Raw genomic sequence first — 224392 nt, 5'->3', positions numbered from 1 at the left:
TGGACGGCAGCGTCCGGCTCGCCGAGGTCATGGACCGCGACCTCAAGACCAAGCACGGGCTGTCGAACTCCGAGTACGAGATCCTCGTCCGCCTGTCGGAGGCCCCCGACCGGCGGCTTCGGATGGCGGAGCTGGCCGACAACGCCAGCCAGTCGCGCAGCCGGCTCTCCCACACCTGCTCCCGCCTGGAGAACAAGGGCCTGGTCAAGCGGGACAGCTGCCCGAACGACAAGCGCGGCGTCTACGCGCACCTGACCGACGAGGGCTTCTCCGCCCTGGAGCGCGCCGCCCGCGACCACGTCGAGGTCGTCCGGACGTTCTTCATCGACGTGGTCGAGCCCCAGGACCTGGAGGCCATCGGGCGCGCGTTCGGCGTCGTCCTCAAGCGGCTCGGCGGCCCGTCCTAGAGCGGGGCGGTCACGCCGGTCAGGAACCCGACGGACAGCAGGGTCAGCAGGCCCCAGGCGAGCATCATCCCGATGCCGAACGTCCGCCACCGCCCGCCGACCTTCCAGACGAGCAGCCCGCCGAGCCCGAACGCCAGCACCAGCAGCGTCACGAACTGCGGCATCAGGCTGGGCCTGCGGCTCATCATCAGCGGCGGGTACATCATCACGGCGTCGACGAACACGAACGCCGCCATGCCGGCCGCCAGCGCCTTGACGTCCCGGCCGAGGAACGCCCGCGCGCGCTCAGCGGCATCCTGCGCTCTCTCTGTCTGCAGCAGGGGGTGCGCATGCGCAGCCTGCTCGACCTCCACGCTGTGCGCGACCGCGAAGATCTCGTCTTCGAGGCTTGGGAGGTCCCCCTCCTGAGATTTCGCCATCCCGGCTCCCTGGGGCCGGCGCCCGCCCGGCGACATGCCCGGCGGATGGTTGGGTTCACGGCCCGTCCGTCCCGGCCCTTTCCGGCGGGCGCGCCTTCAAACGCACGGTAGCGAACACCCGGGTCGGCGCGCGCATCCCGTGACCTGCGTATGCTGCAAAGATGCCAGGTAGGAGGGCTAAAAGAACCGCGACTTTCCTCGCCACGCTGCTGGCCGTGCCGCTCGCCGCGGCCGGATGTGGCCGCGGCGGCGACGACACGGGCGAGTCGGCGCCTCCGGCGACCCCGCCGACCGCGTCCGCTCCGGGCACCCCGTCGCCGTCCCCGACCAGGCAGGGCTTCCAGTCCACCATCAAGAAGGTGACGGCCGGGGACCTCGAGCACTCGTGGCGGCGCGGCTGCCCCGTGTCGCCCTCCGGGCTCCGGATGATCGAGATGACCTACTGGGGGATGGACGACAAGCCGCACACCGGCGGGCGGCTCGTCGTCAACGCGAAGGCGGCCGGCGACCTGGTGAAGGTGTTCAGGAAGCTGTACGCCATGAAATACCCGATCGAGCGCATGGAGCCGGTCGACAAGTACAAGGGCAGCGACTTCGACTCGATCGAGGCGAACAACACCTCGGCGTTCAACTGCCGCCAGGCGACCGGGTCGAGTTCGTTCTCCAACCACGCCTACGGTCTCGCGGTCGACATCAACCCCTGCCAGAACCCGTACGTCTACGCGGACGGACGCGTCGCGCACAAGGACTGCGTCAAGTACAAGAACCGCAAGAACGACGACCCCGGCGTCATCCACGCCGGCGACAAGGTCGTCAAGGCGTTCGCCTCCATCGGCTGGAGCTGGGGCGGCACCTGGAGCGGAGCCCGCGACTACCAGCACTTCTCCAGCTCGGGCCGCTGAGCGTCACATCATCATCAAGGCGATCACGAGGATCGCGACGACGGCCACCACGGCGACGATGCCGACGATCAGACCGATGTTCGGGCCGGACTTGTCCGGCTGTGCCTGGCTGGCGAAGTTCTGGAACTGGTGCGTCGTGCCTGCAGGATCCTGCGGTGTCTGCGACATGCCGAAGAGGGTAACGAACCCTTCCGCCCGAGTCGGACGATTTCACCACGAGAGCAACCCGCGTCACAGCGGGGTCCAGGGGGGTCGCCCCTGGTGATATGGCGCAAACTTCTGGGCGGAGAGTGTGGGATTCGAACCCACGAGGACTGTCCCCAGCCCTGGGCGCTTTCAAGGCGCCTGCACTAGTCCACTATGCGAACTCTCCAGGTGACCGCGTCGCGGCGGTCATCGCCCACGATAGCGGGCGGGGGCGGTCGCGTTCGACCGCATAGGGCGACCGCCCTCAGGGGACGCGGTAGCCGGGGACGGACGGCCAGCGCACCGTGAGGACCACCGACTCCTCCTCGGCCTCCCACGAGTGGTCGACGCCGCGTCCCCACACCACGTAGTCGCCCTGCTCGGCGAGGACGACGTCGCGGCCGGGGAACTCCAGCCGGAAGCGGCCGCTGATCAGCACGAGCAGGGCGGTGCGCTTCTCGCCGTCCGTCCACGCGGCGCGGCGCTCGCCCTTGGGGTGCACGCCCCACTTGATCTCGACCTCGGCGCTGTGCCGCAGGTCGCCGGGCGTCTTGAAGTGCCCGAGCAGCCAGCCGCGGTCGGCGGCCGCGTCCGGCGCCGCCCTCCCCACGTACACACCGTCGTCGCCCGTCACAGATGGCAACGGTAGCCCAGGTCAGGACTGCGGACGCTGGAAGGCGAAGCCGTCGCCCACCACGGCGGCGAGCGTCAGGTAGGCCTCACGGGTCGCGGGGGCGAGCTGCTCCAGCTCGACCTCGGCGCCCTCCTCCAGGTGGTCGTCATAGGGGATGCGGACGACGGCGCGGCAGCGGCTCTCGAAGTGCGCCTGGAGCTTGTCGAGGTCGACCTGGCTGCGGGTGCGGTTGCGGACCATCGACAGGACGACGACGCCGTTGCGGACCAGGTGGCCGTGGTCGTGCGCCTCCAGCCAGTCGAGGGTGGCGCTCGCGGACCGGGCACCGTCCACCGACGGGGAGCTGACCAGGACGAGCTGGTCGGCCAGGCTCAGCACGCCCGCCATCGCCGAGTGCAGGAGCCCGGTGCCGCAGTCGGTGATGCAGACCGAGTAGTACTGCTCCAGGACGACGGCGACGGCCGCGTAGTCCTCGGCGCTGAACGCCTCGCTGACCGCCGGGTCGCGGTCGGACGCGAGGATCTCCAGGCGGGCCTCGTTCTGCGAGGTGAACGCGCGGACGTCGGCGTACCGGTGGATCTGCTCGCGGTTGTTGAGCAGGTCGCGGACGGTCGCGGCGGTCTCCAGCCTGACCTTGTCCGACAGCGTCCCGCGGTCGGGGTTCGCGTCCACCGCGATGACGCGGTCGCCGCGCAGCGACCCCAGCATCGAGCCGAGGCCGGTGGTCGTGGTCGTCTTGCCGACGCCGCCCTTCAGCGACATGACGGCCACCCGGTGGTGGCCGCCCGCCACGGCGGTGCGCGCCCGGCCGATCAGGTCCTTGCGGCGCAGGTCGGTCTGCGACTCGCCCGGGTGGATGCTGCCCGCGGTGGCCTTGTAGACCGCGCGCCGCCAGCCGGACGAGGGCGCGATGCGGCGCTCGCCGAGCAGGTTCTCGGAGCTGAGGCTGTCGGCGCTCTGCGGCTGGTGGGGCTGGCCGGGGTGGCCGTGGTGGCCGTGGTGGCCGTGGTGGCCGTGGTGGCCGGGGTGGCCGGGGTGGCCGGGCGGCATCGGGCCGGGCGGCATCGGGCCGGGCGCGGGCGGGTACTGGCCCTCCACCTGCGGCGGGCCGGCCGGATATCCGTAGCCCTGCGGCTGGTACGGCTGCCCGGTGGCAGGGTCGACGGGAGGCGCGTAGGGCCGGCCGGTGTTCGGGTCGACCGGCGGGTACGGCTGGGCCGCGTTGGGGTCATGTGCGTAGGGCTGGCCCGTCGCGGGGTCGACCGGGGGGTACGGCTGGCCGGGCGCGGACGGGCCGGTCTGGAACGGCTGACCTGTGACCGGGTCGACCATCGGGAACTGCTGGCCGGCGGCATTCGGGTCGGGCGCGTACGGTTGCCCGGCGTTGGGGTCCATCGGGGGGAAGGGCTGGCCGGCGGCGTGGGGGTCGGGCGCGTACGGCTGCCCGGCGTTCGGGTCCATCGGGGGGAACTGCTGCCCCTCCGCATTGGGGCCGAACAGGATGGGCTCCTGCATGCTCGGGTCATGCGCGTAGGGCTGGCCCGTGGCGGGGTCGACCGGGGGGTACGGCTGGCCGGGCGCGGGCGGACCCGGCTGGAACGGCTGACCGGTGGCCGGGTCGACAGGCGGGAACTGCTGCCCCTCCCCACCCATGTCAGGCGCATAAGGCCGGCCCGCCGCATTGGGGTCGTAGGGCTGGCCGGTGGCCGGGTCCACCGGCGGGTAAGGCTGGGCGGGGGCGTTCGGGTCGGGGGCGAAGGGCTGGCCCGTGGCCGGGTCGAAGGGGACGTAGGGGCGGCCCGAGGCGTCGGTGTCCTGCGGGTAGGGCTGGCCCGTGGCGGGGTCGACGGGCTGGTAGGCCTGGCCGGGCGCGTCCTGGGGGCCGAACTGGTCGGCCGGGTAGGGCGGCAGCTGGTCGAGGGGCGGGGCCGCGTTGCCGCTGGCGTCGTACGGGGACGGCTGGGGCTGGTAGCCGCCCGTCGCGTACGGGGGCGGGAGCATCCCGCCGTCGAACGGATCCGGCATCGGGCCGCCCTCGTAGGGTGCCGGCTGCGGCGGGCCGAAGTTCTCCGGGGAGTCCTGGAAGGCGGGGGGGGCGGCGAGCCAGGGCTCGTCGTTCAGGTCGGCCGGCGCCGGGGCGGGGGCGGGGGGCGGGTTCTCCTGCTCACCGGGCTCTTCGGCCGGCGGCTGCGCGGCGCCTTCGGGGGCGGGGGACGGGCCCGCCGGGTCGCCGCTCATCGCGTCCAGGGAGGCCAGCCGCTCCTCCAGGGAGCGCCCGTCGTGCTCGTTCCTCGCCACCGTTTTCCCCCTCGGGCACGCCTCTGATGATCCACACGGTGCAGGCGGGCAAAAAGACCCCCACGCAGGATACCGGTGCGTCAATACCGGGCATCCCGCGCGTAGATCGGCCTTGCCGCCGCGGCGCCCGGGGGCGGGGACGCCTTGGAGGCGCCCGGTAGCGTGACCGGTATGCATGCGATCGTGATTCGCGAGCCGGGCGACGCCGACGTCCTCGAATGGAAGCCGGTGCCGGATCCGGAGCCGAGGCCGGGCGAGGTGCTGGTCGAGGTCGCGGCGAGCGCCGTCAACCGCGCCGACGTCATGCAGCGCAGGGGCTTCTACCCGCCGCCGGACGACGCTCCCCCGTACCCCGGGCTCGAGGTGTCCGGCCGGATCGCCGGGCTCGGCGAGGGCGTGCCCGGGCCGGCGGTCGGCGACGAGGTGTGCGCGCTGCTCAGCGGCGGAGGCTACGCCGAGCGGGTCGCCGTCCCCGCCTCGCAGGTGCTGCCCGTGCCGCGCGGCGTGGACGTCGTGGAGGCGGCGGGGCTCCCCGAGGTCGCCTGCACGGTGTGGTCGAACGTGTTCATGCTGGCCGGGCTGCGCGAGGGCGAGACGCTGCTCGTCCACGGCGGCGGCAGCGGCATTGGAACGTTCGCCATCCAGCTCGCCAAGGCGTGCGGGGCGCGCGTGGTGACGACCGTGGGCAGCCCGGAGAAGGCCGAGCGGTGCCGGGAACTGGGCGCGGACGTCACCGTGAACTACCGCGAGGACGACTTCGTCGAGAGCGGCCCCTACGACGTGGTCCTCGACCTCGTCGGCGCCAAGTACCTCCAGCGCAACGTGGAGGCCCTCGCCACCGGCGGACGGCTGATGGTGATCGGGCTCCAGGGCGGCGCGAAGGCGGAGCTGGACATCGGCATGCTGCTGCGCAAGCGGGCGCTGGTGCACGCCACGACTTTGCGGGCCCGTCCGTTGGAGGAGAAGGCGGAGATCGTGGCCGGCGTCCGGGAGCATGTGTGGCCGCTCCTGGAGTCGGGGCGGATCCGGACGGTCGTCGACCGGCGGATCCCCATGGCGGAGGCTTCGCGGGCGCACGAACTGATGGAAGAAAGCGGTCACGTCGGCAAGATCCTGCTGACCGTGTGAGGATGTGGAGTTTATGAGCGAGGCTTCGAAGAGGCAGTCGGAAGAGCCCCAGGTGCTCGTCCTGGGCCCGGGCGGCATCACCGTCGAGGGCGGCGGCGAAGGCGAGTCCGAGGGCAAGTCGGTGACCGAGATGGTCGAGCAGCCGGCGAAGGTCATGCGGATCGGCGGGATGATCCGGCAGCTGCTGGAGGAGGTCAAGGCCGCCCCGCTGGACGAGGCGAGCCGGGCCCGGCTGCGGGAGATCCACCAGTCGTCCATCAAGGAGCTGGAGGACGGTCTCGCACCCGAGCTGGTCGCGGAGCTGGAGCGGCTCTCGCTGCCGTTCGCCGAGGGCACGGTGCCGAGCGACGCGGAGCTGCGGATCGCGCAGGCGCAGCTCGTCGGCTGGCTGGAGGGCCTGTTCCACGGCATCCAGACGACCCTGTTCGCCCAGCAGATGGCGGCGCGGGCGCAGCTGGAGCAGATGCGGCGCGCCCTGCCCGCGGGAATGATGCCCCCCGGCGTCGAGGAGGACCCGAAGCCCGGGCCGCGCTCGTCCGGCCCCTACCTGTAGGACGCGCGACTCCGGCCGCACCCCGCAGCGGGTGCGGCCGCGCTATGGGAAGAGGCGTTCCAGGACCTCGGCGACGCCGTCGTCGTCGTTGCGGGACGTCTTGTGCGACACGGCGGCCAGCACGAGCGGGTGCGCGTTCGCGACCCCGTAGGACGTGCCCGCCCAGGCCAGCATCGGCAGGTCGTTGGGCATGTCGCCGAACGCGGTGACGTCCCCCGCCGTGATGCCGTGCTCGGTGCACAGGGCCGCCAGGGCGCTGGCCTTGGTGACGCCGAGCGCGCTCATCTCCAGCAGCCCCCGCCCGGAGGAGTGCGTCACGGTCACGAGGTCGCCGACGGCCTGGACCGCCTTCGCCGACAGCACGTCGGGATCGGCGGCCGGGTGGAAGGCGAGCAGCTTGGTGCCGCCGCGGCTGACCAGCTCGGCGTCGTCGACGGGACGGCCGCCGAGCGCCGCCGCGTCCCACCGGCCGAGGTCGTAGCTGGCCTCGAACACGAACCCGGTCGGGTACTCCACCGCGAAGCGCAGCTCGGGCACGACGCCGCGCAGCCGCCCGATCACCTCGGCGAGCACGTCCGGCGCGATCTCGTTGGCCTGCAGGACGGTCTCGGTGTGCAGGTCGTAGAGGACGGCGCCGTTGGCGCAGATCGCGACGCCGCGGTGCTCGACGGCCGCGGCGATCTCCGTCATCCAGCGCGGCGGCCGCCCGGTGACCATGACGAGCATCGCCCCGGCCCGCTCGACCCGGGCGAGGGCGGCGACGGTCCGGGCGGAGATCGTGCCGTCGGAGCGCACGATCGTGCCGTCGAGGTCGGTGGCGATCACGCGCGGCGAGGACTCAGTCATGTCACCTTCCTGGGCAGATGGGACACACCCTAGGCCAGGGCCATGACACCCCCGGCTCCCGGCATCGGTCCAAGCCCCCGGGACACGCGAGCGGGGCCCGTCCAAGCCAGGACGGGCCCCGCTCCACGCGCGTTCAGCGCTTGACCGGCTCCAGGACCTCCAGGCCCAGGAACTTCTGCAGCGCCTTCGGGACGCGCACCGAACCGTCGGCCTGCTGGTGGTTCTCCAGGATCGCGACCATCCAGCGGGTCGTCGCCAGCGTCCCGTTCAGGGTCGCCACCGGCTGGTTCTTGCCGTCGGCGTCGCGGTGCCGCACCGCCAGGCGCCGCGCCTGGAACTCGGTGCAGTTCGACGTCGAGGTGACCTCGCGGTAGGTGTTCTGCGTCGGCACCCAGGCCTCGCAGTCGTACTTGCGGGCCGCGCTGGCGCCGAGGTCGCCCGCCGCCACGTCGATCACCCGGTACGGGATCTCGACCTTGGCGAGCATCTCCTTCTCCCACTCCAGCAGCCGCAGGTGCTCGGCGTGGGAGTCGGCCGGGTCGCAGTAGGAGAACATCTCCACCTTGTCGAACTGGTGGACGCGGATGATGCCGCGCGTGTCCCTGCCGTAGGAGCCGGCCTCGCGGCGGAAGCAGGACGACCAGGCCACGTAGCGCCGCGGCAGCTCGTCGACGATCTCGTTCATGTGGAACGCGGCGAGCGGCACCTCCGACGTCCCGACGAGGTACAGCTCCTCCTGCGGGAGCTGGTAGACCTCGGCGGCGTGGGCGCCGAGGAACCCGGTGCCCTCCATCGCCTCCGGCTTCACCAGGACCGGCGGGTACATCGGCACGAACCCGCTCGCGACGGCCTGCTCCATGGCGAGGTTCAGCAGCGCGTACTGGAGCCGCGCGCCCACGCCCGTCAGGTAGTAGAACCGCGCGCCCGAGACCTTCGCGCCGCGCTCCATGTCGATGGCGCCGAGGCTCTCGCCGAGCTCCAGGTGGTCCTTCGGCTCGAAGTCGAACGCGGTCGGCTCGCCGACGTGCTCCAGGACGACGTAGTCCTGCTCGCCGCCGGGCGGGGCGCCCTCCTCGATGAGGTTCGGGACGCTCTTGAGCAGCGCGTCGAGCTCCTCACCGAGGCGGTCGGCCTCCGCCTCGCGCTCCTTCACCTGCTGCGCCAGCTCCTTGGCGCGGGCCAGCAGCGCCTGCCGCTCGTCGCCCTGCGCCTTGGACACCGACTTGCCGAAACTCTTCTGCTCCGCCCTGAGCTGCTCGAACGAGGTCAGCGCGGAGCGGCGCCTCCCGTCCAGGTCGAGCAGCCGGTCGACGACGCCGTCATCCTCACCGCGGGCGCGCTGCGAGGCGCGCAGCCGCTCGGGATCCTCTCGAAGAGCTCGCAGGTCAATCACAGACCCGAGGCTACCGGCCCGGCGCCCCCGTCCGCGCGCGAGTATCGGCGGTTCGCGTCCGCTGTCGGCCGCCGCTGCGGCCCGACGCTGCGGCCCGCCGCTAGTGGACGCCGCTCGCCAGCAGCGCGTGCGCGGGGAGCGCCACCTTCCCGTCGCCGGACGCGTAGTCCGCGACGATCTCGTCGTAGGCGGCCTTGACGCGGGCGACGGTCGGCGCGTCCAGGCGTCCGACGACCAGGCCGTTCGTGCCGACCCGGGCCAGCGCGCCCGTCTCCCACCACTCCTCGGGGTCGACGACGTGCTCCCAGGTCACCTCCTCGACCGCGACATCGGCGAACCCGGCCCCGGCGACCAGCCGCCCGAACGCGGCCGGCTCGCCGTACTCCAGGAACGGCGGCTCGGGGATGTCGTCCGGCCACGGCACGCCCGCCGCCTCGATCGCCTGCCGGACGACCGCGAGGGCCCCGGTGCCCGGCATCACCCAGCAGGTCATCGCCAGCCGCCCGCCCTCGCGCAGCGCACGCCGCAGCCGGGCCAGCGCCGCGTCGGGGGCGCCCACGTGGTTGATGACGAAGTTGCCGGCGACGGCGTCGAACGCCGCGTCCTCGAACGGGACCTCGGGCAGGACGGCGACCCGCACGTCCAGCCCGGGGACGTTGCGGCGCGCCGCCTCCGCCATGCCCGGCTCGGCGTCCATGGCCGACACCAGCGCCCCGCGCCGCGCCGCCTCCCGCGAGACGAACCCGGGCCCGGTGCCGACGTCGAGCAGCCGTGTCCCGTCCGCCACCCCGGCCGCGTCCAGCAGCGGATCGATCATGTACCGCGTGACGTGGGCGAACCCCCGCTCGTACGCGGGGGCCCGCCCGGCCCACAGCTCCCGCTCGTAAAGATCGAAGTCCTTCGCCACGCCCCGCAGCCTACGTCAGCGGACGTCCACGGCGTCGCCGTCCGAGGTCGAGCCCAGGTAGCCGGAGGTCTCCTTGTAGACCGCCTTCCAGGTGCCGTCCACGGACGCCTTGAAGGTCTTGGCGAACCAGCCGTTGGCATCGGTCTTGGTGGCCGCCACCTGCTTGTACGTCGTCGTCCCGGCGGCCTTGAAGTAGACGTACACGGGTGCGTTCGGGCCCGGACCCGCCTTGTCCCGGAACCGGTAGAGCTGCCCCTTGACCGTGATGGTCCCGCCCTTCTTCACCGGCTCGGGCGAGGCGTTGAAGTTGTACCACTGCGTCCGGTACTTAACGTCGACGAAGTCGGTTTTGCTGACGACCGGCATGGTCAGATCGCTGCCCGGGTAGCGGACGCGCCAGTACGCGTCCTTCGTCACGGCCTTCTCGCTGTTGAAGTAGAGGCTCCCCGGCCGTGCCAGGGTCTGGCTGGCCCAGACCTTCCAGGTCGTACCGTCCAGGGAATACTCCAGGTACACAGGCAGGCTCGTGACGTTGGTGTAGTCGGGCCGGACGTCCAGACGGCCGTGCGCGACGATCGTGTCGCGGTAGGCGAGCGGTTCGGGGAAGGCGTTGAAGTCGGTGATCTCGGAGTAGTTCCGGACGTTCACCGTCCCCAGGCCGACCTGGCTGCCGGTGAGGGACTCGTTCCCCTCGAAGCGCGCCGTCACGGCGCCCGACTTCCCGAGCTGCCGTCCGACGGTGAAGGCCGCGCGGAAGCTTCCGTCCGCGAAGGTCCGGGTCGTCTTGATGCTTCCGGCCTCAAGGAGGTCGGGCGGCACATCGAGCTGGATCTCCAGCCCCTCCACGGGCTCGGGACCGGTGGAGCCCTGTCGGAGAACTCTGCCGTTCACGGTCATCACCGTGCCCGGAGACACGGTCAGCTTCGGCCACAGCCGGCCGGTGATGACCGTGGTCTCCTTCTCGACGGTGACGGAAGCGGCCCGGGTCGTGACATCGGTCGCGTCGGCGTGGGCGGCGCCGGGCGCGAGGAAGAGGGGTGAGGTGAGGGCGGCGGTGGCGAGCAGTGCGGATGAGCGGCGCAAGGCAAGAAACCTCTCCACTGATTACTGATATGGAGTTGACGCCCGGGACTGACCGCCGGTTGACCGCTGATGATCACACTTGGATCACGGCGACAGGGGAGGCGGTGCCCGCTAGCTGTTCGCGTCCGCCCAGGCCTGGTCGAGGACCTGCGCGAACGTCTCGGTGGGCTGGGCGCCCGAGACGCCGTAGCGGCGGTCGATGACGAAGAAGGGCACGCCGGTCGCGCCGATGTCCCGCGCCGCGCTCTGCTCGGTCTCCACCTCGGAGGCGTACTCGCCGGACGCGAGCACGTCGCGCGCCTCGGCGGCGTCCAGGCCCGCCTCCGCCACGACGTCCACGAGCGTGTCCCGGTCGAAGACGGGGCGCTCGTCGGTGAAGTAGGCCTTGAACAGGGCCTCGACGACCGCGCCCTGCACCCCGCGCTGCCCCGCGAGGTAGACGAGGCGGTGCGCGTCGGCGGTGTTGCCCGCCTGGCGGCCTTCGAGGTGGTAGTCCAGGCCGGCCGCGGCGGCCCGCTCCTCCATCTCCCGGTTCTTCGCGACGGCCTCGTCGCGCGTCATGCCGTACTTCTCGGCCAGCATGTCGGCCACGTCGACCGTCTCGCCCGGCGGGAAGGAGGGGTCGAGCTGGAACGCGCGGTAGACCACCTCGACCTCGTCCCGGTGCTCGAAACCCTCCAGGGCACGCTCGAAGTGGCGCTTACCGAGATAGCACCAGGGGCACACGACGTCGGCCCAGATCTCAACACGCACAGGAAAACCTCTCTCAGGACGGTCTACCGTGCCAACACGTCCGCGGCGCCTTTGATTTCCGGGCGGGGGCTCAGGCGTGGCCGGTGCGGATGCCGGTGATCCAGGCGGCGGCCTCGGTGAAGTCGGCGTCGTGGGTGCCGCGGCGGATCTCGGGGCGGACCTGGTCGGCGCGGGTGTAGGAGCCGACGAAGCGGACGTCGGCGCAGACGCGGCGCAGCCCCATCATGGCCTCGCCGACGCGGGCGTCGGCGACATGGCCCTCGAAGTCCATCCAGAACAGGTAGGAGCCGAGGCCCGCGCCGGTCGGACGGGACTGGATCAGCGTGAGGTTGATGCCGCGGACCGAGAACTCGGTGAGGATCTCCAGCAGGGCGCCCGGGTGGTCCTCGCCGATGAACGCGACGACGGTCGTCTTGTCCATGCCGGTGGGCGGCGGCGGGGTGCTCGGGCGGCTCAGGACGACGAAGCGGGTGACGGCGTCGGCGACGTCGTGGATGTCCTCGGCGAGGACCGAAAGGCCGTAGCGCGCGGCCGCGAACGAGCCGGCGAGCGCGGCGTCGTAGTGGCCGTCGGCGACGTGCTGGGCCGCCTCGGCGTTGGAGGTGGCGGCGCGCCACTCGGCGTCCGGGACGTTCTCCATGAGCCAGCGGCGGCACTGCGGCTGCGCGATCGGGTGGGACGCGACGGTCTTGATGTCGTCCAGCGCCGTGCCGGGACGGACGAGGAGGGCGAACGAGACCGGCAGGTGGATCTCCCCGACGATCTGGAGCGGTTCGCCGGTCGCCAGCTCGTCCAGCGTGGTGGGGACCGAGCCCTCGACGGAGTTCTCCAGCGCGACGACGGCGGTGTCGGCCTCGCCGCGGCGCAGGGCTTCGAGGACGGCCGGGACGGTCGCGTAAGGGATGTGTTCGGCCTCGGCGGCGCCGGGGAGGGTGAGCAGCGCGGCCTCGGTGAAAGTGCCCCGCGGACCCAGGTAGGCGTAGCGCGCTGGCCTGTCGTCTGCGGTCACGAGGGTCCCCCGGTGCGTGTTTCGGCTGTGCGGAAGCCGTCTAGAGGCATGGCGAGAAAGACGAGTCTACCGTCCGGCGTCCAAGCCCCTCGGGCGCCGCCTCAGGCGCGGGCGGTGGGGGTGTGGGCGCCGTTGCCGAAGTCGGGCAGCGGGTCGTCCATCGAGATGACGGGGCCCTTGCCGAGCCGGGCGGCCCGCAGGACCTGGTTCTCCTCCGGGGAGAGCGTCTCGACGGCGTGCCCGCCCTGGACGGCCTTGGCGTACGTCCGCGTCTCGGTCCGCCCGTTGATCGAGCTCACCACCACGCCGTCGCCGACCGCGTTGATCAGCGCGAGGGAGAAGGACCGGTGCCCGGACATCTCCTTGAGCGCGTCGTAGTGCACGATCGCGAGATCGCGCAGGGCGCGCTCGTCCACCTCGCCGCTCGCGACCTGGAGCTGGCGCCTCAGCATTTCCCCGCACTCGTCGACGACCTGGTTGACCCGGTTGTGCGCGACCACCGCGATGGAGAGCCCCGCAACCCCGGCGACCAGGCCTGCGACGGCCACTGCGACGAGCATCACGCGCCGAGCGTACCCATGCCGACCTGCCGTTGCGAAGGATCTCGGGGGTGGTTGTCCGGATCGAGCCGTTTCACCAGCCATGTTCCGAGGACCAAGATCGAGGCCAGCGCGGCGAGACCGAACGAGTCGCGCAGCACCTGGCCCGCGAAAACCGTTACGGGGGAATGATCCGGGCCGATCAGACCGCGCGCCCACCACGGGACGGGGAACAGGAACAGCAGCCACAGGCCGAGCGCGACCAGACATCTTCGCGTGTCACGCCCATCACCCACCAAAGCCCCCAGTACCGCGATCATCCACACAAGGTGATGGATCCAGCCCACAGGGGACAGGACGACGGACAGCAGCCCGACGATCGCGACCCCGGCGAGCAGGAGGCTGGAGGCGTCGGCGCCGGTGGCGGCGTCGGCGGCGAGCGTCGCCCGGCGCGCCCACCCGAAGCCGAACCAGGCGACGACCAGGGCCAGGGCCAGCCACACCAGCGTCCGGGCCGGCCCCTCGTCCAGGATGCGGGCCACGATCCCGTTGATCGCCTGGTTCGTGGTGCCGTCGACCGCGCCCGTCCGGTCGCCGCCCTCCAGCAGCGCACCGAACCAGTAGGCGGACGAGTCGGACGGCAGCAGCGCGAACCCGCCCAGCGTGGCGACGACGGCGGTCAGCACGGCGTTGGCCAGCGCGTCCCGCCGCCCGGTGACCAGGAAGTAGATCAGAAAGACGCCCGGCACCAGTTTGATCGCCAGGGCGAGGCCGACGAGCATGCCGCGCGGCCAGCGGGCGGTGCGGGCGCAGCAGTCGGCCAGGCACATGGCCAGCAGGAACAGCCCGACCTGCCCGAACCTGACCTGGTCGCGGACGGGGTCGAGCCACGCCGTCGCCGCGACCAGGACGCCCGCGGTGAGCGGCGCCCAGCGTCCCGTCCGGCGGATGAGGTCGCGGAAGGCGTAGCAGACGACGACCACGAGCGACAGGTAGATCAGCACCGTCCATGCCCACTGCGCCGCACGCCACGGCAGGAGCGTGAACGGGACGGCCAGGGCGGCGGCGATCGGCGGATAGGTGAAGGGGAGCAGTTGCGGCGGCTGCGTGAGGAAGTCGTACAGGGGCGCGCCGCGCAGGACGGCCAGCCCGCCCTCCCGGTAGACCTCCAGGTCGACGAGCCGCTGGTCGGGCTGGTTGCCGAGCCACCGATGGACGACCGGCGCGGCGGCGGCCACGGCGACGGCGATCCCGGCGAGCAGGACCAGCAGGTCGCGGGCGCCTCGCCTGGCGGGGGCGCCGGCCGCCTCACCGGGGGAGTCGCGGGCATCCCGCGCCATCAGACCGTCCACAGCCCGCAGGATATGGCCCCTGCCCGGTGGTAGGGCTCTTGTAACCTGAACGCCATGACGTCCCGGGGAACGAAGATCGCTGTGTTCCTCGCGACCCTCGCGGCGGCGCTCGCGGCCGTCCTCGGGCCCGCGGCGGCGCACGCCTCCCCCGCGGCCCCCGCCGAGCGGGCCGCCACCGGCCGCGTGGTGGTCATCGGGGTGCCGGCCCTGATGTGGAGCGACATCACCCGCGAGAACACCCCCGCGTTGTGGGGGCTGACCTCGCAGGGCTCCGCGGCGGGCCTCAGCGTCCGCACCACCCGCGTCATCACCTGCCCGACCGACGGCTGGCTGACGCTGTCGGCGGGGCAGCGGTCGCGGCTGGCGCACGGCGACTGCGCGCTGCCGTCCACGCCGGTCCTGCCCGGCCAGAGCTCCCCCACCGGGCCGCCGCCCGCCGGCGGGGCCGTCGCCGCGGGCTGGCCCGCGATCAAGAGCGACAACGCGGGCACCAACTACCACGCGCGGCTCGGGCTGCTCGGCGACGAGGTCCACCGGGCGGGCGGCTGCACGACGGCGGTCGGGCCCGGCGCGGTGTTCGGCGCCGCCGACGGCGCCGGCCGGGTCGACCGGTACGTCGAGTCGCCCGACAGGGCCACCGCGGCCGACTGGGCGCGCTGCCCGCTCACCGCGGTCGACGTCGACGACCTCTTCCGCGCCTACATCAACGCGGGCGTCGACCCGCACGGCGACCAGGTCCCGCTGTCGGACGAGGTCCGCGCCGCCGCCACGAAGGCCGCCGACCGCCGGGTCGCGCAGGTCGTCGCCGGGCTCCCCCAGGGGACGACCGTGCTGGTCGCGGGCCTGTCCGACACCGGCGTCAACCCGCACCTGCGCGTGGCCGTCGCCAAGGGCGCCGCCTACGGGCCCGGCTACATGACCTCCAGCGCCACCCGCCAGGACGGGCTGGTCACGCTGACCGACCTCACCGCGACGACGCTGAAGCTGCTCGGGGTGAAGCAGCCCAAGCAGGCCGTCGGGTCCGCGTGGCGGTCGCAGCCGTCCACGTCGTCCGCGCACGACCGGGTCGACGCGCTCATGGACGAGGACGTCGCGGCGCAGGCGATCCGGGCCGTCCAGACGTCCTTCTACTGGGTGCTGTTCGCGGTGCAGCTCGTCCTGTACGGGATCGCGGTGGTCGCGCTGCGGCGCCTCGGCGGCGACCGCCGCTCGCGGGCGCGGATCCTCGGCGGCACCCGGGTGATCGCGCTGCTCGGCGGCGCGGCGCCCGGCGCGTCCTTCCTCGCCGGACTGCTGCCGTGGTGGCGGGCCGAGCACCCGACGCCCGTCCTGATCTGCACCGTGCTGGGCTTCGCCGGGCTGCTGACGGGCGTGGCGCTCGCCGGGCCGTGGCGCCGCTCCCCCGTCGTCCCCGGCCTGGTGATCACCGGGGTGACGGCGCTCGTCCTCGCGGTGGACGTGATGACGGGCTCCTCCCTCCAGCTCAACACGCTGATGGGCTACACCGCCCTCGTCGCCGGGCGGTTCTACGGCTTCGGCAACCAGGCGTTCTCGCTGTTCGCCGTCGCCGCGATCCTGACGGCGGCGTGGCTGACGGAGTACCCGCTGCGCAGGGGCAACAAGGCCCTCGCCGTCGCGATCGTGGCGGTGATCGGCGCGTTCACGGTCGCGGTCGACGGCCTGCCCGCGTTCGGCAGCGACTTCGGCGGCGTGCTGGCGATCGTCCCGGCGTTCGCGATGCTCGGCCTGATGGTCGCGGGCAAGCGCATGTCGCCGCTCAAGCTCGGCCTGTTCTTCGGCGCCGGGCTGGTCCTCGTGCTGCTCATCTCCTACGTGAACGCCCAGTCGGCCAACCCGACGCATCTCGGACGGTTCTGGCAGGACCTCGTCGCCGGGGACGCGTGGGACGTCGTCACCCGCAAGTTCGACGCGATGCTGAACAGCCTCGGGTACTGGCCCTACACGCTCGCGCTCGCCGCCGCCGTCGTGTTCCTCTTCTTCGTCCTGGCGCGGCCCACGCGGTGGCGGGTGTCGCTGCTGCAGGGCGCCTACGAGAAGAGCCTGACGATGCGCCCGGCGGTGATCTGCGCGCTCGCGGTCGGCGTCATCGGCACGCTGGTGAACGACTCGGGCGTGGTGATCCTGTCGGTGGCGTTCAGCCTGGCGACCCCGCTGATGCTCGCCGCGGGGCTCCGGTCGCTGGAGATCGACCTGAGGAACGCAGACACGCCGCCACCAGAGCGGTCAGGATCGCCAGAAGCGTCCACGGGACCACGGTCGGCCGAACGACGGTGAACAGCCACTCCAGGTCGTCCGGCAGGCGGATGCGGGCGGGCGCGCGGGCCGGCAGGTAGGCGAGGCTGAGCGCGGTGGTGTGGGCGAGCAGGATCCAGTCGATCCGCGTCCAGGGCAGCAGCGCCAGCAGCGCCCACCCGAAACCGTCGTACCAGGGCAGCGCGTAGGGCGCGGCGAGGAGCCACGCGAGGGCGATCGCCGCGGCGACGCGGCGCTCCTCCGCGCCGGGCACGAGGGCGTCCTCCCTGGGCAGGGCCCGGACGAGCAGCAACAGCAGCACGAGGCCGAGCAGCATCGCGCCCAGCTTGATCACGTCGCGCTGCGAGCCGCGGCCGAGCGACTCGTCCAGCAGGTGCCACGGGGTCGCGAACGAGACCATGTTGCTGGCCTCGCGGACCTGGTCGAGCGCGTGCGGCCCGGCGAGGGCGTAGGACAGCGCCGTGACGGCCGCGCCCCCGGCGACCAGCGCGGCCAGGTGGCCGACCGGCCACTTCCGGCGCTCCGTCCGGGCCCGGCGCAGCAGGCCCCAGGCCGGGCCCCCGGCGACCAGCGCGGCCGGCAGCTTGATCGCCGTCCCGAGCCCGGCGAGCGCCCCGGCCGCCAGGGAGCGCGCCAAGCCCGCCCGGCCCGCGGCGGCGCCGCCGAAGACGGCGAGCGCGGCCACCATCGGCGCGATCGCGAGGACGTCGTTGTGCGCCCCCGCCACCAGGTGGAACAGGACGAGCGGGTTGCACGTCCACAGCAGCGCCGTGCGGAGCCGCCGCTCCTCCGTCGTGGACATCCGGTAGAGGATCAGGGCCGTCGCCGCGAACGCGAGCACGTTCAGCACCGACAGGACGAAGACGGTCAGCCGCACCGAGCCGCTGCCGATCCACGCGGCGAACGCCTGCCCGCCCGTGGCGACCGGCCCGTACACCGACGGCGTCGTCCGCCACTCCTCGGGCGCCCCGGCGACCGGGTCCTTCGGCAGGTCGACGGCGCGCGTCCGGTACGGGTCGTGCCCCGTCGCGGCCATCCGCCCGTAGGAGGCGTAGTTCAGGTGGTCGGTGGACCCGACCGGCGGCATGAACATGAACGCGGCCGCCGCCAGCAGGCCCGCGGCCACCAGCGGCAGCGCCCGCACGCGCCAGCCCCTGCGGACGGCGGCGAAGCACAGGCCGAGCCCCAGCGCGCTCGCGGCGATCCCCGCGACGACGAGGCCGATCACCAGGTACGGCGACGGGTGGACGTCCAGCGCGTACGGCGGCTCGGCGCGCGGGCCCTCCAGCTCCGGCTCGAACACCGACGGCCCGAGGAGCGCGGTGGCGGCGAAGCAGGCGACGCCGGCCCCGATCCCCCACAGCCCGCCCGTGCCGAGACGGGTCATGGGCGGCTGCCGCGCAGGCGCTCGAGCCCCCCGGCCACCGCCGGTTCGCGCACGGCGAGCGCTCTCGCCACGTCCCGGAACTGCCGGGCGCGGTGCAGCTGGGAGCGCCAGTCGGTGCCGGTGGCGCGGTGCGCGAGCGGCACCTCGACCTCCGTCACCCGGAACCCGGCGCGCAGCAGGTCGATGGTGAGCGCGGTCTCCACCCCGAACCCGGCGGCGAGCGGCAGCGCGGCGTCGAACGCGGCCCGGGTCAGGCAGCGCTGCCCGTTCAGCGGCGCGGTGGCCTCCCAGCCGGTGGCGCGGCGGATCCCGTCGCGCGACAGCCGGACGACGAACCCGTGCCCGCCGAGCTTCACGGTCGTGCTGAACACGGCGATCGTCATGTCGGCCTCACCGGACCTGACCGGCTCGACCAGCGGCGCGGCATCGCGCGCGGTCTCGGCGAGGTCGGCGTCGAGGAACAGCAGGTGGCGGGGCTGTTCGCGGCCCTCGTCGAGCAGCCGGACGGCCTCGGCCCCGCTCTCCATCGCGGCGCCCTTGCCCCGGTTGCGGCTGTGCCGCACGACCCGCGCCCCGGCCTCGCGGGCCACCCGCCCGGTGCCGTCGGAGGAGCCGTCGTCGATCACCACGACGAGGTCGGCGCCGGGAAGCTCCTGGGCGGCCTTGACCGTGGCCGCGATGCGGTCGGCTTCGTCCTTGGCCGGGATGCATACCGCTACGTCCTGCATAACCGCGATCGTAGTCGGGGGCGAGCGCGCGATGCCGCAGGGCACGGGGGAACGGACCAAGCCGTTACCCACGCGACAGGGCGGCGACCCGCGGGATTCACCCGCGGCGCCGGCGGTCGGTGTGAGTTGTTGGAAAGGTCAGCCGGCGTCCAGGACCGGCGCCGCCTCCGTCACGGTGAAGACGGTGTCGAGCCCGGTGACCTGCAGGATCCGCTTCACGGCGGGGCGCGGCGCGGCCAGTTCCAGCGCGCCGCCCTGCTCCTTCAGCCGCTTCATGGCCGAGAGCAGCACGTTCATGCCCGTCGAGTCGCAGAACTCCACGCCGCTCATGTCGACCACGATGTGGTCGGCCTGGTCGCGCAGCAGGCCCGCGAGGGCCGCCTGCAACCGTGGCGCGGTGTACAGGTCGAGCTCACCGGTCGCCGTGACAACGGCGTGACCCCCCTGAGACGCGGTCGAGACATTTAGCTCCACGTCCGGCACACTATCTCGCGAACGGCCCGGGAGCCAGGCGGTTCGCCAAGTCCCCTGCGCCGTGGGCGTTTCCGGGGCGTGTCGCCGCCTTGCCAGTCCCGCACGCTTTGGGTACTACGCACCGTAATGCAAAGATTCCAGCACTCCGAGGCGCCGATCCGGTCGGCCGATATCGCGGGTTCTTCCCGCACGACCGCCCGGAGTAGGGGAACCTGAACGGGTGCAACAGCGGCAAGGTCGACTGCGCGAGCGCCTGGAGACGATCCGGGGGCGGGCGGCGAAGTCCAGCACGTGGCGAACGTCCACCCAGGTCCTGTTCCGCCTGGTGAACAAGGACGGCTTCGTCCCGGTCCGGACGCGTCTGTCCCGCGAGGACCTCGCCTTCCTCGCCGGCGCCCGCGAGGAGGTCATCGCCTTCGCCGACCTCACCCTGCGCCTCGTCGACCTGCACCGCCCGCAGGAGGCCGGCGGCATCACCAGCGACCCCGACCGCCCCATCCGCCGCTGCCGGGCCTGCATGTCCCGCTGGCCCTGCCCCACCTACCGCACCATCACCGAAGCCCTGGACCCCTGACGTCGAGCCGATGGTGACGCAGCTGGAGAGGCCCGACACGCGGGCCCGGCCCCCGGACCGCCACCACCCGGACGCGCCAGACCCCAGCCACCACAGCAACCACGCAACAACCTCAATGGATGCGATCGCGTCCAAAGGCAGATTCGAGCGAAGCAAGAATCTGATCGCGCAGCGAGCCGCCAAGGCGAGACGGAGCGATGCCAGCGATCGCCCGCTTTTATCGACGATGGAGGGCCGCCAGGCCCGAAGGAGGAGATAAAAGCAAAGCTAACAAGGAAGCCGGACCTCGAAGCGGCAGCCGGGGCCGGTGTTGGCGACGCCGATCTCGCCCGCGTGGGCTTCGACGATGCCGCGGGCGATGGCGAGGCCGAGGCCGGCGCCGCCGCCCGGGGTCCGGGCCGCCTCACCGCGGAACGCGACGTCGAACACGCGCGGCAGGTCGCCTTCCGGGATGCCGCCGCACGCGTCGGCCACCGTCACCCGGGCCTCGCCGCCGCGGACCTCACCGGTGATCTCGACCGCGCCGTCGCCGGGCGTGTGCCGGATCGCGTTCACGACGAGGTTGCGCAGCGCGCGGCCCAGCTCCCCCGCGTCCACCTGGACGGGCAGCCCCTCACGGACGTCTCCGCGCAGCCGGACGCCCTTGGCGCGGGCCAGCGCCTCGGCGCCGGCGACCGCCTCGGCGACCAGGTCCGCGAGGCCGACGCGCTCGCGGGTCAGGCGCAGGGCGCCCGCGTGGATGCGGGACAGCTCGAACAGGTCGTCCACCATCTCGGTCAGCCGCTCCACCTCCACGCGGATGCGGCCGTGGTAGCGGCGGGTCGTCTCCTCGTCGGCGACGACCTCGTCCTCCAGGGCCTCGGCCATCGCGCGGAGCCCCGCCAGGGGGGTGCGCAGGTCGTGGCTCACCCAGGCGACCAGCTCGCGGCGGCTCGCCTCCAGGGCCTGCTCGCGCTCGTGCGCGGCGGCCAGCCGGTCGTAGGCGGCCTCCAGCTCCCGGGACAGCTCCGCCAGCTCGGCCGGAAGGCGTGCCGGGGGAGGACGGAACCGGTCCGCGCGGACGGCCTCGACCAGGGTCCGGTTCGCGGCCACCAGGCGGCGGCCGAGCAGGACCGACACCGCCATCGCGACCAGCCCGGCGGAGGTCACGACGGCGAGCACCACCGAGCGGTCGTGGTCGTTCAGCAGCATCATGAACGAGATCACGAGGATGCCGGAGATGGTCGCCAGCACCGTGGCGGCGCCGACGACGACCAGCTGCGTGGCGACCGAGCGGCCGCGCAGCGCGTGCAGGACGGCGAGCGCGACGGCCGCGACGGCGAACGCGGCCAGCGCCGCGTAGAAGACCACCCAGAGCAGGTCCTCGAAGGGGATCATCGGGCGGTCTCCGCGGGCTCGTAGCGGTAGCCGACGCCCCACACGGTGACGATGCGGCGCGGCGTGGTCGGGTCGTCCTCGATCTTCTCGCGCAGCCGCCGGACGTGGACGGTCACCGTGGAGGAGTCGCCGAACGTCCAGTCCCAGACGCGTTCGAGCAGCTCGTCGCGGGTGAAGGCCTGCCGCGGATGGCGCAGCAGGAACGCCAGCAGGTCGAACTCGCGGGAGGTGAGCGCGAGCCGCTCGCCGCGCAGCTCCGCCTCGTGCGCGCCGACGTCCACGACGAGGCCGCCGTCGCGCAGCGGGCCGGACGGGCCGGTCGGGACGAGCGCGCCCCGCGCCCGCCGCAGCACCGAGCGGACGCGCAGTGCCAGCTCGCGCGGGCTGAACGGCTTCGTCACGTAGTCGTCGGCGCCGGTCTCCAGCCCGACGAGCCGGTCGGTCTCCGCGCCGAGCGCCGTCAGCATCACGATCGGGACGGTCGAGGTCTCGCGGAGCCGCCGGCACACCTCCAGGCCGTCCATGCCGGGCAGCATGAGGTCGAGGACGACGAGGTCGGGCGGGTCGTCCAGCGCCCTGCGCAGGGCGGTCCGGCCGTCGGCGACGCACACGACCTCGTGCCCGTCGCGGGTCAGGTAGCGGGCGACGACCTCGGCGACCGTCGGGTCGTCGTCGACGACCAGGACGCGCCCGGGAGGGGAGACGCTGTTCACCTCCCCAAAGCTAGGGCCCCGGTCGCGTGGCCCGCCCGGCACGTCACCACCCCGTAAGGAGTCGATCATGCTTCCACCCGCGCGGCCTGCGTGAGCGGACGAACGCCGCTTTAATGGCACAATGCCGCAGAATCGCTCCGCGACCTCCAACGGTGGGGTCATCGCCCTGATCCTGGTCGGGGGCGCGGTCGCCACCGGCGTCGCCGCGCTGTTCATGACCGTGCGGTCGTACGCGTCGCCGGCCATGCTGGGCTTCCGCACGTCCCCGGCCTACTTCCTGATCGCCTGCCTGTTCGCCGGGCTGGTCGTCGGCACGGCCGTCCTGCCGGCGCGGCCCCGCGGGCCGCTGGCGCCGATCGCGGCGGGGCTGTCGGCGTACGTGGCGATGGAGGTCGGCGGACGGATCGGCGTGATCCTCGGGCTGATGCTGTCCGCGCAGGCATGGCCGAGCGGCTCCTTCCTCACGGCGGTCCTGAAGCCCGCTTTCGGGCGGTACCAGGCGTACGAGCTGCTGGCGCTGGTGGTGGCGGCGGGGCTCGCGGGGCTGCGGGTCCTGACGGCGAAGACCGGCGGCGCGTCCCAGCCCTGGGACGCGGGCGCGCCGGGCGGGCCGTTCGGAGCCCCCGGCGGGCCGCCGATGCCGGGCCGGCCGCCGTTTCCGGGGCGGCCCGGGCAGCCGCCGTCGTACCGGCCGCCGTACCCCGGCCCGGGTCAGGGCCCGGTCCCCGGGGGTCCTCAGGGTCCTCCTCCGCCGCACGGCGGTGCCTAGGTCGTCCCCCAGGCTGATGAACCCTGCGGAACGAGCGCATACGGTGGAGCCATGGGTAAGACGATCCTGACCATCCTCGGTGTGGTCCTCGCGGTGTGGCTGGTGATCACCGTCATCGGCGCGATCTTCTCGATGCTGAAGTTCTTCTTCTTCATCGGACTCGTCGCCGTCGCGGTGGTACTCGCCGTGACCGCGGTCTCAAAGATGTCGAAAAGCCGCTAGGCGAGCGGCCCGATCCCCTTGCCGCGATGTCGCCGGTGACCGCATGATGCCGGAATAACCAGGCGGTCATCGGCGAAGGGGCCCATCGTGCCAGGTCTTGACGGAGTGCTGCGCGAACGCGCGCTCGCCTATCCCGATCGTGTCGCGTACATCGCGGGCGACACCGAGATCTCCTACCGCGACTTCGACCGGCGCGTGGACCGGGTGGCGGCGGCGCTCGCTGCCGCCGGGCTCGGCCCCGGCGACCGGGTGGCCGTCCTCGACAAGAACTCGCTCGAATACGCCGAGCTGCTCTTCGGCGCGACCCGGATCGGCGCCGCGCAGGTCCCGGTGAACTACCGGCTGGCGCCCGACGAGGTCGCCTACATCGTCAACAACTCCCAGGCGAAGGTCTTCGTCGTCGGCCCCGAGTTCCTGCCCGTCCTGGACGCGATCGCCGGCAAGCTCGAGCACACCGACCTGACGGTCGTCATCTCCGGCGCCGGCCACGCCCACCAGGACTACGCCGCCTGGATCGACGCGGCCCCCGCCGAGCCCCCGGCGTACGAGCCGGACAGCGGGGACGTGTTCGTCCAGCTGTACTCGTCCGGCACGACGGGCCTGCCCAAGGGCGTCATGCTGACGCACGACAACTTCCTCTCGGCGCTCGCGGTGACCAACGACGTCTGGGACATCGACGGGTCGTCCGTGCTGATGATCGCGATGCCGATGTACCACGTGGCCGGAAACGTGCTCACCGTGTCCGCCGTCTACAACGGCCTCACCGGGGTCGTCACGCGCGAACCCGACCCGACCGCGATCGCGCAGGGCATCGAGCGGCACCGCGTCACGCACATCTTCCTCGTCCCGGTGCTGCTGCAGTTCATGCCGCTGATCCCCGAGGTCACCGCCGCCGACATGTCCAGCCTGCGGCTCATGCTGTACGGCGCCTCCCCGATCAGCGAGGACGTCCTGCGCACCGCCATGGCGATGCTGCCGACCACCGACTTCCGGCAGGTGTACGGCCTCACGGAGGTCACCGGCGCGATCACCTCGCTGCCGCCCGGGGACCACGACCCGGACGGCCCGAACGCGCACCGGCTGCGCAGCGCCGGGCTCCCGAACGACAACACCGAGCTCAGGATCGTGGACCCGGCCACGGGGGAGGAGCTGCCCGCCGGCCGGGTGGGCGAGATCATCTGCCGGACGCCGCAGAACATGAAGGGCTACTGGGGCATGCCGGCCGCGACGGCGAGCGCGCTGTCGGAGGACAACTGGTTCCGCACGGGCGACGCCGGCTACCTCGACGAGGACGGCTACCTCTACATCCACGACCGGGTCAAGGACATGATCATCTCGGGTGGGGAGAACATCTACCCCGCCGAGGTGGAGAACGTCCTCATGGGCCACCCGGCCGTCAGCGACTGCGCGGTCATCGGCGTCCCGGACGAGCGCTGGGGCGAGACGCCGAAGGCGATCGTGGTGGCGTCCGAGGACGTCTCCGACCAGGAGATCATCGACTACTGCCGCGAGCGCCTCGCCCACTTCAAGTGCCCCACCTCGGTCGAGCGCCGCGAGGCCATCCCGCGCAACCCCACCGGCAAGATCCTCAAGCGCGACCTCCGCGCCCCCTACTGGCAGGGCACGGACCGAGGAGTTAATTGAATTCCCCCTCACCCGCGACAACCTGAAGAGCCGCGATCGCGGCCGAAGGCAGGTTCCAGCGAAGCGAGAACCTGATCGCGCAGCGAGCCGCCAGGCGAGACGGAGCGATGCCGGCGATCGCCCGCGTTTCTCGACGATGGAGGGCCGCCAGGCCCGAAGGAGGAGAGAAACGCAGAACTACTGGTAGCGGACGACCGCTGAGAGGGGACGGTGGTCCGAGGTCTTGACGGGGGTCGCCGGGACGCTGCAGGAGACGGCGGCCGACTTGCCTATGAAGAGGTAGTCGGTCTTGTCGAGCGCGGTGCCCTGCCAGTCCTGCCGGGTGTTCGCGCCCGTCCGGGACGTCCCGGACTGGTCGCACTCGTCGTAGGCGGCGTAGAGGGGGTCGAGGGCCGGGCTGTCCGGGACGTCGGCGAGGTCGCCGCCGACCAGGACGCGGTCCGTGCCCGCGAGGGTGGTGAGGGCGCCCGCCTCCTTGCGGCGCCACTGGCCGTCTTCGGCGGCGGTGAACTGGGTGACGCAGACGCGGGTCGTCCAGGACGGGACCTCGCCGCACAGGGCGACGCGGCTGCTCCCGGCGGGTGCGGGCAGTTTGATCTGCCGCTGCGCGGTGAGCGGGGAGTCGGTGCCGATGGCGACGCCGGCGCGGCCCTGCCCGGCCGCGCACGCCCCGTCGCCGGGTGCGAACGCCCAGCTCCACTTGGGCAGGGACGTCTTGAACGAGCGGATCTGGCCCTCGCAGACCTCCTGGAGGAGGGCGGCGTTCGGGCGCACCGTGCGCCCGCCGACCTCGGTCTCCCGCATCCGCTGGACGATGTCCTTGGTGAGCTTGGCGGGCGCGGAGCCGGAGGGGCAGTCGGAGCCGCCGCAGACGTTCCAGCTCACCGCGTTGATCGTCACGGCGGCGGGGCGCGGTGCGGCCCCGTCCGCGTGGGCGGGACCACCGCCGCCCGGCAGGCCCTCGATGCTGGCACCGGTGGCGGCCGCGGTCACGACCGCGGCGGCCGCACAGACCGAGAGCAGGGGAATCAGGGCGCGGGGGGATCGCACACGTGCTCCAGACGGGGGGATCTGCGGGGGTGATGTCGGAATCTCACCACATCAAGATCGCATCCGCCAGCCGTTCGCGACCACTCGGTCACGGGAGGCCGGGGGCTACCTGATCAAGGCTAGGGGCCCCGGCGAGTGCCGGGGCCCCTCTCCCGCGCTAGTCGAGCAGCGCGGTGACGGTGCCCGCGCCGACCGTCCGGCCGCCCTCGCGGACGGCGAAGCCGAGCCCCTCGGTCATCGCGACCGGCTTGCCCAGCTCGACGGCCATGTCGACCGAGTCGCCGGGCAGCGCCATGCCGCCCTCGCCGAGGTCCACGCCGCCGACCACGTCCGTGGTGCGGAAGTGGAACTGCGGCCGGTAGCCGTGCAGGAACGGCCTGCTCCGCCCGCCCTCGTCGGCGGTCAGCACCCGGACCCGGGCCCGGAACCGCAGGTGCGGCCGGACCGCGCCCGGCGCGCTGACCACCTGGCCGCGCCGCACCTGGTCCCGCTTGACGCCGCGCAGCAGCATGGCGGTGTTGTCGCCCGCCTCGGCGTGGTCCATCGTCTGCCCGAACGTCTCCAGCCCCGTCGCGACGGAGCCGAACGTCTCGCCGAGACCGACGACCTCCACGGCGTCCCCGATCCGTATCGCGCCCTGCGCCACGACGCCGGTCACGACGGTGCCGCGGCCGGTGATCGTGAGGACGCTCTCGACCGGCATCAGGAACGGCTTGTCGAGCACCCTGCGCGGCACCGGCACGTACGCGTCGATCGCGTCGAGCAGGTCGACGATCCGGGCCGTCCAGTACGGGTCGCCCTCCAGCGCCCGGAGCCCGGACACGCGCACGATCGGGACCTCCTCGCCGGGGAACCCGTACTCGGTGAGCAGCTCCCTGACCTCCAGCTCGACGAGGTCGAGGAGCTCGGTGTCCTCGACCATGTCGGCCTTGTTCAGCGCCACCACGATGTGCCCGACGCCGACCTGCCGCGCCAGCACGACGTGCTCGCGCGTCTGCGGCATGGCGCCGTCCTGGGCGGACACGACCAGCACGGCCCCGTCCACCTGGGCGGCACCGGAGATCATGTTCTTCACGTAGTCGGCGTGGCCCGGCATGTCGACGTGGGCGTAGTGCCGGGTCGCGGTCGCGTACTCGACGTGCGCCACGTTGATCGTGATGCCCCGGTCGCGCTCCTCGGGCGCGCGGTCGATGCGGTCGAACGGCACCGGGGACGCCAGCCCGCGGTCGGCGAGCACCTTGGTGATCGCCGCGGTCAGCGTCGTCTTGCCGTGGTCGACGTGCCCCATCGTGCCGATGTTCAGGTGCGGCTTGTCGCGCTCGTAGAGCTGCTTGGCCATTGTCTCGTCCTCACTGGTGGATCCGGTGAGAACCGACCGCGCGCACGCGGGCGCCCGGTCTTCGACCACCCCCCTCCGCTGGTTCTCCGGAGGTGGGACGGAGAGGGGTCAGCTTCGCAGGCCGTCGAAGACGACCGCGTCGGCCGCCGCTGCCGAGAAGGCAGCCGGCACCGCGCTCAGCAGGGCGATGCCTGCGAGCGTCCGGGTGCCGGCTGCGAGGAACATGCCCCGGACATTACGACTGCCCATGGCCGAAGTCGACTGGTTTTTCGTGTGCGGGGGCGCGGAGGAGGAGGTGGCCGAGCAGGGCGCCCGCGAACTGGAACGCGGCGATCGCGAGGACCAGGCCGACCGGGCCGATGGCGTCGGCGGACGCGGCGGTCAGCGCGGCGCCGACCGCCGACGCGCCGATCTTGAGGCTGCCGGCCGTGGTGTTGACCTGCCCGAGGCGGTCGGGGGGCGACTCGCGCTGGCGCAGCATGAGCGTGGCCGCGAACACCGGCCCCTCCGCGACGCCCGCGGCGACGAACGCCGCCGTCGCCCACGGCATGGAGGGCGTGGCGGCGAGCGCGGCGAGCGACGCGCCGAACGCGACGAGTCCGGCGATCATGACGGGTTCGGCGTGCCTGGGCGTCAGCCACCGGCTGGACGCCAGGGAGCCGATCAGCGAGCCGACCGCCAGGGCCACGAGGAGCCGTCCGCCCGCGCTGGGCGGCGCGCCGATGTGCCCGGCGAACAGCACCGCCGTGACGGCGACACCGCCGAAGCCCATCCAGGCGAGCGTCGTCGCGACGGTCAGGGCCCGCAGCACCCGGCCCTGCGCCAGCACCACCAGCCCGCCCGTGATCACCGAGACGGCCCCGGCCGCCGGCTTGCGCGCCCGCGCCCCCGTCTCCGCCTCGACGGCCGCCGCCCGCCCGTCGGCCGCGCCGGTGCCGGCCGCGGCCTCCACCGGCGCCCCGCCCGGCGCGGCGGTGTCCGCGCCCGCGGACGGGCCGGGGAAGGGCAGGAACGGAAGGGTCAGGAGGCCGATCGCGCCGACCGCGACCACGGCCGCCCCGGCGTACTGGCCGCCGGCCAGGGCGGCCAGGCCGGCGGCGAGGCCGGGTCCGGCGATCCCGGCGAGGTTGTAGCTGGAGGCCTCCAGCCCGTAGGCGCGCGAGAGCCGGCCCGCGGGGACGAACCGGGGCAGCAGGCTGGTCAGCGCGACGACGATGGGCTCGGTGCAGCCGATCACGGCGGCGACGACCAGCGCCAGGGCGAGCGGCGAGCGTCCCGCGAGGACCAGCAGCAGCCCGGTCGCGGCGACGTAGCAGGCGGCGAGGGCGACGGCGCCGCGGCGGGGGCGCGCCACCCGGTCCAGCGCGTTCCCGATCACGGGGCCGCTCAGCACGTACGGCAGCGTCATCGCGGTCTGCAGGTACCCGGCGGTGGCGGCGTGGCCCGTCCGCGCCTGGACGGTCAGGACCAGCGCGGTCGCGACCCCCTCGGCGGACACGCGCAGCATCGTCGCCGACGTGAGGTGGAGGGGCAGCCCCGCGTTCCTGCCGATCACCCTCGAATGGTGGCATATCGTCGGCCGCCTAGACTTCGGAGGGTGACGGCAGCGAAGACAGCGCACGAGCACCGGGTCACCAGCGAGGTCGGACGGCTGCGGACGGTGCTGCTGCACCGCCCCGGCGCGGAGCTCAAGCGGCTCACCCCGCGCAACAGCGACAAGCTCCTGTTCGACGCGATCCCGTGGGCGGGCCGGGCGCAGGAGGAGCACGACGCGTTCGCCGAGGCGCTGCGGTCGCGCGGCGTCGAGGTCCTGTACGTGACCGAGCTGCTGCAGGACGCCCTGGAGTACGAGGCCGCGCGCGAGCAGGCGATCGCCGACGCCATCGTCGACCTGCGCCTCGGGGACCAGCTCCGCCGCGTCGTCGAGGACCATCTGCGCGGGCTCCATCCCGAGAACCTCGCGCACACGCTGATCGCCGGGCTCGCGCACGAGGAGCTGAAGGCCGGGCACGGCCTGGTCTACCGGCTGATGGACGAGCAGGACTTCATCGTCGACCCGCTGCCGGGCCTGCTGTTCACCCGCGACAACAGCACCTGGATCGGCGACCGCGTGGCGGTGACGAGCCTCGCGATGCAGGCGCGGCGGCGCGAGTCCGCCCTCACCGGCCTGGTCTACGCGCACCATCCGCGGTTCGCCGGGGTGGAGCCGGTCTACACCCCGTCCCTGGAGCATCTGGAGGGCGGCGACGTCCTGCTGCTGCGTCCGGGGGTGATCGCCGTCGGGACCGGCGAGCGGACGACGCCGGCGGGCGTCGAGCGCCTGGCCCGCCAGGTCATCGGGGCGGGGCTGGCGCACACGGTGCTGGCCGTGCCGATCGCGCAGGAGCGCGCCACCATGCACCTCGACACCGTCTGCACGATGGTCGATGTCGACACCGTCGTGATGTATCCGCCGGTGGCGCACTCGCTCACCGCCTACACGGTGACGATGGACGGCGGCCACCTGCGCGTCGCCGAGCCGCGCCCGTTCCTCCAGGCCGCCGCCGACGCGATGGGCCTGGACCGCCTCAAGGTGATCGACACCGGTCTCGACCCGGTCACCGCCGAGCGCGAGCAGTGGGACGACGGGAACAACACCCTCGCCGTGGCCCCGCGCCTGTGCGTCGCCTACGAGCGCAACATCGAGACGAACGCGCAGCTGGAGGCGTCCGGGATCGAGGTCATCCGGATCAGCGGGAGCGAGCTCGGGACGGGGCGGGGCGGGCCCCGCTGCATGTCGTGCCCGATCCTCCGCGAGGAGATCTGAGAGTCGCCCGCGCGACGGGCGGAAGTCTGCGTTCTTCCCGGCGCCGGGGGCTCAGAGGCGCGCGGCGCCGGGAAGAACCATCAACGCTCGCGATGTCGACGGGGGCACGACATCGCCCGAGCGTTGGAGAGGACCATACAAGGTCGGGCGGGGTTCCTTCCAGGCAGGGTCGCTCTAAGCCGGATATGCCCGACTTGGAGCTACTTCACTCCTGGTTCCGTTGCGTAGGTCTTCGTCCGGCTCGTCGAGCAGGTCCGGAAAGGCGGACAGATCCGGGACGACGGCGTGCGCACCGGCGGGAGCGGTCATCCGGTCGTCGCCGGACGACCTGGGCGTCCGCAGGATGGCCCAGACCGTGGTGGTGCCCTCCTCGTGGCGCACGCCCCAGCCCTCGGACAGGGCCTCCACGATGCCGAGCCCCCGCCCGCCGAGCGAGGACAGCGTGCCCGGACCCCGGCGCGGCTCGGTCATGGCGCCGCCGTCGCTGACCTCCAGTTCGAGGAGGTCGCCGCGGCACAGCCAGCAGACCTTCACCTGGCCGGACGGCAGCGGCCGCGCGTGCCGCAGGGCGTTGCTGAGCAGCTCGCTGACGATGACGCTCGCGTCGTCCACGACCGAGTCGTAGACGCCCGAGTCGGCCAGCTCCGAGCTGAGGCGCCTGCGGGCGACCGCGACGCTGGACGGTGCGTGTGGCAGCAGTACGACGCTCGACGCCCTCACCTCCCCGATGCTCCGCTCACTCGGACGAGTCCCGTCATCACCCTTCCGGTACGTCCGAAATGCCCTGATGGCCATGGCGGGAAACCAGAACGAACCAGTTCACCACCTGCACAACGAGTCATCAGCCGTCCGGTCACGGTGATCACCCCCGGGATCGGAATCTCGTCACCAACGGCGACCAACCAAGGATCTATCCAGCCAACGGCGGATTTACTCCTCGCACACGCGTTTCGTCCATCACACCCCGCCGACACCGAACTTCTCCGCACCGTCCCCAGCCTGCCACCCCGCGAGACCGCCGAAAGCGCTGGTCACGCCCGTCTCACCGGACCGCCCGGGACGGACTGTCCGCACGGTAAGTAACCGTCCGCTCAGCGCGCCGAACGCAACACCAGGCGCATGCACGTCCCCTCGCCCGCCCGCGCACCACCTGCGGGTCCACGCCCATCCGTGACGGAGAGTAGTCGAGCGCTCTCTTCCCCTTCGGGGATTTCGGTGGAAATGGCCCGATAGTTGGGTATTTGGGTGGATTCGATGTGAGATGTCTCACGCTCGGCCGGGTGCGCGGAGATCGTGCCGCCCTGCGCCTCCGTCAGCCGTCTGACGATGTACAGGCCGAGCCCGATGCCGCCGAACCGGCGGCGGTCCCCCGCGTCCCCCTGGACGAACCGCTCGAAGATCCGCTCGTGGTCGCCGGGCGGGATGCCGATGCCCTCGTCGGAGACCGTGACGACGATGCCGGATCCCTCGCGGCGGGCCCGCACCCGCACGGTCCCGCCGTCCGGCGAGTACTTGAACGCGTTCTCCAGCAGCTGCCCGAGGACGATGTCGGTGGCCATCGCGTCGCCGCTGCACGGCGGCAGGTCGGGGGCGATCTCCAGCTCCACCCGGTGCAGCGGCGACAGCGAGCGGAACCCGGCGACCACGCCCTCCAGGACGCGGCCGAGATCGAACGGCTCGATCGTCACGGCCAGCTCGTCGGCCCCGGCCCGGGAGCCGAGCAGCAGGTGCTCGACGAGCCGCCCGAGCGACTGGGCGCGCTCGGCGATGGTGGCGACCGCGGCGCGGCGGTCGGCGTCGGTCAGCTCGTCCCACCGGTTGACCAGCGTGGACGCGAACCCCTGCACCACCGTGATCGGGGTGCGCAGCTCGTGGCTGGTGGTGGCGAGGAACAGGTCCTTGGCCTCCTCCAGCGCCTTGGCCTCCGAGACGTCGCGGAAGTCGACGACCAGCTCGCCGGTCTCCTCGATCTCGGCGGCCAGCACGTTCAGCCATGTGCCCGACTCCAGGCGGAACGTGAGCATCTCGCCGAGCGCGGGCATGTCGAACGGCAGCGGGCGCCCGATCGCGTCCTCCGGCGGGATGCCGGTCAGGGTGTGCGCGGAGTTGTTCCAGTGCCGGACGACGAGGTCGTGGTCCAGCACGGCGATGCCGTCGGCGCTGGAGTCGATCACGGCGCGCTCGTGGGCCCGCTGCCGGACGACCTCCGCGTAGGCGACGGCGTTGCCGACCGCCACCCCGGCGTGCCCGGCGAGCAGCTCCAGCAGTTCGAGCTCGGTGTGCCCGATCTTGCGTCCGGAGAACAGCGCGTACAGCGCGCCGTACGGCCGGTTCTGCAGGTACGACAGGCCGAGCGCGATCGTGTGCAGGCCGGGCAGCTCCGACCAGATCAGGTCGCCGAGGCGCCGCTCGCCCGTCGCGAGCTTGACCGTCTTGCCCGACCGCAGCAGCTCACCGACCAGGCTCGGCCGCAGCTCGGCGCACCGGCCGCGCATCCGCTCCGGCAGCCCGGACATGCTGACCAGCCGCAGCCGCTCGCCCTCGATCTTGACGAACCCGCCGGCGTCGGCGCCGGTCAGCTCGATGAGCGCGGCGGTGATCCGGTCGAGCACGACGGCCAGGTCGAGCTCGGCTCCGAGGTCGGCGACGATGTCGTTCAGCCGCCGGACCAGCCGGGCCCGCTCGGTCATGCGGCTCTGGACGATCTCCTCGTCCTCGACCGGGTGGTACACCCCGACCCAGCCGAGCAGCGTGCCGCTCGGGTCCTTCAGCAGGCTCGTGTCGATGCGCACGTCGATGAGCCGGCCCTCGCGGTGGAAGCGGCGGGTGGCGATCGAGATCTGCCCGCCGTCGCTCTCGCCCTCGCCGCCGCGCCGGGTGAGGAGCCGCTCCTGGACGGCGTTGTGCTCGGCCTTCAGCTCGTCGGGGACGATGGGCGGTACGCGGCCGAGCATCTCCTCGGCGCTCCAGCCGAACATGCGCTCGGCCGCCGGATTCCACACGGTGACCCGGTGCCGCTGGTCCACGGCTACGATCGCGTCGGCGGCGCTCTCGATGACGGCCCGCGCGATCGGATCGTGCACGTGCTGATACACGTCTGTCATCGTGCCACCGCACTCCGGCATGGCGCCGGGCAACTTGCGCCGAAACTTGCTTTCGACCCAAACCTTACCGTCTGGTAAGCCTGCCGATGAGCAGGGCCGCGACCCCCGCGACCAGGAACGACAGCAGCGAGGCGCTCATCCACGTCTGCGGCGTGAAGTGCAGCGCGTCCCGCACGTCCGACCAGAACGCGGTCCAGCGCGCGACGGTGCCCGGGTTGACGAGCTGGTAGACGACGAACCCGATCGCCCATGCCGCGATCATGCCCCAGCGGGACGGCGCGGTCCGCGAGACGTCCCAGCCGCCCGCCCGGCGGCGGCCGAGGAAGAAGTCGGCGGCGAGGACGCCGAGCATCGGCACGAACACCGATCCGATCAGCGACAGGAAGCCCGCGTAGTCGCCGATGTCCAGGACCAGCGCGAGCACGGTGATGCCGATGCCGAGCGCGACGCTCAGCACCCGGCGGTCGGCCCGGGGGAACAGGTTCTGGATCGACACCGCCGTGGAGTAGGTGTCGGCGAACGACTGGTCGGCCTCCCGCAGCACGAACACGGCGAAGAACACCACGCCCAGCGAGACGCCCAGGAACGGATCAAAGATCTTGCTGGAGTCCCCCGCGACCAGCGCCAGCGCGAGCAGCCCGAGTACGTAGGCGACGATCTGCGTGACGGAGTAGCCGACGGCGGCGGCGCCGAACGCCCCGCGCTCGGTGCGCGCGTGCCGGGTGTAGTCGGCGGCGACCGGGACCCAGGAGATCGACACGGCCAGCGCGGCGTCCGCGCCGAGCCAGAACCCGCCCCACGAGCCCTGCGTCAGGTCGGGCAGCGGCTCCCGCACCAGCTGGACGTAGAAGTACACGAGCGCGATCGCCACCGCGACGGTCACGTAGCGGCGCAGCAACCGTACCGAGCCGAGCGGCCAGACCGTCAGCACGGTCGTGATCGCACCCGCGGCGAGCACGTAGCCCCAGCGCGGGACGCCGTCCCACAGCTCGCGGGCGGCGTCGGCGATGACGATCAGCTCGAACGTCCCCCACCCGACGAGCTGGGCGATGTTGAGGACGGTCGGCGCGTACGACAGCTTCGCGCCGAACAGGCCGCGCAGCAGCACCATCGCGGGCTGGCCGGTGCGCGCGCCGGGCACGGCGGCCAGGCCGAGCATCAGGCCGCCGAGGGCCGTCCCGACGGCCATCGCGACGATGCCCGCCATGATCGAGATCGTCGGCCGGCCGTCGGCGTCCGGCGCGAGGACGGTGTAGGCGCCGGAGAAGGCCAGGAGGCTGACGCCGAGGTTCCCCCAGAAGGCGCTCTGGTCCCAGAACCCGAGGACCTTGGGGGCCGGCTCGTCGAGGGTGAAGGGGACCTCGTCGGGGGCGCGCTCGCCCTGAGGGCGCTTTTCGACGTCGGACGTCACGGGACACACACTCCCTACGCCGGCATTACCCGGACAGGTTCATGCGGTCGGCGACGCCTTGGAGGCCGCCCTCTCAGCCCGGCTGTGGCCCGAGCTCCCGCGGTTATCGGTCAGGCCCGATCGTACAACCGCCCGTCACGCCTCAGAAGAGGGCATCCGGGTCAGATCACACGAAATCCTTCAGATCACGCGACGTACGGCGGACCGTCCCCCGCGCCCTCCATCGGGCGCCCCGCCTCGGCCCACCCGTGCATGCCGTCGCCGACGTTCCTCGCCAGCCACCCCGCCTGGTTCAGCGCGGACGTGACCTGGGCCGACCGTGCCCCGGACCGGCAGATCACGTAGACCTCCCGGTCGCGGGGGATCTCGCCGGCGCGGTCGCCGAGATGGCGCATGGGGATGTGGACCGCCGCGGGCGCGTGGCCCGCGTCCCACTCGTCCTGCTCCCGGACGTCCAGCAGGTAGCCGTCCTGCGGAATGTCCGCGGCGACCACGGCCGGTACGTCTTCCCCGAAATTCATCACACCCCCATGGAACCGCGCGAAGCCCCCCTGCGTCGAATCACGCATGCGGTATCGGACGCTCCTTTTCGCAACGCCCGGGCTGGCCTTGCTCCTGTCCACGGCCGCCTGCGGCGACGAACCGGCAAACGGAAACTCATCCGGAGCGCCTTCGGGCACGACGTCCGTGCAACCGTCCGGCTCGCCGGCGGACACGCTCACCGTGCGGGTGAAGGCCTCCAAGGAGGCGCCCGCCAAGACCTGGCGGCTGACCTGCGACCCGCCCGGCGGCGACCACCCCGAGGCGGTCGGCGCCTGCGCGGCGCTCACCAAGGTCAAGGATCCCTTCGCACCCGTCCCCAAGGACCAGGTGTGCACCCAGATCTACGGCGGTCCGGAGATCGCCACGGTCGAGGGCACCTGGCGGGGCAAGCAGATCGACACCACGTTCACCCGCGATGACGGCTGCCAGCTGAACCGCTGGAGCCAGATCGGCCCGGTCTTCGGCAACGTCCCGAAGGTCCGCTGAGCCCGACCCGTCCCTCGGACGAGCCATCCCCGTTCCGGCTCCGTCCCCGACTCCGAACGCCAGGCCCCCGGCACCCGCCGGGGCCTGGCCCTTCTCACGGCGCCCGCGGCCGCTACTTCAGGAGGCGGGACATGCGGCGGTCGGCGAGCGGCTTGCCGCCCGTCTGGCAGGTGGGGCAGTACTGGAGCGCGGAGTCGGCGAACGACACCTCGCGCACCATGTCCCCACAGACCGGGCATTTCTGGCCCGCGCGCCCGTGCACCCGCAGGCCGGTCTTCTTCTCGCCCTTGAGATCCTGCGCCTCGAGGCCGCGCGAGCGCTCGACCGCGTCCCGCAGCGTGGTGACGATCGCCTCGTGCAGGACGGCGACGTCCTCCTCGGTCAGCGATGACGCGATCTTGAACGGGGACATCCGGGCGACGTGCAGCACCTCGTCGGAGTAGGCGTTGCCGATACCGGCGATCACCTTCTGGTCGCGCAGCAGGCCCTTGATCTGGCTGCGCTTGCCGTTGACGATCCCGGCGAGGGCCGCGGGGGTGAACGACTCGTCCAGCGGGTCGGGGCCGAGGGACGCCACGCCGGGCACGTCGTCCGGGTCGCGGACGACGTAGACGGCGAGGCCCTTCTTGGTGCCGGCCTCGGTGAGGTCGAAGCCCGAGCCGTCGTCCAGGTGCACGCGCAGGGCGAGCGGGTTCTTGCCGCCGGGCCGGACGGGCCTGGCCGGGATCTCGTCGCGCCAGCGCAGCCAGCCGGCGCGGGCGAGATGGATGACGAGGTGCAGCCCGTCGACGTCGAGGTCGAGGAACTTGCCGTGCCGGGCCGCGCCGGTGACGGTCAGCCCGCCGAGCGCCGTGACCGGCGGGTCGTAGGTCTTCAGCGCGGAGATGGCGAGAACATCGACGCGGGCGACGGCATGGCCGACCACGCGCTCCCGCAGGAACCCCGCCAGCGCCTCCACCTCAGGTAGCTCAGGCATGGGTTCAGTATCCGCGACGGGCCGCGCTGCCGGAACGTCCGTCCACAGCCCTGTGGACGCCTGTGGAAAACCTGGGGGCGGTGTGACCCGGATCTCGGAATCACCGATACCCCCTAGGGGTTGTCACAGGTGTCCGGTTATGGCAGCATGAAGCCGACGAGATACCCCCCAGGGGTAAAAATCCGAGGGAGAAGCCGATGAGCACCGCCACCTACACCGTCAGCGGCATGACCTGCGGCCACTGCGTGAGCTCGGTGACCGAGGAGGTCGAGCAGATCGCCGGTGTGACCGGCGTCGACGTCGACCTCCAGACCGGCAAGGTCACCGTCACGAGCGAGACCCCCCTCGACGACGCCCGGGTCAAGGACGCCGTCGAGGAGGCCGGGTACCAGCTGACCTCATGAGCGGACCGCGCCTCGCCCAAGGCGGGCGGGGTGCGTCCCTCGCAACACCGAGCGGAGTGAACGGCATGAACAGCGCGACCAGGGTTGGGGCCTACGCCGTGGGTCTGGCGGTCGTCTTCGGCGGCGCCGCGGGCCTCGGCAAGATCGTCGGGCCCGTCGGCGGCACGGCGCAGATGGCGTCCCACGAGAACGGCGGTGCGGGCGGACACGGCGCGGGCGGACACGGCGGGGGCCAGGGCACGGCGTCCCACGCGCCGGGCGGCCTCCAGGTGTCGGAGGACGGCTTCACGCTCACCCCCCAGCGGACCGTCCTCACCGCCGGGGAGAAGACGGACTTCCGCTTCACGATCAACGGACCGGACGGCAGGCCCGTCACCGGGTTCAAGCCGCTGCACGGCAAGCGCCTGCACCTGATCGTGGCGCGGCGCGACCTGTCCGGCTTCCAGCACCTGCACCCGACCGAGGCCGGGGGCGGCGTCTGGACCGTCCCGATCAAGCTGGCCAAGCCCGGCGTGTACCGGTTCTTCACCGACATCCAGCCGGACGGCGCGAAGCGGCAGCTCACGCTCGGCACGGACGTGTTCGTCCCCGGCGACCTGAAGCCGGCGCCGCTGCCCGCGCCCGAGCAGGTCGCGAAGGTGGACGGGTACGAGGTGCGCCTCACCGGCGGTCTCACTCCCGGCAAGTCCACCGAACTGACCCTCAGCGTGAGCAAGGGCGGCAGGCCGGTCACCGACCTGGAGCCGTACCTCGAGGCGTACGGGCACCTCGTCGCGCTGCGGCAGGGCGACCTCGCCTACCTCCACGTCCACCCGGACGGGGAGCCCGGCGACGGCGAGACCGAGCCGGGCCCCGGGATCACGTTCTTCGCCGAGGCGCCCAGCTCAGGCGCTTACCGCCTGTACCTGGACTTCAAGCACGACGGCGAGGTCCGCACGGCCGAGTTCACGGTGCACGCCGGGAACGTCCCCGTCCAGGAGCAGGGTCGGGACCCCGAGCCGGGGCACGACGACCAGCCCCACACCCACTGACGTTCCGCACGATCGAAGCAGAGGAGGACGCGATGAGCACGGACGCTGTGTCCGGGCGTATCGAGCTGGCGATCGGCGGTATGACGTGCGCGTCGTGCGCCAACCGCATCGAGCGGAAGCTCAACAAGATGGACGGCGTGACCGCGACGGTCAACTACGCCACCGAGAAGGCGAGGGTGGAGTTCGGGTCGGAGGTGTCGCCCGACGAGCTGATCGCCACGGTGGAGAAGGCGGGCTACTCCGCCGCCCTCCCCGCCCCGCCGAAGACCGCCGACGACGCGGCCCCGGAGCCGGCCGACGAGCTGCGCCCCCTGCGGCAGCGGCTGGTCACCGCGGTGGCGCTGTCCATCCCGGTGATCGCGATGGCGATGGTCCCGGCGCTCCAGTTCGAGGGCTGGCAGTGGCTGTCGCTGACGCTCGCCTCCCCTGTCGTGGTGTACGCGGGCTGGCCGTTCCACCGGGCCGCGGCGGTCAACCTGCGGCACGGCACGGCGACCATGGACACGCTGATCTCGCTGGGCACGCTGGCCGCGTTCGCGTGGTCGCTGTGGGCGCTGTTCTTCGGCACCGCGGGCGAGCTGGGCGTCAAGCACGGGTTCGAGTTCTCCATGACCCGCTCGGACGGGTCAATGAACATCTACCTGGAGGCCGCCTCCGGGGTGATCATGTTCATCCTCGCCGGGCGGTACTTCGAGACGCGCTCCAAGCGCCGCGCGGGCGCCGCGCTGCGGGCCCTGCTGGAGCTCGGCGCCAAGGAGGTCTCGGTCGTCCGGGACGGGCGCGAGGAGCGCATCCCGGTCGACCGGCTGGCCGAGGGCGACGTGTTCGTCGTCCGTCCCGGCGAGAAGATCGCCACGGACGGGACGGTCGAGGAGGGCTCGTCCGCCGTGGACGCGTCCATGCTGACCGGCGAGTCCGTCCCGGTCGAGGTCGGGCCCGGCGACACCGTGGTCGGCGCGACCGTGAACGCGGGCGGGCGGCTGCTGGTGCGCGCCACCCGGGTCGGCTCCGACACCCAGCTCGCGCAGATGGCGCGGCTGGTGGAGGACGCGCAGACCGGCAAGGCGCAGGTCCAGCGGCTCGCCGACCGGATCTCGGGCGTCTTCGTCCCGGTCGTCATCGCGCTGGCGCTCGGCACGCTCGGCTTCTGGATCGGCACCGGCGAACCGCTCGCCGGCGCCTTCACCGCCGCGGTCGCCGTGCTGATCATCGCGTGCCCGTGCGCCCTCGGCCTGGCCACCCCGACCGCGCTGATGGTCGGGACGGGGCGCGGCGCGCAACTCGGCATCCTGATCAAGGGGCCGGAGGTGCTGGAGTCCACCCGCGCGATCGACACCGTCGTCCTGGACAAGACGGGGACCGTCACCACCGGCAGGATGGCCCTGGTCGACGTCATCACCGCCGACGGCGTCGCGGAGGAGGACGTGCTCCGGCTGGCGGGGGCGCTGGAGAACGCGTCCGAGCACCCCATCGCCCAGGCCATCGCCAAGGGCGCCGCCGAACGGGTCGGCGACCTCGGCACCGTGGAGGACTTCGCCAACGTCGAAGGCCTCGGCGTCCAGGGGATGGTGGACGGCCACGGCGTCCTGGCGGGCCGGCCGCGGCTGCTCGCCGAGTGGTCGCAGCACCTCACGCCCGACCTCGAACGCGCCATGGAGAAGGCCCAGGCGCTCGGCCACACCGCGGTCGCGGTCGGCTGGGACGGCGAGGCCCGCGCGGTGATCACTGTCGCTGACCAGGTCAAGCCGACCTCGCGGGAGGCGATCGAGCGGCTGCGCGCCCTCGGGCTGCGCCCGGTCCTGCTGACCGGCGACAACGAGACGGTGGCCCGCACGGTCGCCGGCGAGGTGGGGATCGAGGAGGTCATCGCCGACGTCCTGCCGCAGGACAAGGTGGACGTCGTCAAGCGCCTCCAGTCGGAGGGGCGGACGGTCGCCATGGTCGGCGACGGCGTCAACGACGCCGCCGCGCTGGCCCAGGCCGACCTCGGCCTGGCGATGGGCACCGGCACGGACGTGGCGATCGAGGCGTCCGACCTGACCCTGGTGCGCGGCGACCTGCGCGCCGCGGCCGACGCCATCCGGCTGTCGCGCCGCACGCTGGGCACGATCAAGGGCAACCTGTTCTGGGCCTTCGCCTACAACGTGGCCGCCCTGCCCCTCGCGGCGTCGGGCCTGCTCACCCCCATGATCGCCGGAGGCGCCATGGCGTTCTCCTCGGTCTTCGTGGTGACGAACAGCCTGCGCCTGCGCCGCTTTGTCTAATCGCGGTTCGTGCGGTGCCGGGCCCCCAGGGCCCGGCACCGCACGAACGCGTCAGGGCTCTACGGACCAGAAGGCGACCTCGTGGCGCATGCCTTCCATGAAGAGGCGTTCCGCGGCGGCGGGGTCGGGGGCCGCCTCGTCGATCATCTGGGCGATGCGGGCGGCGAGGTCCGCGAAGCCGGGGTCGGCGTAGGTGTCGACCCAGCGGCGGTAGCGGGGCTCGGACGGCGGGTTCTCGGCGAGGATCCGCCCGAGCGTGGAGTAGCCCCACATGCAGGGGTAGAGGGCCGCGAGGCCCTCGCCGTACACGGCGGCGCCGTCCAGCAGGAAGGACGTGTAGGCCGCGCACGCGGGCCCCTTCCGGGCGCCGTCGAGGTCGGCGGCGAAGCTCGCGGAGAGGGAGCGGTGCAGGTCGAGCTCGTCGTGGAAGGTGGCGTGGGCCAGGTCCACCAGGTCGCCCAGGTGGGCGTCGGGGGCCTGCCACGCGAGGCGGGAGAAGACCCGCACGTAGTCGTGCAGGAAGAGGTAGTCCTGCTCCAGCCAGGAGCGGAACACGGCCTCGTCGAGGTTGCCTTGGGCGATGCCCTTCACGGTGGGGTGCTGGAGCTGCTCGTCCACCAGCGGGCGGCCGAGTTCCTCCAGGTGCGCGGCGAGACTCATGGCGCCAGTCTGCCGCAGACACGACCAGGCCCCGCCGGGTCGTACGACCCGGCGGGGCCTTGGTCTAGCGCCGGTGTGTGGGTCGCCTCTCGGCGAAAGGCACAACACGGCTCCAGCCGAACGGTATTCCGTGAAGGCGAAAGGTGAGGCCCGGGGACACCAGGCACACCGGCTGTCATGTGTAACCGACGGGCCCCGGGGATTGTTCCCGGCTCCCGAGATCCGCGAAGGTCCCGGTCCGGCGGATGGTGTGCCAGCGCAGGCGGGCCCCCAGCAGCGCGGTCACCAGGGACTGCACCACGACCAGGTACATGAGCTGCCTGTAGACGAACTGCTGGAGCGGCAGCGCCCACAGCGGGCGGACGGACTCGCCGTCCAGCCACAGGGCGTAGGCGCCCGCGGCGGCCTGCGCGGCGACGAAGAGCGTCCAGGAGACGACGGGCACCAGCGGGTCGAGGAAGATCAGCCCGAACACCGCGAACAGGTCGATGGCCGGGGCGAACAGGGGGAGCAGCACCTGGAACACCGTCAGGTAGGGCAGGCAGCGGCGCCCGAACCGCCCCGATCCGCCGCGCTCGACGACGGAGCCCCGGTGCTTCCACATCGCCTGCATCGTCCCGTAGCACCAGCGGTACCGCTGCCTCCACAGCTGCCGCAGCGACGAGGGCGCCTCCGTCCAGGCCAGGGCCTTCTCCTCGTAGACGACGCGCCGCCCCGTGCGGCAGATCGCCATGGTGAGGTCGGTGTCCTCGGCGAGCGTGTCGCCCGGGACCCCGCCCACCTCGGCGAGGACCGAGCGCCGGAACGCCCCGATCGCGCCCGGCACGGTCGGCATGCAGCGCAGGAGGTCGAACATCCGCCGGTCGAGGTTGAAGCCGATGACGTACTCGATGTGCTGCCAGCGGCCGAGGAGGCCGCCCCGGTTGGCGACCTTGGTGTTGCCGCTGACCGCGCCCACCTCCGGGTCCGCGAAGGGGGCGATCAGATGCCGGAGGGTGTCGCGCTGGAACACGGTGTCGCCGTCCACCAGCACGAGGATCTCCGACCGCGCCGCGGCCATGCCCGCGTTGAGCGCGCTCGGCTTGCCCCCGTTCGGCTTGCGGAGGAGCTGGAGTCCGGGGAGCCGCATGGACTCGACGATCGCCGCGGTGCCGTCGCTGGACCCGTCGTCCACGACGATCACCTCGACGGTGCCCGGGTAGTCGGTGTTCAGCAGCGTGGTCACCGTCGCCGCGATGCCGGCCTCCTCGTTGTAGGCCGGGACGATCACTGACACGGGCGGGAACGGGTCCGGCGGCAGCCCGCCGGGCGGCGGCCCGCCGGGGGGCGGGGGCCGGTTCGCGCGGCGGCCGCGGCGCGCGGGCCTTCGCACGCGGCGCATGTGGACGTGCGCGAACACCAGCAGCGCCACGAGGCGCAGCACGCAGAGCAGGCCCGCGACGCCGAAGACCGCGCCCATGGCGCCGGTCAGCCCGGACGCGGCGCGCTGGGCGGTCACCAGCGTCCAGCCGACGGCCCGCTCGCGCGCGGGCACCGCGACCTCGGCGGTCGGCATGTCCAGCGCCTGCGCGAGCGTGGTGAAGCGGTAGCCCTGCGGCTGGAGCCGGTCGAGGATCCGCCCGACCGCCGCGACCGTCTCGGACCGGTCGCCGCCCGAGTCGTGCAGCATCACCACGGCGCCCTCGCCGCGCGCGCCCGCGGCCAGCGCCCGCTGCACGATCGTCTCCGTGCCGGGACGCGACCAGTCCTCGGTGTCGCGGTCGGTGAGGACGACGATGTAGCCGTCCCCTCCCGCCCGTTCGGCCGCGCGCCACTCGGGCGCGGTCAGGCCGTCCGGGCGGGAGGAGTACGGCATCCGCATCAGCCTGGTGTGGACGCCCGCCGCGCCCGCCAGCGCGCGTTGCGTGAGGTCCATCTCCAGGCGCGCCCGCCAGCGCGGCGCGGCGGCGAGGTCGGCGTGCGTGTAGGTGTGCGAGCCGATCTCGTGGCCCTCGCGGAGGATGCGGCGGGTCAGCGCCGGCTCGCGGGCCACGTGCGAGCCGACGGTGAAGAACGTGGCGCGCGCGTCGTGGCGGCGCAGGACGTCCAGGATCCGCGGCGTCCACTCGGGGTCGGGCCCGTCGTCGAACGTCAGCGCGATCGTCTTCGCGGGCATGCGGCGGCTCTTCGGGACGCCGCCCGAGAGGTTGACGACGGGGCCGCCCTCGGTCACCCGGGACGGCACCGGCCCGGCATGCCCCGGATCGGCCCGCGGGGCCTCGCCGACGGTGCCGCCCGCGAAGCCGTCCATCAGCAGGAGCACGGCCAGCACCAGGCCGCCGAGCGAGAGCAGGATCCAGTGCCCCCGCGGTTCACTGCGCCGCATGCTCAGCCGCTCTTCTTCTTGTGTCCCCACGCGGGAGGCGTCGCCTGCGACCTGCCCGGGGCGCTCGTGGTGGTGCTCGTCGCCGTCGCCGCCGGCGGGGCCGCGGGGGCCGGCGGCGCTCCGGGCGCCGAGGAGGCCGCGGGCGCGGCGGACGCCCCCGGCCCCGCGGGCACGGCCGGCGAGCGCGGGGACCCGGCGGCCGGCCCGGTGGGCCGGGGACGCGCGGACGGGGCCCGCTCACCCGCCTGTCCCGCCGGGGCGCCCGGACGGTTCGTCTTCACCCGCGGCTGGGCGGACGGCTCGCTCCACGGCGTCAGCGGAACATCGGCGCCCGTGGTCAGGCCGAGGCCGAGCGCGCCCAGGAACACCAGGAGCACCGCGCCGACGAGCAGGCCCAGGCGACGACCGATCCGCGCCCGCCACCCGGACGCGTCGACGAAGACGGGCGCCGCCTCGGCCTCGTCCAGTGGAACGGGTTCCGCGATGGGCCGGGTCGGCGGAGGGGCGACCGGCGCTAGGCCGGTGACAAGGAGTTCGTCCCGGTCGTGCGAGGCATTGCCGATCATCTTCGTCCGTCATCTCGTGCGGGGGGCGGCCGGGCGGGAGGGGTTTTCACTCCATCAGCGCGAACCCGCGCGTACGTGTCACACCACGACGGGAATGCCTGCACAATGGCGCGGTGGACGAGGACGAGCTCGGCCGGGCGCTGCGGGCGGCGCAGGACGGCGACGAGGAGTCCTTCCGCATGCTCTACCGCGACGTCCAGCCCCGCCTGATCCGTTTCGCCGGGGCCATCGTCGGCGCGGACGCGGAGGACGTGACGTCGGAGGCGTGGCTGCAGATCGCCCGGGACCTGCCGGCGTTCCGCGGCGATCTCGACGGCTTCCGCGGCTGGACCGCGACGATCACCCGGCACCGGGCGCTGGACCACCTGCGCCGCAAGTCCCGGCGGCCCGGCTCCGACCTGCCGGTCGAGGAGCTGGTCGCGATGGCCGCCGACGCCGACACCGAGCTGGACGCCCTCGACGGCATCGCCACCGAGCGGGCGCTCCGGCTGATCGCCGACCTCCCCCGGGACCAGGCCGAGGCGGTGCTGCTGCGCGTCGTCGTGGGCCTGGACGCCAAGACGGCGGGCACGGTCCTCGGCAAGCGCGCGGGCGCCGTGCGGACCGCGGCCTACCGGGGTCTGCGGCGGCTCGCCGAGCGGCTGCAGGCGTCCCGCGCGGACGCCGCCGACGGCACGGTGGACACCCGTCCCCTCGTCCGGGGTGACACAAGCGGCGGCAGCGGCGCTGAAGGGGTGATATGAGCGACGACACCGAGCCCGGACGGCTGGACCCGCGCACCGCCGAGCGGCTGCTCGACGGCGCTGGCGGCCACCCCGAGCTGCGCGAACTGCTCGCGGCGGCCTCCGCGCCGGCCCGCCCCGGCGAGCTCGCGGGAGAGGACGCCGCCGTCGCCGCCTTCCTGGCCGCGCCCCGGCCGGCCCGCCGCTCCCGGACCGCGGCGCTGCGCCGGTTCCTGACCGCCAAGGTGATCGCGGTGGTGGGCGGCTCGATCCTGCTGTCCGGCGGAGTGGCCTTCGCGACCGGGAACCTCCCCGGTCAGGACGCGGCGCCGGGGCCCTCGTCGACGCCGCACGAGCGCAAGCCGGGCGAGCACGGCGGCGGCCCCGGTTCCCGCCCGTCGCACCGTCCCGGCACCGTGCCCTCGCCCGGGCCGTCCCGGGAGCCGGGCAAGGCCGCGGGCCACGGCAGGACGTCCACACCGGGCCTGGAGAAGAAGACCACGGGACCGAAGGCGAAGCCGACGCCTCCGCGCGGCCCGGGGAACGACAACGGCACCACCCGGCCGAACCCTCCGAGCAACTCCGGCAATCCGAACAAGAAAAAGGGGACCCAGGGCGGCGGTGTCACCGGCGGCATCCCGCAGAACGGCACCCAGAGCGGCGGCTCCCGGACCGGCGTCCCCCTTCCGGGCGGCGACGGCGCGCGGTGACCGGCGGTCAGAGGCAGCCCTCGAACTGCGGTACTTGCACGTCCGACAGATCCAGACCGGACGAGCCGAACCACTTGCGCATGAACCCGGCCATCGTCCCGTCCTGGTACATCCGGGTGATGGCCCTGTTGAGCGCCTCGCAGCCGTCGGGGTCGCCCCGCCGGATCGCGATGCCCGTCCGCCGCTCGCCGAACCGGGCGTTCAGCAGCCGGAACCCGGGGCCCCTCCGCGCCTTCAGCCCGGCCAGGATGGTGTCGTTCGTGGTGATGGCGTCGATGCGGCCGCCCGCCAGCATGCCCATGCACTCGTCGTAGGAGCGCGCCGCCACCGGCACGGCCGGCACCTGCCGCTCGACCGTCACCGCCTCGGCCGCGCCCGATCCGGTGACGGCGCAGATCCTGTGCCCCTTCAGGTCGCGGACGCCGTGCACGCCGCGCTCGCCGTCGCGGACCAGGATGTCCTGGTACGACAGGAGGTACGGGCCCGCGAACGCGAGCCACTGCTTCCATTCGGGTTCGATCCAGAACGTCAGGACCATGTCGACGTCCCCGTCGCGGAGCAGCCGTTCCCGGTCCCGCGCCAGCGCCGGGACGAAGCGGACCTTCTTTCCCATCCGCGCGGCGAGGTAGCGGGACACGTCCACGTCCAGGCCCTCGAACGCGCCGTCCGGGCGCCGGAACCCGATCCCCGGCAGGTCGGGCCGCACGCCCGCGGTCAGCGTCTCCTCGCCGAGGATGGACGTCGGATCGCGGACGGCGCACCCGTCGAGCAGGAGGACGGCCAGCACCACCGCGACCGGTCGCCGCATCCTCCACCCCCCACGGCCCTGGCAGGACGGGCAGGGCGCACCCTCATCAACGTGGCAGGCGGCCGGGCGTCCCTCCACCCGGTGACCGCATCCGGCCCTCCGCCGCCGTCAGCGGTCTTTTCGGAGCGCCGTAAACAGTCCGTAAACGGTGTCCGCGAAGCTTCGAGCACAGGAAACAACACCTGTGGACCGCGGACCCAAGGGGGAGATCATGCGGAAGTTCAAGCTTCAGGTTCAGGTCACCGCGGACGGCTACATGGCCGGACCGAACGGCGAGATGGACTGGATGACGTTCCCGTGGACCGACGACATCAGCGCGTACATCGACGCGCTGATGCGGCCGGTCGACTGCATCGTGCTGGGCCGCCGGCTCGCCGAGGGGTTCATCCCGGCGTGGGAGTCGGGGCCGGAGGGCGAGACCCAGGAGGCCATCGACCAGATCAACAACACGCCCAAGGTCGTCATCTCCGACGGCCTCACCGAGTCGCCCTGGAAGAACGCCGAGGTCGCGGGAGGCGACCTCACCGAGATCGTGAACGACCTCAAGTCCCGCCCCGGCGGCGACCTGATCGCCTACGGGGGCGGCACGCTCGTCCGGGACCTGATCGCCCGGGGCCTGCTCGACGACCTCTACCTGTTCGTCAACCCGACCGCGATCGGCACGGGCATGCCGGTGTTCCCGGAGGGCGGCTACCAGCGGCTGGACCTCGTGGAGTCGCGCCTGTTCGACTGCGGCATCGCGGTCATGCACTACACGCCGAAGCGCGCCTGACCGGCGGCGCGGCCCCGGCCCCGGCCCCGGCGGGCGCCCGGGGCCGGTCGCCCGGCCGGCCGGTCACTGCAGGAGGTGGCGCAGCTCCCCGCCGTCGCCGACGGAGCGGTAGTAGCAGGTGGGGCGGGCCTCCCCGGACGGAAGGTCCGTGTGGCAGGCGCCGCCGGTGGTGCGCTCGACGAGGTAGAGCAGGGAGTTCTGCTCGCAGTTGACGCGGACGTCGACCAGCCGGAGGACGTCGCCCGACGTCGCGCCCTTGCGCCACAGCTCGTTGCGGGACGTCGACCACAGGACGGCGATCCGCTCCTCCAGCGTGGCCTTGAGGGCCTGGTCGTTCGCGTATCCGATGAACAGGACGTCGCCGCTGCCCGCGTCCTGCAGGACGACCGGGACGACCCGCGCCCCGGTGGCCGCGACGCCCGCCAGCTTGTCGAAGTCCAGGGTGAGCCGGGTGCCTTCTTCGAGTTCGTTCACCCCGCCATCCTGCCCGCCCGCGGCACCGGCCGTCGCCCTGACACGTCACCCCCGCCGCCGCAGGAGGGCCGCGGTGGCCTCGTCGGCGGGCAGGAACGCCTCCAGACGCAGCTCGGAGAGCGTGACGTCCACGGCGGTCGCGAACGAGGTCAGCGTGGTGATCAGGCGCAGTTCGCCGTCCGGGACCCGCAGCCGCAGCGGGACGGCGAAGCCGAGGTGCTCACCCGGCGACTCCACCGGGGGCAGGTAGCCGTCCAGCTCGTCGATGAACTCCGCCAGGCCCGGATCCGGGGTCCGCCGGGCCTGCTCGCGGAGGCTGCCGGTGATGTGCCGGCCCCACTCGGCGAGGTTCTCGACGCGGCGGCCCATCCCGTCCGGGTGCAGGGCGAGGCGGAGCACGTTGACCGGCGGTTCCAGCAGGGCGGGCGCGGCGCCCTCGGTGAGGACGCCGAGCGCCGGGTTGGCGGCGACGAGTTCGCCGTGGGGCCGGACGACGACCGCCGGGTAGGGCATGTGCCCGTCGAGGATGCGGTCGAGTGCCTCGCGCACCGGGCCGAGTTCGGGGGCGTCCAGGCCCGACTCGGCGTAGACGGGCGCGTAGCCGGCGGCGAGCAGAAGTCCGTTGCGCTCCCGCAGCGGCAGCTCCAGGGATTCGGCGAGCCGCACCACCATGGCGCGTCCCGGCCGGGAGCGCCCCTGTTCGAGAAAGCTCAGATGGCGCTGGGTCGTGTCGGCCCTGATGGCCAGTTCGAGCTGGCTGAAGCGGCGGCGCGTCCGCCAGCGCCGCAGGTCGCCGGCGAACTGCCCGGGTTCCACAACCACTGCCATGCCCCCATTCCACACCGGATGCCGCGTCTCCGCCATTCCCTGGAGGGAATCGCGGAGACGCACCCGCGACTCGCAGACTGCCGGACATGCCGATCGATGTGAAGCAGATTGCCGACCGATACCTCACCCAGTGGAACGAGCCCGACCCCGCGGCGCGGAGCGCGCTGATCCGCGAGCTGTGGGCGCCTGACGCGCTCCACGTGCTGGTCAACCCGCCCGAGGCGGTCCGGGACGCCGCCGCCGCGCTCGCCGTGCCCGCGCCGCCCCTGGAGGTCCACGGCCACCGCGCCCTGGACGCCCGGGTCGCCCGGGCCTACGAGATGTTCGTCGCGCCGGGCGAGCACGTCTTCGAGGTCGCCGAGGAGCCCTCCCTCCTGCTGCCGCACGTGGTCGCGGTCCGCTGGTCGATGGTGACCGTGGACGGCGGCGAGGCCGTCGGCGGCGGGCTGGACGTCCTCTACCTGGACGAGGACGGCCGCATCCGCACCGACCACCAGTTCGTCGGGACGCGGTGACGCGCCGCGCGGGGAGGGGCGGCCGTCAGGACGGCCGCCCCTCCCCGCGCAGGGCGAGGACGCCGAGAGCCGCGTAACCGCCGGTGATCGCCGCCAGGCCGGCCGCCGACCGGCGCGGCACGTCGCCGCGGACCGCGTGGACGGCCCCGGCCGCGGTGTCGCAGACGTCCACCATCAGGCAGAGCCTTCGCCAGCGCCGCCGCTCCCGCGGGTCGCTCAGCAGGTAGCCGAGGCCGAGGGCGACCGCCCTGCTGCCGAAGACCCGGATCATGTACCTGAGTTCGGGGCCGTCACGGTCGCCGAGGCCGGCGAGCCTCACGTTGAGGCCGGGCGCGGCCAGCGCCAGCGCCCCCCATGCCACGCGGCCGCCCGCCGCCATCTCCAGTGCTCGTTCCATGCCGCGACCCTCACATCACAGCGCGCCACGGAGCGATTACCCCGGAGGTAAAGCCCTCATCGGCTATCCGGCCAGGATCGACCGCACCGTCGCGGTCACGACGCGGCCGGTCTCCTCCGCGTCCAGGCGCTCGGCACGGGTCTCCTCTGCGGCACCGTGCAGGACGTACTGCACGACGTTGACCAGCCAGGTGATCGGAAGGTCGGTGCGGAACACCCCTTCCTCCTGCCCCCGGCGGATGATGGCCTCGACGCGCTCCGCCGGATCGGCGTGCAGTTCGCGGACGCGTCCCGCCGGAAGGACCTCCTGCGCCGCCGCCAGCAGCGCCCTCGACTCGGCCACGAGGGACCAGCTGGACTCCACCAGCCGCGCGAGCGCCTCCCCGGGGTCGCCGGACAGGTCGACGCCCGACAGCTTCGCGTCCCCGGCGCGCAGGGCGTCGGCCAGGGCGGCCTCCACCAGTTCGGCCCGGTTGGGGAAGTGGCCGTAGAGCGTCATCCGTCCGACCCCGGCCGCCTTGGCGATGTCGTCGATGCTCGCGCCCGGGTCCGCGCTCAGGCACTCGCGCGCCGCGGAGACGATGCGGGCGATGTTGCGCTCGGCGTCGGCGCGCCGGCGCCGCCCGGTGCTGGCGGAAGGCATGCCGCATCTTAACTCGTATGTCGCCGTACGCGTTATTCTGCTATATCTCGTATGGCACAGTACGAGTTAAGGAGTTCACCATGGCAGGAGACAGTCACGTCCCGGCCACGCGGGCCCATCCCGCGCGCTGGCGCATCCTGGGATTTCTCGGCGTGGCCCAGCTGATGCTGATCCTCGACGTCACGGTCGTCGCGATCGCGCTGCCGCACCTGGAGGCCGACCTGGACCTCGGCCGCCAGGCCGTGACCTGGACGGTCAGCGCCTACACCCTGGCGTTCGGCGGCCTCATGCTCCTCGGAGGACGTGCCGCCGACCTGTTCGGGGCCAAGCGCGTCGTCCTGGCCGGACTGCTGGTGTTCACGGCCGCGTCGCTGGTGACCGGCCTGGCCGGGTCGGCCGCCGTGCTGCTGGGCGGGCGCGTCGCCCAGGGGGTGGGGGCGGCGATGCTGTCCCCGTCGGCCCTCTCCCTCGTCGTCACCCTGTTCCAGGACGAGGAGCGCAACAAGGCGCTCGGCGTGTGGTCCGCGCTCGGCGGCGGAGGCGCCGCCCTCGGCGTCCTGCTGGGCGGCGCGCTGACCGCCGGTCCCGGCTGGCCCTGGGTGTTCTTCGTCAACGTCCCCATCGGTTTGGTGATCTTCGCGGCGCTCGCCCGGATGCTGCCGCGCCACCGGCCGGCCGGCCCCCGCCCCCGGCTCGACCTCCTCGGCGCGCTGCTGGTCACCGCCTCGTCCGGCGCCCTGATCTACGCGTTCATCCGCGCCGGGGACGGCGGCTGGCTCAGCCTCGGCACCGGCTGGCCGGTCCTGCTCGCCGTGCTCGGCTACCTCGCGTTCGCCGCCCGGCAGAAGACGGCCCGCTCGCCCATGATGGACGTCTCGCTGCTGGCCCGCCGTCCGGTCGCCACCGGCACGTTCCTGATCGTGATGGCGACGGCCCTGATGATCGCGATGTTCTTCCTCGGCACGTTCTACTTCCAGCACGCCCTGGGCTACGGCGCGCTGCGCACCGGGCTGCTGTTCCTGCCCATCGCGCTCGCGACGATGATCGGCGCCGACCTCACCGGCCGGGCGATCGCCGCGGCGGGACCGCGGCGGCTCGCCGTGGCCGGGCTCGTCACCACCGCCGCGGGGATGGCCCTGCCCGCCGTCTCCCTCCACCCCGTGACCGTCGTGGTCGGCACCGCGGTCGCGGGCGCGGGGAGCGGCGCGATGTTCGTCGTCGCCTCCGCGACGGCCCTCGGCCAGGTGGCGCCGCACGAGTCCGGCATCGCGTCCGGGATCGTCAGCACGTTCCACGAGTTCGGGGCCTCGATCGGGGCCGCCGTCATCTCCAGCGTCGCGGCCGCCAGCCTCACCGGCGACACCCTCGACGGCTTCACCCACGGCTTCGTCCTCGCCGCCGTCACCGCCGCCGTGGCGACGGTCACCGCCGGCGTCCTGACACCGCCCCGTCCGCGCCGCCCGGCCGAACCGGGACCGGTGGACGCTTGACCCTGACGCGCAGGTCAAGGGTTAGCTTCTTGGCCCGCGTCCGGGCCTGAGCCCGGACTCCAGGTCCTGAGGAGCATCCGATGCCGTCTTCGCCCCGTACCTCGCGCGTGGTCCAGCTCGCCGCCGTTCCCGACGGGCTGCCCGGGCCGGAGCACTTCAGCGTCGTGGACGCTCCCATGCCGGCACCGGCCGACGGCGAGGTCCTGGTCCGCAACCGCTACTTCCAGGTCTTCCCGGCGCTGCGGACCCTGATCGGCGGCGGCGTGAAGGGCACCCCCTTCCCGCCGCTGCGCCAGGGCGACCCCCTGTTCGGGGCGGCGATCGGCGAGGTCGTCTCGGCACCCGGCGACACCGGGCTCCGTCCCGGCGACCTGGTCCGGCACTGGCTGGGCTGGCGCGAGCACGCCGTCATGCCCGCCGACCAGTGCACGCCGCTGGACGGCACGCTGCCCGATCCGGTCGCGCACCTCGGCCAGGCGGGCGTCGCCTACACGGCGCTGGCCCGGGACGCGCGGGTCCGCCCCGGCGACACCGTGTTCGTCACCGGCGGCGCGGGCGGGGTCGGGTCGCTGGCCGGCCAGATCGCCCGCCTGCTCGGCGCCGGCCGGGTGATCGGCAGCACGGGTTCGCCGGACAAGGCCGCCCGCCTGGTGTCCGAGCTCGGGTACGACGCGGCCGTCGTCCGGGACGGGCGGCCCGTCGCCGGGCAGCTGGCGGAGGCCGCGCCCGACGGCATCGACGTCCTCGTGGACAACGTCGGCGGCGAGCAGCTCCGGGCCGCGATCACCGCCGCCAGGCCCGGTGCGCGGTTCGTCCTCGTCGGGACGCTGGCCGGGCAGCTCGCGCCGGACCGCACCGGAACCACGGCGCCGGTCGAGGTCGACACGTTCCAGCTGATCGCCAAGCGCATCGAGATGCGCGGCTTCGGCGGGCTGGACGACACCGGGGACCGCCCGGAGTGGGCCGAGCGCTTCGGCGCCTGGCTGCGCTCCGGCGACATCGCCTTCCCGCACGTGCGGATCGCGGGCATCGAGAGCGCCCCGCGGGCGTTGCACGAACTGATCGGCGGGCGGCACCTGGGAGCCGTCATCGTCGAGCTGTGACGTCCTGGAAGGAGTCCTCATGCGGATCGGCGACGCCGCCGCGGCGGCGGGCACGACCCCGCGGGCCCTGCGGTTCTACGAGCAGCGCGGCCTTCTGCCGCCGCCGTCCCGCACCTCCGGCGGGCAGCGCCGGTACGGGCCCCGCGAGGTGGCCCGCGTGCTGACCATCCGCCGGCTGCTGTCCCTGGGGCTGACCGTCGAGGACATCCGCGGCTGCGCCGACCGGCTCGACCTGCTGGACGGCGACGCCCTCCCGCCCTACGGCGGCCCCGGCTGCACGCGGAGCACCGGGGTCGCCCGGCGCCGCCTCGCCGCCCTCGACGCCGAGATCGCCCGCCTGACCGGGCTGCGCGACGCGCTCGCCGCCCGGATCGGCGAGCCCGCGGACAGGTAGGGCCCCCAGTCATCTGACAGATGAGCCGCCGGCGGTGGTCTCCGTAGCTTCGGTCGCGTCATCATGCCGCGCCTTCGAGGGAGAGACCATATGACCAAGGCACCACTGCGGGTCGCGATCATCATCGGCAGCACGCGGGAGGGACGGTTCGGGCCGACCGTGGGGACCTGGTTCGCCGAGCTGGCCCGGCAGCGCGACGACCTGGCCGTCGACGTGGTCGACGTGGCGGACGAGCCGCCGCCCGCCGCGCTGGGAGCGCCGCCGTCCGAGGGGTTCGCGGGCGTCACCCGGACGCTGCACGAAGCCGACGCCTACGTCGTGGTGACCTGCGAGTACAACCACAGCTTCCCCGGCACGCTGAAGAACCTGATCGACACCCACTTCCACGAGTGGCGGGCCAAGCCCGTCGCGTTCGTCTCCTACGGCGGGCTGGCCGGCGGGCTCCGGTCCGTCGAGCACCTGCGGGGCGTCTTCGCCGAACTGCACGCCGTCACCGTCCGCGACACCGTCAGCTTCCACCACCCGTGGAACTGGTTCGGGAGCGACAGCCGCCCGAACGACCCCGAGGGGGCGTCCGCGGCGGCCAAGGGCATGCTCGACCAGCTCGCCTGGTGGGGGCACGCGCTGCGCGACGCCCGGGCCGTCCGCCCGTACGGGGGCTGAGGTGACCGCGACGGCCGAGGCCCCGCCGCTGAGCCGGACGGCGCCGGACCCGATGGCGGTCGTGCTGGTGCTCGTCCTCGGCTCCATCATGATCACGCTGGACACCACGGTCGTGAACGTCGCCGTCGACCGGCTGTCGCAGGAGTTCCGGGCGCCGCTCGGCACGATCCAGTGGGTGGCGACCGGCTACTCGCTGGCGCTCGGCGCGGTGATCCCGTCCAGCGCGTGGGCGGTCGGCCGGTTCGGCGCCCGGCGGCTGTACCTGGGCGCGATCGCGGCGTTCGGGGCCGGATCGCTGCTCGCCGGGCTGGCGTGGAACATCGAGTCGCTGATCGCGTTCCGGGTCGTGCAGGGGTTCAGCGGCGGCCTGGTGATGCCGGTCGGCATGACGATCCTGCTGCGCGCCGCCGGACCCGAGCGCCTCGGCCGGCTGATGAGCACCCTCGGGCTGGCGATCCTCGTCGGGCCGCTCGCCGGGCCCGTCCTCGGCGGCTGGCTGATCGACGACGTGTCGTGGCGGTGGATGTTCTTCGTCAACCTGCCCGTCGCGGCGGCCGTGGTGGCGCTGGCCTCGCGGATCTTCCCGCGCGACGTCCGGGCGGAGGCGAGGCCGCTGGACGTCGCGGGCCTGCTGACGCTCTCGCCCGGCATCGCCGCCGTGCTGTACGGCGTGACGAAGGGCGGCGACCGCGGCGCGTTCGGCTCGCCCGAGGTCATCGTGCCGATGGCCGCGGGCGGGGTGCTGATCGCCGCGTTCGCCGTCCGGGCGCTGACGGCCCGGCATCCGCTGATCGACCTGCGCGGCTTCCGGGACCGGACGTTCGCCGCCGCGGCCGGCACGCTCACCCTGTTCTCGTTCGGCTACTTCGGCTCGATGCTGCTGCTCCCGCTGTACCTGCAGGTCGTCCGGGGCGAGAGCGCGACGATGGCGGGCGTGCTCGGCATCCCGTTCGCGCTCGGCTCCGGGACGGCGATGCAGGTCGCGGGACGGATCGCCGACCGGGTCCCGCCCGGCCGACTCGTCCCGGTGTCGGTCGTGACGGCCCTCACCGGATTCGCGCTGTTCACCGCGCAGCTCGACGCGGACGCGCCCTACTGGGGGCTGTGCGCGACGATGCTGCTGATGGGCGCGGGCGGCGGCGCGACGATGATGCCCGCGATGACGGCGGCGACCCGCGGCATGCCCCACGACCGGGCCCCGGCCGCGAGCGCGACGGTCAACCTGATCAACACGATGTCGGGCGCCATCGGGATGGCGACCGCGTCGGTCGTGCTGTCGTCGCTGATGAGCGGCATCGTGCCGGACGGGCGGGGCGGCGCGCTCCAGGCCGTCCACCGGCTGGGCCCGGACGGTCGCCGGGCGGTCGCCGGGCCGCTGGCGGAGGCGTTCCAGCACACCTACCTGCTCGCGGCCGGCATGCTGGCTCTCGCCCTGGTCCCGGCGCTGCTGCTGCCGCGCCGCCCCGCCGGCTGAGGCGCGCGGCGCCGGCGCGCCGGCCCCCGGCGCGCCGGCCGGGGGCCGTCCGCGCTCAGACCTCCTTGAGGAAGCCGGAGTCGACGGCGAAGTCGGCCCCGGTCGTGCTCGCCGACCGCGGCGAGGCCAGCAGCACGACCACGTCCGCGACCTCCTGCGGCGTCGCGAGGCGGCCGGTCGTGAGGCTCATCATCTCGGCCGCGCCGCCGTCCAGCACCGCGTCGCGGTCGGAGCCCGTGGCCCCGGCGATGATGTCGGCGGCGCCGCCCTCGTCCGTCCACCACGGCGTCCGGACCGGGCCCGGCGACACCGAGTTGACCCGGACGCCCTGCGGCGCGAACTCCTCCGACAGCCCCTTCGTCAGGTTGTTCAGCGCCGCCTTCGCCGCGTTGTAGTCGAAGTTCATCGGCGCGGGGCGCCGCCCGTTCCCCGACGAGACGTTCACGATCGACGCCGCGTCGCTCTCCAGCAGGTGCGGGATCGCCGCCCGCACCGCGCGCACCACCGCGAACAGGTTGAACTCGAACATCGCACGCCAGTCGTCGTCCGACGGGGTCAGGAACCCGAACCGGGGCAGCGTCGCGCCGGGCGGCGGCCCGCCCGCGTTGTTGACCAGGATGTCGAGCCGCCCGAACTCCCGCACGGCGGACGCCACGACCTGCGCCGGGGCGTCGGCGTCCATGAGGTCGGCGGGCACGTGCAGCAGGTTCGGCCCGGCGAGCGCGTCCAGCTCCCCGCCGGGCTTGCGGGAGACGGCCACGACGCGGGCGCCCTCGTCCAGCAGCGTCCGCGTGACGGCCGCCCCGATCCCCTTCGACGCCCCGGTGACGATCGCGACGCGCCCGGCAAGCCGCAGGTCCATGGGTTCCCCTCTCATCGGCGGGCGCGCCCACCCGGACGCGCCTCGCCCTCTGAACCCCGCCCCGCCCCCACCGGTTGCACCGGGGACGTGATGGAGCTAGGTCTTCCGGGTCCTCGCCTCGGCCGCGCGGCGCGCGCGCAGGGCGCGCACTCGGCCGCGGCTGGCGCAGGCAGGGGACGGGCACCAGCGGCGGCGGCCGGCCGTGTCGACGAAGACGCCGCGGCAGTCGTCCTCGGGGCAGACCTTGAGATCGCTTCGCCCGGGGCCGGTCAGGTGGTCGACGGCCTGCCGCGCGACGCGCCCCAGCGCCGCTGCGGCGGTCGGGGGCGCGGACCTGGTGATCCGTCCGTCGACCGAGAGGTCGACCGGGTCCTCCTCGGCGAGATAGCCGGCGAGGCCCCGTACGTCGTCCTCGTCCGGCGGGCGCCCGTCCACGGTCGCGAGGGCGATGGGACGCAGCAGCTCGCGCAGGAGAAGGGCCCGGTCCAGATCGTGCCGGTCGGGAGGCCGGACGGGGGCGAGCTCGCAGAGGTCCAGCCACTCGGCGAACCGGCCGGGATCGGGAAGGCGCTCGACCGACCGCGCGCCGAAGGCCTGGCCGCGCGTGGCGAGCAGGTTCAGCCAGGTCGCACCGCAGTCGAGCCGGAACGCCGACGGATCAACCTTCATGCGACCAGAGTAACGCTCGACCCGTTACGGTGCTACGGTAACGACTCTAGCGTTACAGAGGAGATCCCATGCCGCTCGACGAGCACCTCACCCGCAGCCGCCTCGACCGGGACGCTGCCTACCGGCTGCTGGACGTCCTCCAGGACGAGGCCGCCCAGAACGCCGCCCTCCCCGGCCTCGACGACCTCGCGCCGGGCTTCCCCGACTGGATCGTCACGAGCCTGTTCGGCGGCACCTACCAGCGCGGCGGCCTGTCCCTGCGCGACCGCCAGCTGCTCAACCTCGCCGCCCTCACCGCGATGGGCGGCGTGGACCCGCAGCTCACCGGGCACGTGCGGACCTGCCTGCGGCTGGGCATGGCCCGCGAGGAGATCGTGGAGGCGCTCGTCCACCTCGCGCCGTACGTCGGCGTCCCGAAGGCCCTCGCCGGCCTGCGCGTGGCGGCGGCGGCGCTGTGAGGATCAGGACGGTCCTCGGCGACATCGCCCCCGGCGACCTCGGCGTCTGCGACGCCCACGACCACCTCTTCATCCGCTCGCCCCGGCTGCCGGGCGAGGAGCTCGACGACCCCGCCGCGGCCGCCGCCCAGCTCCGCGCCTTCGCCCGGCTCGGCGGCGGCGCGGTCGCCCAGTGGACCCCCCACGGGATGGGGCGCCGCATCGACGACCTCGCGGACGTCTCCCGCGCCACCGGCGTCCACGTCATCGCCGCCACCGGCCTGCACCAGGCCGCCCACTACGACTCCGACCCGCTGGAGACCGTCCGGCCCGCCGCCCTCTTCGTCGACGAGCTGACCCGCGGCCGGGCGGGCATGATCAAGGTCGCCGCGGCCTTCCACGGCCTGGACGCCCGCGCCCGGCGCGTCATGACCGCGGCTGCCGAGGCGTCGGACGCGACCGGCGCCCCCATCGGCGTCCACCTGGAGCAGGGCACCTCGGCCCTCGACGTCCTCGACCTGCTCTGCGGGGCCCTCGGCGTGCCGCCGGACCGGGTGATCCTCGGCCACCTCAACCGCTCTCCCGACCCGTGGGTCCACCTCCGCGCCGCCGAGTCGGGCGCCTACCTGGCGTTCGACGGCCCGTCCCGCACCCATCACGCCACCGACTGGCACCTGTTCGCCTCGCTCACCGCGCTCGCGGACGCCGGGCACCTCGACCGGCTCCTGCTCGGAGGCGACACGACGACGGCGAGCGCACGCGCGGAACTGGGCGTCCCCCACACGCTCCGCGCCCTGCGCCCGCGCGTCGAACGGCAACTGGGCGGCGAGGCGGCGACGGCCATCTTCACCACGAATCCGGCCAGAGCGTTCGCCGCGCCCTGGCCCTAGTTCAGAGCCTCGTAGACCAGGGCGGCCACCGCGCCGTACGCCAGATGGGGCACGACGTCGGACGCCCAGTCCGCGGCCGACCACTCGCGGGGATCGGTGAGGCCGAGGACGGTCATCGGGGCGCTCGACCCGGCCATCGCCAGCCCGGTCAGCACGGCGGCCCCGACCGGCCGCGGGAAGCGCCCGCGCCCCGCCAGCAGGCCGTAGAGCAGCCCGGCGCCGAGTCCGGTGCCGAAGCCGAGCATCGCCCCGAGCCCGGCCTTGCGGTTCTCGGCCTTCTCCCCCTCGCCGAGATCGACCCCGGCGACGCCGGCCAGCTTCTCCACGCTCTGCTCGGGCGTGCTGCTGGCCGGCCGTCCCCGGACCGCCATGTCGAGATAGGTCACCATGTTGAGGGCGGTGGTCCCGGCCGCCCCGGCGGCCAGCCCGCGCGTGATTCTGTCCATGGGATCGCGCTACCCAGCATCCGCCGACTCCCACCCGCCCCGTCGGTCGACAGCGCGGTCAACGGCACATGGGCGTCCCACCGGGGGACGCGGGCCGGGCATAATCGATCTCCGCTGATCGAGGTGGGGCAGGTGGGGCGTGGGCCAGGTGCTGAGACCCATTGTTGATCCGGAACTGCCGGAGGACGACCGGGACGTCCTCGTCGCCAATCCCGACGCCCTGACACCGCTGCGGGAGAAGCCGCCGGCGCCTCCCCCCTTGGGCGGGCGCACCTGGGCGGACGCCGGGCTCTCCTTCCTCGCGGGGACGGCGTGCGGCTTCTTGCCCGCTGTTGCGCTTCCGTCCCTGTTCGGACAGGTCGGAGCCGCCGTCGGGATCGCCGTTGGGATCGCCGTACAGGGCGGGCTTGCCGCGACCTGGTGGTTCGGTGGGCTCGGGCTCTTCCTGGTGGTGGGGACCGTGCTCCAGATCGGCTTCTTCGTGACGCTGCTCGTCCGGTGCGGGGAGGGGCGGCCCCAGCGGCTGGGCCGCGAACACCACACCCGCTATTACACCGAGGCCGATTTCAACACCCGGACGCTGCCGCTCGTAAGGCGTGCGCAGGACGCGGTCGCGGCCGTGCTGGGGTCGGACGTCGATGCCGCCGGACTGCTGGACGACATCGCCAACACGCTGGAGTTGCCGCGCCAGGAATGGGCCATCGCCACTACCTGCGCGGAAGTGACGCGCATCAACCGGCAGTTGCGGTCCCTCCGGAAGAGCGACACCGGGCTGGGCGAGATGCTCGAACCCCAGCAGCGGGCCCTGGCGGTGACCATCGAGGGGGTGGGACGGCGCGTGGCCGCGCTCGAGGGGTACGCGGAGCGGACGGCGGCCGCCGACGCCGCCTACCGCGAGTGGCAGGTGATGGAGGAGTTGGACGACCTGAGGGCGGACGTGCAGGAACTGCTCGCCAGGACCGCCCGGGACGAACTGGCCGTCGCCGAGATCGGCCATCTCGCGGAGAAGACGCCGCTGACCGAGCTGCGCAGGACGGTCGAGGAGGCGCGGCAGGCCGGGCTCGTCCTGGCCGCGAGCGAGAAGGAGCCGGCGTGAAATCCGAGCTGTCGGCGGGCGGACGGCGCCTGGGCGGGCGCTTCCCGCTGCCCCTGGGATTCGCGGCGGTCGCCGGCCAGGCGGTGGCGCTGGTCGTGTGGGCCGCGCACACGCCGGGGGGCGAGCCGGAACGCGCGGCGGCCGCGAAGGACGACGGCAAGGTCGCGATCACCTACATCGTCACGGGGGATCGCCCGACCGCGGACGTCATGTACGCGGCCCCGAGCGGTTCCGAGGACCATGAAGCGCTCGCGCTGCCGTTCAAGGCGCAGTACCGGTTCGAGGAGGACGACCTGGTGTCGCTGAGCGTCCAGAACCGCTATCAGAACGGGCCCGGGACCATGATGTGCACGATCCTCGCGAACGGAGTGGTCGTGAAGCAGGCGACGGCGTCCGGAAAACACGCGGTCGCGTCATGTTCCGGTTCCGCGGGCGGGAACAAGCCGGTGCCGGGCGCGAAGATCCCTGCGTTGACCGCGCCGGGGCTCCCCAAGGGGGAGGTGCGGTTGACCAAGGTCGTGCGGGTCCCGCGCTACAAGGGTCCCGGGTCACCGGTCCTCGGACGGGTCGACGACGGCGACGCACGTCTGTCGTACGCCGCGCTGGGCGGCGCCTGGGGTCCGAGCCGCCGGTCGGATCCGGAGGTGACCGGGTACGGCCGCCGGCAGGTGTTCGACACCGATCCCTCATGGCAGGCCGTGTTCGCCTCGGGAAAGGTGAGCAGCGAGCTCATGGGGGCGTTCAAAGGCCCCGACAAGCTCCGGGCCCTGGCCTCGGCCGTCCAGGACGACCGCCAGTACAAGTCCTTCACCGACACGACGACCGGCCGCGATGTCGCGTCCCAGCCCCTGAACGTCAGCGGCCGGAAGGCCTGGGTGATCGTCCGCGAGATGCGCTTCCGGAAGGAGGGCGTCAGCTCGACGATGGACCTGTCCGCCGTCGTGGTGGTCGACACCGGGCGGCCGCGGCCCTCGTTCGTGTGGCTGGACGTGCCCGCGTCCCACAAGCGGCTCTGGCCGGACATCAACACGTTGCTCCGGTCGCTGCGCGCCGGCTGACCGGCGGGCCGCGCGCCGGGCGGGCCGGCCCACGGCCCGCCCGCCCGGCGCCACGGGCGTTCGGGTCAGCGGGTTCCGAGCAGGATGGACGTGGGGACCCGCGTGGCCACCGGTGGGAGTTTCGTGCCGTTCCCGGCGGCGGCCGCCTGGGGCGCCATCGCGCTCGCGTCCGCCGGTCCCCTGGTCCCCGTTCCGGGGTCGCCGGCGAACGGCTGGGTGTCACCGACGCACACCTTGCCCGCGGCCGGCAGCTTCCCGCCGACGAGGTAGGCGTCGACCGCGTTCGTCACACAGGCCGACGTGCCGTAGGCAGTGTGGCCCCAGCTGTTGCTGGAAAGCAGGCGGCTGTTGGGCAGCAGCTTGCTGGACGAGACCGCGTCGTTGTAGTTCGTGGCCGGGTCGTAGTAGTTCCCCACGAACAGGACGGGAGCGTTCGTCCGCCGGTTGAAGGGGCCGGTGTAGGCGTCCTCGTCGCGGACCTTCCAGGCGTCACGGGCGCACTGGACGCTGCCCCAGCCCCACGCGCGCCCGAAGTAGGGCGCCCGCCTGTCGGAAGCCGCCGTCAGCGCGGGCCAGCTCCCCGCCTTCTTCGGATGCAGGCCGTCGGTGCAGGTGACGCCACTGAACGCCTCCAGGCCGTTGTCGTAGGGGAAGTCCTTGGCCGAGACCTTCTCCGCCGCCTCCTTCTGCCGCTCGACCTCGGCCCGGCGCTCGGCGACGCGGGCGGCGAGGGCCTTGCGCGCCTTGGCGGCCCGCGCCGCCGACGAGGCGGGCGAGGTCGCCTTCCACAGGTCGGTGACCATGGCGTCGATGACCTCGTAGCCGCCCGGGTCGTACAGCCAGCCGAGGGTTCCACCGACGAAGTCGGCGTAGGTGACCTTCTCTCCCTCGATGTCGGCGGGCTTCGCCCTCAGCCGCTTGGCGAGGACGTCGAAGTTCCTGACGGGGTCTCCGTAGGCCGCGAACTGGCACTTGGCCTTGCCCGCCTTGCCGCAGCGGACGAGGATCTCCCGCAGCGCCCTGGAGGCGCCGTCGGCGGACCGCAGCCGGTCGTCCAGGATCTGGTTCGCGGTCTTGGGGGTGCCGGCCCAGGAGACGGGGTTGAGGACACCGTCCACGACCACGGCGCGCAGCCGGTCGGGGAACATGTTCGCGTAGTACTGGCCGAGCGCCGTTCCATAGCTGAAGCCCAGGTAGGACAGCTTCTTGTCGCCGACCGCCCGGCGCAGGACGTCCATGTCGCGCGCCGCCTCGGCGGTGGACATCGCCCCGGCCAGCTTCTTGCCCGTCGTCGAGCAGCCCTTGCCGACCGCCTTCGCCGACTTGACGTAGGCCGCCTCCTGCTTCGCGCCGACCGGGAACGCCAGGTTCATCCCCGCCAGTGCGAGCGTCTGGTCCCTGGTGGACCTGAAGCAGGCGACGTTGGAGCTGAAGCCGATGCCGCGCGGGTCGAAGCCGACGACGTCGAAGCGGTCGAGGACGTCCTTGCCGAGGAAGTCGGGCGCCTGGTACGCGATCGCGGTGCCCTGCCCGCCGGGTCCGCCCGGGTTGACGAACAGGCTGCCGATCCGCTTCTTGGCGTTGCGCGCCTTCACCCTCAGAAGGGCGATCTCGGTGGTCGCGCCTTTCGGGTCGTCGTAGTCGAGGGGCAGCCGGACGGTCGCGCATTCCGCGTAGTCGTAGCACTTGTACCAGGCGAGCTTCGGGGCGGGCACGCGGTCGACGCGCCCTTTCTCGACCGGGCTGGTCGAGTCGCCCGGGGCGGCCAGGGCGGTGACCGCTAAGGCGGGCACGAGCGCCGCACCGGCCACGCCGATCGCGAGAATCCTGTGTCCGAGACGCATGAGGTTCCCTTCGGGGGGATCGATGCCTCTCCCGCGCAATCGCACGGATTGGTCCACTGATTCTCGAATGCACTACTTGTCCCTGTGATCCACCACCGGACCCGACCTCCGCCCGGAAGATCACCCCGAGGACGGATTGACGCTCACCCCCGGAGCCGTATCCCGAGGCCACGCCGACGGCTCCGCTCCACCGCCGGGAAACCGCCTCCTCCTGCCGAACACGCCCGCGCGGGAAAAAATGATCTTTTAGGCCGGGATCGCGGCCCCCGGTGTGCTGTAATCCGGTTGGTCCGAATCATGATCGCTGCCCACGGCCTCCGACGGCCGGGGGAGAGGAGACACGCATGGCCCGTCTCGTCGACCGCCTGCTGGCCCGCGTGGCCCCCAAGGCCACCGCGTCCGCCGCCTGCAAGACGTACTACTACTGCTCGCAGTCCATCTACTACAAGAAGGTCTGCTGCGACGGCCAGTGCCGCCACTATGTGATCGGCGCCTGCGGCTGACGCGAGACTCCCCCGCGGGCGGCGCGACGCCGCCCGCGGGGCGGTGAGGAGTGCGCATGGAACTCGTGCGGATCGGCTGCGCCTGCCTGGTCGGGCTGGTCTTCGCCGTGTCGGCCGTCTCCAAGCTCCGCGACTTCGAGGGCTTCGCCGGGTCCGTTCCCGCGCTGGTACCCGCGTGGCCCGGCCGCGCCCGGCTCCTGGCGATCGCCACGACCGCGCTGGAGGCGCTGGTGCCGCCGCTGCTGATCGCGCCGGTCACCGCCCCCGCCGGCTTCGGTGTCGCCGCCGTACTGCTGACCGCCTTCACCGCGGCCATCGCGGCCTCGGTCCGGCGCGGACGCCGCACCGCCTGCCGCTGCTTCGGCCCGTCCAGCGTTCCGCTCGGTCCGCGCCATCTCGTCCGCAACGGAGTGCTGCTCACCTGCGCCGTGCTCGGCGCCCTGTCGCCCGGGGGCCTGCCGCCCGCGGGCGGCGTCGCGGTCGCCGCCGCGGCCGGGCTCGCCGGGGCGGTGCTGATCGTCTCCCTCGACGACATCGTCGAGCTGTTCGCGAGGAACCCCTGATGCCCTATCTCACCGCCGCCGTCGTCCTCATCGGGCTGCTGTCCGCGCTGAACCTCGCCCTCACGCTCGCCCTGATCCGCAGGCTGCGCGGGCACGGCGCCGCGGAGCCGGGGCACGCGGGCCCGCCGATGGCGCTCGGGCCCGGCTCGCGGGTCGGCGACTTCACCGCGACGACCACCGAGGGCGAGGCGGTCTCACGGGCGGACCTGCTCGGGCTCGTCGCCTTCTTCTCCGCGGGCTGCGCGCCCTGCCACGAGCTGGCTCCGCGCTTCGCCCGGCTCGAGACGGGCCTGCCCCGGCTCGCGGTGGTGTCCGGTGACGACCCCGAGCTGGTCGCGGTCCTGTCGCCGGCGGTCCGCCTCGTCGTCGAGGACCACGACGGCGCCGTCAGCAGTGCCTTCCAGAACACCTGGACGCCGGCGGTCTACCTCGTCGACGGCGGGCAGAGGGTGGTGGCCGCGGGCGGACGCCTGGAGGACCTGCCCATCGAATCCCCGGCGTGAGGACACCGGACGCGGGCGGGGGGCGGGGCGCATGAGAGGGCGCGCCCACCTCCGCGGACTGGCCGCCGCAGGGGCCGAGGCGGGCGCCCTCGTATGGCGGTCGGCGCCCGGCGGCGTCTCCGGCTACCTGCTGATCACCCTGGCCGAGGCCACCGTGCCGATCGCGACCGCCTGGCTGATGAAGACGGTGCTCGACCGGGTGACGATGACGGACGACCCGGTCGCGGGCCCGGCCGCCGCCCTGGTGGCCGCCGGGCTGGCCGCCGCCGCACTGCCCGGGATCGGCACGTACCTGCGCGACCAGGCCGGCCGGGCCGCCGGAGTGCTGGCGACCGACCGCCTGTTCGCCGCGACCGAACGCCAGGTCGGTCTGCGGCGGTTCGAGGACCCCGGCTTCCTGGACCGGCTGCGCCTGGCGCAGGAAGCGACCGCCACCGCCGGATACCTGGTCGACGCCCTCTGCGGCACCGCGCGCGGCGCGCTGTCGCTCACCGGCTTCCTCGTCTCGCTGCTCGTGGTCAGCCCGCCGATGACGGGGCTCGTGCTGCTGGCCGCCGTACCGGCGCTGGTCGCCGAGCTCCTGCTGTCGCGGAGCAGGGCGGCCATGCAGTGGGCGACCGAGCGGACCCACCGCCGCGAGTACTTCTACAGCGGCCTGCTGACGGACGTGGAGGCCGCCACCGAGATCAGGCTGTTCGGCGTCGGCGCCTTCCTGCGCGCCCGGATGATGTCCGAACGCGAACGCGGCAACCGGGCCGAGCAGCGGATGAGCCGGCGCGAACTGGCCGTCCAGGGCGGACTCACCGCGCTGAGCGGCGCGGTGGCGGGCGGCGGCCTGTGGTGGGCGATCGCGGCGGCACGGCGCGGAACGCTCAGCGCCGGGGACGTCACCATGTTCGTCGCCGCGGTCGCGGGCGTGCAGACCGCCCTGAACCTGCTGACGTCCTCCATCGCCACCGCCCATGGCCGCCTGCTCGTGTTCACGCACTACGTCGCGGTGACCCGCGCGGAGCCGGACCTCCCGAGCGCCGTCGAAGGCGACGCCCCGCCACTGCGGGGGTGCGTCGAGTTCCAGGACGTGTGGTTCCGCTACAGCGACGACCACCCCTGGGTGCTGCGCGGCGTCGACCTGACGATCCCGCACGGCCGGGCCGTCGCGCTGGTGGGCCTGAACGGCGCGGGCAAGAGCACGCTGGTCAAGCTGCTCTGCCGCATGTACGACCCGACTCGCGGGCGGATCCTGTGGGACGGCGTCGACCTGCGGGACATGCCGCCGCGGGCGCTGCGCGAGCGGATCAGCGCGGTGTTCCAGGACCACATGAACTACGACATGACCGCCAGGGAGAACATCGCGCTCGGCGACCTCCGGGCGCTCGACCGGCCGGACGCGGTCCGGGGGGCGGCCGTCCGCGCGGGCATCCACGACAAGCTCGCCGGGATGCCCCACGGGTACGACACCCTGCTGACCCGGATGTTCTTCTCAGAGGCCGACAAGGAGGACGCCGAGACCGGGGTGGTGCCGTCCGGCGGCCAGTGGCAGCGCCTCGCGCTCGCCCGCGCCTTCGTCCGCGACGGCCGGGACCTGATGATCCTGGACGAGCCCAGCTCCGGCCTCGATCCCGAGGCCGAGCACGAGGTGCACGCCCAGATGCGGCTCCACCGGTCCGGCCGGACCAGCCTGCTGATCTCGCACCGGCTCAGCGCCGTCCGGGACGCCGACCTCATCGCGATCCTCGACGGCGGGCGCGTGGCCGAACTCGGCTCGCACGAGACGCTGCTGGCGGCGGGCGGCCGCTACGCCCGCCTGTTCCGGCTGCAGGCGGCCGGCTACCAGGAGGCCCCGCCGCCCGGCGAGGACGTCGGATGACGTGGCTCGCCGCCGCGGGGGGCGTGCTCCTCGTGGTGGGTGCCCTCATCGCATGGGCGCGCCGGCGGTACCTGGTCGCGACGGTCGACGGCCCCAGCATGGAGCCGGCGCTCCACTCCGGCGACCGGCTCCTCGTCCGCCGGACCCGGCGGGTGCGGGCGGGCCAGATCGTGGTGGTGCGGATCCGGCCGCGGACGCTGGACGCGCCGCCCCCGGACGCCCCGGGCCCCGCCCCGGACGAGGAGGTTCCGGTCGTCCGGGACCACCCGGACGGGCTCCTGCTCGTCAAGCGGGCGATCGCCGTGGCCGGTGATCCGGTACCGGTGGACCGGGTGCCGTGCCTGCGGGAGGCGCGGGAGCCGGCCGTCCCGCCGGGCGCCCTTGTCGTGCTGGGCGACAACCCGGCCACCAGCTGGGATTCCCGCGACTACGGGTTCGTCCGCGCCGAGCAGTTCGTCGGCGTGGCCGTCCGCCGGCTGCCCCCGGCCTGACCGCGCAGGAGGTCTCGCCAGTCGGCGGGCCAGTTGGCCAGCGCGATGATGCCCATGATGACGAGGTGGGTCGGCGCGGCCCACCTCTCCACCGCCGGGTCGCGGTTGACGATGGGGGGTCGCTGAGGCCGAGCAGGACCCGCGTCGTTCGCATACGTCGGCGATATGCCGTGCCGCCTACCCTTCGGGTATGCGCGTGCTGATCGTGGAGGACGAGCCCTACCTGGCCGAAGCCGTCCGTGACGGCCTGCGGCTGGAGGCGATCGCCGCCGACATCGCCGGCGACGGCCACTCCGCCCTGGAGATGCTCGGCGTCAACTCCTACGACCTGGCGGTCCTGGACCGCGACATCCCCGGCCCCTCCGGCGACGAGGTCGCCCGGCGGATCGTCGCCTCCGGCAGCGGCATCCCGATCCTCATGCTCACCGCCGCCGACCGCATCGACGACAAGGCCTCGGGGTTCGAGCTGGGCGCCGACGACTACCTCACCAAGCCGTTCGAGCTAAGGGAGCTCGTCATGCGGCTGCGCGCACTGGACCGCAGGCGCGCGCACGCCCGCCCCCCGGTCCGCGAGATCGCGGGCCTGCGGCTGGACCCCTTCCGCCGGGAGGTCTTCCGCGACGGACGCTACGTCGCGCTCACCCGCAAGCAGTTCGCCGTGCTCGACGTCCTCGTCGCCGCCGAAGGCGGTGTCGTCAGCGCCGAAGAGCTCCTGGAACGGGCCTGGGACGCCAACGCCGACCCGTTCACCAACGCCGTCCGCATCACCGTCTCCGCCCTGCGCAAACGACTCGGCGAACCATGGCTCATCGCCACGGTGCCCGGCGTCGGCTACCGCATCGACCCCGCCCCCGGCGGCCCGCAGGAATAGGCGCCCGGGCCCGCGAACCGCGCCCCGGGGGCGCTCATCAAGCGGCGCGCCACCACGGCGCCGTGCCGCTCAGGCAGGCGAACGGTTGTCCGCTCGGTCTCCTGAGCGCCCCTCCGCCGGGTGGAGGGGCGCCGCGGGCCTTCAGGCGGAGCGTCTTGCGGCGGCCAGAGCGGCGGCGGCCAAGGGGAAGACGGCCGCGACCGCCAGGATGGCGGAGGGGCTCAGTGACTCCGCGAGCGCCCCGGCGACGGCCGAGCCGACCCCGCCGCCGACGAAGAACGTCAGGTTGAGCAGGCCCATGCCCGCGCCGCGCAGCGGCACCGGGAGCCGTGCCGACACGTCACCGGTGATCACGACCTGGGTGACGGCGAACGCGGCGAGGCAGAGCGACGCCGCGACGACCGGCGGCCAGGGTCCGCCCTCCCCCGTCGAGGCCGCGGCCAGCGCGGCGGCCGCGGCGAGCGCGGTGCCGGCCAGCAGCAGGCGGCCTCCCCGCGCGCCGAGAGAGCCGGCCCGCCGGGCCAGTGCCGCGCCGACCACGGCGCCCGGCAGCAGCGCGGCGCCGATCTTGAGGACGCTCCAGCCGTGCTCCCCCGCGAGGACCTGCGGGACCACGTACATCGCGGCGAAGAGCCCGCCGAACACCCCGGCCCCGGTCACCGCCGAGATCCGGTGGGCCGCCTCGCCGAGGACCGGGTGCGGGACGAACCCGTCCGGCCGCCGCGCCACCCGCCATGCCAGCGCCCCGCCGGAGAGGACGAGCACCGCCGCGAGCGCGGCGACGACCGTGGCGCCGAGGTCGAGCGTCCTGGCCTGGATGAGCACGAGCATCGCGCTCACGGCCGCGGTCAGCGCGGCGGCCCCCGCGACATCGACGGGCCGGCGCGACCCCGGCCGCCGCGCCAGGCCGAGGCAGAACGGGACGGCCGCCACCGACAGCACCGGAAGCACGACGGTGGCACGCCAGCTCAGCCAGGTCGTCACCGCGCCCCCGGCCAGCGTCGCCGCGGAGGCGAACACCGCCATGACCGCGCCGTATCCGGCGAGCACCCTCGGACGATCGGCGGGCTCCACACCGGCGAGGAGCGCGGCCCCCACCGCCGCCGTCCCCCCGGACCCCGCCGCCAGGACGAGCCGTCCGGCCACCAGGACGCCGAGGCTCGGCGCCGCGGCGCACACGACCGCGCCGGCCGCCAGCACCACCGCCGCGATCAGCAGCGCGGCCCGCGCGCCCCACGCGTCCGCCAGACGGCCGAAGACGGCGGTGCCGACGCCGAGCGCCAGCGCGTGCGCCGTCAGCACCCATGCGACCTCCGCGGGCCCGGCGTGCAGCGCCCTGGCGATCTCCGGGAGGGCCACGGCCGCCGCCGTCACGCCGAACACCGACGGCCCGAACAGCGCGCCGAGCCGCAGCGCCGTCGGCACCGGGCCCATGCGCGGCGCCGCGACCCCGGCCTCCGCGGTCGCGGTCACCGGTCGCCCCGCAGGGACGACCAGCGCTCGTCGTCCACGAAGTGCACGTCGTAGCGGTCCTGCTCGGACCGCAGCCCGTCGAACGGCTCCAGCCCGTGCTGGACGCGGGCCAGCCGCCGGAAGTAGCCGAAGCGCTCGACCCCGGGCGCGAGGACGGCCAGCAGGTCGGCGCCCGTGCCGGCCGCCGCACCGAAGGCGTGCGGCAGCCGCGGCGGGACGACGACCAGCCCGCCCGCCGCGACGGTCTCAACCCGGTCGCCGAGGAGGAACTCCATCGTCCCGTCCACGACGTAGAACAGCTCGGTGGACAGCGCGTGGTAGTGCGGTGCGGCTCCGTCGCGGCCAGGCCCCACCGTGAGCCGGTTGGCGCCGAGCGCGCCCGCGGTCTGGCTCGCGTCGGCGAGCAGGGTGAACGCCCCGCCCTCCGGAAGTCCGACGACCTCCGCGGCCTCCGGGATGACAACGAGGGGATGCAACGACCTCACGCTCCTGTCGAATATCGGGTTCTTCGTCCGAGCTCCATTCGAGCCGGGGAACAACCCGCGAACCACAGGCGCTTTGGACCCTGGGTCATCACGAATCGAGATGAATCGAGAGGGGCAGGGTGGAACTGCGCCAGCTGGAGTACTTCGTGGCGGTCGCCGAGGAAGGCGGGTTCGGGGTCGCCGCCGAGCGCATCGGCATCGTCCAGTCGGCGGTGAGCCAGCAGGTCCGCCGACTCGAACGCGAGCTGGGCGTGCGGCTCTTCGACCGCACCACCCGGCGCGTCCAGCTGTCCGGCGCGGGCGAGCGGCTGCTGCCCGAGGCGCGTGCCGTCCTCGCCGCCCTGCACCGCACGCGGCAGGTCGCGGCCGACGTCCGCGCCGGTGTCGACGGCGTCCTGCGCCTGGGCACCGTGCACGGCCCCGGCGACCGGATCTACCGCCTCCTCACCGAGCTGGCCGCCGTGGCGCCGCGCGTCCAGGTCCGCCCCCGCCGCCTGGCCCTGCCCGACCGGCTGTCCGCCGTCCGCTCCGGCGAACTCGACGCCGCCCTGATCCGCGCGCTCACCGACGCCCCCGGCCTCGAACTGCTCCCGGTCTGGACGGACCCGCTGTACGTCGCCCTGCCCGCCGGGCACCCCCTGGCGCACCGCCCCGCACTCGACCTCGCGGACCTGGCGGACCTCCCCCTCCGCCTCGCCCCGCGCGAGGACAACCCGCCCTTCCACGACCTCATCACCGGCGCCTGCCGGACGGCCGGGATCGCGCCACCGCTCGGCCCGCCCTTCACCACGTTCCAGGAGACCCTCACCGACATCGGCGTGGGCGACCCGTCCTGGACCGTCTTCTACGAGGTGGCGGGCCTCCCCGAGATCCCCCGCGTCACCGTCCGCCGCCTCACGGACCCCACGATGACGACCTACCTCGCCGTCCCGGCGGGCCCGCCCCTCCCGGCCGTCCGCCACCTGCTGGAAGCCCTGACCCGGATCACGTGACGCCGGTGGGCGCGCGGACCGCCGGGCCCGTCATTCCGTCTGACCGGTCATCGGCCGGTCCGGACGAGCTCGAAGGCGTGGGCGGCCTCCGCCCAGGTCCGGTCGAGATCGGAGCCCGACGGGTAGCGGCCGTCCAGTTCCAGGATCGTCATGCCGTGCGCGGTCGAGAAGAGCGCCTGCGCGGTGTACGGCTCGCCCATCACGAGGAAGAACGGGGTGCCCGCCCAGTCCTCCAGGCCTGGCGCGAGACTTGCCCGGTCCAGCGGGCCCTGCGTCGCGAGCCGGTACAGGTGCGGGCCGGCCAGAGCGGCGGCGCGGTAGGCCCGCAGCAGCGCCGGCACCGGCTCCGGCTCATCGACGGCCCGGTACAGCTCGGCGCCGAGCTCGGCCATGCCCAGCTCGACCAGCGCCGACTCGACGGCGGCCTTGTTCGGGAAGTGCTTGTAGAGCGAGGGCGCGCGGATGCCCAGCCGCGCGGCCAGGGCCCGCATCGTGAGGGCGTCGCGGCCCTCCTCTTCGAGCAGTTCCCGCGCGACCGAGACGATCTGGGCCGCGCGGGAACTCAGGACGCTGAGTTCAGGCCGGTCGCTCACGGTGAGATCTTCTCTCAGTGCGCGGCCTCGACGCGCTTCTTGAGCGCGGCGTTCATGGCGGCGAAGTCGTCCCGGACGTCGATCGCACTCCCGGCGAAGGGCACCAGGAAGCCGGTGAAGTCCTCCCCCTGGGTCAGCTTGACGCGCCCAGGGCCCGTCTCCTCGATGAGGAAGTAGTGCTCGCCGTCGACCACGCCCGGGACGCCGAACCGGCCGATCCAGCGCAGTTCGTGCCCGGGGTCGGCGACCAGGACGGTCGGCTTGAAGGTCATCCCCTTCCCGCCGTCCTTGCCGGCCAGCTCGTTGACCAGCTTCGCCCCCTTCCTCGGCTCGCCGACGGCGCTGAGGATGAACGGGTTCCACTCGGGATAGGCCTGGAAGTCGGTGAGCACCTGCCAGACCTGGGCGGCGGAGGCGTTGACCTCGATCTCGGCGCGGAGCTTGTGCGGGTGGCTCCGGGTCCAGCCGTACAGGCCCCCGGTGACGACGACGAGCGCGACGACCACGATTCCCACGGCGCGCACGATCCGGACGATCATAACGACCCCTTCCCTTTTGGCTAACTGCATTAGCTCAGACCATAGGCTAACAAAGTTAGCCGCGCAACGTCGCTCGCCACCCGTTCCCCGCACTTCACCCTGAGTGGAATGAAGCATTCCGTTCTGTTAGACTAGGGAGCAGAACATTCCGTTCCGTATAGTTAAGGGGTTCGATCATGACCTTCCTCGTCGCAGGCGCCACCGGGACCGTCGGCCGTTTCGTCGTCGCGGAGCTCCGCGCGGCAGGGCGGCCGGTTCGCGCCCTGACCAGGAACCCCGCCCGGGCGGCCCTCCCCGAGGGTGTCGAGGTCGTCGCCGGCGACCTCGCCGACCTCGACTCACTGACCGGTGTCTTCGACGGCATCGAGGCCGCACACCTGATCAACTTCGCGGGTGACGACTACACGCCCCTGCCCGACGGTGCCGGTCTGGTGAAGCTGGCCGCCGAGGCGGGCGTGCGCCGGGTCACGGTGCTCGGCGGGCGTGCGGACGGTGAGCTGGAGCAGGCTCTGACCTCCACCGGTATCGAGTGGACGCTGCTCGAGCCGGTCGAGTTCATGTCCAACACGCTGCGCTGGTGGGCACAGACGATCAAGGCCGAGGGCGTCATCAGGGAGCCGTTCGGCGACCGGCTCAGCGCGCTGGTGCACGAGCGCGACATCGCCGCCGTGGCCGCCACGGTGCTGGTCGAGGGCGGGCATGGCGGCGAGACCCTCACCCTCACCGGCCCCGAGGCGATCACGCTCAAGGAGAAGGTCGCGATCCTGAGCGCGGCCATCGGCACGGACGTGGGGTTCGTGGAGCTGACCGTGGACCAGGCGCGCGCCAAGTGGCGCGGCGACGGCATGGGCGAGGAGACCATCGAGTTCCTCGTCAACGCGCTGGGGAACACGCCAGAGGTCGGCTACACCGTGGTCCCGACCGTCAAGGAGATCACCGGCCGCGACGCCCGCGGCTTCGCCCAGTGGTCCGCCGAGAACGCCGCCGCCTTCCGCCCCTGATCGGTAAGCCCGGGCCGTCAGGTGCGACAGGACGGACGGATCACGCGTCCCGCCGCTCTGCCGGCGACGCCTTCACCGGCCGGATCGACCCAGAGGACGCCGACACCAGGTTCTCAGCGATGGGTACGCGTGCGGGACCGGGCCGACCGCAGACCGGCGGAGGAAGGCCCGGGGTGGGGCGTTCCCCGCCGGTCAGCGGCGGTTGTGGCTTGACGCGATGGCTACTGGTCGCCTCGCCACGGGAGGACGGTCATGACGGGAGGCGGGCCGGAACGGCCGCCGGGGGACGGGACGGCGTAGGTGTTGACGTAGCGGTCATTGGGCGTGCCGGCGGCCCAGGTGTCGCTGGTGCCTGCGAAAGTGGCGGCGAAGTAGCCGTCGCCGTAGGCGCGGACCTTGGCCGTGTAGCGGCCCTTGCTGTTGGTCTTCACCCACTTGACGTGGTACCAGGTCTTCTTTCCGCGGAACCGGAAGATGATGCGCACCTTCTGGCCGGGGAACGCGCCGAAACGGTTTTTGCTGCTGTAGTAGCGGCTCAGGGTCCCGGAGACGGTGATGTAGCGGTTCTTGCGGACCTTGGTCGAGGACGCCTTCAGCGTGGACATCGAGGTCGACCATCGCCATGTCTTGCGCACGGAACTGGAGGAGGGGGCCGCGGTGGTGTCCCCGGCGAAGCGAGCCCGCCAGTAGCCGGAGTTGTTCACGTTGAACGAGGCGCTGAACTGTCCCTGACTGGTCTTCATCCGGCGGGCGGTCTGCCAGCCGGTGCGGCCGTTGGGGGAGTATTCGAGGAGCACCTGCTTGCCGTTCACGTCTCCGCCGGCGGAGGCCGCGTACAGGGTGCCCCGCGCCCGGAAACGCCCGTAGGCGTCCATGGTCGCCGACAGCGAGGTCTTCGTGGCCGGCCGGACGCTGACTGCGGGGAGGCTCGCAGTGGAGCCTTCGTAAAGACCGACCGCGGGTGACCGCGCGACGTAGGTCGCGGTGCAGGGCGGCTTGATGGTGCTGCTGAACCGGCCTTCGGTGTCCGTGCTGGCCCGGAAGGTGTACATGGGCGTGGTGCAGCGTGACGGGTCGACGGCGGGGTCGATGACGACCGTCCGTCCGGACAGCGGCCTGCCCTGGTAGGTGACCTGACCGCTGAGGGTGAGGGGCTGGCCCTCGTCCAGGCCGGCCCTGTTCCCGATCAGGGTCGTCTGCGTCTTCCCATGGACGACCTGGACGGTCACCACCTCGGAGTGGAGTCCGAGCGACGGCACATCGGCCCAGACGCTCACCGAGTCGCTCGCCCCGTTGGGCCTCAGCGTCGCAGTGAAGGTGCCGTCGGCGGCGGTGGTGGCGTCGTCGACCGAGCCCCATCCGGTGTTCGTGGACAGGTCGACCGGGGTGCTCGCGGCGGGGGTTCCGTCCGCGGCGACGACCTTCCCGGTGATCGTGGTCGTGGGGTTGTCGGGGTCGACGGAAGCGGTCTGGGCGGCGAGCGCGATGGACGCCGCCCCGTCGGCGAGGGCGGGAGCGGCCGTTAATGTGGCGAGGATGAGGACGGACGTCATCCCGGTGGTGGCGATACGAAGCACGAGTGTCCCTTGGGTGGGCGCGAAGATCAGCGTTGGTCAGGACGTCCGGCCCGGCGACCAGGTTGCCCCCCGAAACCCGATCGTGATCTTCATCGGGCCACGCCTGGCGGGGGTCTTCAGCCAGTGGTGGTTTGATCAACGACCCGGACGACACCGAAGAAGAGGCCACACCATGCGTGCGAACATTCGGGTCTACGGCGACAACGCCGCCGAGGACGTCAGGACTGGCGGGTGGCCGGATGACTAGCGCGAGCCCGGGATCGTCCCGTCTGATCGCAACGGTGGACGCCCTGCGTACGGCGCTGGCGGAGAGCACGGACCTGCTCCGGTTCACGCTCGGCGGGACCGTCGACGAGGAGACGGCCGCCGCCGCGGAGGCCGACGGGGTGCCCCGGGAGTTCCTGGACTTCTGCCGGGTGCTGAACGGTGTGAGCTGCGGGCCGTCCGTGCAGCTCTTCGGCTTGGAGGAGGCCGAGGAGCACCAGTTCTACTGCGGGCCGGTGGTCGACTCCCCGCTGGATCTGTCCCCGGAGAAGCTGTTCTGCGTCGGGTTGATCGGCGACACACCGGTCTTCCTCGACCGCGCGGGCAGCGGCATCCTCGGTATCCCGGACGAGCACTGGGAGTGGGTCGACGCGGAGCGCTTCGAGCGGCTCGCGCCCGGGCTGGAGGCGTTCTTCCTGGAACGGTTGGCCACTCCGGAATACGCACGCCTTACGTTGATCGACGACGAGTTGGTGGAGTACGACGACTGGCTGAAGCTGCTACGACGAGCCGGTCTCGCCGGCTGAACCGTCGGCGCGGTCAAGGGGAGACAGAGGACGGTTCGGCGACATCACCAGTACCACCGGCCACATGACCAGCACCTCTACGGGCATGCCCTGAAGGTGCTCGACGCGGGTCCATGGGCTTCAGATGCTCCCGGGATCGGGTGGTCGTGGCCCTCGTGGGCCAGGTGAGGCCTCCGGGAAGCGGAAGAGCCCCCCAGCTTGTCGCCGGGGGGCTCTTTCCGTCACTGTTAGGGAAGGACTTGCGTCACTACCCCGCGGTGGGCGAGGAGGGATTTGAACCCTCACATCCTTTCGGACACACGGACCTGAACCGTGCGCGTCTGCCGTTCCGCCACCCGCCCGTGGGTGCCGTCCCGTTTCCGGGTGCCTGAAAAGGCTAGCACGGGGTCGGGGGTGGTTAGGTATCCAGATACGTCGAGCGAACCTTCGCACCGATACGATCGTCTACCAGTGGGGAAGGGAGGTGCCCGTGGGCGTCATTCAGCGCTTCGAGCGACGGCTTGAGGGCATGGTCGAAGGGGCCTTCGCCCGTGCATTCAAGTCCGAACTGCAGCCGGTCGAGGTGGCCAGCGCTGTGCAGCGCGAGATGGACGATCGGGCGGCGATCGTGGCACAGGGCCGCACGCTCGTGCCGAACGACTTCGTCGTGGAGATCTCTCAGCAGGACGGGCAGCGGCTCCAGGTGTACGCCGACAGCCTGAGCCAGGAGCTGGCGAATCTCGCGCGCGAGTACGCGAAGGAGCAGGGGTACTCCTTCGTGGGTCCGGTGCGCGTGCGGTTCGAGAACGCGGGAGACCTCGCCACGGGCATGTTCCGCATCAGGTCGGGGGTGATCCGGGGCTCGACGGTCGAGGGCGGGGAGATCCGCCGGCCGGTGAGCGACGTGCCGCAGGGCGGTCGGGGCGGGGTGTTCGGGGGGCATCCGCGGCTGCTGGTGACCACGGCGGTGGAGGGATCCGACACGACTCAGCGCACCTATGAGATCAACACTCCCGTGACCCTGCTGGGCCGCGGGACCGACTGCGACCTGCGCCTCGTCGACCCCGGCGTGTCACGGCACCATGCCGAGATCCGCGTAGAAGGTCCCGAAATCGCTCTCGTGGATCTAGGGTCGACCAACGGCTCGTTCGTGAACGGGCAGCCGATCCGGCGGGTCACGCTGGTCGACGGCTCCCGGGTCACGATGGGCCGCACCACTCTTGTGTTCCGCCGCGATAGGGAGTAACCCCGACTCCGATGTCCCCATTCACCCTCACGCTGATCAAGCTGGCGTTCCTCGCGGTGCTGTGGCTGTTCGTCATCGCGGCCGTCGGCGTGATCAGGGCCGACCTGTTCGGGTCGAAGGCCGCGTCGAAGGCGGCCGCGCGCGCGTCCCAGCCCCGTCCCCCCCGGGCGGCGAGGCAGCCGAAGCCGCCGCGGCCGCAGCACAGCGCCCAGCACGGCGCCCCGTCCAAGCTCGTGGTCGTCCAGGGCGAACGGGCCGGCACCGTCATCGACCTCACGGGGGTGCCCATCACCATCGGCCGGGCCAATGACGCCACGCTCGTCGTGACCGACGACTACGCTTCGAGCCGGCATGCCCGACTTTTCGCGCAGGACGGTCAGTGGATCGTGGAAGATCTCGGCTCGACCAATGGGACGTATCTCGGACGCACGAAGGTGAGCCGGCCGATGCCGGTTCCCCCGGGCGTTCCCGTCCGTATCGGCAAGACCGTGATCGAGCTGCGCAAATGACTCTGGGAATCCGCTACGCCGCGCGCTCCGACGTCGGCATGCTGCGCGAGGGCAACGAGGACTCGGCGTACGCGGGCGCGCACCTGCTCGCGGTGGCCGACGGGATGGGCGGGCACGTCGGCGGCGAGATCGCGAGCGCCGCGGCCATCGAGGCGCTGCGGGCGCTCGACAAGGACCTCCCGGCGACCGAGCTGCTGGCCGCGCTGGAGCACACGGTCAAGACGGCGAACGACAACCTGCACCGCATCGTGGAGTCCGACCCGGCCCTGCAGGGCATGGGGACGACGCTGACGGCGATGCTGTGGGCGGGCAACCAGGTCGCGCTGGTGCACATCGGGGACTCGCGCGCCTACCTGCTGCGCGACGGCAGCCTGTTCCAGATCACGCACGACCACACGCTGGTGCAGTCCCTGGTCGACGAGGGGCGGATCAGCCCGGACGAGGCGGCCTCGCACCCGCAGCGCTCGCTGCTGCTGCGGGCGCTGGACGGCCGCGGCGAGGTCGACCCGGACCTGTCGCTGCGCGAGGCGAAGGCCGGCGACCGGTACCTGCTGTGCTCGGACGGCCTGTCGGGCGTCGTCACGGCGGAGACGATCTTCCAGGTGCTCACCGACATCGACGACCCCGAGCAGGCCGTCCGGCAGCTGATCGACCTGGCGAACCGGGGCGGCGGCCCCGACAACATCACCTGCGTCGTCGCCGACGTGGTGGATCTGGAGCGCCAGCCCCCGACGGGCGGCCCCGGCCACGCGGTGGGCGCGGCGGCCAACGCGGCGCCGCCGGAGCCGCCGGGCGGGGGGACGGGGCCGAACACGACCGTCGCCGACACCCCGGCGGGGCGGGCCGCGCAGCTGCGCGAGACCAGGCCGCAGCCTCCGGTGGCGGTGGACGAGATGCCGCCGCCGCAGGCCCCGATGCCGATGAGCGACCCGATGGGCCCTCCGCCGGCGCCGGGCGCGATGCCGCAGGCCCAGCAGATGCGGGGCCGGCGGGGCGGCACCCGGCGCTGGACGTGGCTGGTCGTCGTGGCGGGCGTGGTCGTGGTGGGCGTCGTGGCGGGCGGGTTCGTGCTGCTGCAGAACGTCCGGAACGGCTACTACGTCGGCGCGAACAAGGACGGCGAGGTCGTCCTCTACCGCGGGACGACGCAGAAGGTGCCGGGCCTCAGCCTGTCCCGCGAGGCCGCGAAGAAGGAGCAGCCGAAGCAGCCGATCATGGTGGCCGACCTTCCGCAGGCACTCCAGGCGCAGGTCAAGGACACCTACACCGTCGACGGCCCGAAGGCGCTGAAGCAGCTGGAGAACGCCGTCTGCAAGTACTCGCTCGTCGGCGAGGGCGGCAAGGTCGTCATGGTGAAGGGCCGCGAGCAGCAGGACTGCCGGCAGACCTCCGTCAAGAAGAGCGACATCCGGATCGACGAGCTGCCCGCCTCGGACGTGACCGCGGTCGAGAAGGGCACCCTCGTGTTCATCGGGCAGAAGGCGGCGCAGGCCAGGCTCGACCAGCTCGGCGCGCACCGGGAAGAGTGCAAGCAGCGCACCCCGTCCATCAAGGACTGCCCCTCCAGCGGGGGGAGCTCGTAGATGCAGTCGATCGGGGACCAGATCCGGGCCCACCTCCCGTACCAGCGGCGCAACGCCGCGTCGCTGGCCCTGCTCGCCTTCGCGATGATCCTGACGCTGTCGGCGTTCGCGGAGGTGGGCCTCGCCCGTGACGGGAACATTCCCGGCGGCCTGTTCGTGTACGGCGGCGGCCTGGCCGTCCTGGCGTTCATCGCCTACTTCTTCCAGGCGAAGTTCACCCCCTACGCCGACCCGCTGCTGCTGCCGCTCGCGGTGGCGCTGAACGGCATCGGGCTGGCGATGATCTACCGCCTGGACCTCGACACCAGCCACGACCGCAAGGTCGCGGCGGCCGCGGGCAGGAAGCTGCTGCCGGACGCCGCCGACGCCCCCGGCCAGCTGATGTGGACGTTCGTCGGGATCGCCCTGTTCGTCGGCGCCGTGCTGATCATGCGCGACACCGACAAGCCGGACGCTCCGATGTCCTTCACGCCGAAGACCGCGCAGCGCTACACGTACCTGATCGGGCTCACCGCGGTCATCCTGCTGCTGCTGCCGATCGTCCCGGGCATCGGCGCGCAGATCAACGGCGCCCGCGTGTGGATCCACCTCGGTCCGTTCTCGGTGCAGCCGGGCGAGTTCGCCAAGCTGCTGCTGGTCGTCTTCTTCGCCGGGTACCTGGTGAACAAGCGGCAGGCGATGTCGCTGATCGGCAAGAAGGTCGGCCCGATCAGCCTGCCGCGGGCCCGCGACCTCGGCCCCATCATGGTGATCTGGTTCTTCTGCCTGGGCGTGCTGTTCATGCAGAAGGACCTCGGCACCGCGCTGCTGTTCTTCGGCCTGTTCGTGTCGATGCTGTACATCGCGACCCAGCGGGTCTCCTGGGTGGTGATCGGTGTCGGGCTGCTGGCGGTCGGCGTGTTCGTCGCGACGCTGCTGCCGTTCATGGGCCACGTGAACCAGCGCATCGACATCTGGCAGAACCCCAAGCCCTACTTCGACGGCGGCTGCCTGCTGGACAGCGGCAAGGTCGTCCCGGTCAACCCCGACACCGACATCTACAAGAAGTACAAGGCGCAGGGCAGCGTCTCGCCGGGCTTCTCGGCCTGCGCGGAGCTGGGCGGGGAGTACTCCGACAGCGCGCAGCTGATGAAGGGCCTGTTCGCGCTCGGCCAGGGCGGCGTCCTCGGCACCGGGCTCGGCCAGGGCGAGCCGTGGCGGACGCCCCTGTCCTTCAGCGACTTCATCTTCGACTCGCTCGGCGAGGAGCTCGGGCTGACCGGGCTGATGGTGCTGCTGCTGATATACGCGTTGATCGTGCAACGCGGGATGAAGACGGCCGTGGCGGCGCGGGACCCGTTCCTGAAGCTGTTCGCGGGCGGTGTGTCGTTCGTGCTGGCCCTCCAGGTCTTCGTGATCGTCGGGGGCGTCACGCGGCTCATCCCGCTCACCGGCCTGACGACGCCCTTCCTGTCCCAGGGCGGCTCGTCGCTGATGGCCAACTGGATCCTGATCGCGATCCTGGTGCGGATGAGCCACGACGCGCGCAAGCCGGCCCCGCAGGCGATCCAGGACGAGGGCATGACCCAGATCGTGAGCACGAGGTGACTTCCCCCCTATGAACATGGACAAGCCGGTTCGGCGGGTGGCGATCTTCGCGTTGCTGCTGTTCTTCGGACTGATGGCGCAGGTCAACTACGTCCAGGGCAGCCAGGCGGAGGACCTGCGCACCGACGCGCGCAACAGCCGCCAGTACGCGGACGTGTTCAACTCGCCGCGCGGCCAGATCTCGGCGGGCGGCGAGGTGCTGGTGGTCTCGAAGGAGACCGGCAAGGACAACCCGAAGTACGGCCGCACCTACAAGGACGGGCCGATCTTCGCGCCGATCACCGGGTACTTCAACGGCAACGCCACCCAGGTCGAGCGGGCCTACAACTCGCTCCTCGGCGGCAAGGACACGCGGATCACGCAGCAGCGCTGGTTCGACACGTTCATCGGCAAGAAGGCCGAGGGCGCGAACGTCGAGCTGACGATCGACCCGCAGGCGCAGCGCACCGCCTACGAGCAGCTCAAGGCGGGCACGGCGCAGGGCCGCCGGGGCGGCGCGGTGGTGATCGACGTGAAGACGGGCGCGGTGAAGGTGGCGGCGTCGTGGCCGTCGTTCGACCCGAACGAGGTCGCGCCGCAGACCGGTGAGAAGGGCGGCAAGCGCCTGGAGCAGCTCGACAAGGGCGACGGCGTCGTCAAGCCGCTGGTCGACAACGCCCTCAGCCAGACGTTCCCGCCCGGGTCCTCGTTCAAGGCGGTCGTCTCCGCGATCGGGATGCAGAAGCTCGGCCTGAACAGCTCGTCCACGGTGAACACCGGGCAGCTGATCCTGCCGGAGTCGGGCCGTCCGCTGCCGAACTCGCACGACAGCGGCAGCTGCGCCGGGTCGGCCCCGCTGCGCGGCGCTTTCGCCGAGTCCTGCAACACCTCGTTCGCGAAGATGGCGCTGGACATGGGCATCCAGGAGCTGCACGACGGCTCCTCGAGGTTCGGGTTCGGCAAGCACGTCCAGCTGGAGCCCGACATGTACGCGGCGGAGAGCGACGTCCCGGTGTCGATCAAGGACGCCAAGGGCAACACCATCGAGACCGGCAAGGACGGCACGGCCCGGTCCGGTATCGGCCAGGAGAACGTGCGGGCCACGCCGCTGCAGATGGCGCTGGTCGCCTGCTCGATCGCCAACGACGGCAAGATCATGAACCCGTACGTGGTGCAGAAGGTCCGCGCGAAGGACCAGAGCGAGCTCTACAACGCCTCGCCGAAGGAGTTCGGCGAGGCGATGAGCGGCGACCAGGCGGGCCAGCTGGAGGACATGATGCGCGCGGTGGTCTCCGAGGGCACCGCGAAGAACCTGGCGGGCAGGCGGGTCGCCGGCAAGACCGGTACCGCCGAGCAGGGTCCGGGCAACCCGAACGCGAACTGGTTCGTCGGGTTCAGCCCGGTCGAGAACCCCCGCTACGCGTTCGCCGTGATGGTCGAGGCCCCGGGTTCCGGCGCGAGCAACGCCGGCCCCGTCGCGGCGGCGATCATGGCGAAGGTCCTGCAGAAGTGAGTGCGGGCCTCGTCCTGAACGACCGGTACCGGCTGCTGGAGCGGCTGGCGATCGGCGGGATGGGCGAGGTCTGGCGCGCGTCCGACGCGCTGTCGGGGCGGCCGGTGGCGGTGAAGCTGCTGCGCCTGGAGCTGGGCTCGGACATGCGGGCGCGCGGCCGCTTCGAGTCGGAGGCGCGGTTCGCGGCGGAGCTGCGGCACCCGGGGATCGCGCGGGCGTTCGACTACGGCGAGCAGGCCGGACGGACGTTCCTGGTGATGGAGCTGGTGCCGGGCGAGCCGCTGGACGAGATCCTGGCGCGCGACGGAGGGCTGCCGCTGGAGGCGGTGCTCGACCTGGTCGTCCAGGCGGCCCGGGCGCTGGCGGTCGCGCACGCGGCCGGGATCGTGCACCGCGACGTCAAGCCGGCGAACCTGATGGTGGCCCCGGACGGCACCCTGAAGATCACCGACTTCGGGATCGCGCGGCGGCTGGCGGCGGCGTCGCAGACCCAGACCGGGATGGTCATGGGGACCGCGCACTACATCTCGCCGGAGCAGGCGCAGGGCCTGGAGCTGTCCCCCGCGGCGGACCTGTACTCGCTGGGCGCGGTGGCCTACGAGTGCCTGACGGGCGCGCCGCCGTTCGACGGGCCGACGGCGGTGGAGGTGGCGCTCAAGCACGTGCGCGACGCCCCGGCGGAGCTGCCGGCACGGGTGCCCGAGTCGGCCCGCGAGCTGGTCATGGAGATGCTCGCGAAGGAGCCGCGGGACCGTCCCGCGAACGCGGACACGGTCGCCGCCCGGGCGCTCGGGATCCGCGCGTCGCTCAGCACGGGCCGCGCCGGTGCGACCCGCGAGGCCGCGCGCGAGGCCGCCCGGCTGGACGCGGCCCGCAGGGGCGCACGCAGGCCTCCCGCCGCCGGCCCCGACCCCCTTCTTGCAAGATCGTCGACTTTGTCGAGATTTGACGCCGGCGGTGGGGCGGATAACCTCACCAGCGGACCGGTGACCGGGCAACGGCGCTCGGCACTGGCGTACGCGTCGGTCGCGGCCGTCGTGCTGGTCTGTGTGATCGTCGTCGGCTCCCTGTGGAAGGGGCTGGCCTTCGCCGGTCCGGGCGAGGACGAGCGGGAGCCGCCCGCCGCCCCCGCCACCCGGCCGGTCGGGGACGACAGCATCGACGATCCGGCGTCCACCCCGCCCGCCTCCGCCACCCCGCCCCGGCGCAGGGCCCGGGGTACCCCCAGGCCGGCTGTCCCGCCGCGGCACCGGACGCATAGGATCCGTCCGTCAACGCAGGCGCCGCCCCAGGCGTCCCTCTCACACAAGCCATCCAGGAATCCGCCCCGGGCGACTCCCACCGCCCCTGAGCCCACACCCGCACCGACGGGGAGCACCACGACTCCGTCAACTCCGAGCCCGGATCCCCCGCCGACCCAGGAGGGGAAGCTAGGTTCTGGAGACAAGGTGTAGACGTACGAGGGAAAGTGCACATATGAGTCAACCTCGGCTGCTCGGCGGCCGCTACGAGCTCGAAACGGTGATCGGGCGCGGCGGCATGGCCGAGGTCTACCGTGCCCGGGACCGCCGCCTCGATCGCATCGTCGCGGTCAAGACGCTGCGCTCCGACCTGGCCCGTGACCCCACGTTCCAGGCGCGGTTCCGGCGCGAGGCCCAGTCCGCCGCGTCGTTGAACCACCCCTCCGTCATCGCCGTGTACGACACCGGCGAGGACATGATCGGCGACACTCCGATCCCGTACATCGTCATGGAGTACGTGGACGGGAGCACGCTGCGCGACCTGCTCAGGGAGAACCGCGCGCTGCTGCCGGACAAGGCCCTGGAGATCACCGACGGGATCCTGCGGGCGCTGGACTACAGCCACCGCGGCGGCATCGTCCACCGCGACATCAAGCCGGCCAACGTGATGCTCACCCGGCAGCACGAGGTCAAGGTCATGGACTTCGGCATCGCCCGGGCCATGGCCGACACGGCGTCCACGATGACGCAGACCGCCCAGGTGATCGGTACCGCGCAGTACCTGTCGCCCGAGCAGGCGCGCGGCGAGCGGGTGGACGCCCGCAGCGACATCTACTCGACCGGTTGCGTGCTGTACGAACTGCTCACCGGCAAGCCGCCGTTCACCGGCGACTCCCCGGTCGCGATCGCCTACCAGCACGTGCGGGAGGAGCCGGTGCCGCCCTCCCAGGTGGACCCGCAGATCCCCCAGTGGGCTGACGCGATCGTGCTGAAGGCGATGGCGAAGGAGGCCGACCACCGCTACCAGAACGCGACGGAGTTCCGGCAGGAGATCCAGCGCGTCCTGCAGGGCCAGCCGGTGTCGTCGACGGCGGCGTCCACGATGCTGATGGGCGGCCAGCAGCCGCAGGGCACCCAGGTGATGGGCGCCTACGGCGGCGGTCCCGCGCGCACGCAGGTGCGGCCGCAGGACGACGGCTACGGCATGCCCCCCGTCCACTACGACGACGACGGCGGACGCGGCGGCGCCGGCAAGAAGGCCGCGCTGTGGGTGGGGCTCGCGGTGCTGTTCATCGGCGGGGCCGCGCTCATCGGCCTGCTGATGAGCAACGGGGACAAGGGGGACGAAAAGGTCGCGGTCCCGAAGAGCATCGTCAACGTCTCGCAGACAGAGGCGACGGCCCAGCTCACCAAGCTCGGCTTCAAGGTCGGCGAGGCGAGGACCGACTTCAGCGACGACGTGGGCAGGGGCATGGTGATCACCTCCGATCCCCAGCCCGGCACGGACGCCCAGAAGGGCGCCACGGTGACGCTGGTGGTCTCCAAGGGCCCGAAGCCGCCCACGGAGATCGAGGTCCCGGACGTGACCGGCAAGCCGTACGCCACGGCGAAGAAGATCCTGGAGGGCCGCGGGTTCGAGGTCGACAAGCGGGTCGATTCGAACGACACCGTGCCGCGGGGCAACGTGATCTCGACCGACCCGTCCGGCGGCTCGAAGGCGAAGAAGGAATCGACGGTGACGGTGACGGTGTCGACCGGCCCGTCCAGCATGAAGGTGCCGAGCCTGTTCAACAACAGCCAGCGGGCCGCGTGCGGCAAGCTGGAGGGTCTCGGCCTGAAGTGCAGCGTGCAGAAGGGCACGCCGCCGCCCGACAAGCAGGTCGCGCCCGGCTTCGTGTACGACCAGCAGCCGGGTGAGGGCGCGACGGTCGCGCCGGGCGAGACGGTGACGATCTTCGTGGCGCAGAAGCCGCAGACGCCGCCGCCCAGCACGCCGGGCACGCCGACGCCGGGCTTCCCCGGGTTCCCCCCGGGCGACGGCCAGGGCTGACCAGACGCGATCGAGGGCCCCGTCTCCGGCAGGAGGCGGGGCCCTCGGGCGTTCGGCGACACGGGCCCGGACGAGTCCGGACGGTCCGGGCATGAGAGAAGGGCCTCCGCCACTCGGGGGCAATGGCGGAAGCCCTTCGCTATGGTCTTCGTCACGACGCCAGGGGACGTTACGGATTTCAACCGAAATTTTCTAACTTGGGCGAAACCGGGGGGTCTAGCTCCGGCCGGCGCCGTGATGCCGCAGGTCGTCGCAGGTGTCGAGCCAGTTCCGAAGCAGTCGATGGCCAGCGGTGGAGAGGATCGACTCGGGGTGGAACTGGACGCCCTCGACGGGCCGGTCGCGGTGGCGCAGGCCCATGACGACGCCGTCGCCGGTGCGGGCGGTCACCTCCAGGACGTCCGGCGGGACCGTCCCGGGCACGACGGCGAGCGAGTGGTAGCGGGTCGCGGCGAACGGGTCCGGCAGGCCGCGCAGGACGCCGGCGCCGTCGTGGTGGATCTCGCTGGTGAAGCCGTGCACGATCTCGGGGGCGCGGGCGACCGTCGCGCCGTGCACGTGGGCGATCACCTGGTGGCCGAGGCAGACGCCGAGCAGCGGCGTGCCGCGGCGCTCGGCGTCCCGCACGAGGTCGAGGCAGACTCCGGCGTCGGCGGGATGGCCGGGGCCGGGGCTGAGCAGGACGCCGTCGACGCCGGCGGCATCCCGGACGGCGACGTCAGAACGGTCCCTGACCAGGCAGTCGGCGCCGAGTTCCAGCAGGTACTGGACGATGTTGTAGACGAAGCTGTCGTGGTTGTCGACGACGAGGACGCGCATCACCGGTCAGCCCGGGGTGGCGGAGCCGGACGGCGCCGGGTCCTGCACGACGCCGTGGTCGAACTGGACCTTGGGTTCGATCCACGGGAACGCGACGTACCAGAGGAGAACGGCGATCGCGACGAGCAGGCCGAGCGCGATCGCGGTCTTGGTCTGCCAGGTGCCGGGCAGCCGGCGCCAGATCCAGGCGTACACGGGGCCTCCTACGTCCCGGCGGCCCGGGCCGACGCCGCGCGCGGCAGCGCCTCGGCCAGCTCGCCGAAGACGACCATTCGTTGGGCGGCGGAGTACTTCGGGTGGCAGGTGGTGAGCGTGAGGAGCCGCTCGGTCGGCCGCCGCTTCGGGTGGAACGGGACGGGCGCGGTCACCTCCACCGCCGACGGCCTCACGATCCGCCGGTCGGTGACCTTGTAGACGTACTGCTCGTCCCGGGTGTCGATGAGGATCCTGTCGCCGCGGTCGAGTTCGCCGAGCCGGTTGAACGGCGCGGAGTAGGTGGTCCGGTGCCCGGAGACCACGAAGTTCCCGAGTTGGCCCGGCAGCGCGCTGCCCGGGTAGTGGCCGGGCCCCTTGCGCAGGTCGGCCCGGTCCACGCCCTCGATCACGACGAAGCGGTAGTGCTCGCCGAACCGGGGGATGCGGATCACCGCGAGCCCCTTGCCGAGCTTGACCCGCTCGGTGGTGACCTTGGCGGCCCGCCAGTTCTTCAGCATCTCGTCGCCGAGCTCGTCCTGGGCGCCCTTGGTGTACTGGCCGGTGCCCCACAGCTCGTAGGTCACGAACAGCATGACGATCAGCCCGGCGGTGATGCACAGCTCGCCCATGCCACGGATCACCGTCCGCACCGCGTCCTCCTCTGCCGGGGTGTTCAGCCGCCCTTGGGCGGTTCCGCCGGAACCGTAGCGTGCTTCATGGTCACGTTGCCGGTGTAGGCCGGCAGCGTGGCGCGTTCCACCGTCCGCACCGCGTAGCCGAGCCCGTAGGCGCCGGCGTACTCGCGGTAGACCGCGATCTCGCGGGACGCGCCGAGCGCCGCGCGCAGCCGGGCCGGATCTCCGACGGCGGTGATCCGGAACGGCGGGGAGTACACCACGCCCTGGAGGATCAGCGTATTGCCGACGCACCGCACCGCGCTGGTCGAGATCACCCGCTGGTCCATGATCTGCATGGCGCGGGCGCCGCCCGCCCACAGGGCGTTGACGACGGCCTGGACGTCTCCCTGGTGCACCACCAGGTCGTCGGGGCGGACGCCCCGGGGAAGCTCGCCCGGCTTCGGCGGCGGGGCGTCGTCCAGCGAGACCCGCACGGCGCGGCCGGCGGCGGGGGTGAACCCCGCCTCGGCGGCGAGCCGGTCGGCCTCCGCCTGAGCGTTTTTCACCCGGGCGTCGTGACGTCCGGCCTCCCGGGAGATACCGTCGACCTGGCGGCGCAGCCGCCGGTACTCGGCGCGATCCTGCCGGCCCCGGCGCTGCTCCGCGGTGATGAGCTCGGCGATCCTGGTCCGGCCCTGTTCGCGCAGGCTCGTGCCGCGGGCCGTGCTCGCGCTCGCCGCGAACAAGGTTCCCGCAAGGAGCGTGAGAACTGGGATGATGCTTCCCCACGCTGGACGCCGTACGCTGCTCACCAGCGACTACGCTAACCGACAAAACACCCATGCGCGGTCCGGCGCTCCGGCCGCCGGACGCCCGAGGAGATCGATCCCACCGTGGCCAAGTCCAAAGTGCGCAAGAAGGCCGTTTACACGCCCCCGCAGAAGTCCAAGGCTCCCGAGGTCAGCCCGCGCTGGCTCGTGCCGACGATGGTCACTCTGTGGCTCATCGGCCTGATCTGGATCGCCGTCTTCTACGTGACGGCCAGCACCGGTACGGACGTGCCGTACATGACCGACCTGCACAACTGGAACCTGGGGATCGGCTTCACCGCGATCATCCTGGGCGTGGTGCTGTCGACCCGCTGGCGCTGACCGCGAGTTATCCACAGGTTGAGGATCTCTCACCGCGCCTTTCCCCAGGTTTTCCACAGCGGATGTCCACAGGCGCCGGAGCGCGGACGCCGCCGCGCGTGAGCCGTGCGGCCCGTGCAGCCGTGCGCGGCGGCCCCCGCACGGCTACATGGCCGGGCTCAGCTCGGCCGTCCTGAGCACCACGAGCGCCGCGAGCAGCGCCAGCACGGCCAGCGGCGCGCCGATGTGGAACAGCCGGCGCCGCGCCTCCGGCGCGTAGGCGTAGGCGGAGGCCAGCGCCGCCCCCACCGCCAGGCCGCCGACGTGGCCCTGCCAGGAGATGCCCGGCACCGAGAACGTGATCACCAGGTTGATCACCAGCAGGACCACGATGGGGCCGACCGGCCCGCCGAGCCTGCGGCCGATCACGAAGTACGCCCCGAACAGCCCGAAGATGGCCCCGGACGCGCCGACCGCCGAGTCGTGCGGGGAGCCGACCAGGTACAGCAGGACCGAGCCGCCGAGCCCCGACAGCACGTAGAGGGCGAGGTAGCGCCATCGTCCGAGCACCTGCTCCAGCGCGGGTCCGACGGCCCACAGCGCCCACATGTTGAACAGGATGTGGGTGATGCCGAACGATCCGCCGCGCTGGTGCAGGAACATCGTGGTGAACAGCCGGTACCACTCGCCCTCGGCGACCCCGCCGACCTGCCCGCCGGGCAGCACCCCCCGGCCGAGCATCATGAAGTCCCAGACGACGCGCCAGGACGCCAGCTCGGCGAGGTACGCCGCGACGCACGCGGCGATGAGCGTGTAGGTGACGACCGGTACGGCCGCCGCCCCGCCCCGCGCGCCGAGAACCGTCCGGGGAACCGCCTTGCGGACCCCCCGGTTGCCGTCCGCGACGCACTCCACGCACTGGTGCCCCACCGCCGCGTCGCGCATGCACTCGGGGCAGATGAAGCGGTCGCAGCGGGTGCAGCGCACATACGTCTCGCGGCTCGGGTGCCGGTAGCAGGTCGGCACCGAGGTCTCGGGAACGGGACTCTGGTCTGTGCTCATCAGTGGCTCCGTGGGCCGTACGTGCGGTGGGGTGCGCGGCTCACCCGCAACGGGGTCTCACCGTGACAACGTCTAACGACGCTCGATCGTCACCGACTCGATGACGACGTCGTCCTCCGGACGGTCGTTCCGGCCGGTCGGGACCTTGCTGATGCGGTCGACGACGTCGGTGCCCTCGATGACCTTGCCGAAGATGGTGTGCCGGCCGGTCAGGTGCCGGGTGTGCGCGACGTTCGTCGTGATGAAGAACTGGGAGCCGTTGGTGCCGGGCCCGGCGTTCGCCATCGCGAGCAGGTACGGGCGGTCGAACTTCAGGTCAGGGTGGAACTCGTCCTTGAACTGGTAGCCGGGGCCGCCGGTGCCGGTGCCGAGCGGGTCGCCGCCCTGGAGCATGAAGTCGTCGATGACCCGGTGGAAGATCGTCCCGTTGTAGAGCGGCGCGTCCGACTTCTGGCCGGTGCGCGGGTCGGTCCAGGTGCGGGTGCCCTCCGCCAGCTCGACGAAGTTCGCCACGGTCTCTGGCGCGTGCTCCGGGTAGAGCTGAATCACGATCTTGCCCAGCGACGTGTTGAGCGTCGCGAAGATCTCGTTGGCCACGCTGGCCGCCTCCTCTTGAGATGGGTTCTGTGACGTCCGGTGCGCGGTCCGGCCAGGCCCGGATCCGTCACCCTCGGTGAAAGGCTCGTCACGGTCGCGGTGTTTACCTCCCGTTCGCAGGGAAGGCTGCCTGACAGGACCTCGCAAACAGGGAGGTTAGCGTGTCCCTAATGATCAATATCCGCCGGAAGCCGCAGGACGAGGTCGTCAACCGGCTCGGCCGCGTCCAGCAGGCGGCCCGTCAGGGCGCCGACGCCTGCCGGCAGAGCGCCGTCGGCGCGGCCGAGCGGATCGGGCCCATCGCGAACGAACGCGTGATGGTCGCCCGAGGCTGGAGCGCACCGAGGCTGCGACATGCGGCCCGGTACGTGGAGACCGGGCTCGCCCCGCGGGTGAGCTCGTTTCTGAGCGATGTCGCGGGACGGGTGGAACCGCCGAAGTCGGCGGCGAAGTCCGGGCGCGGCGCCCTCATGGCGATGGTGGGGGTGGTCGCCGCGGTCGGGGTCGCCGGCGCGGTGGCCACGCGGCGCGGCGCCGTCCGCGACATGGCCAAGGGGTCGGGTGAGCATTCCGGCAGTGCGACCTCGGCCGACTCCATGACGGTCAGCGGCGCCGACGCGGACGGTCAGGTGCATTCACCGCACTGAGCCCCGCGATCGCGTCGAACGCACGGGTGAGGGGCCCGGCCGTACGCGGCCGGGTCCTTCGCCGTCCCTGTGGGGGCGAGGGTTGCTACCACCCGGTACGGTGAACGCCATGTCGCCGAAACGCCCCTTGCGGCAGGTGCTGGCGGCCCGCGCGAAGCAGCGGGCGCGCCAGGGCGTGCACACGGCCGTGCACAGCGCCTGGGAATGGATCCAGCGGCACGGGGAGATCACCCCGCACACGCCGGGCCGCCGCGGCTTCGCCTACCTGGGCGAGGGCGCCTGCATCGGCTTCCCGACCGGCGCGATCTACGGCGAGCCCTGGATCTCGATCGGCGACCACACGCTGGTCGGCACGCACGTCACCATCTCCGCCGGGTTCGTGCCCGGCCTCGACCTCGGGCCGGACGTCATCGTCCGGATCGGTTCGAGCTGCTCGATCGGCCGCGGCACCCACATCGTCGGCCACCAGTCGATCGACATCGGCGACGACGTCTTCACCGGCCCGAACGTCTACATCACCGACCAGAACCACACCTACGGCGACCTGCACACCCCGATCGGGCGGCAGTGGCCGGAGAACAACCCGGTCGTGATCGGGGACGGCTGCTGGATCGGCACCGGGGCGATCATCCTTCCCGGCACCCGCCTCGGCCGCAACGTCGCGGTGGCCGGCGGCGCCGTCGTCCGCGGCGAGTTCCCCGACCACTCGGTGATCGGCGGGGTCCCGGCGAAGATCCTGCGCAGCCACGACGGGGAGAACGGCTGGCAGCCGCCCCTGCGCACCGACCCCCTCATGTCCCTGGACGAGCTCGCGGCCCTCTCGGTGGACGGCCTGGAGGGCCTGCAGATCCTCCAGGACAGGCTGCGCGCCGAGTCCGCCGCCCGCGACGGGGACGTCCTCAGCGAGGAGGCCGGCTGACCGCCGCGCCTCGGCGCCCGCGAGCCGGAAAGGCGAAGAGCCCCGCACGCGCGTGCGGGGCTCTTCGCTCGTCGATCAGCTGGTGCGGGCGGTCCGGCGGTCGCCCCCGAAGGAGGAGGTGCCCCGGCGGTTGCCGTGGGAGCCGCCGCCGGTCCGGGGGCCGCCGCCGCGGCGCTCGCCGGACGAGTAGGAGCGGTGCTCGCCGCCGCGCCCGCCCTCGCCGCCCTGCCGGCGGTTGCCGCCCTCGCGGTCGAAGGTGCGCGGGCCGCGGCCCCGGCCGCGGCCGCCCGGCCGTCCCCGGCCGCCCTCGCGGCGCGCCGGCCGCTCGGGGATGATCGGCTCCTCGATCGGGATGCCGGACGGCTGCCGGGCGCCGGTCAGCTTGACCAGCTCGGAGTCGCCGGTGGACACCCGGGTCCGGGGCGCGTTGATGCCGGCGCGGCGCGTCATCGCGGACGTGGAGCGCACCTGGTGCGGCAGGACGAGCGTGACGACGGTGCCGCGCTCGCCGGCGCGGGCGGTGCGCCCGGCGCGGTGCATGTAGTCCTTGTGGTCGGCGGGCGGGTCGACGTGCATCACCAGGGACACGTCGTCGACGTGGATGCCGCGGGCGGCGACGTCGGTGGCGACCAGCACGCTGATGGTGCCCTCGCGGAACTCGGCGAGGGTGCGGGTGCGCAGGCCCTGGCTCTTGCCGCCGTGCAGGCCCGCCGCGCGGACACCGGCCTGGGTGAGCTGCTTGGCGAGCCGGTCGACGCCGTGCTTGGTGCGGGCGAACAGGATCGTCCGGCCTTCGCGGTTGGCGATCTCGGCGGTGACGGCGCTCTTCTCCTTGGGCGCCACGAGCAGCAGGTGGTGGTCCATGGTGGCGACGGACTCGTCCACCGGGCCGATCGCGTGCGTGACCGGCTCGTTCAGGTAACGCCGGACCAGGACGTCGACGTCCTTGTCGAGGGTGGCGGAGAACAGCAGCCGCTGCCCGCCGGGCTTGGCGGCGTCCAGGATGTCGGTGACGTCGGGCAGGAAGCCCATGTCGGCCATGTGGTCGGCCTCGTCGAGCACGGCGATCTCGACGTCGGACAGGTCGCAGGCGCCCTGGCGCATCAGGTCCTTGAGCCGGCCCGGGGTGGCCACGAGCACCTCGACGCCGCGGCGCAGCGCGTCGATCTGCTTGAACATCGAGGTCTGGCCGATGACGGTCTTGAAGCGCAGGCCGAGTCCGCGGCCGAGCGGCTCCAGGTTGGTCTGGACCTGCTGGGCGAGCTCGCGGGTCGGGACGAGGATCAGCGCCAGGGGGCGCTTCGGGGCGGCCTTGCGGCCGGCGAGGCGGGCCAGGAGCGGCAGCCCGAACGCCAGGGTCTTGCCGGAGCCGGTCTTACCGCGGCCGAGGACGTCGCGTCCCGTCATGACGTCGGGGATCGCGGCGGCCTGGATGGGGAACGGCGCCTCGATGCCCTGGCGGACCAGGGCGCTCACCAGAACCGGCGGGAGGCCGAGCTCGGCGAAGGTGGGAACCCTCTCCTCGTCCGCGATGGCGGGCATGGTGGGGTTCTGTTCAGCGGCAGCTGTGGTCACGCATTACCTTCCGAGAGGGGGGCACGTCTCGGGAGGCACCGCGGTGGGTGTGGCCTGCAAGGACGAGCCTGGCGCCGTCGTCGGCGCCGAAGAGTGATTCCTAGAGTCTAACGTCGTCGGGGGACGACCTTATGCCCCGTCTCCGAAGGAACATGCGCCACCTCACGCTCAACAAGCACAGGAAACACCGTTGACGGGGGCGGTGAGCGGGTCCGGGGAACGCCGCGTGACGGCGCCGCCACCGGCCTCCACGGGGTAGCCCTCCCTGGCCCAGTACTCGAACCCGCCGAGCATCTCCTTGACGGGACGGCCGAGCTTCGCGAACTCCAGCGCCGCCTTCTGGGCGCCGTTGCAGCCCGGCCCCCAGCAGTAGACGACCACGGCGGCGCCCTCCGGGACGAGCGCTGCGGCGCGTTCGGCGATCTCGGCGGTGGGCAGGTGGACGGCGCCCCGGACGTGGCCCTGCGCCCAGCTCTCGGCGCTGCGGGTGTCGACGACCACGATGCCGGGCGTCTCTTCGGCGAGTCGGGCGGCCACGTCGGACACGTCCGTCTCGAAGGACAGGCGGGCGGCGAAGTGCCGGAGCGCCTCCTCGGCGGTGGCGGCGGGCACCCGGTCGGCTGCGTTCATGTGCGGGCTCCTGGGAACGTGAGAAGTCTCTCGCGGGCATCTCGATCCTGGGTGACCCGAGGCATGTCCGGAAGTGGCGTGAATGCCGCGTATCGCTAAGATCTCGCCATGCACGTCGCCGCCCCGTCCCGCCCGCACACGGTGTCGGTGCTGGTCTTCGACGGCATGGCGCCGTTCGAGCTCGGCACGGTCGTCGAGGTTTTCGGGCTGCCCCGGCCCGAACTGGACGTCCCCTGGTACGACCTGCGCGTCTGCTCGCTGGAGCGCGGCCCGATGCGGGCGGTGGGCGGTTTCACGATGACGGCCGAGCACGGGCTGGACGCGTTCGCTTCGGCGGACACCGTGCTGGTCGTCGCCGTCCCCGACGTCCGCCGGGACCCGCCGCCCGAGGCCGTCGCCGCGCTCCGGGAGGCGCACGCGCGGGGCGCTCGCGTGGCGTCCATCTGCTCGGGCGCGTTCGCCCTGGCCGCCGCCGGGCTCCTGGACGGGCGGGAGGCCACCACGCACTGGCGGTACGCCGACCTGCTGCGCCGGCGCTACCCGGACGTCCGGGTGACGCCCGACGTCCTCTACGTGGACGGCGACGACGTGCTCACCGGGGCGGGCAGCGCGGCGGGCCTCGACATGTGCCTGCACCTGGTCCGCAAGGACCACGGCGCCCGGGTCGCCAACGCGGTGGCGCGGCGGCTGGTCGTCCCGCCGCACCGGGACGGCGGGCAGGCGCAGTTCGTGGAGGCGGCGGTGGTCCCGCCGGGGGAGGACGACCCGGTCGCGCGGGCCATGGCGTGGGCGCTCGACAACCTCGCCGAGCCGATCACGGTGGCCCGCATGGCGCGGGAGGCCTGCCTCGCGCCCCGCACGTTCCTGCGGCGCTTCCAGCGGCGGACCGGGACCAGCCCGCTGCGCTGGGTGGTGGGCCAGCGGGTCCTGGCCGCGCTGCCGCTGCTGGAGCAGGGCGGCGCGCCGATCGAGGAGGTCGGCGCCGCGGTCGGCTTCGAGAGCCCGGCGACGTTCCGCCACCACTTCACCCGGAGGATGCACACCTCCCCGTCCGCTTACCGCCGCACCTTCCGCACCCCCACCACCCCCTGACACACCGCCGCGCATCGGGACGGGCGCGGCGGACGCCGGACGGGCGTCCGATTACGGTCACTGGCCGGTTTTTCCTCCACGTTTCCTGACCCGCGGAAGTCACCGATGTCAGGGGCGAGTCGGACCTCGCCGGCGACCGGCCCGCCGTCGCGGTGACCGCGAGGTGCGGCGAGGTCAGCACGCCTGTCAGGGCCCGCGGAGCGGGCGGGGATCCCGATCGGCCCGAACGCCCGCAAGATCTTTTAGGGCCCGACCGAAATGTCCGGCGCACGGCCGGGAGATCCGGACGCCGGCACAAAGTTCCAGCTCAATCGTTGATCACCGGCCGGGCCCTTTGTTAATCTGCCCGGCAGCCGGGCGGAAGTGGCCTCTTACTGCTTGTGATAGATCACTTCCACTCCGCAACATTTGTTCATCCCATCAACAAATGCAAGCCGTTCTCAGTGACCAAGGCCGACACAATCGGCCGCGCACGCCTTCAGCTACACCCGACCCTTGAGTAGTCAGGTGAACGGTACAAGTAAATGACAGTCCAACCGCAGGCAGCCCCTGCCGCCACACGCGCCGGCGGCACCCTCGGAAAGCGGGTCCTGGCGTTCGCCGGCCACCCCCTGTTCCGCGGCGACGCCCAGGTCGTCCACGGCCGCAACCCCTACCGCCGCATGCTCGTACCCGGCTCGCTGGCCGAGTCCGACTTCGACAGCCCCCCGGGGCCCGGCGAATGGGCGGCCCACCGCTCCCTCGCCGCGCACCGGCTGCTCGGCACCTTCTACGAGGCCGAGACAGTGCTGCTCCCCGAGCAGGGGCTCGACGGCCTCTACGAGGACTTCGACCTCTTCTACGGCCGTGACCTCAAGGAACTCCGGGAAGGCTCCGTCTCGGAACTGGAACGTTTCGCGTTCGGCTGCCTGGACGAGGCGGTGGACGTCAGCGGCGCCGCCACGCCCGAGGTCCTGGAGGCCTACTTCCAGCACGTCGTGGAGGAGGCCGCCGCCGGGCCGTCGCCCGCGCTCACCGCCATCGCCAACGCCCGCGACCGCAAGAGCGCCGCCGACCTGTACCTGGTGCAACTCGCCCTGGACGGGCTCACCGAGGCATCCGCGATGTCGCGCAACCTCGCCGGCGCCTACGGCCCCGAGCAGTCCGCCCTGTTCAAGATCTTCATCGACGAGTTCGGCTACGGGGTCTACGACGCCAAGCACACCACGATCTTCGCCAAAATGCTGCGCAGCCGCGCGATGGCGACCCATGTGCACGCGTACTGGAACTTCTACCTGGCCGGCCCGCTGGCGACGAACAACTACTATTACTACCTGTCCCGCGACCATGCGAAATTCTTCCGCTACGCGGGTGCGGTCACCTATGCGGAAGCGGTATTCGCCCCCGCCTTCGTAGAAATGATCAAAGTGTTCCGCGGCATATTCGGCGACACCGTCGATCTGCATTACTGCGACGAGCACGCGCACATCGACGAGCACCACGGGCGCATCACCCGCGACCAGGTGCTGCTGGCCCTGGCGGGGCGGCACGGCCCGAGGGTCGTCCCCGAGCTGCTGCGCGGCATCGCCGAGGCGCGGCTGGTCGGCGGCTGGTTCGAGGACGACACCGCCGCGCAGATCCGCTGGGCGGACGACCTCCCCCGGCACCGGGAGCTCGCCGGCTCGGCGCGGACCGGGTCCGAACCGCCGCTGCGCGTCGCGCTGACGGCCGACGGCCCGTTCGGGACGCGCAGCCATGACGGCGACGTCGTCCTGGAGGTCGAGCGCGGCGAGGCCGACCTCGTCACGACCCCGACCGGACCGCCCGAGCGGCTGACGCGCGGCGAGGCCGTGCTGATCCCCGGCGGCCGCCTCTACGGGGTCCGGCCCGCCACGCCGGAGGCCGCCTGCCTGCTCCACGCCGTCTCCCCCGCCTGAGACTCCCGCCGCCCGCGACGCTCCCACCGAGACTCCCGTCTCTCCCGCCCCGCCTGACCGCGCGATGCCCAGTGCCGCCCCCGCCCGTCACCGGAAGCGCCCGAAAGACAAGAGGAGCCGATGGCCCGCGTCATCGTGATGGATCTGAGTCGGCACAACACCGTGATGATCGGACACGACCGCTATTTCGTCCTGCACGAGGGCGAGCGGTCGGTACTCGTCCGCGACCACTGCCCGCACCGCGGCGGCCCGCTCAGCCTGGCCCGCCGCACCCCGGACGGGCGGCGGCTCAGCTGCCCCTGGCACGGCACGAAGGTCGGCGTCTCCGCCGTGAAGCGCTCCTGCCTGCCGATGGTGCGCAGCGGGGACGAGGCCGTCGTCGTCCTCCCGGAAACCGGTGTCCCCGTCTCGGTCATCCACAAGGAGATCCTCGCCAACCTGCCGCCCGACCCGACCCACGACGAAGGGGCCGAGAGCCGATGAACAGCGCACAGCCGCAGGGCGCGGTCACGGAGATCCGCGACGGAATGGAGCTCGGCGAGTTCCTCAGGTGGGGGCGCGACCTGCACCACCAGGGCCGCTACGAGGACGCCGCCAGGGCCTTCGAACTGATCCTCGGCGTGGACGCCGACAACCAGGAGGCCCTGATCGGCCGGAACCGGGCCGTCCGGTGCTCCGTCCCCCGCTGGCACTGGGAGATGCTGCACGACGAGGAGCGCGCCGAGCTGTACGACCGGGCGATCCGGCAGGCGGTGGCGGCCGCGCCGGACTCGCTGGTCCTCGACATCGGCGCCGGTTCGGGCCTGCTGGCGATGATGGCGGCGCGCGCCGGGGCGCGGGAGGTCGTGGCCTGCGAGGGCCAGGCGTCCGTCGCCGAGACGGCGGCGCGGGTGGTCCGGGTGGCCGGGTACGACGACGCGGTCGGCGTCGTGTCGAAGATGTCGACCCGCATGACCGTGCCCGGGGACCTGCCGAGGCGCGCCGGCCTGCTGGTCACCGAGATCGTCGACTGCGGGCTGCTCGGCGAGGGCATCCTCGGCACGATCGCGCACGCCCGCGAGCACCTCCTCACCCCGGACGCGACGATCATGCCGTCGCGCGGGCGGATCATCGCTCAGCTCGTCGAGAGCGAGCCGCTGCACCGCAAGAACCACGTCGGCAAGCTGTACGGGTTCGACCTCGCGCCCTTCAACCGGCTGTCCACGCTGGAGTACTTCGACTCCCGCCTGCACCGCCACGAGCACCGGACGCTGTCGGAGCCGGTGACGGTGTTCGAGTTCGACTTCTACACGGCGGACGCGCGCCCGCAGCGCACCGAGCTGACGGTCCGGCCGACGGCCGCGGGGAAGATGCACGCGATCGCCTTCTGGTTCGAGATGGAGCTGCTGCCGGGGATCGTGGTCGACAACGCGCCCGGCCACGACTCGCACTGGAAGCAGGCGATCCAGTGCCTGCCCGTCCCGCTGCACGTCCAGCCTGACCTGCCGGTGTCGCTGGTCGCCGCCCACGACGGCGAGTGCGTCCGCTTCGAGGTGGAGTCCGAGGAGGTGGTCGCGTGACGACGGTCACGGAGGCGGTCGCCGCATCGGCGGCGGGCCTGGTGCCGGCGGGTCCGGTGGCGCCGGGCCTGGTGACGACGAGCATGGCGCCGACGGAGGCCGCGGCGAGCGCCCTCGCCGCCTACTGCTCGCAGCGCATCTTCCGGCCGGGTCCCGAGGTGCTCATCGAGGGCAACCCGTTCCGGCGGCCGATCGGCCCGCCGGGCGCCGGCGACCGGGACTTCTCCGTCCCGGCGACGGAGGCGGAGTTCCTCGGCAGCGGCCAGCTCATCGCCGGCCGGGTGCTGTGCAACGCCTACGAGAGCGACATGATCCTGCTGCCGCCCGCGGGGCTGGCCTCGGCGAAGGACGACTTCGAGGTCTTCTACGGCGACGAGGTGCGGGCGCTGCGCGACGCCGTCCGGCCTGGCCTGGAGCGGTACGCGTACTCCTTCCTGGACGACGCCGTCACCGTCCCGCCGGTGCGGACGCTGGAGGAGCTCCAGGCGTACTTCCTCGCCGAGGTCGGCGGGGCGGGGGCGCCCGCCGACGCGTCCGGGAGCAACCCGGCGGTGGACCCGGCCGCCGAGGTGACCGGCACCATGCGGATGATCACCGAGTGCCGGCGGCCGGAGGAGGCCGCGGCGCTGCACCTGATCCAGCTCGCCCTGGACGCGCTGACCGAGGCGTCGGCGATGGCGCGCAACCTCGGCGGCTCCTACGGCGTCGAGCAGTCCGAGCTCTTCAAGATCTTCAACGACGAGTTCGGGTACGGGGTCTACGGCGCCAAGCACAGCACGATCTTCAAGGAGATGCTGGCCAGCGTCGGGCTGCGCACCGACGTGCACGCCTACTGGAACTTCTACCTGACCAGCTCCCTGGTCGGGGTGAACTACTTCAACTGGCTCACCGAGGACCACCGCGGCATGTTCCGCTACATGGCCGCGGTGACCTACCTGGAGTGGCTGTTCGCCCAGGGGTTCGCCGACACCGGCGCCATGCTCCGCGCCGTCTACGGCGACCGCGTGGACGCCAAGTACTGCGACGAGCACGCGCACATCGACGTCCACCACGGGCGGATGACCTACGAGAACCTGCTGCTCGGCCTGGCCCGCACGCACGGCGAGCTGGTCATCCCCGAGCTGGTGCGCGGCATCGAGGACACCAAGCTCCTGCTCCGCCTCGGCGACGCCGACTTCCGGGCGCAGATCGACTGGGCGGACGCCCTCGACCGGCACACCGAGGCGGGCGCGGCGCTGGCGACCTCCGCGGCGGACGACGCCGCGACGAGCACGCTCCGTCCGGACAGCCCGTTCAGTACCGGCGTGTACGACTCCGACCGGCTCGTGGAGGTCACGAGCGGCGAGGCGGACGTGTACGCGTGGGCGACCGACCACCCGCACCGGCTCGGCACGGGCGACGTGCTGCTGGTGCCGCGCGGCCGCCTGCACGGCCTGAAGGCCGCCTCGCCCGAGGCCCGGGTGACCGTTCGAACCGTCGAGAGGACGTCGCGATGACCGAGAACGCACCGGCGGCCGGGCAGTCCGCGCCGGTCGGCTCGTACAACGAGTGGGACCCGCTGGAAGAGGTGATCGTCGGCGTCGTCGACGGCGCGGCCGTCCCGCCGTGGCATCCGGCGATCGAGGCGACGGTCCCGCCCGAGGCGTGGGACTTCTACCGCCGCAACGGCGGCGGCGGCTTCCCGGAGGAGCAGGTCGAGGCGGCCCGCGAGGAGCTCGACGGGTTCGTGTCGATCCTGGAGGGCGAGGGCGTGACGGTCCGGCGCCCGGACCCGGTCGACCAGTCCCGCCCGTTCGGGACCGCCGACTGGACGTCCACCGGCGGCTCGTCGCACACCTTCCCCCGCGACATCGCGCTGGTCGCGGGCGACCAGATCGTCGAGGCGACGATGGGCTGGCGGTCGTACTACTTCGCCACCCACCCGTTCCGGACGATCTTCAAGGACTACTTCCGGCGCGGCGCGCGCTGGGTCGCGGCGCCGAAGCCGCAGCTCACCGACGCGTCCTTCAATCCCGGCTACGCCGCGGCCAAGCCGGAGACCATGTCCCCGGCCGACCCGTTCCCGGACGCCACGTCGGTCATCACCGAGTTCGAGCCCATCGTGGACGCGGGCGACTTCATGCGGTTCGGCCGCGACATCCTCGTGCAGCGCAGCCACGTCACCAACCGGTTCGGCATCGAGTGGGTGCGGCGGCTGCTCGGCGGCGAGTTCCGGGTGCACGAGGTCGCGTTCGCCGACGACCACCCGATGCACATGAACGCCACGTTCGTCCCGCTGCGCCCCGGCCGGGTGCTGGTCAACCCCGAGCGGGTGCCGGAACTGCCGGAGATGTTCGCCGGCTGGGACGTGCTGGTCTGCCCCGAGCCCGCCATCCCCGCCGACCAGACCATGTACTTCTGCAGCCGGTGGATCGCGATGAACACCCTCATGCTCGACCAGGAGCGGATCTTCGTCGAGGCGCAGGAGACCGAGCTGCTGCGGCTGCTGGAGAAGGAGGGGTTCACCCCCATCCCCGTCCCGTTCCGCACGGTCAACACCTTCGGCGGCGGCTTCCACTGCGCCACGCTCGACGTCCGCCGCCGGGGCGGGCCCGAGGACTACTTCTCCTGACAACCTGCGATCGAGGTCCGCATGTCCTATGACCCGCCCGCGGGCGGCGAGCGTCCGCTCCTTCTCCTGGTCGCGAGCAGCTACTGGGTCTACCGCAAGTACATCCTCGAGTCGGTGTCGCGGCGGTACCGGCTCTGGCTGCTCAACCCGGCCTCGGCGAGCTGGGAGGAGCCCTACATCGCCGGGCACACCGTCGTCGACTGCCTCGACCTGGAGAAGCTGACGGCCGCGGCGCGCGACGTGGCCCGCGACCACGAGGTCGCCGGGGTGTTCTGCTACGACGAGGTCTACATCGAGACGTCCGCGCACCTCAGCGCGGCGCTCGGCCTCCCCGTCCTCGACCCTGGCGCGGTGGCGCGGTGCCGGGACAAGTCCGCGACGCGCGAGGCGCTGCGGGCCGCCGGGTTCCCGCAGCCCGCGTCCCGTGCCGTCGCGTCGCTGGAGGAGGCGCGCGCGTTCGCCGCCGAGACCGGCTACCCGCTCATCGTCAAGCCGCGCAACCTCGGCGGCAGCCTCGGCCTCAGCAAGGTCGAGAGGCCGGAGGACCTGGACGCGGCGTTCGCGCTCACCGACAAGACGCGGTTGGGCGGCATCCGCCAGTTCGAGGACTACGTGATCGTGGAGGAGTTCCTCGACGGACCGGAGATCTCCGTCGAGTGCGTCCTGTTCCGGGGGGAGTGCACGCCGCTGATCGTGGCGCGCAAGGTCCTCGGCGGCAGCGGCACCCTGGCGTTCGAGGAGATCGGCCACGACGTCGACGCCGACGACCCGCTGCTGTCCGACACCGGGTTCCACGACATGCTCACCCGGGTCCACGCCGCGGTCGGGTTCACCGACGGGTACACGCACATCGAGTTCAAGCTGACCCCGGACGGCGCGAAGCACGTCATCGAGATCAACGTCCGGCTCGGCGGGGGGATGATCCCCTACCTCGGGCTGCTGACGTCCGGTGTCGACGGGCCGCTGGCGGCGGCCGACGTGGTGGCGGGCCGCCCGCCGGCCGTGGCGTTCCCGAAGCCGCGCAGGGCGGCGTCCATCCGGTTCGCCTATCCCCCCCACGACATGGAGATCACGTCGGCGACCGTGGACAAGGAGTCGATGCGCCCACCGGTCGCCGAGGTCGAGCTCGCCGTGCAGCCGGGCTGGCAGGTGCGGCTGCCGCCGAACGGGCTGGCCCGCTGCGGCTACGTGATCGCGGTCGCGGAGACGCTGGAGCGGACCCGCGCCGCCATCCCGGACGCCGGGCGGTACTTCACGTTCGAGGGCACCCCGCTGGAGCAGGCGCCATGACGTCCCCGGAGCACCCGACGATCCTCGCGACGCTGCGCGGGATGAGCGGGACGGTCCGGATCCTCGTCCTCGGAAACCTGATCAGCAATCTGGCGGCGTTCCTCAACGCGTTCCTCGTGCTGTTCCTGACCAGCGAGGGCTTCAGCGCGTGGGAGAGCGGCGTCGTGCTGACCGCGCTCATGATCGGCCGGATCTCCGGGTCGGCGCTCGGCGGCGCCGCCGCGGACCGCGTCGGGTACCGGTGGGTCATCGTCGGCTCGATGGCGGGCACGGCGGTGCTCACCGCGGCGCTCGTGCACGTGCCGAACATGTGGATCGGCGCTCTCGTCGCCGGAGGAGCGGGGCTGACCGCGACGGCGTACCGCCCGGCGGCGATGGCCTGGGTGGTCGAGCTGACGCCGAAGGACCGGCACGTGATGGTCTTCTCGGTGCTGCGGCTGACGTTCAACGTCGGCTCGACGGTCGGCCCGATGGGCGCCGCGCTGCTGCTGACCTACGCGTCCTACAGCGCGCTGTTCTACGTGGACGCGGCGACGTCGCTGGCGTTCGGCGTGGTCGCCTACCTGGCGCTGCGGTCGGACGCCGAGCCGGAGGTCGCCGGCGGCGGGTCCGGCAAGGACCGCACCGGCTACGGGCAGGTGCTGGCCGACCGGCGGTTCATGCTCGTCGTGCTCGGCCTCTTCCTCACCGCCATGACCTACATCCAGTCGTCGGCCGCCCTGCCGCTGTTCGTGACGGGCTCGGGCCATGACGAGCGGGTGTTCGCGATGCTGCTGACCGTCAACGGGGGCATCGTCATCGCCTTCGAGGTGCTGCTGTCCAAGTGGCTCCAGCGGCTGCCGATCGGGGTGCCGATGACGCTCGGCATGGCGATGCTGGGCGCCGGCCACCTCGTCTACACCGGCCCCACGCCCGTGGCGCTGCTCCTCCTCGCGACGGTGGTGTGGACGTTCGGGGAGATCATCGCGGCGCCGTCCATGATGGCCTACCCCGGCCTCGTCGCGCCGCCCGCGCTGCGCGCCCGCTACATCGCGGCGGCGACGATCCCGCAGCAGGTCGGCTACGCCGTCGGCCCCATGATCGGGGTCGCGGCGTGGCACGCGTGGGGCTCGGGCGTCTGGGTGCTGACCGGGGCGTTCGGGCTCGCGGGCGCCGCGGCCGTGGCCGCGGGCGCCGGGCTGGCGCGGCGGCGCCCGGCCGAGGAGGCCGAACCGGCCCTGGAGCCGGCCGCCGCGGCCGAGGCCGGCGAGTGAGGCGGGACGACACGGCACGGACGACGACGGCGCCCACCAGGGCGACCCCCGCGCAACGAGTGGAACGAACGAAACAGAAGGTGACCACCATGGACAAGCCAGTCGTCGCAATCGTGCGGCCCTTCACCTCCGCGGCGATGGTCGCTCCCGCGCTCCGGGAGGCGGGGTTCAGCCCTGTGGCCGTGATGGACTACACGGGACCCGCGCTCGCCCCGCTGCACTCCTCGCACGACCCCGGCAACTACGACGCGGTCATCAACCACCACGGCGACATGGCGGAGACGATCGCCCGGCTCGGCGCGCTGAAGCCGATCGCCGTCATCCCCGGCGTCGAGGCGGCGCTGCGGCTCGCGCAGGAGTGCTCGGACGCCCTCGCGCCGGCGTTCTCCAACGTCCCGGAGCTGGTCGACGCCCGCCGGCACAAGTACCTCATGCACCAGGCCCTGGCCGAGGCGGGGCTGCCCGTCCCCCGGCAGATCTCCACGAACGATCCCGACGAGGTCGCCGCCTGGATCGAGCGGGAGGGCCTCGCCGGCAAGGACCTCGTCGTCAAGCCGCCGACGAGCGCCGGCACCGTCGGGGTCGGCCGCGCTCCCGGCGGGCAGGGGTGGCGCGAGCAGTTCACGGCCATGCTCGGCACCCGCGACAAGCTCGACGTGCTGGCCGAGGAGGTCCTCGTCCAGGAGATGATGACCGGCACCGAGTACGCCATCGACACCGTCAGCCACGACGGCCGGCACTCGATCACCGACATCATCCGGTACCGGCGGGTCCCGTTCGGCGAGGGCATCGCGGTGTACGACTTCGTCGAGTGGCTCCCCTACGACACCGGCACCTACGGCGAGCTCATCGACTACGGGCTCGCCGCGCTGGACGCGGTGGGGCTGCGCAACTGGGCGGCGCACACCGAGATCATGATGACCCCGGACGGACCGCGCCTGCTGGAGGTCAACGCGCGGCTGGCCGGAGCGGGCAACCCCGCGGTCACCGAGATCGCCACCGGGGAGAGCCAGGTCACGAGGATCGTGGACGTGTGCCGCGGCCTCGGCCCGCAGATGCCGCCCGGCTACACCCTGCGCCGCAACGTCATGGCCGTGTTCCTCATGTCGCACTCCACCGGGATCGTGCGCAACGCCGAGATCTACGACCAGGCGCGCGACCTGCCCAGCTACCACTCGCCGGTGCACCTGGTGAGCACCGGCGACCGCGTCGACGCCAGCACGGACCTGTTCGCCAGCATGACGATGGGTTACATCATCCTCGCCCACGAGGACGCCGAGCAGATCTACGCCGACCGCGAGGTCATCCGCAAGATCGAGAAGGACCTGGTCGTGGACGTGGAGGAGACCGCCTGATGGTCACCGCGAAGTACATCGCGGCGGCCGCCGAGGGCCCCCTGCGCGACGTCATGTCGGAGGTCCAGTTCCCGCCCGTGTTCGACCGGGCGTGGGGCGGATACCTGGGGACGCGGCCGCTGCTGTCGTCCGAGGCGCGCACGCGCGAGGCGGCGGACGACCTGTCCGGGCTGTTCCGGCTGATGGCGTCCCTGCCGGACCGGCTGTTCGGCGGCGACCGCCGCGCGTTCTGCGCCGCGATCGGCGCGGACGCGCGCCGCACCGATCTCATGACCCGGTTCGACGCGGAGCCGTTCCTGTGGGGGCGGGCCGATCTCTACGACGACGGCTCGCGGTTCCGGCTGCTGGAGTTCAACATCGGCAGCGAACTCGGCGGCGTCGACATGAGCGAGGTCAACCGCACCCTGCTCGGCCACAAGGGGTTCGCCGCGTTCGCGGACGAGCACGGCCTGTCGAGCGTCGACACTCCGGCGGCCATAGCGCGGCATTTCGTCCAGGCCACGCAGAAGGAGGCACCCGTCGTCGCCACCCTCGAGGCCGTCGACGGGATGGCGGCGTACGAGTCGCTGCACCGCTCCTTCCAGGAGTCGATGAAGCGGTGCGGCATCGAGCTGCTCATCGGCGAAGTGGACCAGGTGCGGGAGAGGAACGGACGGCTGTACCTGCACGACCGTCCGCTCGACCTCGTCCTGCGGTACTTCTCCGCCCACCAGGTGGCGCGGGACCCGCGCAACGACGAGCCCGTCGAGACCGTCATGCGCGCCTACGAGGAGGGCAAGGTCGTCCTGTGGACTCCCCTGACGGCGTCCATGTTCTCCTACAAGAGCTGCCTGCCGCTCGTCTCCGACCCCGCCATGCGCGCGGACCTGTCGCCGGACGAGAACGCCCTGATCGACCGGATCCTGCCGTGGACGCGCACCCTCACCCCTGACCTCGCCGACCGGGTCCGCGCCGAGCGGGAGGAGCTGATCCTCAAGCCGGTCGCGGGCCTGTCGGGACGGGGCGTCCGCGCGGGCTGGGACCAGACCGACCGCGAGTGGGCCGAGACGGTCGCCGGCTGCCTGAAGGAGGACTACATCGTCCAGCGCCGCGTGGTCCCCGTGAGCGAACCGATGCTCAACGCGGAGACCGGCGCGGTCGAGGACTGGGTCGCCGTGTGGGGCCTCTTCGTCTTCCCGGACGGCTACGGCGGCGCGTTCTGCCGGACCGTCCCGTCCGGCGGGGCGTCCGTCGTCAACCTCGGCACCAAGGGCGCGAGGATGACCTCCGCGTTCCACTACTGATCCCTGGGGGGCGCCGCTGGTCCGGCTTTGCAATGCGTGCCAGATTCGCGGCGCTCTCCCCTTTTCGTCCACTTTCGCCATTTCTGGGCGGCGGGGGCGTGGTTAGCATCACGCTGCCACCCTCACCGGAGAGGACCCCCGCCATGCACAGACGCATTCTCGGAGCGCTCGCCGCGGCCGCCGCCGGCGCCGCCGCCCTGACCGCCGGCGCCTCCACCGCCTCCGCCGCCGCCCCCGCCGCCCCCGCGCCCTCCGCCCAGGTCAAGGCCGTCGACTTCACCGGGATCGTCGCCCTGAGCAACTGCTCGGGCTCACTCGTCCGCACACCGACCGCCGCCGACAGCGACCCGGCGCTCGTGCTCACCAACGGCCACTGCTACGAGGGCGGCATGCCCAGCGCCGGACAGGTCATCACGAACCGGGCGTCCAGCCGCACGTTCAGCCTGCTCAACTCCAGCGGCACGGGCACGCTCGGCACCCTGCGCGCCAACAGGGTGCTGTACGCCACCATGACCGACACCGACGTCACCCTGTACCGGCTCAGCCAGAGCTACGCGACCATCCAGCAGACCTACCGGACGCCGGCCCTCCAGCTCTCGCTGAGCCACCCCACCGCGGGCGCCGACGTGCGCGTGGTCTCCGGCTACTGGCGCAGGATGTACTCCTGCAACATCGACGGCTTCGCCTACCGCGTCCGGGAAGGGGACTGGACCTGGAAGGACTCGATCCGCTACACCCCCGAGTGCAACGTCATCGGCGGCACGTCGGGCTCCCCGCTCATCGACGCCTCGACGGGCAAGGTGGTCGGCGCGAACAACACCATCAACGAGGACGGCGGCCGCTGCACGCTGAACAACCCGTGCGAGGTCGACCAGTCGGGCAACATCACGGTGCACCCGAACATCGGGTACGCGCAGCAGACCTACACCCTGGCCGCCTGCATCGCCCCCGGCAGCGTCATCGACTTCAACCGCGCGGGCTGCCTCGTCCCGCGCGCCGGCAGCTGATCCGCCGCCGCGATCACGCGGCCCCCTAGACCTGACGCAGACCTGTCCCGGACGGGGCGGCGCACCCCTCGCGCCGCCCCGTCCGGCCGTCTCCGGGCGAGTGACCCAACTAACCACCGGTTGTAGTACTACAGCTCGTAGTATTTCTGACAGGATGAAGTACTACAGCTTGTAGTAGATGAGCCGGAGAGGCCTGCGCCCATGGACACCGTCGACATCGCCCGGTGGCAGTTCGGGATCACCACCGTCTACCACTTCCTCTTCGTCCCGCTCACGATCGGGCTCTCCGCGCTGGTCGCGGTGCTCCAGACCGCCTGGCTGCGGACGGGGAAGACGGCGTACCTGCGCGCCACCAAGTTCTGGGGCAAGCTCTTCCTGATCAACTTCGCGATGGGGATCGTCACCGGCATCGTGCAGGAGTTCCAGTTCGGCATGAACTGGAGTGACTACTCCCGGTTCGTCGGTGACGTCTTCGGGGCGCCGCTCGCCATCGAGGGCCTGCTCGCCTTCTTCGTCGAGTCGACCTTCCTCGGCCTGTGGATCTTCGGCTGGGACCGGCTGCCGAAACGGCTGCACCTCGGCTGCATCTGGCTCGTGCACATCGGGACGCTGCTGTCGGCGTACTTCATCCTCGCCGCGAACTCCTGGATGCAGCACCCCGTCGGCTACCGGATCGACCACGAGTCCGGACGGGCCGTCCTCACCGACTTCTGGGCCGTCCTGACCAACTCCACCCAGCTCGTCGCGTTCCCGCACACCATGACGGCGGCGTTCGCCACCGGCGGCATGTTCATGGCCGGCGTCAGCGCCTGGCACCTGGCCCGCCGCAAGAACGTCGAGGTGTTCCGGCCGTCGCTGAAGCTCGCGCTGGTCGTCACCGCGATCGCCTCCATCGGCGTCGCGATCACCGGCGACCTCCAGGGCAAGGTCATGACCGAGCAGCAGCCGATGAAGATGGCCGCCGCGGAGGCGCTCTACGAGACCGAGCGGCCCGCCTCCTTCTCGATCTTCACCGTCGGCACGCTGAACGGCGAGAAGGAGGTCTTCGGCGTCAAGGTACCGCGCCTGCTGTCGTTCCTCGCCACCGGCACCCTCGACGGCGAGGTCAAGGGGATCAACGACGTCCAGGCCGCCGAGCGGGAGCGCTACGGGGCCGGCGACTACCGGCCGATGATCCCCGTCATCTACTGGAACTTCCGCGTCATGTCCGGCGCCGGGATCGCCATGACGATGGTCTCGCTGGCCGGGCTGTGGCTGCTGCGCCGCGGCAGGCTCCCCTCCAACCCCTGGGTCTACCGGATCGGCGTCCTGTCGCTGACCCTGCCCTTCATCGGCAACTCCGCCGGATGGATCTTCACCGAGATGGGGCGGCAGCCCTGGTCGGTGTTCGGCGTGCTGAAGACGTCCTCCAGCGTCTCGCCCGGGGTCTCGGCATCGTCGATGCTGATCTCGGTCGCGTCGCTGACCGCGCTCTACGGCGTCCTCCTCGTCATCGAGACCGGGCTGATGCTCAAGTACGCCAAGGCCGGGCCCCCGTCGGAGGACGAGGTGCTGCCGCCGCCGTCCGACGGCCCCGGGTCCGACTCCGACTCCGACTCCGAGCGCTCGCTCGCGTTCGCCTACTGAGGCCCGCTCATGGAACTCACCACCGCCTGGTTCATCATCATCGCCTTCCTGTGGACGAGCTACTTCTTCCTCGAGGGGTTCGACTTCGGCGTCGGCATGCTGCTGCCCGTCCTCGGCCGCGACGACGTCGAGCGCCGCGTCGTCATCAACACCATCGGCCCCGTCTGGGACGGCAACGAGGTGTGGTTCATCGTCGCCGGCGCCGCCACCTTCGCCGCGTTCCCCGAGTGGTACGCCACCCTGTTCAGCGGCTTCTACCTGCCGCTCCTCGCGATCCTGCTCGCACTGATCATCCGCGGCGTCGCGTTCGAGTACCGCGGCAAGCGCGACGACGCCCGCTGGCGGGCCCGCTGGGACAGGTGCATCTTCTGGGGCAGCCTCGTGCCCGCGTTCGTGTGGGGCGTCGCGTTCGCGAACATGGTCCGCGGCGTGCCGCTGGACGCCGACCACGAGTTCGCCGGCTCGCTCGGCGACCTGCTCAGCCCGTACGCGCTGCTCGGCGGGCTCACCACCGTGACCCTGTTCCTCCTGCACGGCGCGGTGTTCCTCGCGCTCAAGACGTCCGGGGGCGTCCGGGCCCGGGCCCGCCGGATCGCCGGCCTCGCCGCGGTCGCCGCGATCGTCGCCGGGGGCGGCTTCCTGCTGATCACCCAGCTCCAGTACGGCAAGCCCGTCACCTGGCTCACCGCCGCGGGCGCCGCCGCCGGGCTGCTCGCCGCCGCGGCGGCCAACCGGCGCGGCCGCGAGGGCTGGGCGTTCGTCGGAACCGGCGCCGCCATCGTGCTCGCCGTCGCCACCCTGTTCCTGTCGCTGTTCCCGGACGTCCTGCCGTCCACCCTCGGCACCGGCGGCCTGACCACCGCGAACGCCGCCTCGTCCGCCTACACCCTGAAGATCATGACGTGGGTGGCGGCCGTGTTCACCCCGATCGTGATGATCTACCAGGGCTGGACGTACTGGGTCTTCCGCAAGCGGATCGGCACGTCCCACATCCCCGTGAAGAAGCCTCACGTGAAGAAGCCGGTCGCATGAAGCCCCTCGACCCCCGGCTGCTGCGCCACGCCCGCACGACGCGCCCGTTCCTCGCGGCGTCCGTGCTGCTCGGCGCCGCCACCGCCGGACTGATCATCGCGCAGGCGACGCTCCTCGCCGGCATGCTCACCCGCGCCTTCCGGCACGGCGCGTCGCTCGGCGACCTGCGCACCCCGCTCCTGCTGCTCCTCGCCGTCGTCGTCGGCCGGACGCTCGTCGCGTGGCTCCAGGAGGTCGCCGCGCACCGCTCGTCCGCCGCGGTGAAGTCGCAGCTGCGCGGCCGGCTGCTCGCCCGCGCCCTGGCCCTCGGGCCGCGCTGGCTGTCCGGGGAGCGCAGCGGCGAGCTCGCCACCCTCGCCACCCGCGGCATCGACGCGCTGGACGACTATTTCTCCCGCTACCTGCCGCAGCTCGTCCTCGCGGTGATCGTCCCGGTGGCGGTCGGCGCGCGGATCCTGCTGGGCGACTGGCTGTCCGCCGTGACGATCGCCGCGACGCTGCCGCTCATCCCCGTCTTCGCGATCCTGGTCGGGCTCACCACCCAGCGCAGGATGGACCGGCAGTGGCGGACGCTCTCCCTGCTGTCCGCCCACTTCCTCGACGTCGTCGCCGGGCTGCCCACGCTGAAGATCTTCGGCCGGGCCCGCGCGCAGGCGGACCGGATCCGCGAGATCACCGGCCGGCACCGGCGCGCGACCATGTCCACCCTGCGGATCGCGTTCCTGTCCGCCCTCGTCCTCGAAGTGCTGTCCACCCTGTCCGTCGCGCTGGTCGCCGTGTCGATCGGGCTCCGGCTGGTGGAGGGCGGCCTCGGCCTGGAGACCGCGCTGCTCGTCCTGATCCTCGCGCCCGAGGCCTACCTGCCGCTCCGCCAGGTCGGCGCGCAGTACCACGCGAGCGTCGAGGGCCTCACCGCCGCCGCGCGGATCTTCGAGGTCCTCGAGACGCCGCTGCCGCCCGCCGGGACCCGGCGGGACGTCCCGGACCCCGACCGCGCGACGCTCCGCCTGGACGGCGTGACGGTGACGTACCCCGGCCGCGACGTCCCCGCCCTCGCCGACTTCTCGCTGACCGTCCACCCGGGCGAGACGGTCGCCCTCGTCGGCCCGAGCGGCGCGGGCAAGTCGACCGTGCTCGCCGTGCTGCTCGGCTTCGTCCGCCCGGACTCGGGCCGCGTCCTGGTCGACTGGGACGACCTCGCCGACCTGGCCCCGGACGCCTGGCGCGAGCGCATCGCCTGGGTCCCCCAGCGCCCGCACCTGTTCGCCGGCACCGTCGCCGCGAACATCCGCCTCGGCCGTCCGGACGCCTCCGACGCCGAGGTCCGCGAGGCCGCCCGCGCCGCGAACGCCCTCGGGTTCGTCGACGCCCTCCCCTCGGGTTTCGACACCACCCTGGGCGACCGCGGCGCGGGCCTGTCCGCGGGCCAGCGCCAGCGCATCGCCCTGGCCCGCGCCTTCCTCCGCGACGCCCCGCTCCTCCTCCTGGACGAGCCGACCTCCAACCTGGACACCGAGAGCGAGGCCGCCGTCCTCGACGCCGTCCAGCGCCTGGCGGAGTCCCGCACGGTGATCCTCGTGGCCCACCGCCCCGCGCTGGCCGCGATGGCCGACCGCACCGTCCCCGTCCCCCCGGCGCTGGTGCCGGCATGACCCGCCGCCAGGGCCCCGAGCGGATCGCCGGGACGGATGATTCACGTGAAACCTCCGCGTCCCCGTGGGGCGCGGCGGCGAGGGCTTCGGCCGATGACGCGGGGGTGAGGGCATGATCTTCCGGCTTCTCCGGTTCGCACGCCCGGCGCGGGGACGGCTCGCGCTGGCGGTGCTGTTCGGGGTGCTGGCCCTCGGCAGCGGAGTCGGGCTGATGGCGACGTCGGCCTGGCTGATCTCCCGGGCGGCGCAGCATCCGCCGGTGCTCATGCTGATGGTCGCGATCGTGGCGGTCCGCGCGTTCGGGCTGGGGCGGGGCGTGTTCCGGTACGTCGAGCGCCTCGTCGGTCACGACGCGACGTTCCGGATCCTCGCCGACCTGCGCGCACGGGTGTACGAGCGCCTGGAGAGGCTCGCACCCGCCGGGCTCCCCGCCTTCCGCGGCGGAGACCTCCTGAACCGGCTGGTCGCGGACGTCGACGCCGTCCAGGACCTCTTCCTGCGGGTCCTGCTGCCCTGCACCGTCGCGGCCGTCGTCGGCGGCGCCTCCGTCGGGCTCGCCTGGCTGCTGCTTCCCTCGGCGGGCGTCGTGCTCCTGCTGGCCCTGCTGCTCGCCGGGGTCGTCGCCCCCTGGCTGTCGGGCGCCGTCTCCCGCCGCGCCGAACGCCGCACGACCGACCTGCGCGGCGAGCTCACCTCGCACGTCGTCGACACCCTCCAGGGCGCGCCGGAACTCATCGCCTACGGCGCCGTCCCCGAGCAGCTCGCCGAGGCCGCGCGAATCGATCGCGAATTCACGCGCGCCACGGCCCGTTCCGCCACCACCGCCGGGCTCGGCGCCGCCATCTCCGCCCTTGCCGGTGGTCTGGCCGTCTGGGGCAGTCTCGCCGTCGGCGTGCCGGCCGTCCGCTCAGGAGCCCTCGACGGCGTCCTGCTCGCGGTCGTCGTCCTCCTCCCGCTGGCCGCGTTCGAGGTCGTCGCCGGGCTGCCCCTGGCCGCGCAGTACCTGGAGCGGGTCCGCCGTTCGGCCGCGCGCGTGTTCGCCGTCCTGGACAGCCCGCCCCCGGTCCAGGAACCGGACGCCCCGGCACCCCTGCCCGCGGCGCCCTACACGCTCTCGGTCGAGAACCTCCGTGCCCGCTGGACGCCCACCGCGCCCCACGCTCTCGACGGCGTCTCCCTGGACCTGGCCCCCGGCCGCCGCTGCGCGATCGTCGGCCCGAGCGGATCGGGCAAGACCACCCTGACGGCCGTGCTGCTCCGCTTCCTGGAGCCCGCCGGCGGACGGACGTCCCTCAACGGCGTCGACCTGCGCGCCCTCTCCGGCGACGACGTCCGCCGCGTCATCGGCCTCTGCGCCCAGGACGCCCACCTGTTCGACTCGACGATCGGCGAGAACATCCGCCTGGCCCGTCCGTCCGCCACCGACGCGGAGATCCGCGACGCGCTGCGCCGCGCCCGGCTCCTCGACTGGGTCGAGTCCCTCCCGGACGGCCTCGCCACCCGCGTCGGCGAGCACGGCGCCCGGGTCTCCGGCGGCCAGCGCCAGCGCATCGCCCTGGCCCGCGCCCTCCTCGCCGACTTCCCGATCCTGCTCCTCGACGAGCCCGCCGAGCACCTCGACCTCGCGACCGCCGACGAGCTGACCGCCGACCTCCTCACCGCCACCGAGGGCCGGACGACCCTCCTGGTCACCCACCGCCTCGCCGGCCTGGACGCCGTCGACGAGATCATCGTTCTGGACGGGGGCCGCGTCGCCGACCGGGGCACCCACACCGACCTCGTGAACCGCCCCGGCCCCTACCTCGCCCTCTGGCGACGCGAGCAGGCCGCCTCCCCGGCTCCCCAGCTCACCTAGACCAACCGCGTACCTTTTTCTGAGGTCTTCGGGGAACACTTCCCGATCCGTCCGCATCACACGGGGTAAGGATCCGTTCGATGGAACGGGGGTTCCACAGATGAAGATCTTGCGTATCACCCTCAGGATCGCGATGGTGCTCCTCGCCCTGGCCACCACGATCGGCGCCCTGAACGCCGCCCGGGCCGACGCACATGCCGGCCCCTTCTGGCCGCGTCCCGCCGGTTCGCGGCCGTGACCTGAAGCGAGGCGAACGCTCAGGCGCCTCAGGACGCCTTCACCACGTCGACGATGTGCTCCGCGAGCAGCCGGGGAGCGGAGGCGTGGGCGAGGTGGCCCTCTCCCGCGATGCGGACCACCCGTGCCCGCGGCATCGCCCGCTCGAACCGCGCGAACGCGGTCCCGTAGGGCGCCTTCCCCTCGTTCTCCGCGCCGAGGAGCAGGGTGACCGGCACATCGAGGTCCGCGAAAGCGTCGAAGGCGGGCCGGTGGGCGTCGATGGCGCCGAGCTCGTCCGCGAGGGGCCGCGCCAGCGGGCGGAGGACGTCCCACACCGGGCTCCGCCGCAGCTCGGCGACGTACTCGTCCGAGAAACCGGACACGGCGGTGTTCACGAGTTCCACCGCCCGGTCCAGGTCGTTCCGGTCGATCGCCTCGCGCAGCGGGCCCAGCGCCTCCGGGGCGAACGGGCGGGACACCGGCTCGTACAGGGTGAGCGAGCGCAGGTCGGTGCGGCCGGCCGCGGCCTCCAGCGCGATCAGGCCGCCGTAGCTCCAGCCGAACAGGTGCGTCCCGCCGGTGAGGCCGAGATCGCCGAGACTCCCGAGGACGTGGCTCAGGTCGTCCACCTCGGTGCGGACCGAGTAGCCCGGTCCGAGCGGCCCGCTCGCGGCCCGGCCGCGACGGTCGAGAACGAGCACCGGGTTGGGCAGGTCGATGTGCTCGACGACGGGCCGCCAGGTCGCGGCGTCCGCCATGACGCCGGGGAGCAGCACCACCGGGGGCCCGTCGCCGTCGCGGATCTCGGCGCCGAGGACGGTGTCGTCACGGGTGAACTGGACGGTACGCAAGGCAGGTCCTTCCTTGTCGCAGGTCAGAGGGTAGAAGCGAATCCCGGCAGCAGGCCGAGCAGCGGTACGGCGACGAGCGTGCACACGGCCATGGAGGCCACGTTGCCGATGAACGGATGGAAGTCGGCGGGCAGGCGCCTGGAGATCAGCGCGGCCAGCGGCGGCCCCGCGACGGCGCCGCACACCGCCCCGGCGACGACGGCCTGGACCGTCCCCCCGTAGGTGAGGACGACCGCCGGCGCGAGCGACACGACCGGCACGAACGTCGGATACCAGCCGAGGGCGGCCCAGCGCCGATGGTAGAGCAGGACGCCCAGCGTGCCCGCCAGCACTTGGGCGGTCAGCAGCGCGGGCAGCAGGGTGCTGCCGTACACGGGGGTCAGCGGGTTGAGCAGGTACACCACGACGGTCGCGCCGATCAGCCCCGCGGAGGCCAGCTCGTTGCCGTAGAACTGGGCCTCGGTGAAGTCGGCCAGCACGCGCCGGACGACCCAGCCCGCCCCGAACCCGCCCCGTCCAGGCACGGTCGCGGACGGTTCCCCGGTCCGCGCGGCCGGGAGAGGGCCGGGCATCCACGGCAGGTGGCGGCAGATCAGGAACGCCAGGAGCGCGCCGGCCCACATGCCGGTGACGCAGCCGATGACGTTCGGCAGGTGCAGGGGCAGGCAGAAGAAGTTCGTCACGACCAGCGCGGCCGGGGTGGCCAGCGCGGCCCCGAGCACCGCCCCGGTGACCGCGACGGACCAGCCCGCGCCGTAGACGAGCACGACCGCCGGGGGCACGGACACGAACGGCACGAAGGTGGGCTGCCACCGGCCCGTCGCCGGGATCGTCCACCCCCAGGCGAGGTCGGACAGCAGCAGCCCGAGCACCGCCGAGTACAGCAGCCACGGCCACAGGCCGGAGCCGCACGCGAGCGGGAACCCGGCCCAGCGGCGGCCGCGGCGGGCGGCCGTGTGCGCGAGCCATCCGCCCGCGATCATGGCGATCCCGCCGGGCGCCGACTTGAAGAACTGCGGCTCGGTGGCGTCGCCGATCCACCACCGCAGGAACTGCGGGACGCCGGCGTACGCCTCGTCCTGCCAGCGCGCGTACCCCGGCAGGACGTGGGGAAGCCCGTCCGTCGCGCGCGCGAGGAGCACGGCGAGGACGGCGGTCGCCGTGACCAGGGCGGCGCCGGCCAGCCAGCGCGCCGCCGCCGGCGGCAGCGCCGGCACGGGAGCGCCGGCGGCCCGCAGGGTCCGCGTGGTGTCGCTCATGGCGGCGCCCGCTCAGCGGGGGAACGCGTCGCCGCCGCGATAGCCGAGCAGCGGATCGTACAGATCGGTGCGCCGGTCCCGGACCAGGTCGTTGAGGTCGTTCCAGATCGGCGCCGACCGTGACGCCGCGAGGTCGAGATCGGCGTAGACGGTCGTCTCGCCCTCGGCGGGGGCGACGGAGCCGATCGGCCACCCGCCCGTGCCCGTGATGAGGGAGCAGCCGAGGAACCGGCCGCCGCGCTCCTCCCCGACCCGGTTCGCCGCGACGATCGGGACGTTGTTGACGTGCGACGCGGTCATCGTCAGGTAGGCGGCCATGCACCGGCCCGCCTCGTCGAAGAGCGGCGGCGGCGTCCACACCCAGTTGTTCACGCTGCAGATCACGTCCGCGCCCTGGACGGCGAGGAGCCGCGCCACCTCGGGGAACCAGATGTCCCAGCAGATCAGCAGCCCGATGCGGCCGATCCTCGTGTGGAAGACGGGGAAGCCCAGGTCGCCGGGCTCGAAGTACAGCTTCTCCCGGTTCCACAGGTGGGTCTTCCGGTAGGTGCCGATGACCCCGTCCGGCCCGACGAGCACGGCCGTGTCGAAAAGCCGCACGCCGTCGCGCTCGGCCACGCCGCCGACGATGTGCAGGCCGCGCTCCCGGGCGAGCGCGGCCCAGGCCCGCGTGGTCGGCCCGTCCGGCACGGGCTCCGCGTGCGCGTACGCCTCCTCGCGGCACGCGAACCCGTAGCCGGTGCCGGCCAGTTCCGGGAGCACGACCAGCGTCGCCCCCCGGTCCGCCGCCTCGTTGATCAGTTCGATGCTTCGCCGGACGTTCCCGTCCTTGTTCTCCAGGCCGACCTGGGGGTCGAACTGGACGGCGGCCGCGGTGACCGGGCTGATGGCGGGCATGGGCTGCTCCTTCATGACTGCGAGGGGGTGGTGGACGTCGTCTTCGCCAGGCGGCCCGCGGCGGCGAGGAGCAGGCGCTCGGCGCCCGGCCGCGCGACCAGTTGCAGCCCGGCGGGCAGCCCGTCGACGAGCCCGGCGGGCAGGCTGGCGGCGGGAAGTCCGAGCACGCTCCAGGGGCTGGTGTACGCCAGGAGCGCCGCGCGGACGTCGACGGGCGTCCCGTTCAGCGCCAGCGTCCGGGCCCCCAGTGGCGGAGCGACGACCGGAACGGTCGGCATGGCGAGGATCTCAAAGCGGCCGAAGAGGGCCGTCACCGCCCTGCGGACCCGTTCCCGCAGTTCGCGGGCCGTAGCGGTGTCCTCGGCGGTGATCCGCCCGGCGGCGCGGAGCCGCGCCAGCACCTCCGCGTCGTAGAGTTCCGGCGCGGCGGCCATCCGTCCCGCGTGGAGCCGCTGGACCTCACCGCTCTGGATCGCGGTGTAGGCCCACCGCAACCGGGCGAGGTCCGGGACGGCGACGTCCCGCACGGGCAGCGGTTCCAGCATCGCGCGGGCGGCGGCCGCCACGCGCGGGTCGACCGGGTGGACGGCGTCCGGCGCCACCCAGCCGACCCGGGCAGCGGAAACGTCCGGGGCCGGGGCGTCCCGTCCGACCAGAGCGTCCCACAGCAGCAGGCAGTCACCGGCGGTCCGCGCCATCGGGCCCACCGTGTCCAGAGAGGCCGAGACCGGGAAGACCCCGTCGGACGGCACGGCACCGAGGGTGGGCTTGAGCCCGACGATCCCGCAGCACGCGGCGGGGATCCGCACCGACCCGCCGGTGTCGGTGCCCACCGCGAGCGGCACGATCCCGGCGGCCACGGCCGCGGCGGACCCGCTGCTGGACCCCCCGGCGAGACGCCCGTCCCCGTACGGGTTGCGGGTCGCCCCGTTCAGCGAGCGGTCGCCGGTCGGCCCGAAGGCGAACTCGTGGGTCGTGGTCTTCCCGACGATGACCGCGCCGGCGGCGCGCAGCCGGCGCACGCACTCGGCGTCGTGCTCGGGCACCCGGTCCGCGTGGTGGCGGGATCCCATCGTGGTGCGCAGCCCCGCGGTGTCGACCACGTCCTTGACCGCGATGGGGATACCGTGGAGGGGACCGCGGTCGACGCCCGCGGCCAGCTCCCGTCCGGCGCGCTCCGCCGCCGCGCGCGCTCCCGGCCCGTCCACGGTGACGAACGCGTTGAGCGCCTGGAGTCTCGCCGCCTCGGCCAGTGACCGCTCCGCCAGCTCGCCGGGGAAGGTCCGCCCGTCGCGAAGCGCGTCGGCCAGCTCCGCGACCGTGTGCCGGGCGAACCAGCCCGCCTCCGGCGGCAGGCCGATCACGCCGACCGCCCCGCATCGACCCGTCGTGCCACGGCTTCGCCTCTTTCCCAATCGATTGGGATGGATCTTCGCCTGGCCCAAACGATTGGGTCAAACGTTTGGGTTGTATAAAAGACACCGGACGGTGGCCCTGTCAAGGGCCCGGCTACAGGAGGGGTGGACGAGGTGGCCCGCAACGACCGGCAGCGGCCCGCGACCCTGCGGACGATCGCGCAGGCGGCGGGCGTCGACGTCTCCACCGTCTCCCGGGTGCTGAACGGCTCCCCCGAGGACGCCCAGCGCGCCGCGTCCCGCGAGACCGCCGAGGAGATCCGGCGCTGGGCCGCCCGGCTGGACTACCGCCCCAACCCGCACGCCACCAGCCTGCGCACCCAGCGCAGCAACCTCGTCGGCGTCCTCGTCCCCCGGCTGTCCGACCTGGTGCTCGCCACGATCTACGAGGGCATCGAGGACGCCGCCGCCCGGCACGGCCTCACCACCTTCGTCATGAACAGCCACGACCGGCCCGAGCAGCAGCGGGCGCGCACCGAACTGGCGCTGTCCCGGCACGTCGACGGCCTCGTCTTCGGCGACGCGCACACCGACGCCGCCTTCCTCGACGAGACCGCCGAGCGGCGCGTCCCGTTCGTCCTGGTCAGCCGGCACGCCGGCCGGCATCCGTCGGTCACCTGCGACGACCGGCTCGGCGGACGCCTGGTCGCCGATCACCTGCTCGCCCTCGGCCACCGGCGGGTCGGCGTCATCGCGGGCGAGCGCTTCGCCAGCACCGGCGCCGACCGCACCGCCGGCTTCGTCGACCGGTACCGCGACGCGGGCCTCCCCGTGCCGGACTCCCACGTCGTCCACTCCGGTTTCGACGCCGCCGGCGGCCGGGCCGCCGCCGAGCGCCTTCTGCGCAACGACCCCCGGCCCACGGCCCTCTTCGCCGTCAACGACTTCGCGGCCATCGGCGCGCTCGGCGCCCTGCGGGACCAGGGCCTGCGCCCCGGCCAGGACGTCGCCGTCGCCGGCTACAACGACACCCCGCTCGCGGCGGAGCTCCCCATCCCGCTCACCAGCGTCCGCTCGCCCATGAACGAGATGGGCGCGCGTGCCCTCGACCTGCTCGTCGACCTGCTCGCAGGGCGGCCGACCCCGTCCGAGCGCCTGCCTCCCGGCCTCGTCGTCCGTGCCTCCACCGACCCCGCGAAACGCCCAGGGTGATCGAGGAGACCTGACCGGAGCCGCGTGAGAACGGGAAAGGCGCTGGATCGCCGCCGACCTCGACGCATCGCCTCCGCGAGGGCACGATCCGCAGCGTCCTCACCGATCCGGCGGCGATCGAGCGCCCGGCACGACGTGCCCGCCCGCGAGCCACCGCCCGGCCGGGCACCGTCGGCCATGCCACCTCGTAGGGCCGCCCACCGCCGTCCCGCAACTCGGCGAGCAACTCCGGCGCGCTCCCCGCCGCCGCGATCGGCCCGCGCGTGACCTGCCCGTGCGGTGAGAACTACCGATCACGAGGGGAGGCCGGCAGCGGTGGCGTGATCACGTGCAGGAGGCCGCGGGCAGGATCACTCGGGACGCGGCCGGCCTCCGTCAGTTGATGAAACTCTACGTTGACCACTGCTTGGAGCATCCTGAGATGGCCAGGCTGTGGATACATCGTTGGCTGGCCGACGCCAGCGACGTTGCTGGACTCGAGGAGCGAACCAGCGCGCTCAATATGAGGCAGGCGCTTGAGGTCATTCGTCCGGCAGTCAGGCCGGACGTCGATCCCGAAGCGCTCATGTTGACCCTGGTCTGGATTGTCAACGGTTACCTCCAATCAGGTTTTCCTGACGCCTCCGGCCGAGCGACCGCGCCTGACGCCCCGGACGCATTGGGCCGGTTCCGCCGCCACCTGGACCTGCTCATTCGCCTGATGACGACCCCAGCACGCTGACCGACCCCGTCCTTCGGAGGCTTCCGACATGGGCTGAGCCACCGCCGAACGGCCTACGAGGCGCGCAGGACCGCAGGTGCGGACCGACCAGATCAGGCTGAGAACCCGGCGCGCCCCCGGACCAGCGGCAGGAAGACCTCTTCCACGATCTCGACGAGAACGCCGTCCGGCACGGCCGGGACGCCCCGCGTCATGTACTCGTTGCGCAGCAGCGCCACCGGTGTGGACGCGACCCGCGGATGCAGCGCCTCGGCCACGGCCTCACCACGGGCCACCGCCCGGCCGAGCACCGTCAGCCACGCCGCCTCGTAGGCGCCGCCACCGCCGTCCCGCAACTCGGCGAGCAGCTCCGGCGCACTCCCGGCAGCCGCGATCAGCCCCCGGAGGATCTCCCCGTACGGCGACGACCAGGTGCTGTTGGCGCAGCTCAGCAGGTCCAGAGCGTCGTCCCGCAGCGAACCGGTGTCCGGGACCGTGATCTCCGCGTCGGCCAGCCGGCGGTACGCGGCGACACCGAGCGCGACGCGGTTCGGCCACCGCCGGTAGATCGCGTTCTTGTTCGTCCCGGCCCGCCGTGCCACCTCGTCCATGGTCAGGCCGCCGGCACCGGACTCCCGCAGCACCTCGGCCGCCGCCCGCAGGATCGCCTCCTCCAGCACGGCCCCGCGCCGCCGCGGCCCTCCGCCCTCAACCATGCCGCCTCTTCATCCTCTCCAGGGTACGAATCGTACTCCACATCGCCTCTACCAAACCTGGATGGTCGCCCTCTAAGGTACGTTGCGTACCGTAAACTCAACCTTCGAAGGAGCGGCATGCGCGCTTTCGGCATCAACTTCGACACGGGCTTCACCAGCGCCGGGACCACCACCCGCGAGCCCTTCGACCCGGCCATCGTCCGCCGCGAGATGGACATCATCCGCAACGACCTGCGCTGCGACGCCGTCCGGATCACCGGCGGTGACCGCGACCGCCTGGAGACCGCCGCCCGCCTCGCCGCCGACGCCGGACTCGAAGTCTGGTACTGCCCGTTCACCAACGGCCTCACCCAGGACGAACTGCTCGACTTCGTGACCGACAGCGCCGCCCGCGCGGAGAGGCTGCGCCGCGACGGCGCCGAGGTGGTCCTCCTCACCGGATCGGAGATCTCCATCTGCACCGCCGGCTTCCTCCCCGGCGACACCCTCCAGGAAAGAGCAGCCGCCCTCTCCGACCCTCAACGACTCCGCCCCGCGCTGGCCACCCTGCCCACCGCGATCAACGCCTTCCTCGGCAAGGCCGTCGCGGCCGCGCGCGCGGAGTTCGGCGGCCGCCTCAGCTACGCTTCGCTGCCGTTCGAGGGCGTCGACTGGACACCGTTCGACGTGGTCGCCACCGACGCCGGCTACCGCGACGCGCAGAACGCCGACCAACTCCCGGCCGGGCTGCGTGCCCTCACCGGCCACGGCAGGCCCGCGGCGGTCACCGAGTTCGGCTGCGCCCCCTACCGCGGCGCCGCCGCCATCGCGAGCCGGGGAGACGAGGTCATCGAATGGAACGACCAGGCCCGCCCCGCCCGCTTCACCCGCCCGGTCGTCCGCGACGAGCAGGAGCAGGCCGACTACCTGCGCGAACTCCTCGGCATCTTCGAGAACTCGGGGCTGGACGCGGCCTTCGTCTACACCTTCGCCCGCTACGACCTGCCCCACGCCGACACCGACGCCCGCGACTTCGACAAAGCGTCCTTCGGGATCGTCAAGGTCATCTCGGGCAAGGGCACCACCTACCCGGACATGCCGTGGGAACCCAAGGCCGCCTTCCACGCCCTGGCTCAATACGGTCACAGCCGCACGCAACCGGCGTAGCACCTGGCGGGGGCGCCCGCCGCGCCCCGCATCATCCCCCTCGCCGCCCCGACGCGATGGCGAGAACCCCGGCATGCGCCTCCTGGTGCATCCGATCCAGCTTGGTGACCATGCCCCGCCGCTGGACGTCCGCCAGACCGGCCTCGGAAACCACCTCGTCCAAGCCGGCGAAAGCCTCGAGCACCTCCCGGTACTCCCGCTTGGCCTCACTCAGATTCATCCGACCCCGTCCGAAGAGCAGCCACCAACCGACCGCACGGCCCAGAGTTGTCAGCGCCCGAGCCCCTCGCGACCAGGATGCCCAACTCGCACGCCACACGGCACAGATCGGACGGCACGTCTCCATTCTCACCCGAGACGCTCACGTGACGAGCCTGGCCGTAAACCCTGCCTCGACCAGACGACGGTAGGCCGCTTCGACTTCTGACGGCACGTCCTGCGCGATGGCGAATCCCCGGCCTGGATAGACCATGACGCGCTGCGTATCGCCTACCAGCATGTTGATGACGCGGTTCACGTCCCCGATGGTCACGACGTACTCGTCCAACGGGAGCGGTCGCGATGCGCAGATGACCTCAATGTCCGGCCACAGCTTCTTGGCTGTGGAGTAGGCGCGGCGTTGCTGGTAGGGCCGGGAGATCAGCGTCGCTGAGCGGACTCCGATCCCGCGGTCGGCCAGGAGCTCGCGAGTGAACTCGATGTTCTGGCCGGTATTGGTGGCCGCAGGCTCGACCAGAATCGCCTCATCGGATACGCCGAGCGCGATGGCGTGGTCGCGGTAGTGGACGGCTTCGCCGCGCGGGAAACGCTCCATCGTCGTCGGCGCGTTGGCCCCGGTGAAGACGATGCGGGGGAACATGCCCTCGCGATAGAGCTCTGCCGCGAATGTGGCTACACCTAGATCATGGCTACCGAGTCCGACGCCGACATCGGTAGGGCGAATCGCATGGTGCATGTCGTGGTAGCCCCAGAGGGTTTCCACGTCGGCGCGATAGAGGCCGGGCACCACCATCTTGGACACGGGCTTCCCCCTCGGCATCCGTGCAGGAAAGCGTCCGTCCTCCGGTGCTGTCCGAATGCGGGCCACTGCGCCGAACGATCGAAGCAGAGCAAGGCGGCAGACCCGCAGGTCTACCGGCCCGCTCTTCCGATGGCGCGATGGCCCGCCAATGGTGCCCGGATCCGACCTGGGCAGACGAGGTCAGCCGCAGTGAACCTTCTTGCCGGTCAGTTCCCCGCTGTGCGAGCCATCGGTGTTGATGGAGGCCTTGACGTACAGGCATCGATGGCGGGCGTACACGTAGAGCGGCCCGGAATACCAGTGGTTCCGCTTGCTGTAACCGTCGTATTTGCAGTTGCCGTACTTGGTCCTGGCCGCGTTGTAGACGCAGAGCTTGAGCTTGATGCTGTAGAGCGACGTCGAGCCCTTGCGGACGGCGAGCGCGCAGTTATAGCCGTTGGAGGAGTTGTAGTAGACCTTGAGGTAGCCGCGGACCTTGGAGCTCACGTAGATCGAATGAGTGCTGCGCAGGGCGTACCTCGACCCGCACGACGGGCCGGCGGCGCTCGCCGGTGTGGTGGACGCCAACACGGTCGTCAGCGTCAGCGTGGGAAGCATGACAGCGGCCAGGCGCAGCGCGCGCCCTCCAAATTTGATCACGCGGTGAACCCTACGGTGACCATGGAGGTTCCGCCAGGGCTGCGCGATACCTCCTCCACCGCCGCGACCTGCCCATGTACATCCCGCAGTCGACCGGGCACATGCCGCGACATGAGCCGAGTTGGGCGGAGCGATCGGGCACGGCGCCTCCCGAGGTGGTGGTTCAGGGGTCGGCGATGCGCCGTCGCCACCAAGGCCGGTCTTCGGGCGCGGACGGATCATGCAGGGTGCGGGCTCGGTACAGCTCCGCTAGCGGGGACACGATCCCCAACACCTGGCGTCGGGAAGGCGGAGGGAGCACCGCAACGATCTCGTGAAGCGTGTCCAGCGCCTCCCGCGGATCATGACACGGGCACGTGGGGCGGACCTCCGCCGTCAGCGTCCGGCCTGGTTGCCGGAGGAACCATTTCAGCGCGGCTAGCGCTGTGGTCATCGACTCGACATCAGGGCACCGCCCGGCCCGTGAGGCTTCCGTGATCTCCCGCAGAACCTTGACGGGCACTCCGTCAGGGACGCTTGGAGAAGACTCCGCACGCCTGCTGTACCGCGTCGCGCGCAAGCGGCCCGGCGGTCGCCGACTCATTTACGCCGTTGTTCGATGGCCATCCCACCATGGTGACACCAGAGCTTCCCCAAGGAGAGAAGACCCCGACGGAAGTGGTGTGGAACCACCCCCGCCGGGACCAGTTGATCAGAACTCCTCAAGCGGAGCCCTTATGCGGCGTCGTCGGGCCTGGGATCAGGCCGCCACGAGCACCCGCATACCCGCGCCGGCGACGCGGTCCGGGTTCGTGGGCCGCGGCGGGTTGTTGTCCCCGGGGTACGGAGCACGCGGCAGCCGGCCGGGGTCCGGGTTGGGGTCCTGCGGGCCGCCGGGCGTGGGCGTGGCCGCGGCCGGTTCCACAGGCCAACTCGGCCCGATGGGCTGCGGCGGCTCTTCCGGCGGCGTGCTGCCCATCGGCAGCACCAGGATTCGGCACTCAGGCATGGATCTGCCTCCCTGTTTGGGCGACCTTCGGTCGCTCTTCGGGAACCACAGTCCACGGCATTCGATCTTGTGCAACCCCACTCCCCGGCGAGCGGCAGTGACGCCCGCCTCATGGCCACGGCGCCCGACGGGCGGCCTGTGCACCGCCGGCGCTCGACGCATGTTCAGCCTTCTCTACAGTCGGTCGGAAACCTGGACCACTGTGAGGCTGCGTTGGGCACTTGGGGCTACGGGCCCTTCGACAGCGACTACGCCGAAGATTTTCTGGAGGATCTGGCAAGGGCGGACGACATCGTCGGTCGCCTGCGAGAGGTCATGTCACGGGTCGCCGACGCGCGTCCGGACCGGTGGATTCGATCGCAGGCGATGATGCGGCGGTGGCTGCGGCGTTGACCGCTGTCCGGTCCGGGGGCGTGGCCGCGGATCCAGAAATCAAAGAGGACCTGATGGACCTCATGTTCCCGTGCCCGGAGGACCTTCGGTCACTGGCCGCACGGACGTTCGACAGACTGCTCAACCCCGCCGAGAACGAATGGTACGGCTTGTGGGCCCTGTCGAACGGAATCGACCAGGTGGCGGCAGAGTTCGAGCCTTACAGACAGGCGCTATCGAGGTCATGACGAGGGCATACGTGCCCCTGGGCGCTGCATAACCGCCTCGCCTGAGCTTCCCGTCTGCCGTCGTCCCGCGCTCCGGTATCCCCAAACCACCTACAACCGTCACGGGCGCGGGATGAACTTCCCGGAGTCGGAGTGCCCCGCCGGAGGCGTTGCCTTCGACGGGAGACCGGCTGGAGACTGGGCGCCTCATCTGCTGTCGAAGGGATGCCATGCGCGGCGGGCTCGTGGGTCTGATGGCCGGTGGCTTGGTAGGAGCACTGTGGGGTGCCACAAACAATTTCGGGACTTGGAACAGTGCGATGGGTGCTGGCCTGATGGGTGCGCTCGTGGGGATTTGTGTCCGCTGTTGGAGGGATGCTGTGCGTGCTGCGCTCGCTGGTCTAGTGGCCGGTGGCTTGGCAGGAGCACTCTTGGGTGGCTACAGCTTGGTCGGAGCATTGTGGGGGGCAAGGACCGGCTATGAGGCTTCCGACAGCGCGATAGGCACTGGCCTGATGGGTGCTCTTGCGGGGACGTGGATCGGCTTGATCGTGGCAGCGGTGCGCAGTTCGTGGAGAAGCCGTCGCGAGCGCCGCGGAGAGTTCTGAGGCGGCGGCGCGGACCCGGTGACCGCCGGGGGCTGGGCGACATACCGGCGGCAACGCGATTGGCGGCCCGGAGTGGCGGCCCGGAGTGGCGGTCCGGTGACCGGCGTCCACGCCGCACGCTCCGGGCGGCCTGGCGCGGGGCCGCGCAGCGTCCGACCTGGGCTTTTTGGTGTGTGGAGCCTAGGGGATTCGAACCCCTGACACCCGGCTCGCAAATCTGCGAGATCATCCCTCAACAGCGTTCCGACCTGGGCAATCTATGATCCTCACGTGACCGCACTTGTCCCCTAGAGACCGCCTCTAATCGCACGCTAATCGCACGGCTAGGTCCGGAGGGTACTCCCGCGCGAACGGCGCGTACCCGTGACAGACAGATTCGCGCGGGGGTGCCCTCCGGCTCCAGGAGGGGTCTGGGGAACCACGGGGTTCCCCAGTAGCGCACCCTCAATCGATCTTCCGGCAGTCCCCCTGACGGCTCCAGCGGTCCTTGACCACCGTCACGCCCTGGTGCTCATCGCCGAACGGGCTTTAAGGGGTCGGTCCCACGTCGTTCGCTGGGAGTCCGGGAGCCACGCAAGACAGCAGATCCCCGGAGTTCCGTCCGCTGGCGTCGGCTGTGCTGTGATCTTGATCTACATCGGCTCGCTAAGTTGCCATCGACCGTCTTCCTCCCACTGTGGAAGTTAGAGGCACGACTAGGACGTGCCCCCGAGTGAAATGGGTGAACAAACCATGACCACTGACGGTCAGCAGGCCAACGCCAAGGCCGACGAGGCCAAGACGGACCTGGCAGGCGCGGCTCGCGACTTCGCCAGCAACCCGTCGGCCGAGAACGACCAGCGCCTCGGCGACGCCTACCAGGCGTCCTCCGAGGCTCACAGCGACGCTCGCCCGATCAACGGCGGGTCCGGGTCCGGGGCCTAACCAACCCCGGGCAGTAACCGGTAACACGGCAACATCCGGCCCTCGCGCTCCTGAGCGCGAGGGCCGGCTCTTTTACGTCTTTTGAAGCCTCCGGCGTTGGCTCGCCAGAGCGGGCGCGCGCCCCTGCGGTGAGCGGTCGGGGCGGGCGCGGCCGACGTGGCACGATGCGTGGCCCGGTGCGGCCGTACCCGGGCCTTCCCTCAGGACCTCCCGGACCGCCAGGTGGCTGAACGCGTGCTCTGGAACCTCGCCGTTGAGGGATACGCGGCTGTCGAGCATGACGACCGATATCGGGCGCTGGTGTTCCTGGCGACCTCCGCGAGCCTTCGGTGGGGTGAGGTCGTGGCGCTGGTCCGGCGGGATATCGACCTAGAGGCCGGCGCGGTGTCCGCCCGGCGGCAATACCCGGAATTGGACACCGGTGACCTGGTAATCGGGCCTCCCAAGTCTCGGGCGGGCAAGCGAACCGTGAGTTTCCCGGCGGGCATCGTCCCATTGATCCGGGAACACCTGCGGGCACACGTCCCCGAGGATCCGTCGGCGCTCGTCTTCGCGGGCCCTAATGGCGGAGTACTGCGGCGGGGCAACTTCCGGCGCGCGTCCCGGTGGCCTTTGGCCGTGGAAATCGTCCCAGTGGCCTAATCGCACGCACGCCCCCGCCCGAGGTCTGGGCGGGGGCATTTAGGCTGGTGGAGCCTAGAGGATTCGAACCCCTGACACCCGGCTTGCAAAGCCGATCATGGACCCACCATCCGACCTGGCGCCCCTCCGACCTGGGCCTCCTCGCCGATCACTCCGCAAGTGACCGTGAGTCCCCCTTGATCACCGCTCCATCGGGCACGCAACGGGCACGGCGTCTCTTGACCGGTGGGCCGCATCCTAGTCGGTTCGATCACGGTCAAGGCCGGGGCTCGCGTCGCCCCGGTGACCTCGCGGTGAGAGTTGATCATGTGTGGCTGCGTCTGTCCCTGTTGCTGTCACCGCTGCTGTCAGCACGTCGGCGCCTCTCACCTGATGCCCGCGACCGCCGCGCCATCAGTCATCGGCTGCGGCGTCGCGGCGGCGACGTGCTTCGTCCGTCCAAGACAAATCCGCTCCGCTGTTTCCTTGCGAGCCTCTGTCCCATGCGCGCATGTCGCGACGGTTCTCGCGCATCTCGCCTCTCAGCGCCGCACCGTCTCGAAGCCGATGCCCCCGACGACGGAGACGCCGATCGAAAATCACTCCGTAAGCGAGTAACAGGGCGAAGAACCCCAGGATTAACCACCACATGCGATCATCCTCCTCCCTAAAGCGGGCCCGACAAGGGAGGATTGCACATACCGCCCGAGTAGAGTCCTCCTCTCACGGTTGAGATCTTCATCCTGCTCGACTCCACTGTCTGAGCCCGGTCTGTGGATATCTTCCTCTCCCTAACTGTCCGCGTCTGTGACCTCAGCCTGGCGCGGGCAGCAACAGACGAACGGACCTGTCCGGAGGGTGCTCCCACGCGAACGGCGCGTACCCCGCGACAGACCGATTCGCGCGGGAGTGCCCTTCGGGTCCAGGAGGGGTCTGGGGAACCACGGGGTTCCCCAGTAGCGCACGCGCAACCGATCTTCCGGCAACCCTCCGAGGACTCCAACGGCGCTCGACCACAGTCACGCCCTGGTGCTCGTCGCCGAACGGCCTTGGAAGTTCCGGCGTCGACTCGTCAAGGCGGCGGCGCGACCCTGCGGTGGGCAGTCGGGGCGGGGCCGGCGGGCGTGGCGCGGCGCGCGGCCCGGCGCGGCCGTCCGTTGACCGGCGCCCACGCCGCACGCTCCGGGCGGCCAGGCGCGGGGCCGCGCAGCGGCCTGAGCGCCGCCGCCCCTTGACTCCGGGGTCGGCGCGGTCACGGTGGCTAAGGCGTATCGGCTGCTCAAGGCCATCATGAACACGGCGGTCAGTGACGGCATGATCAAACGCAACCCGTGCACTATCAAGGGCGGCGGGGCTGAGAACTCGCCAGAGCGGCCGGTCCTGAGCATCTCGGAAGTCTTCGCCCTGGCGGAAGCGATCGACCGTCGTTACCGGGCCCTCGTCCTGGTGGCCACCTTTGCAAACCTGCGGTGGGGCGAGGCTGTAGCGCTGCGGCGCAGTGACTTGGACCTCAAGGCCGGCACGGTGCGGATCGAGCGGACGCTTGTGGAAGTGACCGGTAAGCCGCTGCACTTCGGGCCTCCGAAGACGGAGGCTGGCGCGCGGACGCTTCCGATTCCGGCAATCGTGCTCCCTGAGCTGATAGAGCACGTCAGGACATTCGCGCAGGACGGTGACGATGGGCTGGTCTTCGTCGGCGGTCAAGGCGCTCTGCTCCGGCGGGCGAACTTCCGGCGCAACTGGGTGCGGGCCCTGGACAAGGCGGGGCTCAAGGGCGTGCGGTTCCATGACCTGCGGCACACGGGGAACACGCTCGCTGCGATCGCGGGTGCGACGCTCCCGGAACTCAAGGAGCGCATGGGGCACGCGAGCGACCGTGCAGCCATGATCTACCTGCACGCGACGGACGAGCGGCACCGGGAGATCGCGGACACTTTGAGTGCGATGGCCAAGGCTGAACTCAAGAAGACGAAGCGATCGGGCACGCAACGGGCACGGAAGCGAAAGAAGCGGTCGTGAGAGACGAGAGCCCAGGTCGGAACATGGCATCCGACCTGGGCTTTTTGGTGTGTGGAGCCTAGGGGATTCGAACCCCTGACACCCGGCTTGCAAAGCCGGTGCTCTACCAACTGAGCTAAGGCCCCTGGTCTCGTGTCGCCTGACCTGCGGTGTCGGCCGGTCGGCGTGACCGGTGACGATCGTACACCGTGGGAGGAGCGCAAGCTTTCCAGGTCGGGCTGCTGCTGCGGCCTCGGCGCGTGGCCCTTCTCTACGGGACGCAGGTCGGTCGCGCCAGGATGGACGCCGTGGCTGCATCGGCGGAGAGGGGAGGCACTTCGTCGCTGTGATTTGGGGGACGGGCGCGAACGTCATCAGCGTGGTCGCAAGGGGGCGGCTGCGTCCGCTTGGGGGTCGAGGTTGGTACGCACGTAGCCTGCCAGGGCAGGTGGCCTTTCAGGATGTGCCGTGGCGCGTTGGGCACCGGCTTCACGTCAGTCGTCCGGGGGCTCCGAGCTGCCTCCTGGGGACAGGTTCGTCTCATGGCGGGGTCGCGCGGCCGTTTCTTTTCATTCCTTCGAGGGAGTTGTTGTCATTCCTGGTTGAGGCCACGCTCCTCTCTCATGGACACGAGACTCGGGATTCTGCTCCCTACCGACCGGGCTCGGTGGGATGACGCCCGCCTGCTGGTCGACTTCGCCGTCCGGGCCGAACGCCTTGGATACGACTCGGTGTGGGCGAATGACACTCTGCTCGGCCCGCGGATCGAGCCGCTGGCCATGCTCGCAGCCCTCTCATCGGCGACCGAGCGCGTCACGCTGGGGACGGCCGCCCTTCTGCCCGCGTTCCGCCGTCCGGTAACGGCGGCTCAGACGCTCGCCTCCATCGACCACCTGTCCGCGGGACGCCTGATCGTCGCGGTGGGTGCGGGGTTTCCCGGCAGGTCGGAGATCGAGTACGCCGTGTCCGGGGTGCCGTGGGAGCGCCGTTTCGGACGGTTGGACGACACGGTGGCCCTCTGGCGAGCGATGTGGTCGGGCGAGCGCTCATTCCAGGGGAAGGTGCTGCGCTTCGACGACCTGCCTGAATCCACGCCCTCCTACCAGCCGGGCGGGCCGCCGATCTGGCTGGCCGGGGGGAGCCCCTCGGCGTTGGAGCGTGCCGGACGGCTCTACGACGGGTGGTTGCCCTATCCGCCCGACCCCGCCGACTACCGGGCGGGCCTCGCGGCGGTGCGATCGGCGGGCCGTACTGAGGACGCGGTCACGCCTGCGCTGTTCGTCACAGTGCTGATCAGCGACGACGCGCAAGTGGAGGGGCAGCTCGACTCGTACTGCCGGTCAACTTACGGCCTGCCGTACGAAACTGTCCGGACCATTCAGGCGATCGTCGCAGGCCCGGCCGAGCGAGTGGCCACCACGTTGGCCCAGTACGTGGAGGCCGGCGCGGAACACCTCGTCTGCCGCATCGCCGCGCCGTCCCTCGACGCCCAGCTCGACCAGATGGAACGCATCGCCGAGACTTTGCACCCGGGCGCGACCTCCCGGCTGTCGAGATGACCAGCGCCCCGTGCTGCGGCATGCGGTCGGCGGCGGTCGAACCACGTCCCTGAGTGCCACCGGTCTGTGTCCGCACTCGTGAACGTCCGTGTGACGCTCGCCGATCGTCGTGGGCGTGTGGCGTCGCCGCCCCGGCTCGTCGAGCATTCCCTTCTGGTCGGACGCGCCCCGGGCGGCCGGTACCAGGTCTCGTCACCCCGCGCGTACTACCTGTCGGCGTTGGCGGGGGTGCGCAGGATCAGGTCGGGGAGAGCCGCGATGGTGGGGAGGATGTGGGTCGCGCCGGCGGCGTGGAGGCGGTCGTGGTCGTGGGCGCCGGTGAGGACGCCCGCGACGATGGACGCCCCGGAGCGGCGGCCGCAGAGCATGTCGCCTGCCGTGTCACCGCAGACGGCGATGTGGCGGACGTCGTCCACGCCGAGGCGCAGGGCCGCGGTCAGGACGAGGTCGGGCCATGGCCGGTCGCGCGGGACGTCGTCGGGGCAGAGGGTCAGGTCGGCGCGGTCCCACCAGCCGAGCGCGTCGAGGACGCGGGCCTGCGTGCCGCGGCCGAAGCCGGTGATCAGGCACACGCGGACACCGGCGCCGCGCAGCCGTGTGAGGGCGTCGGCGGCGCCGGGTACGGGTGTGAGGCCGCGCCGGTCGATGAGGTCGTGGTAGGACCGTTCGAACGCCAGGTGCGCGGCCCGGGCGCGGGGTTCGTCGAAGAGCGAGCGGAAGATGCCGATCTTCGATCCGCCGCGCGCGTCGCGGAAGCGGGCGAGGGCACGGTCATAGGACGCCGTGCCGGAGACGATCCCCAGGGTGGCGATCGCCTCGGCGAAGGCGCACTCGACGGTGTCGCCGTCCGCGACGGTGGTCCCGGCGAGATCGAGGCAGGCGAGGGTGATCGGCTCTGCTTCGTTCACGCCGGGGCCTGTCGCCGGTGTGTCAGTTGTCGGACGACGTGGCCTCGGTCCACAGGTCCAGCTCGGCGCGGTCCTGCTGGAGCTTGCGCCAGACGGCGAAGCCACCGAGTGCGACGACGGCGAGGACGAGCAGCTTCTTCACGGTGGGACCCCTTCACCTTCGACTATCAAGTCAGAACCCGGGAACGGCTCATGAGCGTCTGCCTCCCCCAGGCTCTCCGCAGCCTAGCAACCGCGGCCGGGCGATCAGCACCGAAGGGGCCCTCGCCGAACGGAACATTCGAGAAAGCCTCGCATTTCCTCCTCTCGTCGGAACGCCGAGACGGCCGCATAATCCGGGTGGACGACCTTCGGGAGTGGCCGATGGCAGAAGACGACTTCCGGCGCTGGGAGCGCGAGCTGGAGCCGGACGTGCCGGACGAGCGACCGTCCGGGGGCCGCGGGCTTGTGCTGGTCGCGGGGCTGACGGCCACGGCGTGCGCGGCGGTGATCGCGTGGGGCGACGTGCCGCTCGGCACCGCCGGGCTGGTGCTCTCGTCGGTCATCCTGCTGCTGTGGCGCATCGGAATGTGATCCGCCATCATCGCGGGATGGATCTGCGCGGAGCGAACGTCCTGCTGACCGGCGCGACCGGCGGAATCGGCCAGGCGCTGGCGAGGGCCCTCGCCGCACGCGGCGCGCGGCTGGTGCTGACGGGGCGCAGGGCCGACGTCCTGGAACCGCTGGCCGAGCGGCTCGGCTGCCGCGCCGTCGTCGCCGACCTGGCGGATCGGGCGGCGGCGGAGAACCTTCTGGACGAGGCGGGCCGGGTGGACGTGCTGGTCGCGAACGCGGCGCTGCCGGCGTCCGGGCTGCTCTCCGAGTACTCGATCGGGGAGATCGACCGGGCGCTGGACGTGAACCTGCGGGCGCCGATCGTGATGGCCAAGCTCGCCGCCGCGCAGATGGCCGATCGTGGCCGCGGCCACCTGGTCTTCGTGTCGTCGCTGTCCGGTAAGACGGCGTCCGGGCACGCGTCCCTCTACAACGCGACGAAGTTCGGTATGCGGGGCTTCGCCCTGGCGCTGCGCGAGGATCTGCGCCCGCACGGCGTCGGCGTCTCGACGGTCTTCCCCGGCTTCATCAGGGACGCGGGCATGTTCGCGGAGGCCGGCGTGAGCCTGCCCAAGGGGATCGGGACGCGGTCGCCCCGGGACGTGGCGCGCGCGACCGTCCGGGCCGTCGAGCGGAACATCGCGGAGATCGACGTGGCACCGCTCGGGCTGAGGATCGGCGCGCGGATCGGCGGGGTGGCGCCGGTGCTGTCGGCGGCCGTGCAGCGGCGCGCGGGCGGGCACCGGATCTCGCAGGGCCTCGCGGACGGGCAGCGCGGCAAGCGGTAGCGACAAATCGGGATCTTCCGGCGATAATCCGGGCGGGCCCGCTTGATCAGCGGGACGAGTCGGCGCAGCGCACGGGCAGAATCCCGCCTGCCGCGCGCGCCCCCGCGCGAGGAGGGTCTGCGCATGTGGACGGGCAGGAAGATCGTGATCGGGACGGCGGCAGCGGCCGTCCTGTCACTGGTGTCGGTGCCCGCGCGGGCTGCCGGACCCGTTGACGCGACCGTGGTGCCGGTGCAGGTCACCGGCGACCCCGCGAAGCGTTTCAACCTGGTGGTCCTGGGTGACGGCTACACGGCGGCGGACATGCCGAAGTTCCGCGCACACCTCGCCAAGCACCTCAACGACCTGTGGACCATCGAGCCGTTCAAGTCGTATCGCAGCTACATCAACGTGTACGCGGTGGAAACCCCGTCCGGTGAGTCTGGCGTGAGCTGTGACCCGGCACAGTCTTCACCACGTCGCACGACGCCGTTGAGCATGGCCTTCTGGAGCGGCTGTAGGCAGGACGGCATTCAGCGCCTTCTCGTCATGGACTCGGCGGCCGCCAAGACTTATGCGGACCTCGTCCAAGGCACGACTGTAGGAAACCGTCAGATCCTCGCGCTCGCGAACAGCGACACCTATGGCGGTGCAGGGGGCGCCTATGCGACGGCGTCCGGTGGGAACGCCATGTCTGCTCTCATCGCGCCGCACGAGCTCGGCCACTCGCTGGGTGGGCTGGACGACGAGTACGACTACTACCAACGAGGCGTCCCTGGTGGGACGTACACCGGCCCTGAGCCCGCCTCCATCCATCACACGCTTCTGACCGAGGAGGAGATGAAGGCTCAGAAGCAGAAGTGGTGGCGATGGCTCGGTGAGCGGAGCGAGGCCGGGGGCACCATCGGACGGTACGAAGGTGGCCTCTACTCCGGTAAGGGTGTGTGGAGGCCGAGCCAGCACTCGATGATGAAAACGCTCGGCTACTACTACGACCAGGTCGCGCGTGAACGGATGACCCAGCGGATCTCAGGCAAGGTCGACCTCGTCCAGGCGAACACACCCACGAACGCATCGGTGGGCGACGACCGTGTGCTGTGGGTCGAAACGATGCATCCGACCGGTCACCCGCTGGCCGTCGCATGGACGGTCGATGGGAAGACCGTCGGGCACGGCGCGAACCTCGACCTGTCCAGGCTGCACCTTAAGAAGGGCACCCACACGGTCAAGGCGACCGTCACCGATCCCACCGGCTTCGTCCGAGACTCGGCCATCCGGTCGTCCGCCGCACTCACGCAGGTGCGTACATGGACGGTCGACACCGGCGTGAGCACTCCGCCTGAGAACGTGCCCGTCGACTTCAGTTCGTCCACCCCCACTGACAAGCCTGTGGGAGGCGATTCCGCCGTCTACGTGGAGACGACCCACCCGGTGAAGAGCGTGCCCAAGGTGAACTGGGTACTGGACGGACGCCGTGTACGGGGCGGCGACCGAGACATCGATCTCGGGCGGTTCCGCTTGGCGAAGGGTACGCACACGCTCGTCGCACGGGTCGGCTCCAACGCCCGTACATGGACGGTCGACGCGCAGGAGCCGGTCGTTGCGTACGAGCTGTCCAAGGCGGCACAAAGCCAGGTTCGTCCTGGACGGACGCCCGAGTACGTCTTCGACGGTCCCTTCACCATGCGGCTCACCGGCACGGACGACCGTCCAGGCGTGGTCGTCTCCGAGTTCCGCGTGGACGGCGATGGCTGGTTCAACTACTTCGGCTGGCCGACCGACTCGTCCGCTCCCTGGCTGTTCACGGAGAACGGCACGGTCATCGACAGCCTCACCTACGGCAAGCTCGGGAAGGGCCGCCACACCATCGAGTACCGCGCGATCGACCCTGCGGGAAACATCGGCAAGCCAGGCAAGTTCATCGCCACCCTCCGCTGACCCCGGCTCCAGCCCCGACTGCCATCCCCTCACGTGAGGGGATGGCAGTCGGGGCATGGGCGGGCTCAGTGTTCGGGAGCGGGCGCAGGCGTGGGCTTCGCGGCGGTTCCAAGGGCCTGGGCGCCGTCCTCGGGCGGGGGCACGGGGGCGGCCGCGGGGGCGGCCTCGGGGGCGGCCGCGGGGGAGCGGCGCGCGGTGGCGAGGACGGAGCCGCCGAGGATCAGCAGGAAGGACGCGATGATCGTCCCGCTGAGCGGCTCGTCCAGGAACACGACGCCGGCCGCGACCGCCACGGCCGGGTTCACGTAGGTGAACACCATGCCGCGGGAGGTGCCGACCTCCCGGATGAGCTCGAAGAAGACGATGAACGCCAGCGCCGTGCACACGAGGCCGAGGGCGGCGAGCGCGGCGAGGACCCGCCCGTCGGGCATGGCGCTCGGCCAGGTGGCGATGGCCGGACCGGTGTAGGCGAGCGCGGCGATCGTCAGGGAGAACGCGGCCAGGTGCAGGCTCGGAAGGTCCTGGAGGCGCCGGGTGGCGATCATCGGGGCGATGGCGTACCCGACCGCGACCAGCATCACCTCACCGATCGACCACGCGCTGCCGCCGCCGAGGTGCGGCCCGGCGAGCACGCCGACGCCGGCCAGGCCGACCAGCAGTCCCGCCCACCGGAGGGGCCCGAGCCGCTCGGCGTCCCCGGTGAGCCGGGCGAACACCACGCCGATGATCGGGACGGCGGCGATGAGCAGCCCGGTCATGGAGCTGGTCAGCCGGTTCTCGGCGTCCGACAGCAGCGCCCACGGCCCGAGGATCTCCACCGCGGTGAACAGCAGGAGGGGACGCCAGTGGCGGCGGACCACGTCCAGCCGTCCGGCCCTGACCGCCAGGGGCAGCAGGACGAGCACGCCCAACGCGGTCCGCGCGAACACCACCATGGGGACCGAGACGCTCTCGACCGCCACCTTGATCAACAGATAGGGGATGCCCCACAGCACGCTCATCAGCGCGAACAGCATCCAGCCGCGGCGACTCAACCCGACCTCCGATCTCGACCGCCCGCCCGGGCCGCCTCCGCACCGAGAGCCTCCTGGAGCGGGCGCGTTCGCGATCGGCCCCGGCACCCGGGTCCGACCCGGGGCGGACGTTCAGAATGAGGGTCGGCGGTATGTGCTGTCTTGAACGCTGTTGCGGTAGACGCCCGGGGTGACGCCCAGCACGCGGCGGAACCAGCGCGTGAGATGCGCCTGGTCGGCGAACCCGACGAGCGTCGCCGCCTCGGCCGGACGGTGGCCCGCGTCCAGCAGCGACCGGGCGCGGGCCACCCGGTGCTGGGCGAGCCACGCGTACGGCGGCATGCCCATCGCGTCCCGGAAGGCACGCAGGAGCTGGTAGCGCGACAGCCCCAGGTCGGCGGCCACCTCGGCGAGCGTCGGCGGCGCGGTCAGCTCGTCGGACAGGCGGGCCGCGACCGCCCTCGCGATGCGCCCGGACTCGGCCCCGCGACGGGCCGGGACCGCCTTCGGGCCGGACGCCGCGTGCCGCCGGACGAGCGTGCCCAGCACGCCGAGCAGCCGCGACTCGCCCTCGAGCGGGTCGGCGCCGAGCCGCAGGGCGATGTGGGCGAGGCGCAGCGCCTCGCCGAGCCCCCGGTCGTCGATGATCGGTTTCGCGAAGTGCGGGGCGGCCGGTACCGGGCCGGCCTCCAGGGCCGTCGCCGCGCCCAGCAGCTCGGCGGCGGGATAGAGGCACAGGTACGCGAAGCCCTCCGGACGCGCCGGACCGCCGGTGTGCGCCTCGCCCGGCTCGACCACCACGACGCTGCCGGCCGCCGAGTAGATCCTCTCGCCCCGGTAGAGCATCGTCTCCGTGCCGTCGACGGTGACACCGATGGCGTACTCGTCGTGGGCGTGCGGCGCGTAGTGACGTCGGCCGATGCGGGCCGTCAGCAGGTCGAGCGGCGCGCCCTGGATGCCGCCCACCCGCGTCCACGACGTCCGGTCGAATCCCCGGGCACCGGACGGGACCCCGTCCAGGCGCCGGTCAGGCCGAGAAGACGTGCCGGAGCCGCCAGCGGTCCTCGTCACGGCCGAGCTCCACGACGGCCACGCCCTCCGCGCCGGTGACGCGGAAACGGTAGACCCTGCCCTCCTGGGCCGATCCGTAGGTCTTCAGCACCGCGTCCACCGCGTAGCGCGTCCCCCGCCACTCGTACGCGGTGAGCCGTCCCGCCGGGTCGTGCTCGGCTCGGACCGGCTCGTTCAGCAACTGCCCCATGCGGGGAGAGTAGCACGCATTCGAACAAATGTTCGCAGGTCGGAGGGGCCTTCCGGCCCGGCCGGGCAGCGGCTCCGGGCGGATCGGGGCGCGAAGGACGCCGTGCCGCCGGGCGTGGCGAGCCGCTCGCCGTCGCGGCGCCGAGCCGAGTCTCGCGGGTCATGAACAGACCAACAGAAACCACCCCGCATCCTCATCCCGATCTCAGCCGCCGGCTTCGCGGACGCCCTCCGCCCCGGCGATCTCGATCTCGTCGGTCCCCGCGGCGCGACTCAGGCGGCCCGACTCGCGCGAAGCCATCGCGCGATGGTCACGAATGACCACACGCCAGACACCGCCTGTGGAACGGTGTTGATCAACCGGCGCTCGGAGCCGGTCGCCCGGGTCTCCCCCGGGCCGGCAACGGAAACACCGTGAGGTGAGACATGTCTCCGGACAAGATCGCTGCCGCACTGACCTTCGTGGTCGTGCTGGCATCGATGCTCGTCGCGCACAACGTCGGCGACCACTGGGTGCAGACCGGTGTCCAGGAAAGGGACAAGGGTCTGCGCGGCGACCAGATGTGGAAGGGGCGCCTGGCGTGCCTGCGGCACGTGGTGTCGTACACCGTGTGCACGGCGCTGGTCGTCGCCATGATGTGGGCGCTGTTCGACCTGCGGATCTCGCTCTTCAGCTTCGCCCTCGGACAGCTGATCTCGGCGGTCACCCACTTCTGGGCCGACCGCCGGCTCCCCCTGCAGCGGCTGGCCGAACTCGTCGACCGGCTCCACGGGCTCAGGGGAGAGGCCGTGGGGACCTTCTACCGGCTCGGCGCTCCGCGAGCCGGCAAGGACGACAACCTCGTACTGGGGACGGGGCGGTACGCCCTCGACCAGGCGTGGCACTGGTGGTGGATCTTCATCGCCTCCGTCGTGACGGCGGTCGCGGCGTAGGTACCCACCACCCCGGCGGAGCCGTCCACCGGCGCCGCCTCGATCACCGGCCCTCGCACTCCCGCGTGCGAGGGCCTTTTCCTTAGGGAGAGTTATCCACAGGCTGTTGGCGCCGTCGCGCACACCTCCCTCGTCGCCGCAGCAGGGCTTTCCGGGGCCGCGTCCACAGGTGGATCCCCAGAACAGCCGGGCTTTCCACGGTCAGGACGGCACGTCCGCCGCCGCCCTCCCCATCATGGCCGAAAGAGTCCGTCCATCCACAGAATCCACAGCCTGTGGATAACTGTCGTGCACAACCTGGGTACGGGGACGCGGCTCCACGTCCACATTCTTCCCCAGCTCGCCCCCAACCCGCGTGCTCAGTTGTCCACGTCGTGGAAAAGCCGCTGACCAGCGGGAGAACCCCCTCTGCGGCGACATTGTCCACACCCCGTTCACACCCTGTGGGCGAATCCCTTCCACAACCCCACCACCCCGGTGGACAGAGTTGCCCACAGCAATCCCCAGCCGTGTCCCCAACACGGCGCTCCGTCGGGGCAACACGTGGGTGGACATCACATCCCTCCACACCGGCCCCCGACCCGGCGGTCGAGGCAGCCCGATCAGCCACCGAGTGGCGCTCACCCATGGGTTTCACCCCCAGCGCGGGGTCTGGTCAGCGCGTGCTTCCGGTCGGTGGAGTCGGACCGTCGACGGGGACGGCGACTTCGAGATCGGCCAGGCGGCGGAGGTCGTCGCCCAGGTCGGCGGAGACCGGCAGGTCGATCGCACGGGCCTCGGCCGCGAGGGCACGGACGCGGGGCCACTCCTCCAGGTGGGAGGCCGCGTCGGCGCTCAGGACCAGGGCTCTGAGCCGCTCGGACGGGGACAGCGCCTGATCGGACCGCAGCAGCCGATCGAGGATCCGCGCGGCGGCGCGGTGGTCCCCCTTCGACTCGCCGAGAAGGCTCGCCATGTGAAGGGCCCGTGCCACCTTCTCTTCCGGAATGGGCGCGTGCCGCGTGTCCTTCGAGATGGCCTGGCCGATGCGGAGCTGGAGCCCGTCCGGGTCGCTGAGCAGGAACTGCCGGACCCCGTACGACATGTCCCGCAACGCGCTCAGTCGGGGCAGTCCCCGGGCCGGGACCCGGCCGAGAGCCTCACGGAGCCCGCCGCGAAACGTCTCGTACAGGACGTCCACCTCCGTCGTGCTGATGTAGCACATGTTCATGGACGCGGCCGGCTCGTGTTTCTTCCACCCGAAGAAGTGGAGTTCGACGTCGTCCCGCCGGACCCCGAGGTACGGATTGGGACGCGTCTGCCAGCTGCTCTGCTCGAAACCGAGCGCCCGGTAGAAGTCCCAGGTCAGCTCAATCGACCGGCACGGAAAGATCGGAATCGCCTTCTCACCCATGGTCGGGAGCGTAGGAAGAGGGCTTCGTTTAGTCAAGTTTGACTACACGCCCGCGAAGGCCTGGCGCCCGGCGGCGTGACCGCGTCGGACAAGCGCGCGCGAACCGCGGAGGTGGGGAATGATAAGCGTCATCGCGATCATCGGCGCGGCGCACGCCACCGCACTCAGGACGATCCACGGCGGTCCGCGCACCAAGGGCCGAGAGGCCGCGAAAGTCGGTTCAAGCCGCCCGGCCGGCACCGTGCTGGAAGTGAGGACGTCCCCGTCGCCAGAGTTTTCCACAGGCTGTGGAAAGGGAGGCATCCGTGGACTTCAATGAGCACACTGCGACGAGGGCCGTCCAGGACAGTTTCCGCGACACTCCCGGTGTTGGGGCCGGGTCCTCAGCAGCGACGGGACGCCCCTGCCCCACGCCGAGGTGGACGTCTGGCAGTGCGACGCGAACGGGTTCTACGACATCCAGCAGCCCGGGGTCCAACCGGCCGGCAACGGGCGCGGTCTTTTCCACACCGACTCCGAAGGGCGGTTCCGATTCCGGACCGTCCTGCCCAGCCATTACCCGATCCCGACGGACGGACCGGTCGGACGGTTTCTGCGGGCCACCGGCCGCCATCCCTACCGGCCGGCGCACATCCATTTCATCGTCCGGGCGGACGGCCACGCCCCGCTGACCACCCACGTCTTCGTGGCAGGCAGCCCCCACCTGGACTCTCAGATGACATGGCTCGGCGGCGCACCAAAGATCAGCGCCAGGATCGCCGCTCCGGCGGGGGCGATGTGGCAGGGTGCGATGTGAACTGCTTCCTCGTCGGCATCCCGGAGCACTCGGTTATCCACAACCTGTGGAGAACTGCCCTCCTTATCTGGATAACCGGGGTCGGGACCGCATAGGCCAAGGTCCGATCTCAGCGCCGCCAATGCCGTGAGGCAGCGAAGAGTCCAGGCCGTCGGCCATTCGAGAACCCGCTTGGTCCAGTCCACTGGCGCCCCAGAGCGCGGCCGCCGCGCCCAGCCCCTACTTGGCTGCTTCGGCAATCCGCCGAGGCGCCGCCGGCTTACGCCAATCACAACCCACGTTTTGCCCCGCCCCGGTCCAAGAGAGCCCCACCCATGGTTTGCGAGGGACCGCGCATTGGGGACTCTCCGGGGCATCCCGACATATCGCGCGGGTGATCGGCACGCCGGGAACCGCCGCACACAGCGAGCACGCATCCTCCCGCGCCCGGCAGCGGGAGACACGACCGGGGGGAACATGAGCGACCTGATCGCTGTCGCGTACGACGACCTGCCCCACGCCGAGCAGGCGCGGGAGAAGCTCGTCCAGCTGCACAAGGAGCACATCATCGAGCTGGCGGACGTCGTCATCGTCGAGCGCAGGCAGGACGGCAGGATCAAGCTCCACCAGGCCCGCAACCTCGTCGCAGGCGGCGCCCTCGGCGGCGCCGCGTGGGGCGGGCTGATCGGGCTCGTCTTCTTCATGCCGCTGCTCGGCATGGCCATCGGCGGAGCCACCGGCGCGGCCATGGGCTCAGCGGCCGACTCGGGCATCGACGACGACTTCATGCACAACCTCGGCGAGCAGCTGCCGCCCGGCGCCGCGGCCGTGTTCGTCCTGATCGACAAGCGCAATCCCGAGAAGGCAGTCCCGGAGATGGCGCCGCTGGGCGGCAGGCTCATCCAGACCTCGCTGTCCCCCGAGCAGGAGGAGCACCTGCGGGAGGCGGTCAAGGCCGCTCGCGCGCCCCAGCCCGCCTGAGCATCCAGCAGCGCGGCGACCCCGCTCGCCGGAGCCGGGGGCCATGGCACGCCGACGGTCCAGAGGCCGGTTTCGAGACCTTCGAAACCGGCCTCTGCGTTTCCTTCAGGACGGTGAGCGCCTCAGGTTCGGCAGGGTGGACGCCCTGGTGGTGAAGGCCCAACTGATGAAGTACCACGCCCCCGCGGCGATCCGCGCCGGGCAGGAGAACCCGCCGCCCAACACGCTGGGCCTGCACCGCGTCATGTTCGCCGTCGTCGACATCGACGGCACCATCGCCCGCCTGCGCGCCCACGGCGCCAAAGTCCTCGGCGAGGTGGCGCGGTACGAGGACAGCTACCGGCTCTGCTACCTCCGCGGCCCCGAGGGGATCATCGTCGGGTTGGCCGAGCAGCTCGCCTGACAGCCCGTCGAGCCCGCCGCGTCAGCTGAAATCCGCCTGAAAGAATCCGTGGCGGCATGTCGAGAAGACGCGCGCGGCTCCGTCCCCGGCAGTGACACGGCCACAATGGCCTGGAACACATCAAGGAGAACACGATGGCCAAGTACCTGCTGCTCAAGCACTACCGAGGCGCGCCGGCACCGGCCAACGACGTGCCGATGGAGCAGTGGACGCCGGAGGAGCTCACGGCCCACGTGCAGTACATGCAGGACTTCATCTCGCGGCTCGAAGGGTCCGGCGAGTTCGTCGACTCCCAGGGGCTTTCCCAGGAGGGGACGTTCGTCCGGTACGGCGGCGAGGGCCGGCCGCCGGTCACCGACGGCCCGTTCGCCGAGACCAAGGACCTGATCGCCGGCTGGATAGCGATCGATGTCGAGAGCCGCGAGCGGGCGTTCGAACTGGCCGGAGAACTGTCCGCGGCCCCGGGGGCGGGCGGGAAGCCGATCTACGAATGGCTCGAGGTGCGCCCCTTCCTGACCGAGGCGCCCACGGTGACCGAGTGAACGAGGCGCTGCTGCGGGAGCTGGTGCCCGCGGTGATCGGTGTCCTCGTCCGCCGCGGGGCCGACTTCGCGGAGGCCGAGGACGCCGTGCAGGACGCCATGGTCGAGGCGGTGCGCGTGTGGCCGGACGACATGCCGCAGGACCCCAAGGGCTGGCTGGTCACCGTGGCCTGGCGCAAGTTCCTCGACGCCGCCCGTGCCGACACCTCCCGGCGGCGCCGCGAGGTACGCGTCGAGACCGAGCCCTCGCCCGGCCCGGGCGAGGCGGCCGACGACACGCTTCAGCTGTACTTCCTGTGCGCGCATCCGTCCCTGACGCCGGCCTCGGCCGTCGCGCTCACGCTCCGCGCGGTCGGCGGCCTGACCACACGTCAGATCGCGCAGGCCTACCTCGTGCCGGAGGCGACCATGGCCCAGCGGATCAGCAGGGCCAAGCGGACCGTCTCGGACGTCCGGTTCAACCAGCGCGGTGACGTCGCCACCGTCCTGCGCGTGCTCTACCTGGTCTTCAACGAGGGCTACTCGGGCGACGTCGACCTGGCCGCCGAGGCGATCCGGCTCACCCGCCAGCTCGCGGCCAAGACCCACCACGAGGAGGTGGCGGGCCTGCTCGCGCTCATGCTGCTGCACCACGCGCGGCGCGCGGCGCGGACCGGCCCCGACGGCAGACTCGTGCCCCTCGCCGAGCAGGACCGCAGCCTGTGGGACACCCGCCTGATCGCCGAGGGCGTGGACGTGCTCCAGGCGGCCCTCATGCGCGACCGCCTGGGCGAATTCCAGGCGCAGGCGGCCGTCGCCGCGCTCCACGCCGACGCCCGGACGGCCGCCGAGACCGACTGGGTGCAGATCGTCGAGTGGTACGACGAGCTGGTGCGCCTCACCGGCAACCCGGTGGCCCGCCTCAACCGGGCCGTGGCGGTAGGCGAGGCCGACGGCCCGCGGGCCGGCCTGGCCGCCCTGGCGGAGCTCGACCCGTCCCTGCCCCGCTACACCGCCGCCGCGGCGTACCTGCACGAACGTGACGGTGACCCGGCCACAGCGGCACGGCTCTACGCCCAGGCCGCCCGGTCAGCGCCCAACCTTCCCGAACGCGACCACCTCACGCGGCAGGCCGCCCGGCTCAACGCGCAACTGCGCACTTGAGGCGGACGCCCGCGCCGTAGAGGACTCACCCGACTACCCGCTCGGTTCGGGCGATCCGCCCAAGCACCCCCGGATAACCTCGTCGGGTGAGTGACGACGTCCAGCAGGTACAGCCGCTCGACTCGGGGATAGCCGAAGAGTGGCTACGCAAGACGGATGATCCGGACCTCCGCGCTGTCTCGGCCTCCAAGCTCCGAGCAGCGCCGCTGTGGAGTGTCAGCGTCTGGGTGATGGAGTTCGTCCGCACGGACCCCCTCGAATCCGAGCTGCGCCGCCGGATCGCCGACGCGCTGAGCGCCGTCGACGGCGTCACCAGTGTCGAGGAGGAAGACCGGGAAGTGTGGACGGTGACCGGCACGCCGACAGGCAGAGCGCTGGTCGAGGCGGTGGCCCAGGTTGTGGACGCCATGGCGCCCCAGAGCTTCGACCACACCGCTCTCGACTCCGAAAGCTGATCAAGCCGTCAGCGGCCAGCTCCAGCCGTCCGGATCGCCTGCGCTGCCTCCGGCCTCGCAGGAGGACCGGAGAGGGGGCAGCTCCCCCCGCCCGGGTAGCGCGTCCACCCGAAGTGGCGAAGCGCGTGGGATCGGCCTAGCCAGCTTTCACGCGACCCTGCCTCCTGCTCCGCCTGCAGATTCCGCTCCGCCTCGTCATCCCTGAGCCTGGGCCTGCTTGGCGGACATCCGCATCAGGCATTTCCCCAGCCTCAACGACCGTCACGAGCGCAGATGGGCTTCCCAGAGTCAGAGGCCCCCGCCGGAGGCAATGAGCACCGAAAGCGCTGTCCGGTTCAGGGCATGTCACTGAGTTTGAGGCACTCGAACGGCCGCGATGTGAGGATGCCTGGCATGACCGCTGATGACGACGGGCGCGAGCGGGACCTGACTAGTCCGCCAGGCTCAGCAGCAGTGCGTTTGGTGCCGCTGCCACCGGCCGCGCTGACCGCTTTGTTGAGCGGTGACATGGCCCAAGCCGACGCCATCGCCGGTGTGGCCCTTCCCGGCTACTTTCTGGACAGCACCCTCCGGCGTGTCTGGCGACTGCATCGTGACCGGCTCGTCGTAATGCCCGACAGTGCGCCTTGGAGCGTTCATGTGGCTGTCGTGGAGTGCGAGGACATCGCGGTCGGCCATGGAGGGTTCCACGGTCCGCCTGACGAGGACGGCCGTGTTGAGGTCGGCTACTCGGTCGCCCCCACTCATCGACGCCGTGGTTATGCCAAAGCGATCATGGCTGAGTTGATGCGGCGGGCGGCTGAACATCACGCAGTCCGCCTGGTCCGCGCCACCATCGCTCCAGACAACGCCGCCTCGCTGAGGACGATCGCTGGCTACGGCTTCAGCCGTGTCGCGACGCACGTCAACGCCCAAGGTCGTCCCGAGTGCATCTTCGAGGCGCCCGCTCTCGCCCGGTGAATGAATCCGGGCGGCGGCGCCTGAACGCGGGTCTTCGCCGGATCCGGCTCAATGACCTGCGGCACGTGACAGCAACGCTTCTCAAGCGGCTGGGGGTGCCGGCGCGGGATGCCGCCGCGATCCTCGGTCATGCGGAGATCCAAAACCCCCCACCGGTCGTGGTGGGGGGCTCTGAGCTGGTGGGCCTAGGTGGACTTGAACCACCGGCCTCATCCTTATCAGCGCCTATCGGCATGCATTCAAACGGTCACCCAAAGTCAAAGAATTCCGCTAAGCTGCTGGTCAGAGCGTTGATCGAGTGTCAGGCGATCCCTCCTCGTGGCACTCGATATCGCAAGATCCAGTGCCACGAGAGTGCCAAACGATCAGCTGCTCGGAGTGATCGACTTGGGTTAGGTGCAGGTCCGGTTCACCAAGACCGGCGTCCCCCGCTACCGCGCGATGTACGACGACGCGCGCGGCAGGCGCCAGACGGCCGGGACGTTCGCCACCGAGAAAGAGGCCGTCGCCGCGTGGCACGCCGCCGAGGCGGAGATCGCCAAGGGCGGGCTGGGCGACCGGCGCCGTGGACGCCAGACCTTCCAGACGTACGTCGAGAAGAAGTGGCTGCCCCACCAGGTCCTTGAGGCGACCACCCGGCAGGACTACACCTACAAGATCAACAAGCACCTGATGGGCTTCTTCGGCCCCATGCGAATGTGCGACATCCTCCCCGAGCACGTGCGTGAATGGATCACCGAGATGCAGCGCAAGGGGGCGTCCGCGGCCACGATCCAGAAGTGCAAGCGGGGGATCCTCAACTCGATCTTCACCACGGCCCTCAACGACCAGGTGATCAGTCAGCATCCCAGCCGAGGGGTGCGGATCCCTCCGGTCCCCAAGAAGCCGAAGAAGGCGATCACGGCCAAGCAGTTCGACGGCCTCTACCGGGCGCTGCCCGACGCCGACAGCCGCCTGCTCGTCGAAACGATCATCGAGAGTGGGCTGCGCTGGGGCGAGGTGGCCGAACTCCGCGTGAAGGACCTGGACTTCGCCACGCGCGTCCTCACTGTCAGCAGGACGGTCGTCGAACTCAACCCGCAGTTCCATCCGACTCAGGGCCGGTTCCTCGTGAAGCCCTATCCCAAGGGCAAGGAGTACCGCCGTTTCAAGCTCAGTCCCCAGATCGTCCGCAAGCTCAAGGCACACGCCGTGACCCGAGGCCTCGGGGAGGGCGACCTCTTCTTCACGTACCTACCCGTTGATCAGCCCAAGCCCAGGAAGCTGCGTCCCGTTCCGGTGCCCGGCGCCCACGGCATGACCACCGCTAACGAACGGGGGAAGAGCTACGACCACGGCTCGCTCACCGCCTACACCACTGGAAAGTGCCGCTGCGAGTACTGCAAGGAGGCCTACCGCCTCTACCGTGGCCAGCGCCGAGCCACAGGCAAGGACAACCCGCGCTCACCGCGCGTACGCCAGTCCGACGGTCACATCCCGGCCGACTGGTTCCGCAAGCAGATCTGGACTCCGGCCTGCAAGACGGCGGGGCTTGACCATGTCACCCCGCACCACCTGCGCCACGCTCACGCTTCCTGGCTCTTGGCCGGCGGCGCAGATCTCCAGGTCGTCAAGGAGCGCCTGGGCCATGCCTCGATAGCCACGACCGAGCAGCACCTCCACACCCTCCCCAACGCCGATGAGACCGCCCTCGCCGCCCTCGAAAAGATCCGCGGACCCCAGATCAACGAAGCCCCGGAAACCTCCGAGCTGGACGCTCTCAAGGCCGAGAACGAACGCCTCCGAGCCGCCTTCGCCGACGTGGCTCTGGCTCTCCGCCCCGAGTCCCGTCCTCACCTGAGCACGGCCTGACGGCAGGTTTCCCACCTCGGTGTCGCAGCGGCGCCCCAGCTGAAGACGCCGAGCGAGGCGCGAAAGCCAACTGCTGCCGGGCTCTGACGTCGAGGGGGCGATCCACCCCATAAAAAAATGCGGCCCCTGAACGGGGCCGCCCTGTCGGCCGTAACCGACTTCGTCTGCCGCCCAGCATAGTTACTACTTCCGGCACGCGCCACCTCCACCACCGTCTAACGTTCTGTCACGTGCCGGATGCGATCGCGTACGTCGACGGGTTCAACCTCTACCACGGGTTGAAGTCCAAGTACGGCCGTGCCTACCTGTGGCTCGACATCGTCGAGCTGGTGCAACGGATGCGGCGCGATGACACGGTGCGAGCCGTGAAGTACTTCACCGCGATCGTCAAAGGCGAGCCGGACGCCGCGCGTCGCCAGGAGACGTACCTGGCCGCGCTGACGGCGCACCGGCCGCAGGTGCAGGTGATCCGAGGCCACTTCAAGGTGAAGAACATGCGGATCAGCTGCCGGGCCTGCGGCGCCCAGTGGCAGTGCCAGTGCCAGCCGCCTCAGCAGCGTTACCGCACCTACGAGGAGAAGCTGACCGACGTCGCACTGGCCACCGAGATGGTCCGGGACGCCGCACTGGGGAACGGGGACCTGTCGTTGCTGGTCTCCACGGACACTGATTTCCTGCCCGCGATCCAGGCCTCGCTGGAGTTGGCCCCCACTCGCCCGATAATGGTCGCCTGCCCTCCAGGCAGAGGCAGCCCCAGCCGGTTCGATGGCATGGTGACCTCCTTCCCGATCAGGGAGGAGCATCTGAGGGCATCCCTGCTCCCCGGCTCCGTCCCGGACCACGGGCTGGTGCGCCAACGTCCCGACAAGTGGGCGTGACCGCCCATACCGGGCACAGGACCACCTGAGTTCGGCGTCAGGGCAGATGCCGACGGATCTCTTCGGCAAGGTCATCGAGATGCCGCACGGTACGCGCCGCCGCATCCATGTACCAGCGCAGCTCAGGCGGCGGTTCCCCTGAGTGCACGGCGGCGACCGCCTGATTGAGGTTCACGCCGATACGCCTGGCCTGCCCAGCCGCATGCATCACCGTCTTCAGTGCCTCCCTCAGCAGGCCGTATTGCGGCTGAACGCTCCCGCGCGCGGCCGTGAGGACCGCCTGTGCCGCAAACGCGCCGAGTGCGAGTCGCTCTTCCGCCGCAGCCGAAGCCACCAGCGCGTGCTCTTCGTCCGACAGGGAGAACCTCACCGATCGTTCTCGCCGTGGAGTCCGATGCGCTCGCCGGTTCACCCTCGGTGCGCTCGTCGGCCTCGCTTCACCATGTCCGGCTACTGCTGCCACCCCCTGGATCGCGCTCGATCCTCGTCCACCACCTGGACCGCGCCCGGTCCAGCTGCCTTATGTGCACGATTTCCATTACTTGCCCTGCGACAGCAGGCCCCCTTGCCCTACGACAGCAGGTCCCCTTGGAACGGCGTCCAGCGAGGCCACTACACCGCCGGATCTAAGCGTCCGGGACGAGCCTCCGAGCCTCGGCTTGAAGCCGCCTGGTCAGAATGCGTCGACGCATCACGACGGGAGGACAGGCCGCCACACGGGAGACGCGAACTGTCGCCTGATGCGTCTTGGTGGTGCGAGGTCCCAGTGCCATCGGAGTGCCAAAAGATCTTGAGGCCGGGTCCGCTGGACGCGGAACCGGCCTCTGAACTGGGACTACTGGGTGGGCCTAGGTGGACTTGAACCACCGGCCTCATCCTTATCAGGGATGCGCTCTAACCGACTGAGCTATAGGCCCGGAGTGTGCCGCCGCCCTGGCGGCGCAACGAGAGGTTACCCCATCTGGGCGGACAACCGGAAATCGATTGCCGGGCGGCGGCGGGCAGGGTTACTCGGCCTCCTTGAGGGTGACCTCGACACCGCCCACGAGGTCGGCGGCGAGGTTGTAGATGACCGAGCCGACCGTGGAGAGGGCGGTGATGAGAAGGACGTTCAGGGCGCCGACGAGGACCGTGTAACCGAAGACGCGGACGAAGGAGAACCAGCTTCCGGCGTCGACGCTGCCGGTGGTCTCGCCCTGTTCCTTGGTGAGGCTGTTGACGGTGTCGCTGATCGCGTCGAAGACGCCGAGTCCGGACAGGATCACGTAGAGGACGACGACGGCGACCAGCAGGACGACGAAGCAGACCAGCGACATGACGAAGCTGAACTTCATCACCGACCAGGGTTCGAGCCTGGCGAGCTGGAGCTGGGCCTTGCGGGCGGGCTTGCCGGGCGCGGACTTCGACGCGGCGTTGGCCGGGGTCATCGCGGTGGAGGGACGGTCCTTGAGGACGGTGCCGGCGAAGCCGCGGCCGCCCGACCCGCCCGACCCGCCCGCCGAGTTGAACGGCTTGCCGGGCGTGTCCGTACGTCCTGCCGAGACCGAACCGGACGGCTCGGCGGGTCTGGCCCAGCCCGCCGGGCCGGAGCCGGACACGGAGCCGACCGGCGAACCCTCCGCGCCCCCGGACGGAGGCGCCGGCCTGGCGGCGGGCTTCGGCGGTTCGGCGGTGTCCCTGACCGGGGCGATCTCAGGCGTGTCGGCGGCCTTGCCCGACGCGTCGTCGATCTGGGTGAGGTCGGAGCGCGTCTCGTCGGCGCCCTTGCCTGCGGGGTCCGTCGCGCCGGTGCCGATGTCGACGGTCGTCTCGTCGCGCCCGGACTTGGCGGACGCGGCGGCCACCGTCTTGCCCGGCTTCCCCCTGGACTTGCCGGTGGGCTTGGCGGGGCCGGACTTGGCGCCGGGTTTACGGTCACCGCCCTTGCCGGCGGCGCCGGCCCCGTCGTTGTCCTGGCCGGGCTCGGTGCTCACGTGTCCTCCTGGCCTAGCGGCTCGGTGACGATGCAGGATACGTCACTCACCGTCGCCCCCTTCGGCTTCGTCAGAGTCCTCCATGGACTCTACGTTCCTCGCGATGGCCACCACGCTGTTCCCGTCGGCGAGATTCATCAGACGGACGCCCATGGTCTGCCTGCCGGACTGCTTGATCTCGGCGGCGGTCGTACGGATCACGCCGCCGTTCGACGTCATCGCGAACACCTCGTCGTCCGGGCCGACCATCAGGGCTCCGACCAACATCCCCCGAGATTCCACGATCTTAGCGGTGAGAACGCCCTTGCCCCCACGTCCCTGGAGCGGGTACTGGTCCACCGGGGTGCGCTTGGCGTAGCCGCCCCGGGTGGCCACCAGGACGTCCTGCGAGGAGTCCTGCACGACGAGCATGTTGAGGACCTCCTGGTCCTCCTCGAACCGCATGCCGATCACGCCGGAGGTGGCGCGCCCCATCGGCCGCAGCGACTCGTCGTCGGCGCGGAACCGGATCGCCTGGGCGCCGGTGGAGACCATCAGCAGGTTGTCGTCGGACGACACGAGCCGCGCCGCGATCACCTCGTCGTCGTCGACGAGGTTGATGGCGATGATGCCGCCGGTGCGGGGCGAGTCGAAGTCGGTCAGCGCGGTCTTCTTGACGCGGCCCTTCTTGGTGCCGAGCACCAGGTAGGGGGCGACATCGTAGTCGCGCAGGTCCATGACCTGGGCGATGTGCTCGTCGGGCTGGAAGGCGAGCAGGTTCGCGACGTGCTGACCGCGCGAGTCGCGGCCGGAGTCTGGCAGCTCGTAGGCCTTGGCGCGGTAGACGCGGCCCTTGTTGGTGAAGAACAGGATCCAGTGGTGCGTCGTGGTGACGAAGAACTGGTCGACGATGTCGTCCTGCTTCAGCTGCGCGCCGCGGACGCCCTTGCCGCCGCGCCGCTGCGCGCGGTAGAGGTCGGTGCGGGTGCGCTTGGCGTAGCCGCCGCGGGTGATGGTGACGACGACGTCCTCTTCGGCGATGAGGTCCTCGTACGACACGTCCCCGTCGAACGGGATGATCTCGGTGCGCCGCTCGTCGCCGAACTTCTCGACGATCGGGGCGAGCTCGTCGCCGACGATCCGGCGCTGCCGCTCAGGAGAGGCCAGGATCTCGTTGTAGTCGGTGATCTCCGCCATGAGCTTGTCGTACTCGTCGGTGATCTGCCGGCGCTCCAGGGCGGCCAGCTTGCGCAGCTGCATGTCGAGGATCGCCTGCGCCTGGATCTCGTCGATCTCCAGCAGGTTCATCAGGCCCCGCTGCGCCTCGGAGGCGGACGGCGAGCGCCGGATCAGGGCGATGACCTCGTCGATGCGGTCGAGGGCCTTGAGCAGGGCCCGCAGGATGTGGGCGCGCTCCTCGGCCTTGCGGAGCAGGAACCGGGTGCGGCGGATAATGACGTCGATCTGGTGCGCGACCCAGTGCCGGACGAACTGGTCGATGCGCAGGGTGCGCGGCACGCCGTCCACCAGCGCGAGCATGTTCGCGCCGAACGTCTCCTGCAGCTGCGTGTGCTTGTACAGGTTGTTCAGGACGACCTTGGCGACGGCGTCCCGCTTGAGGACGATGACCAGGCGCTGCCCGGTCCGGCCGGACGTCTCGTCGCGGACGTCGGCGATGCCGTCGAGCTTGCCCTCCTTCACCCCGTCGGCGATCTTGAGGGCGAGGTTGTCCGGGTTGACCTGGTAGGGGAGCTCGGTGACGACGAGGCAGGTGCGGCCCTGGATCTCCTCGACCTCGACGACGGCCCGCATGGTGATGGAGCCGCGGCCGGTCCGGTAGGCCTCCTCGATGCCCTTGCGGCCGACGATGAGGCCGGCGGTCGGGAAGTCGGGGCCCTTGACCCGCTCGATCAGCGCTTCGAGCAGCTCCTCGTCGGAGGCGCCGTAGTTGTCCAGGAACCACCGGACGCCGTCGGCGACCTCGCGCAGGTTGTGCGGCGGGATGTTCGTCGCCATCCCGACCGCGATGCCGGCGGACCCGTTGACCAGGAGGTTCGGGTACCGGGACGGCAGGACGTCGGGCTCCTGCGAGCGGCCGTCGTAGTTGGGGGAGAAGTCGACGGTCTCCTTGTCGATGTCGCGCAGGAGCTCCATCGCCAGGGGCGCCATCCGGCACTCGGTGTACCGCATGGCCGCGGCGGGGTCGTTGCCGCGCGAGCCGAAGTTGCCGTTGCCGTCGACCAGCGGGTACCGCATCGACCACGGCTGGGCGAGCCGTACGAGCGCGTCGTAGATGGCCGAGTCGCCGTGCGGGTGGTAGTTCCCCATGACGTCGCCGACGACGCGGGCGCACTTGAAGTAGCCGCGGTCGGGCCGGTAGCCGCCGTCGTACATCGCGTACAGGACGCGGCGGTGGACGGGTTTGAGGCCGTCGCGCACCTCGGGCAGCGCGCGCGCGACGATGACCGACATCGCGTAGTCGAGATAGCTCTTCTGCATCTCGACCTGGATGTCGACCGGTTCGATCCGCTCGCCCGGGTGTCCGCCCTCTGTGGTCACGTCCGTCACTCTCAAGACCTCTTCTGCTCGATGGGAAGGAAGTACGTCCGCCTCTGGGAGTCGGGCCGGGGGGCCGGCCCTGGCACGTACCTCAGATGTCGAGGAAGCGCACGTCCTTGGCGTTGCGCTGGATGAACTCCCGGCGGGGCTCGACCTCCTCGCCCATGAGCACGCTGAACAGCTCGTCGGCCTGGGCGGCGTCGTCCAGCTGGACCTGCAGCAGGACGCGGTTGTCGGGGTCCATGGTGGTGTCCCACAGCTCGTTGGCGTTCATCTCGCCGAGGCCCTTGAACCGCTGCACCAGGTCGCGGGGACGGGGGTCGCGCTTGCCGGCGGCGATCCCGGCCTCGATGATCGCGTCCCGCTCGGAGTCGGAGAAGGCGTAGTCGGCCTCGGTGCCCCGCGCGTCCCACTTGATCTTGTAGAGCGGCGGCTGCGACAGGTACACGTGGCCGGCCTCGATCAGCGGCTTCATGAACCGGAACAGCAGCGTCATCAGCAGGGTGTTGATGTGGTGGCCGTCCACGTCGGCGTCCGACATCAGGATGATCTTGTGATAGCGCAGCTTGGAGATGTCGAACTCGTCGTGCACCCCGGTGCCGAGGGCGGTGATGATCGCCTGCACCTCGTTGTTCTTCAGGATCTTGTCGATCCTGGCCTTCTCCACGTTCAGGATCTTGCCGCGGATCGGGAGGATCGCCTGGTAGTGCGGGTCGCGGCCGCCCTTGGCCGAGCCGCCCGCCGAGTCTCCCTCGACGATGTAGAGCTCGGACCTGGCCGGGTCGGTGGACTGGCAGTCCGACAGCTTGCCGGGCAGGGACGTCGACTCCAGCAGGCTCTTGCGCCGGGTGAGGTCGCGGGCCTGGCGCGCCGCGACGCGCGCTCGCGCCGCCTGCGACGCCTTGCTGATGATCTCCTTGGCCTCGCCCGGGTTCTCCTCGAACCAGTCGCGCAGGTAGACGTTGCAGGCGCGCTGCACGAACGACTTGGCCTCGGTGTTGCCGAGCTTGGTCTTGGTCTGCCCCTCGAACTGGGGGTCCGCCAGCTTGATCGAGATGATCGCGGTGAGGCCCTCGCGGACGTCCTCGCCGGTCAGGTTGTCGTCCTTGTCGCGCAGCAGGCCCTTGTCGCGCGCGTACCGGTTGACGATCGTGGTGAGCGCCGCCCGGAAGCCCTCCTCGTGGGTGCCGCCCTCCGCCGTGTTGATCGTGTTGGCGAAGGTGTGCACCGACTCGGAGTAGGACGAGTTCCACTGCATGGCGATCTCGACCGACATGCCGGTGGTGTCGTCGCTGAAGTAGATGACGGACTCGTGCGCGGAGTCCTTGCGCGCGTTGATGTAGCGGACGAAGTCCTCGATGCCGCCTTCGTAGTGGTACCGGACGACGTGCGGCTCACCGTTGACGTGGTCGGGGCGCTCGTCCTGCAGCGTGATGGACAGGCCGCGGTTGAGGAACGCCATCTCCTGCATGCGGCGGGAGAGGGTCTCGAAGTTCCACTCGAGCGTCTCGAAGATCTCGGGGTCGGGCCAGAACCTGATGAGCGTCCCGGTCTCGTCGGTCTCCTCGCCCTTCTGGAGCTCGATCTCGGGCCCCTGCCACGTGTAGGACTGGAACCACACGTGGCCGTCGGTGCGGACCTCCGCCTCCAACCGGGTGGACAGCGCGTTCACCACGGCCGAGCCCACACCGTGCAGGCCGCCCGAGACGGCGTAGGACTTGCCGTCGAACTTGCCGCCCGCGTGGAGCGTGGTCAGCACCAGCTCGATGGCGGGGCGCTTCTCCACAGGGTGCATGCCGACGGGGATGCCGCGGCCGTTGTCGAGGACGCTGACGCCGCCGTCGGCCAGGAGCGTCACCACGATGTCGTCGGCGTAGCCGGCCAAGGCCTCGTCGACCGCGTTGTCCACGATCTCGTAGACGAGATGGTGCAGGCCGCGCTCACCGGTCGAGCCGATGTACATGCCCGGGCGCTTGCGAACCGCCTCAAGCCCTTCAAGGACAGTGATCGAACTAGCGTCGTACGCCAAAGGAGATCCTCCTGCCGGGGATGTCCGCCGCTCCGCGCCCGAGGGAGGCGCGGTGTGCCCCGTAACACACATGGGGGCACCCGGTCGGTGCTCTGGTCGTGCTGTCAGAGCCCCGGGCACCCAATGGCGGCGCAGCATCCTGAACCCGTATTCATTCTACCGGGTGACGAGGCGAAAAGTGGCACTCGCGAGCGCTGTGTGCGCGTGTGGCGGCCGAAGGGCCCCGGAGACACATCCCCCCATTGGGTCAGGGGGGTTATTTGGCCTACGTGGCGCTCGCCGCTGAACTGGACGACCCATCACCGAACAGATGTTCCCACCCGCCACTGACACATCGGCGCGGCGCGGGGCCACGGCTCAGCGGGCGCGCCACGCGCCCGTCCGGCGCGGCCCCGACGAGGGCCCCACGACCTTCACACGGCGGACGGTGCCGTGGCCGAGTTCCTCGTTCAGCCGCCGCACGAGCGTGGACGACAGCAGGCGCAGCTGCGTGGCCCACGTCGTCGAGTCGGCGGCGACGGTGAGCTCGCCGTCCTCGAAGTGGTCGGGCCGGGTGTGCTCGGCGAGCTCCGCGCCGACGATGCCCGCCCAGTTGCCGAACACGCTCCCGACGGCGGCTCGCTGCTCCCACCCGCGCGACGCCATCAGCTCGCGGATCGCGGCCCCGAACAGCTTGGGATCGCCGCCCCGCCCGGGATCCCGCACGCGACCGCCCCGCCCGGCGCCCTTGCGCCTGCCGCCCTGACCGGGCATCGTGCCGCGCTTGAGCGCGTCCGCCTTGGCCTGGGCGAGCGCCTCGCGGGCCAGCTCGATCCCCGTCTTGGCGGGAGGAGCCCCGGCGTCGGAGGGAGAGGCCCCGGCCTCGTCGGACTTGTGCACATCCTGTGGATCACTCACTCGCTCGCCCCCTCGGACTCACGAACGACCTGGCCGTCGGAGACGGTATACGAGCCCCCCGTCAGTTCGGCGGGGACGTCGGCGGGGACGGCCGCCGTGATCAGGACCTGCTCGGCCGGCGCCACCATCTCGGCCAGCCGGCTGCGCCGCCCCGTGTCCAGCTCGGCGAACACGTCGTCCAGGATGAGGACGGGGTCGTCGCCGTCCGCGCGGAGCAGGTCGAACGCGGCGAGCCGCAGCCCGAGCGCGAACGACCACGACTCGCCGTGGCTGGCGTAGCCGCGCGCGGGAAGCTCCCCGAGGCGCAGCACCAGCTCGTCCCTGTGCGGGCCGACGAGGCTCACACCGCGTTCCAGTTCCTGCTTGCGCGACTCGGCGACCGCCTTGAGGATCTGCTCGGCCAGTTGTCCACGGTCTGTGGACAACTCCGCGTCTCCCAGAGAGCTCTTGTAGATCAGGTCGGCAGCGCCACTGTGCGGAGCGAGCGCCGCGTAGGCCTGCACCACGAGCGGACGCAGCGCCTCGACGAGATCGAGCCGCGCCGCCAGAAGCTCCGATCCCATGCGGGCCAGATGCGAATCCCACACGTCCAGCGTGGCGAGCACCTCCGGGCCGGGGGAGCGCCGATGGGCGGCCGCCGATTTCAACAGGGCGTTGCGCTGCTTGAGGACGCGGTCGTAGTCGGACCGCACGCCGGCGAACCTCGGCGCCCGCGCGGTCAGCAACTCGTCCATGAACCGGCGCCGCTCCCCCGGGTCGCCCTTCACGAGCGCCAGGTCCTCCGGGGCGAACAGCACGGTCCGCAGCATCCCCAGGATGTCGCGCGGCCTGGGGATGGGGGACCGGTTGAGCCGCGCCCGGTTCGCCTTGCCCGGGTTGATCTCAAGCTCGATCAGCGCCTTGCGGTCGTCCTTCACCACCCCGGCCCGGACGATCGCCCGCGGCGCCCCGTGCCGGACGAGCGGCGCGTCCGTCGCGGCCCGGTGACTGCCGTGCGAGGCGACGTACCCGATGGCCTCGACCAGGTTCGTCTTGCCCTGCCCGTTCGGCCCCACGAACGCGGTGACCCCCGGCTCCAGCGCGACCTCGGCGGTCGGATACGAGCGGAAGTCCTGCAGCGAAAGGTGGGCGACGTGCACAACACACGAGCGTAGAGCCTCCCCCACCCCCCACTACACACCTCACCCACACCCAGGCCTGCGCACACCCCGCCCGCCCAGGGGGGCCGACCCCACTCCCAGCTTCGAACACACCACCAGGAGCCGGGGCCGGAACCCACATCTGTGGATAACTAAAGCTCAGACCGAGGGGGTCAGACCGAGGGGGGGTTGACGTCGGCGCCGGGGGAGTCGGCTCCCTTGGAGGACTCGACGGCGTGGCCGCCGAACTGGTTGCGGAGGGCGGCGACGACGCGCATCGTGGGGGAGTCGTCCTGTCGGGAGGCGAAGCGGGCGAACAGGGACGCCGTGATGGCCGGCAGCGGGACGGCGTGGTCGACGGCGGCCTGGACGGTCCAGCGGCCCTCGCCGGAGTCGTTGGCGTAGCCGCGCAGGTCGTCCAGCTCGGGGTCGTTCGCGAGGGCGCGGTTCAGCAGGTCGAGCAGCCAGGAGCGGATCACGGTGCCCTCCTGCCAGCTCAGGAACGTCTCCGGCACGTTGGTGACGATGTCGCTGGCCTCGATCAGCTCGTAGCCCTCGCCGAACGCCTGCATCATCGCGTACTCGATGCCGTTGTGGACCATCTTCACGAAGTGGCCGGCGCCGATCTTGCCGGAGTGGACGAAGCCGTACTCGCCCTCGGGCTTGAGCGTCTCGAAGATCGGCATCAGCCGCTTGACGTCGTCCTCGTCGCCGCCGACCATGAGCGCGTAGCCGTTCTCCAGGCCCCACACGCCGCCGCTGACACCGCAGTCGAGGAACCCGATGCCCTTGGCGGCCAGCTCCTCGCCGTGCTTCCGGTCGTCCACATAGTGTGAATTACCGCCGTCCACGACGAGGTCGCCCTCCTCCAGGACCTCCCCCAGCTTGTGGACGGTCTCCGCCGTCGGCTTGCCGGCGGGGACCATCACCCACACGGCACGGGGCGGGGACAACCGCTCGACCAGCTCCTCGACCGAGCCGACGTCGCTGACCTCCGGGTCGCGGTCGTAGCCGACGACGGTGTGGCCGCCGCGGCGCAGCCGCTCGGCCATGTTCCCGCCCATCTTGCCCAGGCCGATGATGCCCAGCTCCATGAAACGCTCACTCTCCCCTGTGCGTGCCGCCTGTGCCTGCCTGCTCTGCCTCGGCCCCGGGGGCGCGGCTCCCCCGCGGACATCGCCACGGTGCCATGCCCCGGAGCGTGGTACTTATCCGGACAGACGAACAGGCATGATCAGGTAACGGTAGTTCGGGTTCTCCCCGTCCTGCGGCGGCTTGCCGGTGAGGACGGCCGGCTTGGTCGGGGTGGTGAAGGACAGCCGCGCCACGTCCGAGCCGATCGCGGAGAGCCCGTCGAGCAGGAACCCGGGGTTGAACGCGATGTCGATGTCCTCGCCCTCCAGGGACGCCTCCAGGGCCTCCACGGCCTGAGCCTCGTCGCCTGTCCCGGCCTCCAGGACGACCTCGCCCTGGCTGAACGAGAGCCGGACGGGGGTGTTGCGCTCCGCCACCAGGGAGACGCGCTTGACGGCCTCGATGAACGCGGCGGTCTGGACCTCGGCGAGGCCGGCGTACTCGCTCGGCAGCAGCGAGCGGTACTTGACGAAGTCGCCGTCCAGCAGCCGGGACGTGGTGCGGCGGCCGCCGCCCTCGAAACCGATCATGCCTTCGCCGGTGCCGCCCGTCCCGCCGAGCGCGATCGACACCTCCGCGCCGGCCGTCAGCGACTTGGCGGTGTCGGCCAGCGTGCGGGCGGGGACGAGCGCGACGGCGGAGAAGTCCGGGCGCTCGGGCTTCCAGTGCAGCTCGCGGACGGCGAGGCGGTACCGGTCCGTGGACGCCAGCGTGACGGTCTCACCCTCGATCTCCACACGGACGCCGGTCAGCATGGGGATCGTGTCGTCCTTGCCCGCGGCGATCGCGACCTGGGACACGGCGGCGGCGAACTCGTCGCTGCCCACCGACCCCGCGGCGGGCGGCATCTCCGGCAGCGTCGGGTAGTCCTCCACAGGCATGGTGAGAAGTGTGAACTTCGCGCTGCCGCAGCGGAGCATCACCTTCGCGCCGTCCGTCGTCACCTCCACAGGGTGGGGAGGAAGGCTGCGCGAGATCTCGGCGAGGAGCCGCCCCGACACCAGCGCGGTCCCGGCCTCCTCCACGTCGATGTCCGTGGACACCTGGGCCGAGACCTCGTAGTCGAACGCGGACAGCTTCAGCCGGTCGCCGTTGCCCTCGCCTCCGGCGACGATGTGCATGCCCGCGAGGACCGGCACCGGGGGACGGACGGGGAGCGTGCGCGCGGTCCAGGCGACGGCGTCGGCCAGGGCGTCTCTGTCGATGCGGAACTTCAAAGGGACCCGCCTCCTGCAGGTGTCGGACAAGGGTGAGCTGATCTCGTCCGGGCCGGGGCGCTCGGTGCGCGTTGTCCCCAGGCCCTGACTTGAGATGGATCTTTTCTTGGATAGAGAAGTAGAGCAGTACCAGTAATAGGGGCCGTGGATAGTGTGGACAGAGCCCGTTTTCCCAGGTGAGACCGCGTTTCTCTGTCCACCGGGGCTGTGCATGGGCGGTGGACGGCGCGGCGGCGCCTGGGGACGGCGGAAACATCCCCACAGGTCGTCCTCATGTCATCCCCCGGTTATCCACGAGTTCTCCACGGGTATACCGCCCGTTCGGCCGCCCTGGGGACGACGGGGCCCGATGATCTTCGCGTCGTCCCCAGCCCGTCCCCAGCCCGTCCACCGGTTTTCCCCAGAAGGCAGGGCGGCGGTGCACACGCGGTCCACACCCGTCCACCGTTCATCCTCAGCTTCTCCAACGGTTGCCCACAGGGTTATCCGCGAAAATCCCCAGAGTTTTCCACAAGTTGTGAGCAGCGCTGCCGATTCTCGGGGGACGCGTGCCTTTTGTCGGTTCTTTGCCTTGGACAAGGTGTGGACGACGCGGGAGGGTCCCGTCCACAGGCGTGCCGAGGGTCTGTCCACAGTGTGTACGAACAGGGGGATCAGCGCTTGCGGGCCTGGTGCTTGATGCGCCCCGTCAGCTCCGTGACCTGGTTGTATATGGCGCGGCGCTCGGCCATCAGTGACCGGATCTTGCGTTCGGCGTGCATGACCGTGGTGTGGTCGCGTCCCCCGAACTGCTGACCGATCTTCGGAAGGGACAGCTCCGTCAGCTCCCGGCACAGGTACATCGCGATCTGCCGGGCGGTGACGAGCATCCGCGAGCGGGACGGGCCGCACAGGTCGTCGATCGTCGTCCCGAAGTACTCGACCGTCTGCGCCATGATCATCGCGGCGGTGATCTCGGGACCGGAGTCGTTGGGGATGAGGTCCTTCAGGACGATCTCGGCGAGCTTCATGTCGACCGACTGGCGGTTCAGGCTCGCGAACGCCGTGACCCGGATGAGCGCGCCCTCCAGCTCGCGGATGTTCGTCGCGATCTGGGAGGCGATGAACTCCAGCACGTCGGGCGGCGCGGCGAGGCCCTCCTGCCGGGCCTTCTTCTGCAGGATGGCGATCCGCGTCTCCAGCTCGGGCGGCTGGACGTCGGTCGTCAGGCCCCACTCGAACCGGTTGCGCAGCCGGTCCTCCAGCGTCACCAGTTCCTTGGGCGGACGGTCGCTGGAGATCACGATCTGCTTGCTGGCGTTGTGGAGCGTGTTGAACGTGTGGAAGAACTCCTCCTGCGTCTGCTCCTTGCCCTCAAGGAACTGGATGTCGTCGACGAGGAGGATGTCCACATCCCGGTAGCGGCGGCGGAACCCGTCCGCCTTGCCGTCGCGGATGGAGTTGATGAAGTCGTTCGTGAACTCTTCGGAGCTCACGTAGCGGACGCGGGCCCCGTTGAAGAGGCTTTGGGCGTAGTGGCCGATCGCGTGCAGCAGGTGAGTTTTCCCCAGGCCCGAGTCACCGTAGACGAACAACGGGTTGTACGCCTTGGCAGGCTGCTCGGCCACCGCGACGGCTGCGGCATGCGCGAACCTGTTCGACGAACCGATGACGAACGTCTCGAACGTGTACTTCGGGTTCAGCCGCGCATGCTCGGAAGCACCGGACTGCGGCGCCGGCGCCGGCGCGGGAGCACGAGGGTCGGGCGTAGGGCCTCGGGGGTCGGACCCAGGAACCCGGGAATCGGAGCCCTCCTCGTCTCGGAAGACACCTTCGCCCCTATAGGACTGCTCGCCGCTTGAGTACGACTGTTCAGCCCCTGGGTAGGGCTGTTCGCCCTGTGGAAATTTGTCGTCCGAGTGCCCGAGCGGGCCTTCGCTCCCCGTGTGCTGCGGTTCGCGGCCTTGGGCCTCTGGACGGCCGCCAGGGCGCAACGGGCCGAGCGTGCGGTCGTTGAGATGGGAGCGTGGCGGCCGACCTTGGGGTTCGCCGCCGTAGCCTTCCTGCCCCCCGTAACTCGGATAGCCCCGCCCTTCGTAGGGCGCCGGACCGCGCCCGCCGGGGCCCGCACCGTACGCGGGCGGACGGGTAGCGGGCGGGTACGATCCACGGTCGTCGTCCTGAGCCTGTGGATAACCTCCGGGTGAACCGGGGTTGTGGGTAACTCCCGACTGCGGCCGGTATCCCTGGTCTGTGTACGGCTGCTCGGGATAGGGGCGGTCGGGACGTTCCGCGTAGGAAGACTGGTCTCCGTACGACTGACCCCCGTAGGGCTGCTCCGTATAGGAACGGTCTCGATCCCGGTCACGCTCGTCGTGCTTCCGCTCGCCGTAGGGCTCCCCATAAGGAGGAGCGGGCTCGTGCATCCCGAGCCCGCCGCCCGGCCCCGGAACCGGCGCGGACAAGGGGTCGCCCTCGCCCTGACGGGAACCTCCCGGGGGCTCCGGCTGGACGGTCACCGCGACCCGGATCTCCCTGCCGAGTTCACGGGAAAGTGCCTGCGTGATGAGGTTGCGCAGGCGCGTTTCCAGCGCGTCCTTGGCGAACTCGTTGGGGGCGGCGAGCAGCGCCGTTCCCTCGACGAGGGCCAAGGGGCGGACCATGGGCAGCCATGCGCGGTAGCTCGGCGACAGATCGCTCTCGGACAGTGCGGTGAGGGTGCGGGCCCAGACCGATCCGAGATCCTGACCGTCCATGCGCAAGGTCCCCTCCCCACAACTCCGCCGAACGGAGCACCTGACTGCCCGGCTTTCCCGCGGGATTCCACACGCCTCGCAGGGCACTGCCGCGACGCGGAAGACTTACTCTCTCACGAGTTGTCCACAGAGTTGTCCACATGCTGTGCATAGGCATGGGGGACCCTGTGTAAAACCCGTGAGGCGGGTTCAGGGGTACGAGGTCGACAAGGGGCCGGCCTTAGTGAGGGCCGGTACGGGATGGTTCTCGAACGGGGGCTTGAGGGCTGAACGCCGACATCGGATTCGTCGAAGAAGTGTCGGCTCGCCTCGTAGACCTTAACCCCTGCCGGGCACAGCCGCAACACGCTCACCATCGATCCCGCGCGTCCGGCGGAGACCCGAAACGGAGACCCCAGCGGGGAGCCGCGACAGGGCCGGCGACAGGGCCCGCGGTGAGCCTTGCGGCGGCCGCCTCCGTTTGACCGGCCCCCTGAATACCCCGTAACGTTCTGAGGTCGAGTCGCATCGACGGAGATGCCGCGTGCCCGCCGGCCGCCCCTCAGGAAGCTCGGGTGGGCCCCCGCTGCGGGGGACCGTACGCGGCCCTCGGTGCGAGCCTTCGAGCGCCAAGTCCTTCAGACGAACCGACCGCAGCACTGGAGCCTCAAGTGAGCAAGCGTACCTTCCAGCCGAACAACCGTCGCCGCCACAAGAAGCACGGCTTCCGGCTGCGCATGCGCACGCGCGCGGGCCGCGCGATCCTTTCGAGCCGGCGCGGCAAGGGCCGCGCCCGCGTCGCGGTCTGACGCACCTCTCATAGTGCTGCCGTCCGGCAACCGGATGCGGCGGCGGGACGACTTCTCGTTGGCCGTCCGGCGCGGTCGCCGCGCCGGACGGCCAACTGTCGTCGTCCACCTGCTGCGTCCGGAGGATGTCCGACCGGCGGCGGCGCGGCCGCTGGTCGGCTTCATCGTCGCGCGCACCGTCGGCAACGCCGTGGTGCGCAACGCGACCCGGCGCCGGCTCCGCCACCTGATGCGCCCGCACGTCGACCGCCTCCCAGCGGGTAGCCTGCTCGTAGTGCGCGCCAACCCTCGTGCGGGAGCGGCGCGACCAGACGAACTGGCCGCGGATCTGGAGTCGGCGCTCGACCGGCTGCTGCGGCCCGCGTCCAAGGGGCGAAGATGAGGAGTCCGCAGGGGACCGAGTTCCCCGCGCAGCACAGGACGGGCCGCCCGGGTCCCGTCGCGGCCGTGCTGATCCTTCTCGTCCGCGCCTACCGCCGCTTCTTGAGTCCCCTGCTCGGGCAGCAGTGCCGCTTCCAGCCCAGCTGCAGCGCGTACGGCCTGGAGGCCCTCCAGGTGCACGGGGCGCTGCGCGGCACGTGGCTGATCGTCCGCCGGATCGCGCGGTGCCAGCCTTTCCACCCCGGCGGTCACGACCCGGTCCCGCCGAAGAAGACGCCGGAACAGCGCGCGGCGGCTTCCTCGAACTCCGGCCGCGAGGAGAGCGGCCCCGCCCTAGCAGAGCCCAAGGAGCTGCCCGGTGCTTGATTGGTTGTACGAGATCGTCTCTCAGCTCATCGTGTGGATCCACACGGGGCTCAGTACGGTCGTCCCCAAGGACAGCGGATGGGCGTGGGGCGGTTCGATCATCCTCCTCACCGTCCTCCTGCGGCTGCTCCTCGTCCCCCTCTTCGTGAAGCAGATCCACGCCTCGCGCAAGATGCAGGAGCTGAACCCGAAGGTCCAGGCGCTTCGCAAGAAGTACAAGAACGACAAGCAGCGCCTCAACCAGGAGGTCATGAAGCTCTACCAGGAGAACGGCGCCAACCCGCTGTCGGGCTGCCTGCCGCTCCTGGTCCAGATGCCCATCTTCATCGGGCTGTTCCAGACGCTGAAGCGCATCTCGGACGCCAAGCCGGGGCAGAGCGTCTTCGCCGTCTCGTCCGACCTGGTGGCGAGCGCGCAGAACGCGAACATCTTCGGCGCCCACATCCCGGACACGTTCCTGAACGCCTGGGGCACCGACCCCAAGAGCTGGACGGCGATCATCGTCACCGGCATCGCCGTGGTGATCAGCTCCGTCACGACGTTCTTCACCGTCCGGGCCAGCATGAAGCGGCAGCCCGTCGCGGACGACGCCAACCCGATGATGCAGGCGCAGAAGATGATGGTCTTCCTGGCGCCGCTGTTCGGCCTCTTCGGCCTCGGCTTCCCGCTGGGCGTCCTCATGTACTGGGTGACGTCCAACAGCTGGACGCTGGCGCAGCAGCACTACATCTACAAGCGGTACCCACCGCCCGGCACGGACGGCGAGGCCGCCACGACCGCGGCCAAGCCCGGGGCGAAGACCGGTTCCAAGGCCGCCGGGTCGAAGCCCTCCGGCTCCAAGGCGGGGACGTCCAAGAACGGCCAGGCGGCGCCGACCGGCATGAAGGCGAAGCTGAAGAAGGAGCCGGAGCCGGCGCCCGAGCCCGAGACCGAGGACAAGCCGAAGGTCGTGCGCAACCAGCCGACCCGCAAGTCGCGCAGCAAGCGCAGCGGTACCCAGAAGCGCTAGTTTGGACCCCGAGCACGTGCCGCAGAAGGAGACCCCGTTGAGCCAGACCGACATCACCGAGGTCGACGTCCAGGCGCTCGAACAGGAAGGCGAGATCGCCGCCGACTACATCGAGGGCCTGCTGGACATCGGTGACTACGACGGTGACATCGACATGGACGTCGAGGGCGAGCGCGCCATCGTCGCCGTCGTCGGAGGTGCCCTGGACGAGCTGGTCGGCAAGCGCGGCGAGGTTCTGGAGGCCCTCCAGGAGCTCACCCGGCTCGCCGTCCACCGCCAGACCGGCAACCGCACCCGCCTCATGCTGGACATCGGCGGCTACCGCGAGCGGCGCCGCGCCGAGCTGACCAAGCTCGGGACGGACGTCGCGAACGAGGTCAAGCAGTCCGGCGAGCCGAAGCCGCTCGCCCCGATGACCCCGTTCGAGCGCAAGATCGTCCACGACGCCGTCGCCGCGGCGGGCCTCAGCAGCGAGTCCGAGGGCGAGGAGCCCGACCGCTACGTGGTCGTCTCCCCCGCCTGACCCACGGCCTCACACGGCCCCGACCGGATGCCCGGTCGGGGCCGTCGCCTTTTCCGGACGCAACCGGCTTTGTTCATCGGGGCGTAAGAGGGCCCCGCGCCCTGGCCGGCGCGGGGCCCTGGGGAACTCGGTGTGCACCGCCGCCCTGGCACACCGAGCAGGTTCTCGGTACTACCGGCGCGCGGTCCTGCGCCAGCGGCGGCGCTGGACGCCGTCGTCGGCGCCGAGTGAAGTGGTGTTCTGCACCGCGGGGTCCTGCGCGTTCGCTGGATCCTGCGCGTAGGCCGGGTCCTGCGGATGGCCGTGGGTGACCCCCGTGTCCGCCGGGTGCTCGACCACGCGCTCGACCCGTTCGGCGGGGCGGCCGCCGGGCGGCGGCGGGTCCTCGATGATGTGCTCCTCGCGGATCACCGTCCCCGGCTCGTCGCCGTAGGCGGGGTCGGCTCCGGCGACACGTCCGGCCGCGCGGCGCGGCCGCGTGTACTTGAGCGTGAATCCCATGCTGATCAGACCGACCAGGATCAGGATCCATCCGACCATGTGGATGTCGAGGCCGCTGAGGTCAACGCGGATGGCGAAAGCCAGGATCGCCCCCAGGGCGATGAATGCGAGACTCACTCCGATTCCCATGTGTCGGAGCTCCTTCCGGAGGGACGGGCGGTCGTCACGGCACCCTGTACCCGGCCCTCGGCGAATATGCGGAGGGGTCATGTGGTTCTCGCCATAACGCAAGGGTCGTGCCACTCCGGCGTCCTGTTGTTCACGGGAACGTTTCGCGTGCACGGGCCCACCGGGTTTTGTGGAACGATTCGTCTGGTGGGGACTGCACGGGAGGTTTTCGGTGACGCGCTGCCGATCGCGGAGCGCTACGCGGCGTTCCTCGCCAAGGACGGGGTCGAGCGCGGGCTCATCGGACCGCGCGAGGCCGACCGCCTCTGGGAACGCCATCTGATCAACTGCGCGGTGGTCTCGTCGGCGATACCGCAGGACGCCCAGGTCGTCGACATCGGCTCGGGCGCGGGGCTTCCCGGCGTCGTGCTGGCCATCGTCCGGCCCGACCTGCGGATCACCCTGCTGGAGCCGCTGCTGCGGCGCACGACGTTCCTGAACGAGTGCGTCGAGCTGCTCGGGCTGCGGAACGTCGAGGTCCGGCGGGCCCGGGCCGAGGACGTGATGGAGGAGTTCGCGGTGGACGTCGCCACGGCACGCGCCGTCGCGCCCCTCGAACGCCTCGCCAGGTGGGCGCTGCCGCTGCTGCGACCCGGCGGCGAGCTCCTCGCGCTCAAGGGCGAGCGGGCCGCGGCCGAGCTGGAGGAGGCGGAACCGGTCCTGAAGCGCTTCGGGGTGCGCTCGACGGAGCTGCTGCAAGTCGGGCGCGGTATGGTCGACCCGCCGACAACACTCGTCCGTGTGGTCGCCGGCCGAGAAGAGGTTGTCGGGCGACGGCAGCGCGCCCCCCGGCGCGCCAAAGGGTCGAGGAAGAGGTCTTCATGAGCACGGGACCAGGACTGGGCAGGCCTGACCGCGCCGACGAATCCCCCGACGAACAGCCGTCCGGCCCGGGCGGGCCCGGCGCGGACGAGGGCGCCCCGGCGCCCGCATCCGGGGGGACGCCGCCGGGCCCGGGATCATCGCCGGGCACCGCTCCCTCCGGGCACGCGATGTGGGGTAACACGACGTCCGGTACCGCGGAGAACGTCGGCTACGTGCCGACCAACGCCGGCGCGCAGCCGCCGGGCGCCCGCACCGGACCCAACCAGGGGGAGTCGGAACTCGTGCGAGAGGCGCTGCGGGACGCCAAGGTTTCACATGAAACAGCCGTCACCGCGCTCAAGGCCATGGCGGGCCGCAGGGAACGGGAGTGGCCGCGGCCCGACCGGTGCCGGGTCATCACCATCGCCAACCAGAAGGGAGGCGTCGGCAAGACCACGAGCTCGGTGAACATCGCCGCCTCCCTCGCCATGCACGGCGCGCAGGTGCTGGTGGTCGACCTCGACCCGCAGGGCAACGCGTCCACCGCCCTCGGCATCGACCACCACGCCGAGGTGCCGTCGATCTACGACGTGCTGATCGAGGACATGGCGCTGGCCGACATCATCGTCCCGGCACCGGAGATCCCGAACCTCTTCTGCGCGCCGGCCACGCTCAACCTCGCGGGCGCGGAGATCGAACTCGTCTCCAAGGTGGCCCGCGAGTCGCGCCTCCGGCGGGCCCTGGACGCCTACGACATCGAGAAGTTCGACTACGTGCTGATCGACTGCCCGCCGTCGCTCGGCCTGCTGACCGTGAACGCCCTCGTCGGGGGCGACGAGCTGCTCATCCCGATCCAGTGCGAGTACTACGCCCTTGAGGGCCTCGGCCAGCTCATCCGGACCGTCGACCTCGTGAAGGCCCACCTCAACCCGAAGCTGAGGGTGTCGACCATACTGCTGACGATGTACGACGCCCGGACCCGCCTCGCCGCGCAGGTCGCGGAAGACGTCCGAAGCCACTTCGGCGACGTCGTCCTCAACACGGTGATCCCCCGCAGCGTTCGGGTGTCCGAAGCGCCCAGCTACGGGCAGTCCGTCATGACCTACGACCCCGGTTCGAGCGGCGCCCTCGCCTACAGCGAGGCCGCCTCGGAGATGGCCCACGGAGGAGCTGTCCAGTGAGCCAGCAACGACGCGGTCTGGGCAGGGGCCTCGGCGCCCTCATTCCCACCGCCCCGCCCCCGCCGGTGTCCGCCGAGCCGAACGGCGCGGGAGAACCGGGCTACCCCGGCGGTCCAATCTCGGACGGCACCCCCGCTCCCGCGCCGGCACTCGAACCGGTCGCCGGAGCCCACTTCGCGGAACTGCCCGTCCGCTCGATCACGGTCAACCCGCGCCAGCCCCGCGAGCATTTCGACGACCAGGCTCTGGAGGAGCTCGCCGAGTCGATCGGCATCGTCGGGCTGCTGCAGCCGATCGTCGTCCGCAAATCCTCCTCGGAGGAGCACGACTACGAGCTCATCATGGGCGAGCGCCGCTGGCGCGCGTCGAAGATGGCCGGGCTGGACGTCATCCCGGCGATCGTCCGCGACACCGGCGACAACGACCTCCTCCGCGACGCGCTCATGGAGAACCTCCACCGGCAGCAGCTCAACCCGCTGGAGGAGGCCGCCGCGTACCAGCAGCTGCTGCAGGACTTCGGCGCCACCCACGAGCAGCTCGCCACCCGCATAGGCCGGTCGCGTCCGCACATCACCAACACGCTCCGCCTGCTGAACCTGCCGCCCGCCGTCCAGCGTCGGGTGGCCGCGGGAGTGCTGTCCGCCGGCCACGCCCGCGCGCTGCTCTCCCTCGAAAGCGTCGAGGCCCAGGAGCACTTGGCGCAGCGGATCGTCCAGGAGGGCCTCTCGGTCCGCGCGCTGGAAGAGATGATCGCGCTCCGCGAGGTGGAGGACGAGCCGGCGGCGCCGCGCCAGGGCCGCCGCCAGAAGCCGGTGGCCCCGGGCCTCAAGGAACTGGCCGATCGCCTCTCCGACCGCTACGAAACCAGGGTCCGCGTCGACATGGGCCGCAACAAGGGCAAGATCGTCGTAGAGTTCGCCACCCTGGAGGACCTGGACCGCATCATCAAGTCCATGGCCCCCGACACCGAAACCGGCGACTCCTAGACTCGCTCCGCTCCAGCGCCCCGGACCGCAAGGCTCCGGGGCGCTTCGCGTTTCCGCCCAACGTTTCCCGTGAAACATCCCCCATCCCGGAAAGGCGCCCCCAGAAGACGAGATTCCCGGACGCGGGCGCGCTCGACCTCGGCGGCGGTGAGGGAGTCGCCGCCACGAGTCGCGGGGCGACCGGCGTCGGATCATGGAGAGTTCCTTCGCCCGCACATCTGCGCCGCCGCTGATCCGACTGGTCTCGCCATCGCCCCCTCCTGCTCCGCAGTCGGTCGCGCGCAGCGACATGTCGGGCAAGGCAACCGCACTGACAACGATCCGGATGATCCTCGGGTGAGCCCGGGCCCGTGATGTCGTCCGAACCGCCGCTGTGGGCGTCCGACTGCGAGCACGGGCCAGGCGTGGCGCGAGGGCCATCTCAATGGCCGACCGGCCAAATCGTCGTTCTAGGTGACGCCTCTGGATAGTCCGCGCTGCGCGGACGGGTCGGCCTCTTCGGCGCCGAGTCCACCCGCACGCGTTGAGAGCGCTGTTTCACGTGAAACGAGGGTCAGGTCGCTCTGCTCACGGCGCGAGTAGGGCGAGGCGCGTCATCGGCAGGATCCAAGATCGTGCTCAAGGTGCCGCCGCTGCCGGGGCCCGCGCACCCGATGTCGTCGCAGGGCCACCGGCAGAACTGCGTGACGTTCGCTGTCTTGACGAGCGGCAGCGTTCTTCGGCGCCCTGAAGGGGGATTCCTGATGGCTTGGGACGTGCTCGCGGACACGCGGCCCGGTGCTGCTGAGTCCGCCAAGGCCATGGGGGGCCGTCGCCTCGCGCTTGCGCGGGGAGAGGACGGAGCGAGCGATCGTCTTGTGTGTCGCTGCGGTTCTTCTCCGAGCATGCGACCTCGCGGAGAGGCCGGTGCCTCGGGGGAGGCCCACGCGCTTCCGAGGGCTGAGTGCTCCGGCGTTCGTTTGCGTTGACCCGCCTCCTGGTGATCCCTTGGCCAAGCAATGCCCCCATAACGCGCTCCAACGCGAGGAGGCGGGCGAGTGTGGGGCATGCTGAGTCCGAGTACCGCTTCTTCACGACGGGGGCACGGGCGCAGATCTGGGCCCATCTGTGGCATCTGGCTAGCGGCTGGAGTGGTCGGTAACCGTCGCTTGGGACGTTCCCAACCACTTTCCAGGGCGGGCGGCAAGCCACGGCTACGTTCGCGACGTCCTGGTCGTCGCGATCGGAGGGCACCTGGAGCCGGCTTCTGGAGGGCATTCCCGGGAGACCTGCACGCGCAGAACCGGCGGCACCCAACTGAATCGGACGCGTTGGTTGTCTGTCGTCTGCCGTGGGTGGGACGGAACGCCGGCCGCGTTCCGCCGACAGGGACTCCATCGCGGGGCGCCGAGCCGCCACCCTTGCCCGGATCGAGCGGGGCGGCGTGTGTGACGCCTGCTGCTGGACGGGTGTCCGCCAGAACGCGCTTGGGTCAGCGGAGGCGGGAGCGGAGGAGGGATTCGCAGACTTCGCCCAGGTCCAGATCGGCGACGCTGACGGCTCGGGGCAGGAGGCTGGTCTCCGTCATTCCGGGGGCGACGTTGACCTCCAGGAAGTGGACCTCGCCGTCGGGGGAGACGATGAGGTCGGTGCGCGAGAGGTCGCGGAGCCCCAGGGCGCGGTGGGCGGTGATGGCGGCCGCGGCGGCGCGGGCGGTCGCTTCGGGGGTGAGGCGGGCCGGGGTGACGAACTCGGTGTCGCCGGCGTCGTAGCGGGCCGTGTAGTCGTAGCGGCCGCCGGGGGCGAGGATCTCGACGGCGGGCAGGGCGGTCGGGGCACCGTCGAGATCGATGACGCTGACCGCGACCTCGGTGCCCTCGACGTAGCGCTCGACGAGGGCGGCGTCCCCGTAGGCGAAGCAGCCGACCATGGCGGCGGACAGCTCGGAAGCCTCGTGGACGACGGAGGCGCCGAGGGCCGAGCCGCCGCGGGTCGGCTTCACGAACAGGGGAAGGCCGAGGCCGCGGACGATCTGGTCCAGGACGGACGCCGCGCCGAGGTCGTGGAAGACCTCCTTCGGCAGGGCGACGGAGTCGGGCGTCCGCAGGCCCGCGCGCCGCACGACGGACTTGGCGGTCGGCTTGTCCCAGACGACGCGGCACGCGTCCGGGCGGGCGCCGACATAGGGGACGTCCAGGAGTTCGAGGACGTCGCGGATCGAGCCGTCCTCCCCCGCCGCGCCGTGCAGGACGGGGAAGACGACGTCGGGCGGGTCGTCGGTCAGGGAGTCCAGGAGTGTCGCGTCGGCGTCGCGGAGCTCGACCGGGATGTCGCGGGCGCGCAGCGCGTCGGCGACCCGCCTGCCGGAACGGAGGGAGACCTCCCGCTCGTAGGAGAGCCCCCCGGCGAGGACGACGACATGCCCGAGTTCCAAGATGACCCTCGTTTCACGTGAAACAGTCAGACGATGCCAGGGCCCGGCGTCTGTACGCCGGTGGACGAGCCGCCGCTGGTGCTCCCGAAAGTGTCCCGGAGACGGATCTCCTGTTCCACCACCCCGGCCAGCCGGCGGACGCCCTCGCGGATCCGGTGCGGCTCGGGGAAGCAGTAGGACAGGCGCATGTGCCGTTGGCCGGTGCCGTCCGCGTAGAAGCCGGTGCCGGGGACGTAGGCGACGCGTTCGGCGATCGCGCGGGGGGCCATCGCCTTGGCGTCGAGGCCCTCGGGAAGCGTGAGCCAGACGAAGAAGCCGCCGGCGGGGCGCGTCCAGGTGCACCCGTCGGGCATGAGCTGGTCAAGGGACTCCAGCAGCGCGTCACGGCGCGTCCGGTACAGCTCCCGGAAGTCCTTGATCTGCTCCCGCCACGGCTGCGTCGCGAGGTACTCGCGGACGGCGAGCTGCGAGAAGTTCGAGGGGCACAGGATGGCGGACTCGGCGGCCAGCACGAGTTTCGCCCGCACCGCGTGCGGCGCCAGCACCCAGCCGACGCGGAGCCCGGAGGCGATCGTCTTGGAGAACGAGCCGAGGTAGATGACGCGCTCGGCGTCGTCCGCGCGCAGGGCCCGCATGGGCTCGCCGTCGAAGCCGAGGAGCCCGTACGGGTTGTCCTCGATGACCAGCACGTCGTACTCGGCGCAGATCTCCAGGATCTGGGCACGGCGGGCCGTGGTGAGGGTGACGCCCGCGGGGTTCTGGAAGGTCGGGACGGTGTAGAGGAACTTGACCCGGCGTCCCTCGGCGCGGAGGCGGGCGAGGGACTCGCGCAGCGCGGACGGGACGAGGCCGCCCTCGTCCAGCGGAACGTGCACCACGTCGGCCTGGTAGGAGGCGAACGTACCGAGCGCGCCCACGTAGGACGGGGCCTCCGCGAGGACGACGTCACCGGGGTCGACGAAGATCTTGGTGATGAGGTCGAGGGCCTGCTGCGCGCCGACGGTGACGACCACGTCGTCCGCGGACGCCTGGATGCCCTCCAGGGACATGACCTCGCAGATGTGCTCGCGGAGCTGCTCGTCGCCCTGGGCGGAGCCGTACTGGAGGACCTCGGCGCCCTTGCCGGCGACGAGGTCGCCGATCATCCGGCCGACGGCGTCGAGGGGGAGCGCCGAGACGTAGGGCGCGCCCCCCGCGAGCGAGACGACCTCGGGGCGGGCGACCATCGCGAACAGGGCCCGGATCTCCGACGGCACCATGCCGGCGGCACGGGCGGCGTAGCGATCGGCATAGGCATCCGTACGCGAGTGCTGTTCCACGAGGCACCTCCGAGGCGGTTCGGCTTCCCTGCAAACTACGTCATGACCGCCGCGACGGGGCGCTCGGGTGTGGCGTGCCGCGGCATTGGGGAAACTCCTGTCCGATACGATGCCCGCGGGTCCCGGACGGTTTGCCGGGAGCTTCCGCCGTCACGGGTCCCAGGCCGGCGGGCGAGGATCGCAACAGGGGGTGCCGACCCGGTGTCGCGTCGTCTCGTCAACATCACGCTGGACAATCTCGATGATCTGCCGCACCGCTGCCGCGGCTGCGTGTTCTGGGAGCTGGACCCGGTGAGCCGGGACCGGGCCCAGGAGAGCGGAGACGCGGGCCTGGAGAAGGAGGCGTGGATCTCCTCGACGCTCCTGGAGTGGGGCAGCTGCGGCAAGATCGTCTACGTGGACGACGTCCCGGCGGGGTTCGTCATGTACGCGCCGCCGCTGTACGTGCCGCGTTCGGTGGCGTTCCCGACGAGCCCGGTGAGCGCGGACGCGGTCCTGCTGATGACGGCGCACATCCTGCCGGAGTTCTCGGGAGGCGGCATCGGCCGGATGCTCGTCCAGGGGGTCGCGAAGGACCTGACGCGGCGCGCCGTGAAGGCGATCGAAGCGTTCGGCGACCTGAAGGGCGAGGAGGGCGGGTGCATGGTGCCCGCCGACTACCTGCTGTCGGTCGGCTTCAAGACCGTCCGGCCGCACCACCGGTACCCGCGGCTGCGGCTGGAGCTGAAGTCGGCGCTGTCCTGGCGTGAGGACGTCGAGGTGGCGCTGGAGCGGCTCCTGGGCTCCATGACTCCTGAAGGGGCGCTGCGGCCCGTCTGAGGCGCTCTGAACGGCGCGTGGCCCGCACTCCGGGTGGAGTGCGGGCCACGCGTTCGCGCTCGCCGCGGGAGACGGGAGGCGGTCCGAGCGGGTTCAGATGAACTCGGCGAGATCCCTCAGCAGGGCGGCCTTCGGCTTGGCGCCCATGATCTGCTTGACGACCTCTCCGCCCCTGTAGACGTTCATCGTCGGGATCTGCATGACGCCGTACTGCTGCGGGACCTGCGGGTTCTCGTCGATGTTCAGCTTGACGATGTCGAGCTTGTCGCCGTGCTCCTTGGAGATCTCCTCCAGGATCGGCGCCACCATCCGGCAGGGGCCGCACCATTCCGCCCAGAAGTCGACGAGAACGGGCTTGTCGTTCTCCAGGACCTCGGACGCGAAGTCGGCGTCGGTCACGGCTTTCATCGGTCTCCTTCGGTTCTAGCGTGGGGCGGGGGCGCTCCCCCGCCCGATGCAGCGCACCGCCACGGCACCCCCGGCCGTACGCGCGCCGGGGTGCCGGTCGGCCGGTGGGGCGGTCAGGCCTGGGGGACGGTCTCGGCGGCGTCCCGGTCCTGCAGCCAGCGCTCGGCGTCGATGGCGGCCGAGCAGCCGCTGCCGGCGGCGGTGATGGCCTGCCGGTAGATGTGGTCGACCACGTCGCCGCAGGCGAACACGCCGGGGATCTTCGTCTTCGTCGTGGGGGCGTCGACCAGCAGGTAGCCGTCGGTGTCGGTCTCCAGCTGCCCGTCGAACAGCTCGCTGCGCGGGTCGTGGCCGATCGCGATGAACAGGCCGGTGATCTCCAGGGCGGACTCCGCGCCGGTCCTGGTGTTGCGGATCGTCACACCGGTCACCCGGTCGTCGCCCTGGATCGCGGCGACCTCGCTGTCCCAGAGGAACTTGATCTTCTCGTTGGCGAACGCCCGGTCCTGCATGATCTTGGATGCGCGCAGCTCGTCGCGCCGGTGGACCACGGTCACCGAGCGGGCGAACTTGGTCAGGAAGATCGCCTCTTCCATCGCGGTGTCGCCGCCGCCGACGACGGCGATGTCCTGCTCGCGGAAGAAGAACCCGTCGCAGGTGGCGCACCAGGAGACGCCGCGGCCGGACAGCCGCTTCTCGTCCGGCAGGCCCAGCTCGCGGTACCCCGAGCCGGTCGCGACGATCACGGTCTTGGCGAGGTAGGTCTCGTCGCCGACCTTGACGACCTTCGGGTCGGCGGTCAGGTCGACCTCGGTGACGTCGTCGGTGATGAGCTCGGCGCCGAAGCGCTCGGCCTGCTTGCGCAGGTTGTCCATCAGGTCGGGGCCCATGATCCCGTCGGGGAAGCCGGGGAAGTTCTCCACGTCGGTGGTGTTCATCAGGGCACCGCCGGCCGTCACCGAACCCTCGAACACCAGCGGCTTGAGGTCGCCGCGGGCCGCGTAGACGGCGGCCGTGTAGCCCGCGGGGCCGGAGCCGATGATGATGACGTTACGGACGTCGCTCACAGTTCTTGCCTCTCCTCGTTGGCCGTCGGTGCCGCTCGACCCGGCCTCACAGTCGCGTCAACCGATCCTAGGGCCCGCGGATTCCCCGGGACGCGGCGCCGGGCCGTCCCCCGCCGCCGCGGGGCCCTGCGGCGCTCTAGGCTGGGGCCATGGCACGCATTCTCCTCCTCCACTCGATGTACGGGCTGCGGCCCGCGGTGCACCAGGCGGCCGACCGGCTCCGGGCCGCCGGGCACGAGGTGCACGCCCCCGACCTCTACGACGGGCGCGTCGTCGACGAGGCCGAGGCCGGGATCGAGATCAAGGACGAGATCGGGCGGGACGAGCTGCTGCGCCGCGCCGTCGTGGCCGCCGCGCCGCTGACCGGGGAGGGCGGGCTCGTCTACGCGGGGTTCTCGCTCGGCGGCTCCATCGCCCAGAACCTCGCGTTCGCCGACGACAAGGCAGGCGGGCTGCTGCTGATGCACGGCACGTCGGACATCGCGGACGACGCCTCCACCGACATCCCGGTGCAGCTGCACGTCGCCGACCCCGACACCTGGGAGCCGGTCGACTGGCTCAACGCGTGGTACCTGCGGATGCGCAAGGCGGGCGCGGACGTGGAGGTGTTCCGCTACCGCGGCGCGGGCCACCTGTTCACCGACCCTGACCTGCCCGACTACGACGCCGAAGCCGCCGAGCGCGCCTGGGCGACGGCGCTCGAATTCCTCGCCACCCTCTGAACGCGCCCGGGTGACGTGGCGACGGAACCTGGCGGATGCGGCACGCGAGCGCCACGGCGACGTGGGCCTGGAAGTTCGGCACCACCGCTGTCGCAACGCCCCCTGTACTGCTTGCCGATGGCCCGCGAACTTCGCAGAGAAAACAGACGTCACAGAGAGAACGGGGCGTCTTGGCCAGGCCTTGGCTTCAAGTGAGAGGCCATGGACGGGGTCGGCCGTCCATGGCCTTCAGTAGCGTGCGAGTGCCCGGGTCAGGGCTTGGCGGGTCAGGCGTTCTTGAGCTGCTTCAGCAGATGGTGGGCCTGCGGGGAGCAGTCCGGTCCGACGACCCAGATGTTCCGCCTGCCGGGGCGGTCGCCGTTCACGGCGATGATGATCGCGGGCCGTCCCTCGTATTTCGCCTGGTCGACGAGCAGGAGCGTCTGCTCGCCGGCGACGCCGCTGACGCAGCCGCGGAGCCGGGCGTCGGGCGCGACGGCATGGGCTCGCATCTCCTGCTCGCCCGTGACGACGCCGCCGACCTGCGCGCCCAGCGTGCCCGACCGGTAGTCGGTGCCGCTCTGGGCGACCTTGAACGTGGGGTCCGGCTCTCCGGGGGCCACCTTCGGCACCCCCGAACCCGAGCGGGAATCGGTCAGGGAGCGGTTCGGGGCCGGATGCCGCGCCGCGCTGTCACTGCTGCTCGCGCCGTCCAGCGCGATCTTGCCGACCGTCGCTCCGCCGCCGAGGACGACCACCGTCGCCGCGGCCGCCGACAGTATCCGCCAATGCCGCCTTCCGCGCCGTTGCTCCAGGCTCGCCACGGTGGCGGTGTGCATCGACTCCGCCGCGATGGCGGTGTCGATGCGTTCGGCCAGTTCGGCGGGCATGGACGGCACCGGGGCCTCCGCCAGGATCCGGGAGACGTCCGCAAGATCGGCGGACAGCTCACGGCAATCGGCGCAGGTGTCGAGGTGTGCGTTGACGGAGGCGGCTTCGTCGTCTTCGAGAAGTCCCTCGGCCAGGTCGGCCAAGACGTCGTAGTCAAGGTGCGCGGGGTTCACTTGGGCATGCCACCTCCTTCCACACCTCCGACGTTCCTGGGCTCGCGTCGGTTCCGGTGGTGGACGAGAAGGGGCGCCAGCCGGGCGCGGCCGCGCGCGCACCGGCTCTTGATCGTTCCGGGTGGGACCTCCATGACCTGCGCGGCGTCGTCGACGGAGTAGCCCATCATGTCGACGAGGACCAGGGCGGCCCGCTGCTCGTACGGCAGCTGCTCCAGCGCGGTGCGGACGTCGAGGGACACGCCGTGCGCGTCGGTCGGGTCGGGCATCTTGGGCGCGACGGCGTCGAACGTCGCGTCGTCGCCCATCGGCGTCGCCGGGCGGACGGACTTGCGCCGGACGCGGTCGAGGCACGCGTTCACCACGATGCGGTGCAGCCAGGTCGTGACGGCGGCGTCGCCGCGGAAGCGCCCGGCGGCGCGGAACGCCGAGAGGCACGCGTCCTGCAGCGCGTCCGCCGCCTCCTCCGGGTCGCCGAGCGTGCGCAGCGCGACCGCCCACATGCGGTCGCGGTGGCGGTGGACGAGTTCGGCGAAGGCGTGCGGGTCCCCCTGGGCGTGCCGGGCGAGGAGCTCCTTGTCGGGCACTTCGCCTACGCGACTCATGCTCACCGACGTCATGAGCGACCGCTTTCTCGTTCGGGCCGCCCGGTTGGCGCCGGGCATCCGCGACCGGCTGCTGAGGTAGGCACCACGTGATCCTGGGGGCGAGGGGACAAACTGCTCACAGGCACGATACAGACAAGCGCCGCTCCACGTCACAGCCCATATCGGCCCGCTGCCGGAACGTGATCAGCCCGCCGCCCCGTAGACGGCGATCTCGCCGAGCCGCCCCTTGAACGGCCCGCCGGGCAGCTTGGTGAACCAGACGAGCACATACCGGCCCGTGGCCTGCGGGTTCGCGGGGACGGCGACCTCGCCGCCGTTGGGGGTCTGCTCCCCGACGCGCTTGAGGTCGGTCGGGGACTGCGAGTTGCCGACGCGGACCTGCAGCACCCCGCCGCTCACCGGAGAGTAGATCTTCACGTTGGCGACCTTGACGGGCTTGCCCATGTCGAGCAGGACGCCGAGGCCCTTCGACAGGCGGCCGAAGTCGGCGTCGTAGTAGCTCTGGGTCTCCCAGTCGCCGCTGGGCCTGCCGTCGATGACGGACTGCAGGTTCTTGCCGATCGTGCCGTCGCCGTGGCCCGGACCGGCGGGGCGCTCGGCGGGCGTGATGCCCTGCGGGGTGAGCTTGGCGACCGTCGGCTTCGGCGGCGCGCTCGTCTGGGAGTTGTCGGTGGCGCCGCCGCCCTTGGGCTTGTCGTCGCCGCCGACGCCGGTCAGCGCCCAGGCGCCGAGCCCGACGATGACGGTCAGCGCGGCGGCCGCGACGCCCATCAGGGCGCGGTTGGCCGGGCGCTTGGGGCCGCCGTGGCCGTGCGCGGGCGTCGTCCGGGTGGAGGTGGCGGGCGGCGGGGGCGGGGCGGCGTGGTGCTGCGCGCGGGGCGGCGGTACGTGCGAGGTCGCGGCCGGGTCGGGCTGCCGGTGCGGCCGTGTCGCCGCCGGCGGCGGTGTCGCGGGGCGCCTCGGCTGCGTCTGCCTCGGGGCCGCGGGCGGGGCGTTGCCGAGCCCGGCGAACAGCGGCAGCGGGGTGCGCGGAACGCCGCGCAGCGCCTTGGCCAGGTCGGCGGGCGACGCGAGCGGCTCGCCCGTGCCGATGCCGAGGCAGCGGCACACGATCGCGTCGATCGCGTGCGAGATGCCGGCCTGGACCTGGCGGGGCGCGTGCGGGAGACCGTCGGACGCGGGCGCGGCGGGCAGGGCGGAGCCGTCCTCGTCGCCGGGCCAGTGGGCGGTGAGCGCCGCGTACAGCATGCGGCCGAGGCCGCGAACGTCCTCGGCGGCGGAGTCGTCGGACTCGCGGTCGCACAGCACGGCGTCGGTGGCGACGCCGAGGATCTTGACGGTGCCGCCGGTCGTCCAGACCAGGTCGCGGGGGGTGAGGCAGAGGTGGGAGAGCCCCGCGGCGTGCGCGGCGGAGATCGCCTCGGAGGCCTCGTAGAGCAGCGTCGCGGCGCGGCCCGGCTCCAGCGGGGCCTTGGCGAGCATGCCCTCCAGGGTCTCGCCGGCGACCCATTCGCTGACGATGTAGGCGCTCTCCCCCGAGTCGTCGGCGTCGAACACCTGGGTCAGGCGGGGGTCGGTCAGCCGGCTGGCCGACCGTGCCGACGTGACCGCCTCGGCGATCCGGGGGAACTCGGGGTCGAAGGTGCGGACGGCGACCGCCCGCGCGAGGATCTCGTCGATGGCCTTCCAGAGCGACGAGCCGCCCGAGTCGCTGATGCGCTCCTCGAGCCGGTAGCGGCCGGCGAGACGGGTGCCGGGCTCGATGACTGACGTGCTCACGGCAACGTCCTGCACAGGTGGTCAGATCCCATGTTCGTGGCGTGGCAGCTTACGCCTCCGACCCTCCTCTTTGCGTTCCCCAGGGTGTCGCCCCGCAAGCCGTAGTCCCCCACATGGTAGTGGTTACTCACTCGAGTGGCCGCCTTATCGCCGCGCGTCCTTTTTTACTTTGCCCGCCCCGGAAGCCGGCGGGCGAACGTCGCGATGGTGGTCTGGATCTCCTCCACGCGCAGCAGCTTGGCGAACAGCACGTACAGCAGCCCGCCGCCGACGGACCCGGCCACCAGGGTGGCCAGCGCGGGCAGCATCGCGTCGACGCCGCCCAGCGCGTCCGCGACCGTGTGCGCGGCGTAGGCGAACCCGATCAGCGGCCAGATCGCGACGAGCAGCTTGAGGTGGCCGCCGATGACGCGGCGCCCGTCCATCCCGCCGAGCTTGCGGCGCAGCACCAGCCAGCAGGTGACCGTCCCGACCAGGTTGCTGATCGCGAACCCGCCCGCGATGCCGACCACGATCCACTTGAGGTCGAGGACGTTGTAGGCGGTGAACGCCATGGCGATGTTGGTGGAGGTGACGACGAGGCCGATCAGTGCGGGCGTCCGCGTGTCGCCGTAGGAGTAGAAGACCCGCAGCATCAGCTGGTAGACGGAGAACGGGACGAGCGCGATGGCGAACATCTGCATGACCCGCGCGATCACCAGGGCGTCGTCGGCGGTGGTGTTGCCGTGCGCGAACAGCACGGTGGTGATCTCCGGTCCGAGCACCAGCATCAGCGCCGCCGCCGGCATGATGATCACCGAGGAGAGCCGGAGCCCGCTGGAGAACGCGGCGCGCACGTCGGCCGTCTTGCCCTCGGCGGCGAACCGGCTCATCCGCGGCAGCAGCGCGGTGATCACCGAGACCCCCACGATCGCGTAGGGGAGCTGGAAGAGCTGGTAGGCGTTGAAGTACGGGGTGTAGCCGTAGCCCTCGCCGAGGCCCTGGACGTACGCGAGCTTCCCGGCCCGGTTCGTCAGCGCGGTCACGACGGCGAACGCGGCCTGGGCGGCGACGACGTACAGCAGCGTCCAGCCCGCCATCCGCCCGACCTCGCCGAGCTCGCCGCGGCGGAAGTCCAGCCGGGGCCGCCACCGGAAGCCGACGCGGCGCAGCGACGGCCACAGCGCGACCGTCTGCAGGACGATCCCGCCGGTCGTGCCGATGGACAGCAGCATGAGCTGCTGGTCGGTGATGCTGGACGGGTCGACGCGGCCGGTGGTGATCGTGAGGAACGCGCCGCCGACCGCGATCACGACGAGGTTGTTCAGCACGGGCGCCCACATCGGCGCGCCGAAGCTGCCGCGCGTGTTGAGGACGGCCCCGGCGAACGCCCCGACGCCGTAGAAGAACAGCTGGGGGAGGAAGAACCGGGCGAACAGGATGGCGACCTGGCGCTGGTCGCCGCTGTAGCTGCCCGCCAGGATGTCGATGAACAGCGGTGCGAGCAGCACCGACACGAGGGTGAGGACGGCGAGGCCGATCACCGCGAGGGTGAACACGCGCTGCTCGTACTGCTCCCCGGCGACCCGGTCGCGCTGCTTGGCCCGGACCAGCAGCGGGACGATGACGCTGGTGAGGATGCCGCCCAGCAGCAGGTCGTAGATCTGGTTGGGGATGGTGTTGGCGGTGTTGTAGGCGTTGGCGAGCAGCCCGGTGCCGAGCGCGGCGACGATCACGGCCGTGCGCAGGAAGCCGGTGACGCGGGACGCCAGGGTGCCCACCGCCATGATCGCGCCGGACTTCAGGATGCCGGACGAGCCCTTGCCCTCCTGTGCCGGAGGCGTGTCCACGACCGTGGTGTCGGAGTTCGGCGGGCCGCCGCCTGGAAGGGGGATGTCAACCACCGTCTCGGCGGCGCGGTTCGCCGTGCCCGGCGGCCGGCCCGTCGGCGGGCCCGGGTACTGCTGCGGGGTCCTCGGACCGGGCGCCTGCGGGCCCGGACGCGTCCCCGGCCTGCCCTGCGGCATCGGCCCCCGCGGGGGCGGGCCCTGAGGCGGCCCCTGGGGCGGAGGGCCCGGCGGGTACCCCTGCGGGCCGCCCTGCGCCGGATAGCCCTGTCCCGGGCGCCCCGGGGTATTCGGCGGAGGGTATCCCGGGCCCTGGGAACCCGGCGCCGGGGAGCCCGGCCCCTGGTTCCCCTGTCCCCGGCGATCCCATTCCGGTCGACCCGTCACCGGCTGCCTCCGCTTTCCGGCGGCGCCTCGCTCTGATGGCCCGCACTCCGACGCCCACGAAGAGTACGGCAAGTCCGCCGCCCGTGATGAGCAGGGCGAGCCGCCCGTATCCGGTCGTGGTGACCGTGATGGTCTCGCCGTCACCGTACGTCCGGCCGCGCGCGCCGGGAATCTGCAGCTCGAGGCGGACGCCGAAGTTGCCGTTGCCGGCCGCCTGCGCCGGGATCCACCGCTGGGCCCGCTCGCCGGGCCCGAGCTCGATCACCGCGTCGTCGGGCTCCAGCTCACCGAGCTTGAGCTTGGCGGTGTTCTCCGAGGTCACGACGAGCCGGACCTTGATCGACTGGTCGTTCAGCGTGTTCTCGACCAGGACGGGGAGCTTGCCGGAGCTGCCCCCCATCAGCACGCGCCTGTTCTTCGGGGGGACGACGCGGACCAGGTGCATCTCGTCCTTGAGCTCGTCCTCCAGCTCCTTGCGGACCCGCTTGGCGCGCCCCGGCGACGTCCGCCAGCCGACCGACTCCAGCCGCAGCACGGCGCGCTCGTAGGAGATCTTCACCGGGCCGGTCATCACGGCCTGGAACGTCGCCGCGCGCTTCGCGATCGCCCGGGTCTGGCCCAGGTGGACGTCGCCCAGCTCGTACTTCTCGTAGTCGTCGGAGTAGCCGTGGAAGGCGCGGGCCTGCGGCTGGGCCGACTCGATCGAGCGCAGCGGCATCTCGCGCATCCAGGGCGCGGCCTTGGTGTAGGTGAGCAGGTTCTTGGCGAGCCCGTCGGCGGGGTCCCACATCCGGTCGGGGGCGACGACGACGGTGCGCTGGACGCTCGGCGCCTCCGCCGCGATCATCGCGGTCTCGGCGAGGAAGCGCTGCTCGCTCATCAGCGCCCGGGAGGCGGATCTCGCGCCCTCGTTCAGGATCTGGGCGACCGTCTGGTCGTAGAGGAGGGTCTTCTTGGTGCCGAGGTGCGTCGGGAGGGCGGTGGTCGCGTTCGGCTGCGCGCCCGTCGCGGGGTTCTCGAACTGCGAGCTGCTCATCAGGAACGACCCGCCGTCTTTCAGGGCGTACTTGGCGAGCTGTTCGAGCGTGCCGGGCCCGCCGACGCCGGACGCCGGCCAGGCGACGTGGGCGTCGGGCTGGCGGCCGAGGATCTGCGACACGAAACCGGTGTTGCGCGCGTCGAAGGCGACGCCGATGTCGCCGGTCGTCTTACGCCTGACCAGGGCCGTGACGTCGGGGTCGCCGTACGGGAGGACGAAGTAGGGGTCGCCCTTCGCGGCGTTCTTGAGCGACGCCAGCCACGTCGCGGCGACCTTGCTCTTCTCCTTGCGGACGCCCTTCGCCGCCCCGGGCGCCTTGACGAAGTAGTCGCCCGACGCCATCTGCCGCACGTCGTCCAGCAGCGCGGGGTCGATCGCCCAGGTGACCGGCGTGCCGGTGGTGCCGCCGGCCTCCACGATCCGGTGGAGCCGGCCGCCGGGCGCCAGCTCCTTGCTGAGATCGTCGTCGATGAACGTGCGGTCGTTGGCACGGTGCATCCGGTCGATCAGCGGCAGCACCCAGCCGACCGCCACCGGCTTGAAGCTCCGCTGCTTCGGCATCATCGTCAGGAAGGTCGTCATGCCGCCGACGACCTGCTGCGCGGAGTTCAGCACCTCGACGCGCATCGGGTAGACGCCCGGGGTGGCGACGGGGGCGCGCAGGCCCAGCTGCTGCGCGGTGGTCCGGAAACTCCATCCCTGGGTCACCCCGGGCCTGGTCGCCTGGGCGAGGGACTGCTGCTGCGGGGCGACGTTGGGCAGCGCTGCCTGCTGCCCGGACGCGAGCTGGTCGAGCTGGCTCCGGCTGGTCACGGGCTGGGCGCTGTAGCGCAGCCGCAGGGTGAGGCCGGCCAGCGCGCGGCCGCTGCGGTTCCGCGCCGCCCCGGAGATCTCGATCCTGGATTTCGGGGTGAGGGTCTTCGGAGTGACCTTGGTGAGCGCGAGCGCCACCTGCGCGCGCGCGTGGGCCGCCGCCGGGGCGCCGCCGGGAGCGTTCGCGGGGGCCTGCGCCCGGGTCCCCGCCGGGGACGCCATGGCAGGGGCCGCCATCGCGAGACAGGGCAGCATCGCGGCCAGCGCCAACGCGCGTCCGACCGCTTTCACGCCGCGTCCGCCCTCACGCCGTGCCCGTCCAGAACCCGTCCGGCGGCGCGAGGACAGGCCGAGGACGGCGGGCGTCGTTTTCCCGCACCACGGCCCCGATGGTAGTCCGTCGGTGTTCATGGCGTTGCCGGGTGTCGTCCGCCGCGGGGGCCGCGCCGGGCGGGCGGCTCAGGTCGTCACGTGGTCCCGCCCGGGGGCGGAGGCGGCGCTGAGCGGGGCCAGCAGGTCGACGGGTTTCGGGCGGCAGAGGGAGTACAGGGTGCTGGCCTTGATGCCGAGCGCCGTGGACGCCTCGCCGGTCGCGGTGTAGACGACGCCGTGGGCGTGGAGCCCGTCCACGAGCCCGCGGTCGATCAGCAGCGGCATCGACTCCGGAAGGAGGAGCGGGCAGACCAGGCCGGCCGCGTACTCGGTGACGGCGTTGACCACGTCCGCGTGGGCGGGACGGACGGCGCGGGCGCCCGTGCCCAGCCGCACCGCCTCGGTGGACGGCAGACGTCCCGCCGGGACGATCGCCCCGGCCAGGAAGGGCCGGCCGAGGTGGGCGCCCTCGCAGGAGTAGACGCGCGTCACCAGGCACCGCTCCGGCGGAAGGCCGAGCGCTCTGGGCAGTTCGTCGGCCCGTGTCATCACGAGGGGCAGCCGCACGATCTCGTGCGGCGTCTCCCAGCCGAGAAGCGTGCGGTGGATGGTGAGAGCGTCCTTCATGTTCGGCTCCATCCCGCGGGGGGCGTCCGCTCACCCCCGGATCTGGTTTCGCTGCGGCCCCGCGCGTCGCACACTGCGGGGGGAGATCCCCACATACCCGGAACGGCAGGCCTCATCCCTGCCGCGCGGCACGCGAACCCTCGTGACGCGCCTCAACCGCACGTGCGGCGGACCGTGGGCCTATTGGATCCCGCTACCTTTGTCGTACGGGAGGCTCACCGGGTCGCGCAGGGCGTCGTCGGGGTGCCCGAAACGTAACCCGGGGATCGGGGCGTGTGAAGGGCCCCGTCCTTCTTCGGCCCCGAAAAGACTTCCGTGCGGACCCCGGCGCTCGCCAGAAAGTCCTTTGTCAGCCCGTCAACCAAGGAAATACGCTCGATGGCCGTGCCTGACCAGAACGTGACCCCAGAGTCCTCGCGGCGTACCGCGATCGCCGAGCTGCTGCGCGGGATCGCGCCCGTCGCCGACGAGCTCGGCACCCGGTTCGCGGCGGCCGGTCACGAGCTGGCGCTGGTCGGCGGGCCCGTCCGGGACGCGCTGCTGCGCCGTCCGACCAAGGACGTGGACCTGACCACCGACGCCCCGCCCGAGCGCACCCTGGAGATCATCCGGGGGTGGGCGGACGCGCACTGGACGATCGGCATCGAGTTCGGCACGGTCGGCCTGCGCAAGAACGGCGTCGAGCTGGAGATCACCACCTACCGCAGCGAGACCTACGATCCGAAGTCCCGCAAGCCGGAGGTGTCCTACGGGACCTCCCTCGTGGAGGACCTGCGCCGCCGCGACTTCGCCGTCAACGCGATGGCGGCGCGACTGCCCGGGCACGACTTCGTCGATCCGTTCGGCGGCCTCACCGACCTGCAGCGCAAGGTGCTGCGGACGCCCGGCCGACCGGAGGACTCCTTCAGCGACGACCCGCTGCGGATGATGCGCGCCGCCCGGTTCGCCTCCCAGCTCGGCTTCACGGTCGCGCCCGACGTCGTCCGCGCGATGAAGGACATGGCGGACCGCATCGAGATCGTGTCGGCCGAACGGGTCCGGGACGAGCTGTCCAAGCTGCTCTGCGGCCGGTACCCGCGGGAGGGCCTGGCGCTGCTGGTCGAGACCGGTCTCGCCGCGCACGTCCTGCCCGAGCTGCCGAAGCTGCGGCTGGAGATCGACGAGCATCACCGGCACAAGGACGTCTACGAGCACTCCCTGATCGTCCTGGAGCAGGCGATCGCGCAGGAGGAGGACGGCCCCGACCTCGTGCTGCGGCTCGCGGCGCTGCTTCACGACATCGGCAAGCCCAGGACCCGCCGGTTCGAGGCGGGCGGACGCGTCTCGTTCCACCACCACGAGGTCGTGGGGGCGAAGATGACCCGCAAGCGGCTGACGGCGCTGCGCTACCCGAAGGACGTCATCTCCGACGTGTCCCGCCTCGTGGAGCTGCACCTGCGCTTCCACGGCTACGGCACCGGCGAGTGGACGGACTCGGCCGTCCGCCGGTACGTCCGCGACGCCGGGCCGCTCCTCACCCGCCTGCACAAGCTGACGCGCGCCGACTGCACCACCCGCAACAAGCGCAAGGCCGACCGCCTGCGCCGCACCTACGACGACCTGGAGGTGCGGATCGAGCGGCTGGCGGAGGAGGAGGAGCTCGCCGCGATCCGGCCGGAGATCGACGGCAACGAGATCCAGGAGATCCTCGGCATCGCCCCCGGTCCCCTCGTCGGGCGCGCCTACAAGTTCCTCCTCGAACTCCGCCTGGACCGCGGCATGATCGGCAAGGAGGCCGCGGCCGAGGAGCTGCGCCGCTGGGCCGCCGCCGAGGGCGTCGGCGCCCCCTCCGGCGAGGGGGAGGGCGAATGATCCCGTTGCGGCTGGGGCGGATGAGCCCCCGCGAGACCGAGCGGATGCTGGAGTTCGACCGCGAGCACATCTGGCACCCCTACGCGCCGCTGCCCGCGTCGGCGCCCGCGCTGCCGGTCGTGTCGGCGGACGGGGTGCGGCTGACCCTCGCGGACGGCACCGAGCTGATCGACGGCATGTCCTCGTGGTGGGCGGCCGTGCACGGCTACAACCACCCGAAGCTGAACGCGGCCGTCACCGGGCAGCTCGGCAAGATGGCGCACGTGATGTTCGGCGGGCTCACGCACCCGCCCGCCGTCCGGCTCGCCGAGCGGCTCGTCGAGCTCACCCCGGAGCCGCTGACCAAGGTGTTCTTCGCCGACTCGGGGTCCGTCGGCGTCGAGGTCGCGATCAAAATGGCGCTGCAGTTCTGGCGGTCGCAGGGGCGTCCGGAACGGCGCCGGCTCCTCACCGTCCGGGGCGGCTACCACGGCGACACGTTCGGCGACATGGCCGTGTGCGACCCGGTGAACGGGATGCACCACATGTTCACCGACGTCCTCGCCCAGAACGTCTTCGCGCCGCCGCCCCCGCTCGGCTACAGCGCCGAACCCGACGAGACGTACCTGGACGGGCTGGCGGAACTGGCCGCGAAGCACGCGGGCGAGCTCGCCGGGATCATCGCGGAACCGATCGTCCAGGGCGCCGGTGGCATGCGCTTCTACGCCCCCGAGTACCTGCGCGCCCTCCGCGACATCGCCGACGAGCACGGCCTGCTGCTGATCCTGGACGAGATCGCCACGGGGTTCGGCCGGACGGGCGAGCTGTGGGGCTGCGACCACGCCGAGGTCGTCCCCGACATCATGTGCCTCGGCAAGGCCCTGACCGGCGGCTACATGACGATGGCCGCGACGCTGTGCACCGACCGCGTCGCCCACGGCATCACCTCCGGCGAGGCGGGCGTCCTGATGCACGGGCCCACCTACATGGCCAACCCGCTGGCCGCCGCGGTCGCGTCGGCGTCCATCGACCTGCTGCTCGCCCGCGACTGGCGGGACGAGGTCGACACCATCGAGGCGGTCCTGACCAGCGAGCTCGAAGACGCCGCGGAGTTCCCCGGGGTGGCGGACGTCCGCGTCCTCGGCGCGATCGGCGTCGTGGAGGCGCGCGAGCCGGTGGACGTCCCGTCCGTCCAGGAGATCGCCATGGCGCACGGCGTCTGGCTGCGGCCCTTCGGCAAGCTGATCTACACGATGCCGCCGTACGTGTGCACGGAAGACGAGGTGCACCACATCGCCGCGGCCCTGCACGCCGTGGCGGAGTCGCTCTAGCGCAGGGCGTGCGCCGGCCGGCGCACGCGGGAGGCGGCCGTCCGGTAGGCGACGGCGCCCGCCGCGTACGCCGCGATCACCGCGAGGAGCGTGAGGCCGGCGCGCCCGTCCGGCGGCAGCCACGTCGCGGCAGCGGCGGCGGCAGCGGCGAACGTCGCGTTGAACAGCATGTCGTAGACGGCGAACACCCGCCCCCGGTACTCGTCGTCGATCGTCTCCTGGAGCGTCGTGTCGACGCACAGCTTCACGCCCTGCGACACCACGCCGAGCAGGAAGGCGCCGACCGCCCAGGGGCGCTCCGCGAACGGCATGCCGAGGACGAGCAGGCTCAGCGCCGCCCCGCCGAGCTGCCACGCCACCCACGCCTGCTTGCTGATCCGCCGCACCACCAGCGGCGTGATCAGTGCCGCCGCGAAGTACCCGGCGCCGGACACTCCCAGCATCAGCGCGAACGTCTCCAGGCCCTTGTCGGGGCCGTCGGCGAAGTGGTTCCGGCACAGCAGCAGCGTCATGATCAGAACGACGCCGTACAGGAACCGGTGGAACGAGATCGCGCCGAGCGCCAGCGCCGCCTGCGGCCGCCGCGCGATATGCCGCCCCCCGTCCACGAGCCCGTTCAGAACCCCCCGGATCACCTCGACGACCCGGGGCGCCGCCGACGCCTCCGCCCCGGTCTCGACGTCCTCCGCCGCCCGGTGGGGGCCGAGCAGCCCCTTCGGCAGCGTCGTCGCGATCAGTCCGGCCAGCAGGAACAGCGCCGCCGCGGCCACGAGGATCAGCGCCGTCCCGTCGTGCCCCGCGCCGAACCCGCGCCGGAGCCCGTAGCCGAGCCCCGCACCCCCGAACGCGACGACCGTCCCTGAGGTCACGCTGAACGCGTTCGCCGTGACGAGCTGGTCGCGCCGCACGACGTGCGGGAGCGCCGCCGACAGCGCCGCGAGGAAGAAGCGGTTCACCCCCAGCACGACGAGCACGCCGAGGAAGAAGCCGAGCCCGTCCTGCCCGCCCGCCACGAGTCCCGCGACGAGCAGCACGAGGAACGCGCGCAGCACCGGCGTCCACACGAGGATCTGCCGCCGCCGCCACCGGTCGATGAACACACCGGCGAACGGCCCGAGAACCGAGTAGGGAAGCAGCGTCACCGCGAACGCGGCCGCCGCCTTCGTCGCCGTCGCCTGCCGCTCGGGAGAGAAGAACACGTATCCGGCGAGCGCCACCTGGAACACGCCGTCCGTCAGCTGCGAAGCGAGCCGGGTCCCGTAGAGGCGCAGGAAATCCCGCCCCTTCAAGATCCCCCGCAACTCACCCGCTCGCATCAGATCAGAGTATGTCGTGCTTATTGCGTTTTTCTCCTCCCTCGGGCCTGGCGGCCCTCCATCGCGGAAGACGCGGGCGATCGCTGGCATCGCCCCGACTCGCCATGGGCTCGCTGCACGACCGGGCTCTCGCTTCGCTCGCGTCTCCGCCGCCGGCGCTGCTTTCGGACACGATCGCAACCATGGAGGTCGTTGCGTGGTTGCGGCGACGGCTCAGGTCAGTTGGGCGCTCTGGCGGCCCACCCCCCGACTAGGCGATGAACACTCTCGTTAGGTCGTAGCCGGCGGTGGTGGGGAGGAAGAAGGCGCCGTGGACCCGGGAGGAGCGGTAGGTGGTCTGGGCGCGGTCGAGGAGGGGGACGATCGCGGCGTCCTCCATGATCTTCTGGTCGGCCTGCTGCCAGTAGCCGGCGGCGCGCTGGGCGTCGGGGGCGGTGAGGGCGGCGTCGATGAGGGCGTTGACCTGCGGGTTGTCGTAGCCGCCGTAGTTGGTGGAGCCGGGGCCGTAGGCGCGGCCGTCGAAGAGGGGCTGGATGATCGAGCGGCCGTTGTTGCCGTACCAGTCGGGGACCCAGCCGGGAGCGGCGATGTCCCATTTGCCCTCGCGGGCGCGTGCGGGGGTGGACAGGGTGCTGGAGTAGAAGGAGCCGCCCGAGTCGGGGGTCAGCTCGGTCTCCACCCCGCAGGCGTCGAGGTTCTGGGCGATGGACTGGGCGATCAGCTTGTGGACGCTGTTGGTCCGGTAGGGGAACTTCAGCGAGAGGCCGGAGCGGCCCGTCTTGCCGAGGAGTTCACGGCACTTGGCGGGATCGCCGGACTCGCCGGGCGTGGGGTAGTGGTCGACGGCCGCGTAACCGGAGTTGCCCGGCGGGATCACCGTGTGCAGCGGCCTCGCCACCGACGGACCGCCGACGATCTTGATGAGGGCGCTGCGGTCGACGGCGTACTCCAGCGCCTGCCGGACGGCCCGGTCGCCGAGCGCGCCGCGGTTGCGGGGGCTGCGCGTGTTGAAGACCAGGTAGGGGCTGTTGTTCGGGGTCTCCCTGATCGCGAAGCGCGGGTCGTCGCGCAGCCGCGGGATCGCCGACGTCGGGACGGGCTGGTCCCACGCGAGGTCGGCGGTGCCCTGCTCGATCTGCTGCTGGACGGTCTCCGGCGAGTCCTGCCCCAGCGTGATCTGGATCTTCGCGACGTGCCGCTCGCGGAGCGGGTCCGAACCCGCCTGCCACACCGGGTTGTGGGTGAGCAGGTAGGAGATGCCCGGCTTGTAGTCGGTGATCTGGTACGGGCCGTCGGAGACGGTGTGCTGCCGGAACTCGGCACTGTCCGGGACGTAGCGGTCGTACTCCTGCGGCGCGGCCGCGGTGACCGGCAGCGCCAGCAGGTTGAGGAAGTCGCTGGCGGGACGCTTGAGCCTGAACACCAGCGTCCGCTCGTTCTCGGCGCGGACGCCCTCGAACCCGTGGTCGCGCTGGTAGGCGGCGATCGCCCGCGCGTCCTTGGCGTTCACGGAGCCGTAGCCCCGGCAGAACGCGTCCATGCCCCTGAGCGTGGAGACGAAGTAGCCCTTGGCGGCGGACGGGGAGGCCGGGTTGCACAGCCGCTCGAAGCCGCGGACGAAGTCCTCGGCGGTGACGGGGCGCGGCGGGTTGGTGTTCCACCGGACGCCGTCGCGCAGCCGGACCGTGTACGTGCGGCGGTCCTTGCCGATGTCGCCGTTCTCGCGCGTCGGGATCCGCTCGGCGACGTCGGGCCGCACGGGGACCGTCTCCTGGAAGTCGTTGGACGCCCGGTTCCCGAACAGCGTCCGGGCGAACGTGCGGACGAGCCCGTACGCGCCGACGCTGGCCACGGACGCGGGGTCGAGGTGCTCGACGTCGGAGGACCCGACGACGCGCAGCGTGCCGCCCTGGCGGGACGCGCCCTCCGCGGTCGCGCCGTCACCTCCTCCGGCGCATCCGGCGAGCCCCACAACGAGACCCGCCAGCCCCGCCGTCACCTTGATCATTTCGCGTGCCGCCACGGTGTCACCTCACTGACTCAGAGCCTGGCGCGCTTGTCACCGGCGGTGTCACAGTAGGGCCAGAGCGTGACAAAGAGCCGGTACATCACCGTTTCTCTACAGAAGTAAGGACGCCCTGACAGTGGGATGTCCACCGTCAGGGCGTCCTCAGGGCGCTCTGTGATCAGGCTCTCAGCGCTCGATCTCGCCGCGGATGAACTTCTCCACCGCGTCGTGCGCCTGGTCGTCGTTGTACTGCTCCGGCGGCGACTTCATGAAGTAGGAGCTGGCCGACAGGATCGGGCCGCCGATGCCGCGGTCCTTGGCGATCTTGGCGGCGCGGACGGCGTCGATGATGACGCCGGCGGAGTTCGGGGAGTCCCAGACCTCCAGCTTGTACTCCAGGTTGAGGGGCGTGTCGCCGAAGGAGCGGCCCTCCAGGCGGACGTAGGCCCACTTGCGGTCGTCCAGCCACGGCACGTGGTCGGACGGGCCGATGTGCACGTCCGCCTTCGCCATCTCGTGCGGGATCTGCGAGGTGACCGACTGCGTCTTGGAGATCTTCTTGGACTGGAGCCGCTTGCGCTCCAGCATGTTCATGAAGTCCATGTTGCCGCCGAAGTTGAGCTGGTACGTGCGCAGCAGCTCGACGCCGCGGTCCTCGAAGAGGCGGGCCATGACGCGGTGCGTGATGGTCGCGCCGACCTGCGACTTGATGTCGTCGCCGACGATCGGCACACCGGCGTCGGTGAACTTCTGCGCCCACTCGGGGTCGCTGGCGATGAACACCGGAAGCGCGTTCACGAACGCGACCTTGGCGTCGATCGCGCACTGGGCGTAGAAGCGGTCGGCCTCCTCGGAGCCCACCGGCAGGTACGACACCAGGACGTCCACCTCGGCGTCCTTCAGCGCCTGCACGACGTCGACCGGCTTGGCGTCGGACTCCTCGACCATGTCCAGGTAGTACTCGCCAAGGCCGTCGAAAGTGTGCCCGCGCTGGACGGTCACCCCGGTGGGCGGCACGTCGGCGAACTTGATGGTGTTGTTCTCGCTGGCGTGGATGGCCTCGGAGAGGTCCATCCCCACCTTCTTGGCGTCCACGTCGAACGCCGCCACGAACTCGACGTCGCCCACGTGGTACTCGCCGAACTGGACGTGCATCAGGCCGGGAACTCGCGTGTCAGGGGCCGCGTCCTTGTAGAACTCGACGCCCTGGACGAGCGAAGAGGCGCAGTTGCCCACACCGACGATGGCTACGCGCACGGAACCCATCCGGTCGCTCCTTCTCTGTTGCGGAACATGTGGTGGAGTCTCACCCGACCCCGAAGGCGCCGGGCCGCCGCTCAGCGGCCCTCGTCCCGAGGCATGTCCTGGTCAATTCGCTTAGCTGACTGTGCTTGCTGTGCTTGCTGTTCCTGCTCGGCCCGCTCGCGCCCGATGAGCTCGTTGAGCCACCGGACCTCGCGCTCGACGGACTCCAGCCCGTGGTTCTGCAGTTCCAGGGTGTAGGAGTCGACTCGCTCGCGGGTTCGCGCCAGGGCGGCGCGAACGCTCTCCAGGCGCTCCTCCAGCCGGCTGCGCCGGCCTTCGAGGATCCGCAGCCGGACGTCGGCACGGGTGTGCGAGAAGAAGGCGAAGTGCACGCCGAACCCCTCGTCCTCCCACGAAGCCGGGCCGGCCTCGGTGAGGAGCAGTTGCAGGCGCTCCTTGCCGTCGGCGGTGAGCTTGTAAACGATCTTGGATCGGCGGCTCTGCAGCGCCAGCGGCGCGTTCGGCTCCTCCGGCCGGTCCTCCATGATCAGCCCGTTGGCCAGGAGCTGCTTGAGGCACGGGTAGAGCGAGCCGTACGAGAACGCGCGGAACATGCCCAGCAGGGTGTTGAGCCGCTTGCGCAGCTCGTAGCCGTGCATCGGGGACTCGTGCAGCAGTCCGAGCACGGCGAGCTCCAGCACGCCCGCGCCCTTCTTGGCCGCCATCCCGGTCCCTCTTCCGCAGAAGCCGATGTCTCGATCCGATGTATCGAGTGAATGTATCGACTCGATACATCGACAAGATACGTAGCCCGGCTCGTCCTGGCAAGTGGCGATCTACCTGGGACACCCCGGATGCCCCGCAGGCCCGTATCGCGAATGTGGCGATTTCAGGGTGTATGTGGTGGAAATGTGCCAAAGTTGCGTCCTGGAACCACCTGGCCGCGTCGCACGACCCCGGTCCCGGGACAGCCCGGAACGGTAGCCGAGTGAGGAGGAGCCACCGACCCCGCGGGGCGCGGACCGGCCAGGGCGTCCTTCGCCGAGCACACGCTCCCCCCGCTCACCAGCCCGCACAGTACTCTTCGGACGGCGCACGAGCCGCAACAAGGGCCGGGAGCCACCCGGCCCTCGGCAACAACCGTTGTCCCCTGTTGATGAGGTCGCGTGAGTAATCCAAGCCAGCCCCGACCGGAACCCGGGTCGCAGAGGCCGGGCGGGCACCAGAACCCCCGTCCCGGTGACTCCGGCGACCCCGGCTTCCCGAGCTCCCACGGTGAGCCCGCCGGAACGAATCCCGCGGGCTCCTCTGGCATGCCCCAGAACCCCGCTCCGCCGGGAACGGCGGAAGGGTCCGGTTACATGGGCGCTCCCGGCGCGAGCCCGGGTCCGCTGGGAGGTCCGGCGCCGGCTCCCCCCGGCGGACCGTCGAGCCCCGTTCCTCCGCCCACCGGTCGCCACGCCGCTCCGAGCGCGCCAGGCGGACCGATCGCTCCGGGAGGCGCGCTCGTACCGAGCGGCCAGGGCGGGCCAGCCGGGCCGGGCGGTATGCCTGGGCAGGGCGGCTTCGGCGGCAACGGTGGGTTCGGCCCTAACGGCGGCCCCGGCGTGCAGCCCGGTCCAGGAGGATTCGGCGGGCCCGGTGGGGCGCCAGGCCAGGGCGGGTTCGGTGGACCTGGCGGCAGTGGCGGCCCTGGGGGATTCCAGTCGCAGGGCGGGCCCGGCATGGGCAACGCACCCGGCAACACGCCTCCGGGCGGCTACGGCATGCAGGGCGGCCCCGGAATGGGAGGCGGGCGTCCTGGGATGAGCGGTCCTCCCGGCGGGCAAGCGGTTCCGGGAATGGGGGCGCCGGGACGTCCCGGGTTCCCGAACGCGCCCGGCATGGGGCCTGGACAGGGAGTCCCCGGTGGGCCCGGTGCGGGGGGAATGGCACCGCCCGTAGGGTTCGGGACGCCGGGGATGCCCGGCGCGGCCCCGAAGCCGGGCTTGCGCGAGAAGCTCGGTGAGCTCGGTAAGACCGGGCAGGACCTCGGCGCGAAGGTCACCGCGAAGTTCCGCGGCGGCGGCGTCCGCGCGGCCAACCGCACGGGCGGCCCGGGTGGACCCGGCGGACCCGGCGGTCCGGGAGGGCCCGGTGGGCCTGGGCGGCACGGGCCGCCCGGCAAGAAGGGGGTCCTCGGCCATCTGCGGTCCCGTGAGACCGGCTGGCGGCGCTTCATCCCGTCCTGGAAGGTCGTGGGCGGTGTCTGCGGCCTCGGCCTCGCGGCGTTCGTCACGCTGATCTGGGTCGCCTACGCCAACACCCCGACCCCCAAGGAGCCGACGGTCGCGGGCGTCGAGGACCAGGCGTCGATCTTCTACTACACCGACGGCACCGAGATCGGCCGGATCGGCAAGAAGCGGCAGAGCGTCGAGCTGGCCAAGGTCCCGCCGAACGTCCAGAACGCCGTGCTGGCGGCCGAGAACCGCAGCTTCCGCACCGACCCCGGTTTCTCGGTCAAGGGGACGACGCGGGCGGTGTGGAAGAACCTGACCGGCGGGTCGGGCGGCGGCTCCACGATCACCCAGCAGCTCGCGAAGAACTACTACTCCGACCCGAACAACCGGACGGTCAGCCGCAAGTTCCAGGAGCTGTTCATCTCGCTGAAGCTGGAGGACGAGCACTCCAAGGACGAGATCCTCAAGCTCTACCTGAACACGATCTACTTCGGCCGCGACACCTACGGCATCCAGGCGGCGTCCCGCGAGTACTTCGGGACGGACGTGTGGAAGCTGCGGCCCGACCAGGCGGCCCTGCTCGGCGGCATCATCCAGAACCCCAACCGGGACCCGGGCGACAAGGCCAGCCAGGCGTGGGTGACCGGCAGGTACCAGTACACGCTCAACGGCATGGTCTCGATGGGCAAGCTCAGCCGGGCCGACGCCGACAAGTACATCAGGCAGGGCCCGCCCAAGCTCCGGAAGGCGGGCACCAGCGACCAGCTCTACGGCGGCCAGCGCGGCTACATGCTGATGCGCGCCAAGCTGGAGCTCGGCCGGCAGGGCATCGACACCAAGGAGCTGACCACCCAGGGCCTCCGGGTCTACACGACGTTCGACCGCAAGAAGATGGCGATGGCCAAGCGGGCCGCCGAGCAGACCGTTCCGCAGGTGGACCCGAAGAAGCTCGCCAAGAGGAAGATCCGGGTCGGCCTGGTGTCGGTGAACACCGCGAACGGCGAGGTCGTCGCGTTCTACGGCGGTCCCGACTACCTGGACCAGTCCTTCGACAACGTGTGGCAGGGGTCGGCGCAGGCCGGGTCGGCGATGAAGCCGTACGTGCTCGCGACGGCGCTGAAGCAGAACTACAGCCTGAAGAGCCTCGTCGAGGGGCGGTCGAAGACGCCGATCGGCCCGGACGGCAGCGTGGTGTCCAAGGACGACCCGAACGCCTCGATCGTCCCGAACAGCCATGACGTGGGTCCGGCGATCAACCTGATCACCGCGACGAAGGACTCGGTCAACACCGCGTTCATCCAGCTGATGGGCAAGGTCGGCATCGAGGAGGCGATGAAGACCGAGACCGACGCCGGAATCGCCTCCGACCTGCTGGAACCGCACAAGTGCTGCCTGAACCTCGCGCTGGGCGTCAACAACATCCGGCCGATCGAGCAGGCGGCGGGGTACGCGGTGTTCGCCAACGGCGGGATGTACCACCAGCCGCACGTGATCCGCGTGGTCAAGAAGTCGGACGGCAAGACGGTGCGGCTGCGCCCGAACTACGAGAAGCGCCGCGTCTTCAGCCCGAAGGTCGCCGCGGACGCGACGTACGCGATGCAGCAGGTCATCAGGAGCGGTACGGCGACCGCGGCCGCGCTGCCGGACGGGCGCCAGGCCGCGGGCAAGACCGGTACGACGGACCGGAACGTCTCGTCGTGGTTCGTCGGGTACGTCCCGCAGGTCTCGACCGCGGTGACGATCTACAACGACGCGGTCGGCCCGGACGGCAAGAAGAAGTCGGTGATCCTGCCGCAGATCGGCGAGGTGGAGGGCGGCACGATCCCCGCCCGCATCTGGCGGTCCTACATGGCGAACGCGGTCCGGGGCATGGGCGCGCAGGCGTTCCCGCCGCCCGCGTGGGGCGGGATCGAACAGAAGTGGGCGAAGCCGCCGGAGAAGAAGAAAAAGGACGACGAGGGCAAGCCTCCGTGGTGCAACACCCCGGTGGGCAAGTTCGACCCGCGCTGCCAGGACGGCGGCGACGGGGGCGACGGCAAGCAGCCGTGCCAGTCCCCGTTCCAGAACGGCGACTGCGACCCGAACAAGCCGCCGAGCAACCCGCCGCCGCGGTGGTGGTGCCAGATCCACCAGGGCGATCCCGCCTGCCGCAACCGGAGGGGCGGCCGGACCGCCCAGACCGAGAGCCTGCGGCCCTTGACGCTGCTGACGAGGCCGCCCGAGTGAACCGGCCGGCCTTTCGCGAACCGAACCGTCCACTGGATATGGGGGTGTGACATGGAGCATCCTGGCGAGTCGCCGCACGCCGGCGCCTCCGACCGCATGCGCCCGTCCGTTCGGATGAAGGTGAGCCTTGCCTCAGCGGCCACCTCCGCGCCGGGGGCACAGTACGCTCGGACGACGCAAAGCCGTCCCCCAGTTGATGAGGCCGCGTGAGTAACCCAAGCCGATTTGGACCGGATTTCGGAGAGGGCTCTGGCCGGAGGGGCTCCCCCCGTCCCGGCTCTTCCGGTATGCCCTCGGGCGGGCAGCGCGGCGCGCCGGGCGGTTCGCCGACACCTGGCAGGACGCCGCGCCCCGGAGGCAGGCCGGGCGGACCCTCGCGGGCCGGCGCCCCCGGTGGCGCGCGGCGTCGCGGCGCGCCCGCGGGCATGCGGTCGGGAGCCCCCGGCCGTCCCATGCGAGGCGGCCCGGGAGCCCCTCCCGGCGGAGCGGGCGGCCCGAGTGGTCCCGGTGGTCCGGGCGGTCCTGGTGGTCCGGGCGGCCGCGGTGGCGGCTCCGGAGGCGGAGGCGACGACGGCTTCTGGGGTGACGAGTCGCGCAGCGGCGGGCGCGGCCGCGGCGGTGGCCGCCGCCGCGAGCGCAAGCCCGCGGACGAGGCGAACAAGAAGACGGGCTGGCGGCGCTACGTCCCGAACTGGAAGATCACCGTCGCCGTCGTCAGCGTGACGATCCTCGGCCTGGCGACGCTCGTCATCGTCGCCTACGCCAACACCCCGATCCCGACGGAGAAGCAGCAGGACGCGCTCCGCCAGGAATCGGTGATCACCTACGCGGACGGATCGACGCTGGCCCGCATCGGTACGCACCGCGAGGACGTTGCGCTGAGCAAGGTGCCCAAGCACGTCCAGAACGCCGTCCTCGCCGCGGAGGACCGCAACTTCTGGCACGAGCCCGGCATCTCGCCGACCGGCATCGTGGGCGCGCTGTACCGGGCGGGGACGGGCGGCGGCGCCGCCGGCGCCTCGACGATCACCCAGCAGCTGGCCCGCAACTACTTCGCGAACCTCAGCCGGGACCGCACGGCCAGCCGCAAGCTCAAGGAAATCCTCATCTCCATCCGGATGGGCAAGGAGATGGACAAGTCGCGGGTCCTGGAGCTGTACCTGAACACCGTCCCGTTCGGGCGGCACGCATACGGCATCCAGGCGGCGTCCCGCGCCTACTTCCACAAGCCCGTCACGGAGATCAACGAGTCGCAGGCCGCGATGCTCGCGGCCCTGATCCAGCGGCCGGGGTACTTCGCCACCTACGGGCCGGACTCCAACCCGGCCAAGAAGGCGCTGATCAGCCGCTGGAACTACGTCCTCGACGGCATGGTCGAGGAGAAGTGGCTCGACTCGGGCAAGCGCGCCCAGGCGAAGTTCCCCCAGACGCAGAAGAACTGGAGCGACGTCCCGGACGACCCGAACTCCGGCTACCTCCAGGACCGCGTCATCAACGAGCTGAAGACGAAGCTCGGCATCGACGAGCAGATGCTGGAGACCGGCGGTCTGAAGATCACCACCACGTTCCGCAAGGACCTGCAGGACTACACCAACAAGGCCGTCTCGCAGATCCGCAAGCAGAACGGGCTGAAGAACGACATCCAGTTCGGTCTCGCGGCGGTCGACCCGAAGACGGGCGGGGTGGTGGCCGCCTACGGCGGTCCCGACTACCGCAAGCAGCAGTTCGACAACTCCTTCCAGGGCAAGGTGCAGCCGGGTTCGTCGTTCAAGCCGATCGTCCTCGCCACGGCGCTCGACCAGGGCATCAGCCTGCGCACGACGATGGACGGCAGCTACAAGCGCACGATCAACGGCGCGTCGTTCACCAACGACAGCCGCTCGGAGAACGGGATCTACAACCTCAAGCAGATGACGGCGATGTCGATCAACACGGCGTACGTCGACCTGGGGCAGAAGGTCCAGCTGGCCAACGTCGTGGACATGGCCAAGAAGATGGGCATCCCCGAAGACACCCCGAACCTGTCGAACACCATCACGTCGCTTCCGCTGGGCGTCATCGACGCGACCCCGGTGACGATGGCGTCGGTGTACTCCACGTTCGCGGCGGAGGGCAAGCACCGGCAGGCCCACGTCATCGAGAAGATCACCGACAACCGCGGCCAGCCCATCGTCAACAACCAGCAGAAGCCGCTGAAGAAGCTGCCCTGGGACAAGCCCACGACGGCCTTCGACTCGGGCGTCGCGGCGGACGCCACTAACGCGATGCAGGCGGTCGTCACCAGCGGTACCGGTAAGCGCGCGAGCCTCGGCGCCCGCCCGGTCGCCGGCAAGACCGGTACCACCGACGAGAACAAGTCGGCCTGGTTCGTCGGCTACACACCGGAGCTGGCGACCTCGGCGGCGATGTGGCGGCAGGACAAGAACGGCAACCGCAAGTCGCTGATCGGCGTCGGCAGCTACAGCCAGGTCTACGGTGGTACGGTCCCGGCCGAGCTCTTCAAGACCTTCATGCTGAAGGCCTTGGAGGGCAAGGAGATCAAGCCGTTCCCGCCGCCGGTCAACGGCGGCCAGGTCGCCCCGTGGGCGAAGGCCAAGCCGACTCCGACGGTCTCCTCGACCCCGACGCCGACCAACACCCCGACCTGCCAGCCCGGGCAGGGCCAGGGGCAGGGACGGGGCCAGCGGCCGCCGGCGGGTTGCCAGTCGGAGTCGCCCAAGCCGACGGAAACGCCGACCATCACCCCGCCGACGACGGGGGAGGTGCCGTGCAACCAGTACAACATGCCGCTCGGCTGCAACCCCGACCTGCCTCCCACCGGCGACAAGACCTGGTGGTGCGCGAAGCCGGAGCACAAGAACGACCCGGCCTGCCGGAAGGAAGACCCCGCCACCAACAACAACAACTAGCGGCGACGTCCGCGACGGGACGGCCCGGAGCCCCCACGGCTCCGGGCCGTTCCCGTTCTTGATCGCCCGCGTCCCCCGGGCGAATAGGCTGCTGTCCATGTCGTCGTCTACGGAGAGGCTCACGATGTCCGCCGACAGCGACCGGGCGGACGCTCCCGGACGGCTGAAGCGGCTCGCGCCGGTGCTGGCCGGGCTCACCGCCCTGACGTGCCTTCTCGGCTGGCTGCAGAAGCAGCCCTGCGCCTCGGTGCGGTTCGACTTCCTCAAGACGACGGCGAACGCCTGCTACACCGACGTCTATCCGCTCTACTACGTGCGCGGGCTCAGCGACGGGAAGCTCCCGTACTTCGACACGTTCACCGGTTCCGACATCCGGTACGTGGAGTACCCGGTGCTGAGCGGCGGGTTCATGCAGCTGGTCGCGTGGCTGGTCAAGCCGTTCGGGGTGGACGCGCGCGGCCTCGCGTTCTACAACGTCACCGTCCTGCTCCTCGCCGTCCTCGCGGTCGTCGCCGTCCTCGCCACCGCGTACGTGGCAGGACGCCGGTCACTGCGCACCGGCCTGATGGTGGCGCTGTCCCCCGCGCTCCTCCTCACCGCCTACATCAACTGGGACCTGCTGGCGGTGGCGCTGTCGGCGCTGGCGCTGGCCGCGTGGTCGGCGCGCCGTCCGGCCCTGGCGGGAGCCCTCCTCGGCCTGGCGATCGCGGCCAAGTTCTATCCGCTGCTGTTCCTCGGGCCGCTCGTCCTGCTGTGCGTCCGGGCCGGGCAGTGGCGCCCCATGGGCCGCGTGCTCGCCGGCACCGCCGCCGGATGGCTGGCCGTGAACGTGCCCGTGATGCTCTTCGCTTGGGACGGATGGAAGGAGTTCTACACCTTCAGCCAGAAGCGCGGCATCGACTGGGGCTCGATCTTCTTCGTGCTGCAGGACCACGGGCTGGAGAAGCCCGCCTCCGACACCGGCCTCCTCAACCTGTTCGGCACGGGAACGTTCCTCGTCCTCGCCGCCGGGATCGCCGTCCTCGCCCTGGCGGCCCCGCGCCGCCCGCGCCTGCCGCAGCTGATGTTCCTCGTGCTGGTCGCGTTCATGCTGCCGAACAAGGTCTGGTCGCCGCAGTACGTCCTGTGGCTGCTGCCGCTGGCGGTGCTGGCCCGGCCGAAGCTGCCGGCTTTCGTCGCCTGGCAGCTCGGCGAGATCGCCTACTTCTTCGGCATCTGGTGGTTCCTGCTGTCGGTGTCCGCCCAGACGCAGGGCGCCGACCTGGCCGGAACCCTGTCGGCGGTACTGAGCCTGGACGCCCCGGACGGCGGGATCAGCAAGGACGTGTACACGCTGGCGCTGCTCGCCCGGTTCGTGACCGTCCTCGCCCTGGCGGTCCTGGTGGTGCGGGACGTCCTCGTCCCGTCCGCCGACATCGTCCGGTCGGACGGGGACGACGATCCGGCGGGCGGCGTCCTCGACGGCGCGCCCGACGTGGTGGCGCTGGCACGCCGGCGCGGCGACCACCACGCCGGCGTGCCCCTGCCCACCTGAGTCAGCCGCGCGAGCGCAGCGCGTCGACGAACCACTGGTAGAGCGGCGTCAGCGTCGGCGGGACGGGCCAGCCGTTGATGACGGCGAGCAGTTGCCAGTACCGCTCGGTGCGCGGGTCGGTGCCGATCTCCAGCCGGTGCAGCAGATCGCGCCTGAAGGCGGCGTCGCCGGCGGAGTCCCAGGCGTCGGCGTAGGCGCGGACCAGTTCGTCGACGATGGGACGGGCCGCCTCAGAGCCGGGCTCGATCCCGTCCGCGACGGCCTGCTCCGCCTTCTCCAGGGTCAGGTCGGCGAGGGCGGCGAAGCGGTCTTCGGGGACGGTCCCCCGCGCGACCTCGGCCGCCTGGAACTCGGCCATCCGGCGCACCGAGGCCCGGAAGCCGGGGTCGCCGACCAGTTCGGCCAGCTCGACCCAGGCGTCGACCTGCTCGGGTTCGGGCTCGTCGGGCAGCTCGGGCAGCGCGGCGCGCATCTTCTCCGCGAAGCCGGGGTGCAGGTCGAGTCCGGCGAAGGACTCGTCGATGAAGTCGGTGATGATCCGGCGCCGCTCCTCGTCGGACAGCCGGGCGAGCTTGTGCATGAGTTCGATCTCCTCCGGGGTGGATCCGCGTCTGGCCACCGCCCGCAGCACGGCCCGGCGCAGCCTGAGCGTGCGTATCTGCACGTCCAGCGCGTCCGCGTGCGCCGCCGCGACCTGCCCGACGTCGACCTCCCGGTCCAGCAGCCGCCGGACGGTGGCGAGGTCGACGCCGAGGTCCCGCAGTGTCCGCACGAGGTCCAGGCGCGCGGCGGCGTCCGCGTCGTACAGCCGGTAGCCGGCGTGGGTACGGCGGGTGGGCGGGACGACACCGGCGTCGGAGTAGAACCGGATCGTCCGCACCGGCAGCCCGGTGCGGCGCGCCAGCTCGCCGATCGTGTACGTGGTGTCGCCGTCCATGCCCCTCACCCTGCGGCCTCCACCCGCTGGAGACTCAACCCGGATTCGCACGTTCTCATATCGGCCATGGGAGAGGCCCGTCCGGGGCGGTCTCGCCGGGACGGGCCTTCGCGGCTCCTGGGGCCGGCTCAGTCCTCGTGGGCCGGGTCGGCGACGGTGGGGGTGGTGCCCTCGCGGCGGGCGCGGCGGACGTCCTGGACGAACTCGCGGGAGAACATCGCCGACAGGGTGGCGACGCCGCCGCGGTGCACGCGGATCTCCCCGTGCCGGATCTCGCCGGTGACGCGGACCGCGCGGCCGTCGCCGTTCTCGCCCGTCCAGTCCTTGACGCGGCCGCGGCCGGTGTAGCGCAGGTCCCAGTGGTCGATCCGGGCGTCCTGCGGGACGAGCAGCTTCACCATCGAGTGGTCGAGGTCGACCTCGATCTCGATGTCGCCGTCCGGGATCCGCGGCGAGCGCAGGTCCAGCACGACCATGCCGCGGCGGGCGCGGACCGCGAAGCGGCGGCCGGTCGTCCAGTGGCCGAGCTTCTTGACGTTCTCGTAGTGGGCCTGGACGCGGGTCGGCGCGGGGGCGGTGGTGGGCGTGGTGTCCATCTCTGTGTTCCTCTCGGAATCGGGCAACTACCTCGCTCCAGAGTTGCTCGCTATACGAGCATCTCTTAAATCGAGAGAATAGGAAGCGGCGAGGCCCCTGTCAAGGCACACGGATGCCGCGGAGCGGCATCGGCCGACGTGAAGGGGAGGAACGCCCAGGCGGAGGGCCGCTGCGATATAGCCGGAATGTTCCGGTATCGGGGGGATTCTGTGGCGGCGGTGCGGGAACGGAACGCGGCGGACGGGGCTGGTCGCCCCGGGGCCCCGCCCACCGGCGGGGAGAGCGAACTGCCGGGAGATGACGTGAACGCGGACCGAGCACTGACCGAGTTGCTCGCCGGGCGGCTGAGACCGGGCGTCTACCAGTGGCGGACGCCTCCCGTGCCGGGAGCCGTCGGCGACACGGGCTGGATGGAGCGCGCCGACGAGGCCGGCTGGCGCGGCTTCTACCTCGACGGGCGCCGCGCCAGGGACAGGGACTCGTTCCTGCGGCTGTGCGGCGAGGTGTTCGAACTGCCCGCGGGTGCGGGCGCCGACTGGGGCGATCTCGGCGAATGCCTCAAGGACCTGTCATGGACGCCCGCGAAGCACGGCTACCTGGTGCTCTACGAGTCCTGGGCGGAACTGGCCGATGCCGACCCGGCGTCGCTGCGCGCCGTCCTCGACGTGTTCGGGCGCGCGGTGAAGACCTGGCGGGACACCCCCACCCCCATGACGGTGCTGATGTCGAGCGTCGGCGTGGAAGTGGCGGGCGTCCCCCGGCTCGCCTGAGAGGGCCTCAGCGGATCAGTAGGTGCTGGTGGAACCGGCGCTCGCCGCGAACATCGCGATCCCGAGGATGTAGAAGAGCAGGATGATGAGCCAGCCCGCGGAGATCAGGTAGCCGAGGATCAGACCGGTGACGGCCATGCCGTGCCCGCCCTCGCCCGTCCGCTTGATCTGGCCGAGCGAGACGTGCCCGAAGATCACCGCGAGGACGGACGTCACGCCGCAGGCGAAGAAGCCGATCAGACCGCACACCAGCGAAGCGGTCGCCATCCCGTTGGTCGGCGGGGCGACCGGCATCGACTGCCCGTAGTAGTGGTGCTGCACGGCCGGGGGCTGGGAGTAGGACTGGGCGTAGGGGTCCTGGGCTCCGTAGCCGTAAGGGTCGTAAGGGGGCTGTGCCATGTGCTTCCCGATCGATTCGCGCGCCCGCCGCCGGAGAGCACGCGTGCGCTGAGGGCTGGTTCCGGATTATGCCAGTGTGACGTGACCTTCGAGATTTGTCGTCAGGCTGGGTCTACGTGCATTTAGATGCCGCACCCGCCACCGCGGTTCCCGGACACAGGCGACGAACCCGACTCTGCTTCCTCAGAGCTGGGAACGCAACCACGAGATGTCGTCGGCCTGGCCCTCCGCGGGCGTCTCCACCACGACCGGGGCGCCCGCCGCCCTCACCACGCCGAGGATGAGCTCCGGGTCGATGCTGCCGCTGCCCAGGTTGGCGTGCCGGTCGGCCCCCGACCCGAACGAGTCCCGGCTGTCGTTGCAGTGCACCAGGTCGATGCGGCCGGTTATGGCCTTGATCCGGTCGACGGCGTCGACGAGCTCCTCCCCCGCCGCGTGCGCGTGGCACGTGTCGAGGCAGAAACCGAGCTTGGACTCCAGGCCCGGCACCCCGGAGAGGACCTCCCACAGCCGCGAGATCCGGTCGAACCTGCGCGCCATGGCGTTCCCGCCGCCCGCGGTGTTCTCGATGTAGACCGGGATCGGGCATTCGACCCGCTCGAACACCTTGCGCCAGTTCTCGAAGCCGGTCTCGGGGTCGTCGTCCTTCAGCACGTGCCCGCCGTGCACGATCAGCGCCTTCGCGCCGATGGACGCGGCCGCCTCCAGCTGCTGCGTGAGGTTCTTGCGGCTCGGAATCCGGATCCGGTTGTTGGACGTCGCCACGTTGATCGTGTAGGGAGCGTGCACGTACACGTCGACGCCGGAGCCCTTCAGCGCCTCCACGCCCTCGGGCAGGACCGGCTTCTTCCACCCCTGCGGATCGCCGAGGAAGAACTGGACGACGTCGGCGCCGACCGCGCGGGCGTTGTCGAGCGGGTTGTTCTGGTCGACGTGGGCTCCGATGCGCATGCCCACGAGATTAGCCGCGCCCTCCGACAGGCCGCGCGGCCATGCCGGCCCCAGGTCAGATCGAGAAGCCCCCGTGGCTCAGCGCGAAGCCGGCGCCGACGAAGGAGGCGACCATCCCGATCACGTTCAGCCAACGCTCGTTCGTCGTCGCGGACACCATCTGGGAGTACAGGGCGACCGGCAGGCCGATCACGCCGAGCAGCGCCCCCGCGAAGTGGGCCGCGGGGATCCAGCCGAGGATCAGCGCCACGATCCCGATCGTCACCGCGGTTACCGCCAGCACGTCCTTCCGCCGATGGGGCTCGGCCTCGCTCTGGGCGCGGACGGCGCGCTCGGGTGCGCCGGCGCCGGTCGCCTGCTGGGACATCGGGCTCCTCCTCCAGCTCAGACTCCCGCGCCAGTGGCCACACGGTGAGCGCGGGACCGGACGGACCATGCGGGTAAAGCAATTCCCAGCCATGCCGGGGATCAACCGGCGAGCGGCGCGGAATGTCGGCGGCACCCGGTACGGTCGAACACGGATTCGAGAACACCGGCGCGGGTCCGTCCCCCGAGGGGAAGCGGGGGAAGAGCAGGGAGGTGCACACCGTGAACAAAGCGGAGTTGGGGCTCATCGGTGACGCGGAGCTCGTCGAGGAGCTGTCGATGCTGACCACGCAGGCCGCCCGCATGCGCGCCCGCATGGCCGACATCATGGCCGAGCTCGAACGGCGCCGCTGTGCCCGCCCCACACAATCCCATGCAAGGCGCTAGGTCCACCCATGCCGCACGCCCAGCCCGCCCCTGCGCTCCGCTCAGGGAACCGGCGTCCGCGTTCACGGGGGGCGGCCCCCGCACCCCCGAGACGAGCGGCGCAAACGCCCCTCAGTGTTGGTAGCCTGTATCGGTCTCGCGGCAGGTCCGCCCGGCGATCCGGGTCCGGCGCCGCCGCGACGGACGCAAGAGCCCTCCTGTCACGGAGAGACCGTGACCGCACCAGTCCAGAGGAGGTAGGGACACAGCATGCGTCGTTACGAACTCATGACCATTCTCGACCCCGCCATCGACGAGCGCACCGCGGGCGCGGCGCTCGACCCGTTCCTGAAGGTCGTCAAGGACGACGGCGGCAGCGTTGAGAAGGTCGACGTCTGGGGCCGCCGGCGCCTGGCGTACGACATCCAGAAGAAGTCCGAAGGCATCTTCGCGGTGGTCGACCTGTCGGCTGAGCCTGCCACGGTCAAGGAGCTCGACCGGCAGCTCAACCTGAGCGAGTCGATCCTCCGTACCAAGGTCATCCGCCCCGAGGTCCACTGAGCCAGGCTCAGCCCTCACAGCAGCCGGAGCGAGCCCCATGGCAGGCGACACCGTAATCACGATCGTCGGGAACCTCGTCGAGGACCCGAATCTGCGCTTCACCCCGAGCGGCCAGGCGGTCGCTTCCTTCCGCATGGCCTCGACCCCGCGGTTCTTCGACCGCCAGGCGGGCGACTGGAAGGACGGCGAGGCGCTCTTCCTGACCTGCAACGTCTGGCGGCAGGCCGCCGAGAACGTGGCCGAGACCCTGCAGCGTGGCATGCGGGTGATCGTGCAGGGACGCCTCAAGCAGCGCTCCTACGAGACCCGCGAGGGTGAGAAGCGCACCGTCTTCGAGGTCGAGGTCGACGAGGTCGGCCCGTCGCTGCGCAACGCCACCGCCAAGGTCAACAAGACCCAGCGGCAGGGCGGCGGTGGCGGCGGTGGCGGCTTCGGTGGCGGCGGTGGCCAGGGCGGCGGCGGCTTCGGCGGCGGCCAGCAAGGCGGCGGCGGTTTCGGAGGCGGCGGCCAGCAGGGCGGCGGCTTCGGCGGCGGCCAGCAGGGCGGCGCCCCGGCCGACGACCCCTGGGCCACCGGCGGCGGTGGTGGCGGCGGCGGTTTCTCCGACGACCCGCCCTTCTAAGCACGCCGCTCCGGCGCGACAAAGAGACAACGAGTACACGCCCATTCCCGCGTAAGCGGGGCTCTCACAAAGGAGCACCACGATGGCGAAGCCACCTCCCCGCAAGCCGAAGAAGAAGGTTTGCGTTTTCTGTCAGGAGAAGATCTCCTACGTCGACTACAAGGACACGGGCCTGCTGCGGAAGTTCATCTCCGACCGCGGCAAGATCCGTGCCCGGCGGGTGACCGGCAACTGCACCCAGCACCAGCGGGACGTCGCCACGGCGATCAAGAATGCCCGCGAGATGGCGCTGCTGCCGTACACCAGCACCGCGCGCTGAGGCAGGGGGTAAAGAACATGAAGCTCATCCTGACCCAGCAGGTCACCGGGCTCGGCGAGCCCGGTGACGTCATCGACGTCCGCGACGGCTACGGCCGCAACTACCTCGTTCCCCGCGGGTTCGCGATCAAGTGGACCCGGGGCGCCGAGAAGCAGGTCGACTCGATCAAGAAGGCGCGTTCGGCCCGCGAGATCGCGACCGTCGAGCACGCACGCGAGGTCGCCGACCGGCTCGGCGGGCTGCGCGTGACGCTGAGCACCCGCACCGGCAGCAACGGCCGCCTGTTCGGCGCCGTCACGGCCGCCGACATCGCCGAGGCGGTCCGCGCCGCCAACGGCCCCGACCTGGACCGCCGCCGCATCGAGATCGGGAACCCGATCAAGACCGTCGGCACCCACCGGGTCAGCGTGCGCCTGCACAGCGACGTCAACGCCACGATCGACGTCAACGTCGTCGAGGCCTGACGCACGACCGTTCGACGACCCCCGGGCCCGCCTCTTGGGCCCGGGGGTCGTCGGCGTTCGCGCACACCCAGAAACTCGTTTTCGGACCTGGTCGCAGGGTCCGGGGATGCGGGGTCTGCCGCCGTTTGCCAGGGAGCGGATGTCCGGATTTCCCGTGAAACGCCCGTGAATCGCCGTGTGTTTGAGTGATCAACTTTGCGGTGATTACGTTCCGTGATCACAGTGTCGCGGGACGAAGGGGGGCGGTGGTGATCGCGCATTCGGGGGAGGGCGCGCACGACCGGCGGATCACGGGCAGGGCAGTGACACGCAGGGCGGCCATCGGCGGCGTCATGGGGGCCGGGCTGCTGGGGGTGCTGCCCCTGGGGACGTCCCGCCAGAATGAGGCCATGGCGGCGGATCTTACGGCGGGGCCGGGCCAGGGGGCCGGCGACCGCGTGCTGTTCACGGCCGACGCCCCGCAGGTGTACACGCGGGCGCAGTGGAACGCGAGGGCGCCGAGGCGCGGGGCCGAGGTGGTCGAGCGGCCGCCGGACCACATCATCGTGCACCACACGGCGACGGCGAACGCGCGGGACCGCTCGCTCGCCCACGCGTTCGCCCTGTCGCGGTCCATCCAGAACATCCACATGAACAAGAACGGCTGGGACGACGTGGGCCAGCAGCTCACGATCAGCCGCGGCGGCATCGTGATGGAGGGCCGCAACCGGAGCCTCAGGGCCATCCGGTCCGGCGGCCTCGCCATCGGCGCGCAGGCCCTGCACCACAACCAGCACACCATCGGCATCGAGAACGAGGGCACCTACATGTCCGCGCAGGTGCCGGGCGCCCTGTGGAGATCGCTGATGGAGGTGTGCGTCTGGCTCTGCCAGAAGTACGATCTCGACCCGTCCGAAGCCATCGTCGGGCACCGCGACTACAACAGCACCTCGTGCCCCGGGGACGTCCTCTACGCGCGGCTGCCCCAGCTGAGGCGCTCGGTGGCCGAGCGGCTGGAGAGCGCGCCGAGCCAGAGTTCGACGAGCCAGAGCGGCTCCGAAGGCGGGTCGATCCTGTCGCCGCTGCTGCCGTCCCTCGACGACCTGGGTTGAGCCGCTACGTCTCGGGCGTCGTGTAGCGGGTGCGGCGCCGGGCGATCTCGGGATCGATGCCCTCGACGAGGGACCAGATGCCCGCCACCCGTTCGACCAGGGTCTCGGGGGGCAGGCCGGCGAGTCCCTCCGCCGCCAGGTCGTCGATCGCCTGAGTCAGCCGGGCCATCCGCTCGCCGTGTGTGGAACACATGTTCGAATAGTAGCGGGAGTGGTCTGCGGTGCGGCGGCGAACCGGGAATCGGGCGGGCCGGGAGTGTCCGCGCGCTGATGGGACCGGGAGGGCACTGACCTGCCTGTCGGCCCTTGGCCGCGCCGCTCACGCGACCCCGACGTCCACAGGACGTCGGTTGCATGGCCGCACCTTGGTGTGGAGGCTTACACTGTGGTGTATGACTCAAGATACATCCTTCTGGGGGAGGCTCGGAAAGGCCGAGCGGGCCGCGCTGCTGGAGTACACGACCCGCGACGTCCTCCCGCCCGGTGACAGGCTGATCCGCCAGCGGGGGAGGTCCCGCTCGGTGATGATCATCTTGCGCGGGTGGGCGGCCGTCGTCTCCGAGCCCGACCCCAGGCCGGGGGACCCCTCCGCTCCCGGAGCCAACGGCAGGCTGCTGGCCTTCCGTGGAGAGGGCGACATCGTGGGGGACATGGCGGGCCTGCTCAACAAGCCCCGCTCGGCGTCCTTGCGGGCCTTGGACGAGGTCGAGGTGCTGGAGTTGGAGGACACCCAGTTCAAGGACTTCCTCTGGAACCACAAAGAGGCGTGGTGGACCTACACGGAGATCCTCGCGGAGCGGGTCGACGAGCAGACCGCCAACATCCACTTCCAGAAGCACAAGACCTCCATGCAGATCCCGGAGATCCTGGTCAGCCTGGTCGACAAGGTCGGCCGGAGCAACCGGGACGGCATCTGGCTCCCCTATCCGCGCACCCAGACCGAGCTCGGCAGCCTCATCGGCATCTCCCGCGAGTCGGTGTCCACCACATGGTCCAGGCTCCGTGACGAGGGCCTGGTGGCGACCCGCAACGGCAGGATGCTCATCCTCGATCTCGAAGGCCTGCGCAAGATCTACTCCACAGACTCATAGGTCCGGTCACACTCTTGTGTGTGGAGGCCTTCACAAATGGATGCTTATGATTTACCTTCAGGGTGTGGTGACCCGGAAGGAAGGTAGGCACCATGTCGCTGGACGTCGTTGGAGCGGTATGCATCGCCATCGGGCTCGTGGGGGGAGGTCTGCAGATCGGGGGGCTTCTGCACGTCCCCACGCTTTCCAAGGTCAAGGTCATCGCCCTGGTGACCATCGGGGCCGTGTTCATCGCGACGAGCGTGGCCCAGCACCTGATCGCTCCTGCTGAGGGCAAGAGAGCCGATCAGGTGCAGGCGGAGTAGGAGGAGACGTGAGCACCAGGCCCGGAGAGGCTGAACTCGAAGCGTCGGAGTTCGAAGCGGCGTTCCTGCTGGTGGACATCCGAGGCTTCAGCCGGATCGTGTACGAACTGGGGCCGCACGATCCCAGGCGCGCCGGAGTCCTGGCTCGGAGCTTCTGGTCGAAGGTGGAGCCGATCGCGAAGTCCCTCGGTGGTGACATCTACGCCTGGCAGGGCGACTGCCTCCTGGTCGCCTACCGGGGGACGCCCCGCGAACGGGCTCTCCGTGCGCTGAAGACCGCTCAGGAGGCCCACGCGGTGGCATGGCAGGACCTGGTGCCCCAATGCTGGGAGCTCCTCACGGAGGCCGCGCATGAGGTCCAGTACGCCGGCAAGGGACAGCCGCCGAGCCGGGCCACCCAGTTCGCCGTCTCCAGCGCCATATCCGACGGTTCCGTAATCGCCGTCCCCCGGTCGGACGGGAAGCGGTACACCGAGGAACTGACCGGCGACACCGTCAACCTGGTGTTCTCCATCACCAAGGCGGTCCCTCCCTGGCACATCGCCGTGACGAAGCCGGTGTACGACCGGCTGAAGGGCGACGAGTCCACCAAAGCCCTGGCTGACCAGTGGGAGGAGCGCTCCCTCGTCCTGTGCGGCGCCCCCAGGAACTTCGCGTCGGTCAAGCTGCCCATGCTCGACAGGCCCGTACCGGACATAAAGCCTTCGGCCACCTCCACCCCATCGCCGTCCGTCTCCTCGGTGCCCGCCTGATTCTCTTGGGGGCCACCGAGGGGTCAGCGGGTGGCGCCGGTGACCATCCACCGGTCGCCGCGGGCGCGCAGGCTCAACGTGATCATCCGGGTCAGCATCCACAGGCCGATCGCGGCCCAGAGGCCGGCCAGTCCCGCGTCCGTCCGGTGGACGACGAGGGCGGCGGGCAGGAAGACGGCCGTGGCGACCAGCGTCGTCACAGCGAGGTAGGCGCCGTCGCCCGCCCCGATCAGGATGCCGTCCAGGACGAACACCACCCCGGCGACCGGCTGCAGCGCCGCCACGAGGAGCAGTGAGGCGAGCAGGAGGTCCCGGACGTCGCCGTCGGAGGTGAACAGGGCGGGCAGCCACGGCCGGATCACGAGGATGGCCAGGCCGAACACGACACCGCAGCCGACGCCCCACCAGACCATCCGCCGCGTGACGGCCCGCGTGGCGGTGATGTCGGACGCGCCCAGGTAGCGCCCGGTGATGGCCTGCCCCGCGATCGCGATGGCGTCGAGCGCGAACGCCAGCAGCGTCCACACCTGGAACCCGACCTGGTACGCGGCGATCTCCGGGTCCCCCATGCGCGCCGCGATCGACGTCCCGACGATGAGGACGACGCGCAGCGCCGCCGTCCGAACTAGCAGCCCGAAACCGGCCGTGGCGGACGTCCGCAACCCATCCCAGTCAGGGCGGACCAAGAGGCCGTGCCGCCGAGCCGCCCGCAGCACCACGGCCACGTAGACGACGGCACTGCCGGTCTGCGCGAGGACGGTGCCCCAAGCGGATCCGGCGATCCCCCAGCCGAGCCCCATGACGAACACCGCGTTGAGAAGCAGGTTCAGCGAGAAACCGCCGATCGACACGAGCAGGGGCGTGCGCGTGTCCTGGAGGCCGCGCAGTACTCCGGTCCCGGCCAGCACGACCAGCATCGACGGAATCCCGAACAGGCTCACCCGCAGGTACGTCTCGGCATAGGGCGCGACGCCCGGGGACGCTCCGAACGCGTCCACGATCCAGGGGACCAGCGGCCAGCCCGCCACGACCAGCACGGCGCCGATCGCGACCGCCAGCCACATGCCGTCGATGCCCTGCCTGATCGCCCCCGGCAGGTCCCCCGCGCCGACCTGGCGGGCCACCCCCGCGGTCGTCCCGTAGGCGAGGAAGACGCAGAGGTAGACGAGCGTGTTGAGGGCCTGCCCGGCGACCCCGAGCCCGCCCAGCTGCGCGGTGCCGAGATGCCCGACGATGGCCGAGTCCGACAGCAGGAAGAGGGGCTCGGCGACGAGCGCGCCGAAGGCCGGCACGGCGAGGCGCAGGATCTCGCGGTCGTGCGCGCTCGCGAGCCGCCGGGGGGTCGTCATCGCGCCGAGGCTACCAGCGTGTAACTCCCAAATGAAATAAGAGCCTTACATGGCGCCGGGCGGCGCACTTTCTTTCCCGCACACCCGGTGGATGAGGTCATCGCAGCTCAGCATGTGGATCCGGACGTCGTTCACGGAGAATCCACAGAGTTGTCCACAGGTCGTGCACAACCTGTCCCGCGTGTCTGCACAGGTCGTCCACAGGCTTGTCCACAGGCCGCTTTGCCCGCGGGGGCGTGCCCTCGCGAGAATGTCCGACGCGACAGGTAGACGTGAGGTGCACGGTCGGCGATGGGCGCACGGGGCCGCCGGCGGGCCAGGACGAAGGGGGTGTGGCGGTGAGCGTTGCGGATATCGGGCCGCAGGAGCACGAGTTCGAGCGCACCCCCCCGCACGACATCTCGGCCGAGCAGGGCGTGCTCGGCGGGATGCTGCTGTCCCAGGACGCCATCGCCGAGGTCGTGGAGATGCTGCGCACCCCCGACTTCTACCGTCCCGCCCACCAGATCATCTACGACGTCGTCCTCGACCTCTACGGCCGGGGCGACCCCGCCGACGCCGTCACCGTCGCCGGCGAGCTCACCAAGAACGGCGAGATCGGCCGCATCGGCGGCGCCCCCTACCTGCACACCCTGATCTCCCTGGTCCCCACCGCGGCCAACGCCGGGTACTACGCCAAGATCGTCCACGAGCGCGCGGTCCTGCGCCGCTTGGTCGAGGCCGGCACCCGCATCGTGCAGATGGGCTACGCCGCCGACGGCGCCGACGCCGACGAGGTCCTCGACCGCGCCCAGGCCGAGGTCTTCGCCATCGCCGAGAAGCGCGCCGGCGAGGACTACGTCGCGCTGAGCGAGATCATGCCGGGGGCCCTGGACGAGATCGAGGCGATCGGCAGCCGCGGCGGCCAGATGGTCGGCTGCCCCACCGGCTTCGCCGACCTCGACGCCCTCACCAACGGCCTGCACCCCGGCCAGATGATCGTGGTCGCCGCACGGCCCGCCATGGGCAAGGCGCTGCACGTCGCCACGCCGCTTCCGACCCCGGCCGGGTGGACGACGATGGGCGAGGTCCGGCCCGGCGACCATCTGATCGGAGCCGACGGAAGGCCGACCCGCGTGGTCGCGGCGACCGAGGTGATGCACGGCCGCCCCTGCTACGAGATCGAGTTCTCCGACGGCGAGGTCGTCGTCGCCGACGCCCAGCACCAGTGGCGCACCACCACCGGAGAGGGCGCCTCCCAGGATGCCTCCTCCCTTCCCGGTCGGCGGCCGGCCCCGGCCGACGTCCGGCAGCCCGTTCCCACCGTCGCCGAGGCCGCTTGCCGCGGCCTTTTCACAGGTCAAGGAAACGCCCGCGTCCGCGCGACCGCGGGCATGGGCGCAGGGCCGTGCACACACCGCCTGACCGCTGACGCGCGCCCCGCCACGGCGCGGCAGCCCGGTTCGCACCACGCTGAGCTCGTCCACGCCGCCAACCGCCGGTCCTCGGTGACCGGCACCGGCGGCGGGACGCCCTCGGGTTCACCGTCCCCCGGGGCCGGCACCCCGGTAGGCCGCGCGACCGCGCCGCCGCACGTGGGCGAGGCCGTCCAGCGGATCGAGACGACCGAGCAGATCTTCGCGGCCCTTCACGGGGGGCCCCGCCGCGCCGTGGAGTTCGCCGCCGCGTTCGACCTCCCCGAGGCAGACCTGCCGCTCGACCCCTACGTCCTCGGCGCGTGGCTCGGTGCCGGTGACGATGACGAGGCCCGCATCACCTGCCTGGACGGCGCCGTCATCACCGGGATCGAGGCCACCGGCCAGGAGACCGCCGCGGAGGCCGTCTTCGGGTGCCACCTCCTGCCCGGCACACGCGAGCGGCTCGCTTCGCTCGGCCTGCTCGGCGCCAAGCACATCCCCTCCCGGTATCTGCGGGCCTCCGCCGCTCAGCGGCGGGCGCTGCTGGCCGGGCTGCTCGACGTCTGCGGGCACATCTCCCCGGACGGCCGCGTCGACGTCGCCGTCCCGTCCGCGCGCCTCGCGGACGGCGTGCGCGAGCTCCTCCTCAGCCTCGGCCACGACGTCGCCACGACCGCCGACCCCGCCGGAGAAGACCTCTGGCGGATGACCTTCGTCCCCGCCGAGACGGTGTTCCGGCTGCCGCGCAAGGCCGCCCGGCAGCGTGCGGACGTCCCCGGGAACCCACCGGCGCGGTACATCGTGGACGTCCGGCCCGTCGAGAGCGTGCCGGTCAGGTGCGTCCAGGTCGACAACGACGACCACATGTACCTGGCGGGGCGCTCCTGCATCCCCACGCACAACTCGACGCTCGCCCTCGACTTCGCCCGAGCCGCGTCCATCAAGCACGGGCTGACCTCGGCCTTCTTCAGCCTGGAGATGGGGCGCAACGAGATCACGATGCGGCTGCTGTCCGCGGAGGCGCGGGTGGCGCTCCACGCGATGCGGTCCGGAACCATGCAGGACGAGGACTGGACCCGCCTCGCCCGGCGCATGAGCGAGGTCGCCGAGGCTCCGCTGTTCATCGACGACTCCCCGAACATGTCGATGATGGAGATCCGCGCGAAGTGCCGCCGCCTCAAGCAGCAGCACGACCTGCGCCTGGTGATCATCGACTACCTGCAGCTGATGACGTCGGGCAAGCGCGTCGAGAGCCGCCAGGTCGAGGTCTCGGAGTTCTCCCGCTCGCTGAAGCTCCTCGCCAAGGAGCTGGGCGTCCCGGTCATCGCGCTCTCCCAGCTCAACCGAGGTCCCGAGCAGCGGACGGACAAGAAGCCCATGGTGTCCGACCTTCGCGAATCGGGCAGCATCGAGCAGGATGCGGACATGGTGATCCTGCTGCACCGGGAGGACGCCTACGAGAAGGAGTCGCCGCGCGCCGGCGAGGCCGACCTGATCGTCGCCAAGCACCGCAACGGCCCGACCGCCACCGTGACGGTCGCCTTCCAGGGCCACTACAGCCGTTTCGTCGACATGGCCCAGTGACCCTGTGGCGCGGGCTTGCCCCGCCGAAGACGCGGGCCTTCGGGGCGGGCTCGGCGTTGGCGGTCTGGATGTCCGAGGTGCTCGCTACGGTCCCCGCATGATCACGCGCCCTACCGAGAGCTGGCGGCAGCTCGGCACCTTGCCCGACTCGTTCCTGGAGCGGGTCGACCAGGCGCTGCTCGCCTTCGAAGTGGAGCTGGCCGCCCTGGGCGTCGCCTCTGACCAGGCCGTGATGGCGGCCGTAGAACACGTGGTCGTCGCCCTGAACCAGGTCGACGGCACCGATGACCACAGCTTCGACACCATCGACCGTGAGGAACTCTGCGAGTACATCGACGACGCGCTCACTCACACCGGAATCGATGTCGAGGCGCTGGCACGCCGGCGGGGCATCGATCCGGCCGCGCTCACGGACGAGTGGCGAGACTGGTGAAACCCTGCCGGGGCGGCCGCGCCCAGGTTTCCGGGCCCGGACGTCAATGGGTATACCCCTGAGTTGTGAGCGCGGTGCGTTCCGGCATCGCCGGATCTCCGTTTTGTGGATGGGGGCGTCGGGTGGCCAGCGCTGTCCCGCAGGACGAGCCGTTCGGAGTGGCGGTGATCCTCACCGATCGCCTCGGACGGGTCCTGATGCATCTGCGAGACGATGTCCCCGGCATCGCATGGCCGGGGTACTGGTCGTTGCCGAGCGGCCTGGCCGAGCCGGGCGAGACCCCGGCGGAAGCGGTGTCCAGGGAACTGCGCGAGGAGACGGGGCTCAGCCTCTCCCTGACGCAACGGCTGGAGCATCCGCCGGGGCCCGACGGTGATCGTGTCGTGTTCTTCACCGGGTTCTGGCACGGGGATCCGGCGACGATCCCGCTGACCGAGGGCGTGAAGCTGGAGTTCTATCCGCCGTCCGGTCTGGCGGGCTTGCGCGTCCCGCCGTTCGTCACCGAAGCTCTCCAGCAGCTCCAGGACGTGGGGCTACTCGGCGGCGCGGCAGACGAGGTCGACCTCTGAACGTCAGCCGGCCCCAAAAGTCCCTCTCGTCCCGGCCCTCCAGGTGGCGCGGCCTTCGCAGCGCGGTCACCGCGGGATGCGGGGGATGCGGAACTCGTCGATCAGGACGGGGTACTGCTCCGCTCCGTGCCCTGCGGCGATCGCGCGGTCGGCCATCGCCCTGAACAGCTTCGGCAGCCCGGCGTCGACGCCGGCCGCCTCGCTCTCCTCGACCAGGTGCGCCATCGCCCGCGCGTCGGTCTCCAGGGCCGACACCTCGGCCGGGTAGGAGCCGCGGTCGATCTGCTCGGCGTATCCGGGTAGCCATCCGGCCACCACGGCGGCGATCTGCCGCGCGAACGGCGCGTACGTCGCGGCGTCGACACCGGCCGTCCCGAGCAGGGCGGTGCCCTGGAGCCAGGCGTTCAGGACGCCCCACATCATGGCCAGGCCCGCGACGTCGTAGAGGGACGCGAGCCCGGGGTCCTCGCCGAGGTAGGTGACGGTGCCGAGGGTGCGCAGTGCCGACTCGTGCGCCTCGAAGTCCGGGCGCGGCCCGCTGTGCAGGATCACCGCCTCGTCGGTCCCGATCGCCGGCGGGACGGCCATGATGGCGCCGTCCAGGTAGCGGGCGCCGCGCCCCTCGGCCCACCGGGCGGCCTCCCGCGCCTGGGCCGAGCTGCCCGAGGTGAGGTTGACCAGCGTCGTGCCGTCCGGCTCGGTCGTGTCGAGGACCTCCCGCACGGCCTGGTAGTCGGTGAGGCAGACGATCGTCAACGGACCGCTTTCGAGCGCGTCGCCGATCGTCGGCGCCAGTCGCGCGCCCGCGTCCAGGAGCGGGTCGGCCTTGGAGGCGGTGCGGTTCCACACGGTCACGGGGTGTCCGGCTTTCAGGAACGTGCCGGCCAGTGCTTGGCCCATCAGGCCGAGTCCGATTACCGTCACGGGGATGTCGGTGTTGTTGCCCATGGCAGCATCGTCAACGTTGACACCGGTCTGAAGGTCAAGTGAGGATGCGATGCGGATCGGGGAGCTGAGCCGTCGAACGGGCGTCAGAGCCCACCAGCTGCGCTACTACGAGGCGCAGGGGCTGCTGGAGGCGGATCGCGGCGCGAACGGTTACCGCGAGTACGACGACGCGGCCGTACTGCGGGTGAAGCAGATCAGGCACCTGCTCGGGGCCGGTCTGTCCTCCGAGGACATCGCGTATCTGCTGCCCTGCGCGGCCGGGGAGGCCCCGGAGCTGCTCGGATGCCCCGAGCTGCTGACCGCGATGCGGACACGGCTGCGGCGACTGGACGATCAGATGGAGAGGCTCGCCCGATCCCGCGACGCCCTCGCCGGCTTCATCGGCGCCGCCGAGCGGACGGGCGGCGACGGCGGGCCGGCCTTCGCCTGCGTGGAGCCCCTTCCCGCCTGAGACCGGGCGGATGCCGCGCCGGCGGCCGCCGGAGACGCGGTCAGCTCTTCAGGGGGTGGGCGGTGGTGCGGCGGTCGAGGATGGTCAGGGTCTCCTCGCACCAGCGGAGGTTCTCGCGCTCGAACGCCAGGCCGCGCATGAGGGTGAGGTAGGGGCCGATCCGGTCGGCGGCGGCCAGGTACTCCTCCTCGGTGCGGCCGTCGAGGAAGCGGGCCCGGAGCCGCTCGAAGCGGGCGATCTTGGATTCTGCCCAGGCCCGGCGCTCGCGGAGGGCGGCCATGACGGCCTCGGCGTCCCCCGCGTCCACCGCCTGGACCTGGACCATCAGCTCCTCGCGCATCGCGCCGGGCCGCGGGGGCCTGGCGGTGAACTCGTGCAGGGCGCGGCGGCCGGCCTCGGTGAGGGAGAACAGGCGCTTGTTGGGGCGGCGCTCCTGCTGGACGACGCGTGCCTGGATCAGCCCGTCGGCGGCCATCTTGTCCAGCTCCCGGTAGAGCTGCTGGGGAGTGGCCATCCAGAAGTTGGCCACACCGGCGTCGAAGCTCTTGGACAGGTCGTACCCGGACGCCTCGCCTTCCAGAAGCGTGGCCAGGACCGCGTTCCGCAACGACATGGTTCCGAGCGTATCGGCCCGTGACCACCGCCACGCCGCCGCCAGGTGGACGGCCCCCGGCGGTGCGGCTAGTGTAATTTGCACCTATTCAACAAGTTGGATATTTCGGGGGTGCTGCATGCATCCGTTCAGGCGGGCGGTGGAGGCGGGGGACACGGCGGCGATCGCGGGGCTCCTGGCCGACGACGCCGTGTTCACCAGCCCGGTCGTGTTCAAGCCGTACCGCGGCAAGGCGATCACGGCGGCGATCGTGCGGGCCGCGGCGCGGGTGTTCGAGGACATCCGCTACGTGCGGGAGATCGTCGGCGCGGACGGCCGCGACCACGCGCTCATGTTCCAGGCGACCGTGAACGGCCGGCAGGTGCACGGGTGCGACTTCCTCCACATCGACGAGGACGGGCTGATCGACGAGCTGACGGTCATGGTGCGCCCGCTGTCGGGGGCCACCGCGCTGGCCGAGGCGATGGGCGCGCAGTTCGAGCAGATCGAGCGCGAGGTCCTCAGCTCCTGACCCGCTCCCCCGCGCCGGGTGGCGGCGTGCCCGGGCGTGGGGCGCCGGTCCCGTCGGTGCGGCTCGAACCGGATGTGCTGTTCGTGGACGACGGTGACGTGCTCACCGCGGCGGGCAGCGCCGCCGCACTCGATCTCGGCCTGCACCTCGTGCGCCGCGACCGCGGTGCGGAGATCGCCAACGCCGTCAGCCGCCGCCTGGTCTTCGCCGGGCACCGCGACGGCGGCCAGCGGCAGTTCGTCGAACGTCCCGTCCCCGCGATCCCGGACACCTCGCTGGCGCCCGTCCTGGCCTGGGCCCAGGAGCGCCTCGATCAGCCGCTGACCGTCGCCGACCTGGCCGCCCGCGCCGCGACCAGCGCCGCCACGCTGCACCGCCGCTTCCAGGCCGAACTCGGCACCACCCCGCTGGCCTGGCTGAACGCCGAGCGGGTCGCGCTGGCATGCAGGCTCATCGAAAGAGGCGAACTCCGCCTGGAGGCCGTCGCGCGCGCGAGCGGCCTCGGCACCCCCGCCAACCTGCGCACTCGGGTGCGCCGCCAGACGGGCCTCAGCCCGTCCGCCTACCGCGCCCGGTTCGCCGCGTCGTCCAAGGTCTGAGCCGCGACCGCGCCCACAACACCCCCGCCCGTCATTGCCCCGGCGATCCTGCCAACCATCCGCGCTCCCTGCGGCGTTCAATGGGCGTGAGTGAACCGACGCAGGAAGCCGCGTACGCCACGTTCGCGGCCGCAGCGTGGAAGCGCCATTACGGGCTGGCCACGCTGCTGACCGGCGACGCCCACCGCGCCGAGGAGCTCCTCCAGGACTGCCTGGTGAAGCTGTACGTGCGCTGGCGCCGGGTGGCCGACGGCGATCCGGACGCCTACCTGAAACGGATGCTGGTCAACGGCAACGTCAGCTGGTGGCGGCGCAGGCGCCGCGAGCTGCTGACCGAGGCCCCCGAACGCCTCGACGCCCGTTCCAGTTCCCCGCGGGAACCGGACGACGAGCTCCGCCGGGCGCTGCTCGCCCTGCCCCGCCAGCAGCGCGCCGTCGTCGTGCTCCGCCACTACGCCGACATGACGGAGGCGGCGGCCGCCGAGCTCCTCGGATGCTCCGTCGGCACCGTCAAGAGCCAGCACTCCCGGGCGATGAAACGACTCCGTTCGACGCTCGCCCTTCCGCAGACCGAGGAGATCACACGATGAGCGAGGAACGGCTGACCCGGATGCTGCGGTCGGCGACCGACAGGCACCCGATTCCCAGCGCGCCGATCGAGGCCGTGGTGCACCGCGGCCGCCGCGCCAGGCGGAGGCGCCACACGGCTGCCGGCGCGCTCGGCACCGGCGCCGTCGCCCTGGTGGTGGCCGCCGCGACCATCGGCGGGAACCTCGTCCCGGGCGACGACGACGGCGACCGATTGATCATCCCCGGACGCGGCGGCGACGTCACCCTGGCGGGGGCCACCGAGGCGACGGCGGGCACGACGTTCCACGTGAAACTCACCTGGACGCTGAGCTCGCGTGGCCGGCGCGAGACGGTGGAGACGTATCAGGGCGCCTTCGACGCCCCCAACCGGCGCGGCTACCTGCGCGGCCCCGGATCGGTGCCGATGGAGCAGCGTTTCATCGGAGACGACCGCTATGTGCTGCGCGGCAAGACCTGGCGCAAGCTCGACCACGGGCTGAACGGGCTGACGCGCGGCACCACCGGCCCGCAGGAGCTGACCGCCGACCCCGGGCGGATGCTGCGGATGCTGGCCACGTTCGGAACGCTGACGCCCGAGGGCCGGTCCGGCAGCGGTGCGGCGGCGGTGCGGACCTACGCCTTCTCCCACGCGGCCCGTCCCGCCGAGGGGTCGCCCGCCGGGACGCGGATCACGGGCACGGTGACGATCGGGATCGCGACGCGCAAGATCCAGAAGGTCGTGCAGACGACCGTCATCAGCGGCGCGGCCCCCGAGATCGCCGACCGGGACCCCGTCCGCTTCACCTCGGTCACCGAGTTCTCCGACTACGGGACGCCGGTGAAGGTGACGCGCCCGCCCCTGTAGCGGGCGAGTCCGGACGACTGTTCACGCGTTCGCCTTGGCCGCTGAGTGACCGACTGGGCGGCCAGCGGCACCGGCCGGGCGACAAGGTCACAAGACCTACAACGTGGCCATCTCGGTCACGCCGGACCCGCGGACCGGATTCAGCGGGCGGGGCGTTCGTAGATCAGTTCTCGGCCGTCCTCCTCGTCCCATTGCTCGCCCACGTGGGTGAAGCCGTGGCCGGCGATGGTGGCCAGGGACGCCTCGTTGTCGGGGCTGATCGTGGCCCGGACGGTCGTGACGGACGGTTCGGAGGCGGCGCGGGCCAGGAGGGCGGCGAGCATCGCGCGGGCGTAGCCCCTGCGGCGGTGGGCGGGGTCGACGGAGTAGGCGATCACGACGGTCCCGTTCTCGTCCGGGGCCCCGTGGAAGCCCGCATGGCCGACGACCACGCCCTCCGGTTCGGCGACGGCCGCCCGGACGATCCACGGGGCGTGGGACGGGTCCCGATCGAGCTGGGCGAGGCGGAAGCGCCACAGGTACTTCGCGTCGTCGGTGGTGAAGTAGTCGGTGAGGGGGACCCCGGCGACGGCGCCGGCGCCCTCGAGATCGTCCTCCAGCAGGGCCTTCATCGCGGCGGGCGGCAGTTCGGCGAAGCGGACGGCGGGCGGCATGGGCGGCTCCTCGGTCGGGGGCGACCACCTTATGTGGGTCGCGCCAACGATCGCCATCGATTAACCGGGCCGGCGGTTCTCCGCGTGGTGGTCGACGACGCGGAGCAGCAGTTCGGTGAGCCGGGTGCGCTCGTCCTCCGACAGGGGGGCGAGCAGGTCTTCCTGGATGCGGGTGAGGACCTCGTCCAGTTCCGCCAGGTGGCGGGAGCCCTCGGGGGTGAGCGTGATGACGTTGCGGCGCCGGTCGGACGGGTCGGGGGACCGGTCGACCAGGCTCTTGGCGGCCAGCTCGTTCAGGGCGGCGACCACGTCGCTGCGGTCGATGCCCGAGCGGCGGCCGAGGTCGGCCTGGCTGGACGGGCCGTACTCGTCCAGCGCGGCGAGCAGGCGGTAGTGGTAGCCGCGGGCGCCCGCCGCGGTGAATCCCTCGGCGAGCAGGCGGTGGCTGTGCGCGGAGGCCAGATTGATCAGCCAGCTCGGGGTGTGCCGGAGCCGCGTGGGCGTCCGGTCGTCGGACGTCGTCATGCGGACAGTCTAGGGCTTGTTGGTTCGGCCAACGATCGATAGTGTTGGCATAGCCAATGTTGGTACTACCAATGAAATGAGGAGCCGTGGACGACCGGGCCGAACTCTCCGACCTCGTCAGCCGTCTGGGGTTGTGGCTGGACGACAAGAGCCCGAGCGACGGGCGGGCCGTCTTCACCGAGGACGCCGAGGCGCACACCCTGGGCGGCGTCGCGAAGGGGGTCGAAGCCCTCGTCGCGCAGGCGCGCCGGAACCACACGGTGCCGACCCAGCACTTCATCACCAACCCCCTGATCGACGTGGCCGGCGACCAGGCCGCGATCGGCGCGAACCTGCTGGTGTTCTTCGCCCGGGAGGACGGGCTGCGCCTGCTCGGCGAGCGCTACGAGTTGCGCGCCGTCCGGACGGCGGACGGGTGGCGCGTCAAGCGGGTCGAGGTCCGTCCGATCTGGGAGGCCGTGAACGTCTGAGCGCGCCGGTTCAAGGAGACGTGAGCTCGTCGGAGACGGCCTTCAGGCGGGCGCGGGCCTCGGAGTCGTAGGCCTGGGCGTTCGCGCGGGCCTCCTGGAGCCCGTCGAAGAAGCGGCCGGACACGGCGTCCAGGGCGGGGTCGGTGACGAGGCGGCGGGTCGCGCGGACGCCCTCCTCCAGGGTGCTGATCGGCGAGGACACCATCTTGGTCGGCATGTAGGTGGCCGGGTGCAGGGCGTTCGCGGTGACGCCCGTCCCGGAGAGCTCGGCGGCGAGATCGATCGTGAACAGGATCTGGGCGAGCTTGCTCTGGCAGTACGCCCGCGTCCCGCTGTACCCGCGAGTGATCATCACGTCGTCGAAGTCGACGGCCTGCTGGCCGAGGCTGCTGACGTTGACGATCCGGGCGGGCGCGGAGGCGGTCAGGGTGGGCAGCAGGAGCCGGGTGAGCAGGTAGCCGGACAGGTAGTTCACCTGGAAGGTCAGCTCGAGGCCGTCCGCGCTCTCCCGGCGCGGGCCGTCGACGCCGATGCCCGCGTTGTTGACCAGGACGTCCAGCCGCGGGTGGTCGGCGCTGACGGCCTCGGCGAGCGCGCGGGTCTCGGCGAGCGAGGACAGGTCGGCGCGGTACCAGGAGGCCTTCCCGCCGATCTCCTTGAGGGTCGCCTCGCCGCGCCGGTCGTCGCGTCCGTGGACGAGGACCGTGGCGCCTTCGGCGGCCAGTTCGGCGGCCAGGGCGCGACCGAGCCCGTCGGTCGCGCCCGTGATGAGGATGGTCTGCTGATCGATGGGACGCATGTCCTCCATGGTGCCCGCCGCGGCGGTCAGGGGCGGTCCAAGAAGTCCCGGACGAGCTTGACGAACTCGTCGGGCCGCTCGGCCATCGCCACGTGGCCGGTGTCGAGTTCGGCGTACTCGCTGCCGCGGATGCCCGCGAACAGCTCCCGATGGTTGTCGACGGGGATCGTCTGGTCGCGGGCCGCGCCGAGGACCAGGGTCGGCGCCGCGACCTTGGGCAGCAGCGGCCGGATGTCGAGCCGCTTGACCAGGTCGATCTGCCGCAGCCGGTCGTCGTTCAGCCCCATGAACGCGTGCTGCTGCTCGACCGCGTCATGCCCGATCCGGTTGAGGAACGCGCGGCTGAACGCGGTGAGCGTCGCGAACCGTCCGAAGACCTCGGGGCTGCCGGCGAGGCTCGACCAGGTGGTCATGTGCTGCTGGACGTACTCGTCTCCCGCGTGGGACAGGCCCGCGACGGGCACGAGCCGCCGGACGAGGTCCGGTCGCAGCGCCGCGGCCGCGACGGCGGTCGGGGCGCCGAGCGAGAACCCGACCACGTCGGCGGGGCCCGTGCCGGCGTCCTCGATCACGGCGTCGACCTGCGCGCCGAGCGCCTCGACGGTGATCGGGGAGCCGTCGTCCTCGGCGGGGTCGCTGCCGGACAGGTCGGGCAGGACGACGGTGCGGTGATCGGTGAACCGGTCGAGCAGCTGGTCCCACATGGCCGAGCCGGGCCCGACGCCGTGCACGAGGACGAGTGCGGGCCCCGACCCCTCGACGCGGTAGGGGACGGTGGCGTTTCCAACGGTGAGCTTCGGCATGGCGGTCGTCCTTCCCGGTGCTGTGCCTGGACGGCGTCGACGCTGCCAGCGCGAGGCGGCGATGAGGAGCGGACCGCTTTGGCTAGGACAATCGGTCCCAGTCTCAGCTCTACGGGCATTCCGGACGGAGCGGAATCATGGGGGTATGGAGATGGACCGCAAGGAGCTCGCCGACTTCCTCCGCCGCTCCCGCGAGCGGCTCCGCCCGCAGGAGGTCGGGCTGGCGGCGGGCCCCCGGCGCCGCACCCCGGGGCTGCGCCGCGAGGAGGTGTCGCAGCTCGCCGGAATGTCGGCGGACTACTACATGCGCCTTGAGCAGGCCCGCAGCCCGCAGCCGTCCACGCAGCTGCTCGGCGCGCTCGCCCGCGCCCTGCGGCTCACGATCGCCGAGCGCGACCACCTGTACGTCCTCGCCGGGCACCGGCCGCCCGCCGGGCCGCTCGCGGGCGAGTACGTCCGGCCGAGCATGCTGTACCTGCTGGACCGGCTGCACGAGACGCCGGCGCAGATCATCGGCGACCTCGGCGACCTGCTGGCGCAGAACGCGCTGGCCGAGGCCCTTTTCGGATGCGTCTGCACGGTGGAGGAGCCCGACCGGAACATCGTGTTGCGGTGGTTCACCGATCCGTTCGTCCGCGAGGCGTACCCGGAGGAGGAGCATGAGCCGCACGGGCGCCGGCACGTCGCCCAGCTTCGGGCGGCCGTCGCGCGCCGGGGCGGCGACGCGGCCGCGTCCGCCCTGGTCGAACGGCTGCACGCGGCCAGCGACGAGTTCACCCGGATCTGGGACCGGCACGAGGTCGCCTTCGAGCGCACCGGCCGGATGAAGGTCGTGCACCCGGAGGTCGGCCTGATCGAGTTCGACACCGAGGCGCTGCTGACACCGGCCGAGGACCAGCGGCTCCTCGTCTTCACACCGCCGCCCGGCAGCGGCAGCATCGAGTCCCTCGACCTGCTGCGCGTCATCGGCCCCGAGAGCGCGCACCGCAGCCACCGCTGACCGGCGTCACCCGGCGGTGAGCCGCCACAGGGACGTGGTCTCGGCGGCGCGGGCCGCGTGGAGGGGATCGTCGGCATCGGCGGCGCGGGGGTGGCGCGGCGCGGTGTCGAGCCTGCCCGCGACGCGCAGGCCGGACGAGGAGATCATCTGCAAGAGCTCGTCCCGCGTGCGGAGGCCCAGGTGTTCGGCCAGGTCGGAGAGGATCAGCCAGCCTTCCCCGCCCGGTTCGAGGTGGTCGGCGAGACCGGACAGGAAGCCGCGCAGCATCCGGCTGCCCGGATCGTAGACGGCGTGCTCCAGCGGGGTACTGGGCTTGGCCGGAACCCAGGGCGGATTGCAGACGGCTAGGCCGGCGCGTCCGTCCGGGAAGAGGTCGGCTTGGACGACCTCGACGTTCACACCCAGCCGCTCGACGTTCTCTTGGGCGCATGCCAGCGCACGCGGGTCCTGGTCAGTGGCGACGACGTGCTCGATGCCACGGCGTGCCAGTACCACTGCCAGGACGCCCGTACCGGTGCCTATGTCGAACGCCGTTTTCGTCGGCGGGAGCGGCGCCTCGCTCACCAGGTCTACGTATTCGCCTCTGATCGGTGAGAAGACGCCGTAGTGCGGGTGTATGTGCTCGCCGCCAAGCGCCGGGATGGGGACGCCCTTCTCGTGCCATTCGTGGGCGCCGATCAGGCCGAGCAGCTCTCGCAGTGAGGTGATGTAGGCCTGGTCGTCCGGCCCGTAGGCCTCCGTGCAGGCGTCCTGGACGTTCGGGGCGCGCCGTAGCGGAATGACGTGACCGGGGTCGAACGGTATGAGCAGCATGCCGAGCGTCCGCGCGCGCTGGGCGCGTGCCTGCCGGTACAGGTGGAACGCCTGCGCGCGCTCTGGTTCGGGCTTGTTCCTGCGCCGCCGCGGGGGACGGTCGATCCGGCGCGCCATGGCCTTGAGGAGCTGCCGCGCGTTCTGGAAGTCGCCGCGCCACAGAAGCGCGGTGCCCTCGGACGCCAGGCGGTAGGCGTCGTCCGCGCGCGTCTCGTCGTCGGCGACCACGATGCGGCGGGGCGGCGGCGCGCCGCTCTCCGACCGCCAGCGGACGCGATGGTCCCGGCCGCCCTCCCGCCAGGTGATCTCGTCCACAGGAGTACCGTATCGGCGTGCGTCTACCTGGGGCATTGCATGCCGCCAACGAAGGGCTCGCGTTCCTGCTGGAACTCGCCGCCATCGCCGCGCTCGCCTGGTGGGGCTTCACGACGGGCGGGAACGTGCCGGTCAACGTCGTCCTCGGGCTCGGTGCGCCCGCGGCCGCGATCGTCCTGTGGGGCATGTTCGCCGCGCCGCGCGCCCGGTTCACGATCCCGCTGCCGCTCGTGCTGCTGGTGAAGGCCGCCGTGTTCGGCGCCGGCGCGCTCGCCTTCCACGGCGTCGGCCATGCCGCGGCGGCCGTCGCCTTCGCGGTGATCGCCCTGCTCAACACCGCCCTCGCGACCGCCGACCGCGACGCCCACTTCCGCGCCGCCGCCGAGTGAGCCGGTTCTTCCAGAACGGGGCGGTCGCGGTCGCGCACAGCGTCGGAGAGCCCGTTGCGGCCGCCCGGGAACTGGCGGGCGATCCCGACGTCCGCCGCCTCGCCGACCTCGCGCACGAGTACGCGGCCGCCATGCCGCGCTAGGTGTACTGGACGAGGTCGGCGCTGGAGAGGTGGGTGGAGGTCTCGGCCAGCTTGTGCAGGGCCGCTTCTGAGGCCGAGCCCGGCTCGGCCGCGTAGAGCATGAGGCGGCTGAGGTCGGGGTCGCCGGGCAGGTGCAGGGTCTCGAACGGCAGGACGAGCCGTCCCACCTCGGGATGGTCGATGCGGGCCTCGCCGTTCGTCAGGTCCGTGACGTGGTGCGCCGACCACAGGCGGCCGAACTCGGGGCTCCGCTCCCGCAGGCAGTCGATGAGCGCGCGCAGGTGCGGGTCGCCGGGGTCCTGGCCGGAGCGGAACCGCAGGTAGGCGACATTGCGGCGGGCCACCGTCGGCCAGTTGTCGCCCAGGCGATCCCTGTAGTCGGTGTTCAGGTGGATCTGGTGCGACCAGGTCCGCTCGTCCGGCGGGACGTTCGCCAGGTCGACGAACACGGCGGCGGTGAGCCGGTTCCACGCGACCACGTTCGTGTAGTGCCCGACGACGTATGCGGGCGCGTGCGTGAACGAGTCGAGCAGGTGCTGCAGCGGGGCCCGCAGGCGGGGAGGCGCGGTGACGGGCGCGCGGCGCGGCGGGTGGGCGAGCCGGTGCAGGTGGGCGTGCTCGTCGCCGTCCAGGCGCAGCGCTCGCGAGATCGCGTCCAGGACCTCGGTGGACACGCCGTCGGCCGTCCCCTGCTCCAGCCTGATGTAGTACGCGACGCTGACCCCGGCGAGCTGCGCCAGCTCCTCGCGCCGCAGGCCGGGGACGCGCCGCCGCGTCCCGTAGGAGGGCAGGCCGGTGTCGTCGGGCCGCAGCCGCGCCCGCCGCGACTTGAGGAACTCGCCGAGTTCGCTGTTGCGCGCCATGCGGCCGAGGCTATCCGGGACCGCTTCGCGGGAGGATCGACGGGTCAGGCGGTCCTGGTGGTGATGTCACCGTTGCTGGTGCTGACGTCGAGCCGGAATTCGGCGGACGGGTCGTTCGGGATGCCGAGCCGCCGGTCTCCGTCGCCGGTGTGCGTGCTCACGCGGTAGCGCCCCGCGGGCATGGTGACCGTTACCTCGCCGTTGTCCGTCCTGACCTTAACCGGCCCCGCGGCCCCGTCCAGGCGCACCGAGCCCGAATGCGTGGACACATCCACCT

222 protein-coding genes, 4 tRNA genes, 3 pseudogenes and 1 riboswitch (2 of these 230 running past the window's edge) are annotated in these 224392 nt (G+C 71.7%); of the genes and pseudogenes, 120 read left to right on the top strand and 109 right to left on the bottom strand.

What is annotated here, in order from left to right; translation table 11 throughout:
• Window positions 1-407 carry the 3' portion of a MarR family winged helix-turn-helix transcriptional regulator gene (locus BKA00_RS28530; RefSeq protein WP_185030063.1) on the top strand. 55 nt of this gene lie to the left of the window's left edge, so only the last 407 of its 462 coding nucleotides appear in the window; its start codon lies beyond the left edge, outside the window; the stop codon is at window positions 405-407.
• Here the strand turns inward: BKA00_RS28530 and BKA00_RS28525 are convergent.
• Window positions 404-826: a hypothetical protein gene (locus tag BKA00_RS28525; protein ID WP_185030061.1), complete on the bottom strand. Its 423-nt coding sequence runs from the start codon at window positions 824-826 to the stop codon at window positions 404-406. The two genes, BKA00_RS28530 and BKA00_RS28525, sit on opposite strands and share 4 nt — an antisense overlap.
• Before the next feature lie 161 nt (window positions 827-987).
• Here BKA00_RS28525 and BKA00_RS28520 point away from each other — a divergent pair, with 161 nt between their 5' ends.
• On the top strand, window positions 988-1728 hold the full coding sequence (locus BKA00_RS28520) for a M15 family metallopeptidase (protein ID WP_185030059.1): 741 nt from the start codon (window positions 988-990) through the stop codon (window positions 1726-1728).
• A gap of 3 nt (window positions 1729-1731) precedes the next feature.
• Here BKA00_RS28520 and BKA00_RS28515 read toward each other — a convergent pair whose 3' ends face one another.
• The 4 genes from BKA00_RS28515 to BKA00_RS39350 all read right to left on the bottom strand — a co-directional run bounded on the left by BKA00_RS28515 (window position 1732) and on the right by BKA00_RS39350 (window position 4846).
• The gene (locus BKA00_RS28515) at window positions 1732-1896 is read right to left on the bottom strand and encodes a hypothetical protein (protein ID WP_185030057.1); all 165 of its coding nucleotides are present in this window, start codon (window positions 1894-1896) and stop codon (window positions 1732-1734) included.
• Window positions 1897-2012: 116 nt separating this feature from the next.
• Window positions 2013-2101 (bottom strand) — tRNA-Ser (locus tag BKA00_RS28510).
• A 78-nt stretch (window positions 2102-2179) separates the two neighbouring features.
• The gene (locus BKA00_RS28505; protein ID WP_185030055.1) at window positions 2180-2548 is read right to left on the bottom strand and encodes a cupin domain-containing protein; all 369 of its coding nucleotides are present in this window, start codon (window positions 2546-2548) and stop codon (window positions 2180-2182) included.
• A gap of 21 nt (window positions 2549-2569) precedes the next feature.
• Window positions 2570-4846 (bottom strand): MinD/ParA family ATP-binding protein, encoded by a 2277-nt coding sequence (locus BKA00_RS39350; RefSeq protein WP_230298601.1) that lies wholly within the window; start codon window positions 4844-4846, stop codon window positions 2570-2572.
• A gap of 171 nt (window positions 4847-5017) precedes the next feature.
• Between BKA00_RS39350 and BKA00_RS28495 the strand changes: the two genes are divergently transcribed.
• Entirely contained in the window at window positions 5018-5974 is a 957-nt protein-coding gene (locus BKA00_RS28495; protein WP_185030053.1) for an NAD(P)H-quinone oxidoreductase, read from the top strand.
• A gap of 13 nt (window positions 5975-5987) precedes the next feature.
• Window positions 5988-6527, top strand: a complete 540-nt coding sequence (locus BKA00_RS28490) for a bacterial proteasome activator family protein (protein WP_185030051.1) — start codon at window positions 5988-5990, stop codon at window positions 6525-6527.
• 42 nt (window positions 6528-6569) lie between these two features.
• On the opposite strand, the gene BKA00_RS28485 is transcribed toward BKA00_RS28490, so the two are convergent.
• The 8 genes from BKA00_RS28485 to BKA00_RS28450 form a co-directional block, all read right to left on the bottom strand.
• Window positions 6570-7373, bottom strand: coding sequence for a Cof-type HAD-IIB family hydrolase (locus BKA00_RS28485; RefSeq protein WP_185030049.1), 804 nt, complete (start codon window positions 7371-7373; stop codon window positions 6570-6572).
• A 133-nt stretch (window positions 7374-7506) separates the two neighbouring features.
• The gene (gene serS, locus BKA00_RS28480) at window positions 7507-8766 is read right to left on the bottom strand and encodes a serine--tRNA ligase (RefSeq protein WP_185030047.1); all 1260 of its coding nucleotides are present in this window, start codon (window positions 8764-8766) and stop codon (window positions 7507-7509) included.
• A 100-nt stretch (window positions 8767-8866) separates the two neighbouring features.
• Window positions 8867-9673 (bottom strand): class I SAM-dependent methyltransferase, encoded by an 807-nt coding sequence (locus tag BKA00_RS28475; protein WP_185030045.1) that lies wholly within the window; start codon window positions 9671-9673, stop codon window positions 8867-8869.
• 15 nt (window positions 9674-9688) lie between these two features.
• Entirely contained in the window at window positions 9689-10756 is a 1068-nt protein-coding gene (locus BKA00_RS28470; RefSeq protein WP_185030043.1) for a hypothetical protein, read from the bottom strand.
• Window positions 10757-10867: 111 nt separating this feature from the next.
• Entirely contained in the window at window positions 10868-11509 is a 642-nt protein-coding gene (locus BKA00_RS28465; protein ID WP_185030041.1) for a DsbA family oxidoreductase, read from the bottom strand.
• A 70-nt stretch (window positions 11510-11579) separates the two neighbouring features.
• Window positions 11580-12518, bottom strand: a complete 939-nt coding sequence (gene pheA, locus BKA00_RS28460; protein ID WP_185030039.1) for a prephenate dehydratase — start codon at window positions 12516-12518, stop codon at window positions 11580-11582.
• 101 nt (window positions 12519-12619) lie between these two features.
• Window positions 12620-13078 carry a DUF4446 family protein gene (locus tag BKA00_RS28455; RefSeq protein WP_185034922.1) on the bottom strand — a complete coding sequence of 153 codons (459 nt, stop codon included), beginning with the start codon at window positions 13076-13078 and terminating at the stop codon, window positions 12620-12622.
• Entirely contained in the window at window positions 13078-14409 is a 1332-nt protein-coding gene (locus tag BKA00_RS28450) for a glycosyltransferase 87 family protein (RefSeq protein WP_230298602.1), read from the bottom strand. The genes BKA00_RS28455 and BKA00_RS28450 overlap by 1 nt, the downstream gene beginning before the upstream one ends.
• A gap of 54 nt (window positions 14410-14463) precedes the next feature.
• On the opposite strand from BKA00_RS28450, the gene BKA00_RS39345 reads away from it, so the two are divergent.
• Window positions 14464-16704, top strand: a complete 2241-nt coding sequence (locus tag BKA00_RS39345; RefSeq protein ID WP_230298603.1) for a hypothetical protein — start codon at window positions 14464-14466, stop codon at window positions 16702-16704.
• Between the two features lie 538 nt (window positions 16705-17242).
• On the opposite strand, the pseudogene mptB reads toward BKA00_RS39345, so the two are convergent.
• The 3 genes and pseudogenes from mptB to BKA00_RS28435 form a co-directional block, all read right to left on the bottom strand.
• A pseudogene (gene mptB, locus BKA00_RS41005) lies at window positions 17243-18070 on the bottom strand (polyprenol phosphomannose-dependent alpha 1,6 mannosyltransferase MptB); the annotation flags it as partial.
• Window positions 18067-18798 (bottom strand): glycosyltransferase family 2 protein, encoded by a 732-nt coding sequence (locus BKA00_RS28440; RefSeq protein WP_185030035.1) that lies wholly within the window; start codon window positions 18796-18798, stop codon window positions 18067-18069. The gene BKA00_RS28440 and the pseudogene mptB, both read right to left, overlap by 4 nt.
• Window positions 18799-18936: 138 nt before the next feature.
• A complete protein-coding gene (locus BKA00_RS28435) occupies window positions 18937-19272 on the bottom strand; it encodes an STAS domain-containing protein (RefSeq protein WP_179831569.1) in 336 nt (111 codons plus the stop codon).
• A gap of 220 nt (window positions 19273-19492) precedes the next feature.
• On the opposite strand from BKA00_RS28435, the gene BKA00_RS28430 reads away from it, so the two are divergent.
• Window positions 19493-19846: a hypothetical protein gene (locus BKA00_RS28430; RefSeq protein WP_185030033.1), complete on the top strand. Its 354-nt coding sequence runs from the start codon at window positions 19493-19495 to the stop codon at window positions 19844-19846.
• Window positions 19847-20113: 267 nt separating this feature from the next.
• Here the strand turns inward: BKA00_RS28430 and BKA00_RS28425 are convergent, their stop codons facing one another.
• A complete protein-coding gene (locus tag BKA00_RS28425) occupies window positions 20114-21223 on the bottom strand; it encodes a sensor histidine kinase (RefSeq protein ID WP_185030031.1) in 1110 nt (369 codons plus the stop codon).
• Window positions 21220-21936, bottom strand: a complete 717-nt coding sequence (locus BKA00_RS28420) for a response regulator transcription factor (protein WP_230298604.1) — start codon at window positions 21934-21936, stop codon at window positions 21220-21222. The genes BKA00_RS28425 and BKA00_RS28420 overlap by 4 nt, the downstream gene beginning before the upstream one ends.
• Before the next feature lie 121 nt (window positions 21937-22057).
• On the opposite strand from BKA00_RS28420, the gene BKA00_RS28415 reads away from it, so the two are divergent.
• The 3 genes from BKA00_RS28415 to BKA00_RS28405 all read left to right on the top strand — a co-directional run bounded on the left by BKA00_RS28415 (window position 22058) and on the right by BKA00_RS28405 (window position 24571).
• On the top strand, window positions 22058-22705 hold the full coding sequence (locus BKA00_RS28415) for a hypothetical protein (protein ID WP_185030027.1): 648 nt from the start codon (window positions 22058-22060) through the stop codon (window positions 22703-22705).
• A gap of 51 nt (window positions 22706-22756) precedes the next feature.
• Window positions 22757-22927 carry a hypothetical protein gene (locus BKA00_RS28410; RefSeq protein WP_185030025.1) on the top strand — a complete coding sequence of 57 codons (171 nt, stop codon included), beginning with the start codon at window positions 22757-22759 and terminating at the stop codon, window positions 22925-22927.
• Window positions 22928-23014: 87 nt separating this feature from the next.
• Window positions 23015-24571: a long-chain-fatty-acid--CoA ligase gene (locus BKA00_RS28405; protein ID WP_185030023.1), complete on the top strand. Its 1557-nt coding sequence runs from the start codon at window positions 23015-23017 to the stop codon at window positions 24569-24571.
• Between the two features lie 177 nt (window positions 24572-24748).
• On the opposite strand, the gene BKA00_RS28400 is transcribed toward BKA00_RS28405, so the two are convergent.
• The 3 genes from BKA00_RS28400 to BKA00_RS28390 form a co-directional block, all read right to left on the bottom strand.
• Window positions 24749-25621 (bottom strand): endonuclease/exonuclease/phosphatase family protein, encoded by an 873-nt coding sequence (locus tag BKA00_RS28400; protein ID WP_185030022.1) that lies wholly within the window; start codon window positions 25619-25621, stop codon window positions 24749-24751.
• Between the two features lie 157 nt (window positions 25622-25778).
• A complete protein-coding gene (gene tuf / locus BKA00_RS28395) occupies window positions 25779-26960 on the bottom strand; it encodes an elongation factor Tu (protein ID WP_185030020.1) in 1182 nt (393 codons plus the stop codon).
• A gap of 235 nt (window positions 26961-27195) precedes the next feature.
• The gene (locus tag BKA00_RS28390) at window positions 27196-28515 is read right to left on the bottom strand and encodes an MFS transporter (RefSeq protein ID WP_185030018.1); all 1320 of its coding nucleotides are present in this window, start codon (window positions 28513-28515) and stop codon (window positions 27196-27198) included.
• A 42-nt stretch (window positions 28516-28557) separates the two neighbouring features.
• Between BKA00_RS28390 and BKA00_RS28385 the strand changes: the two genes are divergently transcribed.
• Window positions 28558-29766, top strand: coding sequence for an arginine deiminase (locus BKA00_RS28385; protein ID WP_230298605.1), 1209 nt, complete (start codon window positions 28558-28560; stop codon window positions 29764-29766).
• Window positions 29767-29940: 174 nt separating this feature from the next.
• Here BKA00_RS28385 and BKA00_RS28380 read toward each other — a convergent pair whose 3' ends face one another.
• The 4 genes from BKA00_RS28380 to BKA00_RS28365 all read right to left on the bottom strand — a co-directional run bounded on the left by BKA00_RS28380 (window position 29941) and on the right by BKA00_RS28365 (window position 34802).
• The gene (locus tag BKA00_RS28380; protein WP_230298606.1) at window positions 29941-30486 is read right to left on the bottom strand and encodes an ATP-binding protein; all 546 of its coding nucleotides are present in this window, start codon (window positions 30484-30486) and stop codon (window positions 29941-29943) included.
• 371 nt (window positions 30487-30857) lie between these two features.
• Window positions 30858-32870: a sensor histidine kinase gene (locus BKA00_RS28375; protein ID WP_185030014.1), complete on the bottom strand. Its 2013-nt coding sequence runs from the start codon at window positions 32868-32870 to the stop codon at window positions 30858-30860.
• Window positions 32871-32934: 64 nt separating this feature from the next.
• On the bottom strand, window positions 32935-34281 hold the full coding sequence (locus tag BKA00_RS28370) for a purine-cytosine permease family protein (RefSeq protein ID WP_185030011.1): 1347 nt from the start codon (window positions 34279-34281) through the stop codon (window positions 32935-32937).
• Window positions 34276-34392: riboswitch (TPP riboswitch) on the bottom strand. It overlaps the preceding gene by 6 nt.
• A 74-nt stretch (window positions 34393-34466) precedes the next feature.
• Entirely contained in the window at window positions 34467-34802 is a 336-nt protein-coding gene (locus BKA00_RS28365) for a rhodanese-like domain-containing protein (protein WP_185030009.1), read from the bottom strand.
• Window positions 34803-35010: 208 nt separating this feature from the next.
• Between BKA00_RS28365 and BKA00_RS40645 the strand changes: the two genes are divergently transcribed.
• Entirely contained in the window at window positions 35011-35310 is a 300-nt protein-coding gene (locus tag BKA00_RS40645; RefSeq protein ID WP_338072169.1) for an SSI family serine proteinase inhibitor, read from the top strand.
• A 112-nt stretch (window positions 35311-35422) separates the two neighbouring features.
• On the opposite strand, the gene BKA00_RS28355 is transcribed toward BKA00_RS40645, so the two are convergent.
• Entirely contained in the window at window positions 35423-36286 is an 864-nt protein-coding gene (locus BKA00_RS28355) for an Fpg/Nei family DNA glycosylase (RefSeq protein WP_185030005.1), read from the bottom strand.
• A 197-nt stretch (window positions 36287-36483) separates the two neighbouring features.
• Between BKA00_RS28355 and BKA00_RS28350 the strand changes: the two genes are divergently transcribed.
• The 3 genes from BKA00_RS28350 to BKA00_RS28340 all read left to right on the top strand — a co-directional run bounded on the left by BKA00_RS28350 (window position 36484) and on the right by BKA00_RS28340 (window position 39985).
• On the top strand, window positions 36484-36690 hold the full coding sequence (locus BKA00_RS28350) for a heavy-metal-associated domain-containing protein (RefSeq protein WP_185030003.1): 207 nt from the start codon (window positions 36484-36486) through the stop codon (window positions 36688-36690).
• Between the two features lie 65 nt (window positions 36691-36755).
• Window positions 36756-37721 carry a hypothetical protein gene (locus BKA00_RS28345; RefSeq protein WP_230298608.1) on the top strand — a complete coding sequence of 322 codons (966 nt, stop codon included), beginning with the start codon at window positions 36756-36758 and terminating at the stop codon, window positions 37719-37721.
• A gap of 32 nt (window positions 37722-37753) precedes the next feature.
• Entirely contained in the window at window positions 37754-39985 is a 2232-nt protein-coding gene (locus BKA00_RS28340) for a heavy metal translocating P-type ATPase (RefSeq protein WP_185030001.1), read from the top strand.
• 51 nt (window positions 39986-40036) lie between these two features.
• On the opposite strand, the gene BKA00_RS28335 is transcribed toward BKA00_RS28340, so the two are convergent.
• The 3 genes from BKA00_RS28335 to BKA00_RS28325 all read right to left on the bottom strand — a co-directional run bounded on the left by BKA00_RS28335 (window position 40037) and on the right by BKA00_RS28325 (window position 43576).
• On the bottom strand, window positions 40037-40645 hold the full coding sequence (locus tag BKA00_RS28335) for a TenA family protein (protein WP_185029999.1): 609 nt from the start codon (window positions 40643-40645) through the stop codon (window positions 40037-40039).
• Window positions 40646-40820: 175 nt separating this feature from the next.
• Window positions 40821-43010: a bifunctional polysaccharide deacetylase/glycosyltransferase family 2 protein gene (locus BKA00_RS28330; RefSeq protein ID WP_185029997.1), complete on the bottom strand. Its 2190-nt coding sequence runs from the start codon at window positions 43008-43010 to the stop codon at window positions 40821-40823.
• Window positions 43011-43012: 2 nt separating this feature from the next.
• The gene (locus BKA00_RS28325; RefSeq protein ID WP_185029995.1) at window positions 43013-43576 is read right to left on the bottom strand and encodes a hypothetical protein; all 564 of its coding nucleotides are present in this window, start codon (window positions 43574-43576) and stop codon (window positions 43013-43015) included.
• A 113-nt stretch (window positions 43577-43689) separates the two neighbouring features.
• On the opposite strand from BKA00_RS28325, the gene BKA00_RS28320 reads away from it, so the two are divergent.
• Both BKA00_RS28320 and BKA00_RS28315 read left to right on the top strand, forming a co-directional pair.
• Entirely contained in the window at window positions 43690-44319 is a 630-nt protein-coding gene (locus BKA00_RS28320) for an RNA polymerase sigma factor (RefSeq protein WP_230298609.1), read from the top strand.
• The gene (locus BKA00_RS28315) at window positions 44316-45008 is read left to right on the top strand and encodes a hypothetical protein (RefSeq protein WP_185029993.1); all 693 of its coding nucleotides are present in this window, start codon (window positions 44316-44318) and stop codon (window positions 45006-45008) included. Before BKA00_RS28320 ends, BKA00_RS28315 begins: the two co-directional genes overlap by 4 nt.
• Before the next feature lie 7 nt (window positions 45009-45015).
• Here the strand turns inward: BKA00_RS28315 and BKA00_RS28310 are convergent, their stop codons facing one another.
• On the bottom strand, window positions 45016-45816 hold the full coding sequence (locus BKA00_RS28310) for a transporter substrate-binding domain-containing protein (protein WP_185029991.1): 801 nt from the start codon (window positions 45814-45816) through the stop codon (window positions 45016-45018).
• Between the two features lie 211 nt (window positions 45817-46027).
• Between BKA00_RS28310 and BKA00_RS28305 the strand changes: the two genes are divergently transcribed.
• Window positions 46028-46588 carry a dihydrofolate reductase family protein gene (locus BKA00_RS28305; protein ID WP_185029990.1) on the top strand — a complete coding sequence of 187 codons (561 nt, stop codon included), beginning with the start codon at window positions 46028-46030 and terminating at the stop codon, window positions 46586-46588.
• A 63-nt stretch (window positions 46589-46651) separates the two neighbouring features.
• Here BKA00_RS28305 and BKA00_RS39330 read toward each other — a convergent pair whose 3' ends face one another.
• On the bottom strand, window positions 46652-47062 hold the full coding sequence (locus tag BKA00_RS39330) for a phosphoribosyl-AMP cyclohydrolase (RefSeq protein ID WP_185029988.1): 411 nt from the start codon (window positions 47060-47062) through the stop codon (window positions 46652-46654).
• A gap of 45 nt (window positions 47063-47107) precedes the next feature.
• Window positions 47108-47890: a helix-turn-helix domain-containing protein gene (locus BKA00_RS28295; protein ID WP_185029986.1), complete on the bottom strand. Its 783-nt coding sequence runs from the start codon at window positions 47888-47890 to the stop codon at window positions 47108-47110.
• 86 nt (window positions 47891-47976) lie between these two features.
• Between BKA00_RS28295 and BKA00_RS28290 the strand changes: the two genes are divergently transcribed.
• Window positions 47977-48405 carry a hypothetical protein gene (locus BKA00_RS28290; protein WP_185029983.1) on the top strand — a complete coding sequence of 143 codons (429 nt, stop codon included), beginning with the start codon at window positions 47977-47979 and terminating at the stop codon, window positions 48403-48405.
• A gap of 25 nt (window positions 48406-48430) precedes the next feature.
• On the opposite strand, the gene BKA00_RS28285 is transcribed toward BKA00_RS28290, so the two are convergent.
• Both BKA00_RS28285 and BKA00_RS28280 read right to left on the bottom strand, forming a co-directional pair.
• On the bottom strand, window positions 48431-48802 hold the full coding sequence (locus BKA00_RS28285; RefSeq protein WP_185029981.1) for a hypothetical protein: 372 nt from the start codon (window positions 48800-48802) through the stop codon (window positions 48431-48433).
• A 63-nt stretch (window positions 48803-48865) separates the two neighbouring features.
• Entirely contained in the window at window positions 48866-49444 is a 579-nt protein-coding gene (locus BKA00_RS28280) for a TetR/AcrR family transcriptional regulator (protein WP_185029979.1), read from the bottom strand.
• A gap of 80 nt (window positions 49445-49524) precedes the next feature.
• Here BKA00_RS28280 and BKA00_RS28275 point away from each other — a divergent pair, with 80 nt between their 5' ends.
• The 5 genes from BKA00_RS28275 (at window position 49525) to BKA00_RS28255 (ending at window position 54568) form a co-directional block, all read left to right on the top strand.
• Window positions 49525-50934 carry an MFS transporter gene (locus BKA00_RS28275; protein WP_185029977.1) on the top strand — a complete coding sequence of 470 codons (1410 nt, stop codon included), beginning with the start codon at window positions 49525-49527 and terminating at the stop codon, window positions 50932-50934.
• A gap of 80 nt (window positions 50935-51014) precedes the next feature.
• The gene (locus tag BKA00_RS28270) at window positions 51015-52037 is read left to right on the top strand and encodes an MDR family NADP-dependent oxidoreductase (RefSeq protein ID WP_185029974.1); all 1023 of its coding nucleotides are present in this window, start codon (window positions 51015-51017) and stop codon (window positions 52035-52037) included.
• Between the two features lie 19 nt (window positions 52038-52056).
• Window positions 52057-52431, top strand: coding sequence for a MerR family transcriptional regulator (locus tag BKA00_RS28265; RefSeq protein ID WP_185029972.1), 375 nt, complete (start codon window positions 52057-52059; stop codon window positions 52429-52431).
• Between the two features lie 90 nt (window positions 52432-52521).
• The gene (locus BKA00_RS28260; protein WP_185029970.1) at window positions 52522-53094 is read left to right on the top strand and encodes an NADPH-dependent FMN reductase; all 573 of its coding nucleotides are present in this window, start codon (window positions 52522-52524) and stop codon (window positions 53092-53094) included.
• A 1-nt stretch (window position 53095) separates the two neighbouring features.
• Window positions 53096-54568: a DHA2 family efflux MFS transporter permease subunit gene (locus tag BKA00_RS28255; RefSeq protein WP_230298610.1), complete on the top strand. Its 1473-nt coding sequence runs from the start codon at window positions 53096-53098 to the stop codon at window positions 54566-54568.
• 55 nt (window positions 54569-54623) lie between these two features.
• Here BKA00_RS28255 and BKA00_RS28250 read toward each other — a convergent pair whose 3' ends face one another.
• Together BKA00_RS28250 and BKA00_RS28245 are read right to left on the bottom strand one after the other, a co-directional pair.
• Window positions 54624-55430, bottom strand: coding sequence for an SDR family NAD(P)-dependent oxidoreductase (locus BKA00_RS28250; RefSeq protein WP_185029968.1), 807 nt, complete (start codon window positions 55428-55430; stop codon window positions 54624-54626).
• 96 nt (window positions 55431-55526) lie between these two features.
• On the bottom strand, window positions 55527-56099 hold the full coding sequence (locus tag BKA00_RS28245; protein WP_185029966.1) for a CGNR zinc finger domain-containing protein: 573 nt from the start codon (window positions 56097-56099) through the stop codon (window positions 55527-55529).
• 68 nt (window positions 56100-56167) lie between these two features.
• On the opposite strand from BKA00_RS28245, the gene BKA00_RS28240 reads away from it, so the two are divergent.
• Both BKA00_RS28240 and BKA00_RS28235 read left to right on the top strand, forming a co-directional pair.
• Complete coding sequence (locus BKA00_RS28240; RefSeq protein WP_185029964.1) at window positions 56168-56557, top strand: carboxymuconolactone decarboxylase family protein; 390 nt, start codon at window positions 56168-56170, stop codon at window positions 56555-56557.
• Window positions 56554-57426, top strand: coding sequence for a phosphotriesterase family protein (locus BKA00_RS28235; RefSeq protein ID WP_185029962.1), 873 nt, complete (start codon window positions 56554-56556; stop codon window positions 57424-57426). The genes BKA00_RS28240 and BKA00_RS28235 overlap by 4 nt, the downstream gene beginning before the upstream one ends.
• Here BKA00_RS28235 and BKA00_RS28230 read toward each other — a convergent pair.
• Window positions 57423-57872, bottom strand: a complete 450-nt coding sequence (locus BKA00_RS28230) for a hypothetical protein (protein WP_185029960.1) — start codon at window positions 57870-57872, stop codon at window positions 57423-57425. The two genes, BKA00_RS28235 and BKA00_RS28230, sit on opposite strands and share 4 nt — an antisense overlap.
• Before the next feature lie 148 nt (window positions 57873-58020).
• Here BKA00_RS28230 and BKA00_RS28225 point away from each other — a divergent pair, with 148 nt between their 5' ends.
• Complete coding sequence (locus BKA00_RS28225; protein ID WP_185029958.1) at window positions 58021-58968, top strand: hypothetical protein; 948 nt, start codon at window positions 58021-58023, stop codon at window positions 58966-58968.
• Window positions 58965-60026: a hypothetical protein gene (locus BKA00_RS28220; protein ID WP_185029956.1), complete on the top strand. Its 1062-nt coding sequence runs from the start codon at window positions 58965-58967 to the stop codon at window positions 60024-60026. The genes BKA00_RS28225 and BKA00_RS28220 overlap by 4 nt, the downstream gene beginning before the upstream one ends.
• Before the next feature lie 65 nt (window positions 60027-60091).
• Here the strand turns inward: BKA00_RS28220 and BKA00_RS28215 are convergent, their stop codons facing one another.
• Window positions 60092-61870, bottom strand: coding sequence for an alpha/beta hydrolase (locus BKA00_RS28215; protein WP_185029954.1), 1779 nt, complete (start codon window positions 61868-61870; stop codon window positions 60092-60094).
• Between the two features lie 344 nt (window positions 61871-62214).
• On the opposite strand from BKA00_RS28215, the gene BKA00_RS28210 reads away from it, so the two are divergent.
• The 6 genes from BKA00_RS28210 (at window position 62215) to BKA00_RS28185 (ending at window position 66668) form a co-directional block, all read left to right on the top strand.
• A complete protein-coding gene (locus BKA00_RS28210) occupies window positions 62215-62373 on the top strand; it encodes a hypothetical protein (protein ID WP_185029952.1) in 159 nt (52 codons plus the stop codon).
• A gap of 56 nt (window positions 62374-62429) precedes the next feature.
• Entirely contained in the window at window positions 62430-62936 is a 507-nt protein-coding gene (locus tag BKA00_RS28205) for a MauE/DoxX family redox-associated membrane protein (protein WP_185029950.1), read from the top strand.
• Window positions 62936-63439, top strand: a complete 504-nt coding sequence (locus BKA00_RS28200; RefSeq protein WP_185029948.1) for a TlpA disulfide reductase family protein — start codon at window positions 62936-62938, stop codon at window positions 63437-63439. Before BKA00_RS28205 ends, BKA00_RS28200 begins: the two co-directional genes overlap by 1 nt.
• Before the next feature lie 31 nt (window positions 63440-63470).
• Window positions 63471-65306 carry an ABC transporter ATP-binding protein gene (locus BKA00_RS28195; protein ID WP_185029946.1) on the top strand — a complete coding sequence of 612 codons (1836 nt, stop codon included), beginning with the start codon at window positions 63471-63473 and terminating at the stop codon, window positions 65304-65306.
• A complete protein-coding gene (locus BKA00_RS28190) occupies window positions 65303-65797 on the top strand; it encodes a S26 family signal peptidase (RefSeq protein ID WP_185029944.1) in 495 nt (164 codons plus the stop codon). The genes BKA00_RS28195 and BKA00_RS28190 overlap by 4 nt, the downstream gene beginning before the upstream one ends.
• A gap of 190 nt (window positions 65798-65987) precedes the next feature.
• The gene (locus BKA00_RS28185; protein ID WP_185029942.1) at window positions 65988-66668 is read left to right on the top strand and encodes a response regulator transcription factor; all 681 of its coding nucleotides are present in this window, start codon (window positions 65988-65990) and stop codon (window positions 66666-66668) included.
• A gap of 141 nt (window positions 66669-66809) precedes the next feature.
• Here the strand turns inward: BKA00_RS28185 and BKA00_RS28180 are convergent, their stop codons facing one another.
• Window positions 66810-68141 (bottom strand): MFS transporter, encoded by a 1332-nt coding sequence (locus tag BKA00_RS28180; RefSeq protein ID WP_230298611.1) that lies wholly within the window; start codon window positions 68139-68141, stop codon window positions 66810-66812.
• A complete protein-coding gene (locus BKA00_RS28175) occupies window positions 68138-68617 on the bottom strand; it encodes a cupin domain-containing protein (RefSeq protein ID WP_221493320.1) in 480 nt (159 codons plus the stop codon). The genes BKA00_RS28180 and BKA00_RS28175 overlap by 4 nt, the downstream gene beginning before the upstream one ends.
• Before the next feature lie 128 nt (window positions 68618-68745).
• Between BKA00_RS28175 and BKA00_RS28170 the strand changes: the two genes are divergently transcribed.
• Window positions 68746-69618 carry a LysR family transcriptional regulator gene (locus tag BKA00_RS28170; RefSeq protein ID WP_185029937.1) on the top strand — a complete coding sequence of 291 codons (873 nt, stop codon included), beginning with the start codon at window positions 68746-68748 and terminating at the stop codon, window positions 69616-69618.
• Window positions 69619-69665: 47 nt separating this feature from the next.
• Here the strand turns inward: BKA00_RS28170 and BKA00_RS28165 are convergent, their stop codons facing one another.
• Window positions 69666-70211, bottom strand: coding sequence for a TetR/AcrR family transcriptional regulator (locus tag BKA00_RS28165; protein ID WP_185029935.1), 546 nt, complete (start codon window positions 70209-70211; stop codon window positions 69666-69668).
• 14 nt (window positions 70212-70225) lie between these two features.
• Window positions 70226-70750 (bottom strand): SRPBCC domain-containing protein, encoded by a 525-nt coding sequence (locus tag BKA00_RS28160; RefSeq protein WP_185029933.1) that lies wholly within the window; start codon window positions 70748-70750, stop codon window positions 70226-70228.
• Between the two features lie 176 nt (window positions 70751-70926).
• Here BKA00_RS28160 and BKA00_RS28155 point away from each other — a divergent pair, with 176 nt between their 5' ends.
• Window positions 70927-71751 (top strand): NmrA family NAD(P)-binding protein, encoded by an 825-nt coding sequence (locus BKA00_RS28155; protein WP_185029930.1) that lies wholly within the window; start codon window positions 70927-70929, stop codon window positions 71749-71751.
• Window positions 71752-71972: 221 nt separating this feature from the next.
• On the opposite strand, the gene BKA00_RS28150 is transcribed toward BKA00_RS28155, so the two are convergent.
• On the bottom strand, window positions 71973-73328 hold the full coding sequence (locus tag BKA00_RS28150; RefSeq protein WP_185029928.1) for a hypothetical protein: 1356 nt from the start codon (window positions 73326-73328) through the stop codon (window positions 71973-71975).
• Between the two features lie 281 nt (window positions 73329-73609).
• On the opposite strand from BKA00_RS28150, the gene BKA00_RS28145 reads away from it, so the two are divergent.
• Entirely contained in the window at window positions 73610-74119 is a 510-nt protein-coding gene (locus BKA00_RS28145; protein WP_185029925.1) for a hypothetical protein, read from the top strand.
• Window positions 74120-74377: 258 nt separating this feature from the next.
• Here BKA00_RS28145 and BKA00_RS28140 read toward each other — a convergent pair.
• A tRNA-Leu gene (locus BKA00_RS28140) sits at window positions 74378-74460 on the bottom strand.
• Window positions 74461-74588: 128 nt separating this feature from the next.
• Between BKA00_RS28140 and BKA00_RS28135 the strand changes: the two genes are divergently transcribed.
• Genes BKA00_RS28135 through pknB form a run of 7 tightly spaced genes read left to right on the top strand, consistent with a single transcriptional unit; the run spans window position 74589 to window position 83806 of the window.
• A complete protein-coding gene (locus tag BKA00_RS28135; RefSeq protein WP_067627928.1) occupies window positions 74589-75344 on the top strand; it encodes an FhaA domain-containing protein in 756 nt (251 codons plus the stop codon).
• A gap of 11 nt (window positions 75345-75355) precedes the next feature.
• Window positions 75356-75853, top strand: coding sequence for an FHA domain-containing protein FhaB/FipA (locus BKA00_RS28130; RefSeq protein WP_185029923.1), 498 nt, complete (start codon window positions 75356-75358; stop codon window positions 75851-75853).
• On the top strand, window positions 75850-77436 hold the full coding sequence (locus BKA00_RS28125) for a Stp1/IreP family PP2C-type Ser/Thr phosphatase (RefSeq protein WP_185029921.1): 1587 nt from the start codon (window positions 75850-75852) through the stop codon (window positions 77434-77436). The genes BKA00_RS28130 and BKA00_RS28125 overlap by 4 nt, the downstream gene beginning before the upstream one ends.
• The gene (locus BKA00_RS28120; RefSeq protein WP_185029919.1) at window positions 77437-79023 is read left to right on the top strand and encodes an FtsW/RodA/SpoVE family cell cycle protein; all 1587 of its coding nucleotides are present in this window, start codon (window positions 77437-77439) and stop codon (window positions 79021-79023) included.
• A gap of 16 nt (window positions 79024-79039) precedes the next feature.
• Window positions 79040-80515: a peptidoglycan D,D-transpeptidase FtsI family protein gene (locus tag BKA00_RS28115; protein WP_230298612.1), complete on the top strand. Its 1476-nt coding sequence runs from the start codon at window positions 79040-79042 to the stop codon at window positions 80513-80515.
• Window positions 80512-81969: a serine/threonine-protein kinase gene (locus tag BKA00_RS28110; RefSeq protein ID WP_185029914.1), complete on the top strand. Its 1458-nt coding sequence runs from the start codon at window positions 80512-80514 to the stop codon at window positions 81967-81969. Before BKA00_RS28115 ends, BKA00_RS28110 begins: the two co-directional genes overlap by 4 nt.
• Window positions 81970-81991: 22 nt before the next feature.
• On the top strand, window positions 81992-83806 hold the full coding sequence (gene pknB / locus BKA00_RS28105) for a Stk1 family PASTA domain-containing Ser/Thr kinase (protein WP_185029912.1): 1815 nt from the start codon (window positions 81992-81994) through the stop codon (window positions 83804-83806).
• Between the two features lie 216 nt (window positions 83807-84022).
• Here the strand turns inward: pknB and BKA00_RS28100 are convergent, their stop codons facing one another.
• Genes BKA00_RS28100 through BKA00_RS28085 form a run of 4 tightly spaced genes read right to left on the bottom strand, consistent with a single transcriptional unit; the run spans window position 84023 to window position 86183 of the window.
• The gene (locus BKA00_RS28100; protein ID WP_185029911.1) at window positions 84023-84625 is read right to left on the bottom strand and encodes an anthranilate synthase component II; all 603 of its coding nucleotides are present in this window, start codon (window positions 84623-84625) and stop codon (window positions 84023-84025) included.
• Between the two features lie 6 nt (window positions 84626-84631).
• The gene (locus tag BKA00_RS28095; RefSeq protein WP_185029909.1) at window positions 84632-84820 is read right to left on the bottom strand and encodes a hypothetical protein; all 189 of its coding nucleotides are present in this window, start codon (window positions 84818-84820) and stop codon (window positions 84632-84634) included.
• Window positions 84821-84828: 8 nt separating this feature from the next.
• Entirely contained in the window at window positions 84829-85470 is a 642-nt protein-coding gene (locus BKA00_RS28090; protein WP_230298613.1) for a class E sortase, read from the bottom strand.
• 23 nt (window positions 85471-85493) lie between these two features.
• Window positions 85494-86183, bottom strand: a complete 690-nt coding sequence (locus tag BKA00_RS28085) for a DUF881 domain-containing protein (RefSeq protein WP_244993807.1) — start codon at window positions 86181-86183, stop codon at window positions 85494-85496.
• A 147-nt stretch (window positions 86184-86330) separates the two neighbouring features.
• On the opposite strand from BKA00_RS28085, the gene BKA00_RS28080 reads away from it, so the two are divergent.
• A complete protein-coding gene (locus tag BKA00_RS28080) occupies window positions 86331-86588 on the top strand; it encodes a cell division protein CrgA (protein ID WP_185029905.1) in 258 nt (85 codons plus the stop codon).
• A gap of 144 nt (window positions 86589-86732) precedes the next feature.
• On the opposite strand, the gene BKA00_RS28075 is transcribed toward BKA00_RS28080, so the two are convergent.
• Together BKA00_RS28075 and BKA00_RS28070 are read right to left on the bottom strand one after the other, a co-directional pair.
• On the bottom strand, window positions 86733-87629 hold the full coding sequence (locus tag BKA00_RS28075) for a rhomboid family intramembrane serine protease (protein WP_185029903.1): 897 nt from the start codon (window positions 87627-87629) through the stop codon (window positions 86733-86735).
• A 72-nt stretch (window positions 87630-87701) separates the two neighbouring features.
• Window positions 87702-88226, bottom strand: coding sequence for a peptidylprolyl isomerase (locus tag BKA00_RS28070; RefSeq protein ID WP_185029901.1), 525 nt, complete (start codon window positions 88224-88226; stop codon window positions 87702-87704).
• 170 nt (window positions 88227-88396) lie between these two features.
• On the opposite strand from BKA00_RS28070, the gene BKA00_RS28065 reads away from it, so the two are divergent.
• Complete coding sequence (locus BKA00_RS28065; protein ID WP_185029899.1) at window positions 88397-88873, top strand: hypothetical protein; 477 nt, start codon at window positions 88397-88399, stop codon at window positions 88871-88873.
• A gap of 109 nt (window positions 88874-88982) precedes the next feature.
• Complete coding sequence (locus tag BKA00_RS28060) at window positions 88983-89792, top strand: acyltransferase (protein ID WP_185029897.1); 810 nt, start codon at window positions 88983-88985, stop codon at window positions 89790-89792.
• Between the two features lie 75 nt (window positions 89793-89867).
• On the opposite strand, the gene BKA00_RS28055 is transcribed toward BKA00_RS28060, so the two are convergent.
• Both BKA00_RS28055 and BKA00_RS28050 read right to left on the bottom strand, forming a co-directional pair.
• Complete coding sequence (locus tag BKA00_RS28055) at window positions 89868-91334, bottom strand: DEAD/DEAH box helicase (protein WP_185029895.1); 1467 nt, start codon at window positions 91332-91334, stop codon at window positions 89868-89870.
• Between the two features lie 201 nt (window positions 91335-91535).
• On the bottom strand, window positions 91536-91997 hold the full coding sequence (locus BKA00_RS28050; protein ID WP_185029893.1) for a rhodanese-like domain-containing protein: 462 nt from the start codon (window positions 91995-91997) through the stop codon (window positions 91536-91538).
• 108 nt (window positions 91998-92105) lie between these two features.
• Here BKA00_RS28050 and BKA00_RS28045 point away from each other — a divergent pair, with 108 nt between their 5' ends.
• The 16 genes from BKA00_RS28045 to BKA00_RS27975 all read left to right on the top strand — a co-directional run bounded on the left by BKA00_RS28045 (window position 92106) and on the right by BKA00_RS27975 (window position 111766).
• The gene (locus tag BKA00_RS28045) at window positions 92106-93089 is read left to right on the top strand and encodes a helix-turn-helix domain-containing protein (protein WP_185029891.1); all 984 of its coding nucleotides are present in this window, start codon (window positions 92106-92108) and stop codon (window positions 93087-93089) included.
• Window positions 93090-93613: 524 nt separating this feature from the next.
• Entirely contained in the window at window positions 93614-95005 is a 1392-nt protein-coding gene (locus BKA00_RS28040; RefSeq protein WP_185029889.1) for an iron-containing redox enzyme family protein, read from the top strand.
• A gap of 120 nt (window positions 95006-95125) precedes the next feature.
• Complete coding sequence (locus tag BKA00_RS28035) at window positions 95126-95488, top strand: Rieske 2Fe-2S domain-containing protein (protein WP_185029886.1); 363 nt, start codon at window positions 95126-95128, stop codon at window positions 95486-95488.
• A complete protein-coding gene (locus tag BKA00_RS28030) occupies window positions 95485-96564 on the top strand; it encodes a 50S ribosomal protein L11 methyltransferase (RefSeq protein WP_185029874.1) in 1080 nt (359 codons plus the stop codon). Before BKA00_RS28035 ends, BKA00_RS28030 begins: the two co-directional genes overlap by 4 nt.
• On the top strand, window positions 96561-98060 hold the full coding sequence (locus BKA00_RS40640; RefSeq protein ID WP_185029872.1) for an iron-containing redox enzyme family protein: 1500 nt from the start codon (window positions 96561-96563) through the stop codon (window positions 98058-98060). Before BKA00_RS28030 ends, BKA00_RS40640 begins: the two co-directional genes overlap by 4 nt.
• Entirely contained in the window at window positions 98057-99175 is a 1119-nt protein-coding gene (locus BKA00_RS28020; RefSeq protein ID WP_185029869.1) for an amidinotransferase, read from the top strand. Before BKA00_RS40640 ends, BKA00_RS28020 begins: the two co-directional genes overlap by 4 nt.
• Window positions 99176-99196: 21 nt before the next feature.
• Window positions 99197-100465 (top strand): ATP-grasp domain-containing protein, encoded by a 1269-nt coding sequence (locus BKA00_RS28015; protein ID WP_185029867.1) that lies wholly within the window; start codon window positions 99197-99199, stop codon window positions 100463-100465.
• The gene (locus BKA00_RS28010; protein ID WP_185029863.1) at window positions 100462-101718 is read left to right on the top strand and encodes an MFS transporter; all 1257 of its coding nucleotides are present in this window, start codon (window positions 100462-100464) and stop codon (window positions 101716-101718) included. Before BKA00_RS28015 ends, BKA00_RS28010 begins: the two co-directional genes overlap by 4 nt.
• An 89-nt stretch (window positions 101719-101807) precedes the next feature.
• Window positions 101808-103073 carry an ATP-grasp domain-containing protein gene (locus BKA00_RS28005; protein ID WP_185029861.1) on the top strand — a complete coding sequence of 422 codons (1266 nt, stop codon included), beginning with the start codon at window positions 101808-101810 and terminating at the stop codon, window positions 103071-103073.
• Window positions 103073-104356 (top strand): hypothetical protein, encoded by a 1284-nt coding sequence (locus tag BKA00_RS28000; RefSeq protein WP_185029859.1) that lies wholly within the window; start codon window positions 103073-103075, stop codon window positions 104354-104356. The genes BKA00_RS28005 and BKA00_RS28000 overlap by 1 nt, the downstream gene beginning before the upstream one ends.
• 143 nt (window positions 104357-104499) lie before the next feature.
• Window positions 104500-105363, top strand: a complete 864-nt coding sequence (locus BKA00_RS27995) for a S1 family peptidase (RefSeq protein ID WP_185029857.1) — start codon at window positions 104500-104502, stop codon at window positions 105361-105363.
• Between the two features lie 201 nt (window positions 105364-105564).
• Window positions 105565-106989: a cytochrome ubiquinol oxidase subunit I gene (locus tag BKA00_RS27990; RefSeq protein ID WP_185029855.1), complete on the top strand. Its 1425-nt coding sequence runs from the start codon at window positions 105565-105567 to the stop codon at window positions 106987-106989.
• 9 nt (window positions 106990-106998) lie between these two features.
• On the top strand, window positions 106999-108021 hold the full coding sequence (gene cydB, locus BKA00_RS27985; protein ID WP_185029852.1) for a cytochrome d ubiquinol oxidase subunit II: 1023 nt from the start codon (window positions 106999-107001) through the stop codon (window positions 108019-108021).
• Window positions 108018-109673 carry a thiol reductant ABC exporter subunit CydD gene (cydD, locus tag BKA00_RS38385; protein ID WP_221493319.1) on the top strand — a complete coding sequence of 552 codons (1656 nt, stop codon included), beginning with the start codon at window positions 108018-108020 and terminating at the stop codon, window positions 109671-109673. Before cydB ends, cydD begins: the two co-directional genes overlap by 4 nt.
• 112 nt (window positions 109674-109785) lie before the next feature.
• Window positions 109786-111528 (top strand): thiol reductant ABC exporter subunit CydC, encoded by a 1743-nt coding sequence (cydC, locus tag BKA00_RS38380; RefSeq protein ID WP_221493318.1) that lies wholly within the window; start codon window positions 109786-109788, stop codon window positions 111526-111528.
• A 100-nt stretch (window positions 111529-111628) separates the two neighbouring features.
• Window positions 111629-111766: a hypothetical protein gene (locus tag BKA00_RS27975; RefSeq protein ID WP_185029850.1), complete on the top strand. Its 138-nt coding sequence runs from the start codon at window positions 111629-111631 to the stop codon at window positions 111764-111766.
• Between the two features lie 28 nt (window positions 111767-111794).
• Here BKA00_RS27975 and BKA00_RS27970 read toward each other — a convergent pair whose 3' ends face one another.
• The 4 genes from BKA00_RS27970 to BKA00_RS27955 are packed head-to-tail and all read right to left on the bottom strand — an operon-like array spanning window position 111795 to window position 116118.
• Window positions 111795-112598, bottom strand: coding sequence for an alpha/beta fold hydrolase (locus BKA00_RS27970; protein WP_185029848.1), 804 nt, complete (start codon window positions 112596-112598; stop codon window positions 111795-111797).
• A 23-nt stretch (window positions 112599-112621) separates the two neighbouring features.
• Window positions 112622-113857: a hypothetical protein gene (locus BKA00_RS27965; RefSeq protein WP_221493317.1), complete on the bottom strand. Its 1236-nt coding sequence runs from the start codon at window positions 113855-113857 to the stop codon at window positions 112622-112624.
• Window positions 113858-113869: 12 nt separating this feature from the next.
• Window positions 113870-114754 carry a nitrilase family protein gene (locus tag BKA00_RS27960; RefSeq protein ID WP_185029846.1) on the bottom strand — a complete coding sequence of 295 codons (885 nt, stop codon included), beginning with the start codon at window positions 114752-114754 and terminating at the stop codon, window positions 113870-113872.
• Window positions 114755-114765: 11 nt separating this feature from the next.
• Window positions 114766-116118, bottom strand: coding sequence for an amidase (locus BKA00_RS27955; RefSeq protein ID WP_221493316.1), 1353 nt, complete (start codon window positions 116116-116118; stop codon window positions 114766-114768).
• Window positions 116119-116274: 156 nt separating this feature from the next.
• Here BKA00_RS27955 and BKA00_RS27950 point away from each other — a divergent pair, with 156 nt between their 5' ends.
• Both BKA00_RS27950 and BKA00_RS27945 read left to right on the top strand, forming a co-directional pair.
• Window positions 116275-117321, top strand: a complete 1047-nt coding sequence (locus tag BKA00_RS27950; protein WP_221493315.1) for a substrate-binding domain-containing protein — start codon at window positions 116275-116277, stop codon at window positions 117319-117321.
• A gap of 328 nt (window positions 117322-117649) precedes the next feature.
• Window positions 117650-118042 carry a hypothetical protein gene (locus tag BKA00_RS27945; protein ID WP_185029843.1) on the top strand — a complete coding sequence of 131 codons (393 nt, stop codon included), beginning with the start codon at window positions 117650-117652 and terminating at the stop codon, window positions 118040-118042.
• Between the two features lie 92 nt (window positions 118043-118134).
• Here the strand turns inward: BKA00_RS27945 and BKA00_RS27940 are convergent, their stop codons facing one another.
• Complete coding sequence (locus BKA00_RS27940) at window positions 118135-118737, bottom strand: TetR/AcrR family transcriptional regulator (protein WP_185029841.1); 603 nt, start codon at window positions 118735-118737, stop codon at window positions 118135-118137.
• 117 nt (window positions 118738-118854) lie between these two features.
• Between BKA00_RS27940 and BKA00_RS27935 the strand changes: the two genes are divergently transcribed.
• Complete coding sequence (locus tag BKA00_RS27935) at window positions 118855-119883, top strand: hypothetical protein (protein WP_185029839.1); 1029 nt, start codon at window positions 118855-118857, stop codon at window positions 119881-119883.
• A gap of 31 nt (window positions 119884-119914) precedes the next feature.
• Here BKA00_RS27935 and BKA00_RS27930 read toward each other — a convergent pair whose 3' ends face one another.
• From BKA00_RS27930 to BKA00_RS27915, 4 genes are all read right to left on the bottom strand, one after another.
• Window positions 119915-120103, bottom strand: coding sequence for a hypothetical protein (locus tag BKA00_RS27930; protein ID WP_185029836.1), 189 nt, complete (start codon window positions 120101-120103; stop codon window positions 119915-119917).
• A 141-nt stretch (window positions 120104-120244) separates the two neighbouring features.
• Window positions 120245-120895 carry a YdcF family protein gene (locus tag BKA00_RS27925; protein WP_185034903.1) on the bottom strand — a complete coding sequence of 217 codons (651 nt, stop codon included), beginning with the start codon at window positions 120893-120895 and terminating at the stop codon, window positions 120245-120247.
• Between the two features lie 189 nt (window positions 120896-121084).
• Entirely contained in the window at window positions 121085-121543 is a 459-nt protein-coding gene (locus BKA00_RS27920; protein WP_185029834.1) for a hypothetical protein, read from the bottom strand.
• 739 nt (window positions 121544-122282) lie between these two features.
• On the bottom strand, window positions 122283-122531 hold the full coding sequence (locus tag BKA00_RS27915; protein WP_185029831.1) for a hypothetical protein: 249 nt from the start codon (window positions 122529-122531) through the stop codon (window positions 122283-122285).
• Window positions 122532-122642: 111 nt separating this feature from the next.
• Here BKA00_RS27915 and BKA00_RS40915 point away from each other — a divergent pair, with 111 nt between their 5' ends.
• The 4 genes from BKA00_RS40915 to BKA00_RS27895 all read left to right on the top strand — a co-directional run bounded on the left by BKA00_RS40915 (window position 122643) and on the right by BKA00_RS27895 (window position 127302).
• On the top strand, window positions 122643-122924 hold the full coding sequence (locus tag BKA00_RS40915) for a DUF4259 domain-containing protein (RefSeq protein ID WP_189377086.1): 282 nt from the start codon (window positions 122643-122645) through the stop codon (window positions 122922-122924).
• Complete coding sequence (locus BKA00_RS27905) at window positions 122879-123151, top strand: hypothetical protein (RefSeq protein ID WP_185035395.1); 273 nt, start codon at window positions 122879-122881, stop codon at window positions 123149-123151. Before BKA00_RS40915 ends, BKA00_RS27905 begins: the two co-directional genes overlap by 46 nt.
• A 1319-nt stretch (window positions 123152-124470) precedes the next feature.
• Window positions 124471-124662 (top strand): hypothetical protein, encoded by a 192-nt coding sequence (locus BKA00_RS27900; protein WP_185029826.1) that lies wholly within the window; start codon window positions 124471-124473, stop codon window positions 124660-124662.
• A gap of 1878 nt (window positions 124663-126540) precedes the next feature.
• Window positions 126541-127302 (top strand): tyrosine-type recombinase/integrase, encoded by a 762-nt coding sequence (locus tag BKA00_RS27895; RefSeq protein ID WP_185029824.1) that lies wholly within the window; start codon window positions 126541-126543, stop codon window positions 127300-127302.
• 52 nt (window positions 127303-127354) lie between these two features.
• Here BKA00_RS27895 and BKA00_RS27890 read toward each other — a convergent pair.
• Window positions 127355-127427, bottom strand: a tRNA-Ala gene (locus tag BKA00_RS27890).
• 477 nt (window positions 127428-127904) lie between these two features.
• Here BKA00_RS27890 and BKA00_RS27885 point away from each other — a divergent pair.
• Window positions 127905-128840 (top strand): LLM class flavin-dependent oxidoreductase, encoded by a 936-nt coding sequence (locus tag BKA00_RS27885; RefSeq protein WP_185029821.1) that lies wholly within the window; start codon window positions 127905-127907, stop codon window positions 128838-128840.
• 206 nt (window positions 128841-129046) lie between these two features.
• On the opposite strand, the gene BKA00_RS27880 is transcribed toward BKA00_RS27885, so the two are convergent.
• A complete protein-coding gene (locus tag BKA00_RS27880; protein ID WP_185029819.1) occupies window positions 129047-129748 on the bottom strand; it encodes an HAD-IA family hydrolase in 702 nt (233 codons plus the stop codon).
• A 22-nt stretch (window positions 129749-129770) separates the two neighbouring features.
• Complete coding sequence (locus tag BKA00_RS38375; protein ID WP_021592723.1) at window positions 129771-129890, bottom strand: DLW-39 family protein; 120 nt, start codon at window positions 129888-129890, stop codon at window positions 129771-129773.
• A 221-nt stretch (window positions 129891-130111) separates the two neighbouring features.
• Here BKA00_RS38375 and BKA00_RS27875 point away from each other — a divergent pair, with 221 nt between their 5' ends.
• The 3 genes from BKA00_RS27875 (at window position 130112) to BKA00_RS27865 (ending at window position 133047) form a co-directional block, all read left to right on the top strand.
• A complete protein-coding gene (locus BKA00_RS27875) occupies window positions 130112-130321 on the top strand; it encodes a hypothetical protein (protein ID WP_185029817.1) in 210 nt (69 codons plus the stop codon).
• A 17-nt stretch (window positions 130322-130338) separates the two neighbouring features.
• Entirely contained in the window at window positions 130339-131130 is a 792-nt protein-coding gene (locus BKA00_RS27870) for an SDR family NAD(P)-dependent oxidoreductase (RefSeq protein WP_185029815.1), read from the top strand.
• Window positions 131131-131253: 123 nt separating this feature from the next.
• Window positions 131254-133047, top strand: coding sequence for a M64 family metallopeptidase (locus BKA00_RS27865; protein ID WP_185029813.1), 1794 nt, complete (start codon window positions 131254-131256; stop codon window positions 133045-133047).
• A 65-nt stretch (window positions 133048-133112) separates the two neighbouring features.
• Here BKA00_RS27865 and BKA00_RS27860 read toward each other — a convergent pair whose 3' ends face one another.
• The 3 genes from BKA00_RS27860 to BKA00_RS27850 form a co-directional block, all read right to left on the bottom strand.
• Window positions 133113-134081, bottom strand: coding sequence for a DMT family transporter (locus tag BKA00_RS27860; protein ID WP_185029810.1), 969 nt, complete (start codon window positions 134079-134081; stop codon window positions 133113-133115).
• Between the two features lie 111 nt (window positions 134082-134192).
• On the bottom strand, window positions 134193-135131 hold the full coding sequence (locus BKA00_RS27855; protein ID WP_185029808.1) for a helix-turn-helix domain-containing protein: 939 nt from the start codon (window positions 135129-135131) through the stop codon (window positions 134193-134195).
• On the bottom strand, window positions 135088-135321 hold the full coding sequence (locus BKA00_RS27850) for a hypothetical protein (RefSeq protein ID WP_185029805.1): 234 nt from the start codon (window positions 135319-135321) through the stop codon (window positions 135088-135090). Before BKA00_RS27850 ends, BKA00_RS27855 begins: the two co-directional genes overlap by 44 nt.
• Window positions 135322-135746: 425 nt before the next feature.
• On the opposite strand from BKA00_RS27850, the gene BKA00_RS27845 reads away from it, so the two are divergent.
• Window positions 135747-136253, top strand: coding sequence for a transcriptional regulator (locus tag BKA00_RS27845; RefSeq protein WP_185029803.1), 507 nt, complete (start codon window positions 135747-135749; stop codon window positions 136251-136253).
• Window positions 136254-136908: 655 nt separating this feature from the next.
• Here BKA00_RS27845 and BKA00_RS27840 read toward each other — a convergent pair.
• Complete coding sequence (locus BKA00_RS27840; protein WP_185029801.1) at window positions 136909-137646, bottom strand: bleomycin resistance protein; 738 nt, start codon at window positions 137644-137646, stop codon at window positions 136909-136911.
• Window positions 137647-138031: 385 nt separating this feature from the next.
• Here BKA00_RS27840 and BKA00_RS27835 point away from each other — a divergent pair.
• From BKA00_RS27835 to BKA00_RS27795, 9 genes and pseudogenes are all read left to right on the top strand, one after another.
• Window positions 138032-138442: pseudogene (locus BKA00_RS27835) on the top strand (dioxygenase family protein); the annotation flags it as partial.
• 456 nt (window positions 138443-138898) lie between these two features.
• The gene (locus BKA00_RS27830) at window positions 138899-139402 is read left to right on the top strand and encodes a DUF1269 domain-containing protein (RefSeq protein WP_185029798.1); all 504 of its coding nucleotides are present in this window, start codon (window positions 138899-138901) and stop codon (window positions 139400-139402) included.
• A gap of 136 nt (window positions 139403-139538) precedes the next feature.
• Window positions 139539-139805, top strand: coding sequence for a VOC family protein (locus BKA00_RS27825; RefSeq protein WP_338072167.1), 267 nt, complete (start codon window positions 139539-139541; stop codon window positions 139803-139805).
• A gap of 134 nt (window positions 139806-139939) precedes the next feature.
• On the top strand, window positions 139940-140347 hold the full coding sequence (locus BKA00_RS27820; protein ID WP_185029792.1) for a YciI family protein: 408 nt from the start codon (window positions 139940-139942) through the stop codon (window positions 140345-140347).
• Window positions 140344-141489, top strand: coding sequence for an RNA polymerase sigma factor (locus tag BKA00_RS27815; protein ID WP_185029790.1), 1146 nt, complete (start codon window positions 140344-140346; stop codon window positions 141487-141489). Before BKA00_RS27820 ends, BKA00_RS27815 begins: the two co-directional genes overlap by 4 nt.
• Window positions 141490-141575: 86 nt before the next feature.
• On the top strand, window positions 141576-141944 hold the full coding sequence (locus BKA00_RS27810; protein WP_185029788.1) for a hypothetical protein: 369 nt from the start codon (window positions 141576-141578) through the stop codon (window positions 141942-141944).
• A 393-nt stretch (window positions 141945-142337) separates the two neighbouring features.
• Complete coding sequence (locus BKA00_RS27805; RefSeq protein ID WP_185029784.1) at window positions 142338-142904, top strand: GNAT family N-acetyltransferase; 567 nt, start codon at window positions 142338-142340, stop codon at window positions 142902-142904.
• Between the two features lie 441 nt (window positions 142905-143345).
• Window positions 143346-144755, top strand: a complete 1410-nt coding sequence (locus tag BKA00_RS40075; protein ID WP_185029782.1) for a tyrosine-type recombinase/integrase — start codon at window positions 143346-143348, stop codon at window positions 144753-144755.
• Window positions 144756-144985: 230 nt separating this feature from the next.
• Complete coding sequence (locus BKA00_RS27795; protein ID WP_185029780.1) at window positions 144986-145633, top strand: NYN domain-containing protein; 648 nt, start codon at window positions 144986-144988, stop codon at window positions 145631-145633.
• Between the two features lie 37 nt (window positions 145634-145670).
• Here the strand turns inward: BKA00_RS27795 and BKA00_RS27790 are convergent, their stop codons facing one another.
• From BKA00_RS27790 to dnaA, 10 genes and pseudogenes are all read right to left on the bottom strand, one after another.
• The gene (locus tag BKA00_RS27790) at window positions 145671-146003 is read right to left on the bottom strand and encodes a hypothetical protein (protein WP_185029778.1); all 333 of its coding nucleotides are present in this window, start codon (window positions 146001-146003) and stop codon (window positions 145671-145673) included.
• Between the two features lie 473 nt (window positions 146004-146476).
• A tRNA-Ile gene (locus tag BKA00_RS27785) sits at window positions 146477-146550 on the bottom strand.
• 90 nt (window positions 146551-146640) lie between these two features.
• On the bottom strand, window positions 146641-147606 hold the full coding sequence (locus BKA00_RS40635) for a DUF3566 domain-containing protein (protein WP_230298616.1): 966 nt from the start codon (window positions 147604-147606) through the stop codon (window positions 146641-146643).
• A gap of 42 nt (window positions 147607-147648) precedes the next feature.
• Window positions 147649-150153 (bottom strand): DNA gyrase subunit A, encoded by a 2505-nt coding sequence (gyrA, locus tag BKA00_RS27775; protein WP_185029776.1) that lies wholly within the window; start codon window positions 150151-150153, stop codon window positions 147649-147651.
• An 82-nt stretch (window positions 150154-150235) separates the two neighbouring features.
• Entirely contained in the window at window positions 150236-152173 is a 1938-nt protein-coding gene (gyrB, locus tag BKA00_RS27770; RefSeq protein ID WP_185029773.1) for a DNA topoisomerase (ATP-hydrolyzing) subunit B, read from the bottom strand.
• Between the two features lie 357 nt (window positions 152174-152530).
• On the bottom strand, window positions 152531-153070 hold the full coding sequence (locus BKA00_RS27765; protein ID WP_230298617.1) for a DciA family protein: 540 nt from the start codon (window positions 153068-153070) through the stop codon (window positions 152531-152533).
• A complete protein-coding gene (gene recF, locus BKA00_RS27760; RefSeq protein ID WP_185029771.1) occupies window positions 153067-154209 on the bottom strand; it encodes a DNA replication/repair protein RecF in 1143 nt (380 codons plus the stop codon). Before recF ends, BKA00_RS27765 begins: the two co-directional genes overlap by 4 nt.
• Window positions 154210-154382: 173 nt before the next feature.
• Window positions 154383-155327 (bottom strand): annotated as a pseudogene (gnd, locus tag BKA00_RS27755) (phosphogluconate dehydrogenase (NAD(+)-dependent, decarboxylating)); the annotation flags it as partial.
• 90 nt (window positions 155328-155417) lie between these two features.
• Window positions 155418-156560 (bottom strand): DNA polymerase III subunit beta, encoded by a 1143-nt coding sequence (gene dnaN / locus BKA00_RS27750; protein WP_185029766.1) that lies wholly within the window; start codon window positions 156558-156560, stop codon window positions 155418-155420.
• A gap of 653 nt (window positions 156561-157213) precedes the next feature.
• Window positions 157214-159295 carry a chromosomal replication initiator protein DnaA gene (gene dnaA, locus BKA00_RS27745; protein ID WP_185029763.1) on the bottom strand — a complete coding sequence of 694 codons (2082 nt, stop codon included), beginning with the start codon at window positions 159293-159295 and terminating at the stop codon, window positions 157214-157216.
• Window positions 159296-159945: 650 nt separating this feature from the next.
• Here dnaA and rpmH point away from each other — a divergent pair.
• Genes rpmH through BKA00_RS27720 form a run of 5 tightly spaced genes read left to right on the top strand, consistent with a single transcriptional unit; the run spans window position 159946 to window position 162362 of the window.
• Window positions 159946-160083, top strand: a complete 138-nt coding sequence (rpmH, locus tag BKA00_RS27740) for a 50S ribosomal protein L34 (protein WP_151542862.1) — start codon at window positions 159946-159948, stop codon at window positions 160081-160083.
• 13 nt (window positions 160084-160096) lie between these two features.
• Window positions 160097-160465 (top strand): ribonuclease P protein component, encoded by a 369-nt coding sequence (gene rnpA / locus BKA00_RS27735; protein ID WP_185029761.1) that lies wholly within the window; start codon window positions 160097-160099, stop codon window positions 160463-160465.
• Window positions 160462-160830, top strand: a complete 369-nt coding sequence (yidD, locus tag BKA00_RS27730; protein WP_185029758.1) for a membrane protein insertion efficiency factor YidD — start codon at window positions 160462-160464, stop codon at window positions 160828-160830. The genes rnpA and yidD overlap by 4 nt, the downstream gene beginning before the upstream one ends.
• Window positions 160823-161839, top strand: a complete 1017-nt coding sequence (gene yidC, locus BKA00_RS27725) for a membrane protein insertase YidC (RefSeq protein ID WP_185029756.1) — start codon at window positions 160823-160825, stop codon at window positions 161837-161839. The genes yidD and yidC overlap by 8 nt, the downstream gene beginning before the upstream one ends.
• 37 nt (window positions 161840-161876) lie before the next feature.
• The gene (locus BKA00_RS27720; RefSeq protein WP_185029754.1) at window positions 161877-162362 is read left to right on the top strand and encodes a Jag family protein; all 486 of its coding nucleotides are present in this window, start codon (window positions 161877-161879) and stop codon (window positions 162360-162362) included.
• A 171-nt stretch (window positions 162363-162533) separates the two neighbouring features.
• On the opposite strand, the gene BKA00_RS27715 is transcribed toward BKA00_RS27720, so the two are convergent.
• Window positions 162534-162992: a DUF6458 family protein gene (locus BKA00_RS27715; protein WP_185029752.1), complete on the bottom strand. Its 459-nt coding sequence runs from the start codon at window positions 162990-162992 to the stop codon at window positions 162534-162536.
• A gap of 186 nt (window positions 162993-163178) precedes the next feature.
• Between BKA00_RS27715 and rsmG the strand changes: the two genes are divergently transcribed.
• The 3 genes from rsmG (at window position 163179) to BKA00_RS27700 (ending at window position 166002) form a co-directional block, all read left to right on the top strand.
• Window positions 163179-163856, top strand: a complete 678-nt coding sequence (gene rsmG, locus BKA00_RS27710) for a 16S rRNA (guanine(527)-N(7))-methyltransferase RsmG (RefSeq protein WP_230298618.1) — start codon at window positions 163179-163181, stop codon at window positions 163854-163856.
• Window positions 163857-164200: 344 nt separating this feature from the next.
• A complete protein-coding gene (locus BKA00_RS27705) occupies window positions 164201-165016 on the top strand; it encodes a ParA family protein (protein WP_185034893.1) in 816 nt (271 codons plus the stop codon).
• Window positions 165013-166002, top strand: a complete 990-nt coding sequence (locus BKA00_RS27700) for a ParB/RepB/Spo0J family partition protein (RefSeq protein ID WP_185029749.1) — start codon at window positions 165013-165015, stop codon at window positions 166000-166002. Before BKA00_RS27705 ends, BKA00_RS27700 begins: the two co-directional genes overlap by 4 nt.
• Window positions 166003-167473: 1471 nt before the next feature.
• Here the strand turns inward: BKA00_RS27700 and BKA00_RS27695 are convergent.
• Complete coding sequence (locus BKA00_RS27695) at window positions 167474-168418, bottom strand: D-alanine--D-alanine ligase (RefSeq protein WP_185034891.1); 945 nt, start codon at window positions 168416-168418, stop codon at window positions 167474-167476.
• 23 nt (window positions 168419-168441) lie between these two features.
• Window positions 168442-169674, bottom strand: coding sequence for an aminotransferase-like domain-containing protein (locus BKA00_RS27690; RefSeq protein ID WP_185034889.1), 1233 nt, complete (start codon window positions 169672-169674; stop codon window positions 168442-168444).
• A 261-nt stretch (window positions 169675-169935) separates the two neighbouring features.
• On the opposite strand from BKA00_RS27690, the gene BKA00_RS27685 reads away from it, so the two are divergent.
• Window positions 169936-170553 (top strand): GNAT family N-acetyltransferase, encoded by a 618-nt coding sequence (locus tag BKA00_RS27685; protein ID WP_185029747.1) that lies wholly within the window; start codon window positions 169936-169938, stop codon window positions 170551-170553.
• 93 nt (window positions 170554-170646) lie between these two features.
• Here BKA00_RS27685 and trxA read toward each other — a convergent pair whose 3' ends face one another.
• Together trxA and trxB are read right to left on the bottom strand one after the other, a co-directional pair.
• Window positions 170647-170961, bottom strand: a complete 315-nt coding sequence (gene trxA / locus BKA00_RS27680) for a thioredoxin (protein ID WP_185029745.1) — start codon at window positions 170959-170961, stop codon at window positions 170647-170649.
• A 113-nt stretch (window positions 170962-171074) separates the two neighbouring features.
• Entirely contained in the window at window positions 171075-172028 is a 954-nt protein-coding gene (trxB, locus tag BKA00_RS27675) for a thioredoxin-disulfide reductase (RefSeq protein WP_185029743.1), read from the bottom strand.
• A 149-nt stretch (window positions 172029-172177) separates the two neighbouring features.
• On the opposite strand from trxB, the gene BKA00_RS27670 reads away from it, so the two are divergent.
• Window positions 172178-172750, top strand: a complete 573-nt coding sequence (locus tag BKA00_RS27670; RefSeq protein WP_185029741.1) for a dienelactone hydrolase family protein — start codon at window positions 172178-172180, stop codon at window positions 172748-172750.
• A gap of 266 nt (window positions 172751-173016) precedes the next feature.
• Here the strand turns inward: BKA00_RS27670 and BKA00_RS27665 are convergent, their stop codons facing one another.
• The 6 genes from BKA00_RS27665 to BKA00_RS27645 all read right to left on the bottom strand — a co-directional run bounded on the left by BKA00_RS27665 (window position 173017) and on the right by BKA00_RS27645 (window position 181244).
• A complete protein-coding gene (locus tag BKA00_RS27665; RefSeq protein WP_185029739.1) occupies window positions 173017-173793 on the bottom strand; it encodes an anti-sigma factor family protein in 777 nt (258 codons plus the stop codon).
• Entirely contained in the window at window positions 173790-174398 is a 609-nt protein-coding gene (gene sigM / locus BKA00_RS27660; RefSeq protein WP_230298620.1) for an RNA polymerase sigma factor SigM, read from the bottom strand. Before sigM ends, BKA00_RS27665 begins: the two co-directional genes overlap by 4 nt.
• A gap of 186 nt (window positions 174399-174584) precedes the next feature.
• Complete coding sequence (locus tag BKA00_RS27655) at window positions 174585-176180, bottom strand: protein kinase family protein (RefSeq protein WP_185029734.1); 1596 nt, start codon at window positions 176178-176180, stop codon at window positions 174585-174587.
• 164 nt (window positions 176181-176344) lie between these two features.
• Entirely contained in the window at window positions 176345-178009 is a 1665-nt protein-coding gene (gene murJ / locus BKA00_RS27650; protein ID WP_230298621.1) for a murein biosynthesis integral membrane protein MurJ, read from the bottom strand.
• A gap of 46 nt (window positions 178010-178055) precedes the next feature.
• Window positions 178056-180536, bottom strand: a complete 2481-nt coding sequence (locus tag BKA00_RS39310; protein WP_230298622.1) for a DUF6049 family protein — start codon at window positions 180534-180536, stop codon at window positions 178056-178058.
• Between the two features lie 168 nt (window positions 180537-180704).
• A complete protein-coding gene (locus BKA00_RS27645) occupies window positions 180705-181244 on the bottom strand; it encodes an aminoacyl-tRNA deacylase (protein ID WP_185029730.1) in 540 nt (179 codons plus the stop codon).
• Between the two features lie 378 nt (window positions 181245-181622).
• On the opposite strand from BKA00_RS27645, the gene BKA00_RS27640 reads away from it, so the two are divergent.
• Together BKA00_RS27640 and BKA00_RS27635 are read left to right on the top strand one after the other, a co-directional pair.
• On the top strand, window positions 181623-183095 hold the full coding sequence (locus tag BKA00_RS27640; protein ID WP_185029727.1) for a CCA tRNA nucleotidyltransferase: 1473 nt from the start codon (window positions 181623-181625) through the stop codon (window positions 183093-183095).
• Window positions 183092-184405, top strand: coding sequence for an adenosylmethionine--8-amino-7-oxononanoate transaminase (locus BKA00_RS27635; protein WP_185029724.1), 1314 nt, complete (start codon window positions 183092-183094; stop codon window positions 184403-184405). Before BKA00_RS27640 ends, BKA00_RS27635 begins: the two co-directional genes overlap by 4 nt.
• On the opposite strand, the gene BKA00_RS27630 is transcribed toward BKA00_RS27635, so the two are convergent.
• The 4 genes from BKA00_RS27630 to BKA00_RS27615 all read right to left on the bottom strand — a co-directional run bounded on the left by BKA00_RS27630 (window position 184402) and on the right by BKA00_RS27615 (window position 189699).
• On the bottom strand, window positions 184402-185721 hold the full coding sequence (locus BKA00_RS27630) for an MFS transporter (protein ID WP_185029723.1): 1320 nt from the start codon (window positions 185719-185721) through the stop codon (window positions 184402-184404). The genes BKA00_RS27635 and BKA00_RS27630 overlap by 4 nt on opposite strands.
• A gap of 250 nt (window positions 185722-185971) precedes the next feature.
• Window positions 185972-187744, bottom strand: coding sequence for an ABC transporter substrate-binding protein (locus BKA00_RS27625; protein ID WP_230298623.1), 1773 nt, complete (start codon window positions 187742-187744; stop codon window positions 185972-185974).
• A 171-nt stretch (window positions 187745-187915) separates the two neighbouring features.
• Window positions 187916-188995: an inositol-3-phosphate synthase gene (locus tag BKA00_RS27620; RefSeq protein ID WP_185029720.1), complete on the bottom strand. Its 1080-nt coding sequence runs from the start codon at window positions 188993-188995 to the stop codon at window positions 187916-187918.
• A gap of 71 nt (window positions 188996-189066) precedes the next feature.
• Complete coding sequence (locus BKA00_RS27615; RefSeq protein ID WP_185029719.1) at window positions 189067-189699, bottom strand: PadR family transcriptional regulator; 633 nt, start codon at window positions 189697-189699, stop codon at window positions 189067-189069.
• 1203 nt (window positions 189700-190902) lie between these two features.
• Between BKA00_RS27615 and BKA00_RS27610 the strand changes: the two genes are divergently transcribed.
• The 3 genes from BKA00_RS27610 (at window position 190903) to BKA00_RS27600 (ending at window position 197862) form a co-directional block, all read left to right on the top strand.
• A complete protein-coding gene (locus tag BKA00_RS27610; protein WP_185029717.1) occupies window positions 190903-193419 on the top strand; it encodes a transglycosylase domain-containing protein in 2517 nt (838 codons plus the stop codon).
• Window positions 193420-193871: 452 nt separating this feature from the next.
• Complete coding sequence (locus tag BKA00_RS27605) at window positions 193872-196328, top strand: transglycosylase domain-containing protein (protein ID WP_230298624.1); 2457 nt, start codon at window positions 193872-193874, stop codon at window positions 196326-196328.
• Between the two features lie 97 nt (window positions 196329-196425).
• Window positions 196426-197862 carry a glycosyltransferase family 87 protein gene (locus tag BKA00_RS27600; RefSeq protein ID WP_230298625.1) on the top strand — a complete coding sequence of 479 codons (1437 nt, stop codon included), beginning with the start codon at window positions 196426-196428 and terminating at the stop codon, window positions 197860-197862.
• 1 nt (window position 197863) lies between these two features.
• On the opposite strand, the gene BKA00_RS27595 is transcribed toward BKA00_RS27600, so the two are convergent.
• Window positions 197864-198799 carry a MerR family transcriptional regulator gene (locus BKA00_RS27595; RefSeq protein ID WP_185029714.1) on the bottom strand — a complete coding sequence of 312 codons (936 nt, stop codon included), beginning with the start codon at window positions 198797-198799 and terminating at the stop codon, window positions 197864-197866.
• 128 nt (window positions 198800-198927) lie between these two features.
• Complete coding sequence (locus tag BKA00_RS27590) at window positions 198928-199395, bottom strand: hypothetical protein (RefSeq protein WP_185029713.1); 468 nt, start codon at window positions 199393-199395, stop codon at window positions 198928-198930.
• 303 nt (window positions 199396-199698) lie between these two features.
• Here BKA00_RS27590 and BKA00_RS27585 point away from each other — a divergent pair, with 303 nt between their 5' ends.
• Complete coding sequence (locus tag BKA00_RS27585; protein ID WP_185029710.1) at window positions 199699-200166, top strand: barstar family protein; 468 nt, start codon at window positions 199699-199701, stop codon at window positions 200164-200166.
• Window positions 200167-200181: 15 nt separating this feature from the next.
• Here BKA00_RS27585 and BKA00_RS27580 read toward each other — a convergent pair whose 3' ends face one another.
• The 3 genes from BKA00_RS27580 to BKA00_RS27570 form a co-directional block, all read right to left on the bottom strand.
• The gene (locus BKA00_RS27580; protein WP_185029707.1) at window positions 200182-200565 is read right to left on the bottom strand and encodes a DUF4190 domain-containing protein; all 384 of its coding nucleotides are present in this window, start codon (window positions 200563-200565) and stop codon (window positions 200182-200184) included.
• Between the two features lie 183 nt (window positions 200566-200748).
• A complete protein-coding gene (locus BKA00_RS27575; protein WP_185029705.1) occupies window positions 200749-201516 on the bottom strand; it encodes a deoxyribonuclease IV in 768 nt (255 codons plus the stop codon).
• A gap of 55 nt (window positions 201517-201571) precedes the next feature.
• Window positions 201572-201883, bottom strand: coding sequence for a hypothetical protein (locus BKA00_RS27570; RefSeq protein ID WP_185029702.1), 312 nt, complete (start codon window positions 201881-201883; stop codon window positions 201572-201574).
• Between the two features lie 221 nt (window positions 201884-202104).
• Between BKA00_RS27570 and BKA00_RS27565 the strand changes: the two genes are divergently transcribed.
• The 6 genes from BKA00_RS27565 (at window position 202105) to BKA00_RS27540 (ending at window position 205305) form a co-directional block, all read left to right on the top strand.
• Window positions 202105-202269 (top strand): hypothetical protein, encoded by a 165-nt coding sequence (locus BKA00_RS27565; RefSeq protein ID WP_185029700.1) that lies wholly within the window; start codon window positions 202105-202107, stop codon window positions 202267-202269.
• A gap of 249 nt (window positions 202270-202518) precedes the next feature.
• Window positions 202519-202809: a 30S ribosomal protein S6 gene (gene rpsF, locus BKA00_RS27560; RefSeq protein WP_185029698.1), complete on the top strand. Its 291-nt coding sequence runs from the start codon at window positions 202519-202521 to the stop codon at window positions 202807-202809.
• Between the two features lie 37 nt (window positions 202810-202846).
• Entirely contained in the window at window positions 202847-203431 is a 585-nt protein-coding gene (locus tag BKA00_RS27555; RefSeq protein WP_185029695.1) for a single-stranded DNA-binding protein, read from the top strand.
• An 82-nt stretch (window positions 203432-203513) separates the two neighbouring features.
• Window positions 203514-203750: a 30S ribosomal protein S18 gene (gene rpsR / locus BKA00_RS27550; RefSeq protein ID WP_019631633.1), complete on the top strand. Its 237-nt coding sequence runs from the start codon at window positions 203514-203516 to the stop codon at window positions 203748-203750.
• Between the two features lie 17 nt (window positions 203751-203767).
• Window positions 203768-204214, top strand: coding sequence for a 50S ribosomal protein L9 (gene rplI / locus BKA00_RS27545; protein ID WP_185029693.1), 447 nt, complete (start codon window positions 203768-203770; stop codon window positions 204212-204214).
• Window positions 204215-204462: 248 nt separating this feature from the next.
• Window positions 204463-205305, top strand: coding sequence for an N-acetylmuramoyl-L-alanine amidase (locus BKA00_RS27540; protein WP_230298626.1), 843 nt, complete (start codon window positions 204463-204465; stop codon window positions 205303-205305).
• 4 nt (window positions 205306-205309) lie between these two features.
• Here BKA00_RS27540 and BKA00_RS27535 read toward each other — a convergent pair whose 3' ends face one another.
• Window positions 205310-205498, bottom strand: a complete 189-nt coding sequence (locus BKA00_RS27535) for a hypothetical protein (RefSeq protein WP_052357975.1) — start codon at window positions 205496-205498, stop codon at window positions 205310-205312.
• A 199-nt stretch (window positions 205499-205697) separates the two neighbouring features.
• Here BKA00_RS27535 and BKA00_RS27530 point away from each other — a divergent pair, with 199 nt between their 5' ends.
• The 3 genes from BKA00_RS27530 (at window position 205698) to BKA00_RS27520 (ending at window position 207453) form a co-directional block, all read left to right on the top strand.
• The gene (locus BKA00_RS27530) at window positions 205698-206396 is read left to right on the top strand and encodes a Crp/Fnr family transcriptional regulator (protein WP_185029690.1); all 699 of its coding nucleotides are present in this window, start codon (window positions 205698-205700) and stop codon (window positions 206394-206396) included.
• Between the two features lie 92 nt (window positions 206397-206488).
• Window positions 206489-206701, top strand: coding sequence for a hypothetical protein (locus BKA00_RS27525; RefSeq protein ID WP_185029687.1), 213 nt, complete (start codon window positions 206489-206491; stop codon window positions 206699-206701).
• An 8-nt stretch (window positions 206702-206709) separates the two neighbouring features.
• A complete protein-coding gene (locus BKA00_RS27520; protein ID WP_185029685.1) occupies window positions 206710-207453 on the top strand; it encodes a hypothetical protein in 744 nt (247 codons plus the stop codon).
• A gap of 23 nt (window positions 207454-207476) precedes the next feature.
• On the opposite strand, the gene BKA00_RS27515 is transcribed toward BKA00_RS27520, so the two are convergent.
• A complete protein-coding gene (locus BKA00_RS27515; protein ID WP_185029682.1) occupies window positions 207477-208802 on the bottom strand; it encodes an MATE family efflux transporter in 1326 nt (441 codons plus the stop codon).
• A gap of 338 nt (window positions 208803-209140) precedes the next feature.
• On the opposite strand from BKA00_RS27515, the gene dnaB reads away from it, so the two are divergent.
• The 3 genes from dnaB to BKA00_RS27500 all read left to right on the top strand — a co-directional run bounded on the left by dnaB (window position 209141) and on the right by BKA00_RS27500 (window position 212785).
• Entirely contained in the window at window positions 209141-211783 is a 2643-nt protein-coding gene (gene dnaB, locus BKA00_RS27510) for a replicative DNA helicase (protein WP_185029680.1), read from the top strand.
• Window positions 211784-211880: 97 nt separating this feature from the next.
• Window positions 211881-212216 carry a hypothetical protein gene (locus tag BKA00_RS27505; RefSeq protein WP_185029677.1) on the top strand — a complete coding sequence of 112 codons (336 nt, stop codon included), beginning with the start codon at window positions 211881-211883 and terminating at the stop codon, window positions 212214-212216.
• Between the two features lie 122 nt (window positions 212217-212338).
• On the top strand, window positions 212339-212785 hold the full coding sequence (locus BKA00_RS27500) for an NUDIX domain-containing protein (RefSeq protein WP_230298627.1): 447 nt from the start codon (window positions 212339-212341) through the stop codon (window positions 212783-212785).
• Between the two features lie 66 nt (window positions 212786-212851).
• Here the strand turns inward: BKA00_RS27500 and BKA00_RS27495 are convergent, their stop codons facing one another.
• A complete protein-coding gene (locus BKA00_RS27495) occupies window positions 212852-213733 on the bottom strand; it encodes an NAD(P)-dependent oxidoreductase (protein ID WP_185029675.1) in 882 nt (293 codons plus the stop codon).
• A gap of 49 nt (window positions 213734-213782) precedes the next feature.
• Here BKA00_RS27495 and BKA00_RS27490 point away from each other — a divergent pair, with 49 nt between their 5' ends.
• Entirely contained in the window at window positions 213783-214184 is a 402-nt protein-coding gene (locus BKA00_RS27490; protein ID WP_185029672.1) for a MerR family transcriptional regulator, read from the top strand.
• A gap of 40 nt (window positions 214185-214224) precedes the next feature.
• Here BKA00_RS27490 and BKA00_RS27485 read toward each other — a convergent pair whose 3' ends face one another.
• On the bottom strand, window positions 214225-214797 hold the full coding sequence (locus BKA00_RS27485; protein ID WP_185029670.1) for a PadR family transcriptional regulator: 573 nt from the start codon (window positions 214795-214797) through the stop codon (window positions 214225-214227).
• A 118-nt stretch (window positions 214798-214915) separates the two neighbouring features.
• On the opposite strand from BKA00_RS27485, the gene BKA00_RS27480 reads away from it, so the two are divergent.
• The 4 genes from BKA00_RS27480 to BKA00_RS27465 all read left to right on the top strand — a co-directional run bounded on the left by BKA00_RS27480 (window position 214916) and on the right by BKA00_RS27465 (window position 217342).
• A complete protein-coding gene (locus BKA00_RS27480) occupies window positions 214916-215308 on the top strand; it encodes a nuclear transport factor 2 family protein (protein WP_185029667.1) in 393 nt (130 codons plus the stop codon).
• Between the two features lie 26 nt (window positions 215309-215334).
• Window positions 215335-215907 (top strand): helix-turn-helix domain-containing protein, encoded by a 573-nt coding sequence (locus BKA00_RS27475; RefSeq protein ID WP_230298628.1) that lies wholly within the window; start codon window positions 215335-215337, stop codon window positions 215905-215907.
• A gap of 86 nt (window positions 215908-215993) precedes the next feature.
• Complete coding sequence (locus BKA00_RS27470) at window positions 215994-216497, top strand: SigE family RNA polymerase sigma factor (RefSeq protein WP_230298629.1); 504 nt, start codon at window positions 215994-215996, stop codon at window positions 216495-216497.
• Window positions 216494-217342 carry a hypothetical protein gene (locus tag BKA00_RS27465; RefSeq protein ID WP_185029663.1) on the top strand — a complete coding sequence of 283 codons (849 nt, stop codon included), beginning with the start codon at window positions 216494-216496 and terminating at the stop codon, window positions 217340-217342. Before BKA00_RS27470 ends, BKA00_RS27465 begins: the two co-directional genes overlap by 4 nt.
• A 140-nt stretch (window positions 217343-217482) precedes the next feature.
• Here BKA00_RS27465 and BKA00_RS27460 read toward each other — a convergent pair whose 3' ends face one another.
• Both BKA00_RS27460 and BKA00_RS27455 read right to left on the bottom strand, forming a co-directional pair.
• A complete protein-coding gene (locus tag BKA00_RS27460; protein WP_221493310.1) occupies window positions 217483-217995 on the bottom strand; it encodes a GNAT family N-acetyltransferase in 513 nt (170 codons plus the stop codon).
• Between the two features lie 60 nt (window positions 217996-218055).
• Window positions 218056-218520 (bottom strand): MarR family winged helix-turn-helix transcriptional regulator, encoded by a 465-nt coding sequence (locus tag BKA00_RS27455; RefSeq protein ID WP_185029661.1) that lies wholly within the window; start codon window positions 218518-218520, stop codon window positions 218056-218058.
• A gap of 86 nt (window positions 218521-218606) precedes the next feature.
• Here BKA00_RS27455 and BKA00_RS27450 point away from each other — a divergent pair, with 86 nt between their 5' ends.
• A complete protein-coding gene (locus BKA00_RS27450) occupies window positions 218607-218990 on the top strand; it encodes a nuclear transport factor 2 family protein (RefSeq protein WP_185029659.1) in 384 nt (127 codons plus the stop codon).
• Between the two features lie 10 nt (window positions 218991-219000).
• Here the strand turns inward: BKA00_RS27450 and BKA00_RS27445 are convergent, their stop codons facing one another.
• Both BKA00_RS27445 and BKA00_RS27440 read right to left on the bottom strand, forming a co-directional pair.
• Window positions 219001-219789 carry an SDR family NAD(P)-dependent oxidoreductase gene (locus BKA00_RS27445; protein WP_185029657.1) on the bottom strand — a complete coding sequence of 263 codons (789 nt, stop codon included), beginning with the start codon at window positions 219787-219789 and terminating at the stop codon, window positions 219001-219003.
• Between the two features lie 26 nt (window positions 219790-219815).
• Complete coding sequence (locus BKA00_RS27440; RefSeq protein ID WP_185029655.1) at window positions 219816-220592, bottom strand: alpha/beta fold hydrolase; 777 nt, start codon at window positions 220590-220592, stop codon at window positions 219816-219818.
• A gap of 145 nt (window positions 220593-220737) precedes the next feature.
• Here BKA00_RS27440 and BKA00_RS27435 point away from each other — a divergent pair, with 145 nt between their 5' ends.
• Window positions 220738-221592, top strand: a complete 855-nt coding sequence (locus BKA00_RS27435) for a helix-turn-helix transcriptional regulator (protein ID WP_185029652.1) — start codon at window positions 220738-220740, stop codon at window positions 221590-221592.
• 6 nt (window positions 221593-221598) lie between these two features.
• On the opposite strand, the gene BKA00_RS27430 is transcribed toward BKA00_RS27435, so the two are convergent.
• Entirely contained in the window at window positions 221599-222720 is a 1122-nt protein-coding gene (locus tag BKA00_RS27430; RefSeq protein ID WP_230298630.1) for a methyltransferase, read from the bottom strand.
• A 17-nt stretch (window positions 222721-222737) separates the two neighbouring features.
• Here BKA00_RS27430 and BKA00_RS27425 point away from each other — a divergent pair, with 17 nt between their 5' ends.
• The gene (locus tag BKA00_RS27425) at window positions 222738-223109 is read left to right on the top strand and encodes a YrdB family protein (protein WP_230298631.1); all 372 of its coding nucleotides are present in this window, start codon (window positions 222738-222740) and stop codon (window positions 223107-223109) included.
• A complete protein-coding gene (locus BKA00_RS27420; protein WP_185029647.1) occupies window positions 223106-223252 on the top strand; it encodes a hypothetical protein in 147 nt (48 codons plus the stop codon). Before BKA00_RS27425 ends, BKA00_RS27420 begins: the two co-directional genes overlap by 4 nt.
• Here the strand turns inward: BKA00_RS27420 and BKA00_RS27415 are convergent.
• Both BKA00_RS27415 and BKA00_RS27410 read right to left on the bottom strand, forming a co-directional pair.
• Window positions 223249-224115, bottom strand: a complete 867-nt coding sequence (locus BKA00_RS27415) for a helix-turn-helix transcriptional regulator (protein WP_185029645.1) — start codon at window positions 224113-224115, stop codon at window positions 223249-223251. The two genes, BKA00_RS27420 and BKA00_RS27415, sit on opposite strands and share 4 nt — an antisense overlap.
• 44 nt (window positions 224116-224159) lie before the next feature.
• Window positions 224160-224392, bottom strand: the 3' portion of a protein-coding gene (locus tag BKA00_RS27410; protein ID WP_185029643.1) for a DUF4097 family beta strand repeat-containing protein. 220 nt of this gene lie beyond the right edge of the window; 233 of the gene's 453 nt are visible here — the last part of the coding sequence; the start codon falls outside the window, past its right edge; the stop codon is at window positions 224160-224162.

Source organism: Actinomadura coerulea (genome assembly GCF_014208105.1).
Lineage (GTDB): Bacteria > Actinomycetota > Actinomycetes > Streptosporangiales > Streptosporangiaceae > Spirillospora > Spirillospora coerulea.
Note: the sequence above shows the minus strand (reverse complement) of the source record. Positions and strands in the feature narration are given on the sequence as shown.

Excerpts from the sequence above, each read along its gene's own strand:
- BKA00_RS27495 (WP_185029675.1), bottom strand. The coding sequence starts at position 213,733 with ATGGGCAACAACACCGACATCCCCGTGACGGTAATCGGACTCGGCCTG.
- BKA00_RS28260 (WP_185029970.1), top strand. The coding sequence starts at position 52,522 with ATGACCAAGGCACCACTGCGGGTCGCGATCATCATCGGCAGCACGCGG.
- BKA00_RS27465 (WP_185029663.1), top strand. The coding sequence starts at position 216,494 with ATGAGCGAGGAACGGCTGACCCGGATGCTGCGGTCGGCGACCGACAGG.
- BKA00_RS28065 (WP_185029899.1), top strand. The coding sequence starts at position 88,397 with ATGATCAATATCCGCCGGAAGCCGCAGGACGAGGTCGTCAACCGGCTC.
- BKA00_RS28525 (WP_185030061.1), bottom strand. The coding sequence starts at position 826 with ATGGCGAAATCTCAGGAGGGGGACCTCCCAAGCCTCGAAGACGAGATC.
- BKA00_RS27935 (WP_185029839.1), top strand. The coding sequence starts at position 118,855 with ATGCGCGCTTTCGGCATCAACTTCGACACGGGCTTCACCAGCGCCGGG.
- BKA00_RS28340 (WP_185030001.1), top strand. The coding sequence starts at position 37,754 with ATGAGCACGGACGCTGTGTCCGGGCGTATCGAGCTGGCGATCGGCGGT.
- BKA00_RS27505 (WP_185029677.1), top strand. The coding sequence starts at position 211,881 with ATGATCACGCGCCCTACCGAGAGCTGGCGGCAGCTCGGCACCTTGCCC.
- BKA00_RS28155 (WP_185029930.1), top strand. The coding sequence starts at position 70,927 with ATGACCTTCCTCGTCGCAGGCGCCACCGGGACCGTCGGCCGTTTCGTC.
- cydB (WP_185029852.1), top strand. The coding sequence starts at position 106,999 with ATGGAACTCACCACCGCCTGGTTCATCATCATCGCCTTCCTGTGGACG.
- BKA00_RS27845 (WP_185029803.1), top strand. The coding sequence starts at position 135,747 with ATGTCTCCGGACAAGATCGCTGCCGCACTGACCTTCGTGGTCGTGCTG.
- BKA00_RS27445 (WP_185029657.1), bottom strand. The coding sequence starts at position 219,789 with ATGCGTCCCATCGATCAGCAGACCATCCTCATCACGGGCGCGACCGAC.
- BKA00_RS27965 (WP_221493317.1), bottom strand. The coding sequence starts at position 113,857 with ATGAGCGACACCACGCGGACCCTGCGGGCCGCCGGCGCTCCCGTGCCG.
- BKA00_RS28075 (WP_185029903.1), bottom strand. The coding sequence starts at position 87,629 with ATGAGCACAGACCAGAGTCCCGTTCCCGAGACCTCGGTGCCGACCTGC.
- rpsF (WP_185029698.1), top strand. The coding sequence starts at position 202,519 with ATGCGTCGTTACGAACTCATGACCATTCTCGACCCCGCCATCGACGAG.
- BKA00_RS28240 (WP_185029964.1), top strand. The coding sequence starts at position 56,168 with ATGCCGCTCGACGAGCACCTCACCCGCAGCCGCCTCGACCGGGACGCT.
- BKA00_RS27630 (WP_185029723.1), bottom strand. The coding sequence starts at position 185,721 with ATGCGAGCGGGTGAGTTGCGGGGGATCTTGAAGGGGCGGGATTTCCTG.
- BKA00_RS28000 (WP_185029859.1), top strand. The coding sequence starts at position 103,073 with ATGGTCACCGCGAAGTACATCGCGGCGGCCGCCGAGGGCCCCCTGCGC.
- BKA00_RS28060 (WP_185029897.1), top strand. The coding sequence starts at position 88,983 with ATGTCGCCGAAACGCCCCTTGCGGCAGGTGCTGGCGGCCCGCGCGAAG.
- BKA00_RS27975 (WP_185029850.1), top strand. The coding sequence starts at position 111,629 with ATGAAGATCTTGCGTATCACCCTCAGGATCGCGATGGTGCTCCTCGCC.
- cydD (WP_221493319.1), top strand. The coding sequence starts at position 108,018 with ATGAAGCCCCTCGACCCCCGGCTGCTGCGCCACGCCCGCACGACGCGC.
- BKA00_RS27995 (WP_185029857.1), top strand. The coding sequence starts at position 104,500 with ATGCACAGACGCATTCTCGGAGCGCTCGCCGCGGCCGCCGCCGGCGCC.
- BKA00_RS28290 (WP_185029983.1), top strand. The coding sequence starts at position 47,977 with ATGCCGATCGATGTGAAGCAGATTGCCGACCGATACCTCACCCAGTGG.
- BKA00_RS28425 (WP_185030031.1), bottom strand. The coding sequence starts at position 21,223 with ATGATCCCCTTCGAGGACCTGCTCTGGGTGGTCTTCTACGCGGCGCTG.
- BKA00_RS27615 (WP_185029719.1), bottom strand. The coding sequence starts at position 189,699 with ATGGCGGCCAAGAAGGGCGCGGGCGTGCTGGAGCTCGCCGTGCTCGGA.
- BKA00_RS28410 (WP_185030025.1), top strand. The coding sequence starts at position 22,757 with ATGGGTAAGACGATCCTGACCATCCTCGGTGTGGTCCTCGCGGTGTGG.
- BKA00_RS28015 (WP_185029867.1), top strand. The coding sequence starts at position 99,197 with ATGTCCTATGACCCGCCCGCGGGCGGCGAGCGTCCGCTCCTTCTCCTG.
- BKA00_RS28185 (WP_185029942.1), top strand. The coding sequence starts at position 65,988 with ATGCGCGTGCTGATCGTGGAGGACGAGCCCTACCTGGCCGAAGCCGTC.
- BKA00_RS28030 (WP_185029874.1), top strand. The coding sequence starts at position 95,485 with ATGAACAGCGCACAGCCGCAGGGCGCGGTCACGGAGATCCGCGACGGA.
- BKA00_RS39345 (WP_230298603.1), top strand. The coding sequence starts at position 14,464 with ATGACGTCCCGGGGAACGAAGATCGCTGTGTTCCTCGCGACCCTCGCG.
- BKA00_RS28205 (WP_185029950.1), top strand. The coding sequence starts at position 62,430 with ATGGAACTCGTGCGGATCGGCTGCGCCTGCCTGGTCGGGCTGGTCTTC.
- BKA00_RS27490 (WP_185029672.1), top strand. The coding sequence starts at position 213,783 with ATGCGGATCGGGGAGCTGAGCCGTCGAACGGGCGTCAGAGCCCACCAG.
- trxA (WP_185029745.1), bottom strand. The coding sequence starts at position 170,961 with ATGAAAGCCGTGACCGACGCCGACTTCGCGTCCGAGGTCCTGGAGAAC.
- BKA00_RS28375 (WP_185030014.1), bottom strand. The coding sequence starts at position 32,870 with ATGACAGACGTGTATCAGCACGTGCACGATCCGATCGCGCGGGCCGTC.
- BKA00_RS28310 (WP_185029991.1), bottom strand. The coding sequence starts at position 45,816 with ATGCGGCGACCGGTCGCGGTGGTGCTGGCCGTCCTCCTGCTCGACGGG.
- BKA00_RS28115 (WP_230298612.1), top strand. The coding sequence starts at position 79,040 with ATGGACAAGCCGGTTCGGCGGGTGGCGATCTTCGCGTTGCTGCTGTTC.
- BKA00_RS27960 (WP_185029846.1), bottom strand. The coding sequence starts at position 114,754 with ATGCCCGCCATCAGCCCGGTCACCGCGGCCGCCGTCCAGTTCGACCCC.
- BKA00_RS27595 (WP_185029714.1), bottom strand. The coding sequence starts at position 198,799 with ATGGACGGCGACACCACGTACACGATCGGCGAGCTGGCGCGCCGCACC.
- BKA00_RS27930 (WP_185029836.1), bottom strand. The coding sequence starts at position 120,103 with ATGAATCTGAGTGAGGCCAAGCGGGAGTACCGGGAGGTGCTCGAGGCT.
- BKA00_RS27575 (WP_185029705.1), bottom strand. The coding sequence starts at position 201,516 with ATGCGCATCGGAGCCCACGTCGACCAGAACAACCCGCTCGACAACGCC.
- BKA00_RS28210 (WP_185029952.1), top strand. The coding sequence starts at position 62,215 with ATGGCCCGTCTCGTCGACCGCCTGCTGGCCCGCGTGGCCCCCAAGGCC.
- BKA00_RS28515 (WP_185030057.1), bottom strand. The coding sequence starts at position 1,896 with ATGTCGCAGACACCGCAGGATCCTGCAGGCACGACGCACCAGTTCCAG.
- BKA00_RS27610 (WP_185029717.1), top strand. The coding sequence starts at position 190,903 with ATGGCACCGCCCGTAGGGTTCGGGACGCCGGGGATGCCCGGCGCGGCC.
- BKA00_RS27485 (WP_185029670.1), bottom strand. The coding sequence starts at position 214,797 with ATGTCGTTGCGGAACGCGGTCCTGGCCACGCTTCTGGAAGGCGAGGCG.
- BKA00_RS27580 (WP_185029707.1), bottom strand. The coding sequence starts at position 200,565 with ATGGCACAGCCCCCTTACGACCCTTACGGCTACGGAGCCCAGGACCCC.
- BKA00_RS27885 (WP_185029821.1), top strand. The coding sequence starts at position 127,905 with ATGGACACGAGACTCGGGATTCTGCTCCCTACCGACCGGGCTCGGTGG.
- BKA00_RS28350 (WP_185030003.1), top strand. The coding sequence starts at position 36,484 with ATGAGCACCGCCACCTACACCGTCAGCGGCATGACCTGCGGCCACTGC.
- BKA00_RS27455 (WP_185029661.1), bottom strand. The coding sequence starts at position 218,520 with ATGACGACGTCCGACGACCGGACGCCCACGCGGCTCCGGCACACCCCG.
- BKA00_RS28365 (WP_185030009.1), bottom strand. The coding sequence starts at position 34,802 with ATGAATTTCGGGGAAGACGTACCGGCCGTGGTCGCCGCGGACATTCCG.
- BKA00_RS28295 (WP_185029986.1), bottom strand. The coding sequence starts at position 47,890 with ATGGCAGTGGTTGTGGAACCCGGGCAGTTCGCCGGCGACCTGCGGCGC.
- BKA00_RS28245 (WP_185029966.1), bottom strand. The coding sequence starts at position 56,099 with ATGAAGGTTGATCCGTCGGCGTTCCGGCTCGACTGCGGTGCGACCTGG.
- BKA00_RS27600 (WP_230298625.1), top strand. The coding sequence starts at position 196,426 with ATGTCGTCGTCTACGGAGAGGCTCACGATGTCCGCCGACAGCGACCGG.
- BKA00_RS28120 (WP_185029919.1), top strand. The coding sequence starts at position 77,437 with ATGCAGTCGATCGGGGACCAGATCCGGGCCCACCTCCCGTACCAGCGG.
- BKA00_RS28160 (WP_185029933.1), bottom strand. The coding sequence starts at position 70,750 with ATGATCGTCCGGATCGTGCGCGCCGTGGGAATCGTGGTCGTCGCGCTC.
- BKA00_RS28055 (WP_185029895.1), bottom strand. The coding sequence starts at position 91,334 with ATGCCCGCCATCGCGGACGAGGAGAGGGTTCCCACCTTCGCCGAGCTC.
- BKA00_RS40075 (WP_185029782.1), top strand. The coding sequence starts at position 143,346 with ATGTACGACGACGCGCGCGGCAGGCGCCAGACGGCCGGGACGTTCGCC.
- BKA00_RS28215 (WP_185029954.1), bottom strand. The coding sequence starts at position 61,870 with ATGCGTCTCGGACACAGGATTCTCGCGATCGGCGTGGCCGGTGCGGCG.
- BKA00_RS27645 (WP_185029730.1), bottom strand. The coding sequence starts at position 181,244 with ATGAAGGACGCTCTCACCATCCACCGCACGCTTCTCGGCTGGGAGACG.
- BKA00_RS27690 (WP_185034889.1), bottom strand. The coding sequence starts at position 169,674 with ATGGTGCCGTCGGAGATCCGGGCCCTGTTCGCGATGGTCGCCCGCCCC.
- BKA00_RS28345 (WP_230298608.1), top strand. The coding sequence starts at position 36,756 with ATGAACAGCGCGACCAGGGTTGGGGCCTACGCCGTGGGTCTGGCGGTC.
- BKA00_RS27570 (WP_185029702.1), bottom strand. The coding sequence starts at position 201,883 with ATGTCCCAGCAGGCGACCGGCGCCGGCGCACCCGAGCGCGCCGTCCGC.
- BKA00_RS27640 (WP_185029727.1), top strand. The coding sequence starts at position 181,623 with ATGGCCGTGCCTGACCAGAACGTGACCCCAGAGTCCTCGCGGCGTACC.
- pknB (WP_185029912.1), top strand. The coding sequence starts at position 81,992 with ATGAGTCAACCTCGGCTGCTCGGCGGCCGCTACGAGCTCGAAACGGTG.
- BKA00_RS28280 (WP_185029979.1), bottom strand. The coding sequence starts at position 49,444 with ATGCCTTCCGCCAGCACCGGGCGGCGCCGGCGCGCCGACGCCGAGCGC.
- BKA00_RS28285 (WP_185029981.1), bottom strand. The coding sequence starts at position 48,802 with ATGGAACGAGCACTGGAGATGGCGGCGGGCGGCCGCGTGGCATGGGGG.
- BKA00_RS28335 (WP_185029999.1), bottom strand. The coding sequence starts at position 40,645 with ATGAGTCTCGCCGCGCACCTGGAGGAACTCGGCCGCCCGCTGGTGGAC.
- BKA00_RS27715 (WP_185029752.1), bottom strand. The coding sequence starts at position 162,992 with ATGGGAATCGGAGTGAGTCTCGCATTCATCGCCCTGGGGGCGATCCTG.
- BKA00_RS27460 (WP_221493310.1), bottom strand. The coding sequence starts at position 217,995 with ATGCCGCCCGCCGTCCGCTTCGCCGAACTGCCGCCCGCCGCGATGAAG.
- BKA00_RS28265 (WP_185029972.1), top strand. The coding sequence starts at position 52,057 with ATGCGGATCGGCGACGCCGCCGCGGCGGCGGGCACGACCCCGCGGGCC.
- BKA00_RS27840 (WP_185029801.1), bottom strand. The coding sequence starts at position 137,646 with ATGGGTGAGAAGGCGATTCCGATCTTTCCGTGCCGGTCGATTGAGCTG.
- BKA00_RS28355 (WP_185030005.1), bottom strand. The coding sequence starts at position 36,286 with ATGCCTGAGCTACCTGAGGTGGAGGCGCTGGCGGGGTTCCTGCGGGAG.
- BKA00_RS28270 (WP_185029974.1), top strand. The coding sequence starts at position 51,015 with ATGCCGTCTTCGCCCCGTACCTCGCGCGTGGTCCAGCTCGCCGCCGTT.
- BKA00_RS28330 (WP_185029997.1), bottom strand. The coding sequence starts at position 43,010 with ATGCGGCGCAGTGAACCGCGGGGGCACTGGATCCTGCTCTCGCTCGGC.
- BKA00_RS27925 (WP_185034903.1), bottom strand. The coding sequence starts at position 120,895 with ATGGTGGTGCCCGGCCTCTATCGCGCCGACGTGGAAACCCTCTGGGGC.
- BKA00_RS28325 (WP_185029995.1), bottom strand. The coding sequence starts at position 43,576 with ATGATCGGCAATGCCTCGCACGACCGGGACGAACTCCTTGTCACCGGC.
- BKA00_RS27870 (WP_185029815.1), top strand. The coding sequence starts at position 130,339 with ATGGATCTGCGCGGAGCGAACGTCCTGCTGACCGGCGCGACCGGCGGA.
- BKA00_RS28125 (WP_185029921.1), top strand. The coding sequence starts at position 75,850 with ATGACTCTGGGAATCCGCTACGCCGCGCGCTCCGACGTCGGCATGCTG.
- BKA00_RS28315 (WP_185029993.1), top strand. The coding sequence starts at position 44,316 with ATGAGCGACGACACCGAGCCCGGACGGCTGGACCCGCGCACCGCCGAG.
- BKA00_RS28230 (WP_185029960.1), bottom strand. The coding sequence starts at position 57,872 with ATGGACAGAATCACGCGCGGGCTGGCCGCCGGGGCGGCCGGGACCACC.
- BKA00_RS27555 (WP_185029695.1), top strand. The coding sequence starts at position 202,847 with ATGGCAGGCGACACCGTAATCACGATCGTCGGGAACCTCGTCGAGGAC.
- BKA00_RS27525 (WP_185029687.1), top strand. The coding sequence starts at position 206,489 with ATGTCGCTGGACGTCGTTGGAGCGGTATGCATCGCCATCGGGCTCGTG.
- rplI (WP_185029693.1), top strand. The coding sequence starts at position 203,768 with ATGAAGCTCATCCTGACCCAGCAGGTCACCGGGCTCGGCGAGCCCGGT.
- BKA00_RS28050 (WP_185029893.1), bottom strand. The coding sequence starts at position 91,997 with ATGAACGCAGCCGACCGGGTGCCCGCCGCCACCGCCGAGGAGGCGCTC.
- BKA00_RS27865 (WP_185029813.1), top strand. The coding sequence starts at position 131,254 with ATGTGGACGGGCAGGAAGATCGTGATCGGGACGGCGGCAGCGGCCGTC.
- BKA00_RS28010 (WP_185029863.1), top strand. The coding sequence starts at position 100,462 with ATGACGTCCCCGGAGCACCCGACGATCCTCGCGACGCTGCGCGGGATG.
- BKA00_RS27830 (WP_185029798.1), top strand. The coding sequence starts at position 138,899 with ATGAGCGACCTGATCGCTGTCGCGTACGACGACCTGCCCCACGCCGAG.
- dnaA (WP_185029763.1), bottom strand. The coding sequence starts at position 159,295 with ATGGACGGTCAGGATCTCGGATCGGTCTGGGCCCGCACCCTCACCGCA.
- BKA00_RS28440 (WP_185030035.1), bottom strand. The coding sequence starts at position 18,798 with ATGCAGGACGTAGCGGTATGCATCCCGGCCAAGGACGAAGCCGACCGC.
- BKA00_RS27590 (WP_185029713.1), bottom strand. The coding sequence starts at position 199,395 with ATGGACACCACGCCCACCACCGCCCCCGCGCCGACCCGCGTCCAGGCC.
- BKA00_RS27480 (WP_185029667.1), top strand. The coding sequence starts at position 214,916 with ATGCATCCGTTCAGGCGGGCGGTGGAGGCGGGGGACACGGCGGCGATC.
- BKA00_RS27605 (WP_230298624.1), top strand. The coding sequence starts at position 193,872 with ATGCGAGGCGGCCCGGGAGCCCCTCCCGGCGGAGCGGGCGGCCCGAGT.
- BKA00_RS27940 (WP_185029841.1), bottom strand. The coding sequence starts at position 118,737 with ATGGTTGAGGGCGGAGGGCCGCGGCGGCGCGGGGCCGTGCTGGAGGAG.
- BKA00_RS28495 (WP_185030053.1), top strand. The coding sequence starts at position 5,018 with ATGCATGCGATCGTGATTCGCGAGCCGGGCGACGCCGACGTCCTCGAA.
- BKA00_RS27915 (WP_185029831.1), bottom strand. The coding sequence starts at position 122,531 with ATGCCTGAGTGCCGAATCCTGGTGCTGCCGATGGGCAGCACGCCGCCG.
- BKA00_RS27805 (WP_185029784.1), top strand. The coding sequence starts at position 142,338 with ATGACCGCTGATGACGACGGGCGCGAGCGGGACCTGACTAGTCCGCCA.
- BKA00_RS27435 (WP_185029652.1), top strand. The coding sequence starts at position 220,738 with ATGGAGATGGACCGCAAGGAGCTCGCCGACTTCCTCCGCCGCTCCCGC.
- BKA00_RS27900 (WP_185029826.1), top strand. The coding sequence starts at position 124,471 with ATGACCACTGACGGTCAGCAGGCCAACGCCAAGGCCGACGAGGCCAAG.
- BKA00_RS28415 (WP_185030027.1), top strand. The coding sequence starts at position 22,058 with ATGCCGCAGAATCGCTCCGCGACCTCCAACGGTGGGGTCATCGCCCTG.
- BKA00_RS28520 (WP_185030059.1), top strand. The coding sequence starts at position 988 with ATGCCAGGTAGGAGGGCTAAAAGAACCGCGACTTTCCTCGCCACGCTG.
- BKA00_RS28005 (WP_185029861.1), top strand. The coding sequence starts at position 101,808 with ATGGACAAGCCAGTCGTCGCAATCGTGCGGCCCTTCACCTCCGCGGCG.
- BKA00_RS27820 (WP_185029792.1), top strand. The coding sequence starts at position 139,940 with ATGGCCAAGTACCTGCTGCTCAAGCACTACCGAGGCGCGCCGGCACCG.
- tuf (WP_185030020.1), bottom strand. The coding sequence starts at position 26,960 with ATGGCCAAGCAGCTCTACGAGCGCGACAAGCCGCACCTGAACATCGGC.
- BKA00_RS27530 (WP_185029690.1), top strand. The coding sequence starts at position 205,698 with ATGACTCAAGATACATCCTTCTGGGGGAGGCTCGGAAAGGCCGAGCGG.
- BKA00_RS28455 (WP_185034922.1), bottom strand. The coding sequence starts at position 13,078 with ATGCTCGTCGCAGTGGCCGTCGCAGGCCTGGTCGCCGGGGTTGCGGGG.
- BKA00_RS28040 (WP_185029889.1), top strand. The coding sequence starts at position 93,614 with ATGACAGTCCAACCGCAGGCAGCCCCTGCCGCCACACGCGCCGGCGGC.
- BKA00_RS27705 (WP_185034893.1), top strand. The coding sequence starts at position 164,201 with ATGGCGGGCCGCAGGGAACGGGAGTGGCCGCGGCCCGACCGGTGCCGG.
- BKA00_RS28045 (WP_185029891.1), top strand. The coding sequence starts at position 92,106 with ATGCACGTCGCCGCCCCGTCCCGCCCGCACACGGTGTCGGTGCTGGTC.
- BKA00_RS28190 (WP_185029944.1), top strand. The coding sequence starts at position 65,303 with ATGACGTGGCTCGCCGCCGCGGGGGGCGTGCTCCTCGTGGTGGGTGCC.
- BKA00_RS27635 (WP_185029724.1), top strand. The coding sequence starts at position 183,092 with ATGATCCCGTTGCGGCTGGGGCGGATGAGCCCCCGCGAGACCGAGCGG.
- BKA00_RS27850 (WP_185029805.1), bottom strand. The coding sequence starts at position 135,321 with ATGGGGCAGTTGCTGAACGAGCCGGTCCGAGCCGAGCACGACCCGGCG.
- BKA00_RS28485 (WP_185030049.1), bottom strand. The coding sequence starts at position 7,373 with ATGACTGAGTCCTCGCCGCGCGTGATCGCCACCGACCTCGACGGCACG.
- BKA00_RS28035 (WP_185029886.1), top strand. The coding sequence starts at position 95,126 with ATGGCCCGCGTCATCGTGATGGATCTGAGTCGGCACAACACCGTGATG.
- BKA00_RS27990 (WP_185029855.1), top strand. The coding sequence starts at position 105,565 with ATGGACACCGTCGACATCGCCCGGTGGCAGTTCGGGATCACCACCGTC.
- BKA00_RS28490 (WP_185030051.1), top strand. The coding sequence starts at position 5,988 with ATGAGCGAGGCTTCGAAGAGGCAGTCGGAAGAGCCCCAGGTGCTCGTC.
- BKA00_RS27620 (WP_185029720.1), bottom strand. The coding sequence starts at position 188,995 with ATGGGTTCCGTGCGCGTAGCCATCGTCGGTGTGGGCAACTGCGCCTCT.
- BKA00_RS27415 (WP_185029645.1), bottom strand. The coding sequence starts at position 224,115 with ATGGCGCGCAACAGCGAACTCGGCGAGTTCCTCAAGTCGCGGCGGGCG.
- yidD (WP_185029758.1), top strand. The coding sequence starts at position 160,462 with ATGAGGAGTCCGCAGGGGACCGAGTTCCCCGCGCAGCACAGGACGGGC.
- cydC (WP_221493318.1), top strand. The coding sequence starts at position 109,786 with ATGATCTTCCGGCTTCTCCGGTTCGCACGCCCGGCGCGGGGACGGCTC.
- BKA00_RS28130 (WP_185029923.1), top strand. The coding sequence starts at position 75,356 with ATGTCCCCATTCACCCTCACGCTGATCAAGCTGGCGTTCCTCGCGGTG.
- BKA00_RS27670 (WP_185029741.1), top strand. The coding sequence starts at position 172,178 with ATGGCACGCATTCTCCTCCTCCACTCGATGTACGGGCTGCGGCCCGCG.
- BKA00_RS28305 (WP_185029990.1), top strand. The coding sequence starts at position 46,028 with ATGCGGAAGTTCAAGCTTCAGGTTCAGGTCACCGCGGACGGCTACATG.
- BKA00_RS27535 (WP_052357975.1), bottom strand. The coding sequence starts at position 205,498 with ATGTGTTCCACACACGGCGAGCGGATGGCCCGGCTGACTCAGGCGATC.
- BKA00_RS27875 (WP_185029817.1), top strand. The coding sequence starts at position 130,112 with ATGGCAGAAGACGACTTCCGGCGCTGGGAGCGCGAGCTGGAGCCGGAC.
- sigM (WP_230298620.1), bottom strand. The coding sequence starts at position 174,398 with ATGAGTCGCGTAGGCGAAGTGCCCGACAAGGAGCTCCTCGCCCGGCAC.
- BKA00_RS28100 (WP_185029911.1), bottom strand. The coding sequence starts at position 84,625 with ATGCGCGTCCTCGTCGTCGACAACCACGACAGCTTCGTCTACAACATC.
- BKA00_RS27515 (WP_185029682.1), bottom strand. The coding sequence starts at position 208,802 with ATGACGACCCCCCGGCGGCTCGCGAGCGCGCACGACCGCGAGATCCTG.
- BKA00_RS28195 (WP_185029946.1), top strand. The coding sequence starts at position 63,471 with ATGAGAGGGCGCGCCCACCTCCGCGGACTGGCCGCCGCAGGGGCCGAG.
- BKA00_RS40915 (WP_189377086.1), top strand. The coding sequence starts at position 122,643 with ATGGCCACGGCGCCCGACGGGCGGCCTGTGCACCGCCGGCGCTCGACG.
- rpsR (WP_019631633.1), top strand. The coding sequence starts at position 203,514 with ATGGCGAAGCCACCTCCCCGCAAGCCGAAGAAGAAGGTTTGCGTTTTC.
- BKA00_RS27440 (WP_185029655.1), bottom strand. The coding sequence starts at position 220,592 with ATGCCGAAGCTCACCGTTGGAAACGCCACCGTCCCCTACCGCGTCGAG.
- BKA00_RS28275 (WP_185029977.1), top strand. The coding sequence starts at position 49,525 with ATGGCAGGAGACAGTCACGTCCCGGCCACGCGGGCCCATCCCGCGCGC.
- BKA00_RS28020 (WP_185029869.1), top strand. The coding sequence starts at position 98,057 with ATGACCGAGAACGCACCGGCGGCCGGGCAGTCCGCGCCGGTCGGCTCG.
- BKA00_RS28200 (WP_185029948.1), top strand. The coding sequence starts at position 62,936 with ATGCCCTATCTCACCGCCGCCGTCGTCCTCATCGGGCTGCTGTCCGCG.
- BKA00_RS28250 (WP_185029968.1), bottom strand. The coding sequence starts at position 55,430 with ATGGACCTGCGGCTTGCCGGGCGCGTCGCGATCGTCACCGGGGCGTCG.